The sequence below is a fragment of the Bacteroides sp. M10 genome, assembly GCF_014334015.1.
GTDB classification, from domain to species: domain Bacteria; phylum Bacteroidota; class Bacteroidia; order Bacteroidales; family Bacteroidaceae; genus Bacteroides; species Bacteroides intestinigallinarum.
Genome location: NZ_CP060488.1, coordinates 3,759,082 through 3,989,767 on the forward strand (window position 1 = coordinate 3,759,082; position 230,686 = coordinate 3,989,767).

The window sequence follows — 230,686 nt, forward strand, 5'->3', positions numbered from 1 at the left end:
CATTTGCTTGGTACGGACATTTAAAGATGAAACAGGAGTACAGTTGGTTCGCAGCTCTTCCGCTGATCGGTGTGATTGCGTTCAGCTGGGCGATCGCCTTTTTTGAATATTCCTGTCAGATACCGGCCAATCGCATTGGCTTTGTAGGCAATGGAGGCCCGTTTTCATTGATGCAACTAAAAGTCATTCAAGAGGTAATAACACTTGTTATTTTTACAGTGTTCACTACAATCTTTTTTAAAGGTGAGGCTTTACATTGGAATCATCTGGCTGCATTTGTCTGTCTGATTGCAGCAGTGTATTTCGTGTTTATGAAATAGATATTTGCCAATTGAATAGAGGTTCTGTTTTCTCAAGTAGAACCTCTATTTGTATAAAATATATATATTACGGAGTAGTTATGTGTTTTTTCATTCCCTCCGTATAATAAGTCTTGAACTCTCCATTTTCTCCGCTATAGATAAAGTAGGCGTCAATCGTTGTATCCGCTTTGCAGAAAGCTTCCGCTTCTTCCAGTCCCATCACCATGAAGGCGGTGGCAAGGGCGTCGGCAGTCATACAGTCTTTGGCGATTACCGTAGAGGACAAGATATTGTGTTGTACCGGATAGCCAGTTCTAGGGTCAATCGTATGGGCGTATTTCTTCCCATCCTTATAATAATAATTACGATAGTTTCCGGAAGTAGCCAAGCCTAAATCTGTTATCTCAAGAATTGTCTGTAAGTCTTGGTTTACGGCCAGTGAATCGTCGATGGGCTTATTGATTCCAATGCGCCATAAGCCTTTGGAAGGATTTTTCCCTTTCACTACCACCTCGCCTCCTATATCTACCATATAGTTTTTTATTCCCTTACGGTCGAGTAGTTGTGCAATTACGTCTACCGAATACCCTTTGGCAACGGCACTACAACTTAACATGGTACGAGGATCCTGTTTGATAACTTTGCCGTTATCCATTTTCACTTTTTCATATCCGGTGATTTGTAACAGACTGTCTATCATTAATGAATCAGGAAAAGCACCTTTTTTGAAACCGAATCCCCAAGCATTGGCAAGAGGGGCCACTGTAATGTCGAAAGCACCCTTTGTCTCTCGGGAAATTTCCATCGAGCGATGGAAACATTTCTGGAAAAAACTATCAGTCACCAGCTCTTCATTGCGGTTGACACGACTGATAACAGAACTGTCATTGAATGGAGATAAAGATTGGTCGAAACGTTTCAGTTCAGCTTCTATTTCCGGTTTTAAATCACCATCATGCTGATAAGTAATCTTATATACTGTCCCAAACACTAAACCTTTGACACTGTAATAGTCAACTTGTTGATTATGTCTGACTAATATCCAGATAGTTGCCAAAATCAGGAAAGCCAGCCAAAGGAAACTTTTCTTTGTTTTCATACGCTCTTCTATTTGATGAGAAAACTCGTTTTATTGAAGAAATAAATGTTCAATTAATATCTTTAGTCCGATAATGACTAGAATGATACCTCCCCATAACTCTGCTTTCAGTTTCCGGGCGATGCCGCAGCCACATTGGATACCAAAGATCAGACCGATGAGTGACATGACAAATGAAACAAACCCGATGATGCTGATAGGCGGAAGGATTTCGGTATAGTCCTGAACTCCCAGAAAGGCAAAGGAAATGCCGATTGCCAATGCATCAATACTTGTGGCTATTGCCATGGTCAATACCACTTTCGGATTTGCCGGATTGAACAGTTTACAACATTCTTCTTCTTTGAAAGATTCTAAAATCATTCGTCCGCCTAAGAAGGCAAGGATTGCGAAAGCAATCCAATGGTCTACACTTTCTATAAGATGACTGAATGTCTTTGCACACATCCATCCGATAAATGGCATGATTGCCTGAAAAAAGCCGAAAGCAAAAGCCATGACTAGCATGGGTTTCCATCGGGTATGTTTCAAAATAATACCGCTTGCAATTGAGACAGCGAAACAATCCATCGCCAGACCTATTGCAAGCAGCCAAATCTCTAGTCCTGTCATTGTATTCTAAAGAGGCAATTTATAAATAAGGGAATAAGTGATTCCCATGTTACTCGATTTAAATTTTCCGTAACCGGGTACGTACCATGGGTCTCCATATTCTCCGGTAGATGCTTTGGTTTTGTATTTCATACGTACTGACCACCCCATGTTGAAGTTTTTGTAAATACGTACTTTGACGCCTAAAACGATTTCCAGCCATTGCACCGATCCTTTCATACCCAGATGACTGAATGGCACACTTCCTCCCCAATAACCGTCTTCCAAACTGGGGTTACCTATTACATCTCCCCAGATAGGATCATCTGCCGGCATCGTGGAAACATCATATTTAAATGAACTGAATGCATAGCGAAGTCCTGCATACAAGTAGCTGTTCTTCTCTTTTTTCTTTGCCATGGTGTTGTAGTCCACACCGATTCGGAAGAATGGGGCCATTTTGCTCTTATAGTGTATGCCTGTTTCGCTCCAGGTATCTGTTCCTCCCATACCAAACTCAATGGTAGGGATGAATTTATTCTTGAGGTTAACGGCTACGCTGACTTCAGAACTCATAAAGTCGCCTCCCAGCAGCTTGCTTCCAATGCCATATAAATCCACACCGACATACGTACCATTGTAGAGCGGAATGGTATCTATCTCGGCAACCTCTTTTTTCTTCTGATCTCTTTTGGGCGTTTGCGCTGGACGTTGCTGTTGTGCCAGCAACGGAAGCCCAATGCAAAAGAGCAGAAGCAGACTAATTAGTCGTTTCATCAGGTGTGCGTTCTGGCCGATAATTATAGAATATCTGCAAGTTCTCGATTTCATTTGTATTGGCTTCTTTATTTTTTATATGAAGAGAATCTATCTGATCCGGCTGCCCGTTGCCATAGGGAGGAGGGTTACCCGGTCTTCCCGGTTTTCCAAATTTAGCGCTGATTATATTTTGTTTCATCATATAACCACATTCCATGGACTGGAAATAAGGGGTATTCTGTTGTACAATGTATAATGTGTCAACATCTTTATCTCTACGTTTGGGATCGTATCTGAATATGAACACAGTAGTGTCACTTGTGTATCGTAGTGGCAACATCAGGGTATGTACATTCTTTTCATTGTTCAGGATGATAGAGTCAGTGCCCAATGCTGTGATTGTTAATGAATCAAGCGTGTCTTTTAATGCAATAGTAGGGTTATCCGGATTAATGGTATATATTGTGCAGTACATCATTGGACGTCCTGCCAATGAGCAATCGTTCTCATCCGAGCAGGCACTGTGTAAGCTGACTGCACCGCCAATGATAGTCAATATGAGAAAGATACGAATTAAATTCTTCATAGTCAGTTTATTGAATGTGAATCAAATTTTCTTTTCTATCTGATAGTTATTCCGTTCCGGTGCATTGCGCGAGATGAGTTCGCCAAGGAATCCGGCTAAGAATAATTGCGTACCTATAATCATTGCCGTAAGTGACAAATAGAAATAGGGAGAGTCGGTCACCAGTCGGTAGGGGAGACCGTTGTACATGGCATATAGTTTACTGGCACCTACGATGATGACAGAAATCATTCCGATCAGAAACATTAATGATCCCAACAGTCCGAAGAAATGCATCGGCTTGATGCCGAATCTGGAGAGGAACCAAAGAGAGAGTAAATCCAGATACCCGTTTACGAAACGGTTCAGTCCGAATTTGGTTGTACCATATTTGCGAGCCTGGTGTTGTACCACCTTTTCACCGATTTTCTTGAATCCGGCGTTCTTTGCCAGATAAGGTATATAACGATGCATCTCACCGTACACTTCGATATGTTTTACGACCTCTTTGCGATAGGCTTTCAGTCCGCAGTTGAAGTCGTGCAGGTTTTTGATGCCTGATACTTTGCGGGCGGTAGCATTAAACAACTTGGTGGGCAGTGTCTTTGAAATAGGATCATATCTCTTTTGCTTCCAGCCGGATACCAGGTCGTAGCCATCCTTTGTAATCATCCGGTAAAGTTCGGGGATTTCGTCTGGGCTATCTTGCAGGTCCGCATCCATCGTTATGACTACGTTTCCTTCCGCTTCAGCGAATCCGCAGTAGAGTGCAGGTGATTTACCGTAGTTACGGCGGAATTTGATACCTTTTACATGTTCCGATTGAGCTTTAAGCTTTTCGATCACTTCCCATGAATGGTCGGTACTTCCATCGTTAACGAAAATCACTTCGAATGAGAATCCGTTGGCTTGCATTACCCGTTCTATCCAAGCATAGAGTTCGGGTAGTGACTCTTCTTCATTGAATAATGGGATTACAACTGATATATCCATTTTTTAATTACTAATTACTTACGAATTACAAATTACGATTGAGCCACTCCGTTATTTTCCGGTTTGGCCTTTTTCATTACCATCAATGCGGTGGGAATGGCCAGGATACTTCCCCAAAATACATCCCATGACAATAGTTGCATGGTGATATTGATGGAAGTAAGTGAACGGGCGGTATCTATCGTTTCTTTTATAACTTCTTTGTTTTCTATCAGAGCCGGGGTGTTGGTCATCAGTTCGTCCCACAACTGGATGTAAGAGTTGATGATAAATCCATGATCGATGAATTGGAAATAGGCGTAGTGGGCCACAGCTACCAGCAGAGAAGCAAACATATACATAAATATGGTAAAGAGCATGGCATGCGAAAATTGGATACTTCCCCCGCAAATCTTATCCCGGTACATTTTCGCATAGTGATATCCGATGAAAGGTACGGATAATGTCAGGATTACAAATAAAAGCGAAAGGAAAGGTATGTGGAATCCCAGCGGAAATAATATGAACTTCAATATCCAGTAGATTCCCATATACGTGCCAAAATGCATGGCATATTTTTGTAAATAGCTTCTGTTCTCTGTCATCTTCATTTATAAATTGCGCACAAAGGTACAAATAATATCGGTTGGTAGGGGAAATCTGGTTGTTAAAGTTAATAAAGCAGAGGAAGTTGCTGTCTGAATATTTTTTTGCAATTTTAATTGCCTGAAATGTAGCCTGTTAGTCTTTTGTTAGTAAAAAAGTTGTCTGCAGCTATTGCAGAATACATAAAAATGTCTACCTTTGCAACCGCAAAACGGGTAAGTCCTATACGGCCAGCTCCCTTCGAATCCTCCAGGGCTTGATCGCAGCAAAGGTAGTTGGTTGTAGCGGCGCGATATAGATAGCTTACCCACCCGCCTCTTTAGCTCAGTTGGCCAGAGCACGTGATTTGTAATCTCGGGGTCGTTGGTTCGAATCCGACAAGAGGCTCAAAAAGGATATATAACAAATACAAGAAAAAGCATTCAGGTATTAGTCTGGATGCTTTTTTTCTTTTTATACCTTTTATTAAGAGGGTAAACAATGTAAAAGAGGTGCGTCAAAAAAAAGTTCTTGACACACCTCCTTTAGTTTTATAGGGATTCAGTTTTTACTTGATTCTCTTGTATCCATACACAGCTAAATCGCCCAATTCCTCTTCAATGCGGAGTAACTGATTGTATTTAGCCATACGGTCTGAGCGGCTTAAAGAACCTGTCTTGATCTGTCCGCTGTTAGTAGCTACTGCGATATCAGCGATAGTAGCATCTTCTGTTTCACCCGAACGGTGAGAAGTAACAGTAGTGTATCCATGACGGTGAGCCATTTCGATAGCGTTCAGTGTTTCTGTCAGCGAACCGATTTGGTTTACTTTAATCAGGATAGAGTTGGCACAGCCTTTTTCGATACCCATTGCAAGGAAATCTACGTTGGTTACGAACAAGTCGTCACCTACCAGCTGGCAACGGTTGCCGATGCGTTCGGTCAGCTTTTTCCAGCCTTCCCAGTCGTTTTCGTTCATACCGTCTTCGATAGAGTCGATAGGGAATTTGTTGATTAGTTCTTCCAGGTAGTCAACTTGTTCTGCGGAAGTACGTTTCTTACCTTTTTCACCTTCAAACTTGGTATAATCGTAAATACCATCGTGGTAGAATTCGGAAGAAGCACAGTCCATACCGATCATAACGTCTTTGCCCGGTTCGTATCCTGCTGCTTTGATAGCGGCCAGAATAGAATTCAAAGCATCTTCCGTACCTTCGAGGTTAGGTGCGAAACCACCTTCATCACCTACAGCAGTGCTAAGGCCACGGTCTTTCAAGACTTTCTTTAAAGCGTGGAATACTTCAGCACCCATGCGCAGACCTTCTCTGAAAGAAGGAGCACCTACGGGGCGGATCATAAATTCCTGGAATGCGATCGGAGCATCGCTATGTGAACCACCGTTGATGATGTTCATCATCGGTACAGGCATTACATACGTATTTGTTCCACCGATATAGCGGTATAGAGGAAGGTCCAGATAGTTGGCAGCAGCTTTAGCTACGGCAAGAGATACGCCGAGAATAGCGTTAGCACCTAAATTCGATTTAGTCTTAGTGCCGTCCAATGCCAGCATTGCGTAGTCGATACCTCTCTGATTGAGTGAAGACATACCAATCAGCTTCGGAGCGATGATTTTATTTACATTATCAACCGCTTTTTGTACTCCTTTTCCACCATAGCGCTGTTTGTCACCATCGCGAAGTTCCAATGCTTCGTGTTCACCAGTGGAAGCACCTGACGGCACAGATGCACGTCCCATAATGCCGGATTCCAATACTACGTCAACTTCTACTGTGGGGTTACCTCTTGAATCGAGAATTTCTCGAGCTACAATTTTTTCAATTTTCATCGTTTCTATTGTTTTTGAATAAGATTTCTGCAAAAGTACGGACTTGACGGGGAGTGAGAAATCACCATAAATAGGTATTCTTTTTATGCCTATTCCCTATATGTCGTTAGTCCGACCTTATACTATAACAACGGGACGATGCTTTTTGTTTGAGTGCGGCGGAGTGAATTTGCAGGATTTTAATCTTCGATAATAACCCCTAACAGTGGAAGCAAATCCATAGCTTGCAGGGAAGTGATGACAACCCCTTTCAAATCGCTGATGTTAAGCGTGATTCCGCTGATACGGGAAGTGCGCAAATCTATTCCGCGAAGCGGAGCGTGTGAAAAATCGGCTTCTACGAGATCGCAACTCTCAAATGCGACGGATGAAAAACGGCAGTCGTTCAGACTTCCGTTGCGGAGCTGGCTGTGTGCAAAACGTACCTGGTTCATTTTACTCATAGCCAGATTGATATAACCTGCGTTGCAGTCATGCAGCAAGACGTGATTCATCGTTGTTTCCGATAAATTGGTACCCAATAGTTTGCAGGAAATGAATTCTACCCGGTAGAGCGAACTTTCAGCGAAAGAAATGTTGGATAAGTCGCAGTTCTCAAACCTGACATCGGTCAGCTGGGAAGAACGGAATTTACATTCGCTGAATGTCTGATGCTGAAAGGTGCAGTTTTTGAAACTTTTATAAGATTTGTCGATGCCTTCTTCTTTTCCTTTGCAGAATAAAAGATGAGAGACGGTTTCTTCTCTGTCGAGCCATTCCTGTAGGGTAGTAGTACTGACTTCCTGCTCTTCCATCATGGGAGGAACAACGCGGACGGGTTTGGTTGGGTTTCTTTTAATCATGCCGTAAAGGTAGGATTTATATTCGAATTATTAAATCTGTTTTCCCACATATCCGCCGGCTAACGTTGCGGCTAATCCTATTCCTATACTTAATAATGTATATAGAACAAATGCTCCGTAAAATTCTCCTTTCAGCAGACCTACGCCGTCACTGGAGAAAGTAGAGAACGTTGTGAAACCTCCACATAAACCCGTTGTCAGAAACAAACGGACCTCGAACGGAAGGTGGAATCGCTCTGAAAGGGCATAGAACAGGCCGATGAGAAAACTGCCGAGAAGATTGACCGTGAAAGTGGCCCATGGAAAATGATAAGGGACGATTCGTTCGTGCATTAGCAACTGGATGAAATAACGCAGTGCACTACCGGTTCCTCCACCGATAAAGATATAGATAACTTCTTTACTCATTTGATTGAAAGATTGATATTATTTGTAGGCGGCTTCAAAATCCTTTTCGAATTGCTGGAAGCCTCCGGGATAAACAAGATTGATTTGTTCTGAAACGGTTGACGGATCATTTTTGTTTTGCAGAACGGATATGAACTTTTTGAATATCTCGCGGGGAACGCTCTCTATCCAAAAGGTGACAAGCGCATGCGAAAGGATATAAGAGTATTGCTCGTCCGTCATTTGCTGTTTCATAAATTTGCCTTGGCTGCTATTTAAAAATGTAGGAAGGTTTACTTCCCCCAGCATATACATCGTCCGAACTCTCCCTTGTTCGTATTCGGTAAATGTGTGGCGGACTGCTTTTTTGTGAATGGTGCAATGTTCGAAGTACTCCGACAGTCCTTCGTTAAGCCAACTTGGAGGACGCTTGCCGAGAATCTGCGAAACGAAATGATGACTCAGTTCGTGATAGATGATGGCAAGACTTCTCTCCCGTCCATTCTCCCGTCCTAAGATGACTGCCTTTTGTAGCTTAGGTGAGTATGCACCGCTTGCCTTGATAGGCAGAGACACATTGATACTTTCTAAGTAATCTATTGCTTCTCTTCTATTTTCAAAAACATATAGTTGGAGGCTAAGCGTATCGGGCAGTCCGAATTGTGAATAGAAATCAACCTCATGTTGAAGAAACTGTTCTATCTTCTTCCGGTCTTTGTCGGGAAGCGGGTCACCGCCATATTCCACTTTTACGGTTTGGGCATGAAGCAAACCGCAGAAAAAGAAGACCGGGAAGAAAAGTAAAAATATGCGCATGATACATCTATTATTTCAGGTTGTGTAGCTTCATATATTTCTTTTTGTCACGTTTGCTCATATCCTGCATGATAAGGTCATGGTCGGTTACAGCCTGATAGATGGTTTTCTCTTCCGGTTTCACATCTCCTTCAGTTGTGCGGAATACAGGAATAAAGTGGGAGTAAGGGTATCCGGATGATAATCCTCCTTTGAACTTATTTTCATCCAGAAAAAAGAAGGAGATGGCAGCACCTGTGGGGCCTGCCTTTCCTATGGCTTGTCCAACTTGTACTTCTTCGCCCGGTTCGATAAAATTCTCATTCATCACCAGATAGGCTGCAAAAGTCTGATCGGGATGATAGATGAGCAGCTGTTGCGGGTTGGTGGTTTTACAGGCTATTCCGCTGCGGGTGGCGTAGATTGTATCACCTTGCTTGATGTGAAAATTCAAGGTCTTGAATGGTTCACGCGGATCGGTTTTCCAGGCTGTCTTTTGATTGTTCTTTACGGGTAAGGCATAAGGAGTCTGAATGTTGAAATCTTTAGGAAACTTGCCCCGGTAGAACGTATAAGAAGAGGCACTTTTAAACGGATTGTCTACCTGTGCGTTCTTTTCTATTTTAAATATAGTGTTTTTTCCGTTACTTAAATTGTAGGAACGGTCGTTGGCACGATACAGATAATAGTCGCAATAGTCTTCATTGTAGTAATTGAGTTCGGTAGCTCCCTGAGCATCTTTTTCCCATTTTGACTCGATGATACCGTATGGACGTTCCAGCAGTTTACGTAAAGACTGCGCGGAAGTGTAGCTGGCGGACAATGTGAAAATCAATAGAGCGATCAATTTAAGGTGCTGTGCCATATTCTAAATAGTAAAGTGTTTATTGATATAGTTGGGATAATACGTTGCAAATATAGAAAGATTATGTAATATGCGTCTTTAATCCTTTTAATTTCTTCACCATAGACACTATATTTTTTCTAGCTTCTGGATTTGTTATCTGCTTTATATTTAAATGTTTATCCCGTTTCTACTTCTATATCCTTCTATATTTTCTTTATAAAGAAAAACACCTCTATTGTTTCCTGTCTATCTTTGCCATACGATTATTAACTAACTCATTTATATCATGAAGAACATGAAAATAGGAACTGCAATATGGGTCTGCCTGTTGCTCTCTTTTTTCTTCGGCACATCAGCAAAGGCCGAAAGTATCACTTCTCCTGACGGACAATTAAAACTTAATTTCTTTGTCAACACGCAAGGAGAACCGGTGTATGAACTCTCTTATAAAGGAAAAGAGGTGATTAAACCTTCGAAACTGGGACTGGAATTGAAAAATGATCCCGGACTGATGAATGGATTCACTCTGACCGATATTAAAACTTCTGCTTTTGATGAAACATGGGAACCGGTGTGGGGAGAGGTGAAATCAATCCGCAACCATTATAATGAAATGGCTGTTACCCTGAATCAAAAGGCGCAAGATCGTAATCTGATTATTTGTTTTCGTCTTTATAATGATGGCTTGGGGTTCCGCTATGAGTTCCCGCAGCAAAAGAATCTGAATTACTTCGTTATAAAAGAAGAACATTCGCAGTTTGCTATGGCCGGCGATCATAAGGCATTTTGGATTCCAGGCGATTATGATACGCAGGAATATGACTATACCGAATCCAAACTTTCTGAAATTCGCGGATTACTGCAGGGCGCAATCACCAGCAATGCTTCTCAAACGCCTTTCTCTCCAACGGGGGTACAGACGTCCCTGCAAATGAAGACAGCCGACGGGTTGTATATCAATCTGCATGAAGCGGCTTTGGTTGATTATTCTTGTATGCATCTGAACCTTGACGATCAGAACCTGATTTTTGAATCATGGCTGACTCCTGATGCGAAAGGGGATAAAGGTTATATGCAAACGCCTTGCCGTTCACCCTGGCGCACGGTGATTGTCAGTGATGATGCTCGTGATATTCTGGCTTCCAAATTGACTTTGAACTTGAATGAACCTTGTGCCTATGAAGATGTTTCCTGGATTAAGCCGGTGAAATACATCGGTGTGTGGTGGGAAATGATTACCGGAAAAAGTTCCTGGTCGTACACGGATGATGTTTATTCTGTGAAACTGGGACAGACGGATTATTCCAAAACAAAACCGAGCGGGCGTCATGCGGCCAATAATGACAAAGTGAAGCGTTACATTGACTTTGCTTCGGAACATGGATTCGACCAGATCTTAGTGGAAGGCTGGAATGAAGGCTGGGAAGACTGGTTCGGAAATTCGAAGGATTATGTCTTTGATTTCGTAACTCCGTATCCTGATTTTGACGTGAAGATGCTCAATGCGTATGCAAAGGAAAAAGGAGTGAAGCTGATGATGCATCACGAGACTTCCGCTTCTGTACGTAACTACGAGCGTCATCTTGATAAAGCCTATCAGTTTATGATAGATAACGGATACAATGCTGTGAAGAGCGGGTATGTAGGTAATATTATTCCGCGTGGAGAACATCATTACGGACAGTGGATGAACAATCATTATTTATATGCGGTAGAAAAAGCGGCCGAATATAAGATCTGTGTAAATGCTCACGAAGCAACCCGTCCGACAGGATTATGTCGCACATATCCGAATCTGATCGGTAATGAATCGGCTCGTGGCACGGAATATGAAGCCTTTGCAGGGAATAAGCCGTTCCATACCACCTTGCTTCCTTTCACTCGTCAGATTGGTGGACCGATGGATTATACACCGGGTATCTTTGATACAAAACTTTCTTTCTTGTCAGGCGACCACAGTTTTGTACGTACAACTTTGGCAAAACAGTTGGCACTTTATGTAACGATGTACAGTCCTTTGCAAATGGCAGCCGACCTTCCGGAGAGTTACGAACGTCACATGGATGCATTTCAATTTATCAAGGATGTAGCCGTTGATTGGGATGACAGTAAGTATCTGGAAGCGGAACCGGGAGATTATATTACCGTAGCACGTAAGGCAAAAGGTACTGATAACTGGTTTGTAGGTGGTATCACCGATGAGAATCCCCGTACTTCTGCTTTTACACTTGATTTTCTCGAACCGGGAAAACAATATGTAGCCACTCTTTATGCTGACGGAAAGGAGGCGGATTTTGAAAAGAATCCTACTTCTTACCAGATAAAAAAAGGACTGGTAACAAACAAGAATAAGATGTCTGTGAAGCTGGCACGCAGCGGAGGATTTGCAGTAAGTCTGATTGAAGCAACTCCCGCTGACTTGAAAACGATCAAGAAATGGAAATAAGATTCTGGTAAAAAGATTGTTTACGGATTCCCTGCTTTTTAATAAATATTAGTTGTGCTTCGCAAAGAAAACTAAAACTTTGCGGAGCGCTTTTTTTATAGGACGGATTCTTTTTTGTACTTTTGCGCCATCTTTTTTAAAACATCATCAATAAAGAGAACAACATGGGAGGTTTTTTCGGAACAGTCTCGAAAACTAGCTGCGTGACTGATTTATTCTACGGCACAGATTATAACTCACATCTGGGTACCAAGCGAGGAGGACTCGCAACATATAGTGAGGAAAAAGGTTTTATACGCTCCATTCACAATTTGGAAAGTACTTATTTCCGAACCAAGTTTGAAGGAGAACTGGACAAATTCAAAGGAAACGCCGGCATCGGCATCATTAGCGACACAGACGCACAACCTATCATCATCAATTCTCACCTCGGGCGCTTCGCCATTGTCACAGTCGCTAAAATAGTCAATATCCAGGAATTGGAAGAAGAACTTCTCAGTCAAAACATGCACTTCGCCGAACTTAGTTCGAGCAACACCAACCAGACGGAACTTATCGCATTACTTATTATACAAGGCAGAACTTTTGTGGAAGGTATCGAAAATGTGTTTAAGCACATTAAGGGTTCTTGTTCGATGTTGCTTTTGACGGAAGACGGAAGTATCATCGCGGCACGTGACTGGTGGGGACGTACTCCGGTGGTGATTGGAAAGAGAGACGGTGCTTATGCTGCAACGAGTGAGTCGTCCAGTTTCCCGAATCTGGATTATGAGATTGAGAAATATTTAGGTCCCGGTGAGATTGTTCGTATGTATGACGATCATGTTGACCAGCTTCGCAAGCCCAATGAGGATATGCAGATCTGCTCGTTTTTGTGGGTATACTACGGTTTCCCGACTTCTTGTTATGAAGGAAAGAATGTAGAGGAAGTGCGTTTCACTAGCGGATTGAAAATGGGACAGACGGATGAATCGGAAGTGGATTGTGCTTGCGGTATTCCTGATTCGGGAGTGGGTATGGCTTTAGGATATGCCGAAGGAAAGGGAGTTCCTTACCATCGTGCTATTTCAAAATATACACCGACATGGCCTCGTAGCTTTACTCCGAGCAATCAGGAGATGCGTTTGCTTGTTGCTAAGATGAAGTTGATTCCAAACCGTGCCATGCTGCAAAATAAACGTTTGTTGTTCTGTGACGATTCAATCGTGCGGGGAACTCAATTGCGTGACAATGTGAAGATTCTGTATGATTACGGAGCAAAGGAGGTGCACATGCGTATCGCTTGTCCGCCATTGATTTATGCTTGTCCGTTTGTTGGTTTTTCGGCTTCTAAAAATGCATTGGAGTTGATTACCCGTCGTATTATCAAGGAACTGGAAGGGGATGAGAATAAGAACCTGGAGAAATATGCTACTACCGGTTCTCCGGAATACGATAAGATGGTTAGCATTATTGCCGAGCGTTTCGGTCTCAGTTCATTGAAGTTTAATACGCTGGAAACGCTGATTGAGGCTATCGGATTACCTAAATGCAAGGTTTGTACACATTGCTTTGATGGTAGCAGCCATTTTTAAAGTAGTCAAATAGGATATTTAAGTATCCGGATAAAAGTATACAATAAAAAAGAGCCGTGAATTGCTTTGTAATTCACGGCTCTTTTTTTACCTTTACGGCACTATAAACTATCAATTTGTAAATTGTAATTAGTAACTTGTAATTAAAACAATATGACTTTAGTAGACAGATTTTTAAAGTATGTAAGCTTCGATACACAATCTGATGAATCGACAGGGCTTACTCCAAGTACTCCGAAGCAGATGGTTTTTGCTGAATACTTGAAAAAAGAGTTGGAATCTTTGGGATTGGAAGATATTACTTTGGATGAGCATGGCTATCTTTTTGCTACACTTCCTGCCAATATAAATAAAGAAGTACCCACTATCGGGTTTATTGCCCACATGGATACAAGTCCTGATATGACGGGTAAAGATGTCACTCCGCGCATTGTGGAAAAGTATGACGGTTCGGATATTGTGCTTTGTGCTGAAGAGAATGTAGTTCTTTCTCCGTCACAATTTCCGGAATTGCTGGATCATAAGGGAGAAGACTTGATTGTGACCAATGGAAAGACGTTGCTTGGTGCTGACGATAAAGCCGGTATTGCGGAAATTGTATCTGCAATGGTGTATCTGAAGGAACATCCGGAAATCAAGCACGGAAAAATCCGTATCGGCTTCAATCCGGACGAAGAAATTGGTGAAGGTGCTCATAAATTTGATGTAGAGAAATTCGGTTGCGAATGGGGATATACGATGGATGGAGGTGAAGTAGGGGAGTTGGAATTTGAGAACTTCAATGCTGCCGCTGCTAAAATTACCTTTAAAGGACGTAATGTGCATCCGGGATATGCCAAGAATAAGATGATTAACTCAATCTATCTTGCCAATCAATTTATCACATTGCTTCCCTCGCAAGAAAGGCCGGAGCATACGACCGGTTACGAAGGATTTTATCATTTAATCGGTATTCAGGGGGATGTGGAGCAAAGCACTGTATCTTATATCATCCGCGATCATGACCGTGCGAAATTTGAGAATCGTAAAAAAGAGATGGAACGCCTGGTTGCTCAAATGAATGCTGAACATGGAGCAGGTACTGCAACTCTCGAACTGCGCGACCAGTATTATAATATGCGTGAGAAGATAGAACCGGTAATGCATATCATCGATACCGCTTTTGCTGCGATGGAAGCTGTGGGTGTGAAACCGAATGTAAAACCGATTCGTGGAGGTACGGATGGTGCGCAACTTTCTTTTAAGGGATTGCCTTGTCCGAATATCTTTGCCGGTGGTCTGAATTTCCACGGTCGTTACGAATTTGTGCCTATCCAGAATATGGAGAAAGCAATGAAGGTGATCGTAAAAATAGCAGAACTGGTGGCTTCCAAATAAAAAGACGGTAAGCTCCGGTAATACTTAATACCTGATACTTAATACTTAAAACTTAATACTTTAAAATAATGAAAACCACTCCGTTTACAGAGAAACATATAGCACTTGGCGCTAAAATGCACGAGTTTGCAGGTTATAATATGCCTATTGAATACTCCGGTATCATTGATGAACACATAACTGTTTGTCAAGGTGTCGGTGTATTTGATGTATCGCATATGGGAGAATTTTGGGTGAAAGGACCGCAAGCGTTGGCCTTTCTGCAGAAAATAACATCTAACAATGTGGCGGCACTGGCTCCGGGTAAAATACAATATACTTGTTTTCCGAATGAGGATGGGGGTATTGTAGATGATTTGCTGGTTTATCAGTATGAACCGGAAAAATACATGTTGGTGGTGAATGCTTCCAATATGGAAAAAGACTGGAACTGGTGTGTTTCTCACAATACGGAGGGAGCCGAGTTGGAAAATTCGTCGGATAACATAGCTCAACTTGCTATACAGGGTCCGAAGGCTATTTCGGTTCTGCAAAAGTTGACGGATATTGATCTTGCTACTATTCCTTATTATACATTTAAGGTTGGAACGTTTGCAGGTGAAGAGAATGTGATTATCTCCAATACGGGTTATACCGGTGCGGGAGGTTTTGAGCTTTATTTCTATCCGTCTGCGGCTGATTCTATATGGAAGGCTATTTTTGAGGCTGGTGAAGAGTATGGCATTAAACCTATCGGTTTGGGTGCCCGTGATACGCTCCGGTTGGAAATGGGCTTCTGTCTGTATGGCAATGATCTGGATGATACGACTTCTCCGATAGAAGCCGGATTGGGATGGATCACTAAGTTTGTGGAGGGCAAGGATTTTGTCAACCGTCCGATGCTGGAAAAACAGAAAGCGGAAGGTGTTACCCGTAAACTGGTTGGCTTTGAAATGGTTGATCGCGGAATTCCCCGTCATGGCTATGAACTGGTGAATGATGAAGGCGAGAAAGTGGGAGTGGTGACCTCCGGTACGATGTCGCCTACCCGTAAGATTGGTATCGGTATGGGATATGTGAAACCGGAATATAGTAAGGTGGGTACGGAAATCTGTATCGATATGCGTGGTCGGAAATTGAAAGCTGTGGTAGTGAAACCACCTTTTAGAAAGTAAAAAATAAGCTTGTTATTGTGTATAGCCCCGGATAAGTTACAACTCTATCCGGGGCTAACTTGTTTTATGACGGTTATTGCAAAACATATCCGTAAATATGTTGTTTATCCCATAGAAATAATATAATTTTGTCATCAAATACGATAAAATAATGTCTCAATTACCTACTCTTATAGCTGACCTCGCACTTATATTGATTTGTGCCGGTGTTATGACTTTGTTGTTTAAGAAGTTGAAACAACCTCTGGTCTTGGGATATGTAGTTGCCGGATTTCTGGCAAGTCCGCATATGCCGTATACTCCTTCAGTGATGGATACTGCCAATATTAAGACTTGGGCGGATATTGGTGTTATTTTCTTGCTGTTTGCTCTTGGTTTGGAATTTAGTTTTAAGAAGATTGTCAAGGTGGGTGGTTCTGCCATCATTGCTGCCTGTACCATCATCTTTTGTATGATTTTGTTGGGAATAGGAGTCGGCATGGGTTTCGGCTGGCACAGGATGGACAGTCTGTTCTTGGGCGGTATGATTGCGATGTCGTCTACTACTATTATTTATAAAGCTTTTGATGATTTAGGATTAAGGAAGAAGCAGTTCACCGGACTTGTGTTGAGTATCTTGATTTTGGAAGATATTTTGGCCATTGTATTAATGGTGATGCTTTCCACCATGGCGGTAAGTCAACATTTTGAAGGTGCCGAAATGTTGGAGAGTATCGGGAAATTATTGTTTTTTCTTATTCTGTGGTTTGTTGTCGGTATCTATCTGATTCCTGAATTCTTGAAACGCTGCCGGAAATTGATGGGAGAGGAGACTCTGCTTATTGTGTCGTTGGCGCTTTGTTTCGGTATGGTAGTGATGGCGGCACATACAGGATTCTCTGCTGCATTTGGTGCATTTATAATGGGATCTATTCTGGCGGAAACAATCGAGGCGGAATCCATAGACCGGCTGGTGAAACCGGTAAAGGATCTTTTTGGAGCTATCTTTTTCGTATCGGTCGGTATGATGGTGGATCCTGCAATGATTGTAGAATATGCCCTACCTATTATAGTAATTACTTTGGCTGTTATCTTGGGACAGGCCGTTTTTGGTACATTCGGTGTTATTCTCTCCGGAAAGCCTTTAAAGACGGCTATGCAATGCGGCTTTAGTTTAACGCAGATCGGCGAATTTGCGTTTATTATTGCTTCTTTGGGAGTCTCTTTGCATGTAACGAGTGACTTTCTGTATCCGATAGTGGTAGCGGTTTCTGTGATTACTACTTTCCTGACTCCTTATATGATTCGTTTTGCCGAGCCGGCTTCTACTTTTGTGGATGCTCATCTTCCGGAATCATGGAAAAAAATAATGATGCGTTATTCTTCCGGTTCGCAAACAGCTCTGAATCACGAGAATTTGTGGAAGAAGCTAATCTTGTCAATGGTACGTATAACAGTTGTTTATTCAATTGTCAGTATGTCGATTATTGCACTTTCTTTTCGTTTTGTCGTGCCATTCTTTAAAGAGAATCTGCCTCATTTCTGGGCATCATTGTTGGGAGCGGTATTTATCATTCTGTGTATTGCTCCTTTCTTGCGTGCCATTATGGTGAAGAAAAATCATTCGGTTGAGTTTATGACCTTATGGCATGACAGCCGTGCCAACCGCGCACCGCTGGTATCGACAATCGTGATTCGTATTATGATAGCGGCACTTTTTGTTATCTTTGTTATTTCCGGATTATTTAAGGCGTCTATCGGATTGATTATTGGAGTGGCTGTACTTGTTGTATTGTTGATGGTATGGTCTCGCCGTTTGAAGAAGCAATCGATATTGATTGAACGTCGTTTCTTTCAGAATCTCCGTTCCAGAGATGTACGTGCAGAGTATCTGGGAGAGAAAAAGCCGGAGTATGCCGGTCGTTTGTTATCGCATGATTTGCATCTTGCCGATATGGAAATTCCGGGTGAATCCAGTTGGGCGGGAAAGACATTGATGGAGCTGAATCTGGGGAAGAAGTTTGGAGTTCATGTTGCTTCTATTCTTCGTGGAAAGAGGAGGATTAATATCCCCGGTGGTTCTGTCCGCCTGTTTCCGATGGATAAGATACAGGTGATAGGTACAGATGAACAATTAAGTGTGTTTAATGAGGCGATGCAAAACGGAGCGAAGATAGACTGGGAGGTCTATGAAAAGAGCGAGATGGCTTTGAAGCAGTTTATCATTGACAGTGATTCTGTTTTTCTGGGTAAAACGATTCGTGAATCGGGCATCCGCGACAAATATCATTGTATGATAGCCGGTGTTGAAAGTGAAGACGGTACACTGATGGTTCCTGATGTAAATGCTCCACTCGAAGAAGGCGATGTTGTTTGGGTGGTAGGCGAAAAAGAGGATGTGTACCAATTAGTCGATCAAAAAAACGAAAAAGTACAAGCCGGATAAGAATGGAATACTTATTTTTGCAACGATAAAAACTTAAAATAATAATATCATGAAGAGTGATCCGAAAGAATGTCTGTATTGCCAGAACAATGAAACGCTGCATAATCTGATGATTGAGATTGCGCAATTGAGTGTGTCACGTGTGTTTTTGTTTAAGGAACAAACCTACCGTGGACGTTGTCTTGTTTCTTATAAAGACCATGTGAACGATTTGAATGAATTGAGTGATGAAGACCGTAATGCTTTTATGGCAGATGTAGCGCGTGTCACTCGTGCCATGCAAAAAGCTTTCCAGCCGGAAAAGATTAATTATGGTGCTTACTCGGATAAATTGTCTCATTTGCATTTTCATTTAGCACCTAAATATGTGGATGGACCTGATTATGGAGGTATATTCCAAATGAACCCGGGAAAGGTTTATCTGACTGACGCAGAATATCAGGAACTGATTGATGCTGTTAAAGCAAATCTGTAAAAAGAAAGGGCGAACTGCAACTCTATAAGTGGTAAGCTATACAAATCGTAAACAATGAACGGTGAGCAAGCCTGTGGATATAACGCAGTCTGTTCACCGTTCATTGTTTACGATTCATCGTTTTTCTATTTATCCTATTCTTCAAAATCGAAATCAAAGTCAAAATCATCCATAAACTCTGGAGTTGTAAATTCTTCCAGTTCCCGGCGATCTTTCTTGGTCGGACGTCCGGTTCCACGTGCCCGGTCTACGAATCCGCTGATTTTGCTCATTTCAAGTAATTCATATTGATCGGGAGTCGTTACATTTTCCATCATTTCCGATACCAGTTTGGCTCCTACACGTTTCTCAATCGGTTGTAATACTTTGAATGAGTATGTGATAGGTGGTTTCTTCACTTGAATAACATCACCCGGTTTTATCATACGGGCAGCTTTGACCAGCGAACCGTTGATGGTAATACGTCCTTTTTTGCAGGCTTCTGCTGCAATCGTACGTGTCTTGAAGATGCGGACAGCCCACATCCATTTATCTATTCTTGCTTCAGCCATTTTAGTTAGTTATTTAGTGATAAGTAATTAGTCGGTTAGTGGACGTTATCATTGATCGCTAACCGTTCATTGCTATCTTTATTTTTTATAGAACAGGTTCATCATTTCTTGTTGAACTGGTTCATTGTGATGTCGATACCGGCAAGACAGAAACTTTTGATAATTTCCCCTGCCATCTCCAGTCTTTCATCCATTGTCTTCCAGTCTTCATCAGTGAAGTGACCGAGTACGTAATCGATTTGTCCGCCACGTGGAAAATCACTCCCGATTCCAAAACGCAGACGGGCATAGTTTTGAGTACCCAGAGTGGCGGCAATATGCTTTAATCCGTTATGGCCTGCATCACTTCCTTTTCCTTTTAGGCGTAACGTTCCGAAAGGAAGAGCCAGATCGTCTACTACGATCAGCACATTTTCCAATGGAATATTTTCTTTCTGCATCCAATAACGAACGGCCAATCCACTCAGGTTCATAAAAGTCGATGGCTTGAGCAGGATCAACTGACGTCCTTTGATGGAAAAGCTGGTGGTGAATCCATAGCGTCCATCCATAAAAGGAGGAGCATTGTTAATTCTGGCCAATGCTTCTACTGTCATGAATCCGATATTATGTCGGGTTTCATGATACTCGGGACCAATGTTTCCCAGTCCGACAACTAAATATTTTATCATCGTTTTTCCGTAAAACAGTTCATTAATATAGAAAGAGAAACGCAGATTAATACAAATTAATGCAGACTGAACATCTGCTTTAATCTGCATTAATCTGCGTTTGAAGTATATCTCTTTACAGGGATAATCTCAATTACTTGCCAGCGGCTGCTGCTGCACCTCTTGCTGCACGAGTCAACTTAACAGCACATACAACGGCTTCTTTAGCACTAATCAGTTCAAGACCTTCGAAGCTCAATTCGCCAACTTTAACAGTCTTACCCAATCCCAGGTGAGAAACGTTAACGATCAGTTTCTCAGGAATTACATTGTACAAAGCTTTCACTTTAATCTTACGCATCTGCAGTGCAAGTTTACCACCGGCTTTCACACCTTCTGCAAGACCTTCCAACTGTACAGGTACTTCCATTACGATAGGTTTAGCTTCGTCAATCTGATAGAAGTCAACGTGCAGGATAGTATCTTTTACCGGGTGGAACTGAATATCTTTCAGGATAGCGTTTACTTTTTTGCCATCGATAACCAGGTCTACAACGTAAATGTGCGGAGTATAAACCAAGTTACGAAGTCCTTCGTTAGTCACTGTGAAGTGAACTACTTCATTACCTCCGTAAAGTACACAAGGTACACCACCGTCTTTACGAATTTCTTTCAAAGCTCTAGCTTGTTCAGAAGAGCGTTCTGCAATTGTTCTTGCAGTTCCTTTTACTTCAATTGATTTCATTTCTTTAAAAATTTGTGTTACTCTAAATTAAGTTAGTTTGCTTAATTCACCATCACACGATGTGGATTATCACACGATGTTGCAAAAAAGCGGTGCAAAAGTACGTCTTTCTTTTGAAATATCAAAGAGTTACTTTCTTAAAAGTCAATATCGATCTTAATTTCGTTCTCTAACTTGTTTGCCCGGGCTTCTTCGATTGCTTTCTGTTCACTTTCTTCATCTGCTTCGGTGTTCAGGCGGGCGATGTATTCGTTCGCATCACTGCACTCAATGAAGTTGACTGCTTCTTCGAGTCCTGCCATAAACTTCTGAAAGTCCTCCCTATATAGGAAGATTTTGTGTTTTTCGAAACTAACCTGAGAATCGTCACCTTCTCCCGTTATCACTTTCTTACTCTCTGTAATAGCCAGGAACATTTCATCTTTACGATTCTTCTTTACGTCAAGGTAATAGATGCGTTTACCTGCTTTAATGGACTTGGAGAATACAATCTCCTTATCATTCATGTCTGCGCTCATTTTCTTTTTTAAATCTTCCATATCTTTCGGTCCGTTTATAATCGGCCTCAAAATTGGATATTTTTTTTAAACTGTCAAAAGAAAAAGCGTAGAGAATCAAATACTGCATTAAAAAATGTGATTTATTAGTGGAAACTCATTAAAAATATCTACTTTTGCAGTTCGATAACAACAGTATTAATTTGAATTATGATCAACAGAGTTCTTATTCGTCTTAAGATTATACAGATAGTATATGCCTATTATCAAAATGGCAGCAAAAATCTAGACTCAGCGGAGAAAGAGTTATTCTTTAGTCTTTCAAAGGCGTATGACCTTTATAATTATTTGCTAATGCTGATGATAGCATTGACAGAGTATGCACAAAAACGTATTGATGCGGCAAAAGCTAAATTGGCACCTACGAAAGAAGAGTTGTACCCCAACAAGAAATTCGTGGATAACAAATTTATTGCTCAATTGGAAGTCAATAAGCAATTGGTAGAGTTTATAGCCAATCAAAAAAGAACCTGGGCAAACGACCAGGACTTCATCAAGGAACTTTATGAGAAAATTGTAGAAACCGATATCTATAAAGATTATATGGCTTCTGACGACCACTCATACGAGGCCGATCGTGAATTATGGAGAAAACTCTATAAAACATACATCTTTAATAATGATTCTCTCGATCAGGTATTGGAAGATCAGAGTCTGTATTGGAATGATGACAAAGAAATTGTAGATACATTCGTCCTGAAAACGATCAAACGTTTTGATGAAAAGAAGGGTGCCAACCAGGAACTGCTTCCGGAATTTAAGGATGACGAAGATCAAGAGTTTGCACGTCGTCTGTTCCGTCGTACTATTTTGAATTCCGACTATTACCGTCATTTGGTTAGTGAGAATACAAAAAACTGGGATCTGGACCGTATTGCATTTATGGACGTTATCATTATGCAGACTGCATTAGCAGAAATTCTTAGTTTCCCGAACATTCCGGTCAGTGTTTCGTTAAATGAATATGTAGAGATAGCGAAGTTGTATAGCACAGCTAAAAGCGGTAGCTTTATCAACGGTACGCTGGATGGAATAGTTAATCAATTAAAAAAAGAAGGTAAGTTGACTAAAAACTGATACCTTTGTCCATATAGTAGAAACTAAAACAGATTATTTATGAACGTATTGACTGTATTATTGCAAGCTCCTGCCGGTGCTGCCGGAGGTGGAAGTATGATGTGGATCATGCTGATAGCTATGTTTGTTATCATGTATTTCTTTATGATCCGTCCTCAGAATAAGAAGCAAAAAGAAATAGCAAATTTCCGTAAATCTCTTCAGGTAAATCAGAATGTGATTACTGCAGGTGGTATCCACGGAACAATCAAGGAAATTACTGACGATTACATAGTACTTGAGATTGCTTCTAATGTAAAGATTAAAATAGACAAGAATTCTATTTTCGCTGATGCTTCAGCTGCTAGCAATCAATCTAAATAATAGTTGATAAATAAGTGCCTATGTTTGATCGTAGGAAAATAGAATATACATATTTAAAACTATCAAAGAAAATTAAGGATTTTCTGCTCAGTGATAAGAGCAGAGAGTTCTTAATTTTTTTATTTTTCTTCTTGATAGCCGGTGGATTTTGGCTGCTTCAGACTTTGAATAGTGACTATGAAGCGGAGTTTTCCATTCCGGTACGAATGAAAGATGTTCCCAATAATGTAGTGTTGACTTCGGAACCACCTTCTGAACTTCGCGTCAGAGTGAAAGATAAAGGTACGGTGCTTCTCAATTATATGCTGGGGAAAAGTTTTTTTCCGGTAAATATAGGTTTTCTTGATTATAAAGGAAAAGATAATCATGTGAAGATTTACGCATCTGATTTTGAGAAAAAGATATTGAGCCAATTGAATGTGTCCTCCAAAATTCTTTCAATCAAGCCGGATACATTAGAGTATATCTATTCTGAAGGAAAGTCTAAGTTGGTACCTGTCCGCTTTCAGGGAAAAGTGACAGCCGGACTTCAATATTATGTATCAGATACGATTTGTAATCCGGACTCTGTATTAGTTTATGCTCCGGAAGGAATTCTGGATACTATTACCACCGCATATACTCAAAAGATAAACCTGGAGAATATTTCAGATACAACCCGGCGACGAATTCCGCTGAATTCTGAAAGAGGAGTGAAGTTTGTTCCGGCTTCGGTAGAAATGACCTTTCCGGTAGATATTTATACGGAGAAAACAGTAGAGGTGCCATTGCACGGAGTTAATTTCCCGGCCGATAAGGCATTACGTACCTTCCCTTCCAAAGTTCAGATTACTTTCCAGGTGGGGTTGAAGCGGTTCCGCAGCATAAAAGCAAGCGATTTTATCATCAATATTTCTTACGAAGAGTTGTTGAAGCTCGGTTCTGATAAATATACGGTTAAATTGAAGTCGTTTCCGAGCGGAATCAATCAAATTCGTATTGTTCCTGAGCAAGTAGACTTCTTGATAGAACAAATTACTTCTAATGTCGATTAAGATTGGTATAACCGGTGGTATTGGTAGCGGGAAAAGTGTGGTTTCCAGGTTATTTGGAATAATGGGAATTCCTGTTTATATTTCAGATATAGAAGCAAAGCGTATCACGCAGACAGATCCGGTGATTTGTCAGGAACTTTGTGCGCTGGTCGGTCAGGATGTATTTCAAAATGGTGTGTTGAATCGTTCTTTGCTGGCATCCTATATGTTCGGTCATCCGAATCGTGTGCAGAAAGTGAATGAAATTATTCATCCACAGGTGAAAGAAGATTTTCGTCGGTGGGCTGCCCGGTTTGGGGGTGAACAATTGGTAGGTATGGAGTCTGCCATACTTGTGGAAGCCGGTTTCAGGAGTGAAGTTGACTTTCTGGTTATGGTGTATGCGCCACTGGAAGTGAGAGTGGACCGCGCCATAAAGCGAGATTGTTCATCGAGAGAACTGGTGATGAAGCGTATTGAAGCACAAATGAGTGATGAAGTTAAGAGAAGTCATGCTGATTTCGTGATAGTCAATGATGATGAAACACCGTTAATTCCGCAGGTTTTGGAGCTTATTTCTTTGCTATCTAAAAATAATCATTACCTTTGCTCCGCAAAAAATAATTAATAAATAAAAGGATATATACTATGTTGAAGACTATCTTGTCTATCTCAGGTAAACCGGGATTATACAAACTTATTTCGCAAGGAAAAAATATGTTGATTGTTGAATCAGTCAATGCTGAGAAGAAACGTTTCCCCGCTTACGGTAATGAAAAAATTATTTCTTTGGCCGATATAGCAATGTACACAGACGATGCAGAAGTTCCTTTGTATGATGTGCTGGAAGCTATAAAAGAGAAAGAAAAATCAGCGCAGGCTTCTATCGACCCGAAAAAAGCTACTCCTGAACAATTGCGTCAATACTTGGCTGAAGTATTACCTAACTTTGATCGTGAACGCGTATATGTAGCCGATATCAAAAAATTGGTAGCTTGGTATAACATCTTGATTTCTAATGGAATCACAGAGTTCAAACCGGAAGGCGAAGTTAAGGAAGAAGCAGTTGCAGAATAATCTGTACCGTTTATTTAATTAAAAATAGAGAACATGATAATCATTTAAAATGGTTATCATGTTTTTTCGTATAAACACTTGTATGTTCAGGAAAAAATTAGTATTATTTGGGTAATCTTTTACTAAAATAAATATCTTCTACTTATATTGTAAATAATGATGCTTTTTTATGTATCTTTGTCGCTGTTCACTATTCTTGGGAATAGCAGTAGTGAACGGTGAATAACAATAGAGAACAAAAGCGTTATAAAGATATTATTCAAGACTTGAGACCTGGACAATATTGAACTACTTGAGAATGATGTTTAAACGCTCGTGTTCTGCCATGTATGTAAATATGTGGTATTGAACATTAGTTGTTTTGCATGATTTAGCTGGTAGATGTCTAAAGCGTCAAGGGGGATATTTGATGTAGGGTATGGAGACAATAACAAATAAAGAAGTAAACGTCCGTTTGGACAATGAAAAAGGGACATTATGCCTGACAGGTTTGTTGGCAGGTACAATGGTATTCCTTTACGATTCACAGGGAGAATTAAAAGGCAAACATAAATTTGCTTTGCCTTCATTGACTATGGAAATCCCTCAACAGGGTACCTATGTTTTGGTAATGAGCCATCCGAACTGCCAACCGGAAGTCCGGAGATTTACATATTCAGGGATATAAATAATGCCGGTATGCTTCTTATTAAGCATACCGGCATTCTATTTAAATGGAAACTCTTAATTTCTGAATACCAATCCGTCTCCACCAGCGTCAACGGTAATTGCTTTGCTACGGTCGACTTCCTGGGAAAGTAACTTTTTGGATAGATCGTTCAACAGATAACGCTGAATAGCCCTCTTTACCGGACGAGCTCCAAATTCAGGATCATATCCCACTTGAGATAAGAAGTCCAATGCTCCTTCCGTCAGTTTTAGTTCCACTCCGTTTTCGGCAAGCATTTTCTGAATTCCCTTGATTTGTAAGAGTACGATCTGCTTGATTTCCTTTTCATTCAATGGTAAGAACATGATCGTTTCATCAATACGGTTCAGGAATTCCGGGCGAATCGTCTTTTTCAACATATTCATGACTTCCTTCTTCGTTTCTTCGATTACTTCTTCCTTATTGGAACCATGCAACTTCTCCATCTGACTTTGTATATAAGAACTGCCCATATTTGAAGTCATGATGATAATGGTATTTTTGAAGTTGACCACCCTTCCTTTATTGTCAGTCAGTCGTCCGTCATCCAATACCTGCAACAGAATATTGAAGACATCCGGATGAGCCTTTTCTATTTCGTCAAACAAAACAACAGAGTAAGGTTTCCGCCGTATAGCTTCTGTCAACTGACCGCCCTCATCGTATCCAACATATCCCGGAGGCGCTCCGACCAGACGGGAGACACTATGCTTTTCCTGATACTCACTCATGTCGATACGAGTCATCATCGTTTCGTCATCAAACAGGAACTCTGCCAATGCCTTTGCTAATTCGGTCTTACCTACGCCGGTGGTTCCCAGGAAGATAAATGACCCGATCGGACGTTTCGGATCTTGTAATCCGGCACGACTACGGCGCACAGCATCTGCCACCGCTTCAATTGCTTCGTCCTGACCAATTACACGTTGATGAAGTTCTTCTTCCAAGTGCAACAGTTTATCTTTTTCACTTTGCAGCATCTTGCTGACAGGAATACCAGTCCAGCGGGAAACAACATCCGCAATATCTTCAGCGTCTACCTCCTCCTTAATCATGGCTTTATCGCCTTGCATATCACGCAGTTGTTTTTGAGTATCTTCTATTTCTTTATCCAAAGCCTGAAGTTTGCCATAACGGATTTCGGCTACTTTACCATAATCGCCTTCACGTTCGGCTTTTTCTGCTTCAAATTTAAGATTCTCTATCTCAACCTTGTTCTGCTGGATTTTATCCATCAGCGTTTTCTCACTTTGCCATTTAGCTTTAAAGGACTTTTCCTGTTCTTTGAGCTCGGCCAGTTCCTTACCGATAATTTCCAGTTTCGGTTTATCGTTTTCACGTTTGATAGCTTCACGCTCAATTTCCAACTGCTTGATTTTACGGGAAATTTCATCCAGTTCTTCAGGAACGGAATCTACTTCCATACGCAGTTTGGCTGCGGCTTCATCCATTAGATCAATGGCTTTATCCGGCAGGAAACGGTCGGTGATGTAACGGCTACTCAATTCGACGGCTGCAATGATGGCATCATCTTTGATACGTACGTGATGATGGTTCTCGTAACGTTCTTTCAATCCACGAAGGATGGAAATGGTACTCAAGTTATCCGGTTCGTCCACTTGCACGATTTGGAAACGACGCTCCAATGCTTTATCCTTTTCGAAGTATTTTTGATACTCGTCGAGGGTTGTTGCTCCGATGGAACGTAGTTCTCCACGAGCTAAGGCGGGCTTTAGAATGTTGGCGGCATCCATGGCACCTTCACCTTTTCCGGCACCTACCAGCGTGTGAATCTCATCAATGAACAGAATAATATCACCTTCTGATTTCTTCACTTCATTGACAACCGATTTCAGTCGTTCTTCAAATTCACCTTTGTACTTTGCGCCGGCAACCAGTGCTCCCATATCCAGTGAATAAACTTGTTTGTTCTTCAGGTTTTCGGGCACGTCTCCGCGAAGGATACGATGTGCCAAACCTTCTACGATAGCCGTTTTACCGGTACCCGGTTCACCAATCAGAATCGGGTTGTTCTTTGTACGGCGGCTCAATATCTGTAATACCCGGCGGATTTCTTCATCACGTCCGATTACGGGATCCAGTTTTCCGCTACGGGCAGCTTCGTTCAGGTTGATAGCATACTTTTCCAATGATTGATAAGTATCTTCACTGGATTGTGATGTAACCTTTTCTCCTTTTCTCAATTCGCTGATAGCGTTGCGCAATTCTTTTTCCGTCATACCGGCATCTTTCAAGATCGTGGAGACGGTACTCTTAACAGTCAGCAATGCCAGTATGATAGGCTCTAATGAAACAAACTCGTCGCCCATTTCTTTAGAATACTGTGTTGCTTTCTGCAAAACTTCGTTGGATTCACGACTTAGATACGGTTCTCCGCCGGATACTTTCGGCAGGGAGTCGATTTGCTTGTCGACCACGAGAGCTACTTGCTGTCCATTCATACCAAGTTTTTGGAAGATGAAATTAGTGACGTTTTCGCCTACTTTCATTACTCCCTGCATGATGTGGACAGGTTCAATGGCTTGTTGTCCCCGGCTTTGTACCAGGTTTACGGCCTCCTGTACCGCTTCTTGAGATTTAATGGTAAAATTGTTAAAGTTCATATCTTTGTTCTCCTTTCTTATTTCACGTTTTTAATAACACCTAAAGGGGCTCAAAAGATTTGCCAAGTATAAAAATATGACAAAATAGCATGAGTATTAAGGAGTTAAAAGACAAAATGACCTTTTTTATCTAGATATGACTGACGAATTTACCATATACTCCACAGAATAGGATGGGCTTCAGAATAAAATGGGTTTTCAATGAAGTCTACTATTCTGTGGAGAAACAATTGTTAGAAGATTCTTATCGGGAAGTCTCTAAGCTCTCTTTCTACTTTTTTTGCATTAAATTTGTGTGCGTTGAAATTCTTTCCCAACCATTCCCGATATTCTTTTGCGGCTTTTGAGTGTGGTTGTTTTAATGCCTCCAACATCTCTTGGTAACCATATATTCCTCCGCAATCTTCGGGCGGACATGCATTTGCTCCGTCTATGAGAAAGACGCCTTGTGTTTCGTCCTTTTTATATGCTTGTTGTGATTCCAGGGTAATCCGATGCATCCAGCTATCTCCGAAATCATATTCATATTTAATATGTGAGCCTTTTCGGGTAAGGATCTCTCCTAAAGAGAGAGAGTAGGAGTTGACTGTTTTAACGGGATCAAACAAAAAATCGTCATCGGATTCTTCGGTTGTATATATTGTTTTCCCTTTTTGAAACAGATGCAAGTGATAGCCTTCCCAACCCATTGCGGTATTTATGACATCCGCAAAACTTTCCAGACGGATGTCGGAAGGGACTTCCACTATACGATATATTTCCGGGTCGGAATCAATCAAAGAAATTTTTATATTGAGTTTTTTAGGGGTTTGTTCTCCAATGTAGAAAGAGTTGTCGTATTCATCATCGTCAAACTCGTCATCGTATTCTTCATCAAATTCGTTATCATCAAATTCATTATTCTCATTGAAGGCAAAGAACTCATTCAATAAGTTCATTAGTTCTTCCATACTGTCCACTTCCAATCCCTTCAGTTCTGCGTGTGGCATTTCTTTTTTTATCTCTTTGATTCCTTTTCTCGTTAATGTATTGGGTATTTTGAATCGTTTATAGATTTTTTCCAATATAGGCAACGTTTCTATGGCACGGATATTCATCAACGTATTTGTGATATAGTCAATTATCGCGATATTATTATCTTCCCCACGCTCAAACTGATCGTAATAAGAATTCAATAATTGGCAGAACCAGTTAATAATTTCCAATCTTCGTTCAGGGTTGGTTATGGCAATTTGTGCGACAGCACTACAAATATCTTCTTTTCCGAAAGGAGCGATTCCGTCTTCATTCATGAAACTAAGTAGCAAAGGCAATTGGTTCTGCCCGAGTTGGTAAATGATGGCAATGGTGGCTTCATCCTGTACGAGGTGGCAATAGGAAGCGAGAAAAGTCGGACTTTGCCGCATTATTTCCAAGATGACATTTAAAGAAGATTCCATTCGGTAATGTTCCATTGCCCAGTAGATATACCATAACTTAAAAGGTCTGTCTTCTTCTTTTGCGTTTTCGAGAGGTCCTTGATAATGGATAAATAGATGCAGGATAAAGTTGCGCAAATCTTTTTCTAATTCGGCAGCGGGTACTGTCGTGCAATCTTTTTTAAACTCGTCAAATGGGTAGTCTTTGCATGTCTGCATATCCCAAAGCCTTTGCAGGTAAGCTGCAATGGGGGTTGCTTCCGAGCTATAGTCTGGATGCTGATAGTGATAGAAAGCTTCTTCCATTTGTTGGTAGATTTTTTCTAATCCGTTATTGCTTAATATATCTATCACTTCCTGTTGTTCTTCGGGTGTAAACAAGTTTAATACTTCGGTCATAATCGCATCGAGATCAATCGAAGTTTGTTTCTTCTTTTTATTCATTATCGTGTCATTTAATAAATTTGTCAATTTTCTCCAAAGGTACGCCTCTTTATTGAGTAATAGCCTGACAAATTCTCTTTTTTTTAAATATTCTTTCCGGAGAAGATAAGAAAGTTTATCTTTGCCCTATCGTAGAGAGTAAATCTGTTTTCTAATTGACGACTAATGATATGAATGATAAACCACAAATAAAATTATCAGAGACAGTGGTGCTGATTGATGCCGCTTTCCTGAATTTTGTAATTACGGATATGAAGAGATACTTCGAAGAGACTTTGCAACGTTCTTTACAAGAGATAGATCTTTCGATGTTGACTACCTATCTGACTTTGGATGCAGGGATTGCGGAAGGAAAAAATGAAGTGCAGTTTCTTTTTGTTTATGATAAAGAGTCGGGTAATCTTGCGCATTGCCGGCCTTCTGACTTGGAGAAAGAGTTGAATGGAGTTGCTTTTCAAAGTCCTTATGGAGAATATTCGTTTGCCAGTGTTCCGTCGGAAGGGATGGTGTCGAGAGAGGACTTGTTTTTAGACTTATTATCCATTGTAGCCGATTCGGCCGATGTGAAAAAAATGATTCTGGTATCTTTCAATGAAGAATATGGAAAGAAAGTGACTGATGCTTTGAATGAAGTACAGGGCAAGGAGATTGTCCAATTCCGAATGAACGAACCGGATACTCCGGTAGCTTATAAATGGGATATGTTGGCTTTTCCTGTCATGCAGGCTTTGGGAATCAGAGCCGATGAATTATAGCCATAGCTACCCATTTCAGTCATTAATCGCTAATCACTAATAAGTTAATCACTATTTTCCATGTCCGATTTTCGTTTAAAAGTATTTCAGAGCGTGGCGAAGAATTTAAGTTTCACGAAGGCTTCGCAAGAGCTGTTTGTCAGTCAGCCTGCTATCACTAAGCACATTCAGGAACTGGAAGCTTATTATCAGACTCGTTTGTTCGATCGTCAGGGCAGTAAGATCTCGTTGACTAAGTCCGGAGAACTATTATTGAAACATAGCGAAAAGATTTTGGACGATTATAAACAGTTGGAATATGAGATGCATTTGTTGTATAATGAATATATCGGCGAACTGAAACTGGGTGCCAGTACTACGATTGCGCAATATGTACTTCCTCCTTTGTTGGCGGATTTTATAGCCAAGTTTCCACAAATCAATCTTTCTTTGATTAATGGAAATTCCCGGGGAGTGGAAGCTGCTTTACAAGAACATCGGATTGATTTGGGATTGGTTGAAGGAATCTTCCGTTTGCCTAATCTGAAGTATACTCCATTTTTGCAAGACGAACTGGTTGCCGTGGTTCATACCCATAGTAAATTGGCTGTTTCGGATGAGATCGCTCCGGAAGATTTGCCAAATATCCCCTTAGTTTTGCGGGAGAGAGGTTCAGGAACGTTGGATGTGTTTGAACGTTCCCTGTTACGCCATAATTTGAAACTATCTTCTTTGAATGTATTGATGTATCTCGGTAGTACGGAGAGCATCAAGCTTTTTTTGGAACATACAGATTGTATGGGAATTGTTTCTATCCGTTCTGTTTATAAGGAACTGGTTGCCGGTAATTTTCGTGTGGTTGAGATAAAAGGAATGCCCATGCAGCGCGAGTTTAATTTTGTGCAACTGCAAGGGCAGGAGGGAGGTTTATCTCAAGCTTTCATGCGATTTGCCGGGCATCACAGTAAGAGTTTGTAATCAAACCTCTTCCATACGGACTAATTCCCAGCCGCAGAATTGTATGACAATGCAGTGAAGTTGAGTTCCCTGACATAGTTGGCGAACTTTCGGACCGGCAGCATAACCATGAATTTGTTCAACGGCTTCCTGCCATTGTGCGGTGCCTTGGGTGTCGTATTTTTCTTTCGGCAGATATTTTAATTCCAAGATATAGCTATGCGCTACTTCTGCGTAACGTTGCAGATCGGGCATCAGAAACATATCGCAAAAGCCGTGATTCAGTTCTACTTCAGGCATTGTGAGGTAGTAGGCGTTCACGCTAAGGTAAGCGGTGAAGAATCCCTGAATGTTACGTTCGCCCTCAATGCTGCTGCGTACGGAAGTATTCTCCTTATAAGCTTTGGCTATGAATTCCAATGCCGGTCGCCATTGTCCGTCAAAAGCCATATCATTGAATAAAATCTCTATATCTATCAGGTTGATATAATGGTGATTCTGATATTCTTCCAGGATATATTCATAATATTGTTTACGGACATTCGTGTTGGGAATTCCCAGGATAGTCAGATTTCCACGTGTTCCGATGATAGTTAGCATACCATAATAAAATAATAGACTGGGGAATATTTCCGGATTCGTAATTTGATCGGCAGAAAAAGACTGGTATAGGTTAGTCATGATTTTCCCTTCTTCGGCAATTCGTTTGATAACACCTTTGCGGTTACCGTCAAGACGGTCAAGCTGAATCAGTTTTTTCATCTTATTGTAGTCCGTACGGGTATTAGGATCAATCATCTGTTCAGGAGATTTATTTAGTTGGATGCGATTGCGTAGATAATAAAGCACCATATCACAATTGAACATCTTTGGATCTTTATCTAAGCTTTCTTCTGCAAAACAGTAATTGTCATACCATGGCTTCATCTCCTGAATCATTTCTTCAATGTCTCCTTGTAACAGCCCTGCTTCCTGATAATATCGGAACATAGTGCGTACGTCTTCTTCAGAAAATCCCAGCATCTGGTTAAACAGTGGATTAGTGCTGATGTTCCAACCTATGTTATATCCGCTTGACAAGTCGTCCAAAGTTACGGGGCTGACCCCAATCATGAATATACGGTCGAACATTCCTTTATAATTCTTGAAGGTATCTCTGTAGAATCCGCTGGCATGGATGATGGCGTGGTATATCTCATTTCCTTTCTCGTTGAGTACGACATTTGTGAAATTGTCATACTCATCTATAATAAGGTATAGGGGATACCCTTGACGGCGTGCTTCATCGTCTAGTATATGCAGTTTATTAATCCCTTTTTCCGCTGTGCTGAAGCGCTCAATAAACTCATCCGTGTAGTATTCACGATAACGGTTCAGGAAGCCATCCAGTTGCACTGCGCTATACGAATCAAATCTTTGCGGCAGTTCATCAATGTTGCCGCCAATCTTGGAAAAGTCAAGATAAAGCATCTGATATTTGCCTTGAAGCGGAGTTGCATTCTGCCCGATCCAGAGATTCCCGAAAAGTTTCTGGAACTTATCTTTCTGTGAAAGGTCATAATATGAACGGAGCATGCTTAGTAGCAGGCTCTTGCCAAAACGTCTCGGACGGATGAATATCAGATAGTTGGCTTGATCTTCCAACATGGGGATATACATTGTTTTATCCACATAATAGCGGTTTTGCGTGATTACATCCTCAAAATTGGACATACCATAAGGAATTCCTTTTATTGTTCCCATGACTTTTTCAGATTGTTTCTTCTTGTTTTCCAAACAATTAACTACCAAAGATAGTTTTTTTGAAATGGATATTCCATTCTTTTGCGCTTATTTTTTATCTAATTATAAACGCAGTTTTTAACGTCAGAGATTATCTTCTACTAAAAAAGAAAAAACGTTTTTATTTCTCATATTCTCATGATTTTACATTAATCAGCATATAATCAGTGAATTATAGTATGAGAAATGCTTTTAATAAATCGCATTTCTCATCATTTCCGGGTGAAATAAGCCTTAAAAACAGTTATTTCTCATACTTTTTCAAGTTATTTCTCATACTATTATTGCCCTTCTTCGACTATTTTCTTCTTTGTATATACCCTATGTGTTCCTCTTCCGGTGATTTCTATTCCCGAATCGGGTTGATGTCCCCATTGTCGCAGTTCAGTGGTTGCTGCTGTTTGTAGCAATCCGGTTAGTTTCCGATATTCCCAAACGGTCAGGAAAGGATGTTCGTCGAGGTACTTTAGGGCTAATGCCAGTCGTTGTTCCGGTGTGAATTTATTCGAGGATTTTTGCTTTTTCCAAGGAGCTCTTTCCAACCGGCATCTATCGCTGATATTTCTTACCATTTCCCTGTCTACCCGGAAATTAACACCTCCTATAAAAATACTTTGTGCGTTGCGGTGTTTTCCACCTTCTTCCGCATCTTCCCGTTCCTTGTCTCTGCCTAAGGTGAGCGATGGAGTGAATGTACCTATCCCGTCTATCTTTACCGAGCGTCCTTCTGCCATCAGGTGTGCCATTTCAATAGCCGTTTGAAGCAGTACGCCTTCTATGTCTCCGGCACTGAAACCACTGACATCGCCCACCCGTCGCGCCAACTCTTTTATGCTTGCATTGTCTATCCGTGCAAACTTCGGATATGTAATTCTTTTGCCCGTCTTTTGTATGTCGGGCATCTCCTCCATAATGTATCGTGCCATACTATCTGTTGTTTAAAGTATTAATAGATAAGTTCTTTTCTATTGGAAGTAAACTTCCTTTCCTCTAATAGAAAAGTTCCTTTGGGTTAAATGTAAACTGTAAACGGAAGTTTTGTTTTTATAAATGCAACTTGCGTTTATAAAAATGAAAGTTCTGTTTTTATAATCAAAACTTTCATTTATAGTTTGCTATTACACAAAGGTAAGTTATCTGTTCGTCAAAAGCAAGTTTATCAGTAATAAAGAATAATTTATTTGTTAATAGACTGGGGGAGGAGTAATAATGAATGAGGTAAAGAGCAATGATGTACTGATTCTGAAAGGAAGTTGATTGATTTAGTCAGGTTGAGAGAGTGTTTGTCTTATCTCTTTTCTGTATTTTAGCGGTTCGGATTTTTTTGTATATATGACTCAAGTTTCGTATATGAAACAAAAAAGCTATATTTGTATTCGGGTATGAAACAATATGTGATGTGGATAAGGAATGGATAAAGTTAATAATTGCTGATAATCAATAGCATGTAAAGAAAATAATATTTATTTTAAGCAAAAATATGAATATGCCAAACTATAATTTGCAACGATTCTTGGACGCGCAGCAAAGCGACTATGAACAAGCCCTTACAGAAGTGGGAAACGGGCGGAAATATTCCCACTGGATTTGGTATATATTTCCTCAACTGAAAGGGTTGGGCATGAGTTATAACTCCCAGTATTATGGGATTAGCGGCAAAGAAGAGGCAGAAGCATATCTTACCCATCCGGTTTTGGGAGAAAGGCTTCGTGAGATAACGTCAGTTTTTCTTCAATTGAAAAATAAAACGGCACAGGAGGTTTTTGGTTCGTTAGATGCGATGAAAGTATTATCATGTATGACGCTCTTTAATGAAGTCGCTTCAGATGATTTGTTTCAGCAAGTGATAGATCGCTATTATCAGGGTAAAGTGGATGAGACAACAAAAAGAAAATTGGAAAAATAACTAATACAATTTATATATGGGCTGTTTAATGAATTTATTGTGGTTGTTGCTTGGTGGTATCTTTACTGCTGTTGAATACCTCATCTCAAGCATATTGATGATGCTTACCATTATTGGTATTCCGTTTGGTATGCAAACCTTGAAACTGGCAGGACTTGCTTTGTGGCCTTTCGGTAAAGAGGTAAGAAGTGGAAACCGCTCTGGCGGTTGCCTTTATATATTGATGAATATCCTGTGGATATTTTTGGGTGGCATTTGGATCTGTCTGTCCCATTTGGTTTTTGGGGCTATATTGTGTATAACCATCATTGGTATTCCTTTTGGCTTACAGCACTTTAAATTGGCAGCTTTGGCATTATCACCTTTTGGGAAAGACATTATAACAGTGTAAGAGTAGTTGTAGGGAAGCGTATGCTTATAATTAAAAGTTATAATGCATAATTAGAAACTATTGGCGGGTCTTGATTGTTTACCGTACCTTTGCACCCGGAAAACAATTAAAGATAAAAAGATATGATTTCAACAGCTACAAAAACTTTGCAGGCAAATAATAAAATGATTTATGTTGCACTGCTTTCTACTCTGACTTTCTTTCTTTTTTTAGACTATATTCCAGGATTGGAAGCATGGTCGGCTTGGGTAACTCCTCCGGTTGCTTTGTTCCTCGGACTTATTTTTGCATTGACTTGCGGACAAGCGCATCCTAAGTTTAATAAGAAAACCTCTAAATATCTGTTGCAATATTCAGTTGTAGGATTGGGATTTGGTATGAATCTTCATTCTGCTTTAGCTTCCGGTAAGGAAGGTATGGAGTTTACGGTCATTTCAGTGATCGGAACCTTGGTAATAGGTTGGTTTATCGGACGTAAGTTGTTCAAGATTGACCGTAATACAGCTTATCTTATCAGTTCGGGAACTGCTATCTGTGGTGGTAGTGCCATTGCGGCTGTGGGACCGGTATTGAAAGCGAAAGATAGTGAAATGTCTGTAGCACTGGGTACTATCTTTATCTTGAATGCTATCGCACTTTTCATTTTCCCCGCCATTGGTCATGCATTAAATATGGATCAGCAACAATTCGGAACATGGGCGGCCATTGCCATTCATGACACCAGTTCTGTAGTAGGTGCAGGAGCTGCTTATGGCGAAGAAGCATTGAAAGTGGCAACCACTATTAAACTGACCCGTGCGCTTTGGATTATCCCGATGGCTTTTGCTACTTCATTTATATTCAAGAGCAAAGGACAAAAGATAAGTATTCCATGGTTTATCTTCTTCTTCGTGTTGGCATTGGTAGTAAACACTTATTTGCTGGATGGAGTACCACAATTGGGAGCGGCTATTAACGGTATTGCCCGTAAAACTCTGACGATTACCATGTTTTTCATCGGTGCTTCTCTTTCTATTGATGTATTGAAAGCAGTTGGAATAAAGCCTTTGGTTCAAGGAATTTTGCTTTGGGTAATAATCAGCTTGAGCACATTGGCATACATTTATTTTGTATAAGAGGAAAAAAGAGAGAATTATATAAAAGAGAAAAAGGTGGGAGAATGATCGTAGTAAACGATTTTCTCCCACCTTTGTTTATTCAGTTTTAGTCTGTGGATAAAGCAGAATTAAAGCAAATTATTTCTTCTTCAATTCTTCGAAGATCAATCCTTCCAGTTCTTCAGCCAGTTCAGGATTATCCATAATACATTGTTTGGCGGCATCACGTCCTTGTCCTAACTTAGTATCATTGTAGCTATACCATGAACCGCTCTTCTTGATGATTCCCAGGTCAGCACCCAAGTCGATGATTTCTCCGGAATGGGAGATACCTTCACCGAACATGATGTCAAATTCTGCTCTGCGGAAAGGAGGTGCTACTTTATTCTTCACCACTTTCACCTTAGTCAGTTTACCGAGAATCTCTTCGCCATCTTTGATCGGTTGGCTACCACGGATATCCAAACGTACAGAAGCGTAGAACTTCAAAGCGTTACCACCGGTTGTTGTTTCCGGGTTACCGAACATAACACCGATCTTCTCACGCAACTGGTTGATGAAAATACAAGTAGTACGTGTCTTGCTCACAGCAGCTGTCAACTTACGAAGTGCCTGCGACATCAAACGTGCCTGAAGGCCTACTTTGTTGTCACCCATGTCGCCTTCGATTTCCGCTTTAGGAGTCAGTGCGGCTACAGAGTCAATAACGATGATGTCGATAGCAGAAGAACGAATCAGTTGTTCCGCAATCTCCAACGCCTGCTCTCCGTTATCCGGTTGAGAGATATAAAGATCATCGATATTTACGCCCAGTTTAGATGCGTAGAAACGGTCGAAAGCGTGTTCGGCATCAATAAAAGCAGCGATACCGCCGGCCTTTTGTGCTTCAGCAATGGCGTGGATAGCCAATGTTGTCTTACCGGAAGACTCCGGGCCATAGATTTCGATGATTCTACCTCTAGGGTAACCTCCAACGCCAAGTGCCACATTCAGGGCAATAGAGCCTGTCGGGATCACTTCTACTTGTTCAACACTATCATCACCCATTTTCATGATAGAACCTTTACCGAAGCTCTTTTCTATCTTTTCCATGGCAGCCTGTAAGGCTTTTAGTTTTTCGCTTGATGCCATTTTATTATCTGTTTCAAAATTAAGTTCGTCTTTTTTTGCCATACCTTATTCTTATATAATTAATGGAGTTATTGATTTAAAATCTGTGAGGCATGTTCTTTGGTCTTCACTTCTTTGGGAGTGATAATCCGTTCTACGATTCCCTCTTCATTTATCAGGAAAGTAGTGCGGAAAGTACCCATGTAAGCACGTCCGTACAGTTTCTTTTCTCCCCATACTCCAAATTCTTCTACTAATTTTTTGTCAGTGTCAGCAATCAGAGTGAAAGGAAGATTGTTCTTTTCGATGAATTTCTGGTGCGACTTTTCATTGTCTACGCTGACACCGATTACTTCATAGCCGGCTTTACGTAGTTCGGAATAGTTGTCGCGCAGGTTACACGCTTGTGCGGTGCAACCTGATGTACTGTCCTTTGGGTAGAAGTACAACACAATTTTTTTTCCTTTATAAGCACTTAATCGGATTTCTTCGCCTTTCTCATTGATACCCAAGACTTCCGGTGCTTTATCTCCTACGTTTATCATAACTTTCTTTTAATGAATAGGTGTACGCTTATAATTCCAAATCCTTGTCGAACTCTTCATGCCAGGGAAGACCTTGCTTATTGAGTTGTTCCATGAACGGATCCGGATTGAATTCTTCTACATTGTTTACACCCGGACGATTCCATTCGCCTTTGAAGAACATCATGGCTCCAATCATTGCCGGAACTCCGGTGGTGTAGCTTACTCCCTGCATACCGGTTTCCTGATAAGCTTCCTGGTGACTACAGTTGTTGTATACATAGTAAGTACGTTCCTTACCATCTTTCAGACCACGGATACGGCAACCGATAGAAGTTTCTCCTTCGTAGTTTTCTCCTAAATCCTGCGGGTTAGGCAATACAGCCTTCAAGAATTGCAATGGTACAATCTTCATTCCGTTGTAATCAACCTCGTCGATTCGTGCCATACCGATGTTTTGGATAACGCGTAAATGAGTTAAATACTCCTGTCCGAAAGTCATCCAGAAACGTGCACGTTTGATAGTCGGATAATGTTTCACTAAAGATTCCAGTTCTTCGTGATAAAGAAGATAAGAGTCGCGGGGGCCGATGTTCGGGTATGTCAGGTCTTTGTGGATTTCCAACGGACCGGTAGTTACCCATTTGCCATTTTCATAATAGCGTCCGTTCTGCGTAATTTCGCGAATGTTGATTTCCGGATTGAAGTTTGTAGCAAAAGCCTTATGATGGTTACCTGCGTTGCAGTCTACGATGTCCAGATATTGAATTTCATCAAAATAATGTTTAGCTGCATAAGCAGTATAGATACCGCTTACTCCCGGGTCGAATCCGCAGCCGAGGATAGCTGTCAGACCTGCTTCTTTGAAACGATCGTGATAAGCCCACTGCCAGCTGTATTCAAAATGAGCTTCATCTTTCGGCTCATAGTTGGCGGTGTCCAGATAGTTCACTCCGGCTTTCAGACAAGCTTCCATAATCGTCAGATCCTGATAAGGGAGAGCCACATTAATCACCATTTCCGGTTTGAAATCGTTGAATAAGGCTACCAGCTCCTCTACATTGTCTGCGTCAACTTTAGCTGTTTTTATATTGGGGTTACCTATTGCCTCGACGATTTTATCGCATTTCTCTTTCGTACGACTGGCAATCATGATATCTGTAAATACATCGGCATTTTGTGCCACTTTGTGTGCAACGACAGTGCCAACACCGCCTGCACCAATAATAAGAACTCTACCCATTTCTGTATTTAATGAATTATAATTTATGATTTATTGGTTTGGCAAATATACGTGATTATTTTCAGATAATCATTGTGCAGCTACTCCTTTTTATTTGTAACGTTGCAAGGTTCCGTTTTCAAATTCCAGCGTTTTGCCATTGTAGAACCAAGTTTCGAAACGACTGTCTTTTTTCAGCTCGATTTCTATCGGATCACCAATGGATAAACGACATTCTACCGTACTCATCCCTGCCTCTAAATCTCCCCGGGAGATAATCTGCCAACGGCTTTCTGTAATGCCCGGATATTTCTTATGTATATCCTCGAATCCGAAAAAGTCCTCGATATAATTATCATTTTTGACAATCACGTCATATTTCAGATCTGTTTCCAATTCATAGCTTGCCCCGTCCCTGTCCGTTAATGACAGGGTAGCCAAGCTGCCGGGAGGAGATAATTTAATCTCTTTTATTTGCAGAACCGTATATCGGGGCAAGTGAACACGCGATTCGGTCTGCTTATCTTCAAAAGATACGATTCTTTTGGCTGGCAGCATCTTTTTAGGATAAACGGTCATTCCCAAGTATTTATTTTTCAGGCTTTCAATAGTACCCAGACTCTTATTAGTGAAACTGAATGCATTTGAAAAATATTTCATTCTCTTTTCGCCTTGAAAATCATTCAGGTCCATGCCGGAGTTCGTTCGCGAGAGAGCGACTTCCAGATAATAAGAATGTCCCTGTGTATCTTTGAATACGATTTTCACTGGATATGCCTGACTGCCGACTCCAATAGCGGTAATTGTAGCTTCCGTATTGACAGGAATTGCTATATCCCGATAGCCGGAATAATTGTTGGCATCGTCTACCCGGGCACTTTCAGATTGTATATAGACAGTTTTCCCTACTAACAACTCTTTGGCAGTATCTACATCTTTCAGATAAACTAATCCATTGATACCGGCACGGGGAGCCTTCTCGCAAATCTCGTCCAGCCTCATGTTCTTTATGTCATAATAATATTTTCCTCCCTCACATTCGAATACGAAGCGAGTGGAATAGTTGGTCCCGGTTGATATATTTTGAGCCTTCTCTTCTGTTCCCGTGAAAGTGAGAATCTTGTGCTTCAGCAGGCTGTTGTCTATTCCTTTGTCGGTGTCGTAGCTGGAAAGAGTAGGAAGGAACATGTTCCGTGTAGAAGGAACAAACATGAACTTCATTCCGGGTGTCCATTTACACAGCGGTTGCAGTGGAAAGTTATTCTTGATGAATTGTTCTTCTTCGCCTACAGGGATTTTCTGCGTGGAAGGAGTAGTGACAATGTAATTACTTTGAGCTGTGATAGGACACGTGCCACAACAGAATAGAATTAAAGACAGGACAATTATTCTCATATTTGTTTACTTTAAGTGAACTATGTAAATTGTTCGTTTGTTGTATATCTACTGGCAAATGTATATATTTTATGTTGTATTGGATGTTATTTTCCAATCTTTTTGATATCTTTGCCCCCGATTTTAACTTAAACGTTATAACAATATGAAGAAAGTATTTGTTTCAATTTGCATTGCTGGTGCAGCACTTGCAATGTCTTCGTGCCGTTCGGTTGAGAAGGCAATCCCCCTGTCATCTATCAATGGTGAATGGAATATTATAGAAGTCAACGGCTCGAAAATTGCTCCGGGCGAAAGTAGAACCCTTCCTTTTATCGCTTTTGATACAGCGACCGGTCGTGTGTCCGGCAATAGCGGATGTAATCGTATGATGGGCAGTTTCGATGTAAATGCGAAGCCGGGAAGCCTTGAACTTACAGGGATGGCTAGTACCCGAATGATGTGTCCGGATATGACTACTGAAAATAATGTATTGAATGCTTTTGCGCAAGTAAAAGGATACAAGAAGGCAGGTAAAGATAAGATGTATCTTTGCAATTCGTCCAACCGTCCGGTTGTTGTTCTACAAAAGAAGGAGGCTGATGTGAAACTTTCGGTTTTGAATGGAGAATGGAAAATAAAAGAAGTGAATGGTGAAGCAATTCCTTCCGGAATGGAAAAACAACCTTTCATTGCTTTTGATGTGAAGAAAAAGACCATTCATGGCAATGCCGGATGTAATTTGATTAATGGTGGTTTTGAAACCAGTACAAGTAATGCCAAATCTATTTCTTTCCCGGGAGTAGCAAGTACAATGATGGCTTGTCCTGATATGGAGACAGAAGGTAAGGTGCTGAAAGCTATCAATGAAGTGAAATCATTCGATGTGTTGTCCGGTGGTGGCATTGGTTTGTATGACGCAAACGGTGCATTGGTCATCGTGCTGGAAAAGTAATAGATAAGAGTTATATATAATAGGATATGCCTGTGTCGCACTTGACGATACAGGCATATTTTTTTTCCTTTATCGAACCAGAGCCGCCTGTATTTGTTTAAAGAAACAGTTGCTGATTGACTTTGAATATGACTATGTCAGCAGTGTTTATTTATTAAAACTGTCTTTTTGGCAGATATTATGTCATGCATTCGTATAATTTCCTTTTGGCACACGGTTTGCTTTTTAATAAGCGTCCGTTCGCGGCGAAGCTCCCTGATAAGAGCAGAGAAACAACCGGACAAAAAGAAATCATTGAATAAATAATAAATAAAAAAATAACGATCATGGGAAAAATTATTGGTATTGACTTAGGAACTACAAACTCTTGTGTTGCCGTATTTGAAGGTAACGAACCTGTAGTAATTGCAAACAGTGAAGGTAAGCGTACAACTCCTTCTGTTGTCGCTTTCGTTGATGGTGGCGAACGTAAAGTGGGTGATCCTGCAAAACGTCAGGCTATTACGAACCCTACACGTACAATCTTCTCTATCAAACGTTTCATGGGTGAAACTTGGGATCAGGTACAAAAAGAAGTGACTCGTGTTCCTTATAAAGTAGTGAAAGGTGACAACAACACTCCGCGTGTTGACATCGACGGACGTCTGTATACTCCGCAGGAAATCTCTGCAATGATTCTTCAGAAAATGAAGAAGACTGCCGAAGACTACCTTGGACAGGAAGTAACAGAAGCAGTCATCACCGTTCCTGCTTATTTCTCCGACTCTCAACGTCAGGCTACAAAAGAAGCCGGACAGATTGCCGGTCTGGAAGTAAAACGTATTGTAAACGAACCGACAGCCGCAGCTCTTGCTTACGGTCTGGATAAGGCTCACAAAGATATGAAGATTGCTGTATTCGACCTTGGTGGTGGTACATTCGATATCTCTATCCTCGAATTCGGTGGTGGTGTATTTGAAGTACTTTCTACAAACGGTGATACTCACCTTGGTGGTGACGACTTCGACCAGGTAATCATCAACTGGTTGGTACAGGAATTCAAGAACGACGAAGGGGCTGACTTGACTCAGGATCCGATGGCTTTGCAACGTCTGAAAGAAGCTGCTGAAAAAGCTAAGATTGAGCTTTCTTCTTCTACAAGTACAGAAATCAACTTGCCGTATATCATGCCGGTAGGTGGTGTGCCTAAGCACTTGGTGAAGACTTTGACTCGTGCAAAATTCGAATCTCTGGCTCACGAATTGATTCAGGCTTGTCTTGAACCATGTAAGAAAGCAATGAGCGATGCAGGTTTGAGCAATGCTGATATTGATGAAGTAATCCTTGTTGGTGGTTCTTCTCGTATTCCAGCTGTTCAGAAGTTGGTAGAAGATTTCTTCGGCAAGACTCCTTCTAAAGGTGTGAACCCGGATGAAGTGGTAGCTATTGGTGCTGCTGTACAGGGTGCTGTTTTGACAGATGAAATCAAAGGTGTAGTATTATTGGATGTTACTCCGTTGTCAATGGGTATCGAAACACTGGGTGGTGTGATGACTAAGTTGATCGACGCTAACACTACCATTCCGGCTCGTAAGAGTGAAACATTCTCTACTGCTGCTGATAATCAAAGTGAAGTTACGATTCATGTATTGCAGGGAGAACGTCCGATGGCCGCTCAGAATAAATCAATCGGTCAGTTCAATTTGTCAGGTATTGCTCCGGCCCGTCGTGGTGTTCCTCAAATTGAGGTTACATTCGATATCGATGCGAACGGTATCTTGAAAGTATCTGCTAAAGATAAGGCTACTGGTAAAGAACAAGCTATCCGTATCGAAGCATCCAGCGGTTTGAGCAAGGAAGAAATCGAAAAGATGAAGGCTGAAGCTGAAGCTAATGCTGAAGCAGATAAGAAAGAACGTGAAAAGATTGACAAGCTGAACCAGGCTGACAGCGTAATCTTCCAGACTGAAAATCAGTTGAAGGAATTAGGTGATAAGTTGCCTGCTGATAAGAAAGCTCCGATTGAAGCTGCTTTGCAGAAATTGAAAGATGCTCACAAAGCACAGGACTTGGCTGCTATCGATACTGCTATGGCAGAAATCAATACTGCCTTCCAGGCTGCAAGTGCTGAAATGTACGCACAGGGTGGTGCACAAGGTGGTGCACAGGCTGGTCCTGATATGAACGGTGGTGCCGGCCAGCAAGATAACAGCAAGCACGGAGATAATGTTCAGGATGCTGACTTCGAGGAAGTGAAATGATTTCGATAAGAAACTAATTTATAATAAATTAATAAGAAAAAAGCGTGCAGCTCAATGAGTTGCACGCTTTTGTACTTTTGTATTTTGGGGATTCATGGTTGTTATCTTACAAAGAAAGAACCAAATCTGCTAAAAGAACGGCTGTTTCTGATTCATTTTTTGGTGCATCTTTGGGCTTCCATGCTACAATGAACCGTACAGATGCGGATTTCACCTTATAACCTCTTTCTTCCCACTCTGATAATGTGTCTTGCATTTTTAATGATAACCTTGCTACAGGTTTATTAGTTGATGAGCTATACAAAAAGAAATCATTATAATTCAAAGAATCTCCACCTCTTAATGCTAAAACTTCCTGCTTACGTTCTTTGAAGAATCCTAGATAGACATCTTTATGAGAGAGTTGTAGTACAATTTCTTCGGGCATGTCATACTGTCGTTGGTCGACAAAATATCGGTCTGTACTTAAACGATTAAAGCAGTCACCGTTCGTATGTATAAACAGCCGGTTTTTCGCACGAGTTATTCCTACATAGTATTTGCGCATCAGATAGGCATCTTTTGAATAATTATCAGATACTAGTATATACACGTCGTCAAACTCTCTACCCTTGGCTTTATGAATGGTTGATACCACTACTTCTGCTCCTGAAACATCACAAAAGTCTTCCACCGATGATTCAAATACAAACTCTTTGAAGTCACAGAGGTATTTTGCTTTGTTGGTTTGTTCAAACTGCTCTACACAACGCTTTACATATGTCAGACTTAGACTACCATCATAAGCAGAAAAGGTTGCATGTTTGGCTTCCTCCCATAATTCTTCTGGAATTAGAGGCGTTTTTACTCGTTTGTCTATATACCGCAAGAGATACCTTATTTCGGCCATATTCCAGAAGCGCAAACCGTCCATCGACTGTATTAATTTGCTATTTATGCCATGTTTCCGCAAAAGAGCCATCAGGATAACAGCCTCTTCGTTTGTTTGGGTGAGTACACACGAAGTACCTTTGTCTTTATGTTGAAGTAATTTTTCAACGAGCGGCTGATACATATACTTTGATTGATGGCGTGTTACTTCGACCCAACCCTCTTCTTTTCTCATGGAGATAATTGGCGTACTTTTTATTCTTTTATCAATGGTTCTCAAGAATCCGTTGGCAAAATTCACCGGATGGTGTGCACTGCGGTAATTTTCGGTCATCTCGACAAATTTACTTCCGCTTTCTTGTGTTAGTCGGTACATATAGTCAGAATCAGATCCACGGAATTCATAGATGTTTTGGTCATCATCTCCCACTGCTATCACACGCATTTCCTCGTTGTTGGCCATCAAAGCCCTTAACAGTGCATATTCTTCGACTCCCATATCCTGAGCTTCGTCTATGACCAGTACCGTCTTGCCTATTTTGTTTGGCTCTACTTCTCCTTGACAGATCATTTCGGCTGCTTTTGCAACGACACTTTTTGCATCTTCAAGATTTCCTATCCGCCCCAAAAGGTCGAAACAATAGGAGTGGAATGTCTTTATTTCAATAAAATGGGCTGCATTGCCTATCAATTCCATGAGTCTCTGTTTGAATTCAGTAGCCGCTGCCCTTGAAAATGTCAACATCAAAAGTTGCTCGTGTTTTACGTCTTCAAGTAGCAGAAGTGAAGCAAGTTTGTGAACCAATACTCGTGTTTTTCCGCTGCCAGGTCCGGCTGCAACCACAATGCAACGTGAATCCTTATCGGAAATAATCTCCATTTGACGTTTGGATAGCTGCCCGAACAACTGCTTGTATTTCTGTGGCGTCAAGTTACGTTGTATTTCGCTTACTCTGTCCCCTTTGAAGTATTTTGTAATAAACTTCCTGTAATCCATTTGGAAATAGTCTTGAACATATCTCAGGGCTGTGTTGTAATCCCTAACCATCAGATTAGCATATTCGCCCACAATATGTACTTGCTGAATCTTCTGTTTGTAGAATTCGTTGAGCATCCGGTAATCATCCTGCTTGTATCTCGATTTGTTGTCCTTTATTCTTTGGATATTCATGGCGTTATAAAGAACCAAGAAACCGCCTTCAAGTTTTAGCGCACCGATTTTTGATAAGTACAGAAGTGCTTCTTCCACGTCTTCCAATTGAATGTCATCAAGTCCGCCAAAAAGGGATTGGGGGCTTGATTTTATTTGATTCAGAAGTTCTACTACAGAAAATTGGATAGCCTTATTGGGTGAATTTCCCGTTTCCGTATCTGAGGCGATCCTGTATAGCCATTCTATGGCGAAACGACTTATTTCCAATCGTTTTTCAAAACGCTTGATGGTTGATTCCAAGTCTGCCTGACGACTTATTTCTATATTACGAACTGCATCCTCTTTTTTGCGGGTATAGCCCTTGACGGTGAGGAAATAGAGTAGTGTCCGAATATCTTTTTCTTTGGATGTATTGATCCCGTTGTTTACTGCATTGTCATTCAGTTGCTTGCATGATATTCTCAAGGACTCGTCAGGAATATGGCTGAGGATATATTGTTCAAGTTTTGCAAAACGTTCGAGGAGTGTTTGCGACTTTCGTTCCGAGTCACCTGCATCCAGTAAATAAGCAGATATATCTTTGCTGTCTGCCAATATGCCTTCTTGTCGCATTCGTTCCACTACGGATATTACTTCTCTTTTGCTTATTCCCAAAATGTCTGCCAGATAATCAATCCGTGACTCTGCTTCTGAATCTTGGGCTTTGGCAATGTGTTTTTGGGATATCAATGATTTGATGATTCGGACTGCCTTTTCTATTTCGTCACGGTCGAAGAGTAGTGACATTGATATACGCTTTCTTGCTTCATCCATATTCTTTACCGTGATGCCTGTGGCATATACGTGAGGCACATTATTTCCTCTTATCAAGTATCCACTTTGTTCCAAAGCTGCTAATGCTGTTCGTACACGGGTTTCAATATCAGATACCGAATCGTCCCATCCTGCCTGCCTGGCAATTTCCAATGCAGAACAGCTGACTTTCATACGTTGTCTGGTAAGGTCTTTTATGGCTTTCCATACCTGTTGTATTTCACTGATGCTTAGTTTTGTTTGGTTTAATAGTATAAAATGCTTGTCCAAATCATTGTCACTATAAAGCACATAACAACGCGCGCTGAGGCTGGGATCACGACCGGCTCTACCTGCTTCTTGAACGTAGTTCTCCAGCGAATCGGAAATGTCATAATGTACGACAAGACCGACATCTTTTTTGTCGACTCCCATACCAAATGCAGACGTAGCTACGATGATGTGTACTTGGTCATTCATGAATGCGTCTTGGTTGGCAATTTTTTCATCTGATTCCATTTTACCATTGAAAGGTAGTGCCTTATAACCGTCACGAGTCAATTTGGTTGCCAGTTCTTCAGTCCGTTTGGTACGTGATACGTAAATGATTGTCGGACAATTGGATTCAGCCACAAGTTCTCTTAACTTTAAATATTTATCATTGTCACTATCGGCATGTACGACGGAATAACGCAGATTTGTTCTTGAGGCTGTTGATGCGAATAATTCTAAGTCTAAATTTAATGTTTGTTTGAAATAGTCGCAGATGTCTTGTACTACTTTTTGTTTTGCCGTAGCCGTAAAGCAGGATACGGGTATTGGATTCTTGCATTTTTTCTTTTGCTGGTATTCTCGGATGAATTTACCTATGTAGAGATAGTCAACCCTGAAATCCTGCCCCCATGAAGAAAAGCAATGCGCTTCGTCTATCACAAATCTTACAACATGGCGTGCTATCAATATTTTCTCGATAGTTTTTGAACGAAGCATTTCGGGAGATATATACAAAAGTGAGGCTTCTCCGTCTTGGACTCTTTGTATGGACAGTGCTCTTGTGATGGGGTCTAACATTCCATTTATGGTCACGGCATCCGTGATGCCTCTATCGGCAAGGTTGTCTACTTGGTCTTTCATTAGTGACTGCAAGGGGGAGATAACAACCGTAAGCCCATGCACAGAACGTCCTGCCATGAGTGCTGGTAACTGGAAGGTAAGTGATTTGCCTCCACCAGTAGGAAATATCGCCAGCAACGATTTGCCTTTTACCGCAGCTTGAGCTGCTTGTTCTTGCAGTGGCTCGCCTTCGTATGTTCGAAAGCGTTCATATCCGAAAAATATTTTTAAGTTATGAAGCACATCCAGTTGCGTATTGCAGTAGTCACAGCCTTCCCGGCAACTGGTGTGGCGCAGGAGCTTTACAATAAATTCCACTTCCGGATAATTGTAAAGTACCCATCCGGGAGTGATGGAACGATAATCAGTAGTATCAATTAGAGCCAATGCGTATGCCAATCCGCATGGATATTGTTCGATGAGCATGTCAAGGTCAGTATGTTGGCAAATCTTTCCTGCATACAGTTTGTTTATAAGTTCAGGTATTCCTTCATTGATATACTCCGCATTCATTATGCTGAGAAATCCCTCAAACTCTTTTTTGCCCTTTAGTAGCGATGCGAATAGTATGCGCTTTTCTTTTGGCAATGAATTCCAGCATGCTATTTCGTCCAGTAACAAGTCGTTTGCTTTCTTGCAATCGTTCACCGGATTGTTCATCTGTTCACTAATCAGTTTGTCATCTTTCACAAGCCTGTGGTAAGGGCGTTCCGGGAACAATAAAGGCGAGACATAAAGTGTGTCAACTAAAATCCAGCGGCATGTTTTGTCTGTGAACAGATATTTGGCATCATGATGAATGATATTGTGACCGCAGATGTAGTCTATATCACAAAGAAAATCAAACAATTCATCTTTGGAAGTTTTATGGAATGTCGTGCCATTGTGTAGGAGTGCCCCTATATCATGGATTTTATGATCTTTCAAGCCAACTTCAACATCTACTATGGCATAGTTTGAGGCACTAAATGGTACAGATGTAATTTTATTACCGATGGCATTGTTTCTGTCCTCAGTTTTCTTGATTCCTATGAGTCTGCTCCATATTGACATATAATAAATTGTTTTATAATTTGAACTTATTATGTATCTGCATCGTTTTCTTATTGTTGTTCGGGTATAATGCTCCAATATTACATACAAAGGTAAGGATAAAACTGAATAATCTGTTAAAATGACCGTTTCCTTTTTATTTTTGGTATAACAGAATAACATGTAATGGGTATGAGAACAATTTATCTTCTATTATTTCCCTTGTTTTTTATAGTATCCTATTCTGGCTTAGATACCAATTACGTTAAGTACAGTATTTTTCTAATCTTTTCCCGGTTGCCCACAATCCAAACGAGATCTCCTAATTGGAAAGTTGTGTCTTTATCCAGGGTAATCAGTTCGTCATTTCGTTCAATAGCTACAACAATACTGTCATGCTTCTCTCCTAAATGAGACTGAGCGATGGTCTGATTTAAAAAGCGGAATTCTTCGTCTACCGTGAAAGAGTGGAGAGTTATCTTTTTATCCATTGCATCTGTATCTGATGTGTTTTTTACATCTTCTATTCTATTTCTGAATTCCTGTAATTGCGTATCTGTACCAACTACTGTCAATTTATCCTGCGGATAGATGTGTTCAGAGCTTTTCGGTATATATATGTTCAGATCGCCACGAGTGATTGCGACGACATTTACTCCAAAATTTTGCCTGAATGAAAGTTCTCCTAAAGACTTACCGATATAATCGGAATAAGGCGATACGAGGATAGATGTCAAATCAAGGTCTTTATCATTGAATTCGCTATTGAAACTTGTTTTTAGCGGGTGCCGTTTTTTAGCTACCTCTTCCCGTCGGTTAAGATTGGCAAGGAATCTTGTTTCCAATCGTGAATATTGCGTGAGATCTTCCCTAAGAATAAGAATCAATGCTACCACGGCTATGGCAATAATCACACTTATTCCCCAGTTTAGTTTAAAGTAGCTGATGACTACACTAGTGATAAAGAAAAGAGCAACAGATACACGTCCCAGAACCAGGGAAACCAGGCGTCCGTGATTGTAATTCTCGTCTCTCCATAGCTTCAGGAATAATTCCGAAGAGTTGTATTTGTTGGAGATGAGCGCCCATAAAAAAGGAGTCATAAGTAGAAGAGTACCCAGACACATCACCAGGTTGATCCATACAGTGACAGGAGCAAACATTTCGTTGATGGCGGGATAAATGATTTGTATCGACAGCAGCCAAATAGCAGTGAGCAGTACGCTATAGATAACAACTCTCCCAATCATGTTTTTTAGTAATTTCTTCCAGTCACTATCGTGGTTCATGGTCTTCTTGCCGGAAGCATAACGATCTAATGTCTCCTGTACTTTAGTAGGCAATATTTTGTAAAGCCATTCGGCAAAAGGATTGGCTAAACGGATAAAGTAAGGAGTCGTGAAAGTGGTGATGACAGATACAGCCACAATGATAGGTGAAATAAACGGATCAAGCACTTTGAGCGAAACACCCAGTCCGGCAATGATGAAAGCAAACTCTCCGATTTGTGCCAGGCTGAATCCGGATTTGATGGAAGTATTCAGTGGTTCTCCGGATAAGAGTACGCCAAACGAAGAGAAAATGGCTTTGCCGATAATGGTAACCAGTGTAATGATGATGACAGGCCAGGCGTATTCTACCAATACAGCCGGATTCACCAGCATACCGACCGAAACGAAAAAGATAGCTCCAAAGAGGTCTTTTACCGGTTGTATGATATGTTCGATGTGTTCGGCCTCGATGGTTTCGGCAAGGATAGATCCCATGATAAATGCTCCTAGTGCTGTTGAAAAACCTGTATAAGTAGCCAATACTACCATTCCCAGACAAAGACCGAGAGAAACAATCAGAAGAGTCTCGTTATTCATCAACTTCTTTGCTTTTTTGAGAAAAGCCGGAATAACGAAGATACCTATGAGAAACCACAGGATTAAAAAGAAAACGACCTTGAGTACACTTATCAGCAAATCTTCACCCACAAAGTCCTGACTTACTGCCATTGTGGAAAGAAGCACCATCATTAAGATAGCAATCAGGTCTTCCACTACCAGGGTACCGAATACGATACCGGTAAAACGTTGGTTACGCAATTCCAGATCATTGAAGGCTTTGATAATGATTGTAGTGGATGACATAGACAACATTCCCCCCAGGAAAATGGAATTCATGGTGCCCCATCCTAATAATTGTCCCACCAAATACCCAATGAGTAACATGCTGATTACTTCGGTGATAGCCGTAATAAAAGCTGTGGAACCTACATTCATGAGCTTCTTAAAACTAAACTCCAGTCCGAGTGCAAAGAGCAGGAATATAACACCTATTTCTGCCCATATATTGATATTCTCAATATCTCCTACTGTAGGGAAAATATTAATATAAGGACCTGCCAGCAATCCGGCAATAATGTAACCTAAGACTAAAGGCTGTTTTAGCCATTTGAACAACAAGGTTATAATACTGGCCGATATTAATATCAGCGCAAGGTCGGCAATCAAAGTTGGCAAGTGTGACATTAGGTGTGGGTTTATTTATTATAACATTCCTGATAGATAATATGTTTCCATCTATAAAAAGATGGAAACAATATAATAAATAGCTGCAGCTAAGAGTCCACTGACTGGAATTGTAAGAATCCAGGCAGTCATGAGGCTTTTGGTTACTCCCCAACGAACGGCAGAGAGGCGTTTAGTTGCACCTACTCCAATAATCGCTCCTGTGATAGTATGTGTGGTACTAACGGGGATTTTCAACATTTCCGTAATGTAGAGAGTGAAAGCACCTGCTGTTTCGGCAATCACTCCTTCCAGTGGGGTTACCTTGGTAATTTTTGTTCCCATTGTTTTCACTATCTTCCAGCCACCGGACATCGTACCGAGTGAAATTGCTGTGAAGCACGAAAAAGCAACCCAGTCGGGAAGGTCATTGATGCTGTTGATACCCATGCCCAATCCCATTGAATGGCCGGCTATCATGGCAGCGGCAATAATACCCATTACTTTCTGTGAATCGTTCAAGCCATGTCCGACGCTGAAGAGGGCGGAGGATACGAGTTGTAACCTCTTGAACCATTGCTCGGCTGTGTGGGGATGTGCGCGTCGGCAGATGTAGAGGACAAACAGGGTGAAACCGAAAGCAATGACCATTCCGATAAAAGGAGCCAGAAAGATAAAGGCTGCAATTTTAAGAATGATGTTAAGCTGAATTGCTTCAAATCCGTTTGCCATAATGGCAGCTCCTGCAAAACCTCCGATAAGGGTGTGTGAGGAAGAAGACGGAATCCCTTTCCACCAGGTAACCAGGTTCCAAGTGATAGCCGCTATAATTCCTGCTAATATAATGGGCAGGGTGATATATTGCTCTACCACAGTCTTGGATACTGTATTGGCGATACCGAATCCACCTATTATATATTTGGCAATGAAAAAGGCTACGAAGTTGAAGAAAGCAGCCCATATTACAGCTTGAAAGGGAGTAAGCACCCTGGTAGATACGATGGTAGCTATTGAGTTTGCTGCATCGTGAAAGCCGTTGATATAATCGAATATCAGAGCCAGAATGATGATAGTCACTAATAATTCCATGTGTTCCGGCTTGCTTTATGCGTACTTTACAATCAGGTTTTTGAGAATCTTACCTACATGCTCTGCAGCATCGGTCGTTTTTTCCAGTTCATGCATGATCTCCTTTATTTTGATAAGTTCAATGCAATCTTTTTCCTCTTCGAAAAGTTTGGTGATAAAGAATTCGTATACATCATCCGCCTGGTTCTCGATTTCATGCAGTTTGGAGCAGTATTCGCGGAGAAGAGTCGGTTTCTTACGGAATGTTTCGAGTTCGTCCATGGCTTTGCATATATAGATCGCTTCCTCCTGAATCAAACGGCTCAACTCTTTGCCATTCTCTGAAATAGGACGGGGATTGTAAATAGAGATTCGTTTGGCACAACTGTTTATTCCGTCAATGACGTCATCCATGCAGGAAGCTAAGTCATGAATATCTTCGCGGTCGAAAGGAGTGATAAAGGTAGTACCTAATTCATCAAAAATCAGGTGTGTCAGTCTGTCGCCTTCCCGTTCCAGGTCTTTGATTTTTTTGTAGTAGTCCGAACGTTCTGTAGGTGAGTCATGTTGCAAGCTTTCTATTAAAACAACTGATGCTTCGCAGAGCACTTCTGATAGCTGTTTCAGTAAAGGGAAAAATTTGGGCTCCTTTGGAGTAAACCGGCTAAAAAAAGAATTTTTCATAAGTGTAAAAACTTTAAATTGTTTTTTCTTCTCTATTTATATTAGTAACAAATGAATACAGATTATAGTTTGCTGTTTTTAAGATTTTAGTTTGGCACGTACTACCTCTATAATGGCAGGCAATACAGAGATAAATATGATGGCTACAATCAGTAACTTCAGGTTTTCCTGCACAAACGGAAGGTCGCCGAAGAAATAACCAGCATAACAGAATACGGCAACCCAGAGCGCACCACCAACTAAATTATACATCATAAAATAGTAGTAATTCATCTTTCCCATTCCTGCTACGAAAGGTGCAAATGTGCGTACTATCGGGACAAATCTGGCTAGAATAATTGTTTTCCCACCATACTTTTTATAGAACTCGTGTGTTTTCTCCAGATAACTTTGTTTGAATATCCTGGAATTGGGATTATTAAACAGCTTTCGACCGAAGAAATGTCCTATCATGTAATTGCAGGAATCGCCTAATACGGCAGCGGCAAATAAGATAATGACAAGTATATGCACGCTGATGGGCATATCGGGTAATGCTGAAATGGCTCCTGCAACGAAGAGTAAAGAATCACCGGGAAGAAAAGGAGTGACCACTAATCCGGTTTCACAGAAGATGATAAAAAACAAGATGGCGTATGTCCAGGCATGATAATCACGCACAATCATCACCATATATTGATCGATATGAAGTATAAAATCCAATAAAAAGTCCATTTTATATACTTTGGTTATTATTGTAATGAAAGAATGTTATAGGCTTCCAGACCATAGTGAATTCTTTTTTCACTCAAATGGTGGATGCAAACAGAAAGTGGGGCATAAAAGACTTGAATTGTCCTATGCCGAAAAAAGATATAAAATGGCTAAATGAGTATGTGTCCTAATGAATAGATATGATATCTATCGGAATATTTAAAAAGATTGGTATAATATGAAAAACCTGTCCATTGATTTTTAGGAAGTTGAATCTTTAGCGAGCTTAGTATGCGGATAGTGACAGAAGGAATATTGAATCTTAGTATTTTTAAGGGAGAGAGGTGGCGGAAGGAAAATGGATTTAAAACGCCGTTATCGTTATTGTAATTTTGCTTTCCGGCGTATTCTTTTGTCTTGACTAGTTTCTGTTCTTGATCCAGTTGTATAATGCTAGCTTTAGAGGTATATGAATTGGAATAGGTTTGTATGCCGTTACTACCGGCTTCTAACCGGTATGCCTCTTGTGCTTCGTCGGAAATCAGATGGAATCCCCAACACAGAAATACGCCTAATAGTATACAAAATATGTACTTCATCATAACGGCCGCAAAGGTAGAAACTATTTTTATATGAAATACATATTCACAAGCATAATTAACAATTATATCAGTGATTACCGGGAATTATTCTTTGAAGTTGCTTATCGTAAATTTCATCGGAGTATATGTTATCCCATTGGTACATTGTTTCCCGGCAATTTTATCGAAGCCCAGACTTTGATAAAAAGGAATAGCGTATGTGGATGAATTAACCGTCATTTCATTTACCGGGCAATGCTTGATTGCAAAATTGAATAATTGTTTGCCGATGCCTTTACGGTGGTGTTCTTTTCCGATGAAGAACAGGGATAGATGCTTCCCTTCATTCTTCGTTCCCATAATGCCTACTAGATTTTCATTGTCAAAAGCCCCGTAAATCACTAATTCATTCATAAGTTGCTCACTAAAGATAAAACTTTTGAATGAATTCAAACCTTCTTCATCGAAGTCTTCCGCTCCACATTGTATATATACCTCCAATGCTAATGAGGTAGCCCGGTCATATTCGGTCTTGTCTAATTTGCGTATCATGGCGATTGCTTTTATCATTAATCTGCCGGGAAATTTACTATTAATTCCCGGATATAACATTGGAATATGATTTCTTTTTCTTTTTTTTGTAAAAGCTGTAGGGTATTTCCAGTCTGAGCGCTCTTATAAATAGAAACGTAATTTATTTACCTTTAAAAAGCATCAGTATGAAGAATGTAGAAAAACACTTGGTTGGATGGCTGTCAGTTTGTTTGCTGCTTTGTAGCTTTCCTGTGTGGGCGCAAGGAGATGCCGGAGATTATCTAACAATCGTTGGTATGGTGAAAGACAAGCAAAATAAAAAAGCTCTGGAGAACGTAAATGTATCTGTGCATGGCAGTAATATCGGCACTGTGACGAATGCGGAAGGAGAATTTGCTTTGAAAATCAAAAAAACAGAAGCGCCGCGCGAACTGGAGATTTCACATATAGGTTATGTAAATAATCATATCTCTCTGGAGAAAGAAACACCCTCTAAGTTGACGGTTTGGCTGACACCTCATGCCAACCTGCTGAATGAAGTGGTGGTGTTTGCTGAAAATCCACGTATGATTGTAGAGAAGGCAATCAGTAAGATTCCTCTAAATTATAGTGATAAGCGTGATATGCTGACGGGATTTTATCGGGAGACTGTACAGAAAGGGCGTCGGTATATTGGTATATCGGAGGCTGTGATCGATGTGTCCAAAACAGCCTACACTAATAGAAATACTAATTATGACAAAGTAAGGGTGGTGAAGGGACGTCGCCTGCTTAGCCAGAAAGCGAGTGATACATTAGCTGTCAAGGTTGTTGGCGGCCCTAACTTGAGCATCACTTTGGATGTTGTGAAGAACAAGGGAGCATTACTCGATATGGAAGAATTGAATAATTATGAGTTCTGGATGGCGGAATCCATGCTTATAGATAACCGTATGCAGTATGTTATTAATTTCCGCCCGAAGGTAATCCTCATGTATGCTCTCTTGTATGGCAAATTATATATCGATCGTGAACGCTTGTCATTTACCCGTATAGAGATGAGTCTGGACATGCAGGATAAATCGAAGGCAACCACTGCCATTCTATATAAAAAACCTCTCGGTTTAAGATTCAAGCCGCAAGAGCTGTCCTACCTGGTCACTTATAAAGATGTGGAGGGAAAAACTTATCTGAATTATATTAGCAACACAATCCGTTTCAAATGTGACTGGAAGAAGAAACTGTTTTCCACAAGCTATACAGTAGCTTCCGAAATGGTCGTGACCGACAAGAAAGAAGGAATGTTGGAGACTATTCCCAACAAAGAAGCCTTCAGCTTGAATCAAATATTCTATGATAAAGTAGACGAATATTGGAGTCCGGACTTTTGGGGAAACTACAATATCATCGAACCTACGGAATCTTTGGAGCACGCAGTGGATAAATTAAAAAAGCAATCGAATTGAAACAGGGATAGTTTTCTTATATTTGAGGTCAATCATAAAGAAAAGCAAGTATGCTGGATGAACTGCTCATACTAAAAAAGATAAAGGGAGGTGACATAAAAGCGTTTGAGGAACTCTTTCGCCGTTACTATTTTCCTCTTTGCTGTTATGCGGCAGGCATTACCGGGCAAATGGAAGTGGCTGAAGAGATTGTGGAGGAACTTTTTTATGTACTTTGGAAAGAAAGAGAGCGCTTACAGATCTTTCAGTCCGTTAAAAGTTACTTATATAGAGCGACTCGTAATCAATCTTTGCAGTATTGCGAACACGAGGAAGTTCGGAACAGATACCGTGAAACTGTATTGACCACTTCCAACCCAGAGCAGTCAACAGATCCTCATCAACAGATGGAGTATGAGGAATTGGAGAGATTCATAAATGGAACCCTTGAAAAGCTGCCGGTTCGCAGACGGAGGATTTTTGAGATGCATCGTCTGGAAGGGCGGAAATATGTCGAGATAGCGACGCAGCTTTCGCTTTCTGTTAAGACGGTAGAGGCTGAAATGACAAAAGCCCTCCGGACATTGCGAGAAGAAGTAGAAATTTATATTCACATGAAGTGATGAAAACAGATATTTATAAAATAAAGACAGATCAGGCGTGGAATCGATTGTATAATCGCTTGGACAATGACCGTTTACTTGCGAAAGTGGATGAAGGCCACCATACACGTAAATATTCACAATGGATCAGGTACGGAGCAGTTGCCGCCGTTTTGATAGGCGTCATTTGGGGAACTTTGTATTGGGTGACCGGTTCTGATAAAGAACTGGCACAGCATCTTCTTACACAGGAAAATCAAGGTGTTTCCACTTTGGCAACGACTCTCGAAGACGGTTCTGTCGTACTCTTGGCAAAAGAAACTTCCCTGTTATATCCGAAACATTTTATTGCTGATAAACGGGAAGTGAGTCTACAGGGAAATGCGTTCTTTGACGTAGCAAAGAAGCAGGGACAACCCTTTTGGATTGATACGGAGCAAGCTAAGATTGAAGTGCTAGGTACTGCTTTCAGTGTACAAAGTGATGAAAATGCTCCGTTCCGTTTATCCGTACAAAGAGGGATAGTGAAGGTTACTCTAAAAAAAGGAAATCAGGAGTGTTATGTAAAAGTGGGGGAAACGGTAGTAGTGCGATCACAACGATTAGTCGTTTTGGATACAGATAAGGAGAATGAAGAGTGGGGCAGCTTCTTTAAGCATATACGATTTAAAGATGAATCGTTAGCAAACATTCTGAAAGTCATGAATCTGAATTCGGATAGTTTGCAAATACAAGTTGTCTCACCGGCATTGGAGGAACGTCGGCTGACTGTCGAATTCTCTGACGAATCTTCTGAAGTTATAGCTAATCTGATAGCTAATGCGCTCGGTCTGCAATGTATCCGGCAAGGAGATATTCTTTTATTATCGGAATAGAACTCATTAAAGTTGGGAAAAATGAAACAGGCTTATCATTATCTGTCCGTTCTGCTGATACTCTTCTTCTTCGTCGATATGATGAGAGCGGATGGAAGTGATGTGCTGGAACGTATAGTCAGACTTCCCAAGATAAAAGGTACTGTTTATTCATTGTTGAGTGATGTCTCTCAACAGTCGGGATATATGTTTATTTATGATAGTAAAGTCATTGATAATGATGCAGTAGTGAAGATAAAGGGAGGCGAACGTTCCATTCGTCAGGCAGTGTATGACATCGTAGGAAATACCAGTCTGGAGTTTCAAGTGATGGGCACTCACATCCTGATTACTCTCCCTTCGGAGAAAAAGGTACGTGTGCAACAAGGTTTTGTTCCGGAACAGATAACAAACTTTGTCATTACCGGTACTTTGCTGGATAAGGAGACAGGAATACCTATCTCTTCTGCTACTGTTGGAGTGCGAGGAACATCTATTGGCAGTATAACGAATCAGAATGGAGATTTTAAACTGTCTTTACCCGATTCTTTGAAAAATGATTCGATTACTTTTTCTCATATAGGTTATCTTTCACAAGACATAGAGTTTGCTTTGCTGATTGGACGGCACAATATACTTAGTCTCGAACCTAAAGTTGTCCCTTTGCAGGAAGTGGTGATTCGTCGAAGTGATCCAAAGAAACTTTTGCGTGAAATGATTGAGCGGCGGAATAAGAATTATTCGCATACTCCGGTATATCTGACTGCTTTTTATCGTGAAGGAGTTCAGTTGAAAAACAAATTTCAAAACTTGTCGGAAGCTGTGTTTAAGGTTTATAAGACATCCTCATATTCTTCTGTACCGGATCAGGTGAAGTTGTTGAAGATGAGTCGGCTAAGTAATGTAGAAGCAAAAGACAGCTTGCTTGTAAAAGTAAAATCCGGAATTCAGGCTTGTATCCAAATGGATATCATCAAAGATATGCCCGAGTTCCTGACTCCTAGTGTAGAGAAGGGTATTTATGACTATACTTCAGAAGGAGTAACATTTTTAGAGGACCGATTTGTAAATGTGGTGCATTTTGAGCAGAAAAAGGGAATCAGCGAACCTCTTTTTTGTGGAGAGCTATTTCTTGATTCCGAGACAAGTGCTCTATTGCAAGCCCGTCTGGAAGTTCATCCTGTATATGTGAAGAATGCGGCAGGTATGTTTGTCGAAAGGCGTACGCGTAACGTGCGAATGATTCCTCAAAAGGTGGTATATACAATTTCTTATAAACCGTGGCAAGGGACTTATTATATACACCATATCCGTGGAGATCTTCATTTCAAAGTGAAACGGGCAAAAATGCTGTTCGGCAGCCGGGATCTTCATATCTGGTTTGAGATGATTACTTGTAAGGTGGATACCGAACAAGTGGTCGTATTTCCCCGTACAGACAGATTGCCCACCCGTACCATCTTCTCTGACACCTATTTCAAATATGATGAGAACTTTTGGAAGGACTTCAACGTGATCCCATTGGAAGAGGAAATCAGTAAACTGATAGAAAAGATCTCTTTGAAGATAGAAGAAATAGGTGATTGATTTGTTTTGTCATTCAATGAGATTGCTGTACCTTTGCATCCGGTTTAAAAGATTGTATGTTATGGAATTACCAAAAGATCCGATGATGTTGTTCAGCGTCATCAATATGAAGTTACGTGATTGTTATTCTTCACTTGACGAACTTTGTGAAGATATGAATGTGGACAAGGATGAATTAGTGAATCAGTTGAAAGCCGTGGGCTTTGAATATAGTGTAGAACACAATAAGTTCTGGTAATCATTTTCTTGTTTACAACTTATAGATAAACTACTAAAAGTGCCTTCATCGCCTTTACAAAGGATATGGAGGCACTTTTTATATCTTATGCGCACTTCTCTCTTACTCTTTCTTGTTAATAAAAGCAAAATGCGGATTCCCGTATTTAACTTCCCCGCTCTTCTTCGTTCTAACTAATAAAGCTCAGAAAAAGAATTGATGATAAACGAGAATAAAATTCGTGAAGCTTGTGCCTCGAATCGCGAACGGGGATTCAAGATGTTGATGGACTCTTTTCAGGTACCGATATATAATTATATCCGTAGACTGGTCGTATCTCATGAAGATGCGGAGGATGTGCTTCAGGAAGTCTTTATCCGGGTGTTCCGGCATATCGATCAGTTTCGCGAAGAAAGTTCACTGTCAACCTGGATTTACCGGATTGCCACGAATGAGAGTTTACGCTTGCTGAACGGTCGTAAAGATGAGGGAGTTGTTTCTGCAGAAGATGTTCAGGAAGAGTTGATGGGCAAGTTGAAGGCTTCCGATTATATTGATTATGAAAATGAGCTGGCAGTGAAGTTTCAGGAGGCCATTCTAAGTTTGCCTGAAAAGCAACGGCTTGTATTCAACTTACGTTATTACGATGAACTTGAATATGAAGAGATTGCCCGTGTACTGGATAGCAAAGTGGATACACTAAAAGTGAATTACCACTATGCGAAAGAGAAGATTAAGGAATATATATTAAACAGATAGAATGATGAAAAAGGATTTTGATTTTGACGATATTGGTAAACGGACACCCTACCGTACTCCTGAAGGATTCTTCGAGGATGTGCAGCGAAAGGTGATGGAGCGCGCCGGAGTGAAGCAACAGCGGAAATCTCACATGAAGCTGATTATTTCTACGGTGATTACCATAGCAGCAGTATGGGTCGGATTTCTGTTTGTTCCATCTTTGAGACAGGCAGATGAGGTTAAAACACCTTCTTCGAAAGTATTAGCCAATGGTACGGAACCTGTAGATAAATGGATTAAAGAACTATCGGATGAGGAGTTGGAAGAGCTCGTCAGCTTCTCTGAAAATGATATATTTTTGAATTAAGTAACTCAATCATTATTTTAAACGTGAAGATTATGAAGACTAAATTTATTTATGTAATTTTGGCTGTTCTTTTGATGGGAAGCCAGATGACTTTGTCTGCACAGAATTCAGATAACAAAGAGAGAAAACAGCGTCCTACACAGCAGCAAATGATGCAAATGCAGGTGGACCAGATGGTGAAAACATTGATGCTGGATGATGCAACAGCTGCTAAGTTTACTCCGGTTTATGAGAAATATCTCAAAGAATTGCGTGAATGCCGTATGATGAATCACAAGCCGAGAACAGAAAAAGCTAAGGCTACAGATGCTAATGCTAAAAAAGAACGGCCGTCCATGACTGATGACGAGATTGCGACCATGTTGCGGAATCAGTTTACTCAAAGCCGTAAAATGCTGGATGTTCGTGAAAAGTATTACAATGAATTCAGCAAGATACTTTCGCAGAAGCAGATTCTGAAGATTTATCAGCAGGAGAAGATGAATGCTAATAAGTTTAAGAAAGAGTTTGACCGCAGAAAAGGACAGAAACCGGGACAGGGACATCACCAGGGACAAAGACCTCGCGCTCCACGTCCGGACCAGAAATAAAGATTAGGTTTATTTTATTATAGTTTTATTTTACTAAATCAACACAATTTGAACATAGACAGCCATATTTATTCTTTTCAGTACCGTTTGATTACTTGTTATGTCTTGTTACTGATTAGTTTGACTGTTTTTGCTCAGTCCGGCAAAGAGCGTTTTTCCGGTCGTGTGATTGATACTGAAACCTATCAGCCGGTACCGTTTGCTACGGTCCGGCTTTTAGCTTTACCGGATAGTACATTGTTGGGCGGCGGTGCTACGGATGCTATCGGTAAATTTCAACTTTCCGTTTCCATTCCTAATCATGCAACTAAAGCGAAGTCTTTATTATTACAGGTTTCATATATCGGATATAAGCAGGTTTTTCATCCAGTTTCCATTTCCAGCAAAAGTTCTTCTTATGAATTGGGGGATATAAATCTGACTCCGGAAAGTTATGCTTTGGATGAAGCAGTGGTAGTAGGACAGGCTCCAATGGCGGTGACAGAGGGCGATACAACGGTATTCAACGCTTCTGCCTATCGTACTCCCGAAGGTTCAATGCTTGAAGAATTGGTAAAACAGCTTCCGGGAGGTGAAATAGATGCAGACGGTAAGTTGCTGATACATGGCAAGGAAGTAAAAAAGATTTTGGTGGATGGTAAAGAGTTTTTCTCTGATGATCCGAAAGCCGCTCTTAAAAATCTTCCTGTGGAGATGGTGGAGAAGTTAAAAGCGTATGAACGTCAATCGGATTTGGCACGTCTTACGGGAATAGATGACGGAGAGGAAGAGATGATTCTGGACTTGTCTGTGAGAAAAAATATGAAACGGGGCTGGATGGAGAATTTTATGGGAGGATATGGAAGTAAAGACCGTTATGAATTAGCCAATACCTTGAACCGTTTTCGTGAAAACTCTCAATTAACCATTATCGGGAATCTGAATAATACCAATAACCAGGGATTCTCGGAATTACAGAATGAATCTTCCAGTTCAACAGGCAATATCCGTAGCCGGATGGGACTGACTACTTCCCGCTCATTGGGGCTTAATGCAACTTATGACTGGAAGCGCGTTAAATTACGTTCAAATGTTCAATATGTTGGCACCGATCGTTTGGAAGATAGCCGTACCACAGTCGACAACTTTCTCCGGGAAGATAAATCAATCAATCTTGGCACGAGTCATAGCCGGCAACAGAATCACGAACTGGTAGCCAATGCTTCTCTTGAATGGAAAATGGATTCTGTTACTACATTGATTTTCCGTCCTCAATATCGTTTCGCAGCCAATGACAGAGAGAATAATGGTTTTCAGGAAGGGTGGGGGAATGATGTGTTGCTGAATGAGAGAGAGTCCTCCGGCACTAATCATAATTCCCGGTATAATCTGGCACTGATGTTGCAGCTTAGTCGGAAATTGAGTCGTCTGGGGAGAAATGTTGCTTTGAAGGTAGACTATGGTACTAATGCTTCAGCTACGGATCGGACGAACCTTTCTACTACCCGGTACTTCAAAAATAATACGAAGAAGATTCAGAATCAGAAAATAGAGGATGATGTTGACGGATTCAATTACCGGGTGCAGTTGGTGTATGTAGAGCCATTACCGTGGCGGCATTTCCTGCAACTGCGTTACAGTTATCAGTATAGAGTGAATAATTCCGATCGCTTTGTCTATGACTGGGATAAGGAATTGGAAGAGTTTGCTCCTGATTTTGATGAAGAATCCAGTAACCGTTTTGAGAATCAATATACTAATCATTTAGTAAATCTTGCGATACGTACCTCGCAAAAAAAGTACAATTATAATATTGGTGTTGATTTTGAACCTCAAAAGTCTGTTAGCCATTCATTGTTGAGTGATGCTCCCGAAGATCAGTTGGAAAGATCGGTCATGAATTTTTCGCCTACTGTCAATTTCCGCTATAAGTTTTCAAAACGCACCCGTTTGCAAATTGTGTATAGGGGAAAAGGGAAACAGCCTAATATACGTGATCTCCAACCTGTGACCGACCGTACCAACCCTTTGAATATCCGTGTCGGAAACCCTTTGTTGAAGCCTTCATATATGAATACTTTTACGCTGAATTTCAATTCTTATAATACCAAACATCAGCGAAATATGGTAGCTACCGCTTTGTTTGAGAATACCATTAACAATGTAACCAATCAGGTGACTTATGATAGTGAAACCGGTGTAAGAACTACATCCCCGGTCAATATGAATGGTAATTGGCGGGCCATGGGTTCTTTTTCTCTCAATACCCCTTTTAAGAATCGTAACTGGATATTTCGTACTTACTCCTATCTGCAATACCGGAATCAGAATGGCTATACAACCTTGAACAAAGAAGAACCGGTGAAAACTTCCGTACAGCATTTAACGGGACGTGAACGTCTACGGATTACTTATCGTACCCGCCAAATGGAACTTACAGGGCTTGTTGGTCTGACTTATAACAATTCTTATAATGACGTACGGGAGAAACGTACTGAAACTTTTGATTATCAGGTAGGAACTGAATTGCAGCTTTATCTTCCCTGGGGGATGGAGTTATATAATGACCTGACTTATTTCCTTCGTACCGGATATGGTTATGAGGGTTATGCCAAAGCAAATTTCATGTGGAACTGTCAGCTGTCAAAAGCCTTTTTGAAGAGGAAACAGTTACTAATCCGCTTTAAAATATATGATATTCTTCATCAGGACATTTCTATGATACGCACGATAACCGCTACTGCCATTCGTGACACTGATTATAATGCACTGGGTTCTTACTTTATGGTGCATGCTATCCTTCGTTTGAATATGATGGGAAAATAATTAGAAATTAAATCTTCATTAGTTTGAAAACCACAGCAGGGTTTTGATTGTTGTATGTCCTACGTATAAAAACAATGTAAGGCTGGCTGAATGTTTCGACTGATAAAAAAGATAAAAGATAAAGGTCGTTGGCGCATTTTTAAACTGAAGTTGATTGATGCCCGACTGTACTTTGTCAGTATCTTCGTAGGATTACTGACAGGACTTGTGGCTGTGCCTTATCATTACCTATTACAGTTTTTCTTTAATCTCCGTCTCGATTTCTTTGATTCTCGTCCCAAATGGTATTGGTACATACCTCTTTTTCTTTTGATGTGGGGAATACTTGTATTCGTATCCTGGTTGGTAAAGAAAATGCCGCTTATTACCGGTGGGGGTATTCCGCAAACACGTGGAGTTATCAATGGCAGGGTTGATTATAAACATCCTTTTCTGGAATTGGTGGCAAAGTTTGTAGGTGGAATACTTGCATTAAGTACCGGGTTGTCTTTGGGGCGTGAAGGTCCCTCCGTACAAATAGGTTCGTATGTTGGATATTTGGTATCCAAATGGGGGAGGGTGCTTAGCGGTGAACGGAAACAACTATTGTCTGCCGGCGCCGGTGCCGGGTTAGCTGCTGCTTTTGCTGCCCCATTGGCTTCATCATTGTTGGTGATCGAATCTATCGAGCGGTTCGATGCACCTAAAACAGCTATTACCACTCTTTTGGCAGGAGTAGTGGCAGGTGGAGTTGCCAGTTGGATTTTCCCGATCAATCCTTATTTTCATATTGATGCTATTGTACCGGGGATGACTTTCTGGGGGCAAGTGAAATTGTTTCTTTTGCTGGCAGCAGTGGTTTCTGTCATTGGAAAGTTCTTTTCTGTCACCACTCTTCAGGTGAAACGTATTTACCCTGCTATTAAGCATCCGGAATACGTGAAGATGTTGTATTTGCTTTTTATAGCTTTTCTGATTTCTATGGCTGAGTTTAATCTGACCGGAGGAGGGGAACAGTTCTTGTTATCACAAGCTATGCATCCGGACACGCATATTCTCTGGATTGTCGGCATGATGTTGTTGCATTTTGTTTTTAGCACTTTTTCTTTTTCTTCGGGTTTACCGGGAGGAAGTTTTATCCCGACGCTGGTGACGGGAGGACTTCTTGGACAAATAGTGGGATTAATTATGGTTCAACAGGGTGTTATTGCTTATGAGAATATTAGTTATATCATGTTGATTTGTATGTCTGCATTCCTTGTTGCAGTAATCCGTACCCCTTTGACAGCTATTGTACTAATAACCGAGATTACGGGGCATTTGGAAGTCTTTTATCCTTCTATTGTTGTAGGAGGATTAACTTATTATTTTACGGAAATGCTTCAAATCAAACCGTTCAATGTTATTTTGTATGACGATATGATTCATTCGCCTGCATTTAAGGAAGAACCGCGTTACACATTGTCTGTAGAAATTATGAGCGGCTCTTATTTAGACGGGAAAATAGTAGATGAACTTCGTTTACCGGAGCGTTGTGTGATAATTAATGTTCATCGTGACCGGAAGAATTTGCCTCCTAAAGGGCAGACATTAATGCCCGGCGATCAGGTGCAAATAGAGATGGATTCGCAGGATATAGAGAAACTGTATGAACCTTTAGTCAGTATGGCGAATATTTATTAAGTAGGCCAATTTATAGTTGAAAACAAACTGTTATTCATTTTGTATCATTATGAATCAATTATAGCTAATGATCTTATTCTTTGCTTTTAAGTAAAAACCGTACTGTAGTGAGCTATTCTTTACAATAGCATATTTAAGTACTAATATGGTTAGTACTATGGTTGTTTCATATTCCTAACTTTTCAAATCTTTTATTCCATACTTCTTAACCATGCAATTTCTTCTTTCCATTTACTTTCATCCGGAGTTTCGAGTATTAACGGTATATTATCAAATCTGGAATCTTGCATCAATCTTTCAAAAAAAACTTTTCCAATCAATCCTTCACCAATGCTGTCGTGGCGGTCAACATGAGTGCCTAATGCTTTTTTAGAATCATTCAAGTGCATACCACGGAGGTAGTTGAATCCGACTTCTTTATCAAATTCATCAAATGCCTTATCATATTCATTGACAATATCGTAACCAGCGGTATAGGTATGGCAGGTATCGAGACAAACACCTACCCGGTTCTTATCGTTTACCCGATCAATGATATATTTTAGTTGCCAGAATTCGCTTCCTAAATTACTGCCTTGCCCGGCTGTGTTTTCAATAACAGCTGTTACTCCTTTTGTTTTTTCTAAAGCGAGATTAATGCTTTCTGCAATAAGTGACAGGCAATCTTCTGTTGATATTTTATTGAGAGAGCTACCGGGGTGGAAATTTAAAAGCTTCAGTCCAAGTTGCTCACAACGTTGCATTTCATCCAGAAAAGCGGCACGACTTTTTTGAAGTCCCTCTTCCTCCGGATGCCCCAGATTGATAAGGTAACTGTCATGTGGAAGGATATATTCCGGTTGGAAACCATATTTCTCACAATTCTCTTTGAAGAGACTGATACTTTCTTCTGTTAGAGGTTTACTTACCCATTGACGTTGATTCTTGGTGAATAACGCAAAAGCATTTGCTCCTATTTCATGCGCATTAATGGGTGCGAACTCTACGCCACCAGAGGCGCTAACGTGTGCTCCGATATATTTCATTGTTCTTTCTTAATTTATTTTACTCTGCAAATATAACGTTTTTAAAGGAGTATATGTTTGTAGAGAGAACTCTTCTTGGTTGCAATTCATAGGATCATGTACTTTATACTCTGTTCTTTATCTTTTATTCTCTATAAAAAATATCCCGCTATTCAATTTATAGAAGATTGAATAACGGGACACAGTTTTTTGGGGGGAGAGATTAAATCTCAAAATCCGGTAAATAGTCTGTCAGGACTTTATTAACCTGTTTCCCTTTTACCTGATCTGTTACCGTCGTTGCACCTTCCTTTTTACCGGCATCGTAGTTTAAGGAAACTTTCTCCACTTTATTACTAACGTGGATAGCAGCTTTTCCTTTTTCCGTAAGGTTGCAAGTGATAGTCCAGTCACCTACTTGAATGATATTGCCTTTGCGAACTACCTGCATATCCGGACGGTTGTCTCCATGTGTATCCATCACAGTCAGGAAACGGGCGGTTTTGCAAGGAACAGTTGTAGAAGAGAAATGCCAGTGATTAGGATATTTCACTGCTTTTCCTTGTGCATTCGTCACATTTTTCCAGTTGGTCGGAGCACAGAAAAAAGTATCTACCATTGCCTGTTCCGTTTTTGCCGAACTGAAAAGATGGGCAACAGAGATACCACCGGCTTTATTCCTTCCGGTTACTTTCACCTCATTGGGCAGTTCCTGTATTTCCATCGGTAATTCTACAGTATGTAAAAGGTAACCCCATGTAACAGCCTCCTTTCCTTCCAGTTCATCATAAATCACGAAAACTCCGGTACTTCCCAGTTGGATAATATGACGGCGGAACATGTCCAGCTTGTTCTCATCCCATCCTTTTTCAGGCGTATATTGCGTACCGGATAGTTTGCCACGTTTTAGCCATAGGGGAGAAGTCACTTTACCATAAGCATTGGAAGCATCTCCTACCATATAAGCGATTTTTTCTCCTTCATACCAACGCGGAATCCAGCCATATCCTTCCGTTCCAATCTTTTGAGTCATTCCATTTACCAAAATGCTGTTGTGTGCACGGGTGTTACGGTAAGAATACATACAATGATCGTCCGTAAAACCTGTACGATGTCCGCTGCTGTAAAAAATGGCTTTACCTCCATAGAATGTATTAAAAGCATTCTGATTGGCCAGTGCATGGGAAGTGGAACCATAAGAACTGGAGCGGAACGATAACATGGCATTCTTGTCTATATCTCCCAAAGAAGTATTCATTGTACCGATCCCCGTTTCATTGAATACTTTCGCCATGGGTAGTTCGGCAAGAGTATGTCCTTCTTTGGGGAGAGCTTTCTTGGTTGTACAACGATACCAGGTCAAGTCTCCGGATTTTCCGAGGAAAGTTTTTTCCATGATATCCGGTTCTTTTTGCAGAATGGTACGTACATAAGCAGCCGCCCACGGATTATTACATTCACGTGCCAAGGCATCCGCATAACCTACTCGTGTACCGTTCGGCTTCATTTTGCTTTCATGTGAATTGCCTTGTCCGGCAGATTTTGAGAATGGAGGCTGCTGGTAGATGACGTAAAATGCATTGTTGTTATACCACGGATCAGCGAAGAAATCGAATCCGCTGATACGGGAGTAGAAGGCGGAAACTTCAATCAATGTGCGAAGATTGACCTGAAAATAGGAATCACCATTGTGCCATCCTCCATCCGCGTTGAGGCCCGGCAGACGGGATACCCATTCATTGTAGCAATAATCCACCCAGGTGGAAGCCATCGGGAGTTCGCCATACGTAGCAAATGCCGCCATATTCAAGATACGGAAAGTCATTTGCCAGACATGATTATCAGCAATGCGGTTTTCCAAGTGGTTGACATATTCATGATAGAACTTCTTTCCATTGTCACGAATCGTTCTTAGGAGTAGTTTTCTCTCATTCGGAGTCAACAGATTGTACCATGCATCATACGCTGAAGTGCTCATGGACAGAATAGTAGAACGATTGAAATCTCCAGCAAAGTACTTACTGTTTTTCCAGGAAAGAATTTCGGAAAGACGCTTAATGCCTTCTTTGTAGTATACCTCGTCTTTCGTTAGCAGGTAAGCGCGTACCATGGCTTCGATATTTGCTTCTTCACGGTCTACAATCTTACGACTTTCCCGAATCAGGGCAGAACGATATTGAACAATGTTTGTCAGCTTGACAACCTGGGTTGTATCAATTTCTTCTTCCAGATGTTTCAGCGGGTGGTTCAGGCATTTATCGGCTTTTCGGATATAAGCCTGTGCCTCCGGATTGTTTTTATTCCGTTCGATGATATTATCCCAATCTTCGGCATCAAGCAAGATGCGGGGATGAGTCTTGGGCAATTTGGCTAATACTTCCTGTAGAGAAGGAGGGTTGAATGTACGTATGTGTTCGTCTATATAAAAATGATAAACAGGTGACCATTCTTCTTTTCCTTCTTTGTCAACGTAGGCATGTTGCCAATACCATTTCCCTTTTTCAAAGAGTTTGAATGGGTTGAAAAATGCCCATTTTCTTTCGGCGGTAATCACTTCCGATTTGAATTCGGGGTCGCGTGCAATACGGATGCGGTAGGTTACTTCGGGTTTGTAGTCCTCTTCTTCAACTCCGTCCAATACAGCACCGAGGTGCGGGAACTTATCCGGCCACATAAAACGTGGGGGATTGACAGTAATATGCTGTCCGTCCAGAGGCGAAGGCGTTTCGCGAACTTCATGCATCAAGGTCTGTTGAGTCAGACGCATGATTCCTTTTTGTGCATATCCATTGGCGAATAGCAGAAGGGTGAACAAGAGAAAAATAGATATTCGTTGTTTCATCATATAACTTTGCTTTTATTATTCATCGCTTTGTTGTTCAGCGTTGTTTGAACACATCTTTCAGACGAATAGTCTTGTTATTAATCAGTGGACGTGCCCAGAAACCGATAAAGGTGATATACCCTACAAAAACAAGGATAAAGAGCATACCCGTGCGAAGTGATGTAGCATCTGCCAGCGTACTTACAATCATCGGACCACCGGCACCTCCTACAATTGCCGAGCATAGTATACCTGCGAATGAACCGTGGTGCTGTGACGCAGAGTTCAGTGCCAATGAGAATACGATGGAATACATCATGGAGATGCTGAATCCAACAGCAGGGAAAGCAAGCATGGATATTTCCTTACTTCCGAATAATGCCGATAATAATAGGATGATCGTCAGAATTCCGGAAATTTGCAACAATCGTTTACTGTCAATTAACTTGAGCAGAATCATACCTACCAGACAACCGGCTGTCATCAATCCCCAGAAATAGCTTACGGCCTGTGCACCGTCTGTTTGTGGGTTAACTCCATGGTATTGTTCCAGGAAGGTACTCATGAAGATTGAAGTTCCCTGTTCCGTACTTACATAGCAGAAAATTCCCAGGAAAAACAGCCATACATATTTCTGTTTGAATAAAGCCAGATATGAATCTTTAGACCCGCTTTTCTCGTCTTCTTTCAACTCGATCTTGGGAAAACGAGATACACCGACAGCTATCAGCATGACCAATAGCAGGATTGTAAATACCCAATAAAGAGATACCCACGGCATTTCCCGTGGAGTGACATCGGCCAACAGGTCGATAAAGAAACCCTTACCTGCTGTATATGTTGCCGGATCAAGTTCACGAATTAGATAAGTATATACCAGAGGACTTAGGAAAGAAGCAATGCCAAACATGAACTGTGCCAGTTCGGCGATAAATGCATAGTTTTCTTCTCCTCCTACAGTGCGTTGGAGTGGATTCAATACCGTTTGTAACATGGCCATTCCCAGTCCGATGATGAAAGAAGAAGCCAATAACATCGGATACGTGTGCATGCAGGCAAATAGGATGGTGCCGATGAACGGCATTAGAAATCCACCGAATAATACCGGCTTTTCACCGAAACGGTCGATGAGCAATCCGGCAGGGATAGACATGATGGCATAGGCCAGGAAGAAAGAAGTCGGGATAAATCCCGCCATTGCCAGGTCACTTAGATTGAAGTTGTGGATAATATCCGGAATGAGTGGGCCTAGAATATTGGTGATAAACGAGATGGTAAACCAGAACGCCATAATCAGCGCCAGCATCCCTAAATTTTTTCTCATAATCTTAAATAGTTGATAGTTGATAAATGATAACTGATAGATGGAAGTTGATAATTAATTGATGATTGAGTATTTGTATGTTGGGATAACTTTCATTTACTAACTATCATTTATCAGCTATCAACTATCATTTATTTTTGTTTTCATTTGAAAAAGAGTGAAGCGGCTCCAATACTTCCGGCCTTGTTTCCAAGAGCGGCAGCTATGATTTGAGTATTCACGGCACAGTCGGGGATGGCGTAACTGCGGGCTTTTTCGCTTACTTTCTGAATATAAAAGTCTCCGGCTTCGGAAAGTCCTCCACCGATCACAATCTTTTGAGGGCTGAAGATATTAATGAATCCTGCAATTCCATGTCCCAGAAAATCACAATGTTCTTCCAGCGATAGTTGTGCAATCTTATCTCCTTGTTTGTAAAGGCGGACGATCAGTTCTCCATTAATCTCCTCATTCGGGTAGGAGATACCTGCGTCTATTATCCGTTGACTGAAACGGCGTACCAAGGCAGAAGTGGAAGCATAATGTTCCAGACAGCCGACGGAACCACAGGCACAAGGTTCGCCATTGGCAATGAGAGGCACGTGCCCCAGTTCTGTCCCCCGGTTGGCATAACCGTTGAACAATTTGCCATCGATGACTACTGCACCGCCAATGCCTGTTCCTACTGTTAAGAAAACAACATGAGTGGCTCCCTGTCCGGCTCCATACATTGTTTCTCCTAATCCCATCAGATTGGCATCATTTCCCAATAAAGCCGGGAGTCCGGTTTCCTTTTCAATGCGGTCCGCCAGATGTATGTTTTCCCAACCGTTGATGTTTTCCGCACCTCCCAGAACTATGCGGTTTGTAGAATCTACGATACCCGGTGTACCGATTCCTATACCATTGATTTTGTAGCCTTGTTCCTGTGCAAAGGCTTTCACTTCATTGATAGCAGTAACCAACTGTCCGATGACAGCTTCGGCTGATACATCGGCTTTCGACGGTAACTTCCCTTGAAAGTAAAATACGCCTTCATTATCAATTAGGGCGTATTTTACAGAAGTTCCGCCAAGGTCAATTCCTATAGCGTATTCTTTTTCCATATCACCAAGTAATACTTAATACATAATACTTAATACTTAAAAAAATCACACTCTTTCTGCCCAAATCGGTGAACTCCAAGCCCATTGTCCGTCACGTTGGCGAACGCGTACATAGTAGTAGTCCGTATCACGTTGCGGCTCTTTATCTTCCATGTAGTGTTCCAAAGTGAAGCAGCTTTCCGGCATAGCGCGATTGAAGAGGATTGCCTCGCTCAACCAACCGATCATGAAGTGTGAACGTGAACCTTCGAGCAATTCGCCCAATGTGTGTTCAAACTTCTTGCCATTGAATTCGGCAATGATCTTACCGTCTTTGGGCATTTCCACATCCAGAATGACGGCTTGCATGGCTGCTGTAGTCGTATTCGGATTCTTGCTACTGTACATATCCAGTTCGGTTTCCTTGTCGCCAACGGATACAATACGGTTGACATGCGTGTGGAATTCAGTTTCACCTTCTTGCGGAGAAGTGAACGCTGCGCCACGGAAACAAGGAGTTACACTATGGATCTGTCCTTTGTCCACTGACAGTTTACCCTGCCAATGTACGTATTTCTCTTCACGATTCCAACCAAAATCAACTTTAACTTTGCAACGTACCGTATCACCTTCCGGAGCAATCGGAGTCAGAGGACCGTTCATGCGAGCTAAAATCTGTCCGTTCTTGACAATATCTACATAGTCGATACTGCTTTCACCTGTGACGTTCAGGTAGATACGGCGGCTGTTACCGCGAACCACGTCTCCCATGAAAGCGTCGTTGAGGCGGAAGTCGATAATAATTTTATCACCGGTTGCGGCACATACGTGGCGGGTGCGGAGAGCTTCCCAAATAGCGTCGCGAGTCAATGACGGAGCCATGACACCAATACGACCGTCGCCATAGCTTCCCGGATAACCGGAATGTTGGTCGGTAGAAGCCATGATACCGAATTTGTTGCCTAATTCAAGACCATATTGAATGGTTCCTTCCCATTGGCGCGGACCCATATCGTGTAAATAAGGATAGTCTCCCTGATCGCTTTCTGCCAGACCGTGACGGGAATACATTTCTACGAATGGGGTAATATCTCCTTCGGTAAAGCATTTCCAGTTGTAACCACGATAACCGCCCTGGTAACCCATGTGATGCGGAGTGATAAATACTTTGTGTCCTTTAGCCTTCTGTTTCCAGTCTTCGATAGAAGTACATTCTACAAGTGGTGCGTCAAGATCATAATTCAATGCAACATGGTCACCATGTTCCATGCTGTGGGCCTCGTATCCGACAAAAGTAAGGAACTCACCTTCTTTATTGTATTCATTCGTCATTTTTACGTACTTCTCATAACCGCCTTCACGCAAACGTTTGAAAGCTCCCGTATGGTAATCGATCACCCATTTCAGACGGGGATCATCTGCTCCGGGAATATCCGGCCACATCGCATGAGGAGTGACACTGACAAAATCCAATTGTCCTTTCGCTGCTTCAAAAGCGTCGCGCATGTCGCCGTGTCCGTATGTGATGTTGCAATGGTTGTGTAAGTCACCCCAGTACATTTTGAGGTTACTGGCTGACGGCATAATCTTTTTTGCTTCTTTGCTTCCAACTGCGCAAGAACCCAGCAAGCTGCCTGAAGCTGCCAATCCGAGGAAAGACCAGCCTGTGTTTTTTAAAAACTTTCTTCTATCCATGATATAATTGTTTTTGGTTAATCTTTATTTATATAAATGGGGATTTATATTTCACCACAGAGGACACGGAGGACACAGAGTTTCATGTATTTATAATCGTATTTATCGCTCTGTTTTACTTACGGAAAGAAGAGAGAAAAACTCTGTGTCCTCCGTGTCCTCTGTGGTGAACTCATAAATTATCATTTAGCGATTCTTCATCAGTCGGCGATCACCTTTAAAGAGGACTTTTTCTTTTTCGTCCGGGTCAGTATCTTTGTACTGTTTTTGAGTGTCCTGAAGTAGCTCCATCAGCTCTTTTTGTACTTTAGCATACTCCGGTTTGCCGAAGACATTGTTCATTTCTCTCGGATCAGCTTTCATATCATACATTTCCCATTCGTCGATATCGTTGTAGAAATGAATCAGTTTGAAATCTTGTGTACGGATACCATAGTGACGTTTTACGGAGTGTTCTGCAGGATATTCGTAATAATGGTAATAAGCAGCTTTACGCCAGTCGGCCGGGGTTTTGCCTTCGTTGACCAATATAGGTTTCAAAGAAGCTCCTTGAATATCTGACGGAATATCTACTCCGGCAAAGTCGAGGAAGGTAGGAGCAAAGTCTACATTCATGCTGATTGCATTACTGGTACTTCCTGCTTTGATTGCTTTCGGGTAACGGATGATAAGAGGCATACGCTGACATTCTTCATACATGAAGCGTTTGTCAAACCAGCCATGTTCGCCAAGGAAGAAACCCTGGTCGGAAGTGTAGACAATGATTGTATTGTCCAGTTCGCCAATCTTTTCGAGATAATTCAATAGTCGGCCGATATTTTCGTCTACTGCCAGAACCGTAGCCAGATAATCGCGCATATATTGTTGATATTTCCAGCTGATTAAAGATTTGCCTTTCAAGTCACCTTTGCGGTATTCGGCAATGCGCCCGGCGTATACAGAATCCCATTTATCCTGAACTTCAATAGGCATACGTTTATATACACTATAAAGACGGTTGGTTGTATCTTTCAGCATCTCTTCACGAGTCATCAATTTGAGATCCCAGTCGTTTGTCAACGTGTGCTCGATAGACATATCCTGCTCGCGAGCAGCTCTTCCACGACCTTCGTAGTCGTCGAACAGATTAGCCGGTTCCGGGAAAGTTGTATTATTGAATATGCCTAAATGACGGGGAGCGGGCATCCAGTTACGGTGTGGGGCTTTCTGGTGATACATCATGCAGAACGGTTTGTTCTTGTCCCGTCCTTCAAGGAATTTAATTGCTTTGTCGGTAATAATATCCGTAGCATATCCTTTTTCTACGATATGTTTTCCGTCTTCCCAGAAATCAGGATCGTAATAGTCACCTTGCTCATGTTGGCCGCTAAGGATACTCCAATGGTCGAAACCTTGCGGTTCGCTGATGAGGTGCCATTTGCCGATCATGGCAGTCTGGTATCCGGCTTGCTGAAGAAGTTTGGGGAATGTCTGCTGATCGCCGTTGAATGTACTTGCATTATCGGTAAAACCATTCTCGTGACTGAATTTGCCGGTGAGGATGCAAGCGCGTGAAGGTCCCGAAAGAGCATTGACAGCGTAACAATTATCAAAGCGGATACCTTCGTTGGCAATCCGATCCATGTTAGGAGTTTGGATCAGATTTCCTCCATAACAGGACATTGCTTGAGTGGTGTGATCATCCGTCATCATGAAGATGATGTTCGGCTGTCTGACTTCTTCTTTCTTTTGGCTGTTGCAAGAAACGAGGCTTAGTGCTGCCAATGGGAGGAGTAGGGTAGAGGAGGTGTAATAGTTTTCCATAATGATAAGAAGCCTCTCCCAAGAAAAGGGGCAGGGAGAGGCTTTGAGGCTTTTTATAGTTTGTATTTTAATGACTGTTTCTTTCCGTTTACTTTCACTTCTACTTCCAGATCGTTTTCATCGAACGCTTTGTTCTTGAATTTAGCGTCAAATTTAGGGGCATCTGCGCTTTTCTTAACCGGGTAGATAACAGTGATGTAACGTACAGCTTCTTCGCCGTCTTTTCTCACGTTGAACGATACATTCATACGTTTGTAACGTTTGCGATAAGCTGTTGAACACCATCCTGGTTCTTTCTTCATACTCATGCCAGCAGGGCCGAAGCATTGCAGTTTCATGTTGCTTCCATCCTCGAACTGTGTCAGGAACGTCATGTCTTCGCGGCTGTTGGCAATTTCTCCTTTCGGCATCTGATAGTGGAGATTGATAGAACCTTTACCGCTACCTGCCATTTCATCTACAATAACAAAGTAAGTGTTATCAACGAAGAAAACAGAACGACGGTGTTTCAGATTCTTGTAACTCGGATTTTCAGTCACTAAAGTCTGGATAGGACCTTCCGGTTGCCATAACTTAGTAACAGATTCTGTTGTATCGAGATTCTTGTTGTCCAGGGTTACTGTGTTGTGAACGCAAGTCTGACGATGCCAGTTGCGTTGTTCCATTACTTCGCCTTCACCTGCGTATACATACGAACCAGAATCCGGGAACAAATTCTTGCCGTTGAACCAAAGTTCAAATGTACCATTATCCGGCTGACAGTGCCAGAAAGCTTTCGGACCTGCCTTTACTACCATTTGGGTAGCATCCATTCCCCATGAATTACGGAATACAAAGAAGCCTGATTTCAGGAAACCTTTAGACATATAATCCGGCAATGCACCTTCTTTTCCTTCTGTAGCGAAGTATTTGATTGCCTGGTTCTTCGGGAACAGTTTACTCCATGACTTGTAGTTTTTCACCATTTCTTTCTTGGTTGTCAACTTGGCGTCGCTGAAACATGGATTGGTGTAATCAGGGAAAGAAATGTTTGCATAGAACATAATCATGTTTTCAATGGTATCCAAATAATCTTGAGGGAATTCCTTACGGAATCCGTTAGCATCTGCGATACCTAAGGCTTTACAGAAAATGTTAATAGCTGCCAGATGATAATGTGGGTCAAGTTCGAACTGTCCGCCATCTTCGTATACCTGTACGTGAATTTCACGGTTCAGAATGTCGATACCACTTTTTCTCCAAGCCGGAGCATCTTTGAATTCAGGGAAAAAGGCACCTGCATAAATCATGCGTTGAGCTTCAAAAAGTAAATGGTTGCCTTGATCCGAGTAATTAGCAAGGATATGTACAGCATGTTTGTAATAGTTCACCAGGAATTCTGTCAGGAAGTCCGGAGTGAAAGAAGGGGAGGGAAGGAATAACTGGAACTGTGAAGTCTGGTCTTGCAGACGATTACTCACTTCCAGAGGACGCCATGCAAAACGTACGTTTTCTACTTCACCTTTGATTTTTCCATCACTTACCAGCTCATATTCTTTCTTGTCCATCTTCACCAACGGATTCTTTTTAATCCAGTCGATATACTGGTGTGCCCATTCTTTAGCATATTTTTCATCACCGGATATACGGTAAGCTTTACCCATTGGAGTGAACCATTTGTGACGGTGCAACTGCCAGCGGAGCTCATTATCTTTCACCGGCCAGTATTGCCAGTTGATATCTTCTCCATAATTGTAAGAAGGTTGATAACCTTTATGTACGAAGAATGTATGTTTCAATCCGTCATCCGCCCATTGCTGTTCTTCTTTGCTGATAGTCACTTTATTCAGGTTGATATCCGGAGTTTTTACGTTGGTACGTGCGCGGTAATAGTCCAGTAATGCTTTGGCAGCATCCTCATCTTTACCCTCCTGATGCAAAGTTTTTACTTTCTCCAGTCCCGGATAGTCCAGGTTAAGAAGAGAAAAGACTTCGCTTTTCAGTTCTTGGGCGTAACCCTTGCTTACGAAACATGCGATTGCAAGCAGAACGATGTACTTTAAAGTTTTATTCATGATATAATAGGTGTTATAATTTTATGTATTAGATATCTTTGTAATTGATACCTTTCAGATCCATGAATCTCTTCAATGCTTCCAGATAATAGTAGTCAGCATAGTTCAGTGGAGTGTCGATTTCAGAACCATTGGGCAGTGAACCTACGGAATGCATCAAGATGAATCCTTGATTGTCACCCACTTTTGCAAGATATGCATCACTTGACAGACTCTTCAGAATCTTTTCCGCATAATCCAGATATTTCTGTCCATTGGGAACCATTGTGCTTAGTTCAATCATTGCAGAAGCAGTGACAGAAGCAGCAGATACATCGCGTGGAGTTTCTTTGGTTACAGGAGCATCATAATCCCAATAAGGAATAGCGTCGTCTGTTTTTACGCGATCCATAATCATATCAGCTATATCCTTTGCAAAGTTCAGGAAGATGCTGTCATTTGTTTCGCGGAAACAAGCGGTATATCCGTACACAGCCCATGCCTGTCCGCGTGCCCATGAAGAATCATCGTTCTTGCCTTGGTGGGTTTGTTTTCGTTCTACTGTACCATCGCTGTTATAGCTTACTACATGCCAGCAAGTATAATCCGGGCGGAAGTGATTATGCATCGTTGTCATGGCATGTTTGATAGCGATGTCTTTATATCTATTGTCGCCTGTTGCTTTTGCTACATTGAACAGAAGATCAAGGTTCATCATATTGTCGATGATAACCGGGAAGTTCCATGTTCCGAAATCCCATGAACGGATAGCACCGATAGAATCATTGAAACGACCGCAGAGGTTATCGGCAGTTTCTCTCATCACAGCAGCGATGGTATCGTTAGGTGAAAGACGTTCTGCATTGCCGTAGCTACAGTTGACCATAAATCCCAAATCATGTGTACCTTTATAATAGCGTACCGGATTCAGAAGATTGGTATATTCGATTGCTTGAGTTTTCAGTGTATCGTTTCCTGTCAGTTCGTATGCATACCATAATGAACCGGGGAAGAAACCGCTCGTCCAGTCATAAACGTTGCAGAGGCGACGTTTGCCTAGCTGTTCGGCAGTAGGCTGTGCACGTAGGGAATCTTTAAATGTTAATGAATCTCTTTCCAACTGACGGCAAAGGAAATCCATGTCATAGCCGGTACGGATGGAGCGTGGCAGCATCCCTGTACCACTAACTTCTTCAGCAGAAAGTTGTAATTGGGCAGAAGCTACATCCAGTCCTTTTTTTATCCAACTGTAGTCTTCCTTTGGGGTTGTCTGGCACGACGCGAGTGCAATACTAACCGAAGCAAAGAGAACAAGTTTCTTTTTCATGTTATTCATTTTAAGTGATTGTTTTTAGAAGTTTTGTAACTGATGCAAAAGTAGGTGAAAGACCTAATTTTGTGTTACAGGATTGTCGAAAAGGCGTTTAAATAGAGCTTTTCAAGTTTTGATTTTGTTGAAAAAGGTTTTAAATATCTCCAATATGCCCTATTTAAGGCATATTGGAGAGAAGTTATAGAGATTTTGTTACCAACCAGGGTTTTGTTTGAACTGAATACACAAGTCCTTTTCACGTTGTGGAATAGGCAGTAATTCATGTTTGTTTTTCTCTGTATATTTATATAACAAATATCTGTAATTATCTGCAGAATCCCACCAGTTTGCTAAAGCAGCATTCGTTTTTTGTATAGTTTCATAATAGATGCCCCAGCGAACTAAATCCATACGACGATGACCTTCAAATGCTAATTCATACGCACGTTCTTTTCTGACTGCTTCACGGAAAGTTTCTTCATTTAAGTTTGAAAGGTCGCAGCTTCCTGTATTGCTAGGATATCCATATCCACGACGACGAACTTCGTTAATTGCAGCATAAGCTTCTGTGGTAGGACCATGTTTCCATTCATTCAGCGCTTCGGCATAGATGAGTAATACATCTGCATAACGTAAGAAATACCAGTTTGCGTTAGATTTATCGTTATTGATAACCCCACCTGTCTTTTGGTATTTTATAAGATCCCATTTGGCTGGTGTATAGTTTTGTTTTTCTTTTTGAGCTTGAGTGGGATCTTGGTCTTTTAATTTTGCAGATTCTTCCGTATCACTTTTACCTTTAGCCCATAATACGTAATCGTCATCATACTTATAGTTTGCTACTGATAGATCGCGACGTTTGTCATTTGCATTTTTGCCGTCTCTCCAATCGAGCACGAATGTATGGACTACTTTCATATTTCCTGCACAACTACCTCGTACACCGGCGATAGCTGTTGTTTTTACTCCATTCCATTTGCCGATACGCCCTACAGGATCTCCAGAACCAGATACGGTAGGAGAATAGAATGAAATCTCGATTAAGCTTTCTGTTGGATCCCATACACTGCTACAAGTATTTTCCCATAACTTTTCATAATTGCGCAGTAATGAATGTTTGCCGGATTCGATGAGGATACGTGCTGTTTTGGCAGCATCTTCCCATTTTGCTGTATTTTGTACAGGATATCCTGCCCATGTAGCATACACTTTTGCCAAGAGCCCAAGTGCTGCCCCTTTACTAAAACGATATGATGTGTTCTCACGAAGCTGATCGTCGATTGCATATGGTAGGACTTCACTAGCATAAAGAAGATCGTCTTCAATAAATTCATATACTTTATCAGGAGTAGCCTGTGTAAAAGTAGTAGGAGCTTGATAAGACATCTCTGTACTGGTAATCAAAGGAATATTTCCATAACGACGAACTAACTCGAAATAGAACATGGCTCTTAACGCTCTGGCTTCGGCTATATAAAGAGTTGCGATCTTTTTATCAGTAGTATTATAAGTCTCTATTTTTCCACTAATACGTTCCAGGAAGTCGTTTGCTCTGTAGATACCTTTATAAAGGACTTGCCATGTTTGTTGAATTTCTACTTGGGTAGTAGGAAAAGCGTTATTGACAATGATACGATAATTCGTTATATCGGAACCTTCTCCTTGAGATATATCTGTTCCCATGTTGAACAAGAAAGATAGATGATACCCGTATGCAGCATCTTCAACAGTTGTACGATATACTCCTAATAGAACATCTTGTGCTTCTTTAGCATTAGTCATATAATTCTTCTTTTCCATTTCGCTTCTTGCCTCTTCATCTAATGAGCATGAATAAGGTAAAATGCACAGAATGGACATTGCTATGTAATATATTAATTTCTTCATATTATTTTCTCATATTAGAACTGTAAATCAATACCAAATGTAAATACTCTACTCTTAGGATAAGCACCCCAATCCAGTCCGGGAGTCATAGGACTTTTGCTGGCTGTACTTACTTCCGGATCATATCCGCTATAGTTGTTAAAGCAGAAGAGATTTTGTCCGGTAGCATATACGCGAAGTTTGGATACATGGAAACTACGAGTCCATTTATGAGGCAGTGTATATCCTAGTGTTATATTCTTCAAACGTAGGAAAGAACCATCTTCTACAAATCGTGAATACACATCGTTTACTACGTATCCATTGTAGCGAGGTACCTTGTTTGAAGCGTTTGTCGGACTCCAACGGTCTGCTACTTCTGCTAATTGGTTTCTACGTTGTGTATTGGTTTGAGTTGCATACAAACGGGTTGCATTATAAATGTCATTGCCGTAATTGAATTGCAACATAAAGCTAAAATCAATACCTTTATAGTTGAATGTGTTAGTGATACCACCATACCATTTAGGCAAAGCATTACCGATAACAGTACGGTCTTTAGTTGTTATTACTCCATCACCATCTTGATCTTTATATTTAACTGCTCCCGGAGACAATCTGTTTCCAAGACTTGGATTGCTTGTTACGCCTTCCTTTAATATTAAAGTGCTGGAACCCGGAACTGAATAAAAATCTGAATATTGATAAATACCATCAAATTCATATCCGTAAATCAGACCAAGCGATTGTCCGACAATAGCCATATAATCATATGAAGTGAAATTGCTATCAAAGCCAGAACGTGCTTGCATGTAGTTTACTCCTGACGCCAGTGACTTCAATGTATTCCTGATGAATGATATATTAAAGTTGGTTTGCCAAGTAAAATTCCGAGTTTGAATATTGGTGCTGTTTAAACTTAATTCAATACCCTTATTTTGAATTTTTCCTACGTTTTGCATTTGTGAGTCAAATCCTGTAATATGTGCCAGTGATTGTGACAATAGCAAGTCTTTTGTATTCTTGATAAAGAATTCAGCGGTTAAATTTAGGCGGTTGTCAAAGAAACCTAAGTCAATACCTAAGTTAGTAGTGTTTGATCCTTCCCATTTCAAATTCTTATTTCTAAGTTGTTTAGGATTTAAAACAGTAACACTACTATTGCCTATACCATATTTATTTGCTTCATATAGGTCCAGAGATAGATAGTTAGGTATATTGTCATTTCCTACTGTACCCCAACCTAAACGAATTTTGAAATTTGAAATCCATTTAATATCTTTCATGAATGCTTCTTCTGATACACGCCACGCTGCAGAGAAAGAAGGGAAGAATCCCCATTTCTTATTTGATGAGAATACCGTAGAACCATCGGCACGTACTGTTGCTGTAAATAGATAACGGTTGTCGTAGTTATAGTTAGCACGTGCATAAAATGATAATAACGTTTTATCGTAGTAAGTACTTTCAACCTTACTTGGAGTTGCACCTAGCCCCATGTTGTCATTTTCCATTTGATCGAAAGGGAATCCCATTGCTTCACCCAACAAATATTCTGTACTTTTGTAGGATACTTCGTGTCCTAGCATGACATCATAATTATGTTTCTTTACCTTTTGTTTCCAGGTTAAAGTATTAAAGTTGGTCCAGCGTACATCGCGTTGCATGGTTGTACGTCCATAAGGTTGTTCACCATTACGATATGCTTCCTTAGAGCCATTTTTGTAAAAAATGTCAGTGCGGCTATTGGTTGTATTATATGTCCCGGCACTCTTAAAAGTAAGTCCTTGTATGATCTGCCAGCTTACAGATGCATTTCCAGACCACATTTCGCCACGTTTATTGTTAGTTACAGATTGAGTTTGCATAACAGGATTAACCTGTGCTAGGCTTTCGCCTGTTTCTAGCATTTCCGGGTCAATGGCCGAATGCAATAATTCTTCGTCGGTTAGCTTATTTCCACCTGTGGGACGTGCGCTAAGTATCTGAGCTAACATATTGAAGCGTCCGGAATCAGCTGTTGTTCCTACACCTTTACGATTAGTTAAAGCATAGTTAATAGTTGCATTGAACGATATATTTTTATTAATCTTTTGATCTATACGAAACTTAGCTGTTGTTTTGTCAAAACCGCTGTTGTTGAAGATACCGTTTTCTACATAGCGAGAAAAAGCCGCATTATATTGTGTATCATTGCTACCACCTCTAAGAGAGAAATTATGATCTTGAGACCAAGTCGGGTTGAAAGTCTCTTCTTGCCAATCTACTCCTTTTACGCCTACATAATCTTCTAATGAATGGTATCTAATTGGTTTTCCGGCATCATCAAATTCTTTGTCAGAAATGTAACTGCTCAAGAGATCATTATTAACTTCACCCTGTAATTTCACAAATTCGTAGGGAGATAATACATCCAATGTTTTAGAGATTTTACGATAACTTGCAGAACCATTATAGCTAATTTGTGGTTTCCCGCTTTTTCCTGATTTTGTTGTAATCATCACAACACCATTTGCTGCACGTGCACCATAAATGGCAGAAGATGAAGCGTCTTTAAGTACTTCAATAGATTCAATATCTGAATTTGATAAATAATCAATGTCGTCTACCTGAAAACCGTCTACAATGTAGAGCGGGCTTGAATCACCTGTCAGACTTCCTACACCACGAATGTTGATGTTGAACCCTGCACCAGGAGTACCATCTGTAGATGTGATTTGCACTCCGGCTATTTGTCCACCTAATGCACCTGCTACAGAACTTGTTTGAAATCCTTCAATATCTTTGGCAGCAACAGAAGCAACAGAACCTGTCAAATCGCTACGTTTCATCGCGCCATATCCAACTACTACTACCTCATCTAGTGCCTGGTTATCTGGAACCATTTTTATATTAATGGATCCTTGACCATTGAATTTTAGTTCTTGTGTTTTATAACCAATGTAAGAGATAGAAATTGTAGCTCCTTTTTTTGCTTTTAGAGTAAATTTTCCATCAAAGTCTGTGATAGCTCCTGTCGAGGTGCCTTTAGCTTGTATAGTTGCTCCAATAAGAGGTGTGTCTGTTTCGTCTACAATAACACCTTTTAAAGTTAATTCTTGAGCATATACGCTGATTGTGACTATCAGTGCTAAGAGGGTGAAATACCCTCTTATGCTTATTGATTTAATTAGATTGTTTATGTTATACATAATTTCTATTTTTAACGTATTAGTATTTAGAAGTTAGGATCGAACCAGATGATTAGCGGGAACACCTGACTACCTTTTTGAGGATCTGCTCCGGTTTTATCGAAAGTCATCTGACCTGTGAATATACCATTAGGATACTCTCCGTCTAAAACCCATTTATTAGGATTCAATTTGAGGGCAAGCCCGTTAGTAGGATCAACATATCCTATAGCATAACTTAAAGTGTTTTTATTTTTCTCTATATTGGCATAATAGGAAATAGCATTCCTGGAACCTGTGTTAACCCCTCTACCAGAGTCTTCTCCGAATTTAGTCCAGAGAGTGTTCAGGAAGTTAGAAGTTTTAGGATCGCCATTGGTAAATGTACCGCTAATTGCCGTATAGTTAAATGAACGTCTGTAGTCTAAAGTGAACAATGATAAAGCTTCCGCATCTATACCTTTAATAATTGGTTTTTCAGAATAAGTACTATTACCAATTGTTTTTGGATTAACTTGGAATACAAATGGATTATATAATACATGAACACCAGCTATAACCAAGTCATAATGTATAAAGACAGGTACTTCCAGTGAGAATTCAGAATCTTTGTCTTCACCAACAGTGGCTGTAACAAAGAAGAATCCTGAACCATTTGTGGCTACTGGATCTGTTGCATCTAATCCTGGCCATATAGCATTTGCAAATGAAATCTTACCATTTTCATCTATTTCCAACTTATCACAGTTCTTTCCGTTTCTGATACTCCATCGTACATTTTTTCCTGTGATATCTGTAGTAGGAGCTTCTATTGTGAATTTACTTAGAATCGTAGCAGCATTGGCTGCTTTATCTACTGTGATTCTAAATTGATTGGCATTGCTTATTGCATCTACCCCAATGTTATTTCCGTAGCGTATGAAGCTAAATTTATTCGGATTATTCTTAACCTTTAAGTTGAATGACGCTTCTTTTGAATTTTTAGTATTAGAGGCAGTCACTGTAATGGTATAGTCTCCGTTTGGTATGGTGTGGCCTTTCTTTGCAGATACTACTCCATTTTTGTCAATAGACAACTGTTTATTTAGATCATCCTTTAATGTGAACGTAATCCCATCTCCTTCAAGTCCTTCATCAGGAGTTACTTTTAATGGTGATGATTCATATATTTCTACATTCACAGGATAGCTAAAGTTTGCTACAGGTACAATTCTGTTTACTACTTTAAGAGTATATACATTGTTAAATGATACTCCATCTGTAGTATATTTATTTGCTACTTTTACAGATATTACATATTCCTGACCTATTTCAAAGCCGTGATGTTTGTCGACAGAGAGTACACCTGTTGTCGGATCAATTTTAATTTTATCCGTTGATGGTTCGATGCTTTCAATAGAATAGGCTATATTTTCCAAAGAGCCTTTTAGCATTGGAGCTTCACTTTTGAAAGTGGTTTCGGGTCCTTCCGCTGTTTCAGCTTCTATCAATCCTTCGTTAGGTTCATAAGTTAATCCTAAAGGTTTAGATGTGACATTGATAGTCAATGCATTCTCAAAGATTCCTTCATCTTCAGACGATGCGCCGGTAGTGAGTTTTAATGAAAGAGTATGTATTCCAGGTGCAATATCGCTTCCTCTTACAATTGTAATTTCTCCTGTTTGGGAGATATTGAAGAATGAAGAAATGTCACTTTTTGCTATTTCATATTTGGTAATAGATACATGATTACCATCAGTCTTAACTTGTGCTGTAGGTAATTCTTCCGTGCTTTCTGCATCTGAAACAATGCTGTATTCTATTTGAATTTCATTAGGTTCTACAGTGATGCCATCCGGTACAGGTTTCATCATGTTTACTTCTACAATATCCTTGTACTCATGATACGAACCACCAGCCATACATGAAATGGAAATTTTATATAAGCCTACCGGTGTGTCTTTTGCACTATTGATTTCAATAGCACCGGTTTCTTTATTGATAATAAAATCACTACCCATATAAGGTTCACCGTTTAATGTGATGCTTGTGATTGTAAAATCGGAAGGAACGCTCCCTTTGTAAGAAGGCTCTGAAATGATCCCGCTCATAGATGGACCTATATCGGTCATGCCTAAATAATAAAGTGCGAAACCAGTAGTGTCAGTGGTATCCTCATCTGAACAAGATGTATAGGTCATGACTAATACAACTGCCATCAAGACACCTAAAAAATGAGAAATGTCTTTTAGTAATTTAGATTTCATATTATATGATTATTAGATTTATTTTGAAGAAAGATCGTACACTGTACCTTTGACTGTGACTTGAATAGATACCCCTTCTGAATGGAATGTTCCAGCCGTTCCATCTTCATTATCAGTAAATTTGGCATCAACTTTCAGCTCCTCCCGTTCTGTATCGTTTTCAAATGGGCAGAGAATTGTTATATAGCGGGTTGCACTGATTTCAATAGGCGTAATTTTAGGCTGACGAAGAGTGATTTGGTAGCCTAGACGTATAGGACCATCTTCTTTGTCTGTGTTTGTAGATACTACATTGGTCACATCTGTTGTAGATAATGCTTTGGCTGTTAGATCTTGACTCGTTTCTGTAAATGTGCCAGCAAAAATATTATTACTAGCAAAATTAGTATATGCCTGATAATACTTATTATTGTTTACAGATGTTTGCAGATTTTTGTCAAATACAGAAGGAGTATCTTTATCACTAAGCAGATGGAAATTTATATTTGTCTTAGTACCAAGCGTAGATGCGCCATAACCTTCGTCTACAATCACAAAGAATTTCTGATTAACAAAGAATACAGTTCTACGGTGGGTGATGTCATCTGATTGTTGGTTTTCCGTAACTAAAATGTCTACATTATTTTTAGTTTCTAATTTGATCATTTTTCCTTCCATTACGCCACCTTGGCCGGTTGGCTTAGCAACTCCAATGGTTTTACTCATAATAGTCATTGTATTATGATTAACAGTTGAAGCGTATTTAGTACGAGCAGCTCCAGTATTGTAGGTAAATACACCTGCATCAGGGAAGAAGTTACGATCTTTGCGGTATAAACCGAAGGTTCCATTGTCAGGTTGGCAGTGCCATTGATTGGTAGGATTGTAGTTGTTCTTTAGAATCATCATGGTTGCATCTTTATCCCAACCGCTGCGTAACATATAATAACCAGAGGTGCTATAAGCTTTAGTTGTGTATGAAGGTTTACTTCCGTTCTTTCCTTCTGTTGCTACCCATAATAGCTCATTATTGTCAGGATACATAGCAGAATATTCCTTTAGCCTATTCAACAAAGTGCTTTTAGAATATGAAGCTGAACGGGTATCATTGAAATTGTCTATGGTATAATTAGGGTAAATCATATCCATAACAAATTCTGTTGCTTTCTTTAGTTTGCTGATGTAGCTGGGAGACAATAAATTAGTTTTGTTGTTAGCTTGAGCTATAAGATATATTTCTCGGAAGTCACTAATGGCAGCAGTATGATAGCTAAAATCTAACTCATATTCCACTCCATCATCATTAAATTGTGTGTCTAATGATTCGTTTAATCCTTGTGTTCCTTCTGTAGCCCATGTTGATGCATTCTTAAATTCCGGCATTAGCATGCCAGCAGTGGCTACGGCTTGATATTGAGAAATTAAGATATTGCCACTTTGATAATAATTCAATCGAATACACTCTACCTCTTTTTCAAATGCAACCAAGAAAGTAGAAAGCCATTCCGGAGTGAAATTTGTGGAATGAATAAAATAGGGCATAATGTCTACTTGGGAAAGAACTCTTTCTGCTACTTGTAGGCCTTTCCATTGATAGTCTACATCATTTTCGGAACCGCCAGCTGGTGGGAATATGGTTCCGGGAGTATATGGGAATGTTTCGATCCAACTGCCGTATGCTTCAATCCATGATTGGATATATTTTTCATCTTTACTAATACGGTATGCTTTTGCTTGGGGAAGCATCCATTGATGGCGATGAAGTTGGTATCTGAATTCTTGCTCTTTTTTCTGTTTATCTTCGTTGGCATTCCAATCTATTTTCTTTGCAGATGCATCATAGAAAGAATAATATGTTTCTAGTTTAGTTACTTCATCTACACTTTCGGCGAATCCTTTTACATAGAAACGATGTTCAAGTGCTTGATCGGCAATGCGTTGATCTTTCTCGGAAATTGTTGGGTTAATCAAGTTGACATTAGGGTTGTTTACGTCTACTCTTGTTCTATAATACTCTAGTAATTCGTTAGCTGCATAATAGTATTCTCCATTTTCATAGAATTTTTTCACTTTCTCTAATCCTGGGTAATCGAGGTTAATGATCTCAAATAACTTTGAGTCTACAACTTCATTAGGTTTGTTTTCAGGAAGTATTTCTACTCCTGGACTAACTTCACCTGTTAATAAGTCATCATCATCATCTACGCATCCGGTAAAAGCAACGGTTGCGAACATACAAATAAAGAAGATGTTCTTCATACTTTATTAGGTTTTAATTATTAAAAGTTATATTTTACTGTTTGCAAAATTAGCTTATTAAATTATAGACTACAGTCTAGCTTGTTCACACTTTGTTCAAAAATGATTTTTTTGATATTAAATTTGTTGAATCATATATTACTTCTGTCTAAAAAGCCTGTTACGGATCTGATAGCAGGCTTTTTATGTATCATAATGTAATCTAATCTACCAGTATTTACAAGGTTGGTTTTGTACATTTTTACCTCCTCTGGTGAATGATTTTTAATCCATAATGATTTTTAGAAGTATGAGGAATCGGAGAAATGATAAAATCTGGCTTTTCTCCTTGGGGGGAAATGAAGACCTCTTCTCCTTTCTTTAAATCAATTTGGAAGGTGTTGTTTGGGAATGATTGTATAGTGAAGTTTCTTTTTCCTTCAAAAATAGGGTTAACTATATCAGTCGTTACAATGCAAGGCTCTCCTGCCAGACTTTTAATATGGATAAATTGTGTCTTTCCTTGCTTTCTACTGGCAGATACTTTAAATGCCCCTTCCGTGCGCAGACCTGAATAAGCAATGTCTTTCCATGTAGCGGGAATAGCTGGGAAAATGCGAATCTTTCCCCCCCAACTCTGTAATATCATATCGTGAATGCTTTGGGCGGCAGATAAAGGTGTCTCAATAACTGGCCCACTTTCTTTATACATAGTCGTCGAACTAAGAAATTTACCAAATAATTTATTTAGATAGGCTAGTGCATCGTCTCCCTTTCCGATAGCAGAGGAAATGGAAGATGCTCCTGTGCATGAGTAACCTAGGAGAGCTGTGGGCTTGCTTTGCCAAAAAGACAATGATTTCTCAATCATTTCAATATCATTCGGTTGTTCTTTATTAATTAAGTATAGAGGATAAATAGCAAGTAAATGTGAATAATGTCTGTGTGAGAAAGCATACGGCATATCTTTTCCGATAAGTAATCCATTCTCGTCTGTGGGGTAAGGAGTCAGTTTAAGAAGCACATTTTTCCATGTCTCAATCAATGAATCTTGGATATTCAGACGATGGGCTGATTCTAGTAGTGTTTGGCATCCCCAACGTAGCAGAGCGAGGTCGAAATTGCAATCTTCCACGGTGTCATATTCGGGGGAGTAAGTTGCTGGGAGATGAAGTTTTCCATCGTCTCCTTCTTTCAGGAAATGCAAATAGTAGTTGATTGATTCTTTTAATAAAGGAAATAATTTATTTCGTAGAATATCATCATCCATTTTATGTCGGTAGATAAGCCATAGGTTGTGACAGGCCCATGGAAGTAGTCCTACTTGAGCTTTGCCTTTTCCTGGAATTCCTACTTCTGTAGTCATACATTCCAAATTGGAAGCAACCCCTATTCCTAATGAGTTATGGCGGTAAGCTTTGGAAATGTTGAGGCGTAACTGATCTATATGATTGTAGAGGGCATTTTCTAAAGAAGCTGCCAGATCTAGATGGTCGGAAGTATTCAGTGCCCAATAGGTAAGTTGAACATTGAGATTCCACCAGACATTCGGCCATGGGGTTTCGGTTAGCCACGGGCCTGTGTTATCTATTAGAGCACGATCACCACGTGTTGCAGAGGCTAATTTATACATCTGTATCCAGTAGAAGTTTTCTTTTTGTGCTTCCGGCAGTGTTATGAAACTACTAGGATAAAAAGTATTCCACCATTTACGATGTGTTTTTTGCATGGATTGATAACCTTTACGTATAGCTTTTCGGATTTCAGCTTTGCATATTTCACTCGAATTGTTTTGAGGATATGTATGTGTTAGGTTTATCCATAAGGTGCGTTCTGTTTCGGGATTATGTGTTTCTTGCCATCCAATGCTCGTTTCTCCTCCTGCCAATAATTTCTGGACAGATAGATTGACTTCTTTCTCATTACTGATTTTTGCTGTCGGATTGAGTTCGTAATCTTTTGGTATTTTATTGGCTTTTCCTTGTCTTTTGAAAATCAAATAACGAGGACTATTAGCTTCAGCTGCTATCCATTCCCATTGGAAGTCATGTTCGTTTCCTTCTGTTGTTGCTTTTACTATTATCATCATTTCATCCGCATGGACAAAACTTCGCAAGTGGATGACTCCTTTAGTTGTCGTAATATCTGTTGAAACTTCAGCATTCCAAAGGTCAAGATGCATCGTTCCATTGATTATTTTGCCCTTAGGATGTAGGGCAAAATGTCCGGTAAGTAGTCTAGGGATTCCGAATACATCTCTTTTAGTGCGGTGATCGTGTACATCACAGTTTCCTGTTTCTAAGCGTATGTAGTTTTCTCCGGGTTCTTTATAGATCATTAATCCTAGTTTCCCATTACCTAAAAAGGCTGAATCATACCAATATTCAGGCAACTTTTCCCATATCATATCTTGTTGACTCATAAATTGGGGCCAGTCAATATCTTGTTTTATAATTGTCGGGTGGGCATTCACAAAAAGAATGCTGGTCAATGATAAAAGTAGGTAGGAGTACAATTTGTTTAAAGAATTCATAGTATACTTTTTTTGTTTTTTAATTAATGATGATCTCTCTGCAAATATATGGAGTATGACAATTTTACGACTATTGGTATTGTTGAATAGTCTTTCATTTTTGTCTAATGTTTTTGTTTGTATGGGGTAAAGAATGTATTTCTTCTTTAAAGGTTGAAGATTTTCGGGAATTAGCTTTCAGTATTCATTATCTAGAATATTACTCCTTTTAGATACAATAATGATCTTATTGGCTACTTTTAAGTAATAGCTTCCCTATTGATATTTATTTCATTGCCTAATGAGTTTTCGTTTGACTTAAGTCGAACGATAGTTTAACTAAAGTCAAGCTTTCGTTCAACAACTGTCAAACGAAAGCTCGCTTGGTAATAAGATAAATAATGCTAATAAGAGGATAAATTGAAAGCTGCATAGTAATGTATTATTATCAGTAATAGCATTTTATGTTCTTTTCCGAACCGAAATGAACATAAATCTCAAGCCAGCAGATTCATATTCGGAATTCAATGATTTATCCTTTTATTTTCTTAATATACTCCGTGGGTAAACATCCGAAATACTTCTTGAAACTCGTAGCAAAATAAGACGGTGTATTGAATCCTACCATTGTACTGACTTCTGCTATTGTATAGCGGCCATCCTTGAGTAACTTTGCTGCTTCGTTGAAACGGATCTTTCGTATAAAATCGATAGTCGATTCGCCTGTGATAGCTTTCAATTTAAGATGCAGGTTAGAACGACTCATATTCATTTCTCTGGCAAATTCGTCAGTAGAGAATTCAATATTATCCATGTTTTTTTCTACAATAGCTACGGCACGTTTCAGTAAAGCTTCATCCATGGCGTTAAACGTAATCTTTTCCGGTTCCACTTCCAGAGATTTGGAATACCGTTCAAGCATACGTCTACGGGTACGCATCATATTCTGTATCTTCGTAGTCAGGATAGCAAGTGAGAATGGTTTCGGGATGTAATCATCCGCACCCATTTGCAGACCTTCCATCTGGTCTTTGACTTCGCTTTTAGCAGACAGGATAATCACGGGAATATGACAGGTACGGATATTTTGCTTCACATTCTTACACAGTTTGATACCATCCATCACAGGCATCATGACATCAGTTACAATGATGTCAACTTCATTGTCTTTCAGTTTTTCCAAGGCTTCTTCACCATTCCCGGCTTCCAGCGTATTGAAGAGTTCTGCAAGTCCGCTGCTAAGATAATGGCGGATTTCATTATTGTCTTCTACAATAAGAATAGTGCCACGCTTCTTGTCGCCGGCTTCGATCGTTTCGTTCTCGACCTTTTCCGTATCAATGAAATACATTTCTTTCGAGTTGGTGGAATATACCTGACCTTCCTCATTCAGAGTGTCATTAGAAGCCAACTCGGAGGATTTATAGGTATTTATGTCTTGTGGCAGATAGACAGAGAAAGTACTGCCTTTACCCTCTTCACTATCCAGTTCGATACGACCATGGTGCAATTCTACCAAACGTTGTACCAGTGAAAGACCGATACCACTTCCTACATGCTCACTCTCTATCTGATAAAAACGTTCGAATATTTTTCCCTGTTTGTTGATAGGAATGCCAATACCAGTGTCACTAACTTGCAGTACCAGCCAATTATTTTCCTCTTTCAATGTCACAGTGATGCTTTGACCGCTTTCCGTATATTTAAAAGCATTTGAAAGCAGGTTATTAACAATCAGTTCCAGATAATTAGGATCAAAAAGTTCCTCTTTATCTTCCAATTCGGAATGGAGAGTATAAGTAATCTTTTTGTGGCGTGCCAGTTTATCATAGAACAAGAAGTTATCTTGTATTAGTTGATGCGCATTCTCTTTCTTTACTTTCAGCTCGAAAACTCCCAATTCGGCACGGCGATAATCCATCAATTGATTGACAAGATGCAGCAGGCGATTAGCGTTGCGTTGGATATATTCCAACTGATTACGAGTCCAGCGGTCACTGATCTTATTGATTATTTCTTGTAGAGGAGCTAAGATAAGAGTCAACGGCGTGCGAAGCTCATGGGAAATATTGATGAAGAAACGCATCTTCATCTGGTTGATTTCTTCTTGATGTTCCTTATCCCTGCGTTCAATCTCCAACTCTGCCTCCATGCTTTTACGCATCCAGAAGAAGCGGAAGACGAAAGTGATAAAGCCGATAAAAATAGCGAGGAAAAGCACGATTGCCCACCAGGTCTTGTACCATATAGGGAGAACAATGATTTCTAACATCGTAGGTACAGTGTTCCATTTCCCGTCACTATTAGCAGCTTTTACCAGAAAATGATAAGTGCCTTGCGGCAAGTTGGAATAGGAGACAGCACGTTTGTCTGTCAGATAATACCACTCTTTATCATATCCTTCCAATTTATAAGCGAAAGTATTGTGTTGACCTGAAATATAGTTGGATACCACAAATTCAAGTGTAAAAGCCGTTTGCCATGATTTTAGCGTGATACTTTTTGTTTCATTGATATTCTTAGTCAAGATACCGGTTTCATCATCCGGACGGACTGTTTTGTTAAACAGTTGAAGTTTAGTGATAACTACCGGAGGAGTGTAAGGGTTGTCCAGTAGGAGTTCCGGGCGGAAAGTTGTGATCCCGTTGATACCTCCGAAGTACATTTGCCCGTTAGAGGTGCGGCAGAATGAAGATGTATTAAACTGATTACTTTGCAACCCGTCGGATTCTGTAAAATTGCGGAACTTCTCTGTCTCCGGATTGAAACAGGAGATACCACGGTTGGTACTTACCCAGAGACGTCCGAAAGTATCTTCCAGAATACCGTAAACCACATTATTGGGTAAACCGTTAGCAGTTGTATATCGTTTGATTTTCTTCTCTTTTTCATTAAAACAGTAGAAACCTTCACGTGTACCTACCCAAATGATGCCATTGGCAGCTTCATAAATGCAATTGGTAAACATCTTTGTTACAGATGATTCCGGAAGGATAGGGGCTTTTTCTATTTCGATCCCTTCCTGCTGAAAGACTGATATACCTTCTTCACCACCAATCCAAAGACGTTTACGAGAATCTCTGAACAGGATTGTGATTCGTTGTGAAGTAAATGGCGTACCGTCTTTTTCTTTATCTATGGTGGTGAAGCTCCGTTTCTCCGGATTAAAACTAACCAGTGCACTTAAAGTTCCTAATAAGATACTACCTTCCTTGTCAGGAAGAATGGCATACACATTTTCATTGACCAACTGGCTATTCAGCTGATTGAAACTTTCCATTTGTCCACTGTTGCGGTGGAGAACAGTCAGACCACCGGCATGTGTTCCTATATATACAAGTGATTTTTGTTCGTCTACATATACGGCTTTGATATTGTTGGAACCAATACCGATTTCCCGTTCGTCTTCCTGCAGGATATAGTGTGTAAACTGTTGTGTCTTTGGATTATATAGATTCAATCCACCATCATTTGTTCCTATCCATAAGTTCTTATTCTTATCTTCGGTAATGCAACTGACTACGTTGTCACTTAAAGAATTCTTATATGGAATACGTTGGATATTCTTGAATCTGTTGCGGATCGGATGATAATAGTTTAGTCCTCCGAAATATGTTCCAAGCCACATTCCGCCCTGCGAATCCATAAAGATACTGCGGACCGAACGCTGTGACAGACTGCCGCTTTCTACCGGACTGCTGCTGTAAGAAACGAAAGAATCGTTTCCTTCATGATAAATGTTTAGATCATTGAATGTTCCTATCCATAGGCGATTTTGCGAATCCAATGCCAGAGAACGGATATAATTGGAACTGATACTTTTAGGATTGGAAGAAGAATGATGATAAGCCTTGACTTCTTGTGTTTTCGGGTTAAATAGAAGTAGACCGGCTCCTTCGGTAGCTATCCAGATGCGGGTAGGAGATTGTTGCAAAATGGCTTGAATCTGTTTAGTGCCCGTTATCGGAGTAATTCTTTCCAGTTTCTTTTGAGGAATGGAGTAGCTGTAAAGCCCGTCAACCGGGGTGCCGATATAGATAATATCGTCCTGCCTGTAAAGAGCAGAAGCCACTATCTTATGCATAGCCGTACTAAAAGAATCATCAACGAATCGTGATTCTTTAATATCGAACATAGTCAGACCTTCCTGTGTACTTATGAGCAGTTGTTCCGGTGAGATCTCCGCAATACCGTTGATTTGCAGCTTCTTCCCCTTCTTTTCGTAGAAGAAATTTCTGAACTTATCCTTCTCCTCATCATAATATGACAAACCATCCCGCGTGCCGATCCAAACCCGTCCCTGACTGTCAGTCTTTACGATTCGCGAAATGTCATTAGCGATGCTGTTCGGATCATCTTCATTGTGCTGATAAACTGTAAATGAATACCCATCGTACTTGTTAACTCCGTCATAAGTTGCGAACCACATATTGCCTCGTTGGTCCTGATCGATAGAGAATACAGTACTTTGTGACAATCCTTCATTAATAGAGATATAGGAGAAGTTGATTTGCTCCGGAATATCAGAAAAAGCATAATTAACCCCTGCGCATAGAAAAAGTAGACAGATTGCTATTTTGTTAAGGCTGCTCATTATTAGTTCATAAGATTAATAATGGCATCAAAGATAGTGAAATCTTTGATATACCCCATGAATTGGCTGGAAAACTATACAATCTTTCCGCCCCGCGTCAAATGTCTTTTTTCATAATGAGGTGATTCTCATTGTCGATACGTTGGTAAGATATTTCGTTCATAATGCTTCGTATGAGGAATATTCCCAGACCTCCGATTGGACGTTCCTCCAAAGAAAGTGTAACATCTACTTCATCTACTTGTGTCGGATCAAAAGAGGCTCCCTTGTCCGTTAATAGGAAAACAAGTTGTTTTTCGCTGTAAGTTACTCTTAATAGGATGGTGTGTTGCTCTTGAGTTGGATAGGCGTACATAATAATATTGGCTACGGCCTCTTCCAATGCCAGATTGATATTCATTGTCGTTTCAAATGACAAAGAAAGTTCCTCTCCCAGTTCTTCGATGAAACTGGCTAAAACTGAAATTTCATTTAAATCGTTTGAGATCTTAATTTCTCTTTCCATAATGATATGTGCTTAATTGTTTGTTGTCCCGGGTTCATATTGAATAAGTAAAATAGTCAAGTCATCGCTGGCTTCGGCTTCCTTGACATGCTCTGCTATAGAGTCCACTATACCATTTACAGTGGTACGTACGTCAGACGTGGTATTATCAGACAATGTTTCCAATAATTTCTCGTCTCCATATAGCTCTTTCTCTGTATTTTCAGCTTCTGTCACTCCATCGGTGTAAAGGAACAGTTTACTTCCTTTTTCCAATGTCGTTTCATCTTCGGTATAGGCAAATTCTTCAATGACGCCAACAAATATCTGGGTCTTGAATTCCAGGAAAGAAACCTGTCCGTCCGGACAAATCAGTATGGGAGGATTATGTCCGGCATTACACAGTTTCAGTTTCCCCGTTTCCAAATCAAGGATTCCGACAATAAGTGTAACAAACATGTTGGATTCATTATTATCAGAAATCGAATTGTTCATATCCGTCACAATCTTGGCCGGTGAAAGCACCTGCTGAGATAAAGTGCGGAACAGACTGCGGGTGATTGCCATAAACAGAGAAGCGGGTACGCCTTTTCCTGATACATCGCCGATTAGGAAGTAGAGGCGGTTACCATCCATATAGAAGTCATAAAGATCTCCGCCTACTTCTTTCGCAGGGTGAAGTATGGCGTGCAAATCTACATCACTGCGTTCGGGGTAGGGAGGGAATATCTTGGGAAGCATTCCCATTTGTATTTCCCGGGCTATAGAAAGCTCACTTTCAATCCGTTCTTTGCTGGCAGTCGTGTCTTTTAGTTCAACTACGTAAGTAGATAAAGAGTGCTGCATGAAGATAAGCGAATCATATAGATCCCTGATTTCATCGTTGGAATACACTTCTGGTATGGTAACATCAAATCGTCCGGTCGCAATTTCGCGGGCTGACTCGGAGAATTTCTCCAGTGGGCGGACAAGGCGTCGGATGATGCTGTACACAATCAGGAATAAGGCTATCATCCCCACTATAAAAGTATAGATGATTGTTCGGGATGTACTGTCTAGTTCCTGAAGAATAATCTGGCTTGGACAAACGGTACATACTGACCATCCAATCTGGGGAATAGTTGTGTAAAATGCATACGAATCTACTCCTTTGTTATCGAAACGCATGGTTCCGGTATGTCCTGCCAGCATTTCATGTCCGATCTGTTCCTGTGCAAGATTCTCTTTGGCAAAAGCTTCGGAGAATATCGTTTCGTTCATGATCTTATTCCTGTCCATGTGAGTCAGGAAACTTCCGTTGCGACTGATTAAATAGGTGTAGCTGGAAGGATATGGCTTCAGCAAGCTAATTGTATCAGTGAATTGCGTCAGAGATATATTGGCTGTAAAGACTGCGACTAATTTCCCATCGCTGTCAAACAGCGGTTTGGCATAAGTACTCATGATGAAATTTCCCCCTCCGTCATCATAATAAGGTTCACTCCAGTAAGGTTGTTTAAGTAGTTGGGGGATGAGATACCAGTCCATGCATGGATAGTCATAATTCTGGCTACCTAATACCTGATAGGTTATTTCTCCATTTATTTCATCCTTAAAAGAAGCATAGGGCATGAAATATTTCCCTTTTTCTTTGTAATAGTTGGGAACGAAAGCTATGCCACTTCCAACGATGAACTGATTGTTTCTTACAACAGATTCAATAATATTGTGTAAAGAGTCCGGGTGATTAATATTTTTTTCCAAGACCCAGACAGATTGGTTTACAGTCGTCTCAACAGACAGTAGCTGACCGCTGATTTCTGTTGCAATGTTGCTTAATAATCCATGAGTGCGTTCGATAGCAAAGTCCGTTACTTTCTGTTGGCTATAATAATAAAATAGCGCCATGATAGTAGCAAAAATAATCGACGTAAAAGATAGTACGTAGATACTTAGCCGGGTTGCAAAAGAACGGGAGAATGTGTATTTCATGAATGAGTGTCTATTATTTTACAAAATTTTCATAACGGATATCATTGGAAGTTTGTGTTTGATCCGGCAGCAAAATACTTGTTGCCAGATCAAACTCTTCCCGGCTTAGCCGATAGGGACGTTGCCCGCTCTTCTTGTTTGTTTGTAACCTTAGTACCTCATCCAACATTTTACGTTGGTGATACCGGTTGGTTCCTATGTTGTGTTGATGCACTTGTTCCATTATAATGTCCAATGTTTGTTCGCGGTGTTCGTTTGCCCATTCCCAGCCACGTATGCTGGCACAGGCTAGTTTCTGTACTGCTTGAGGATATTTCTGATAGAATTCTCTGGTAACATAAAGCCCATCTTCTGGCAGATTGTATCCATAATCCGAGAAATGCATGATATGAATTGAATCAGTCTTTACACCGGCTTCAATCAGTTGTAGAAACTCATTGTAACTTCCTACGAGACAAATATCTACAGCTTTCGATAGGAAAATGTTGACTCCTCCATTGAAACGTATCCATTCCACCTGGAGTTGATATTTGTTGGCTATTTGATCCAGTAGTTCTTGACTAAGATGATTCCATACCCCTATTTTCTTATGTTGCAAAGATGAAATACCCTTGAGTGGCGAACGACTGACAAGCATCAGACTGTTTTCCTGTGAGGTTTGCAAGATATTAACTACCTGTGCACCTGCAAAATATTCAGTCAAGGCATACGATAGGTTCATAACTACCGCTTGCGAATACCCTTTCTGCAGAAAAGAAAAAGAGCTTGCCGAAAGCGAAGGATGTACCACATGTACGTCAAGTCCCTCTTCCTTGTAGAATCCCAGTTTGTCGGCTACGTAATAGCCTGCAAATTGTGCTTGTGCCGTCCATTTGGGTGTGAGATTAATGGATTGTGCATTCACCGGTTCTGTCAGAAAGAACAGAGATAGCAAGATACTGCAAATAATAGATGCTTTTCTCATTATCAATGGGATTAACGAATGATAAAAAGGCCGGAACAGCCTGTCATATCGAATATTTTCCGTATTTCCGCACGCATAGCTTCCAAAACAAGTTGTCCATTGTGTTGTTTTACACTTTTTTGGAGGGTTATCAGGCTTCTTAAACCGGAACTGCTGATATATAGCAATCCTTCGCAATTGATTATTATATTAGGATTTTGAACACTTAATAAAGGTTGGATGAGAGCATTGAATTCATTAGTATTGGCAGTATCTAATCGTCCTTCAACAGTGAGTATGATTACTTCCTCTATTTTACATAAATTCGTTTTAAGAGTTGCTTCCGGTTTGAAATCCATTTCTATATTTTTAGTCAGGATTAGCTCGTTTTGGCTGTCCGTCGAATGATATTCTACTTTATCCATTGTTCGGCGAATTAGGAAGAGGCCCAAACCTTGTGTCAGTTGCTGTTCCAAAGATAGTGCATTTCCTGATGCTTCATTTTCAGATTTTGTAGGATCGAATGAAATACCATCGTCAATAATCTGGGCAATCAGTAGGCCGGGGGCCACGGAAGTTCTCAATGTAATTTCACCTTTTTGATTTTGAGGATAACCGTGATGGATAATATTGCTTATTGCTTCTTCAATAGCCAGATTGAGACTCATTGTTATGCCGGAAGGTAAATGTAATGACATGCCTAATTCTTCGATGAATTGGGCAATTATTGCAATTTCCTCTACCTGATTTTCGATAGTGATTTCCTTTTCCATATTCTTTAAGTAGCGCGTCATATTATAATTTATTCTTGTTTGGGGTGAATGCTGCCACAAAAGTATTAGTAAAGGTGAAAAGTCTGAAATATATTACCCTCAAATGGTTCCCATTTTAGCAAATATCCCTATATTGGGACGCTTTTTACGAGTGGGATGCTCCCGTTCTTTTTGCGAAAAGACTACTTTTGTCGCTCAAAACAAAAAAACATGGTAAACGTAATTGTTCTCTGCATTGAATTGTTGTTGGATATTGTGGGCTTGGTATTGGGAATACTTGTTTATTCACGTTCTTCAGATAATAATGGACTGACAAAAGCATGGGGAGTATTGGCTATCACTCTGTCCCTTCTTCTTTTGTGTGATAATCTGGAATGGATGTGGATTTTCAGTAGAGGAGGTGAGGAGACGATTCCGCGTTTTACTGAAGTTCCGATGAATCATCTTTCGATATGGCATATTGTACGGGTGATTGTCTTTTTTCAGTTCTTTTCTATTTTTCCTATAGCTTCATTGAAGCCGGGATGGATGACTTTTTCAAGAGTCGTCAGTTTATGTATCCCTATTTTGCTGATTACATGTATAGCTTGTTGCTATGAGTTTTTCAACGGTCACTATACTACTCTAAAATCTTTTGCCTCCATTCGGGAGAATATTGGTGAACAGGATGTACGGGTAAGGCTGATGCTGTTTGTAATCAGTGTAATTACTCCTTCCGTAAATTTCCTTTTTCCATATATGAGACGATGGATTCCCGTCCGGCGTAAACAGAGTCAGGCAATGTCGATTTATATGATGTGTTTTGCTATCATCATGTCCGGCTATATTTGGCTGATGCTGGGCACTAGTGGATTATGTTTTAACGTATTCGGCTATATTGTAATCCTTCCCGTCCTTTTTTTAAATATACTGTATTTGCGCAACGAGAACCCGCTTTCTTTACCTCCCCAACCCGTAGAAGAACTGGAGATGAAAGAAATAGAAGCCATCCGGGAAATTGAGGTTTCGCCTGTCGTTCTGGAACTATCCAATCAGATGCAAAGTCTCATGAAACATAATAAATCGTTTACTAATCCTCAATATTCCTTGCAGGAATTTCTGAATGATTTGAATACGAATGAAAACAGGCTCAATAAGGCTCTTCATTATGATGGCTTTTCCGGTTTTAGAGATTATATTAATTTCCATCGTCTGCAATACTTTAAAGAACAGGCACGTTTGCAAAAGAATCTCACTGTAAAAGAATTAATGTTTTTGAGCGGCTTTACCTCCCGCTCCAGTTTTTACCGTTATTTTGCGAGTGTGGAAAAAATGTCTCCCAGTGAATATATGGAGATGCTCAATAGAGAAAATTAATAAGGGGTGTGGGAAAAGAATCACCACAGATCATAGAATTAGCACGGATTTGATTGTAATTCAAAGATTATCAATGCAGAATCGATGTTTCTTTTATGTAATCTGTGGTGAAACTTGAAACTGGCAGGTAATTTATTATTTAGCTAAATCTCCTATTTCGTCTAAATTCTTCTGAATATCATCATCAGTCAATGAATAGTTTACCAAGTCACCGGCCAAATACTTATCATAAGAAGTCATATCAATCAGTCCATGTCCGGAAAGGTTGAACAGAATCACTTTTTCTTCTCCTGTCTCCTTGCATTTGTTAGCTTCGCGGATAGCTGCTGCAATAGCGTGGCTGGATTCAGGAGCCGGAATAATACCTTCAGACTGTGCAAACAGACAACCTGCTTCGAAAGATTCCAATTGCTGTATATCTACTGCTTCCATCAGATTGTCCTTGAGCAACTGTGAAACGATGACACCTGCACCATGATAGCGAAGACCGCCGGCATGGATATGGGCCGGAGCAAAATTGTGTCCTAAAGTAAACATCGGTAGCAACGGAGTATATCCGGCTTCATCACCGAAGTCATACTGGAACTTACCACGTGTCAGTTTCGGACAAGATGCAGGTTCGGCAGCAACGAAACGAGTCTTTTTTCCTTCCTGTATCGTGTGACGCATGAATGGGAAAGAGATACCTCCGAAGTTGGAACCACCTCCGAAACAACCGATTACGATATCCGGGTATTCGCCTGCCATTTCCATTTGTTTTTCGGCTTCCAGTCCGATAATAGTCTGGTGAAGAGTAACATGGCTAAGTACAGAACCGAGCGTATATTTGCAGTTGGGAGTCATTTGTGCCAGTTCGATAGCTTCAGAAATGGCTGTTCCCAATGAACCCTGGTAAGTAGGGTGTTTAGTCAGAATATCCTTACCGGCGCGGGTAGACATCGATGGAGAAGGGGTCACCTGTGCTCCGAAAGTCTGCATGATGCTGCGGCGGTATGGCTTTTGTTCATAGCTGATCTTTACCTGATAAACTGCTGCTTCCAAACCGAAAACCTTAGCTGCATAAGAAAGAGCAGCTCCCCATTGTCCGGCACCGGTTTCAGTGGTGATGTTGGTAACTCCTTCTTCTTTGCAATAATAAGCCTGTGCCAATGCAGAGTTCAACTTATGTGAACCGATAGGGCTGACACTTTCATTCTTAAAATAGATATGAGCCGGAGTACCGAGTGCTTTTTCCAATCCATAAGCACGAACCAGCGGAGTACTGCGATAGTACTTATACATTTCGCGCACTTCTTCCGGTATTTCGATCCATGCATCGGTCTGATTCAGTTCCTGATGACACAGTTCCTTTGCGAAAATCGGATACAAGTCTTCCGCTTTCAGTGGTTGTTTGGTTCCCGGATGCAACGGAGGCATAGGTTTGTTTACCATATCAGCCTGAATGTTGTACCAGTAGTGTGGAATTTCTTCTTCGGGTAAAATATACCGTTTTCTTTTTTCACTCATAATATTGTAGTTTTTTAGTTTCTTGTTGCCAAAAGTACTCAAATTTTTAATATTCAGAAAATTTTGTCAACAAAGAATCGGTTCTAATTGTTATTTTACTTAAGTTTGCACGACCCTGTTAAAAAAGATGATATGAAGATTTATCATAAGTTTTTATTGTATCAGAATAAACTGCTAAAACCCTATGTACGTATCCTGTTAGGACTGGTAGAAGCACTCACCTATCTGGCATCTCTGTTGTTGATTGTCGGAGTAGTATATGAACACGGCTTTCCCTTATCCATAGATGAAGTGGCTAATTTGCAGACATTGTATAAAACTGTCTGGATTATCTTTCTGATTGATGTTACTTTACATATTTCACTGGAATACCGGAATACTAAAAAACAATACCGGCGATTAGCCTGGATATTAAGCGGGTTATTATATCTTACTCTAGTACCCGTCATTTTTCACCGTCCGGAAGAAGAAGGAGCTATTTTGCAGATTTGGGAATTCCTGCATGGGAAGTTTTATCATCTCCTGTTATTACTAGTCCTTTCTTTCCTCAACTTGTCCAATGGGCTGGTGCGCCTGTTGGGACGGCGTACCAATCCTTCTTTGATATTGGCAGTCAGTTTTATGGCTATTATCCTGATTGGAGCAGGTTTGCTGATGCTTCCGCGCTGCACGGTGAATGGTATTACCTGGGTAGACTCTTTATTTACGGCTACCAGTGCCGTATGCGTTACAGGTTTGGTTCCGGTAGATGTATCCACTACATTCACCACTTCCGGATTAGTTGTCATTATTCTATTGATTCAGATTGGAGGATTAGGAGTGATGACATTAACCAGTTTCTTTGCCATGTTCTTCATGGGAAACACCTCCATTTACAATCAGCTTGTTGTACGTGATATGGTTAGTTCCAATTCGTTAGGTTCATTACTGTCCACCTTATTATATATATTGGGATTTACCTTAGTCATTGAAGGGATTGGCATGGTTTCGATTTGGTTTAGTATTCACGGTACGCTGGGAATGACTTTGGAAGGCGAGTTAGGTTTTGCTGCTTTCCATGCTATATCAGCTTTTTGTAATGCGGGTTTTTCTACACTTTCCGGTAATTTAGGGAATCCGATGGTGATGACCAATCATAATGGACTGTTTATTTCTGTTTCTTTGCTGATAATCTTCGGTGGTATCGGCTTCCCCATTCTTGTCAATTTCAAGGATATTGTATTATATCACCTGCGTCGTTTCTGGAAATTGGTCCGTACACGCAAACTGGATCGTCACAAAATGCAGCATCTTTATAACCTGAATACGAAGATTGTGTTAATCATGACTTTCCTGCTTTTATTAATCGGTACATTAGCTATTGCTGCTTTTGAGTGGAATGCTTCTTTTGCCGGTATGCCTTTGGCAGACAAATGGACTCAAGCCTTCTTTAACGCCACTTGTCCGCGAACAGCCGGTTTCAGTAGTGTTGATCTGGCATCGTTGAGCGTGCAGACTTTATTGGTTTATCTATTCTTGATGTGGATTGGTGGTGGTTCACAGTCTACGGCAGGTGGTGTGAAAGTGAATGCTTTTGCGGTCGTGGTTCTGAATCTTGTAGCCGTATTGCGTGGTACTGAACGGGTAGAAGTGTTCGGCAGAGAATTGTCTTACGATTCAATCCGGCGTTCCAATGCAACAGTAGTCATGTCATTGGGAGTGCTATTCATTTTTATTTTCACATTGAGCATACTCGAACCGGGTGTTTCCATCATGGCATTGACTTTCGAATGTGTCTCTGCACTTAGTACTGTGGGATCCAGTTTGAATCTGACTCCTCATTTGTGTGATGCCAGTAAGTTGTTGGTATCCTTGTTGATGTTTATCGGACGTGTGGGATTGATAACATTGATGTTGGGAATTGTCAAACAGAAAAAGAATACAAAATACCGTTATCCGAGTGATAACATTATAATAAACTAAAGATATGAAGTATATTATTATCGGTTTAGGAAATTACGGTCATGTGTTGGCCGAGGAATTGTCTGCGTTAGGACACGAGATTATTGGTGCGGATATTAGTGAAAGTCGTGTAGATTCAATTAAAGATAAGGTTGCTACGGCTTTTGTCATTGATGCCACTGACGAACAATCATTATCTGTGTTGCCATTAAATAGTGTGGATATAGTAATTGTAGCGATTGGTGAGAATTTTGGTGCATCGATACGTGTTGTTGCTTTGTTGAAGCAGAAAAAGGTTCCCCGCATCTTTGCCCGTGCTATTGATGCCGTGCATAAAGCGGTGCTTGAGGCCTTTGATCTTGAAAGAATCCTGACTCCGGAAGAAGACGCAGCCCGTAGTTTGGTGCAACTGCTCGACTTCGGCACAAACATGGAAGGGTTCCGCATCGATCAGGATTATTATGTTGTGAAGTTCACGGTTCCGAAGAAATTTGTAGGGTATTTTGTGAATGAGTTAAATCTGGATGAAGAGTTTCATTTAAAAATGATAGGCTTGAAACGGGCAAATAAGATAACCAATTGCCTGGGTATTTCTCTGACTGAACTTCATGTGAAGAATGAATTACCGGGGAATGAGAAAGTGGAAGAAGGAGATGAACTGGTTTGTTACGGCAGATACCGAGATTTCCAAGCTTTTTGGAAAGCTATTTAATTTATTGCATTTCCGGTTTGCATTGATGGATCGTTACAGGATGCACTTTAACTTTGCATGTCGTAGATGTGAAATCAAGCTGCACAATCTGGCTTTGTGATGTTTCCGGTTTTCGTTGGTCGAATACAAAGTTGCCCAGACTATAAAAGATAGGCTTACCATTGAAATATTCCTCTTTCTGAATGATGTGCGGATGATGTCCGATGATAACATCCGCACCTGCACGAACGAGTCGGTGTGCTCCCTTTCTTTGGTTTAGAGTAGGAGAGGATTGGTACTCAATTCCCCAATGGAGAATAACGACCACATAACTTTCGGGATTCTCTTGTTTGAAGTTCTTGATTTCCTCTTCTATTTCTTCCGTGGTTTGCTGGCAAATACCGGGATCATTTTCTAAATATACCCAATTCTCCAAAGGAAGTGTAACTGAATTGAAGAGTGCTACTTTAATTTTTCCTTTCTTTATCACTACGGGTTGGCAACTCTCGGAAGAAGTATTACCATATCCTATCGGAGTGATTCCTGCCGATAAGAGATGCTGATAAGTATCTGTCAATCCGCTTCGTCCCTGATCCATAGTATGATTATTCGCTAAAGCCGCATGACTGATGCCGGCTTTAACCAATTCTTCCATCCATCTCGGTTCCGCGCGAAAGATATATTTCTTGTGTAGCGGCGAACGAACCGAAGTGACGGGACATTCCAGGTTGATTACCGTAGCGTCCATTTGATGAAAGAGAGGAGCTACCGACGCAAATAAATCTTCGACACCTCCCCGTTGAATTTGTTGGCGTACCCCTCTGTCCAGAAGAACATCTCCGGTGAAAGCGATAGAGAGACATTCTTCTGACGGGTGCTGGCAGGCAGTAAGCAATAACAGACCTATACTACCTATAATCCGGTTAATTCGGGAAAAGGATATTAGCATCCTGAACTATAAAAAACTCTGTCATCTACTTTAGGTTCTTTCTCCAGCAGGATATTTTTCATCCATTCCGGGACGGCAGGTGCTTTCTTTTCTTCCAGCATTTTCTGCCACTCTTCGTCCGTGAGCCGGGTATCCAGTGGCTGGACAAACTCGTAGTAACTAAATGTGGCACCACGGGTAAGATAGAGATTGCCCTCTATTTCTACTACCACATAGATATTGTTGGCATTTCCTGTTGCCACATGCAGTACTCCATTCTTATCACATCCCCTCACGTTGCGGGTATAAATATCAGCCACTACAGCTATCGACTTGTCCGGACCTTGCACTAATGACCAGTTATCCAGATGTAAATCAGGATCGAGCACAGACAGAGTGAAATATTCTATACTACTTCCCATATACTCAAGAGTGCGATATTCCTGTTCGGTCAGTTTTTCTCCCCGCAGTTCCTTTTCTGTTACTTGAATCAGAAAGCTGACATAGTCCTGCAACTGCTCTGTTTTTCCTTTCAAGTCATCCGTCAGGCAATTGCTTTGTTGCAGAACCAGTTGGGTGGCTTGCAGAATCCCTGACATTTTCTTCCAGAAAGGAAGATTCGGTTCTACATATCCCACTACGATCGGATCAGGAGGTCCGGCACCTCCACATTCTGCAGCCATGGGCTGTTCTCCGTAAAGGATCGCGTCATGCTTCAATTCAGCCCAAGATGCCAGAGCTGTATTCAGGTTCTTGTATCCCCATTCGGGTGTTTGCATAAATCCCGGCTGGTTCTTATCCGTTTTCTGCATGGTGAACAGACTTTTCATCCATAATTCGTAGACAGATACTTGTGCAGGCTGGGAAGCTTTGAATTTATCTTTCAGTTTTTGTAATTCTCCGGTATACTGGTTCCAGTTGCCCGCTTCTTTGTAAAAATCAGTCAGTAAAGTCTCGGCGGAGTTTACTCCGAAAGCGGCAAAGACATCCAATCCTTTCGGATAAGCACGTTTGCTGTTTGGGGTGACATCTACCAATTCCTGAAGTACTTCATTATCTGCCAGATATCTTTGTGGCATAAAGTTGATTTTGTCCCGGCAGGAGATTTCTATTTTAGGTTTGATCCTGTTCTTGCTTTTTGCCAGTTCAATGAGCGCTTGATTCACCTTTTCTATTTGAACCGGAGTCAATGCATCTTCAGTATATTCTGCTTTATTTTTCTTCAGAATCTGTGCAATATCGAGAAGAGAAAGATTATCAGTCTCACCCATCAGGAAAGTAAGTGGTGTATAGACGCGTTGGTATAGTTCCATTAGTGGTGTCCTGGTCATATCCTTATAAGTAGATAGTACGGTAGCCTGAAAGATTGCTTGTTTGAGTTGTTCTTGTTGTTCTCTGCAAAAACAGGCAGTTTGAAGCCACATCATAGCCTGAAAGTATGCCTGTAATTGGGGTTCACGGGTATAATGTCCGCGTGGTTTGAAAAGACTGTATGGGAAGTATGCATCTTTGTATGAAAGAAACTCCGAGAAATCATCTTCTTGTGCATTAATATGTTCTATTTCCTGTTGATATGCTTTTTGATACTTAGCAGGGAGGCTGGGCGTTTCCTTTGTCAGCAAATAATAAGGGATAGCATAAAAAGTAGCGGCATATTCTGCCATATCTTTCAGAGATTCGTCTTCTGTCTGGCGGGAGATGCTTATGCAAGTTGCGTTGAGTGATAGACATAGTCTTTCCAAAGTAGGAATAATGTGTTGTTTCTCCAGACTTTTCAGTACATAAGAGAAATACATGTGAAATGCCTGTAAATATAAGTCAGTGGTGATGAAATTGGGTACTTGGCGATAATCATTTTCTTCGTAAGCATGAAACAACTGTAAGTTACTTCCCTCTGTAATGACAAAGTTGTTCTGTTGCAACTTGGCTAGTAATGCCTTGTCTATATCTTTGAATTGGAACAGGTTGACTATATTATTTGCATTTCCTAAATAATAAGAGTCTCGTTGAGTAAACTGTTGCTGACGCATTTCTGCCATACGAGCATCGATGCGTTCTACGAAAGCCTTCTCTTCAGCCGTCAGTTTGACTTCATCATAGTTTTCCGGAAATTTATTCTCTCCGTCTGCCTCCGATTCATCCCATAACTTCCAGACAAGATCATTATACCATTTCGTATTGGCCGAGAAGAAAGCATTGATGTCCGCTTCCATAAAATGATAACCATGTATAGCGTATGGATAACTACGTAATAAACGTAACTCCTGAAAAGAGTAACGACTGATATCCTGCTTCAAATCAATAGATTGAGGTAGAACAGTATCGGTCAATAATGAGGTGGCAGTCATAACAGTATCTTGTGCCGATGCCGTTGAGGTGTTTTTGTTCTTGTTCTTGCATCCGCAGAGAATAAGAATTAGTGTACAGGACAGTAATAATAGTCGTCTCATGTTTTTCATTATTCTATAAATTGCCATATATAAATGATAGTAGCTAACGTTAACGTTCAAGAATGCGTTTGGCCTCCTTTTCTTCTGTCTCGCGTTTCAGATATCCCTTAAAATCCAGACCAAAACCTCTCCATGCATATTCCGCTATCAGAAATTTTCCACTTCGTTCCCGTTCCATGGTGCGTATCAATACAGGAGTATGTTCACGAATCACTTTAAAATCTTCCAAAGGTTGTGCTACCCTCGAACCTAACCAAAGTGGGCGGATATACGTTTCATCTGCAATCCGGTAAATGAATAACCGCTTGTCAGGTTTGGGATCGAATCGGGTAGGCTTGATAACCCCCACAATAATTTCCGGCATCCCGTCTCCTGTAACATCTCCATAATCAAATTGATAGACAGGGTAAGGCAATTTCCAAACAGAGTGGGAGGGTTGGTCTGTATTCAAATGAATGACATAGAGCGAATCAGATTCTTTGTTCAGAGATACTTCCATGTGTCTTTGATTTACTTGCCATTCAAACCTGTTTTCTTTCCGGCATGAACAGAACATCAGTAAAAGACCTGTAAAAATAAGGAAGTGAATCCTGTGCGACATATCTGTAACGTTTTCTTTGGCAAAGATAGATATTAACCTGTATTTACCTGCTTCTTTTCTCGTAAAAGTGAAAAGTCCAGTATATTATATATGAAAACCACCGGACTTCTCTTTAGTTAAGAAATCCGGTGGCTTATCAGATTTTATAAAGCGTATGCTTTATTTCGTTTGAATACGAATATTTCCGGCTTTCACTCCATTTGCTTTGGCTGTAAATACAATTTCTCCGGCAGTTTCACCAGCTTGTATGATAGCTGTCAACATTCCGTTGAAAGCATGCATCTTCGGAAGATGGAATTGTTCCAGGTTCGTCGGATCGCCATTGGCAGCAGCACGATATTTACCAGCTCCCTTTGCAGAGAAGTTTATCTGACGATTATCAGTAGGGCATAGGTTACCATCTTTGTCTACGACTTTCACAGTCACATACGCTAAGTCTTTTCCGTCTGCAGTCAATTCGTTACGGTTGCTGACCAATTCGATGTGATGAGGTTTTCCGGCAGTGCGAACCACTTTTTCCGCTACAGCTTTTCCATCTTTGTTATAGGCTACTACTTTTACTTCTCCCGGTTCATATACAGCATCCATCCACATCAGACGATAGCGGTTCTTCAACGAACTATTATTCTTGCTTTGTTTACCATAACTTTTACCGTTGATAAACAGTTCGGCTGTAGGATAGTTGGTATATACAAATATAGGAGTCACTTCGCCTTCACGTCCCGGCCATGTCCAGTGAGGCAGAATATGCAAAGTTTCCGCATCCTTATTCCATACACTGCGATACAAGTAATAGCGGTCTTTAGGCAGACTGGCAAGGTCGATAATACCAAACATGGAACTGTGATTGGGCCATGCATCCGTATCATAAGGTGATGGTTCACCCAGATAGTCAAATCCTGTCCATACAAATTGTCCGATTGTCCAATGGTTATCGTCGGCCAGTGCAAAGTCCTCATCCGGAATATTTGACCATGAACAGGCTTCTACATCATAAGAGGAACATTGATGGTCTTCATATTTGGTACTTTTCTTATCCTCTACCGGGAATTTGTATACCCCACGTGAACTGACAGTAGAAGCAGTCTCACTACCCAGAATCAGATTCTGCGGGAGTTGGTCATAAGATTCTTTATAGCGTTGGGTACGGTAATTAAGTCCCGGAATGTCAATCATGGCTGCAAATCCGTTCGCAAGTACACAAGTAACCTGATCCATTCCGCAGGTGACAGGACGTGTCGGATCTTCTCGGTGGCAAATGTCTTGTAGGAATTTAGCCACTTTATAGCCGACAGGGCTACATTGGGTTGGCACTTCATTACCGATACTCCACATAATCACACACGGGTTATTCCGATAATTATGGAGCATATTTACCATATCACGTTCCGCCCATTCATTGAAATAACGGTGATAACCGTTTTCACACTTGGCAATGTCCCATTCATCGAACGGTTCAATCATCATCATAAATCCCATTTCGTCACACAACGCTACGAGTTCGGGAGTCGGCATATTATGAGAAGTACGGATAGCGTCACATCCCATATCTTTCAGCAATGTAAGTTGATGGCGAAGCGCTGCCACATTAATAGCGGCACCCAGCGGACCTAAATCATGGTGATTACATACCCCTTGGAATTTGCGATGTTTTCCGTTCAGATAGAAACCCTTATCAGCGATATATTCAATGCTGCGGATACCGAAACGTGTCGTGTAAGTATCCACCAGTTTATCATCTGCGTAAATTTTGGAAACAGCCTTGTAGAGTGACGGACTTTCCGGTGACCAGAGTTCGGGCGCATTTACAATAAAGTTTTGTTCGAATGGTTGTCCGTGATTAATGCGGCTCGTATTCTCTTTGCTGGTAACCACTTTTCCGTCCGGAGAAAGAATCTCTGTCTCTATACGGATTTGTGTTTTCTCACCGGCATTATCAATCTTCGTTTGAAGACGTACGGCTGCAAAGTCCTTGCTGACATGAGGAGTTGTGATTTGTGTTCCCCATACAGGCACGTGCACTTTATCAGTCACGATCAGATGCACATTACGATACAAACCTGCTCCCGGATACCAACGCGAGGACTGCGGACGATTTTCCAAACGTACGGCCAGCGTATTATTCTTTCCGTCTTTGTTTAATAAAGACGTCACGTTACAGTGGAAAGAGTTGTAGCCGAAAGGCCAGAAACAAGCTTCTTTTCCATTTACATAGACACGTGCCTCACTCATGGCGCCATCAAAGAGCAGCGTCACCTCCTTATCGGCAGGAGCATCAAAACTGGTTCGATACCATCCGGTGCCTACATAAGGGAGCCCACCGGTACGTCCTGTTTTCAAGGAAGCCTTTTTCTCGAAGTTCTGTGTTACAGCTACATTCTGCAGGTCATTATTCATATCGAATGGACCGAAAATCGCCCAATCATGCGGAATAACAACCGACTCCCATTTAGTGTCATTAAACTCCGGCTGGCTAGCCTCATTAAAATCTCCTTTACTGAATTTCCAGTTTTTCTCGAGCAGCGTCTCACTGCGTTGCGCTTGCAATGTGCAAGCGGCGCCCATCAAAAGTACAGCTAATAACTGTTTTTGGTGTTTCATGTTCATTTTTGCTTTTCAGGTATAAAATATTTTGGATTCGGGGTAAAGTTATAAAAAATGATTCAATAATCTTATCTCTTGAAAGCATTAAATGCGCTGGTCGGTTTACCACTGTCGTCAAACATGCCTTTTCCATAGTTCTTCCAACCACCATAACTCTGCGGTTCCCAAGAGAATACACCAAGGCATTGTTCCACTTGTTTGGCTTTCGTCATAAAGTCTGTGAAAAAGTCTTCAGCTTCGGAATAGTCCCAGGGAATACCAATTTCGCACATCATCACCGGAGTGTTGTATTTGGCAATCAGACTTTTCATATTGGCAATACATTTGTTGTTCATATCTTCCCAATCATCGGCTGCTCCCTCTGTCGGGTACATATCCGGATAAAGAGACATGCCGATGACATCCCATTTGGCATTGTTGTCATGCAAATAACCGAAAATCCGGTTGTATAGATTGGCATCATTTCCTTGGTCGAGGTGTACAATCACTTTCGCATTCGGATAAATCTCTTTAACAGCATTGTAGCCGGAGTTAATGAATTTCGCAAAGTTTTTAATACCGTCACTACTCGTTGTTTGTCCGGTGGGGAATAGCATGCCCTGATGAGTTTCATTACCCACTTGCACCCATTCCACATCAATACCCATCTCTTTGATTGCACCGAGTACATCTTTGGTATGGTCGGCAATCGCCTGCTCCAGTTCTTCTACCGTATAATTTTCCCAGGCTTTGGGTTTGGCTTGCTGAACAGGATCGGCCCATCTGTCACTGTAATGGAAGTCGATCATCAGGCGATAGCCCAAATTGTGTGCTCTCCATGCTTTGAGCAATACGTCACCCTTATTGCACCAGCCTTTTACATCTTCCGTGTCATTTTCCGGGTTCACCCATACACGTAGACGAATTGCATTTATACCCAGGTCACGAAGCAGAGACATACATTCCTGTTCTTTTCCATCGGAGGTATAGAATTTATATCCGGAACTTTCCATTTCCGACAGCCAACTGACATCAGCTCCCCGGGCGAAGCCGGACATATCATAAGTGGTTTCCGTCTTTTCCGGGAAAGTCGGAGTATCATTATCATCATCACAAGCGGTGAAGATGCTTCCGCAAAGTAGTGCGGAAGCTATCATTATATATTTTCGTATCATAGTGATTCTGTTGAATTTAATAATCATGTTGTTGAACTTAGAATGTTATTCAGTGATTTCAGTCATTGTAAACTCCATCTTGTTGAGATCCAACGTAATGAGATATTTACCCTCCTTGGCGGGTTTTATGTTATCACCATTTTGGTCACTTAGATAGAGCCCGCTTTCAGAAGTATAGTACAATCTCCAGTCCCAGTTAATCTGATCGGAATTCGTATTCATGAGGAAGTAGAATCCGTCACCGATAGTGGCGATATCGCATTCTGCACTCCATATTCCGGTTTCCTCATTATATATCATCAGGTCTTTAGCCGTTGACCAGCCATTGAAAGTTCCATATACATTGATTTGTTTGATTTCAGTAGGCTTCCAGGTTAAGTTGACATAATCTACTTCGATTGTATAACTTTTCTTGCCGGAACCATCGAACCAGATGTTGTAATGCTCTCCTGTTGTAAGAGCAAGGCTATAAAGATTGTTGGGATCAGAGCCATACCATGTGTCTGTTGATGGGTCTACTATCTGGAAGTTTTCATCGCTGACGGTTTGGAATACAGTGCGATAAGTTCCTGCAGTTTTACCGGGTTCAAGTTTGCGGTATAACTTTCCCCACCATGAGTCGGCACCTTGCATTTCTAGATAAGAGGGATAAGTCGGTTCTACACTTCCTCCTTCCGTCACTTCCACTTTCCATGCTTGCGGGTTGTTCAGGTCAATAATCAATGTACATTCTCCGGCTGCTGGTACGTTTACTGTAATATTTCCGGCAGAAACATTCGTTCCAGTATTGAATGTCAATTCATTAGCAGAACCACTAAAGGCGAAAGAAGTATCTTTGGCTTTCGTATCGTCAATGCTGTTATCAGCTCCGCTGACGCTGGTGTTATCATATAGTTTACCTGTTCCATTCATCTGAATATTGATAGTGCCGGCTCCTGTAGCAGTAAATATACCCTGCCATTGATTCTTGTCACGTTTGTATTCCATCGTGATACCTCCGTCGATGCCACTTACATTGAGTGTTGGCATCCATAAAGCAGTCCATAGTTTTTTGGTGGTATTGACATTCGTATAGTAACAGCCTGATTGACCGGGGAACCACAAATCCCACGTTCCTTCAGCAGCATCAGTTGTCAGGAAGAACGGAGTAGCCGTACTACCTGATTTGGCTGTGTGCCAAACAGTACCATCGGCTTCCTGTAGATAGAAACCCTCCCAAGAAGTGGCTCCCATAAAGCCGATATAGTTGCCATCCGCATTGGCTGCATACAGATCTTTTCCTGAATCCTTGCCGTCTCCCTTATTGATAATATTGGCAAATCGCATATCAATTTCATAAGGAGTAACCATGACTTTTACCACATTACTGTATACAGGAGCGATGTTACTTCCGTTTCTTCCGGCAAGCCGGAAATAGAGCGGCGCTTCTTCTTCGGGAGTAGCTTTCAACTGATAAGCGACGATATTTAAGGCGGAGACAGAGTACGTCTTTGATACTCCACTTTCGGTCGTTTCCAGAATCTGCCCGGAGAAATCTTCCGTGCGTGAAACCTGTACGGAAGTTTGTACACCGGTGGTAGGCTGGTATCTTGAATCGCTCACTTGCAGCGTCTGGTCAGTCCAGGCAAGCGACAAAGCATAAAACTTAGCTGTCTCCTTTGTCAGTACGACAGAACTGGCAGAAGCTATCAATTCGTTCTCTTCCGGGCTGGAGAGAAAATAGGTATCCCCATCTTTCTCGCAAGCACCTAGTAATAGGAGAGCGGAAAGTAAAGTGAATAGATTATTTAGTTTTTTCATATCGTTGTTCCGTATTAATATGATTAATAGTTTTCATTGTATAAGTTTGGATTGGCCGTCAGTTCGGTAGCAGGTATCGGATAGATATTGTATTTGCTCTCTACTGCCTTACCGTCTTTTACGCCACCTTTCCATTGCCATACATAGCTGTTGGTTGTAAATTGATTGAAGCGGATCAAGTCCGTACGGCGATACCCCTCCCAATACAGTTCACGGGCACGTTCGTTGATGATAAACAGTTCGTTGATTTCAGACTCGCTTTTGTTATGAGTGTTGTCGCCGAAAGCACGTTCCTGTAGCTCATTGATATAAGGCAGTACATTTGCCAGAGTTGCTTCCGTTCCTCCACGTACCACAGCTTCTGCCATCATTAAATATACATCGGCCAGACGGAATAGGGGATAATCTGTATTTACACCACCGTCTGCGGTGTTGGAAGCAGTCTGTCCGGCATCAGTCAGGTTAGTCCATTTTTCTACGAAATAGCCATTGCTTTGGTCATCTATCTTTTCCAGGTCCCGGGTTTGTCCGTCGGTAAAGAACATATACCGCTGGTCGGCTTCTTCGTTACCTGAGAAAAGTTGAGGAATTTCTCCGCGTACACGGAACATACCCCATCCTGATTTTACACCGTAATCTTCCGGTATCTGTTTTTCGGACGTGTTGCTCACTGCGCCACAAACAATGTAAGTGGATGATCCCCATGACACGAGATTGGTTGCGTCTACCGGGAGGGTGAAGATTATTTCGTTCGTACGTTTGTCATTATCGGCATTAAACAGCTTGTAATAATCGCTTTCCAGTTGATAACCCTGTTCGATAACCTTTTTACAGGCTTTGATACATTCGTTGTATTTGGAAGTCTGGGTATAAACTTCCGCATTCAGATATAATTTGGCAAGTAATGTATATGCAGCTCCTTGGGAAGCGCGTCCGTAAGGACAGTTCGCTTTATTTAGCATTTCATCTTTAATGTCATTCAGTTCACTTTCAATATAATCGAAAATCTGCTGGGCTGTATAGCGGGGAGGCAGATATCCGACTAGCGGGTCATTTTCCGTCACAAACGGGATATTGCGGAACAGATCGAGTGCGTGATAGTAGAATAAGGCACGCATGAAACGGGCTTCGGCACGATAAATGCGAATTTCAGTCTGCTCCTGGTCCGTGAACTGTGCTATCTTTTCATCGGTGGTATTGCGGAGAAACTCATTACATAAAGCAATGTTGTAATAGATACGGTAATACATATCCGATACCCAAGGGTCGTTAGCGTCCCAACTCAAATACGTCAGTCCCGTCACGTTGTCACCGGACAGCCAGGTAGAAGCCACTTCATCCGTTCCACATTCCTGCAAGTTGAAGAAACAGCGCATATAATCCTGTCCGCTGTTACTACTCAAATCGTTGTCACCATTCTTTTCCTGTCCGGTGGTCACCATGGCTGCATAGATTTTTCCCAGAACGGCTTTATAGTTTGCAGCACTGGTATATATGGTAGAAGATGTTTCTTCTTCGTGTGGATATTGGTCCAAGTCGCCTATGCAGGAACTCATCAGGAGTGCGCTGCAAAAATAAAGGGCTGTATAAAAAATCTTTTTCATAATCGATGCTTTTAGTAATTAGAAGTTAATACCTATGTTGAGAGAGAAAGTACGTGGGCGTGGATAAAACGAATTGTCCACACCGTTGGGAACTTCCGGGTCAACGCCGCTGTATTTGGTGATACAGAATACATTTTGCACCATGGCACTCACATTCAGACTGCATCCTTTATAAATAGTGCCGAAGTTGTAACCCAATGAGAGATTATCCATTTTCAGGAAAGAAGCATTCTCTACATAGTAGTCAGAGAGGTATTGACGTGTCTGGAATCCTGTTTTCAGGTAGGTTGATGACAGGTTGTTCAGCTGGTAAGAGTTGTAGCTGACAGTTTCCCAGGCACCGCTGTTCATAGCCATCGCGTTATAGACATAGTTTCCGATATTGGCACGCAGGCTGGTGCTCAATGTCCACTTCTTGTAACGCAATGAGGTACTGAAACCGAGGATATAGTCGGGAGCCGGAGAGTGGTAGCGGTACAAGTCGTTCGAGTTGATTTGTCCGTCCCCGTCGAGGTCTACGTAAGCTCCCTCTACCGGTTTGCCGGTTTTTTCATCATACAGTTGGTGGTAAACGTAGAACATATAAGGAGCATATCCCTCGCTCAATGTCTGTACCTGATAACTGTCGATATATGGACCTACGGAAGTATTGGTGGCAGGCGTACCGGCTGTCAGTGATAAGTTTTTCACTTTCATCTTCTGCCATGTCATGTTGAAACTCAAATCCCAGTTCCAGTCCTTGGTCTGTATGGGTGTTGCGTTCAGACTGAATTCCACACCCTGACTGTCTACATTTCCGACATTGGTCGTGATGTTACGATCGAATGTAGTACCGGCAGCAGCAGGTACGGTGGCAATCAGGTCTTTGGTCTGACGGGTGTAGTAGTCGAAACTACCGGTGATGCGGTCTTTGAGAAAACCGAAGTCAAAACCCACATTCCATGAAGTGGTTGTTTCCCATTTCAGGTTGGGTACATACGCTTTGGGGCGGTAAGTAGGAGTCGGAGTGCCACCGATAAGAGAGCCGGCACCACTTTGACTGATCGTATAGATAGGGAGGTAGTTGTAGTTACCTATACCGTCTTGCTGCCCGGTGACACCATAACTGGCACGCACTTTCAGCGTACTGATGACTTTATTGTCTTTCAGGAATGATTCTTCTGTCACTCTCCATCCTAATGCTACTGACGGGAACGTACCCCAACGTACATTTTTAGCGAAGCGCGAAGTGGCATCGCGACGTACAGTAGTAGTCAACATATAGCGGGAGTTGAACGAGTAGTTCAAACGGCCATAATAAGAGAGTAATACATGGCGTTCGTCAGAGGCTTTCGATGTTTTCTGTATTTCTCCCAACGTGTTCATTTCGCTGTAAAGCGGAGTCGTGGATTTCCAGTACTGATAATCGTAACCGGCTGTTACATCAAAACTACTCTTAATGGATTCCACCAATTTGTTGTAGTTGGCATACAGAGTCAACAGACGGTTTTCTTTTTTCTGTGGGCCATAGCTGTAATCCAAACCGGAAGTGGTGTAATTCTGTGCAGCTTCTGCCGGAACATATACACTTCCTTTACCTTGTGCATAGTCATAACCTAACGTAGCATGCAACTTCAAATCGGGGAAGAAGTGAAGACGATAGTCTGCATCAATGTTTCCGATAAAACGTTTTACTGTACTTTGTGAGTCATTCATATTGAGAAGTCCCACCGGATTCATGACTGCTCCGTTCACGGGAGCACCGGTGTTGTCAATCGCTTCCGTATATCCGCCGAATGTGTCTAGACCCGAATATACCGGAATGGTAGGATTCATGGTCGAAGCAGCCCAAATGGCACTTGTATTGGCAAATGTGTTCTTATTGATAGAACCTTTAGCATTGATATTCAGTTTTAAGTGGTCTTTAAAGAAAGACGGATTCAGTGTGATGCTTCCGGTGTAACGCTCCGCGTTGTCAGTACGTAATAAACCACTCTGATTGTAGTAACCGATAGATGCACGGAAAGGTAAGTTTTTGGTAATCTTTCCAGCAACACTTAGATTATTGTCCGTACCGAATGCATTCTGATAGATTTCATCGTTCCAATCCGTGTGTGCCGTGCCGAGTAACGCCCGTTGCGCATCGGTTCCTTTGCTTTGGATGGTATTGACAAATTCATCGTAGCTCAACATATCTGCCAATTTGGTGCGGGTTTGTACAGAGTTGGTCGTACTGAAAGTAAATTTCAGTTTATCCGAACTTCCTTTCTTGGTAGTAATCAGAATAACCCCGTTGGATGCACGCGAACCGTAAATGGCAGTCGAAGAAGCATCTTTCAGAATGGTCATACTTTCAATATCGTTCGGGTTGATGAGGCTAAGGAAATTCCCGTCATTACCGCTGATGCCTCCCTGTTCCAAAGGAACGCCGTCCAGTACGATCAAAGGGTCATTACTAGCGTTCAGTGAAGCACCACCACGCACACGGATCGTGCTTCCCGCAGTGGGAGAACCACTGTTGGACATGATTTGCACACCGGAAATCTTACCATTAATCAGTTGCTCGGGAGAGCTGACCAATCCCATGTTGAAGTCCTTGCTGCTGACGTTAGTTACCGAACCTGTCAGGTCGCTTTTACGCTGCGTACCATAGCCGATTACTACAACGTCGCTCAATACCTGTGAATCACTTTTCAACTGGACATTCAAAGTAGTACTGTTGGCAGGAACAGGTACTACCTTTGTTTCATATCCTACATAAGAGAATTGCAACTCTTTGCTGCCCTGTGGCACATTGAGTGTATAATTACCGTCGAAATCGGTCACTGTTCCGGTAGAAGTACCGACAATGAGGATACTTACTCCGATCATCGGTTCCTTGTTCTCGTCAATCACTTGTCCGGTGATTTTCTTGCCTCCTTGTTGGGCGAAGGCAGGAATGATGCCTCCTAAAAAGGCTGTACACAACATAAGTAGTACAGTCAGATGGCGTAGATTTAAGATATTCCTGTTCATAATTACTGTGTTATTGATAATAGATTTATTTTTACTTTTTATTTGTTCCTGTTTATTCCAGCCAGATTTCCCCTAATTCAATCTCGACAGTTGATTGCGAATGACCTGACATTGATAACTCCAGCTTCTCAATCTTTTCCGGTAGAAAAGCGATTTCCGTTTCCGGATGGAAATACTGTTTCAAGAATGTCGGATAAGCTATCGGCAGCAGTGCCGTGTCTGTCTGGCGTAAATCTTTCAACGGTATCCGTATGATTCCCTCCGATGATGGAGCAGGACAAGGGCTTTTATAAGTATATCCGTCTGACGTTACGAAACCGGCACTGAATCCTTCCGGAAGTGCTTTCGTGCGATTTACCCGGATACAGAGAACGCTACAATCCTTTACTCTTTCTTTTCTTTCTTCAATCAGGTTCTTTACGAACGTGCGGAGGAAATAGTGCGGATTTTCTCCTTTAGGAGTAAACCGGAACCGGAGCAAAGGTTTTTCCACCGGAGAAGAATCAACCAAAGTACGTTGGAGATCATTCCATTCGGGAAGCGTGTATGCTTCTATCCGGCTATCTGCGTCCGTAATAGTCAATAGTGGTATCGCACTATCTGGGGCAACAACACGAGTAGTCCAATAGGCTCCGGAAGTATAATTCCACTCCAGTGGATTTCCCTTTATTCCCGATGATGAATTCCTGTAACCGGAATTTCCTGTGGGATAAGTGCGAGTGCTGTTGCCCCGGCATACGATGATGTTATACCTGAAACAATCATCCTTTATTTCTGTAGCGGGTATCGTTGCTTGATAGGTATATCCGCCTGTACGTTTCATCTTGATATATGGATTATGCTCATTCCAAAAAGATATCTTATCGGTGTAGATAATCACAGAATCCGGGAATTCGGTTCCTACCACCTGTGCACTAATCGTTAAATCCTTATTTGCTTCAGTGGTTGCCGATGGAGTATGAACGACTTTATAATCCGTCACACGTGGAGCAGGAGCCACATATTCTCCGATGCGGATGGAATTCCATTGAGAGTCTGCCTGCCAGTTCTGTTGGGGCGTACAGTTTTTACGCTTCAGTAGATAGGCACCCGGACGAAGTCCGCGGATGATCCCATCTGTCACATCTCCTTTCTGCTGATTCCCTTGATTGAGGGCCGTAAGAGTAAATTCCATCCCTAAATCAGGTATTTGCAAAGCCATGTCCCAAGCACCATAAGCGATGGTAACCACTTCTTTATCGAGTGACGGTTTGGCAAACGGATCGTTCACTACTACCGCGTCCGGCATCACTTCAAGTCTCCAGACTCCCGGTTCGAGGCAATCCATGAAATAAGCTCCTGTTCCTTCATAACGAATGACCGGAGAACTGCCACAACCGGCAATGGAAACAAGTTGTGACGCATCTTTGGGCTGGGTGTTGGTATGATTGGAATAATAGAATTTCTTTCCATTATTTAATTCGCTCAAGTCCTCTGTATAACTGACACGAAAACCGTCACCAAATAAAGTGTCCTGTGGATAACTGCCATATGATTCACCTCTTTTCAGACTGCGTGCAGCTTCGGCGGCTATCTTCATACTGATAGCTTTATGAGGTGTATAGGCAAGATTCAAGAAATGAGTCTGATATTCCGTATTGGCATAAGCGATATCCATCGGATCATACGAAAACTGGGTAATCCATTGAAAACCTGCTGTACGGAAAGTGCGTACCATGGCCGGATACATATAAGAATACATGATATCTGCCGGATCGAACTCATATACCATCCGTGTTTTCTTATCGAATTCTTTCACTTTATCGGAAAAGGGAATATCATAGCGGTCTATATAGGGAAGGAAATTTCCCTGCTGTGTCTGTCCGGATACCAGTCCGATGGGATACCATTGATAAGTAGTTCCCTGAATGGCAGTTTCGTAATAAGCCTCTACTACATATCCGTTGTGGCTTACATTATAGAATACAGGTTTGCGGTTTCCTGTTTTATTGATCGCTTTCAGCATCCGGTTGATATAGGCTTTTACCTCTTTCTTCGTACCGGAATGACAAGGTTCATTATTGATTTCGAACCCAACAATGGAGGGATCGTCTTTATAAGCTAACCCCGTATATGGATTGACGTGTTTCACCAAACCATGAAGATAGGTTTCTTGTGCAGCGATAGCTTCCGGGTGGGAGTGCATATCGCATTTATCATATTTATAGGAGAAGCCGCCCGTCTGTATGTTTCGTTCGGGATATCCGTTCCCGAAGTTGGTCTGCGCGGTAATCACAATATGAATATTGCGTTCTTTGAGTTTGGCAATCAGGTAGTCCATCAAGTCGAGATGCTCGTTTTCGAGGAGATTTCCCTGTCCGTCTGTCAGCTCCACATCCCATAAATGAATACGGTAAGCATTCAGTCCCAGACGGGAGATATGATATACATCTTTATCTATGGCAGCTTTGCGGTCCAGTCCCAAATATCCAATGGCACGGTAAGCATGGGCGAAAGGCAGCGTATAATTAACACCGAAAAAGGAAGCCTCCCGGCGGGTGTCACTCCAACGCATCACCCCATTTCCATCTATATATATAATAGGTGCAGAGGATGATTTGCCCTGCACTTTGACAAAGGCAGATATCAAACAAATAAAGGTAAGGATCAATAGTCTTTTCATGCTATCAAATTTATCGGTTTATTGACAGCAACAAAAGTAATTTATTGGTCATTTCAATAAAAGCACAGATTGGACATATAAGGATAAAAATAGGACGAAATGCTCCAAAATGCCTCTACAGGTCTTCATTAAGGTACTGACGTGGCGTTTTTCCGAATTCTGCCTGAAAACATTTGGAAAAATAGGAGTGATTGGAAAAGCCTACCATATACATCACTTCGGCAACGGTAAATTTCTTTTGTTGCAACAACATGGCCGCCTTTTTCATCCGGATCGATTTGATGTATTCCACTGGAGACATTCCGGTCAGTTGTTTGATTTTCCGGTAAATCTGCTTATTGCTGATACCGGATAATTCACAAAGTGCATTTACATTCAATTCCGATTCAGAAAGATGGTCCTCAATCAGGCGGATAATGTTCGACAGAAATTTCTCATCTTGAGATTCTGCTTCGATTGGTTTAAGAACAGGCAACGATTCCAACTGCTTTTTCACCTGTGTCGCCGGAATCTCTTCTTTCTCTACGGCGATGACAGGGATATTCAGGCCAATGGAAGTTCCTTTTCCTTCGTTCGAGGTGACTCCGTTGATGTGACCGCCATGAAGTTCCGTATAAGTCTTGACCAGATAAAGTCCGATACCCGTACCTTCCTTATTGCCGGAATGTGGAGACTGGAAAAAGCGCTGGAAGATATATGGAATATCTTGTTGCGGGATTCCGCTTCCTGTATCTGAAACACAGATATCCAACAATCCCGTTTCTTCACGATAGAAAAGAGACAGACGGACGCTTCCGCCATCCGGGGTGAATTTGACGGCATTTGAAAGCAGATTATCTAAAATCACTCCAAGTTTGATGGCATCCATATCAGCATAAATCTTGGCTTTATTTGTCTCGAAATGGAATGTGATCTGTTTGTTTTCCTCATAGACAGAAAACAGGCTACGGCTGAATGACACAAGTTCGATGCGCGACAAAATCAGCAGTGAATCTTTATTATCCTCTATCCGGTTGAAGTTTAATACCTGATGAATCAATGAGTTTATTTTCATTGCATTACGTTGCACCTCCTCCAGTGTCTGTTTCTCATGCACTTCTTCTGCAACGGGGAGCAATTGACTGACAGGAGCGATAATCCGGCTAAGCGGTGTCTTTAATTCATTAGACAAATTGGTAAAGAAAGCCATTTTCTGGCGTGATTGCTCCAGAATCTTCTCTTTTTCCATCCGTTCCATTTTCAGACGGTTCTTGACACGGAAAAAGTTGATAACCCAGGCAATGAGGCTCAAGAATAAAAGAATGTAGACTATCTTTGCCCAAAGTGTGTAATACCATGGAGGGAGAATTTTAATATTCAGGATATATGGATGCTCGGAAGGAGAACCGCTCTTTTCTACTTTGCTGATTACCAGCTGATAATCCCCATAACCCAGATTACTGTACGTAATGCGATTCGTGTTGGATTGCAGGAAATTCCATTCTTTGTCCATACCTTCCAGCCGGTAGACGAATTCATGTTTTTCTTCTAGCGAGTAGGGGAGGTCTGAAAGTTCGAAAGCCAGGTTGTTCTGGTCGTATTTTAGTTCGATAGCATCGGTATAGCGGATGTTGGGAATATTCTCTCCGGTATGCGGAGACATCAGTTGATTGTTGATATATAAGGCAGTCAGTAAAATGGAGTGCTCCGGCTGATTCATGGCTTGTATTTCGGGACGGGATATGCCGAACCCGTCTGCACCTCCCAGATAGATATTTCCATCTTCCGAATCAAACATGAGACTGGTGAAACGTTTATCCGTCAGGCTTTGCTGGCGGGCATCCATTGTTCTCCGGTCGATGATCCAAAGTCCGTTAGTGGTGGAAACCCAGATATGTTCTTTTACAGAGGTCATAGACAGAATCTCGTTATTGCTGAAATTGCCGAAAGAGATACTTTGCTGACTCGAGTCTTTGGGATTGATACGCATCACTCCTCCGTGAAATCCTACCCAAAGCATGCCGTCTTCATCCCGTAAAAGGTAGTTCGGGCTCTTCTCGCCACTTAATTCATCGGCAAACAGCTTTGTCACTTGTCGCGTACGGGCATTGATTTTGTCTATCCCTTTGCTGTTGTATAACAATACCCATACATTACCTTCCGCATCAGGGACAATCTGATTAATGAACATCCCCGACAGCCCATTATGAATGGAATAATTTTGATCGGCCACATACGATCTTCCGGCAGATTGTATCAGTTTATGTTTGTCCACAACAAAGATACCTCCGAGACAGGTGGCGATCCAAAGCTTCCCGTCAGTATCTTCAAACAGGTAATAAGCCCAGTTGGTATTATAAGTTCCTGTACTGTCTACGATGTTGTAGTGTACAAATTGATGGGTATTATAGTCATAGCGGTTGATACTTCCGTCTGTGGCTATCCATAACTGCTGTTCTCTATCCTCGTAGATGTGCCGTATCCGGTTGTGGGATAACGGATGTTTTTTATCCCCCATTCTATACCAGATAGCATCGTGTTTATTGCCTGCCGGATGGGTGAACCGGATCACTCCGTTTGTACCTCCGAACCAATAGAATCCTTTGGAATCCCGGAACAGGGAATAGAACTGATTTCCGTCTCCTGTGCCTGTGATTTGAGAAATCGGTACAAATTGCAGCGCACTGTTATAGCGTGACAGGGAAATGCCATAATCTGTTCCCAGCCAGATATTATGTTCCTGATCCGAGAATATGTTCCAGATAATATTGTTGGTTAGTGACTGGATATTGCGTGAATCGTGAATGATATGCTGCAAAGGTTCTTTGTCATTCTGGTACACATAAAGCCCGTTGTCTGTACCTGCCAGCAAATTTTCATCTCCGTCCAGTGCCAGTGATTTGATGGAGTTGTTATGAAATACCTCTATCGCCTTCATCTCTCCTGTAGTGGGATTGTATTGGAAGAGATAACCTTCCATCCCGATCCAGATACATTGTCGGGCGGTATCTTCCAACAGAGAATTGACAAACAAATTGCTGCCTCCCCGGTTAACTGGCAAAAGGATGTTTTCAAATTTTCCACTTGCCTGTACATAGCGGCATAATCCGTTGTAAGTACCTATATAAATTTGATTATCTTTTGTATGAATGATGGAATAGATGGTGTTATGAGGCAATCCGGTCTGTTTGCTATCGAAATGATTCAGTTGACGACTTTTTAACTGATAAATATATAATCCGTTCAACGAACCTATCCACAATGTATCTCCCTGGAGTGCCATGGTACGGACATCCGTTGGGAAATCAGTATCCGGTTGCTCATATTTGTCTGTTCGATAGTTATAAACAAGAATCCCGTTATCTGTTCCCAGATATAAATAAGTGTTATCTGCTATAATACCGCAGTAGATACGTGTGTTAGTACGTTCTCCATACGTGAAATGCTGTTGTGTGGAATAACCGTCATAACTGAATAAACCCTTGTTGGAACCTACCCATATCAGTCCCTCGCTATCTTGCAGGAAGCAACTAATCACCGAAGCTTCGGCTCCGAGATAGATGTTGTCGAATTGCTGATAATTTACTTTTTGCCCATACACATTGCCACTGCTACAGTAGGCAAGGATGAGAAAAAGAATTGTTGTCATTCGTTCGCGCATGGTGTTAGGTTTGCAGGTTTCTAAATCTGTAATTGTTGTAAAAGTATTCCTTCTTTCCTGCAAATGTAGGAAAAATGTCGGTTACACTTGTAAATATCCCGCTCTTTTTGTTCCTTTGCTATCTATTTATAAACAGAAAACTTACGTATGAGAAAACTAATTTATTGGCTTTTATTGCCGTTGGCAGTGGCTGTGAGTGCATGTGGCGGTAAAAAAGGATCTTCAGATAATACGTCGACATTGGCGATGATAGACAGTGTGGATGCTCACGGATTGCAGCGTATGCAGACGTCTAAGAGCGAAACCGACTTTAAGTTTAAGGGGAAAGATTACCATTCCCTCGTTTCGCGTACTCCGGATGAAAATCTGCCCCATGTGACAAACGAGATGGGAGATACCTATGTCGACAATAAAATAGTGTTGCACCTGACGCGTGGTAACGAAACCGTGTTGAACAAGACCTTTACCAAGAATGATTTTTCATCGGTAGTCGATGCGAACTTCCTATCTAAGTCTATATTGGAAGGCATTGTATATGACAAGACTACTCCGCAGGGAATTGTGTATGCAGCGAGTGTTTGTTATCCGCAGACAGATTTGTATATGCCGCTTTCCATAACGATTACCGCTGATGGAAAAATGAGTATACAGAAAGTGGATATGCTTGAAGAAGATTATGACGATGAAGCACCCAATTAAGCTTGTAGGCGGGTGTTGACAGTAAAATTACACAAATGTGAAAACATTTGAGACAAAAGAAAGGCAGCCAATGAGGTTGCCTTTCGTATTTTTGCACCGTCAACAAACTTAATACCGAATAGAATGAAGAAAAACATTTTTGCTATCTGTGTGGTAGCAGTAGGATGTACGGCACTGACCGCTCAAACCAAAGATACACAAACGTTGGTTCCGCTTACGGAACGGGTAAACGTGCAGGCGGATTCGGCACGCGTCAATCAAATTATAGACGATTGCTGGGTAGCAGTAGGGACTAAAAAGCCTCATGCAATTCAACGCGACTTCACACGTATGTTCAACGGTAAGCCTTCCTATCGTTTTGAATTGAAGGAAGATGATAACACCCTGTCAGGATATGCCAAAGGGGAAACAAAAGGGCGTGCGGAATTTTCTTATTGTTATGCAACTTCCGATGATTTCAAAGGCCTGCCTGCCGATGTTTATCAGAAAGCGCAGATTACCAAAACTGTATATCATCATGGGAAAGGTATTTGTCCGCAAGGAGCTTCCCGCGACTATGAGTTTTCCGTATATATTCCTTCTTCATTGGGTAGCGATGTCTCGACAATTTTTGCCCAATGGCATGGGATGCCGGATCGTACATTGGTACAAACTCCACAGGGCGAAGTGAAGAAACTGACGATTGACGAGTTCGTTGAACTGGAAAAGACTACGATCTTTAAAAAGAATGAAGGGCACGAGAAAGTAGCCAAACTGGATAAACAAGGTAATCCGGTGAAAGACAAACAAGGAAATCCTGTATATCAGGCCGGAAAGGCCAACGGATGGCTCGTGGAACAAGGAGGCTATCCTCCATTGGCGTTCGGGTTCTCTGGCGGATGGTTCTATATCAAAGCAAATTCCGATCGTAAGTGGCTGACGGATAAAGACGACCGTTGCAACGCAAATCCCGAAAAAACACCGATTATGAAACCTGTAACATCAGACTATAAAGCATCGACCATTGCTTACAAAATGCCTTATGCCGATTTTCCGAAAGACTGCTGGATTACATTCCGCATTCATATCGACTGGACAGTCTATGGCAAAGAGGCGGAAACGATTGTAAAACCGGGTATGCTCGATGTGCAGATGGACTATCAGGAAAAGGGGAAAAAGGTTAGTAAACACATTGTAGACAATGAAAAAATCATGATTGGACGTAACGACGATGATGGTTATTACTTCAAGTTCGGTATTTACCGTGTAGGTAATAGCACTAAGCCGGTATGTTACAATCTGACAAACTATTCAGAAAGGTAATTAGTCAGAAGATAAAAAGAGAGTGATATCCGGATGTTCTTTTTGTGAGCATCCGGATATTTTTTTAGTTCTTTTACCGTTTATTTGTCAGCGCAGCAATGATATACTTTCCTGGTGCTCCAATTTTACTCCATGATGTATTTGAAAGTAGTTTCCATATCTGCGTGCCTTTTCTGCCATAATCCGATAGCCGGAGAATCGTTTGTTTCTCTTTCTGGTCAGTCACTTTATGGTTGTCCAGGCTCTCCATCAATCCTGCTATGTTGTGTGTAGCCAGATTGTAGGCATACCCCGGAATTTCAATCGAAACAACGTTGTTTTCTTCTTCTTCATGATTTAGTTTAGTTTGGTTTAGTTTAGTTTGTCGGGAAATGTCTGCATTTTCTGAACTCAACTCTTCTTGAGTCGATAAAATGTCTACATTTTCCGGGTTCGTATCCTCTTTTTGTTTCCCGTTTTTGGGTTTGCTATCTAATAAATAAGGTAATTGAGAGAAATCAATTTTCCTGCGTACCGTAGCTTCCAGCCAGACTTTTTGAATTTGTTTCGAGGTCAAAACTCCATATCGGTCGTAAGTCTCTTTATGAAAGAATCCTTTTTCCAGCAATAGTTCAACAATTTTTTCCATCGTATCCTCTTTAATTCCTCCACCAATTTTACGGATAAAAATCAGACTTTGTTCTTTTCCCCAAGAGATATAATACCCTTCTTTATAGATTTTGCAAAGTAATCTCAATACGATGTAAGAGGCTAACATTCCATATTTGGCTTCTAATAATTCCATGACTTCTTCATCGAAAAAGTTTGCAGGTGTCGGGAAATAAGGTATACCTTTGTTAATCATACTCATTATTCAATCTTTTTTATTGTAAATTACACAATCGCTTTCCATTCGAGCAGGTTTCCAATCATAAATCTTCTCCATGCATGTTGTTCTGTACTCCAATAGACGATGGACTCTTGTCTTGGCGTGTTTTGATACTCTCGATGAAAGAATTTTTCGTATCCTACCAACGTGCCTTGTTCCATGCAGAATGTGCCGTCTTGTTTATAAAAAGCTATCATGGCATTTCCATACTGCATGCGTTCTATCAATTCTATGCACTTTTGCACTATTCTTTCAGCATATTTTTCCGAGAATCCTTTTTCGGATACAATACGTTTTTTCCATACTAATTTGCAAGATGCGATCTTGCTTTTGTCGATTTTTCTTTTCATTGAAAAATAATTAAAATTAAAAATGCGTGTTTAGTGAAGCGAGAATACTCCCTGAAAGATAGTGACGCTATATGGGGGATATAGTGACGCTATCCTCTGCTTATAGTGACGCCATCTCAACCGGATAGCGTCACTATTTTTCTGGGATATAATTCTCTGTTTTTAGCCGGTTTAAAACGGCGTCAAAAGTAGAGCTTGCATTTTACCTGCACAATTATTTTTGTCAATACCTGTTTGATACTTTCTCTTTCTCCTGTCTTTCTTCCTCTTCCAACTGTTCCCGTTTGGCTCTTCTGATAACAGATAATTCTGTTTCTATACTGCTGATTTCCATTAGCTTATAACCTCCGTGCTTGGGTATGTATAGTATTTCTTTCTCATAGATATGTTCAGCTAAATCTTTGAGCTTTTTGGAGTAGTTGACATGAGCTTCTCCTTCCTCAAACTTGTGTAGGTATACCGCCAGTAAAGCTGTTGGGTCTCCGGTGAGCCCGCCTCTTTTTTCCAGTTCATCCCTACTGATGATTTCCCCTTTCTGATGTGCTCTTCCCTCTTTTTTTAGCTTTTGAGCACTGTTTTCTACTTGTGTTTTAGACTCTCTGTGAGTTGTTTTTTTACTAGCCATGATTTGCTAATTTTAATAAAGTTAATAATACTGAAAAATAAGTCTACATTTGGTAAGCGTGTGCCAGGTATGCAAAAAGATTTGTTTTTTTGCCGCTTGCCAAATGGTATATATATAAAATAACTAGTGATGCAAATGATGAACAAAAATGGATTTAGCCGGTGTGCAGAGTTCTACATCGGTCGTTTGCGGAAGGAAGGGAGGCATTCTACAGCGCATGTCTATAAGAATGCTATTTTTTCTTTTAGCAAATTTTGTGGCACGTCCCATGTGTCGTTCCGACAGGTCACCCGCGAGCGTTTACGACGTTACGGGCAGTATCTTTATGAGTGTGGTTTGAAGCCTAATACGATTTCTACGTATATGCGTATGCTTCGTTGTATTTATAATCGAGGAGTAGAAGCGGGTAGTGCACCTTATGTGCCTCGGTTGTTTCATGATGTTTATACGGGAGTAGATGTTCGCCAAAAGAAAGCTTTGCCTATCGGTGAATTACGTAGACTTCTGTATGAGGATCCCAAATCGGAGCGTTTGCGTCGAACGCAGGCTATTGCTGCCTTGATGTTTCAATTCTGTGGAATGTCATTCGCGGATTTAGCGCATCTGGAGAAATCAGCTTTAGATCAGAATGTGTTGCGGTATAACCGTATCAAGACTAAAACTCCGATGAGTGTGGAAATACTTGATACTGCAAAGGAAATGATTAACCGGCTTCGTAGTAATCAGGATTCTCATCCGGATTCTCCGGATTATCTGTTTGATATTCTTCGTAGTGATAAGAAACGGACGGATGAAAGGGCTTATCGGGAATACCAGTCTGCCCTTCGTCGATTCAACAACCGTTTAAAAGACTTAGCGAGAGCTTTACGTTTGAAGTCTCCTGTCACTTCTTACACACTTCGCCATTCTTGGGCAACGACAGCGAAGTATCGGGGAGTATCGATTGAAATGATTAGTGAATCATTGGGACACAAATCTATAAAAACCACACAAATCTATTTGAAAGGCTTCGGACTTAAAGAACGTACGGAGGTAAATAAAGGGAATTTATCTTACGTGAGAAACTGTTGTATAGACAGATGGTAGATATATAAAATATTGATAATCAGAAGTAAAATGTGTGTGTTACTTCTTAGGTAACAGAACTTAAATTTGACGCAAAGATAGACAAAAACACGAATAGTAAGCAAATATTCTTCCACTTTTTTTCGTTTTATCTGAAACATAGAGCAAAAAACTGTCTGAACATGAAATAATCTTATTTCCATGCTCTATACTTTTTCATTGCCTAATTCAATAGTTTTCTTATTGAATATTAGGCTTTTCCATTTTCTACGCCTTTGTCATGTATGTGATTTCTATTTTCACTGTAGTATGCGTTTCGTGTATGTATTGTCTGTTACCTAAGAAGTAACAGATGAACATGGGGTAAAAAAGTATGATTTTAACAAAACCGAAATCAGTAAATGCCGGGCCTAGTAGTGGGACAGGGGAAGGCGTAGCACACTCAAAACGCTGGTATGTAGCACTCGTTCGAATGCATCACGAGAAGAAAGTTGCCGAGCGTTTATCTAAGATGGGAATTGATTCTTTTGTTCCTGTTCAGCAGGAAATTCATCAATGGAGTGACCGTCGTAAGATGGTTGAATCTGTTCTTCTTCCAATGATGGTATTTGTTCATGCTGATCCATCTGAACGTAAAGAAGTTCTAAGCTTTTCTACAGTGAGCCGTTATATGGTGATGCGTGGAGAAAGTACTCCAGCAGTGATTCCTGATGAACAGATGGCTCGTTTCCGTTTTATGCTTGATTATTCAGAAGAAGCTATTTGTATGAATAGTTCTCCATTGGCACGTGGTGAAAAAGTTCGTGTCGTGAAAGGACCTTTGACTGGACTGGTTGGTGAATTGGTCAGTGTTGATGGTAAAAGTAAAATAGCAGTTCGGTTAAATATGCTTGGCTGTGCCTGTGTAGATATGCCTATTGGTTATGTTGAATCTGCAGACATTCATGTGGGCTAATTTTTCTAATTTGAATTGATCGATGAAAATACAAATGCTTTTTCGGACTCTTTTTCTATTTTTGATACTGGGAGTTTTTTCTCCTTTAATGGCTCAAAGCATGAGCGACTCCCAAGTTCTTGAATATGTAAAGGATGGCATCCGCCAGGGTAAAGAACAGAAACAACTAGCTTCTGAACTGGCACGTAGAGGTGTGACCAAAGAACAGGCAACTCGTGTGAAGCAACTATATGAACAACAAAACAATGTCAATGCTTCCAATGCAACGGGTACCGATGTCAATGAATCACGCCTTCGTGAGGAAATGAAAGAAAACACTTCCGATATGCTGGAAGACCATCCGAGCACTCAAGACCTCGCACGTGGCAATCAGGTTTTCGGACGAAATATTTTCAACACCCGTAACCTGACTTTTGAACCCAGCGTCAACATCGCCACTCCCTTGAACTATCGTCTGGGTCCGGGTGATGAAGTGATTATTGATATCTGGGGAGCCAGCCAGAACACTATCCGCCAACAGATTTCTCCTGACGGCACGATCAACATTCAGAAAATAGGTCCTGTCAACCTGAACGGACTAACTATTGCTGAAGCCAATGACTATCTCAAAAAGACATTAAACAAGATATATAATGGTCTTAATAATGCGAATGATCCCACTTCGGACATCCGTCTGACTTTGGGCAGCATACGTACTATCCAGATCAATGTAATGGGTGAGGTTGTCCAACCGGGTACTTACTCCCTCTCTTCTTTTGCCACAGTCTTCCATGCACTTTACCGTGCAGGTGGAGTCAGTGACATAGGAAGCCTTCGTAATGTGCAGCTGGTACGTAATGGTAAAAATATCGCCACAATCGATGTCTACCAATTTATCATGAAAGGAAACATTCAGGATGACATTCGTCTTCAGGAAGGGGATGTAGTAATAGTTCCCGCCTATGACGTATTGGTTAAGATCGACGGAAAAGTGAAACGCCCAATGCGTTTCGAAATGAAAAAGGATGAAAGTCTATCCACTCTTATCAGCTATGCCGGTGGCTTTGAAGCCGACGCCTATACCCGTTCCTTACGTGTCGTACGCCAGAACGGACAGGAATATGAAGTAAACACAGTCAAAGACCTTGACTATAGTGTCTATAAAATGCGAAACGGTGATGTTGTGACCGCCGAAGCCATCCTTAACCGCTTCATCAACAAACTAGAAATCCGTGGAGCCGTTTATCGTCCCGGCATCTACCAGTTGAATGGAAAACTGAATACAGTCCGTGAACTGGTAAACGAAGCTCAAGGCCTGACCGGTGATGCCTTCTTGAACCGTGCCGTTCTCTACCGCCAGCGTGAGGACTTGACTACCGAAGTTGTTCCAGTAGACATTAAAGCCATCATGGACGGTACTTCCCAAAACATCATCCTGATGAAAAACGATATCCTTTATATTCCGAGTATTCATGACCTGGAAGACAGAGGCAACGTCGTAATCCACGGTGAAGTAGCCAAACCGGATTCTTATCCTTATGCTGATAACATGACCCTTGAAGACTTGATTATTCAAGCAGGTGGATTACGTGAAGCCGCTTCTGTAGTCCGTGTAGATGTATCCCGTAGAATTAAGAATCCTCGTAGTACAGTAGATAACGATACTATCGGCCAGATATATACATTCTCCCTAAAAGAAGGCTTTATTGTAGATGGAACCCCTGGCTTTGTGCTTCAACCTTACGATGAAGTTTATGTACGTCGTAGTCCGGGTTATCAGGCTCAACAGAATGTGGTTGTTGAAGGTGAAATTCTGTTCGGAGGCTCTTATGCTATGACTAGTCGTGAAGAACGTCTTTCGGACTTAATCAATAAAGCGGGAGGTGCAACGAATTATGCCTACTTACGTGGTGCCAAATTGACTCGTGTGGCCAATGCAAGTGAAAAGAAACGTATGGGTGATGTAATCCGCCTAATGAGTCGACAGTTGGGAGAAGCTATGATGGACTCTTTAGGTATTCGTGTAGAAGATCATTTTACAGTTGGAATTGATTTGGAAAAAGCATTAGCGAATCCTGGTAGTACAGCAGATATTGTCTTGCGTGAGGGTGATGTGATTTCTATTCCGAAAAATAATAATACGGTTACGATCAATGGTGCCGTGATGGTTCCGAATACAGTTTCTTATATAAAGGGTGAAGATATAGATTATTACTTGAATCAGGCTGGTGGTTATTCTGAAAATGCAAAGAAGAGTAAGAAATTCATCGTTTATATGAATGGTCAGGTAACTAAAGTGAAAGGTAGTGGTAAGAAGCAGATCGAGCCGGGATGTGAGATAATTGTGCCTAGTAAGGCTAAGAAGAAAACTAATATTGGCAATATTTTAGGTTACGCTACTACATTCAGCACATTGGGAATGATGGTTGCTTCTATTGCCAATTTAATAAAGAAATAAGAATACCTTTTATGGCTACCCTGATAGAACAAGAATCTGAAAAAGATATAAAACAAAAACGGAATAATTATACGGATGAAGAAATCGAAATTGATTTGATGGGTATTCTTCGTAAGATTATGGGTATTCGTAAGAAGATCTATAAGGCTGCTGGTATCGGTTTGGTAATTGGCGTTATTATAGCAATCGGTATTCCTAAGCAGTACACGGTTGAAGTTACTCTTTCTCCGGAGATGGGAAGTGCTAAAGGTGGTGGTCTATCTGGTTTAGCAGCTTCTTTTCTTGGAAGTGAAGTTGCTATGAGTGATGGTATTGATGCTTTGAATGCTTCTTTGTCTGCCGATATTGTTTCTTCTACTCCTTTTTTGTTAGAGCTTTCTACAATGGAAATACCTGTATCGAAAGATGAAAATATGACATTGAATATTTATTTGGATGAGGAATCTTCTCCATGGTGGAATTATGTAATTGGACTTCCTGGCATGGTAATTGGTGGAATGAAATCATTATTTGTTGAAGAAGATAATGAATTAGTAGTTTCAGGTAAAATCAATCATGGAGTAATTGAATTATCTAAGAAAGAGTCAAGAAAGATTGGAACTTTGAAAAAAATGATAACTGCCTCTGTAGATAAGAAAACCTCAATGACTTCCATTTCTGTTACTTTTCAGGATCCTAAGGTTGCTGCAGTCGTTGCCGATTCCGTTGTGAAGAAATTGCAGGAATACATTATAGACTACCGTACCTTCAAGGCAAAAGAGGATTGTATTTATTTGGAGAAACTTTTCAAAGAACGTCAGCAAGAATATTATGCTGCTCAGAAGAAGTATGCTGATTATCTGGATTCTCATGATAATATAGTTTTGCAGAGTGTTCGTGCCGAACAGGAACGTTTGCAGAATGATATGAGCCTTGCTTACCAGGTATACAGTCAGGTTGCCAGTCAGCTTCAGGTTGCCAGAGCCAAGGTTCAGGAGGAGAAACCTGTGTTCGCTGTTGTAGAGCCTGCTGTAGTACCCTTGGAACCTTCGGGAACCAGTAGAAAGGTATATGTTTTGGCTTTTATTTTCCTATCAGTTTGTATTGTTATCTTTTTGAATTTATTTGGAAAAGATTTTCTGAATAAGTTCAAAGAAGTATGTGCCTAAAATCAATCTTTAATGTGATATGGTATCAACCACCAGTCAAATCAATAAATTTATAGAATTTGTAGCAGTTCTGGGAGATCTGATCATTCTGAATCTGGTATTGTTCTTTCTCCTTTTCTTTTGGGAGGAAGTATTTGTCTCTTTACCTTTTTCTTGTAGGGTTTCATGGATGATGACTTTGTTAAGTCTCTGTTATCTGGCCTGTTCGGGCTCCCGTGGGAGGGTTTGGGACAGCCGGGGAATTCGTCCTGACCAACTTGTGTTGCGTGTATTGAAGAATATTATAGCTTTTTCCATCTTTTGGGCATGTATTATGACTTTTAGTGGAATCTCTATCTATTCTCCTCTTTTCTTTGTTGCCTATTTCTCTTTTCTCTTTGTCATTCTAAGTATTTATCGCATTATTATCCGTCATTTTCTAATAATCTATTGTACGAAAGGTAAGCATAGACGTTATGCCGTTTTTATAGGTGGAGGCAATAATATGCAGGTTTTGTATGAAGAGATGGAGAATTCTCTGGCGTCTTCTCTATATGAAGTCGTAGGCTATTTTGATATTAAACCGAATGATGGCCTTTCTTCTCAATGTTCTTATTTGGGTGATCCTGACGGTTTTTCGGATTTTATGTCTGCACACCCGGGAATCAAACATGTTTTTTGTTCTTTGTCGATGGAGGAGGGGCGTTATAATTTTTCTATTATGAATCACTGTGAGAACCATCTTCTTTATTTTCATGGTGTTCCTAATGTTTGTAAAGGTTTTCCTCGTCGTATTTGGCACAGTATGGTTGGTAATATGCCTATTTTGAATTTGCGTTATGAACCTTTGAGTAAGATGGAGAACCGTATATTGAAACGGATATTTGATGTTGTTTTCTCCAGTCTTTTTTTAGTTACTGTTTTTCCTTTTATCTATCTTATAGTAGGAAGTATTATAAAATTAACTTCTCCCGGTCCTGTATTCTTTAAGCAAATGCGTACAGGTTTGAATGGTGTGGATTTTGTGTGTTACAAATTTCGATCCATGAAAGTGAATGATGAAGCTGACAGTAAACAGGCTACGGCTGATGATCCCCGTAAAACTCGTTTTGGGAACTTCCTTCGCCGTTCTAATATAGACGAACTTCCTCAGTTTATCAATGTCCTTAAAGGTGATATGTCACTAGTAGGTCCCCGTCCTCACATGTTGGCTCATACGGAGACTTATGCCCGGTTGATTGATAAATACATGGTGCGACATTTTATAAAACCTGGAGTGACCGGCTGGGCTCAGACGCATGGTTTCCGTGGTGAAACGAGGGAACTTTCGCAGATGGAGGGACGTGTTAAAGCTGATATTTGGTATATGGAGCACTGGACATTGCTGCTTGACTTATATATTATTTATAAGACTGTGGAGAATGTTATCATTGGGGAAAAAAATGCATATTAATATGTAGATAATTGAATGTCTATGTTGGTTAGAAAACGTTTTGAGTTTGTTGATATTGCTAAAGGTATATGTATCTTGCTTATTATAAGAGGCCACATTAATTACTCATTTTTTCCAGAGTGGGTCAATGAGAATGAGTTTTATACAATTTGGTATGTGTCTGGGTTCTATCTTATTGGTGGCTTTTTCTTGAAAGAAGCTGATTTGCTAAATCCAAAAGTTCTTTTGAAAAAGAAGATACCTGCATTGTATCTTAAATCTTTATACTTTTTCTTGCCTGCTACACTATTGCATAATTATCTATTGCAGATAGGGTATTATCCAGCTTCGATAAAACCTTTTACAACTCTTACTGATTGGGGAAGAGCGTTAGGTAAAGTTTTTATGGGAATGAGTTTTGAAAAATTGGTTGAGCCCCTTTGGTTTGCTTTAGCATTGTTTTATGGATTAGTATTCCTTTCTATTATGGCTTATGGATTAAAAAGTATCAATAAATATAGTCATATGAATATGTTTATCGTTTCATTAATAGCGTGTGCAATATCTGGTTACATTTCCAATTATACAGATATTCATTTTCCTCCAAGAATAGCTACAGCGGTATCTTCAACTGTTTTGATCTATTTAGGGTATTTGATATTTAATAGTAGCTATAAGTCTTTCAATAATAAGTATATATTTGTGATATCTTTAGTGATTCTACTATCTTATACTTATACCATAGGTGCAGCACCTGGGCTGTTGATAGGAATGATTGTTAATGAATATCCGGATATTATTACGTTACTTATCGGAACATTGGCTGGCGTATATTTTATTTGCTATCTTAGCTGTTACTTAGAACATTCAGTTTTAGGGGTAATTTTAGCTCATTGTGGTAAGGAGTCATTTTACCTTATGGCGCTTCACATTATGTTTATTCGCTTGCTGGCTATTCTATTGTCCAAGTATCCCATATGTGGCATTAGTATAGATGACTTTACTTTTAATACGAACTTCATAGGTTTCTTTATATTATTTTTGGGTTCAATAGTCCTAACATTTATTTCGATTACCCTTGTGCGTAGGATAAAAAGATTGATTTGTAAAATAGGGTAATTGTGATGAACCTTAAGTATAATATTAGAATGATTTGTGGAAAATTAGAGTACGAGTTAGGACGATCTCATGTATTTATTTATAGATTACTTTGTATATGATTTTTTTATAAAAAATGGTTGGCATAAAGATAGATATACGCAGACTGTAGGTAAATCTTTTTGGGGAATGTTATTTTATGAACAATATTAAAAGCAAGGCATCGAAATCACTCTTTTGGCGTAGTGTGGAGAAATTCTTAGTGAATGGAAGTCAATTTGTTATTAGTCTTGTATTAGCAAGACTACTGCTGCCATCTGATTATGGTACAATAGCTCTTCTCACTATATTTATTGCTTTATCACAGGTTTTGATTGAAGGAGGTTTCTCGCAAGTTATTATTCAAAAACAAGATAGGGATTCATTGAGTTTCTCCACGATGTTTTGCTGTAATATATTTACAGCACTGCTTTTGTATCTGATTATATATATTATAGCACCTAATATCGCTTCTTTTTATAATTTGCCGGAACTAACCTCTGTAATGAGAATCTATTGTATTACTCTTGTCATCAATTCATTGTATATAGTGAAGAAGACGCAGTTGATAATGGATCTTAAGTTTAAGGTGCAAGCTTATATCACGTTTATTTCAGTTGCAATTAGTGGGATATTTGGTATTATTTTGGCAGTATATAATTATGGTGTTTGGGCTTTGGTCTTTCAACAAATATGTAATTCCATTCTGCTGTGCTTACTGTTCAATCGCTTTGATATGTCTTTATATTCATTCCATTTTTCGGCAGAAAAATTTAGAAACTTGTTTATGAAAGGTTCAAGATTGTTGGTTGCTAACATTCTCCAATCGGTCTATTCAAGTTTATATTCTTTGATAATAGGAAAGTTTTTTTCTCCTAAGGAGCTGGGATTGTTTACAAGAGGAAATCAGATGGGGCAAATTGTACCATCGAATGTCACAGATATTTTTAGTAATACGATGTATCCCATTTTTTGTCAGGAACGTCAAACGGAAGATTTTAAGCAGATTTATACTCGATATATCGGTTTGGTTTGTTTTGTGTTTTTTCCTTGTATGGTATTGTTGTCTACAATTTCGTTCCCTTTGATTGATATACTATTAGGTGATAATTGGTTGGATTGTGCTTCTTATATGAAGATATTGTGCATTGCATATATGTTTGACCCTCTGATGAGACTGAACGCTATGATACCCACTATTATGGGGGAGACAACAACTACACTGAAATGTGAAATGGTAAAAAAAGTGGTAGCTGTTACAATATTGGTGGTAGCTACGTCCCACTCAGTACTTGTCGTTTGCTATGGTATTGTACTATATTCCCTAATAGATATAATAATCTCCACTAAGTTCAATAAAATTTATATGGGAATAACTATTTGTGGAATATTCCTAAGTATAAAGAATGCATTAATAGTATCCATTATTCAGTTTGCAGTCATTTCGTTTGTAGTAAGTGAGATAAACAACCCATTCCTTTCTATTCTAGTGGCAGTCATTTTAAGTTTGATAATAGTGTTGTTAACAGCAGTTTTGTTACGCTTTAAGGAATTGGGCTTTTTGGTGAATTTTGTGAGAAATAAAATACTAAGGAAAACTTGTTAATATGAAAAATATACTGATCTTTTTTCGATTTTTTCCTTCTGTGGGTGGAACCGAACGAGTCTTTACAATTTTAGCTAACTCATTCATAACTAATGGCTATGATGTTCATATAGTAAGCATAGAGAAGAGTTTGGATGTGCCAATGTTCTATCTGGATAAACAAGTGAAGTGCAGTATTCTTCCCCATAAGAATGTAGCATGCCAAGAAAATATAAGGACTTTACACTCTTATCTCATAGATAATGAAATTGATTACATTATCAATAATGATTCAATAAAAGAAGCTGTAAAATTGTGCTCAGAAGCAAAAGAGAATACAAATATAAAATTAGTTACTATCCATCATGGTGACATTGTATACAAAAAAGAGTATATATATCTGATGGCTCAACAAGGAAGTGGATTGAGACGCTTCTTGAAAAATCTTTTTTTTCCGTTGTATTTGAAATATCAAAATCATAATAGAAGAAAGAATCATAAATTCAATTTATTGAAGTCTGATAAGTATATTCTTCTTTCTAATACATTTAAGAAATATCTTCCTCAAAATGATAAAATCATGGCAATAAATAATCCATTGTCATATATGCGTGAGGAATTTAATGGTACAAAGGAGAATATGGTTATCCATGTAGGACGTTTATCAGAGCCTAATAAAAGAGTCTTGTTGTCTTTGAAAATATGGTCTATAGTGGCTGATAAGCATCCTGATTGGAAATATTACATTGTTGGAGATGGTGAAGACAGAGGTTTGATAGAAAATTTCATTCAGGATAATAACATTCCTAATGTTGTACTTACAGGAAAAACAGAGAGCTTGCAATACTATAAGCGGGCAAAGATCCTGATTATGACATCGGCTTTTGAGGGATGGGGGCTAGTCATAAATGAAGCTATGCAGAATAATTGCGTGCCTATAGTAATGTATTCTTTTGATTCATTACCAGACATTATTGCGGACCAAGAAAACGGATTTATTTCACCCAATAATGACATAGAAGTTTTCGCTGATAAGCTGGACAGATTGATGAGTGATGAAATGATGTGGGCTGATATGTCTAAGAAGGCTTATATATCTACAGCAAGATTTATTCCGGAAAATATAATCAAGCAGTGGATTGATATGCTAAATACGTTATAAAAATGAAGAAAATATTGTTTATCAATAACTATGATTGTTTGACACCATATAAACAGCATGTCATGCCAGGTCACCATCAGTTTGGAATGGAATTTCTGAATGAAGATCCTGATTACGAGGTGTATTATTATTTTTGTAAAATATTCCCTAAAAATAGCAAAGAATATTATTTGAAAGAGTTTTTTCAATTCTTGAAATTATATATACTTTCATTCAAGTTTGATATAGTGTATGATGCATTGGGATGTGAACAACGATATTTTGGCTTTCTGAACCGTTTTCACATGTTCAAACCTTATTATATGTTAGTGTTTCATCATCCTCCATTTGAGAAAAGACTAAAGTATTGTAAATACGATCATATTATTTTTGAGTGTGAGTATTATTATAAAAAGATGTGCCGTATGTTTCCCACGCAAGCAGATAAAATGAGTTTGTGTGTATGGGGGCCTGATCTATCTTTTTATCCACAAATAGACTTAAATTTTGATGAGCCAATTCTGATTAGTAATGGTCGTACTAACAGAGATCATAATTTGCTTGTTGATGCGGCTACTTATGCAAAAGTGCATACGGTAATTGTGTCAGATGAAAAGCATATTCCATCTAATTTTACAGACGACAATCAATACGTCGAAATATGCAAACAGAATGTATTGAATGACAAGAAGATGGTCGAACTTTTATGTAAGTGTTCGATAATGGTAATACCCACTTTCCCTTCAGAAGAGTTATTGGGGCCTATTGGTAATACGAGTTTTTGTGACGCTACTGCATTGGGTATGCCGTGCATTGTAGCATCAAATACATTGATGGCAGAGAATGTAATGAAATTTAAATTGGGACTGGTCTATAATGTGGGGGATTTGAATGATTTAACCGAGAAGATAACATATTGTATAGAACATCCTGATACCTTGAAAGAGATGAGTCGGAATATAAAAAAGTTTGGGCGAGAAAATGATAGCTTGAAGTTTGCTATGGTGGTAAAGAATATAGTTGATAGTTTTAATTAATAGAATCATTATGATTTAAATACCTTATTGTGAGGATGAAGATCACTAACTTAAGATTGAACTATTATATTCTAATATTGGGTTTATTATTCGGTGTTGTATTTTATGATGTTATACAGTTTAATTTAGGCTTTAGCTATACAGATGAAATATTGGCTGTTATTCTATTTTTTTATTTATTACTTAATCCAAAACGTATAAAACGAGAATTTTTATTTTTCTTATGCCTTGCTATTTTTTATTTAGCTCATAGTATATATGATCAGCATAATATTTTACCCGCAATTTTTACAGACTTTTTTATTCAGGTTAAACCTTTTATTGCATTTTATGCTGTCTATAGTTTAAATTTTAGAATTAGTGAAAAACATGAAAAGAAAATTGCTAAATTGAGCTTAGTCTGTGCATTCCTTTTACTTCCTGTTGGTTTATTAAATCCAGGTGGAGGTCCATTGATGGATCAGTTTGGTGGATATTCAAGATATGCGACTATCATGATTGTATTAGGCACCACCTATATTATTTATGCAAGACAGTACAAGAGAAAATTGTATATAACATTGGTGATATATTCAATAGGTTTGTTGTCATTGCGATCTAAAATGTTTGGTTTCTATATTGCATTTGTTTGTGTTATGTTTTTATGGAAGAAAGTTTCAGTAAAGAAGTTAGTCTCTTTGAAAATGGTGATTTTGTTTTCATTTATGATAATAGCTGTCATTTATGTTGCAAAAGAAAAAATTGAGTTCTATTTTATTGATGGATTGTTTGCGGATAATATGTTTGCTCGCCCTTTACTCTATGTAAAAGCTATAGATATTCTCAATGATTTTCCTTTTTTTGGTACAGGCTTTGGTAGTTATGCAACATTTGCGTCTGCTGAATACTATTCGCCACTTTATTATACTTATGATTTATATATAAGTCCAGAGATCGGTAGAGGACTATATATCAGTGATTCTTATTTCCCTGTATTTGCTCAATTTGGATATGTTGGATTCGTGCTTTTTGTATGTTTTTGGTTTCGTCTTTTAAAGATTGCGAAAACAAATTTTGAGATCTATAATAATGAATTATTGTTTAAATTGACAATTCTAATTTTTATTTTTTTCATAATCGAATCTATTGTGGATAGCACATTTACTCATAATAGAGGTATGGTAATGTTGATGCTTTTAGCTGTTATTCTGAATAATAAATATGAAGCAAAAGATGTACTTATTACTTCAGAACCAAATTAACTGATTAAATAATAGTTCTTGAATTTATATACGATAAAATAATTTTATTATTATCCATGATAGTAAGAAGTAAAGCTCCTCTGCGGTTAGGTCTTGCAGGAGGTGGTAGTGATGTATCACCATATAGTGATATTTATGGTGGGTTGATACTAAATGCAACAATCAATCTTTACACATATTGTACTATAGAAGAAACTGATGACGGTATGATTACTATTGATAGTGATGATTCTCATTGTCATAAAAGTTTCCCAAAGGGCGAGTATTTGAATATTGATGGAGAGGCTAGTCTTATTAAAGGTGTGTATAATCGTGTGATAAGAGATTTCGATATTAGCCCTCGTAGTTTTAAAATCACAACCTATAACGATGCTCCGGCTGGCTCCGGGCTTGGGACATCATCAGCTATGGTGGTGTGCGTTTTGAAAGCTTTTATAGAGTGGCTAGGATTACCGCTAGGTGATTATGAAACATCTCGTTTAGCTTATGAGATCGAGAGAAAGGACTTGAATCTTTCTGGAGGAAAACAGGATCAATATGCAGCAGCTTTTGGGGGGTTCAACTATATGGAGTTTCTTCAGAGTGATCTTGTAATAGTTAATCCTCTCAAGATTAAGCGCTGGATAGTTGATGAGTTGGAAGCGTCTATGGTGCTCTATTTTACAGGTGCTTCTCGCAGTAGTGCGGCAATTATTGACCAACAAAAGAAGAACACTTCTTCTGGCAATGAAAAAGCAATAGAAGCTATGCATAGGATTAAGAAAAGTGCTATTGATATGAAATTTGCATTATTGAAAGGTGATATGCAAGAATTTGCTCGCATTCTCGGAGAAGGTTGGGAAGATAAGAAAAAAATGGCAGATGCTATAACCAATCCGATGATTCAAAATGTATTTGATACAGCCATGTCTGCCGGGGCACTTGCAGGGAAAGTTAGTGGTGCCGGTGGTGGAGGTTTTGTGATGTTGATGGTTGAGCCAACTCGTAAAAAGGAAGTAATTGATGCGTTGAACAGACTTGATGGTTTTGTTATGCCTTTTCAATTTACTGAGGGAGGTGCTCATGGATGGAAAATTTATTCTACAGATAAAGTGAAATGATATGGAACAAAAGTTGATGAAGCATATAGATTTACTAATGGAACGATATCCTGTGCTTGAGTGTTGCAAGAATGATATAATAGATGCTTTTGACCTGTTGGATGATACCTATAGTAAAGAGGGAAAAATGTTAATATGTGGTAACGGAGGCAGTGCAGCTGATGCAGAGCACATGGTGGGCGAACTGATGAAAGGATTTAAGATTTCCCGAAAATTATTATCAAACGAGGTTGATAACTTACAAAAAATAGATCCGGACATGGGTGGGGTCTTAGCTGAAAATTTGCAAGGTGCATTACCGGCAATAACATTGGAAGGGCATCCTGCGCTTTTTACAGCCTATATGAATGACTGTGACCCATTGCTTTGTTTTGCTCAACAAGTGAATGGACTCGGCAAACAGGGTGATGTGCTGTTTGGAATATCTACTTCAGGAACTAGCAAGAATATTCTTTATGCGGCAGTTACAGCCAAATCAAAAAGGATGAAGGTAGTAGGACTTACTGGTGCTAAAGATAGTAAACTATCAGCTTTAGCGGACATCTGTATTCAAGTTCCAGAAACAGAAACATATATGGTACAAGAATTGCATTTGCCTGTATATCACTGTTTGTGCTTAATGTTGGAAGAAAAATTCTTTGGATAAACAATCTTATGGAAGTTATAATATTGGCTGGCGGGCTTGGGACAAGGCTGCGCAGTGTTGTGGATAAGGTGCCCAAATGTATGGCTCCGGTTGCAGGTAAGCCTTTTTTGTGGTATATATTAAAATATCTAACAAGATATAATGTGACTCATGTAATTCTATCTGTAGGTTATTTACGGGAGGTTATTTATAAATGGATCGATGAAGTGAGAAATGAGTTTCCTTTTGCGTTTGATTATGCAGTTGAGAAGGTTCCTCTTGGTACAGGCGGTGGTATTAGATTGGCATTACAGCAATCTGTGGCAAATGAGGTGATAATATTGAATGGAGATACATTTTTTGATGTGAATTTGATACATCTAATGGAAGAGCATAGGCGTATGGATAGTAGCTTAACTGTTGCTCTTAAGCCGATGACAGAGTTCGATCGCTATGGTGCTGTGGAATATTCCGGTGATGGGCGTATTATAGCTTTTCATGAGAAGGTTTATTGTAAACAGGGACTAATTAATGGAGGCGTATATGTGATTGATAAGTTAAAACTGTCTCTGGATAATCAACCTGAAAAATTTTCTTTTGAATCTGCAGTGATGGAAAAACAGTGTCAATATGGTAATCTTTATGGGGTGATTTCGAATGGATATTTCAGAGATATTGGTGTACCGGAGGATTACAAACAAGCTAATGACGATTTTAAAACGATGTTTTAATATGCAACTGAAAGATATTGATATATCAGGCTATGATACTTTATTACTTGACCGTGACGGAGTGATTAATAAACTTCGCTCGAACGATTATGTGAAATGTTGGGAAGAATTTGAATTTGTGCCCGGAATATTTGAAGCCTTGAGCAAATGGAGTAAGCATTTCAAATATATATTCATTGTTACTAATCAAAGAGGGGTCGGTAAAGGTGTGATGAGTGAACAAGATTTATTGAAAATTCATCAAAGAATGTGTGAAGAGATTATTGCTCATAAAGGAAGAATAGATAAGATCTATTATTGTACTGCATTAACGGAAGAAGATAACCGAAGGAAACCAGGAAACGGTATGTTTCTGGATATAATACGTGATTATTCAGAGATTGTCAAAGAGCGTTGTTTGATGATTGGAGATAGTGATAATGACATGAAGTTTGCTGAAAATTGTGGAATTAGAGGTGTTAGAGTATGAATCAAAAAAATACAATTATTTATTTTGGAATGGGCTGCTTTACTGATACGGATGTCACAGTAGTAAAGCAACTCCAAAAAGAATATAGTGTTCATTGGTATGTATTGCATCAGCCACATGATCCGTATCCGGTACCTTTTTATGCTGATTTTGTAAAAAATAGTGGAGTGAAGTTACATATGCTTCATATTACTAACAGAAGAAGGAGTTTTAAGGTGCTTGAGTTAATGTTTAAGACTTTTACAGAGATCGTAGAATTGTCACCTTCTTTAATATACTCTTGTTGTTTTGACTTTTATTTTTCATTAGCATATCTGATAAAAGCGAAATCAATACCTTTAGCTTTTGGCGTACATGATGTTATACAACATTCCGATAATAGGAATTCTATATTTTATCATTTATCATATCGTTTTTCTTTATTTGTTGGTGATATGTTTCTGCAATTTTCAAGTAATCAAAATAGAGTGTTTAAGCAACTCTATCCAAAATTGAAAAGCTCTATGGTGGGTATGAGTATTAAAGACTTTGGAGAAGCGAAAGGAGAAAAACATATATTTGATAATTCAACTATTAAAATTCTATTTTTTGGTTCAATTCAATATTATAAGGGATATGATTTGCTGATTAATGCTTTTGAGAAAATCTTAAATATGGGTATCAATAACATTAGGCTTTCATTCTTGGGTGAGTGTACACCTAAAAATGAATTGTACTTAAAATCCTTGATAAAAAGTTATGATAAGTATAGTTTGAGATTGCATTTTATTAATAATGATGAAATTCCTCAAATCTATAATGAACATGATTTGGCAATATTTCCATATCGAGAAGCTACACAGTCTGGTCCCTTAATGATAGCTATAAATTACTGTTTGCCAATCATTGCAGCTAATCATTCGTGTTTCGCAGATATCTTGGGACATGCAGACTATTCTATTTTATATGATTCTAATAATAATAATGCATTAATTGAAATATTGCAGAATGTTTCAAGGATGTCCAATACTGATTATCAACGTTTAAAAGATAAAGCTATTGAATTGAATAAACAATATTCAGAAGAGGTTATAGTGGATAATTACATAAAAGTTTTTAATGAACTCATAAAATGTAACTAATATTTTTAGCATATAGTCGCGCTAAGGCATACATTAGGCTGCTGATTAACTTGAAAAATAGATAAAAAAACTATAATGAATATATTAATAATAAATCCAATTCTTTTCATTGCCGAGGATATGAACATTTATATAATAAATCTTGATTGATCTTTTGAGTGTTGATATAATTGTGAGAATGAATCTTTTGATTAAATAATAATGAAAATTCTTATTTTAAACAGTATTCTTTTTACTGCAGAGACGGATATTCCCCAAGTGAAAACAATAAAAGATACAATGATATATGGGGTATGTATGGGATTTGTAAAGTTGGGGCATCAAGTTACTTTAGCAGCTGCAAACGAATATCGTCCTATAAGAGAAGAAGATTATGATTTTGATGTGAGATTCTTTTCATCTGATTATACAAAATTGTGTAAGCCATCTGTATTACCATATAGTAAAACGATGAAACGATATCTCAAAGAATGTCATAAAGAATTTGATATGATTATTTCTAGTGAGGTATTCCAATTTCAGTCACTTTATGCAGCAATGATGTGCCCAAAGAAGACATTGATTTGGCAGGAGCTCACTACACATCAAAATAAGTTGTATCAGATCCCATCTAAGATATGGTATAACATTATTGCTCGATTCTTTATGCGGAAGATCATGGCTGTAATACCTCGTTCTCGGATGGCATATGACTTTGTAAGTCATTATATGCCTCGTGTTTCGAGTATCATTGTAGATCATGGCATTGACATTGATAAATTTGTGTTATTTACAAAAAAGAAGCGCCAAGTTATCAGTTCTTCACAACTAATCCTGCGTAAAAATGTGGATAGTATTATTCATATTTTTGCAAAGTTTCATCAAATGAGAAATTATGAGGATATCAAGTTGTTGATTGCTGGGAGAGGAGAAGAAGAAACAAATTTAAAACATCTTGTTGATGATTTGGGATTGCAAAATTGTATTGAGTTTGTTGGTTTCTTGTCGCAAAGTAAGTTGAATGAATATATCCGAGAGTCATTGGCTTTTTTGGTGAATACTCGAAAAGACTTAAATATGGTTTCAATTCCTGAGGCTATTATATCTGGTACCCCCATCCTAACCAATTTGAAACCTGCTTCTTCAGATTACATTATAAACTATGATTTAGGTATCGCTAAGGATAATTGGAATGAAATGGATATGAAGTTGCTTGTGGACAAAAATGAAGAATATGTAGGAAATTGTATAAAGTATAGAGAATATTTTACAAACATGCATTCTGCTAAACTCTTCTTGGAAATATTTGGACAAAAATAGTTCTTCAACTATGTTTATTACTCTAAGATGAACTATGTATTAATTAGTAACTTTTGCTTTATTAGCTATTATGAAAATTTTGTTAGTGAATAAGTTTTACTATCGTCGCGGTGGTGATTGCATATATATGCTTAATCTTGAACAACTGCTTAAGACCCATGGACACGATGTGGCAGTGTTTGCTATGGATTATCCAGAGAATATTGAGACTGAGTGGAAACGGTATTTTCCTAATGAAATTAAGTTTACTCCCGGAGTAGGTATGCTCGAAACTTTTATGCGTATGTTTGGTTTAGGTGAAGTGAAGAGGAAATTTAATTCTTTACTTAATGATTTCAAGCCGGATGTGGTACACCTGAATAATATTCATACACAATTATCACCAGTGATAGCTCGTTTGGCTTATGAACGAGGAATTAAAGTTATTTGGACGTTGCATGATTACAAACTGCTTTGCCCAAGGTATGATTGTCTTCGTAATGGGAATAAAGTATGTGAGGAGTGTTTTGCTGATAAACATAAAGTTTTGGAATATAAATGCATGAAAAACTCCAAATTGGCAAGTATGCTTGCATATAAAGAGGCGATGAAATGGAGTCGTGAAAAGTTAGAAAGTTACACGGATGCATTTATTTGTCCAAGCCAGTTTATGCAACATAAAATGGCTCAAGGTGAATTCGATAGAAAAAAGATGTATATTCTTTGTAATTTTATTGATATTGAAAGGACTAGGAGAGACTCTTATGATAAAGAGGACTACTATTGCTTCATAGGAAGGTTATCTTTTGAGAAAGGAATCGAAACATTGATAGAGGCTGCCCGGACTCTTCCTTATCATTTGAAAATTATAGGTGGTGGTCCACTGGCAGATATTTTAAAAGAAAAAGCAAAAGGGGCAAATATTGAATTTACAGGTTATAAAGAATGGCCTGAAATAAAGGAAATAGTGGGTAAAGCACGTTTTAGTGTAGTTCCATCAGAGTGGTATGAAAATAATCCTCTAAGTGTGATTGAAGCTCAATGTCTGGGTACTCCAGTTTTAGGAGCTAATATTGGTGGTATCCCTGAATTAATAAAAGAAGGAGTAAATGGAATGTGTTTTGAAAGTCGCAATATTATGGATTTGAAGAATAAAATCGAAAAGATGTTTATATTAAATGTAGATTATAAACAACTTGCAAAAAGTTCTCAGATACGTTATTCATCTGAGAAACATTACAATGAATTATTAGAGCTGTATCAGCAATGAATGTAGGAAAAGAAGCTAAAATATATTGGATATCAATTTTGCAGGGCTGGAGTATGCTCTTAGTAGTCATAGGACATGTCACGTTAACCAATATATTCGAGAATCCGGCAACTCCTGTTAGTACAGAAGTTGAACGGATTATCTACGGCTTTCATATGCCTTTATTTATGTTTATATCAGGAGGTTTATTTTATTATACAAAAATCAGGAAAGGTAAAAAATACGGAGTTACTATCAGGGATAAGGCAAAGAGGTTATTGGCTCCTTTCATCTTTTTCACACTAGCTACTTTTGTTCTGAAGTATATATTTAATCCGTTGATGAAAAGACCAGTCGAACTGTCTTTCAAACAAATAATCAATAGTATTCTTTATCCAGCTTCAAATCCTTTAGGAGAAATGTGGTTTATAATAACTCTTTTTATAATATTTCTTTTTTATCCTGTTTTTAAATGGTCATTGCAGTGGAATAAATGTATAGTAAGTGTGTGGATAACTGCATTATTATTGAATCTGTTTTTTCCTAAAGATATAGAGATTCTTTGTTTTTCGCAAGTAGCTTATTATTTGGTTTATTTTTATTCGGGGCTACTCTTTTTTAAGTTTGATGCTTATAAATATACCGATACAAAATGCTTTTTTGTAGTTTCTCTTATGTTTTTTGTCCTTTTTAATATACTTGTACTTCCTGTCATTTTCTTAACCTTTACAGGGATAGCTTTCTCTGTTGCTTTATGTTTACTCTTATCCCATTATTGGACTCGCCTCTTTTCAAGTTTTAGGGATTATACCTTTCAGATTTTTTTAATGGGTCTGTTTTTTCAAATGGGAATAAGATTTCTATATGCAAAATTAGATAACGAATTATTATACTGGCCTTTATATGTGTTGAGTATATTGTTAGCTCTTTACATGCCTGTTTTAATATCAAAGATGATTCAAAAAATAGAAAGCCCATTCATACATCAATGTTTTGGACTATAAAATATTACTATTTCTTTAATTATATAAACAATGTCAATTAATATTCCCCAACCTACGGATATGTGCATCATCACAACTTATCGTTGTCCGATGCGCTGTAAAATGTGTAATATATGGGAACATCCGACCGATAAAAGGAAGGAAATAACTCCCGAAGAAATCCAATTGTTACCTTCTGTAAAGTTCATCAATCTAACCGGTGGCGAACCGTTCATTCGTGAAGATCTGGATCAAATAGTAGAAGTGTGTTTCACAAAATCTCCTCGCGTGGTTATATCGACTTCTGGTTGGTATGAGGACCGGGTAATAGCCCTGGCTAAGAAATTTCCTAATATTGGTATCCGCATTTCTATCGAAGGGCTTAGTTGTAAAAATGATGAGCTTAGAGGACATGCGGGAGGTTTCGACAAAGGACTTCGGACTTTGCTTACATTAAAAGATATGGGTGTGAAAGATATAGGTTTCGGTTGTACTGTTTCCAACAACAACTCTAAAGATATGCTTTCTCTTTATCAACTATCCCGATCTTTGGGTATGGAATTTGCCACAGCTGCTTTTCATAACTCTTATTATTTTCACAAAGATGATAATGTAATAACTAATAAGGAGGAGGTCTGTGGGGATTTTGAAAAACTGATAAATCTGCAACTTAAAGAAAAACATCCTAAATCATGGATGCGGGCTTTTTTCAACATGGGACTAATCAATTATATAGAAGGTTCACGGCGTATGCTGCCCTGTCAAGCTGGCGAAATGAACTTTTTTGTAGAGCCCTATGGTGATATTTATCCCTGTAATGGTTTAGAAAAGAAGTATTGGAAAAAGAGTATGGGGAATATTCGTGAGACTCCCAATTTCAAAGAAATATGGGAAGGGGAACAAGCAGAACAAGTACGCCAAATGGTACGCCGTTGCCCTAAAAACTGCTGGATGGTAGGAACGGCTTCACCTGTGATGCATAAATATATAAAGTATCCGCTGAAATGGGCTTTAAAAAATAAATTACGGAGTTTGCAGGGAAAAGCTGCTTGTTTGGACAAATGTTGGTATAACGTGGGACAAGATCCTTCTCAAAGAGATTTGCGGGACGTTTTTTGATTATAGAATACATATACTTTATGCTAATTTAATGAAGATCTTCGTTATCGGAACTCGCGGTATCCCTGATATTTTGGGCGGCGTTGAAACGCATTGCCAAGAGTTATTTCCTCGAATTGCTGAAATGGGCTTTGATATAACGATAATACGTCGAAAATGTTATGTGAAAGATACCGTGACTGAATACAAACATGTGAGGTTGATTGATATAGAAACTCCTAAGAAGAAATCGTTTGAAGCAATCGTACACACTTTTAAAGCTATTCTTAAGGCTAAATCCCAAAATGCTGATATTGTTCATATTCATGCTATTGGTCCAGCTTTACTTGTACCTATAGCTAGATTATTAGGAATAAAGGTTGTGTTTACTCACCATGGTCCTGATTATGATCGTGACAAATGGGGCTTTTGGGCTAAAACAATGCTGAAATTAGGGGAGCGTATGGGAACGATTTTTGCTAATGAAGTAATTGTTATATCTGAAGTCATTAATGATCTTTTAGTGAGAAAATATGGTAGAAAAGACTGTCATTTGATTTACAATGGAGTTCCGGAACCTGAGGTTTGTGATTTTCCTGAGTATTTTAATGAATTGGGGATTGAGAGAGGAAAGTATATTTTAAGTATGTGTCGGTTTGTCCCTGAAAAAAAACTTCATCACTTAGTAGAAGCTTTTGCTGGAATAGGAGCAAATGACTATAAACTGGTATTGGCAGGAGATACGGATTTTGAGGATGATTACTCACGCAGTTTAAAAAAAATGTCGAGAGAATGTGGAGTTGTATTAACCGGTTTCATAAAAGGACGAAAATTACATTCTTTACTTACTAATGCATGTTGTTTTGTTCTTCCGTCTTCACATGAAGGGTTGCCTATCGCATTATTGGAAGCGATGAGCTATAAGTTGCCAGTTATTGTAAGCAATATTCCAGCAAATATGGAAGTAGGACTGCCTTATCCATGTTATTTCAAAATAGGGGATGTAGGGCAACTACAAAAAAAACTGGAAAAGCAGATGGGACAAGGTCTGTGTCGGATAGAGTACGATATGAGTTTATATAATTGGGATGTGATAGCAAAACAAGTGGTAGATGTATATAGATTGGCATTAAAATAATATCTTCCAATAGAATATTAGTTAGCTAGTGCTAATATAATATGTATGATAAAACGATTCGTTCAGGCTACAAGAACTTTCTTTAATGGGTAAAATGTCTCTTTATAATTTTATCGAGGCTTGTATGATAAAATGGGTAGGAGTGATGAAATATCATACTGAAGATAGTAAGTGGATAGAATAAATGATATAATGAACAAAAATAAATTAGGTATATAATAAATGTTGAAAATGTTGAGATGTAATAAACACGTGAGTGTTTCGTATGTGAGATGAAAAAAAATGTAGGTCCCTAGCTTCATGCTGTAAAGGCATGATTCTCCTACATTGTGGATTGGAAATCGTACGACGGTACATTTCTAATTTACGCCCTGACATCGGAGGTTAAAGCCGATGTGAATTTCCCACTATATCAACTGTCTGTGAAGATCGTTGATATTTAAAAATGAATCACAAGCTATAAATATAAAAGAATATGTAGGTCCCTAGATTCATGATGAACTCATGAAATCCCTACATTTTGCAGGTTGGAAATAATACAGCGGTATATTTCTAACTTGACCCTCATATCGGCTTAAAAGCTGATATGTATCTATATGTGAAATATACCGATTGTCCGTGAGGATGGTTGGTATATTGCGTTTTAAGGGGTTGGTGTACAGAAGAAGTGAGCATAATCAATGCAAATCTGATATTTTTTTGTAGCTTTGTAACAAAACTAACAGATATGGAAGATTTGCAAAGATTATATCCACTTGGGATACAAACATTTTCAAAGATACGGGAAGGGAATTATCTCTATATTGATAAGACAGCATATGTTTACAGGATGACTCATTCAGCTTCCGGATATATGTTTTTGAGCCGTCCACGGCGTTTTGGAAAGTCATTGCTCACTTCTACATTACACAGTTATTTTTCGGGTCGTAAGGAACTGTTCCATGGATTAGCTATAGAGAAGTTAGAGAAAGAATGGACGGAGTACCCGGTACTGCATTTCGACATGAGTATGGCAAAGCATGTGGATAAAGACAGATTAGAACGTCTTCTGGATTTTATGCTTTCAGATTATGAGCGTACATACGGAATTAATGTGGAAGGTGGGGATGCTAATTTGCGCTTGACAAATCTTATTAAATGTGCTTATGAACAGACTGGTAAAAAAGTAGTTGTGCTTATAGATGAGTATGATGCTCCTTTGTTGGATGTGGTGCATGAACATGATAATTTGGGTACATTGCGCAATATCATGCGTAATTTTTATAGTCCGTTAAAGGCTTGTGACCCTTATCTGCGTTATGTATTTTTGACCGGTATAACAAAATTTTCTCAACTTAGTATATTTAGTGAGCTGAATAATATAGAGAATATTAGTATGGATGAGCCTTATGCTGCCATTTGTGGTATTAGTGAGGACGAAATACGCTCTCAGATGAAAGAAGATGTGGAGGAATTGGCGAGGAGGATGGAGATAACTTCGGAAGAAGCTATGAATGAATTGAAAGAGAATTATGACGGTTATCATTTCACTTATCCGTCTCCTGATATGTATAATCCTTTTAGCCTGCTTACAGCTATGGAAAAGGGGAAGATTGATTCTTATTGGTTTGGCAGCGGTACGCCTACATATTTGATACAAATGCTAAAAAAATTCAATGTAGAACCTTCTGAAATCGGGAATAATCATGCCGAAGTTTCTGCCTTCGATGCTCCTACTGAAACAATGACTGATATTATCCCGTTATTATATCAGAGTGGCTATATTACGATAAAGGATTATGATAAAACTCTGGATTTGTATACACTGGATATTCCTAACAAGGAAGTGCGGTTGGGTTTGATGAAGAGTCTTTTACCTAATTATGTCGCCAGCAAAACGCGGGAAACTACCACGATGGTGGCTTATCTCTCTCGTGATATTCGGAATGGTGATATGGATGCGGCGTTGCGTCGTCTACAAACATTTTTGTCTACTATTCCTTACTGCGACAACACCCGATATGAGGGTCATTATCAACAGATGTTTTATATCATATTCAGTTTGTTGGGTAACTATGTAGATGTGGAAGTGCGTACTCCCCGTGGTCGTGTGGATATGGTATTGCGCACCAAGACTACATTGTATGTGATGGAATTAAAGCTGGATAAGAATGCGGATGAAGCGATGGAACAGATTGACTTGAAAAATTATCCTGAACGTTTTGCTTTATGCGGGTTGCCGATAGTAAAGGTTGCCGTAAACTTTGATAGTGAACGGTATACAATAGGAGAATGGAAGATAGAATAGATGGTTAAAGAATACAAAAAAAGAGCAAACTCATAATATTCCTAAATCTTTCCAGAATCTGTATCGTTATTTGTAGCATAGAATAAAGTATAGTATTAATGCTAAAAGAATAACGATTATGAAGAAAATTCTATCTTTACTTGTGTTGGCTATTGTAGCCGTACAGTTTTCATTTGCAAAAGATGTAATTACCAAAGACATGAATCAGTTACCGCTTCCGGCACGTAATTTTATCAATGGTAATTTTACAAAACCACAGATTGCTCATATCAAGATTGATAAAGATATGATGGAGTCTATCAAGTATGAAGTAGTATTGATGGATGGTACGGAAATTGATTTTGACAGTAAAGGCAACTGGGAAGAGGTAAGTGCAAAGAAAGGACAGGTTGTTCCTGTTAGTATTATTCCGGGATTTGCTGTCAATTATTTGAAGTCTCATAATTTTGTGAACGAAGGAGTGACCAAAGTCGAACGTGACCGCAAAGGATATGAAATAGAATTGTCTACCGGACTTTCTTTCAAATTTGATAAGAAGGGAAAGTTTATCAAGGCTGATGATTAACTGAAGATTTGTGATAAATAGACCTAAACAAGAAGATAGCTATGTGGAGATTTAAGTTTAGCGCTTGGGCAGTGGTATTGATGATGACTGCTCTTTCGTTTGGCGCATGTGATAATGACGATGATGATACTTTTGTTCCGCCCAGTAATATTACGGAAGCTTTAAAACAGGTATATCCGGCTGCCCAGAATGTAGAATGGGAGATGAAAGGTGCCTATTATGTAGCTGACTGTTGGGTAAGTAATGACGAACTAGAGGTTTGGTTTGATGCCAATGCCAATTGGGTGATGACGGAAAATGAACTGAATAGCATAGACCAGCTGGTGCCGGCAGTTTATACGGCTTTCATGGATTCCAAGTATAATGCATGGGTAGTGACGGATGTGTATGTGTTGACTTTTCCACAAAATCCGATGGAGTCTGTGATTCAAGTGAAGCAAGGTAGCCAACGCTATGCGCTTTATTTCTTACAGGAAGGCGGATTGCTACATGAAAAAGATATTAGCAATGGAGACGATACAAATTGGCCGCCGATTGAATAGTTTTTAATCATAAAAATCAAAACGGGCTATTTCTATAAAAGGAATAGCCCGTTGTTTTTTATAATTACATTTGTTTATAATCCTTAGCTAACCCTCCTTCACTTGTTTCTTTGTAAAGTGATGGAAGGTCGTGTCCGGTTTGTTTCATTACTTGCACAACTTTGTCGAAAGAGACACGGTGCATACCATCGGTGAAAGCTGAATAAAGATTAGCATCCAGCGCACGTGCAGCGGCGTATGCATTTCGTTCGATGCAGGGAATTTGTACCAATCCGCATACCGGGTCGCAAGTCATTCCCAGATGGTGTTCCAATCCCATTTCTGCTGCATACTCAATCTGTGCCGGGCTACCTCCGAATAATTGATTAGCGGCAGCCGAAGCCATTGCGCAGGCAACGCCTACTTCTCCCTGGCAACCTACTTCTGCTCCGGAAATAGATGCATTGAATTTGACAATGTTGCCAAACAATCCGGCAGTGGCTAACGCGCGTAGAATGCGCATATCACTGAAATCACGGCTTTTCTGGAGATGATATAGTACGGCAGGCATCACTCCGCAGGAACCACAGGTAGGAGCGGTCACAATTTTTCCACCGGAAGCATTTTCCTCACTTACTGCCAAAGCATAAGAAAAAACAAGTCCTCTTGATTGGAGGGATTGTTTATATCCGGTAGCACGTATATAATAGGTAGAAGCTTTTCGTCTAAGGTTGAGTGGGCCGGGAAGTACTCCTTCCGCTTCCAGTCCACGGTGAATGGCATCTTTCATGGTGGCCCACACTTCAGCCAGATAATCCCATATATCTTCTTCCTCACATTCCTTCACGTATTCCCAATAACTTTTTCCGGTATCTTCACACCATTGAAGTATTTCGGTCATGTTTTCCATGCCATATACATCCGGACTTTCGATGGTCGGATTATCATTATTTTCTGCCAGTGCACCGCCGCCAATACTGTAAACAGTCCAGTTTTCCTGCACTTTATCATTACTGTCCAGAGCTGCAAATGTCATTCCGTTGGGATGGAACGGTAGGAAGACTTTGGGCTGCCATACAATTTCTACCGGAGCGATGGGTTGTAAAGTGTCTATAATAGCTACATCCGTCATGTGCCCTTTGCCTGTAGCTGCTAAACTGCCGTAAAGGGTTACTTTAAAAGATGCGGCATCCGGATGACGTTCCAGAAACATTTCGGCAGCTTTGCGTGGTCCCATTGTGTGGCTACTGGAAGGTCCTGTACCTATTCTATATAGCTCTTTAATTGATTTCATGACTAATGATGTGTTTTTGTTAATACCATTTCTTTTTTCTGAAGTACAAATATACAATAATACCGATAATTGCCATTATAATCCAGGCAAATAAATACCCGTACTGCCATTCCAGTTCCGGCATCCATTTGTAATTCATTCCCCATACTCCAACCAGAAATGTCAAAGGGATAAAAATAGTGGATACGATGGTCAGCCTCTTCATGATATCGTTCATACGCAAATCATTATTGGAGATATAAAGATCGACTAATGAAGAAAGCGTTTCCCGGCAGATTTCGATGGTTTGTAATACAAATTGCAAGTGGTCGTTTACATCATTGAAAAAAGCACGGTTCACTTTATGGATGAGCAGGTTTTCTGCCCTCAGTAGCTTTATATATTGTTCTTTTAAGGGGAGAATTGCTTTTTTCATTAGCATATATTGGCGTCGTAATGCCTGAATCTGGATACCGATGTCGTCTCCGCTGGTGATGGTTAGCAATTCTTCTTCCAAATCTTCGAGTGCGTCATCGATGGAAGAGATGGTTGAAATGTAGTTTCCCATCACGCTGTTGAGCAGTACGCTAAGTAGATAATCTGTTTGACGGCTGCGTATCTTCAGAACATCATTACGCAAGGCAGAACTGACATCATCAAAGAAATCAGTTTCTTTTTCGAGGAAAGTCAGTACATAATTATTTCCTATGATAAGGCAGACTTGCTGTTGGAGCAGTTCGTCCAGTTCATTTTCTTCTTTATGTTCGTTCGGATAGAATATCTTTAAGATCAGGACAATGTATTTATCATGTTCTTCTATCTTGGTCGGATGATCCGCATTTAATATATCTTGTAAGACAAGGAAGTCTATTTCGAAATGACTGCAAATTTCCCGGATAGTTTCTGTGTTTTTCATTCCGTGTATTTGTAGCCAGTTGATTTGATCGTTGTTTAGCGTACCTTTGATGGCTTGAAAAGTATCACTAGAACTTTCCTGCATCTCGGTAGCATTGTAAGTACAAAGATGTAAATGGGTAGGAGTAAGACTTTCTCCTGTATAAATAAGCTTTTCGCTTAACAGATTATTCTTCATGCTTTATTCTCGTTTTAGAAAACCACTGTAACAAAGGTAGTGGTTTTCTAAATGAGAACAAGTTCTTTGAACGTTTTGTTTACGCGTTAGTCAAAATCGACTACTGTGATTCCGGCACCGCCAAACTGTACATGTTCGTCGGCATAGTGGCTGACTCCCGGTACGGTGGCCAGATATTGGCGGATAAGTGTACGAAGTATTCCCGTTCCTGTGCCGTGAAGGATACGTACACGATCCATGCCGACTAATATGGCGTCATCAATAAAATAGGTGACTGCCTGTAAGGCTTCGTCCCCACGCATTCCGCGTACATCAATGTCCTGTTTGAAGCTAAGCTTCTTTTCATACATCTGATCGTGTGTCTGGCTGCTGACAAAGGTGCTTTTTGCAATCCCTTCCGTCTTGGGCGTATGATTGGCACGTTCCAGACGGTCTATTTTTACGGTCGTTTTTATGCTTCCAAAAGCAATAGTCGCATTTTTACCACTGATTTCCATCACTTGGCCGACGCTTGTCTGTCCTTTGATTTTTACATTTTCTCCTACTGCAATCGGCACTATTTTAGGGGCACTTGATGGAGAAGAGACTGCAGCTTTCGGTTCGCTCTTCTTGTTTTTCTTCCGTTCTTGCTTCTCCTTTAGTTTCTCCATTTTTTTTGCAATCTTCTCTTCATGCTCTTTAGACGCCAATGCATCCAGAGAAGTACGGAAGTCTGTCAGTTCCTGACGTGCCTGGCGCGTCTTTTCCTTTTCGGCTTGCGCTTCCTTTATCGTACGAATCGTATTTTCAATGCGGGCATTGGATTCCTGAAGCATGCGTTCCGCTTCTTCTTTTGCTTGCCGGATAATCTCTTTCCGGGATTTTTGCAATTCTTCCATCTCTGTCTGGTAACGGGCAATGGTTTCTTCCATGTGCTTTTCCCGTTGGCGGATGGTTTGACGTTTTCCTTCCCAGTAACGCTTGTCGCGCACAATGTCCTGAAGGTATTTGTCTGCATTGATATATTCGCTTCCTACGATTTCCGAAGCATCTGCGATGACATCTTCCGGTAGTCCGATTTTTCGTGCAATTTCTACGGCGAACGAACTTCCCGGATTACCGATTTGTAATTGGAAAAGTGCTTGCATGAGATGACGGTCGTAAAGCATAGCTCCGTTCACTACTCCTTCATGATCTTCGGCAAAATGTTTCAGATTCTGGTAGTGGGTAGTGATGACTCCAAATGTTCCTTTCTGGTTGAAACGTTTCAGTACAGCTTCGGCAATAGCACCTCCGATTTGCGGCTCCGTACCTCCACCGAACTCGTCAATCAGGATGAGGCTCCGTTCGTTACAGCTCTTCATCATGATTTTCATATTGGTCAAATGAGAAGAGTAGGTACTCAAATCATCTTCAATAGATTGCTCATCACCAATATCGATAAAGATGCTACTGAATATACCGGCATGACTACGTTCGTGCAAGGGAATCAGCATACCGCATTGCAGCATATATTGCAGCAAACCGACTGTTTTCAAACAGACGGACTTACCTCCGGCATTCGGTCCGGATATAATAAGGATACGTTGTTTTTGATCGAGCTCTATATCCAGTGGTACAACTTTCTTTCCATGTTTGGCTAATGAAAGTTGTAATAAAGGATGCACTGCCATTGTCCAATCCAGTAGTTGCTCATTCTCTACGGCGGGTTTCAGACTATTGGTCTGTATGGCGAAGTAACTTTTCGCACGGATAAAATCTATCTCTGCCAGAAATTCGTATGATTGAAGAATTTCCGGGATAGATGGACGAAGGGTATTCGAGAACTCGGTAAGGATACGAATGATCTCACGTCGTTCATCACCTTCGAGTTCACGGATGCGGTTGTTGGCTTCTACCACTTCCGCCGGTTCTATAAACACAGTTTTTCCGCTGGCAGATTCATCGTGTACGATACCTTTGATTTTTCGCTTGAGTCCGGGGGCAACTGGAATCACCAGACGTCCGTCACGCATGGTGGGAGCTACATCTTTGTCCACGTATCCTTCGGACTGCGCGCTACGCAGGATGCTGTTTAATGAACGGGAAATATTTCCCATCGTACTGGCAAGTTCGCGACGTATGCGGGCTAATTCGGTAGAGGCATTATCCTTGATTTTTCCATATTTGTTAAGGATGCCATCTATTTTCCCTATCAGTTGCGGGAACACGGCAATATCTCCTGCCAGTCGTTTCAGGCTGGGGTAGGGGGTATTGTTTTCTTCTTCATCTTCATTCCGATGTAGAAAGTGTACAATGTCACGGATGGTTTCTAATGAACGGCGTAGGTCAAATAATTCTTGTTCGTCCAAATACATTCCTTCTATCCGCACACGTTTTAGCGAAGGACGGACATCAAAGAAAAATTGATCGGGAAATCCGTCCTCTTCCTGGATGATGCGGACAAACTCTGTTACTTGGTTTAATTTCTCCTCAACCTCTTCATGTTGCTCGGAAAAGTTCATGTCTGTAACTCTTTCTTCACCTAAAGTACTGAGGCACTTATCTTTTAGTAACTGTCTTATCTGGTCGAATCCTATCTTTTGCTCAAAGTTTTGAGGGTATATCATATTTCTGTTCTTACTAATGAACTGCAAAAATACGATTAATTCGCGAAAAAAATATCAGAATGTTTGCAGATTTAAAAATGATTCGTACCTTTGCACCGCTTTCAACGGAAAGCACTTCTGATAAAGGAGTTTTGGAGAGGTGGCAGAGTGGTCGATTGCGGCGGTCTTGAAAACCGTTGTACCGCGAGGTACCCGGGGTTCGAATCCCTGTCTCTCCGCAATAAATGCTGATAATCAGTGATTTACAAGAATGACACCCAATTTTACACCCTAAAAAGTAAAATTGGGTGTTTTTGCTTTATTTAATACTTTGCTCTTTTATTACTTATTTGGCTTTGCACTGTCTTTAGTTGCTTTAACTATTATTTATTGTATAATTTGAAAAGGGGATATTGTGTTGTTGGTGATATTGTTATACTAATATTTATTTGAATCATTTTCTTTCTTTAACTTTTTTAGAGTAGGGAATCTCCCGAATAATTCTGTCTTTTATAATAGTAATACATTCCTTTAGAGCTTGATTTTGTGTTGTTCTGTTTGTATCTTGGTGCTAAACGCATTATTTTTATATTGGATAGGCATTTAGGTTATGAATTGAATATAACTTTGGGCTTTTAAAGTACATTTCATTTTGTCAATGAAATACTAATTAATGGGTATTTTACTGATAAAGAAATTTGTATGATTTTGCATAAATGCATATCGCAAAGATGCATAAACGATTTATTTTATTGTGTTGATCGTGGATTTGTTTACAGCTCTTGTATGTTATACTTTTATTTTCATGCTTTGGGCATAATAATGAAATTGAATGGTTATTTGTAATAAAATACCAATTAATTGGTATTTTATTGTACAGGAAAAATCCTTTAATTTGCAAAAAACTAAATTGTATTAATATGAAAAAAATATTCATTCTTCTGTTCGTTTCCTTAGCATTATTTTCCTGTGAAAAAGAAGAAAATAATAAAATTTTTAAATATCAGTTGCTGCCAAGTGAGAACGTATCTAAACCATTTAGTTGTTTGGGGGAGAAACGTACTATTACTTTTAAAATTATTCAAAAAACATTGATAGATGATATTTTAGATTCAGAGGTTCCGATTATTCCCAAGGATGTTTCGATAGAATTTGATAAAACTCTTTTTTCTGATATAGAGACAAAAATAAAGGGTGATCAAGTTGTATTAAATATAACCTCAAATATTAATAAGGAAGATAAAATTTTGAATGTTGATCTACAGATTTCTTACTCTACTATTAATGGTATAAAAGTAGAAAAAATTCCCCTAATTATAGATAAAGGGAAGTTGACATTTGTGTATAAAATCCATTCGGAACAGAATCCTTTTGTTCTACCAGCTGAAGGTGGGAAATTTGAATTGCCTTTTATTTGTAAAAAACAAACATATTTGAATGATCAGTTTATAGAGGAAACTTATTCATCATTAAATGGATTGAGATTTAAAACGATAAGTACTGGTAATGTCTGGTTTCTTACGGTCAGAAAAGACGGAGAAAAAATAGGTTTTTACAAATTCACTTTTGTGGGAGAAGGACCATATAACCAAAAAACAGATCCAGAGTGTTATTTTAACATATATACCCATGATGCAAATTTGATTACAGATAATCCTACGGAAATATTCAGACAGGATTTCATACAACCCCAGACCCCGGGTGAGGATTATTATAAACCTTCTCGATCCTCTTATAAACATGGTACTTTTGATTTTTAACATATTCAGTATTAACCTTAATTATATTAATTATGAAACAGTATGTATATTTGTTGATTTTGCCAATTATGTTTTTAATTTCATGTTCCGATGATACAGTTGAAGAAATGGGTGGCTCTAATCATGTTCTTCTTGAGAGATACCCTCAAGAAGTGATAAATATTTCAATGGATAATCCAGAAAGCTTTGCTTCATTTAATAAAACCTCCGTTACTCGTTCTTCTGAATTATTGAAAGATAGTGTATGGAGTAGTGGAAATGGACATACATTAATTTATGAAACAAATGAACATATACCAACTCAAGGGTTAATGAGGTATATTTATTTAGGTTCAATTCTTCAAGGTGGATCTATTGAAAAGCAGCGCTTTGTTCCTATTGTAAAACCTATGGATCCAATTACAATATCATATTCTTTTCCAGCTCGTTGGGTTACTGATATTATCGCAAAACCGAGCCTTTCAGCACAAAGGCAATCTTTGCAGAATATAATGAATAAAGAAGGCATGACAGGTAAACAGTTGGGGTCTTTTACTTATAATATGAGGCAATTTTCCTATTTTGAAGAGTTAAAACTTGCTTTTGGAGCAAATGTCAACATAGGCGGGCTCCTTAATATTGATGTCAGTCTTGATAAGGGAAAAATAAGAAAGAAAACCGGATTGTTTGCGAAAATAGTACAACGTAATTACACTGTTGACATGGACCTTCCTGCTGATGGAAATATTCTTTTAAATCATGATGATATGGGATCTGTCGGTAAGTATGATCCTATTTATATCAGTTCCATTACTTATGGAAGAATGGCCTTAATTTCGATAGAATCTTCTGAAAGTTATGATAAAGTAAGAATTGCCTTACAAGCTGCCTTACAAGCTAAAGTTGTAAATGGGAAATTATCTTTTAATCTTGAACAAGAAAAGATTCTTAAAGAAGCAGAGGTGAACGTCATGGTGTATAATGGAGAAGGAGAAGGCACTGTTAAAACTGCGAAGGGGTGGAATGAGTTTCAAGATTTTATAATTCAAGGAGGTCGATTTTCTAAAGACCTGCCGGGAGATGCAATTTTTTATACTGCGAGTTATTTATCTGATAACTCTCCCTTCTACTCCAAATTTAAAATCCATTTAGAAAATTGACAATAACTTAGAACCATGAGAATCTTAAGATATACTCTGTTTTTATTTGCTATAGGATTAATTTCATGTGAACAAGAATTTGACAAAAAAGAACAGCAATCTGATTGCTGTTCTTTTCAAAATCTACCTAAGTATCCCGAACAAGTGGTGAATATAAATGTGCATAACTATATTCCTGATATGGGAGATAAGGTTTTATCTTCTCCTTCACATATCCATACAAGAGCTTCAGAAATCATTTCTGAGACATTATGGGATAATGGGTTTGGTAAAACAATTCATGCACAGGCAGATGAGTCGATAGTTTTGGATAATCTGAATCGATATATTTATCCTGGCTCTATCTTGGATGGGGCAAGCGTTGCCAATCAGGATTATAAAACAATCAGTGTCCACTATAAGCCTATAAATGTCTCTGTGTCCTTTCCTGCCCAAAAAGTTACAGGTGTACTTGAAAAGCCATCTTTGTCTTCATGTAGGCAGTTGGTAATGGATTTGATGCATCAGAAAGGTATAGGGCAACAATCAGCTTCCGTACACTTTGATATACACCGTTTTACATCTTATGATGAGCTGAAAATGACTTTTGGATCAAATGCCAATACGAGCTTTTTATTTTGGGGGTCGTCATCTTCCCAACAAGAACATAAGGAACGAATTAGTAAAAGTAGTGGCTTATATATAAGGTTTATTCAGAAATATTTTACGATTGATATGGATATTCCTGAGAAGAGTTTTATTGAAGGTAGTATCAATGCCCAATACTCTCCTGTCTATGTGAGCTCCATAGCTTATGGAAGGGTCGGCATATTAACTCTTGAAACCGATGAAATATACGAGAATGCGGAGTCCATTGTAAAGAAGGCCGTTAATGGCTTTTTATATAACAAAAAAGAATTTCTGACAGTTGAAGAAAAGGGCTTTTTTGATGAGGCCAGAATGAAAGTATATGTAGGGGGAGGAAATGGTGACAGTGGTGTAAAGACCCTTACCGGATTTGACGATTTTATCAAATTTATAAGTGAAGGAGGGCATTTTTCTGCAGAGACACCTGGTAAACCTATATTTTGCAGCTTTGCGTATTTGTCGGATCATTCACCTTATAAAGTTAAATTTAAAATTGATATTGATAGCGATCCTGTATATGCAAGAATTGAATATCGGAATCTAAAAAATGACTCCTATGTGGGTAGATCTTTACAAAGAGAAAAGATAATTGGCGATGTACATCTTGCCTTTTATGCTGATAGAACGGCTAAGATTCCGACAGTTGCTCCAAGATACATTTCTTTTAATATTGTAGAACATAGCAGACATTATTTGAAGGCTCGAATACCAAGAACAGAAAAGGATGATACAACAGTAGAAGAATTTGTTAAGAGTAATAATAGCCGTGGGACTGAATTACAATTAAAACATGATTTGTTGCTCACAGAATTTGTTTGGACGCATAATAACCCAAGAAGAACTCGATATGAACAAAACACTTTCAGATATAGTCTTAGTGAAGGTGGTTTTTACAAAATTCTCCCTGCTATAAATGAGCCAAAGAAGTGGCGATAATTTGAAGTTAGCACTCCTTGTCGAACAAATAAATAAGAGATATGGTATTAAAAGATAAATTGGTTATGAAAAAAGTATGTATGTTACTTCTTTGGTTATTTATATGCAATATTGGGCTGGTATTAGCACAAGGAAGGAGATTCGAATTTGAATTAGGAGCCAATTATCCAATTGGGCTACAAAAGAATGGATATAAAGAAAATCATGTTGGGTTTTATTTAAATGGAATATATAGGTTTTCCACCAATCCGTTAAGTGTAAATCTAAAATTAGGTTATGAAAGTTACACAATTGTACTGAATAATACTTTTAATGGAAGATCTTTATCTCTTATGCCGGCAGCTAATTATCATTTCTTACGGAATGAATCTGTTGATTCCTATGTTGGTTTGGGAACTGGTGTTTCAATTGATAATATAGATGTGGGAGTTTTCAATGAAGGTTATAAGTTGCACTTTGCGGTGGCTCCACAAGTTGGTATTAGATTTATAAACCATATAAATGTATATTTACAGTATTATGTGACACATAAAGATTTTTCCAGGTTGGTATTGGGAGTTGGTTATGTTTTCTGATATTGTCCAAGTGAAGAATAGATTTTTTTATATTTGTTAGATTTAGGGTGTCAATTTGCGTTTAACAGGTGCCAGTAAAGAGTATATTCTTTTACTGGCACTAATAATTTATAGCCTCTCGTTATTAAGTGATTATATTTTCAATCCTTTTCGTTGCTTGTTTTCAACAGGTGTGTTTAGCCCTAACTTTTCTTTAATTTCCTGAAACTTCTTCCTGAACCAATCGAGTATGGGTATTCCGTCAATGCACAGCCTGAATTTTCCTTTCTCCTGCGGGTTCCTCTCCACTGTTGCCGTTGAGTGCTCCGTCCTGAACTTCTCCTTGTACTCCTTTGAATAGAGCCTTCCCTTGAACTCCACGGGTTGCAGGCTGACAATTCGTCTTGTCAGTTCTTCGGTGAAGCCCACTTCCCGGCATTGTTCTGCTATGGGCATCAGTTCCTTTACAATAGGAAAGTAGGTGTCTATCAGTTCCAGCCGATTGTCGTATTCTGCGATTTTCTGCCGGTAGCTCCGGTCAACTCTGTTTATCTCGCTGCTGTGACGGTTTTCCATTTTTGTCTGCTCCCTCTGTTCGGCTTGCACCTGTTTTTGCAGATTCACAATGTTCCGTTTCAAATTTTCATTCTCCTCTTCCAGCCTCTTAACCTTGCTGCCTCCGAAAAGTGAGCTCACCCCGTCCGCTATGGCTGTGGTGGCGTTCACCGCCGCCCCCTTCATTTTCTGCACGTTGATTTCCCCCTTTACCTGCTTCAGTTTTTTCATTGCTTCCTCTTCCAGCCCCAGCAGGTTTTCTATGTTCTCTTGCAGGCTGTCCTGCTGCTCCACCAGCTGCTTGTAGTATTGCATGGTGGAAATATGCTTTGCCAATGAGCCGTCCACGCCTCTCTGCAAGCCGTACTTGTTCATGGCTTGGGCATAAGTGTCCTGATAGTGTTTTAGCCTGTGCCTTGCCATTACATCATCTGCGCAGAGTCTCACGTCCTGCGGGTTCTTCTTTCTGTACTTTTTTTTCCCGTTCTGTTCTTCCTGTCCGGCTTTCCTTCGCTCTCCGGTCACTATCGGTATGACTGTGGCGTGTATGTGTGGTGTCTTCTCGTCCATGTGCAGTACTGCCGATACGAGGTTCTGCTCCCCGTATGTTTCCCGGATCCATTTCAGACTGTCGTTACACCAGTCTTCAATCCGTCCTTCCGCTTCCATTTGCTTCATGTCCTTGTTACTTCCGGTAAGGAGTATCCGGATTGCCTTCACCTGATTGGCGCTCACCTTGCGTCTGATGCCTGCCGTTTCTATCCGGTGGGCTATCGCCTGCGTGCGGTTCCTCACCCCTTCGGGAAACTGTACGAGCTCCCGGTTCAGGTGTGTGCGCGTTCTGTCCGCATTCTTCGGGTGAACGGTGCGCTCTATGTGTGCGGACATCCTGCTGTCCGTCCCTTTTGCCTTTTCCAGATGCAAAACTGCATATCCCATAACTGTCAATAATTTCAGGTTAATACTTCCCCTGCCTTGCTTTTATGCCGCATGGCAGACGGGGTTTCCAAAGGGGCGGCGCCCCTATGGCTCGTTGGGGCTTTTTTAGCAATGTGTGCATTGCGTTAAGAAAAAGCCCTAATGAGCTATGGCTTTTTTCAAAGCCTTCCGGTGGCTCTACGGTTACATCCTGATACCTTTGTTTTTCTTTTTCAGTTGCTCTGCCTGCCGTTGTCCTTTCTCCGGCTCCGGTCTCTGCTGCTGATGTTCGGCTTGTCCGTTTTGCTTACTCCGCAGGCAGTCGTTCAGGTCGTTGTAGCCTCCGTATATGTGCGACGCGTCCCGGACGCGCAGCCCGTATTCCTCCCGCAGTTCCTGAACAGCTTCCATTCCCGCTTTGTCGTTGTCGAGGAAACAGTGGATGCACCCGTAACCGCCCAATGGTCGGATTGCCTTGGAGAGGTTGGAAGTCGAGTTCAGTACGATGTAGTCCTGCCCGTCAAGTTCGGGACGGTCGGGACACCTTTCCAGCCGCAGGGTGAGGAAAGAGAGGTAGTCCATGAATCCCTCGAAGATGTAGCATGCCTCCTTCGGCTCCGATTGCCGTATATGGGTGATGTCCTTCGGTGCTATGCATCCCTTGAAATGCTTGTTGCGTATCTCGTATCCTCCCGAACGGTTGGGGAAGCCTATAGCATAGTATGGGGTTTCCCCAGTCAGATAGCGGACCTCCCTGCATTCTCTTTTTGCCAATTCCGTATTTATTCCCCTTTGCCGCAGGTAGGCATACAGGGCGGGAGAGGAGAGCGGTACTACCTCCAACTGCCGGAAACTCGGCTTTGACAAGGGTTGCTTGCCAAAAGAGAAAGAGGCCGGGCGCACGTTTTGTGCCTGCTCCTTTATCCTTTCCAAGAGGTAGGGCAGACTGTCGGATGCGTATAGCTCCTGTGCCAGTGCGATGATATTACCACCTTTGCCTGCGCCAAAATCATACCATAGGTTGCGTTCGGTGTTCACCTTGAAGGAGGGTTCCTGTTCGTCCCTGAACGGTGAGTTGTACCATAGACTACCACCCTGTTGCCTTACCGGACTGTATCCAAGACTGTGCAGATATTCCTCTATGCGTATCTGCTTCGCTTCGTAAGTATTCGATAAACTCCCTCGTATAATGGGTAACGTATGTTCATAATATCGTTTATTCATTTTATCGTTCTATGATTTATTGTTACATCAATTCAACCAAAAGATGTGCAGGGTTCTATAGAAGTTGATATTTTTCCTACTAATGGAGCGGATAAAAGGGAGTTTCCCCCCTTTTCCCTTATTTTCCTGTGATAAATGGGATAAAGCGGTATTTTTATCCCTGCTTTCCCGCCATAATTGGTATAAAAGGGTATTCTTTCCCTTATTTTCCCTATTTATCGGGGATAATGAAGATAAAAACGGCACTTTATTCCCTATTTTCCCGTCTTGATTGGTATAAAACGGTAGTTTTCCCGTGTTTAGGCGGGATTTATGAAGGTATCAGGAGTCTTTCTTGGGAGATTCCGGTGGCGTAACGGATAATATCTTGCCACCGGATAACAGATTGTCAGGTAATAATTCGGCCAGATCCATCGAGTAGTCATCGTCATAATCATGTACATGTTCAAGGAAGTAGATCAGCCACGTGCGGAAGTCAGCCCCGGCAGCCTTGCAGCAGCCGAAGAACGAGTAGAGCACCGCTGCATCTTCAGCGGCATCATTATTGCCACAGAACAGGTAATTACGTCTGCCGCACGCGACAGGCCGCACTTTATTTTCTATCTCGTTATTATCCGGTCTGTAGCGACCGTCAAGATGGTATCTGGAGAGTTTGTCGAACCTTCCGTATGTATATTTTATGGCTTTTCCGATAGGACTGCCTTTCATCACTTTGGGATATTCATTGACCAGCCATTTCTCGAAGCGCACAAGTATGGGATATGCAAGACGTGTCCTAAGTTCAGCCCTCTGTTCATAGGTCAGGCGTTCATCGTCAGCCTTGCGCTCCACGTCATAAAGCAGCTGTATCTGTTCGAGCGCATAGTCGGCACGCTGCGTGTCATTCTTTCTTGCCTCCCAAAAATATCTGCGCGCATGGGCCCAGCAGCCAAGAAGGATAATGCCTTTCTTGGCGTCCAGCATCTCGTACCTTTCGTACCCGTCCGTCTGTATGGCTCCCCGGAACTTGCCGAAGAGTTTCAGCACCACCTTTCCACTTCGGGAACCCTTGTCATAGTAAAAGAACTGACGTCCGGTCATGACGCTGCGCACAAGCCAGATATAACCTTTGACCGTCTTGTGTCTCTCGTCATTCATCACGGGGATTGTCGTCTCATCCGACTGTATGTAGTCAGTCTGCATCACCAGATCCCATAATCGGAAGTACAGGGGTCTTAGCAGATCCGCCACATCCTTGAACCAGTCGTTGACCGTTGACGCGGGGAGGTGTACCCCCACACGCTTGAACTGTTCCAGTTGTCTGTGGAACGGTATGTGATCCACATATTTCCCTATCATCATGTCTGCCAGCAATGAGGCGGAGGCATAGCTCTTTGCTATCGGCATGACGGGAAGCGGGCCGGTCCTGAACTCGTCCGTCCCCTTCCGTTTGGCTGTATGGCGCACTATCCTGCGGATATAGAACTTCTCGGGCTCGTGCATAAGGATCTCGGTCACTTCCTCTCCGGGAAGGAGCGTCCACTCCTCCGGATTATACCCTTCGGGATATATATGAACCTCCTCACGCGCAAGATTTTCCGGAAGGGATTTTCTCGTAGGATGTTGCCTCCTCGCTTTTTTACGGGCGATGATCGCTTCTCTGGTAGCCTTCAGCTCCTTTTCCGCTTCCTCTGCGGCTTCAGCCTCCCGGGGAAGCATGTCGAAGCCTTCAAAATCCAGCCAGCGGTCCTGGGCGTCAGGCTTTATGAACTTTTCCGCCTTCTTCCCGTACAACTGCCGTTCAAGATAGGATACACGTTGTTCCAGACTGTTGATTTTTGCTTCCTTTTGGGCGATTATGGCATCCTTGTCAGACAATAAAGCCTCATACGCCTCTTTGTCCGCAGCTTCAAGGGGCTGCGTGGACACCATCTCCTTCAACCGGCTGTTTTCTCTATACAGACAGTCGCATTTGTGCATGAGATCCTTTATCAGTAATTCCTTATCGGTTGGCATAATCGTTTAATTATGATGCCAAGATACTAAAAAACAGCCGGAATACGACATTGTATATGTTATAATTTGTTACAACTACAACCCATGGAAACCACTTCTTTTATAACGCCTGACCTTGCTGCCGTCCATTCCCTGGACCATCATCACAAGGTCATTCCAGAAGGTTTCAATCGCTTTAATCCGACCTTCCTCCGTATTTATGACCGGCAGATGGAAGTGCCCCTGTTCCAGTTTCATGTGGTATATCACCAGACCACCATATTCCATATGGAGGATTTTCATACAGGTACAGTTCGCATTGATAAAAATGAAAGCGTCACCGTCCCGTACATTCTTTCCCATCTGGTTGGTCACGATGCCGCTAAGCGTATAAAAGCTCTTACGCATGTCTGTCGGATACGGGTAAAGATAATATCTGTTGGATTCATTCAAAGAAAACATAGGCTAACGGTTTGAATTCAAAAATATCAGGGTTTGCAATACCTCCGGTGACAAAGGGCTGTTCAAGCGGACTGTGACGCCATTGGGATAGGAGATCTCACATAGCGGCTGGGGAATTGGCGACGGGCTGACCGGAGGGGCAGACTGAAGGGATTTCTCCTTATGGGGAAGACTGACCTGTCCCTTACTGTTTACCTTTACCGGGATAAAGCCGCCTTTGCGCAGCAGCTTGGAACGCCACGCGTAGAAACGTTTGGGACGAATACATTCATTCGAACAAAAATCTATAACTGAAAGTCCGCTCGACTTGAAACGGGCATAAATAGATTCAAAATCTTCCATGGTCCATTGATGTGACATAATGATTGAGCTTTTTTACTTTGGCTACAAAAGTAACATCACATTTTTAGAATGAAAGGGGGAGTTTATCGAATACTTACTTCGCTTCATTCATGTTCATCATATTTCTGTTTTAAGTAGATATTGTTTTTGGGGTTTTCGCCCGTACCCTTTCATGTGTAACGGGCTGCATCCGCTTTACTTTACTTTGCTATATATATGCCCCCAGACTAAAGTAAAGCGGTTTCCGGTCTGTGCCGTCATGGTGGAGGCCGGGTATGAGACCATACCCTTTTTCCGTACTGTCATACTGTTGTTCTTGTCAAGTGTGAATATTATTTTTTCTTTTCGCCCGTATCTTTTTGTATATTACGGGCTATATCCACTTTACTTTACTTCCGTATATATATGGTACGGGACTAAAGTAAAGTGGTTCCCATACAATACCGCTAATAGTGAAAATCGGGTTTGAAGGTGTATTTCCTGCCGTTCTCCTGTACTATCATCCGTTTGTTTTTCAGTACTGTAATGAGGTCTGTCAGCCTGTTTCCCCCAAGCATGACACCGACAGAAGCGTAGGTTTCCCTCAATTCTTCCGCAAGCTCCTTGTAGCCGTATTCATCTTTGAGTGTGAATGCCGCTTCCAGTGCGATGCGGTGCTGCTTCTCTGTGATGTCCTTGTAGGGGTCGAACTTCTCCCTTTTCCCTTTTCCCGGATCCTTGTGTTTGAACAGGTATTCGTCCAGCAGTTCGGGTAATGCCTCCCCGTTGATGCGGAATGCGAACGGTTCGAAGTTCATCGCCCTGATATGTGCTGCCTTGACCGTACTGATGTCGGGGTCCTTCTCGTCCTTCTCCACTTGCAGCACTGTTTCGGCCTTGTTGCTAAGCTCCGTTCCGATGTGTCCCCTTGCGTTCTCGTCCCCCTTGTTCTGATGCAGTATGGTGTGTATGTGTATGTGTCTTTCCCCCGTCCATGTCATCAGCAGGGAGATTACCTTCGTGGACTCGCTGGGGCTGTTGATGTCGTATACCATATCCCGTATTCCGTCAATGACTACCAGCCCTACATTTTCGGTGCGGTAAATAGCCTCCCTCACGATTGCTATTCGTTCCTCGGGTGTGTACTTCCTTAGGACAAGGAATTCAAGGTCTTTATGGTTCCTGCCTGTCGGCAGTCCCGCCATGCGCAATATTCTTTTTGCCACTTTCGCACAGTGGTAGGAACTTTGTTCGGTATCCACATAGAGTATTTTCCTCCTGTTTTCGGGCAGTTCCGCCGTGTAGCTTAGCACTGTTCCGTTTTTCAGTGCAGCCGCCACGATTGCGGAAACATTGAACGTTTTCTTGCTCTTTGCTTTTCCGATTGATGCGCTGAAGTTCCCCAGCGTGCCTATGACGGAACCGTGTACTTTCAGTATTTCGGGTGCCCTCTCGTAGTCTTCCGAAAGGTCGAGCCGTGAGGCTTGCCACAGTATCACCGCCGCTTCGGGCGTGACTTCTTTTCTTTCTCTGTACTCCATGTCCGTACCTCCTTATCTGCGTCCTCCGCTTTTGTGTCCTGCCAGTTCGAGTGCCATGTCCGCATCTACGATGATTTTGCGTCCTATCTGCGTAATGGCTCTGTCTATCTTCCCGCTTTTCTTGATGCGGTTTGCTGTGGGCATACTGCATCCGAACAGGCGTGCTATGCCGCCTATCCCGTACACGTATTTCTTTTCCGTATCGGCTATGGGCTGTGCTGCTCTCGCTTCCCTTTCCTGCAGGGCGTGTCGGTTCAGTAATATGAATTCCTCTCCCGTCATCTGCCATACGGGCTTTGATAAAAGTTCTCTGATTTCCATGTTGGAATGAATTTAACGTTTGTACTGTAAGCCCTGCGCACGGGCTTTTTTGTTTCGTTCGAACAGTGCAAAGTTAATCCCGGATACGGGTGGTAAGGATGTGGATAGCGTGAATGGAGTATCACGCTATCTCACTAAATATCAGAAGATAATAAAGAGTGGTGAAAAATATTTCGGGTGGTAAAAGTGGTTGTTTCGTGGAATGTCGTGGCGTATCGCTAACTATCGGAATATTGACTGCATTTCCTTCGCAAATATCTGATTGCTGTCACTGGGTAAATCGGTCCGGGGTACGGGTGCCTTGTATTTGGACTTGTAATATTTTATATCTATCTCCAGCAGTTTCATGATTTCCTCCTTCCACTTTTCTCTGTCGGGTTTGGAAAGTGTTTCTCCCATGAGAAATATCAGGTAGCATACACGTGCCTTTTCATCCTTTCTCACCTTTAATCTGCTCGCGCACGGTTGCAAGTTCATGTTGGCGTAGAAGTCCAGTTCATTGATCTCCTCGAACTGCTCTCCGTTGCATGTCTCGTGAATGGCTGACAGGAGTTTCATGGGGAAATAGACCGGGCTTTTTTTTGATATGGTGTCAGATGCGGAACTTTCTTTTTCTTCCTCTCCTTTTTTCTTTTGGCCGGTCATGTATTTATCAAGAATTGCCAGCAGCGATCCGTCCAGCCTGTATATGTCTCCGCAGCGGTTTTTCAGGTATTGCAGGGCTTCCCGCCTTGCCTGTTTCTTCTTTGCATATAGTTCATCCAGTTTGGCTTTCTCCCTGTCGTATTCCTGCTTGCACCGTTCGTACCTCTTTTCCAAAAGCTCCTCTTCCTGACGGTCGTGTTCCCTGAAACCGACTGCCTCCAAAGAGCCGTTAGCTTCCATAAGTTCCCGGTAATATTCGTTTGTGATTTGCATTTGTCTTTCGATGTCCCGGTCATAACATCTTTCATGCTGCCGGCAGATATGTTCAATATCGAGACGGTCGAAAAACTCCTTGCAGGTATTATACATTGAGATATTGTTTTCAATCTCCCGTTTCAGGCTGTTCAGCAATATGGAAAAGTGCGTACCCTCCGTTTCAAGCATGAGGCTGATAAGTGCCTTTTCAAAGGTCTGTGTGTCTTCATACTCTTTGTAAAAGTCATGAATAAACTTCTGCTTCTCAAAAGAGAGGCCGTCACCGGATGTTATTTCCGTATATGTCTTGTTGAGTTTCCCGTAGCGGGGTATCATTGAGGTTATTCTTTCTTCCATGCTATTGTTGTGTTTACAGTTGGTTGAATTTGTTCATCGCATTGGCCTTGATGTCATCGGCAACGTCTATGTATGGTTTCATCGCCTTGTAGTCGCTGTGTCCCGTCCACTTCATCACTACTTGTGCGGGAATACCCAATGCCAAAGCGTTGCAGATGAATGTCCGTCTTCCAGCATGGGTTCCCAGCAGGGCGTATTTGGGTGTGACGGTGTCTATACGTTCATTTCCCTTGTAGTAAGTTTCCCTTACCGGGTCGTTGATTTCCGCAAGTTCCCCCAGTTCTTTCAAATAATCGTTCATCTTTTGGTTGCTGATGACCGGAAGTGCCTTGTGATCTTCAAAGTGTACGCTTTTGTATTTTTCCAGTATCGCCTTGCTGTGGTTGTTTAACTCTATGATAAGGCTGTCCGCTGTCTTTACGGTGGTCACTTCTATATGGTCGGGCTTGATGTCGCTCCGTTTGAGGTTGTACACGTCCGAATAGCGCAGCCCGCTGAAACAGCAGAACAGAAAAACGTCCCTTACCCGTTCGAGATACTGCTTGGTTTGGGGTATCTTGTAGTCTTTCAGTCTGTTCAGTTCCTCCCATGTGAGGAATATTACTTTTTTGGGTGTGTTTTTCAGCTTGGGCTTGAAGCTGTCATAAGCCATGTTCTGATTGTGCCCTTTCTTGAAACTCCACCGCAGGAACCATTTCAGGAAGGCTATCTGCTTGCCTATGGTGCTATTACGCATATCTTTCTTGTTACGCAGGAAGTCCACATAGTCATTCAGACCGTTCTCGGTGAACGTATCAAAGGAAAGTTCATCCCTGAACTCTTTCAGGTGGTTCTTTACCGCAGCGAATTTTTCGTAGGTTGCGTCTGTCCAGTTGTTCTGTTTCCCGCATTCCCTTATAAACTCCTCGAACGCCTCCCAAAAGCTGATTTTAGGTCCTTCGGCTGTTTCCTGCTCTGTGACTGGTGCATCCTTCATCCTTGCATTGAAGCTGTCCTTTATCTGTGCGGGTGTGGGTAGTACGTTCTGTACTTCAAACTCTTTGAAGATGTTCTGTATCTCCGTGTACTGTCTTAGCAGGTCTGCATTGATTTCGGATGCGCTTTGCTTCAGTTTGTTTGTGCATCCGTTCTTTACCCTTTGTTTGTCCGTATCCCATTTGGTAGCGTCAATGCGGTATCTCGTTGTAAACTCTATACGCTGGCTTGCGAATATTACACGCATACGGATAGGTACATTCTCTGTGATTGGCACACCGTTTTTCTTCCGGCTTTCCAGTGCGAAAATGATGTTTCTTTTGATATTCATAATTGGGTGTGTTTGAAAATTGACACCCAAAAATACACCCAAGAAGTGAGATATGCAAAGATATTAAGAGATATTTTATTTTCTGTTTACTTTGTAATAACTTGGTAATTAACAATATATTACGAGTTTGTGATATTGTTTGAAATGATAGGTGATAGAACCTGTCTCTCCGCTTCAGTTAATAGATAAATCCCTGTAAAGTAGTACTTTACGGGGATTTTTTTTTGTGTATGTGAATAAGATAAGCATAAAAAGGGGCGGTTTCTGTTGAAATAGAAAATAACACTATTTGAACTGTTTATTTTAGAATAAACACTCTTTTTTTAGATTGAATTTATCGGTTTAAAGAATATTATTCCAAAGTGCTTATTATCAGTTAAATATCTATTTTTATCTACTGTCGGATTTCAGTTTTTATATCTACCTTTGTTCTTATTGTACGAGATTTGATAGTTATAATATTAATGAATAGAATGATGAAAAAACAGACCCAAGCGATTCATACGCAGTTCCAAAGAAGAGATTCTTACAATTCTCTCAGTATGCCGGTTTACCATACAACGGCTTATGAATTTGACAATGCCGATGACATGGCTGATGCTTTTTGCGGGCGGACAGATGCTCCGGATTACTCCAGAGTGATGAATCCCACAGTGACTTTTTTGGAGAATAAGGTGAAGGAACTTACGGGGGCAGCAGAAGTCATAGCCCTCAATTCCGGTATGGCGGCTATTAGTAATACATTATTTTCAATTGCAGCTGCAGGAAAGAATATAGTTACATCGCGTCATTTGTTTGGTAATACTTATTCGTTTATTGCTGGTACATTGTCCCGCTTCGGGGTGGAACCTAGATTGTGTGATTTGACAGACATTGGAGCAGTAGAGAAAGTAGTAGACAGTAATACCTGCTGCATTTATATGGAGATTATCACCAATCCGCAGATGGAAGTGGCGGATTTACAGGCGCTCTCACGGATAGTTCATGAAAGGGGAATTCCTCTCATCGTTGATACTACGCTTATTCCTTTCACAGAATTCGATTCACATAGCTTAGGCGTAGATATTGAAGTGGTTTCCAGTACCAAATATTTATCAGGGGGAGCCACTTCCATTGGTGGTTTAGTAATTGATTATGGTACATGTCCGGGATTCGGTAAACGTATGCGTACAGAGATGTTACTCAATCTGGGAGCTTATATGACTCCTCATGTGGCCTATATGCATACTATCGGATTGGAAACATTGGACGCGCGATATCGGATACAGTCTGCCAATGCCGCTATGTTGGCTGGTAAGCTTCGCATATTATCTGCTGTCAAACGTGTGAATTATGTGGGGCTGAAGGATAATTCATACTATGCTTTGGCACAAAGACAGTTTGGTCCGACTGCCGGTGCTATGATTACGATAGACCTGGAAAGTAAAGAGGCATGCTTTGCTTTCATCAACCGACTGAAATTGATACGTCGTGCTACTAACTTGTTTGACAATAAGACGCTTGCTATTCATCCTGCAAGTACTATTTTTGGTCCGTTTACTGATAAACAGCGACAGGACATGGATGTGTTGGATACGACTATCCGTTTCTCAATTGGTTTGGAGGATGTGGATGATCTGTTTGACGATGTCAGACAGGCTTTGAATAATAAAAAGGATTAGAAGCAAAAATCTAAAAGTCATACACGCAACTGTAAATATACCGCAAATATGGTATATAAAATGCCATTCATACGGGATTTATCAGTTTGTATATATCTAATACCTTTGCCCCATCATTTTAACAGTAAACAATAATGGGTAAAAGGATTCATTTATTTTTGCTTGCTCTTGCAATAGGAGTGATACAAGGGGCAGCACAGGTGACAACAGTGCGGGGCATCGTCACCACAGAAGAAGATGGGGAGCCGGTTATCGGTGCCTCAGTTATAGTAAAAGGAACTGCATTGGGTACCGTAACTGATGTCAACGGGAGATTTGAACTGAGTGGACTCCCGCCATCAGCCACCCGGCTGCTAATCTCTTACATTAGTCTGATGGCAAAAGAGGTAGCTATTGCACCACAGGTATCGGTAACACTGAAGAGTGATACGCATCTGCTGGATGAGGTAGTAGTAACGGCTTTGGGTATTTCACGCGAGAAAAAGGCATTGGGCTATACGGCACAGGAAGTAAAACAGGATGCTTTGGTGCAAGGGAAAGATAATAATCTGTTAAATTCGTTGAGTGGTAAGATAGCTGGTGTGCGTATTACCAATACACAAGGAGATGTTGGTTCCAGTCGCATTGTTATTCGTGGTGAAACTTCTATTGCAGGTGAGAATCAACCGCTTTTTGTTGTGGATGGAATCCCAGTGGATAATTCGCAGCTTAATGCACGTTCCAGCGGACGCGATTTTAAAAATGCAATAGCAGACCTGAATCCGGAAGACATAAAAACACTTACTGTATTGAAAGGTCCGAATGCCGCTGCCCTTTATGGTGCGCGTGCTGCTCACGGTGCTATTGTCATCACTACTAAGGGAGGAGACAAAAGGCAGAAAGGGATAGGGATTACATTACATTCTTCCACGCAAGTCTCTTTTGTTGCTACCTTGCCGGAGTTTCAAAATCTTTTTGGACAAGGGGCAGGGGGACGGTTCAGTTATGTAGATGGCAAGGGTGCAGGTGTGAATGACGGGGTAGACGAAAGCTGGGGGCCACGTCTTGATATTGGTTTGTTGATTCCTCAGTTCGATAGCCCATTGGACGCTGACGGTAATCGTGTGGCTACTCCCTGGGTATCCCATCCCAACAATGTACGCGATTATTTTCGCATGGGTATTTCTACAAACAGCGGTATTTCTGTTGCCCGTGGAGACGACAAATACCAGTTCCGTGTAGGATATAACTACGAAAAACAAGTCAGTATCGTTCCTGATGCTGGAACTAATAAGACGAATATCAGCTTAAATACGGATTACCATCTGGCAAAATGGATTGTGGTGGGAGCTACGGCCAATTACATCGTTTATACAGCTCCCAGTTTACCGGGGTCAGCTACCCCCTCGGGCAGTAACGTACGTTCTAACAGTCCTATGCTTCAGTTCTTGTGGTTCGGACGTCAAGTGGATACGAACTCATTGAAGGCGGACTATACTCGCAACTGGAATTCAAGCTATTACGACAATCCTTTTTGGAGTGCTTCTTATAATACACAGAGTCAGGAACGTCATCGTCTGATAGGTGATCTGCATGCCGAATTCCGTCTGACAGATGGGTTGAATGTGCGTTTCCGTACTAGTACCGACTGGTATAATGACCGGAGGAAATCCAAAGTAAAATGGGGAAGTGCAGGTGCCGGTTCGCCTTACGGCAGTTATGCTGAAGATGCCTATACGGTGAAAGAGAATAACACAGAAGTATTGGCGACTTATATCAAACAGTTGAATAAAAATTGGGGAATTGACGCTCTTCTGGGTTTTAATGTACGTAACAAACAATATGAGAATAATTATCAGGCTGCTCCCCGTTTGGCGGTTGCTGATCTTTATACATTGACTAACTCGCGTGATCCGCTCACTTCGTCCAATGATTTCTACCGTTTACGGCAATATGGTCTTTACGGTTCCATACAACTGGATTACCGTCGTTGGGCTTTCTTGAATATAACAGGACGGAACGATTGGTCGTCTACACTACCTGTGGACAACAATTCTTATTTCTATCCTTCGGTGACGGCTAGTGTGTTGCTTTCTGAAGCTTTCGGGTGGAGAAGTAAAGCTGTTAACTACCTAAAAATACGTGGAGGATGGTCTCAAGTGGGAGCAGATGCCAATCCTTATCAATTGGCAACGGTCTTTACTTCAGAAACAGCTTTCAATGGGAATCCACTTCAAAGTTCTTCTACCATTGGTATGAATCCGAATCTAAAACCGGAGAAGACGTCATCTATAGAAGCTGGTTTCGAGGCGGCTTTTTGGGACAATCGCCTATACTTGGATTTCACTTACTATAAGACCGATAGTCGTAATCAAATATTGAAACTAGCTACTACTGCTGCCAGTGGGTACATGTCGCAGGTGCGTAATGCCGGACATATCCGTAATCGTGGCTATGAAATACAATTGGGCGCTGTTCCTATACAAACATCGAAAGGGTTTCGTTGGAATCTGGATTTGAATTATGGTGCCAACAGCAGCAAGGTTGTCAAATTGGATGATGAAGGTCTGATTACGAGTTACCAGCTCTACTCGTCTGGTATTCAGATACTGGCTTCAGTGGGCGAAGCTTATGGAACCCTGTTCGGCACTTCATACGTGCGTGATGCTAATGGAAACGTTGTGGTGGATGCTAACGGTCTGCCTAAGATTTCGACCACAAATAAAACGTTGGGGAAGTTTACGCCCGACTGGACAGGCGGTATCAGTAACACTTTCAGTTATCGTTCGTTAAGTCTTTCTTTTCTGATAGATGCAAGTGTAGGTGGTTCTATTTTTTCCAACACTAATAAAACTGGAAAATATACCGGTGTATTAGCTAACACATTATCGGGCCGGGATGCCGAGCACGGTGGCTTGTGGTATTATACTGATGCCATGGGTAACAATGTACGATTACCAGAATCTCCTTCTTATTCCGTATCCTCTGATGGACTTTACTATGTCCAGGTCAATGGGCAATCCACCCGTGTGTATCAGGATGGCATTATGGTAGAAGGAGTGACGGAAAGTGGTTCTAAGAACGAAGAGGTTGTATCTGCTGAGAAATACTACCATCGTATTTATAGTATTGCTGAAGCTAATGTATATGATGCTTCTTACGTGAAACTGCGAGAAGTCGCTTTGAGTTACCGTCTACCTCGCTTGTGGACGCAGAAACTGCATTTGCAAGAAGCTTCCGTTACTCTGACGGGACGTAACTTGTGGACTATTTATAAGAGCGTCCCTAATATAGATCCGGAATCGGCTTTGACTACTGGAAATGCACAAGGAGTAGAAGCCTATTCATTGCCTACAACACGTTCCTTTGGTGTGAACCTTTCCGTGAAATTCTAAATGTGAACCTTTAAATAATAGGATAAGATGAAAAGAAGAATATATTTTTTATATATAATATGGGTACAAGTGGTTGCCATTTCCCTATCATCGTGTGATGATGAATTGACTGATATCAACCGCAACCCCAATGCCACTGAAAATCCACAGCCGGCTTATTTACTTGCCGCTGCACAGTATCATGCCGCCAATCTTTATTGGGGAAGTAGTACGAACTATAATTCGACTCTGTTGTGGGTGCAACATTGGGCTAAAATACAATATACAGAGCCAGATTGCTATAATGTGGATAATGGTAGCTTTACCACTACGTGGGACACCGGCTATGCAACGCTAATAACTGACTTGAATGCTATTATCAGTTCGGAACTCGGAAATGATAATTATCGAGGGATAGCTACAGTGTGGCGTTCGTGGGTTTACCTGTTGCTGACCAATCTGTATGGAAATATACCATACAGTGAATATGCACAAAGTGTAACACCCGCTTATGATTCACAAGAGACTGTTTTGCGCGGGCTTTTGGAGGAGTTGATTGCTGCTGACCAGTTGCTTTCTACCACAGGAGGAACGGTAGAAGGGGATTTGATTTACGGAAATGATATTACCCGCTGGAAACAATTGGCCCACTCCCTACGGCTACGTATCGCCCTTGAATTAGCTGACCGTGATGAGGATACAGCGCGTCGGGTTATTGCTTCCCTTTGGGATAATCGTAACAGTGTAATAGATAGCAATGATGCTATAGCCCGTTTTGTTTTTACTTCTTCACCACAATGGAATCCATGGGCATCTGCTTTCAATTCACGTGATGATCAGCGGGTATCAAAAACGTTGATTGATAAACTGAATGAATGGAATGATCCGAGAATTGGAATTTTAGCCCAGCTACCTCAAGACGAAAGTGTGAAAAACTATGTAGGAGCTGCCAATTCCTTATCTGCTGATGCCGCTAATAATCAGGGATTTAATAAAGTTTCCCGTCCCGGTACTTATTTTTTGAAAGATAGCTCTCCGGCTGTATTTTATACGTATGCCGAGGTCTTGTTTATCTTTGCAGAATCCGCTGCACGCGGCTGGATAACGGCTGATGCGGAAACGCTCTACCGCGAAGCTATTACTGCTTCATTGAATCAGTTTGGCATTATAGACAATCGTATAATCGATTCCTATTTGCAGCAGGAGGCAATTCGGTTCGACGCCGCACATTGGTATGAATCTATCGGCTGGCAGAAGTGGATCGCTTATTATGGACAGGGACCCGATGCTTTCACTGACTGGCGCAGGCTCGGTTATCCCCAGCTTATCCCTGGTCCCGATTCCGTTTTGGGTTCCGGAGAGTTACCTCGTCGCTTTTTTTATCCCGTAACGGAACAATCACTGAATGGTAAGCAGTATCAGATTGCCATATCCCATCAGGGAGCAGATGAGATTACTACCCGTTTGTGGTTTGATGTAGCTAATAAAGAACGATGATACCTCCGTGTCTCCGGGCTGCAATATGCGTTTGAAAAATATCCGTTGAATTTAAAAATCAGAATAACAATGAACACTGACATTACATTTATCATAGCAGATAATCAGGATATAACCAGAATGGGAATGCATGGATATATTTCCGCTATATTCAGTGGATGTCGCATGATAGATGTGACAAACAAGAAAGAGCTCATGCTTGCATTGGTAGAATGTAATGACAGTGTCGTTATACTTGACTATACACTGTTTGACATCAATGGTATAGAAGAGTTTCTTATTATAGAAAAACGTTTTCCGAGAGTTCGTTGGATATTGTTTTCCAATGAATTGAGCGAAGACTTTATTCGTAGGATGAGTGTAGAAAGGAATATTGGTATGATTTTGAAAGAGAACTCCGGTGAGGAAATTCATTCTGCATTGATGTGTACAGCACACGGGGAACGATTTCTTTGTCATCAGATAACCAATTTATTGATAATCGGTTCCGACAAACCGGAAATTCATTCTGTTTTGACTGTTACAGAGATTGACATTCTTAAATTGATAGCACATGGGAAATCCGTGAAAGAAATAGCATTGGAAAGAACCTCAAGCATTCATACTATTATCACCCACAAAAAGAATATTTTCCGGAAGTTGGGTGTGAATAATGTATATGAAGCAACTAAGTATACTTTACGCGCCGGGCTGATTGAAATGGTAGAATATTATATATGATATTCAGAAGAGTGTTAGGATAAGAGTTAAGAAGAATTTGTAGGCAGGAAAATTCTCTGTATCTTTGCCCGCATGGCAAAAAAAGGTGAGTTACATATAAGAAATAAGCACAATGGTCAGTATGATTTTCCATTGTTGATGGAAAATTATCCTCCATTAAAGAGATTCGTATCGCTCAATCCCCTCGGAATACAAACTATAAACTTTTTTAATCCGCAAGCGGTGAAGGCTTTGAACAAAGCATTATTGGTAACTTATTATGGCATCCGCTATTGGGACATACCGAAGCAATATTTGTGTCCGCCTATTCCCGGAAGGGCGGATTACATTCATTATATTGCCGATCTTATCCAGCCGAACGAAACAACACCGGATTTACCGGCGGGAGATGCTAATGGCCAGAAGTCAAAATGTAGATGTCTGGATATTGGGGTAGGTGCAAATTGCATTTATCCAATCATAGGACACACTGAATATGGATGGACTTTCGTTGGTACTGATATTGATCCGGTTTCGATAGAAAATGCACGAAAGATAGTGACTTGCAACCCTGTGTTGGCTCATAAGATTGACTTGCGACTTCAGAAAGACAGTAAGAAGATTTTCGATGGAATTATTATGCCTGATGAGTATTTTGATGTGACAATATGCAATCCTCCGTTTCATAGTTCGCGTGAAGAGGCGGAAGACGGAACGTTACGCAAATTAAGCAGTCTGAAAGGTACGAAGATAAATAAAGTGCAGCTAAATTTCGGCGGGAGTGCGAATGAACTTTGGTGCGAGGGCGGAGAAGTTCGTTTCTTATTGAATATGATTTCCGAGAGCCAAAAATATCAGAAGAACTGCGGATGGTTTACGAGTTTGGTTTCTAAAGAAAAGAATCTGGGAAAGTTATATGCCAAATTAAAATCGGTGAATGTGTCCGAATATAAAGTTATTCGAATGCAGCAGGGAACTAAAAGTAGCAGGATATTAGCTTGGCGATTTTCTACCAACTCATAACAATGAGTGAATATTGAACTGTTATTTGTTTAACCTATTAATTAAATAGAATATTATGGAAACCAATTACATCACTTTGACAAAGGAGAATATTGCAAACGAACATATATGCTGTGCTTTTTCAGATAAGAAATGCAAGGATAGTTATGAACTCAAAAAAGAATGGCTGAAGAAAGAGTTTGATAACGGCTATGTGTTCAGGCGTATTGATGAACGGGCAAAAGTGTTTATCGAATACGGTCCTGCTGAAAAAGCATGGGTTCCGGTGAATGCTCCCAATTATCTGATGATAAACTGTTTCTGGGTGTCAGGTAAATATAAAGGTTGCGGACATGGTAAGGCATTATTGCAGTCTGCCATTGATGATGCAAAATTGCAGGGGAAAGATGGGCTTGTGACAGTGGTGGGCACTTCTAAATTTCATTTTATGAGTGACACGAAATGGCTGTTGCGACAAGGTTTCCAAACAATAGAAAAACTCCCTTACGGATTCAGCCTTTTAAGTTTGAAACTAAACCCGGCTGCTCCTGATCCTTCTTTTAATGATTGCGTGTTGAGCGGTGAGTGTTCGGATAAGGATGGAATAGTCGTTTATTATACCCATCGCTGCCCGTTTACGGAGTTTCACGTTCGCGGTTCTTTAGTCAGTGCTGCTGCGAGCAAAGATATTCCATTGAGAATAATTGAATTAGAAAGTATGGAACAGGCGCAAAACGCACCTACTCCGGCTACTATATTTACTCTTTTTCATAATGGGAAGTTTGTAACAACTGACTTAAGTGTGTGTCTTGAAGGACGATTGAGTAAAGCGTTGGGGCTGTGATTCAGATGAATAGCTGACTTGGAACCACGTTACATCTCTAATATGTTTAGCTAATGTTTCTTATTTTTATTTTGCAAATTTAAATTGTGTCTGCACGTTCTATGGAAAATACATACCTTTGGATCATTAATGATTAAACACGATTAAGAGTTTTATGCGTTTTTGGGTATGTATTTTTGTGCTTCTATTTGTACACAATCAATTTTCGAGGGCTGATAAAATTATAAATAATGACTCTTTATATACAGAAAAATATATCAGAGATATTTATATATCCAACCCTAAACGTGCTTTAGAGTTATTGGATGAGGCAGAATCCAGAAGAGCCTTCCCTCTGCGTCTGATTAATGAATTGCGCAGTTTGTCATATCGTAATATGTATATGAATAAACTAGCTTTTATGTATGCAAGGAAGTCATACTTGCTTGATTCTATCTCTCAAAGAGAACCCAAGCACATGTTGAAGATGACGGTTTATTTAGCTGAACTTTCATCTTTAATGAGTAAATATAATGAGAGCATGCATTATGCTCTTAGTGGAATTATGCAGGCGCAAAAACTGAAGGACAGAGAGGCGGAAGCCAGATTACTTTTTTGCATAGGGGAGAATAATTGGAGGTTGTCATTGAAAGATGAGGCGTATAATTATTTTGACCGTACGATTGAATTACTGCGTGGGTCAAAGGATGTGAGAGAAATGATGCTGCTTTCCTATTATTATGGAGCGGAGATGGGATTTTTAATGACAGATTCCCGTATTGATGAAGCTTTGGCTCTTGCTTATGAACGCGAAAAACTTCTTAAAAAATTAGAGAAGGTACCAGAGGTTCCCGAAGGTTACATTGATGGTCAATATAGCTATTTATATGCAAAATTGGCCTATATCTCTTATTTAGAAAAGAAATATGCGCAAGCAGAAGGATATTATCAAAAATATCTGGCAATGAAAGAATCTCATACTCCGGATGGCAAGATGTATTCGATTCCCTATTTGATTCTTTCCAAACAATATGAGAAAGTACTAGACAACAGTAAGGACTTTAAAGAACTGTTGAGGACACAACGAGATACCTTGAACGCTCAATATCTTGCTGTACTTAATAAGGAAGTACAAGCATATCTGGGTATGAATCGTTATAAAGAAGCTGCAGAAATACGTGAAACCATCATTGCGATAACGGATAGCATTAACAGTAACGACAGGAAAAATGCTGCATTAGAATTGAACGCGATGTACGGTGCTTCCGAAAAAGAAGAATACATCGCCGAGCAAGCCTCACAGCTAAAAATAAGGAATGTTTCACTCTGCTTTTTGGCGTGTATTGTAGTGCTGACCCTGTTTATACTTTGGCGTTTGTGGCGTTTCAACCATATAATCGAGTATAAAAACAGGATGCTTGCCAAACTGATAAACGAAAAATTTGCCAATAAAAAAGATGGTAATCAGTTATTGGAAGTGTACGAGGAACAGGAGGTTTCATCAGAACTGGAACCTGAATTGATTTCTCCAGAGGAACAGGATGAACTTTTGGACGAAACAGACAAAGAAAGTGGGGAAGAAGAGGAGAACAAGAAAATATTCCAGGAATTAAACCATACAGTCGTTCAGAAACAGCTATATCTCTCTCCAGAGCTCTCAAGAGAAGATTTGGCGCAGATTGTACATCTGAATAATGCACGTTTTGCCCGGATGATAAGAGAATGCACCGGAACTAATTTTAATGGGTACATCAACGGACTGCGTATTAATTATGCAATCAAACTAATGAAAAAATATCCTAACTATACCATACGTGCTATCGCTGATGAGTCCGGATTTAATAGCGCTCCAATTTTATATAACCTTTTTAAGAAAAAGACAGGAATGACTCCTTATGAATTTAAAAAAGCGCAGGACACATTGAGGAATTAAATAGTTCTACTAAACAATTTTCGTTTTTCCCGGTTTATCTATTGATAACTAAATATTAATGGAAATGATACAGGTAAGGATAAAGAGGGTTTACGAAGATTTTTCAGAAACAGATGGATACCGGGTGTTGGTAGATAAATTATGGCCACGCGGAATGAAGAAAGAATGGTTGAAATACGATTATTGGGCAAAAGACATAACACCATCCCCTACATTACGTAAATGGTTTCATGAAGATATTCCCGGACATTGGGGAGATTTCGTCACGCAGTATCAAAAAGAGCTGGATGCTTCTCCTGCAATGACTGATTTTCTAATTCTTATCAAGCCCCATCCTGTGGTCACTTTACTTTATGCTTCTAAAGAACCTGTGTATAATCATGCCCGAATCCTTCGCGATTATCTGGAAATGCGTCTGAAAGAGTGAAATTAAAGTAATTTTTATCTGTTTACGCTTTCTGTCGTTCACTCAATTTCCTACCTTTGTAATCTAAATCAAAATCGTGTAATCATGAAGTATAAATTATTAGTTCTTGATGTAGACGGAACGCTCCTCAATGATGCGAAAGAAATTAGCAAACGTACATTGGCCGCTTTGTTGAAAGTTCAACAAATGGGAGTGCGTATCGTATTGGCATCCGGCAGACCGACTTATGGCTTAATGCCACTGGCTAAGATGCTCGAACTTGGAAACTATGGAGGTTTTATTCTTTCCTATAATGGCTGTCAGATTATCAATGCGCAAAATGGCGAGATTCTGTTTGAACGCAGGATCAATCCCGAAATGTTGCCTTATCTGGAAAAGAAAGCCCGCAAAAATGGCTTTGCTATATTTACTTATCATGATGATACGATCATAACGGATTCTCCAGAAAATGAACATATCCAAAACGAAGCCCGGTTGAATAACCTGCAAATAATCAAGGAAGAAGAATTTTCTGCAGCCGTCGACTTTGCTCCTTGCAAATGTATGCTGGTCAGCGACGACGAAGAAGCGCTGGTGGGACTGGAAGATCATTGGAAAAGAAGACTGAATGGAGCGTTGGACGTATTTCGTTCGGAACCTTATTTTCTGGAAGTAGTTCCTTGCTCCATTGATAAAGCCAATTCTCTGGGAGCTTTGCTGGAAGTATTGAATGTGAAGCGTGATGAAGTGATTGCTATTGGAGACGGTGTGTGTGATGTGACAATGATTCAACTGGCAGGACTAGGAGTAGCTATGGGACATTCACAAGATTCCGTGAAAGTTTGTGCCGATTATGTGACAGCTTCCAATGAGGAAGACGGAGTGGCTGTTGCGGTAGAAAAGGCTATCATTGCCGAAGTGCGTGCAGCCGAAATCCCCCTTGACCAACTGAATGCACAGGCCCGCCATGCACTGATGGGAAACCTGGGTATTCAATATACGTATGCCGATGAAGACCGTGTGGAAGCAACCATGCCGGTAGACCATCGTACCCGCCAGCCTTTTGGCATTTTACATGGCGGAGCCACTCTTGCACTGGCAGAAACTGTTGCCGGACTCGGCTCGATGATTCTTTGCCAACCGGATGAGATTATTGTTGGAATGCAGGTTAGTGGCAATCATATATCCTCCGCACATGAAGGAGACACAGTGCGTGCGGTGGGAACAATCGTACATAAGGGACGCTCATCCCATGTATGGAATGTAGACGTGTTTACTTCAACGAATAAACTGGTGTCTTCCATACGCGTAGTCAACAGTGTGATGAAAAAGAGATGACCGACGAAGAAATAAGTAATTTGACAACTATTGATGCATTTATTCAGCGGAAGCAGCCGTTTGCTGTTTACCGTATTCCCGGGGAGAAAGTTCCCCGTCTGTTGACACAGGCGGAAGGAGCGGTACGGCTGATATACGATCTGAAAGAACTGAATGGACAGAGAGGATTTGTCATCGCTCCGTTTCAGGTGAGTGAGATGTGTCCTGTCGTATTGATTCAACCCGATCAGTGGGGGCAACCTTTGCCGATTGACAATGATACGGCAGAAGAACGGGAAGTCGCTTTGCGGATGCAAGGACAAGAATCGTTCCTGACTTCTTCTACGGAGGAATATGCCACCTGCTTTCATACCTTTATAAATGCTTTGCGTGATAATACTTTTGATAAATTAGTACTTTCACGTCATCTTACTATTGATAAAGTATCTGGTTTTTCTCCTTTATCCATATTTCGTGCAGCGTGCAGGCGTTATATTCATTCATATATATACTTGTGCTACACTCCGCAGACAGGTATCTGGCTGGGAAGCACTCCTGAAATCATTTTATCGGGTGAAAAAGATGAATGGAATACGGTAGCGTTGGCCGGGACACAGCCTTTGCAAGATGGTAAACTGCCCCAAATATGGGATGAAAAGAATCGGAAAGAGCAGGCCTATGTAGCTTCTTACATTCGTCGCCAACTCCTTTCGTTGGGTATTCATTCTACGGAGAACGGGCCTTATCCGGCTTATGCAGGTGCTTTGTCACATTTGAAAACAGATTTCCGGTTTTCTTTGAAAGATAACAAAGATTTGGGAGATCTCTTGAAAGTGTTGCACCCAACGCCTGCTGTATGCGGTTTACCGAAAGAAGAAGCCTATCGGTTTATATTGCAGAACGAAGGTTACGACCGTCGCTATTATTCCGGCTTTATCGGTTGGCTGGACCCGGAAGGGCGAACTGACATCTATGTGAATCTGCGCTGTATGCATATTGAAGATGAACAACTGACTCTTTATGCCGGCGGTGGACTACTGGCTTCTTCGGAATTGAATGACGAATGGCTGGAAACGGAAAAGAAGTTGCAAACCATCAAACGGCTTATTGCAACGCCTCCTTTAAAATCATAAACTACTAATAATTATCATCATGTATACAGACAAGAAGAACATACTCCAGTTGGTTGCGTTGCTCGAGGCGCACGGGATTACTAAGGTTGTGTTGTGTCCGGGTAGTCGTAATACGCCCATCGTACATACTTTGTCTAATCATCCGAACTTCACCTGTTATGCAGTGACGGATGAACGGAGTGCCGGTTATTTTGCTATTGGTCTTGCGTTGAATGGTGGTAAGCCTGCTGCTGTGTGCTGCACTTCCGGTACTGCATTATTAAATCTTCATCCGGCTGTAGCCGAAGCATTTTATCAGAATGTTCCTTTAGTTGTCATTTCAGCAGACCGTCCCGCTGCCTGGATCGGACAGATGGATGGACAAACAGTGCCGCAACCGGGTGTGTTTCAAACGCTGGTCAAGAAGTCGGTCAATCTTCCGGAGATTCATACGGAAGAAGATGAATGGTATTGCAATCGTCTGGTGAATGAAGCCTTGTTGGAGACGAATCATCATGGAAAAGGGCCGGTGCATATCAATGTTCCTATTTCCGAACCGCTGTTTCAGTTCACGGTAGATACGCTCCCGGAAGTGCGTGTGATAACCCGTTATCAGGGATTGAACGTCTATGACCGTGATTATAATGATCTGGTCGACCGGATGAATAAATATCAGAAGCGTATGATTATCATCGGCCAGATGAACCTTATCTACCTGTTTGAAAAAAGATATATCAAGTTATTATATAAACATTTTGCCTGGTTGACGGAACATATCGGCAATCAGACAGTTCCCGGTATTCCGGTAAAGAATTTCGATGCGGCACTTTATGCTATGCCCGAAGAGAAGATAGACCAGATGGTGCCCGAATTGCTGATTACTTATGGAGGACATGTGGTTTCTAAACGATTGAAGAAGTTTCTCCGTCAGCATCCGCCTAAAGAGCATTGGCACGTATCGCCGGAGGGTGAGATTGTCGATCTATACGGCTCATTGACTACAGTGATCGAGATGGACCCGTTTGAATTTCTGGAGAAGATCGCCAGTCTGCTGGATAACCGGACTCCTGACTATCCCCGTGTATGGGAGAATTATTGTAAGATTATCCCCGAACCGGATTTTGCCTATTCGGAGATGTTGGCTGTCGGTACATTATTGAAAGCCTTGCCGGAGTCCTGTGCATTGCATCTGGCAAATAGTTCGGTAGTTCGTTATGCACAACTATATTCGATTCCTTCCACGATTGAAGTTTGTTGCAATCGGGGAACGAGTGGTATTGAAGGATCGTTGTCTACCGCTGTCGGTTATGCGGCAGCTTCCGACAAACTGAATTTTATAGCTATCGGAGATCTAAGTTTCTTCTATGATATGAATGCGTTGTGGAATATCAACGTCCGTTCCAACCTGCGTATCCTTTTATTAAATAACGGAGGAGGAGAGATTTTCCATACTTTACCGGGATTGGATATGTCGGGTACCTCACATAAATTTATTGCAGCAGTTCATAAAACGTCAGCCAAAGGCTGGGCAGAGGAACGTGGCTTCCTTTATCTACAAGCGCAAAATGATGAAGAGCTGGCTGAAGCAATGAAGACTTTCACCCAGCCGGAAACTATGGAACAACCTGTGCTCTTGGAAGTGTTTACCAACAAAAACAAGGATGCACGTATGTTGAAGAATTATTATCATCAATTAAAACAAAAATAAATTATGCCAACACAAAGAGAGTGGACAACCATCAGAGAATACGACGATATTCTTTTTGATTATTATAATGGAATTGCCCGTATCACAATCAACCGTGAACGTTATCGGAATGCATTTACCCCGACTACCACTGCCGAAATGAGTGATGCATTGCGCATTTGCCGTGAAGAAGCGGATATTGATGTGATTGTAATTACTGGAGCCGGTGATAAGGCATTCTGTTCGGGAGGCGACCAGAATGTGAAAGGACGTGGCGGATATATCGGGAAAGACGGTGTGCCTCGTTTGAGCGTATTGGATGTACAAAAGCAAATCCGTAGTATTCCGAAACCTGTGATTGCTGCCGTGAACGGCTTTGCCATTGGTGGCGGACACGTGCTCCACGTGGTATGCGATTTATCCATTGCTTCGGAAAATGCTATTTTCGGTCAGACAGGTCCTCGCGTGGGTAGCTTTGATGCCGGATTCGGTGCATCTTATCTGGCACGTGTGGTAGGACAGAAGAAAGCACGTGAAATTTGGTTCCTTTGCCGGAAGTATAATGCACAGGAAGCATTGGATATGGGATTAGTGAATAAGGTAGTACCTTTGGAACAGCTGGAAGATGAATACGTGCAATGGGCGGAAGAAATGATGTTACTTAGTCCGTTGGCTTTGCGCATGATTAAAGCGGGATTGAATGCCGAATTGGACGGTCAGGCAGGTATTCAGGAGTTGGCAGGTGACGCAACATTACTTTATTACCTGACGGATGAAGCACAGGAAGGAAAGAATGCATTTCTGGAAAAACGTAAACCGAACTTCAAACAATATCCGAAATTCCCTTAAAATAATAGGCTAATGAAAGACTGATTGTGCAGTAATTAGCAGATTGAAAAGATATTCATTATGGATTGTAAGATAGATATTATTCCCCGGTTGCTTCATTTCAAGCAACCCGCGGGAACTTCCCGGGGAACATATACTACACGAAAAGTCTGGTATCTTCACTTTACTTCTCCTGATTTTCCGGGTAGAGTGGGAATTGGAGAGTGCGCGCCTTTGCCTGCATTAAGTTGTGATGATCTCCCTGATTATGAGGATATATTAATAAGAACTTGCCGGCAAGTAGAGGAAGAACAGGGAAAATTGGATAAGGATGGTCTATGCAAGTATCCTTCCATCTTATTTGGCTTGGAAACGGCTATCTGGCATTTCTTTGCAGGGAGTTGGGCTTTGTCCGATACGGCTTTTTCACGTGGAGAGGTAGGGATTCCAATCAACGGCCTGATCTGGATGGGAGATTTTGAAAATATGTTATCCCAGATCGAGAAAAAGATGGAAGCCGGATTCCGTTGCGTCAAACTAAAGATTGGTGCTATCGACTTTGAAAAAGAATTGGCGTTGTTACGTCATATTCGTACCCATTTCTCTTCTAAAGAAATAGAGTTGCGTGTAGATGCAAACGGTGCTTTCTCTCCGGGTGATGCAATGGAAAAACTGAAACGTCTGTCAGAATTTGATTTACATTCTATCGAACAGCCGATCCGTGCCGGACAATGGGAAGAAATGGCCCGGCTCACTTCTGAATCTCCGTTGCCGATAGCATTGGATGAAGAGCTGATAGGATGCAACACGCTGGAAGAAAAAAAGAAACTGCTGGCAACCATCCGTCCGCAATATATCATCATTAAACCATCTCTCCACGGGGGAATATGTGGAGGGGATGAATGGATTATGGAAGCGGAAAAGCAACATATCGGTTGGTGGATCACTTCCGCTTTGGAGTCCAACATTGGTTTGAACGCTATCGCCCATTGGTGTGCAACATTCAATAATCCACTACCACAAGGACTGGGAACGGGTATGCTCTTTACGGACAATATAGAAGTACCTCTTGAAATCAGAAAAGATTGCCTGTGGTTTTGTAAATGATGGTATTTAGTGGTATTTAAAGGATATTCTGATGATATTCGATCGACAACAACAGCGCTTGCTACTGGAAGGAAAAGAATACACTTTTGAAGATATAAGCCAACTGATAGCAGGAGGAGCAGAAGCTCATTCTCCTGCTTATTGGGATTTATATCTTTTCCTGAACGAATGGTTTAATGACTCTCCTGTCATCACGGTTCATACATCGGGTTCCACGGGTACACCTAAAGAACTGATGGTACGCAAGGATCAAATGATGCAAAGTGCGCGTCTGACTTGTGAATTTCTGAATTTGAAGAAAGGTGAGTCGGCATTATTATGTATGAATCTTCGTTATATCGGTGCAATGATGGTGGTTGTACGTTCATTGGTTGCAGGTTTGAATCTGATTGTTCGTCCTGCTTCCGGTCATCCGTTGGCGGATATAAAAGAATCTTTGAGATTTGTGGCAATGGTCCCATTGCAAGTTTATAACACGTTGCAGGTTCCCGAAGAAAAAGAGCGATTAAAACAAACGGATATTCTGATTATAGGAGGCGGAGCCGTTGATGAGGCTCTGGAAACGGAGATAAACCATCTTCCGACTGCCGTTTACTCCACTTATGGCATGACTGAAACCTTGTCGCATATTGCCCTTCGTCGTCTGAACGGAGTATCTGCTTCAGAACATTATTATCCATTTCCTTCAGTAAAATTGTCTTTATCCGCAGAGAATACATTAATCATTGATGCCCCTTTGGTATGTGACGAAACATTGCAGACCAATGACATTGCACGTATCTATCCCGATGGAAGTTTTATAATTCTAGGCAGGAAAGACAATGTGATTAACAGTGGAGGAATTAAGATTCAAGCAGAAGAGATGGAGAAGTTACTTCGCCCGTTTATTCCTGTGTCCTTTGTCATTACTTCAGTTCCGGATCAGCGCTTAGGGCAGGCTGTCACTTTATTATTGGCAGGTCAGCCCGACACAGAAGAAATCGGAAATAAACTACAGGAAATACTGGAACCTTATTATCGTCCCAAGCATATATTGACAATAGAATCCATTCCGCAAACAGAGAACGGAAAAATTAACCGGGCAGAGTGTCGCATCTTAGCCAAACAAATGTTGATGACGTTTTACCCTCACACCCTCACACCTTGATTCAATCCCTTTATTCATCGGTGTTTCAAGTGTGAGGGTAGAGGTGAGGACAGGGTGAGGGTAACTTTTTACCCTCACCCTGTCCAGTCTTGTTCCCAGCTAATTTATACTATATTTCCCTATATATCATGCATTGATACTTAGGTATTCTTTTGTTAAGCTCGTAAGCATTCGGTCTCGTGCGTATTCTCTCCAAACTCTTATAAAGTCAAAAGCCAGACGGAGTACGTCTGGCTTTTGACTTTATAAACCTTTCTTGTTTATCCTTTCCAATTAAATGGCAGTAAATCGGAGTAGTCGTTTTTCTCTTCTCTTTCTTTATCCTGTACTCTAATCACCACGTCCTGCATCCATAGTTTTGGGTTCACCTTATTTTCCCTGCAACATCCCATCAGTGAAAAGAATATTGCCGCTGCGTGTGCTGCCTCATGCGATCCGGAGAAGAGTGTATTTTTTCTGTTTACAGTCAACGGTCTAATAGAACGCTCCACCGGATTATTATCAATGCAGAACTGTGCATCATTGACATATCCGGACAGTTGTTCAAAGCGTGTGTACATATAGAATATGGCCTTGGCAACAGGCGATTTATCGACCGTATGTTCATATTCCTCTTTGCACCATTTTTCCAGTCCTTTGATAATAGGGTACGATTTTTCCCGGCGAAGCTTTACTACAGCCTCGCCTTCCAGATGTTCTATCCTGATTTCCTCCTCCACAGCATACAGTCTGCCTATTTGTTCAAGTGCATACCTTGCTCTGGGAGGGTCATTTCCTTCCGCTTCCACAAACTTGCGCCTGACGTGTGCCCAACAGCACAAGTGCAACTTTCCGGGTAGCGTGTCGAACTCGTCATATACTGCAAAGCCGTCACTCTGTACCACGCGGACCTGTCCTGCCAGCAGTGTGTCTATTCCGCTGCTGCCACGCCCCTTGTGATATTCAAAGAAGGGGGTATGAAACCGGGGCAGATAGAAGTTCCACATATACCCGCGATGAAGAGCACCGGGTCGGTCGCTTTCAAGTACGGGGTGGGGCGTCTCATCGGCCATGACGTAATAACTGTCCTTAACCAGTTCACGAAGCTCATTGTAGATCGGCTCCAAACGCTGTGCGGCAGCCATCATCCAGTTACTTACGGTGGAAGGACTCAGATGGATGCCTTCACGCTCAAAAATGTCCAGCTGTCTGTGCAGAGGCAGGTGATCGTAATATTTGGCGGTGGCAATGTGGGACAGTACACTCTCCGAGGCATTGCTGTGAGGGTGTGCCATTACGGGCATGGGAGCAGTTATGATACGACCGTCGGCAAGCCGGTATTTAGGACGGATGATGCGTCTCACATAGAATCGGGCAGGGCTGACGGCATATTGTTCGCTCACTTCCTCCCCCAGCTTCGTCGCTCCCTCCAGAGAAAGACCTTCCGGCATGGGAATGATGATTTCTTCACGGGGAAGGGACGGATCGATGGGCTTACGGGCGTGGGGAGTAATCTTTTGGGTGAAGCTCTTACGGAAACGATTGTAACCATTCTCCGACCGGGCAGATTTCTCAGCCGTTTTCTGCTCCTCCGCTACCGGGTCATTGACATCGGACGGAGATTCAAAACAGATGCTCAATTGGTTGGCATCTTCGGGAAGATGACGTTTTTCACTGGATTTACCCCATAAACGGCGTGTCAAATCAGCCAATTTCCATCTCAGGTCAGCAATGACGGCTGTACAGGCTGAGATTTCCTCAACTTGGCGGGAATACTCCTGCAAAGAGGCTGCGTATTTTCTCTGAAGTTCCGCATGTTCCTTTTCAAGACGTTCACGTTCCTTGCGCAACTCTTCGTACTCTTCCAAAGTAAAGGTAATGACTGGTTCTTTCACTGCATATCCACTTTTTTATTATGTGGCAAAGTTATCAAAATAAACCTGTACGGCTTGTAGGATGGGAGATTACTTTTCAACTGTTTTCCGATACTTTTTAACAGTAAGCAGCTCATTCAGGCGATTCCAGGAAATTTGAAGAAAATCTCTTTTCCGTTCGTCCTTTTTCAAGAAGAAAGAACTGTGGTTCAGACGACGGCATTCCAGTCGGTATTCGTCCTCGCACCGATAGAGGATATGCAATCTGCTACGGGAACGGTCAAGAAAAATATGACAACTCTGCTCTGACACGCAAGAACCCGTGTGCCGGATGACCTCGCCACAAAGACCGTCAATACCTTTATGGAAATTACAACCATTGGGATAAAGGTAATAAGACCAGAAAGGACTGTTACGGAAAAGACCAAGACCTAAGGGGAGAAGTAGATCCTGAGGAGAATGGATGCCAAGACTGGAAGCCGAAACTTTATAACGACGACCACCATCAAATATGAAAAGAACAGAATCAAAATGGTTAGACTCGGATAAGAGACTACGCAGCTTTTCACTTTCACTAGAAAATACTAATACTGAACACATAATGGATTAAGATGATTATGAAGGCACAAAGGTAGGAAAGAAAAGAAGGGAAAGAAACACGCACGAGCCCGAATGCTTACTTAAGCTCTAATGTTTTACAAGGGCTCACCCATGTGAACAAATCTGTTTACAACCGTAAACAGATTTGTTCACACCTGATAGCTTATCTGTCCACACAAGTAAGCCCCTGCTAACTATTAAGCAGAGTGATATAAACAACAGGACTAATACATATATAGAGTACGACTGTTTTTCAAAAGAAAGGCATATATCAGGAAGAGAACATGAGGGTGTAGATTATGCACGAAGAAATAACAAGAGTAATAGTGGCATATACTCCTTTAATTCATTACGTAAAAGTTCCATCGTTTTTTGTTTATATCGATTGATAGATTTCACGCTAAGATTCATCTCTTCTGCAATCTCTGTATGAGTTTTGCCTTCAAAGAAACTTTTAATAAAGACGGTTCGATAGTTTTCGGGAAGTTTGTTTAATGTCTCATACAACATTCTGTATAGCTCATCAAGAGTATATATACTATCCGGTTCTGTTTCATAGACAGGAGCTTTCTTCTGTATATTTTCCGCATAGCTCCATTCATATTCCTGATGTTTCAGGAAATTCAGGCAGCTATTTTTTACGCACATTTTGATGTAAGCTAATGCAGTGTTCGATTGAAGATCAAAAGAATCAGTATCCAGTTTATCCCATAATGAGGTGAATACATCCGAAACGATGTCTTCACGTGTTTCTTTATCATCAACAAACCTTTTTGCATACAAACAAAATGGGGCATAATACTCCTCATAAAGTTGTTTGAAAGCCCGTTCTTTAGTCTGTTTGGAAAAAGATATTTTCATTATTTTGAGGTTCTGTAGTTTTTCATTTCGTTGCAAATATATAATAAGATAATTATCAAAGCCTCATTTTCGATTCTTTTTTTTGCTTTCACCCCTAATGAATAGAAAATAATCAGATAAGACTGTCCTTTTGTATATAGGTTGATTGTATTATATATAAACAGGATTAAAATATGAAAAACAAGTTTTTTTTATTGGCTATAACCTTTTGTTTGCCAATACATTCTCAAGAAGTTTCCAAGTCTTTTATTCCGATGGCTGAAATACCTGCCGGAAGTTTTTATATGGGAAGTGACGGATTAGGCGAAAATTTTGATGAGGCTCCTATCCATCAGGTAGTAATCTCTCGCCCGTTTCGTATGGGAATTACTGAAATAACGAATGCGCAATATGAATCATTCCGTCCGGAACATCGGGCATTACGAGGAAAAAACGGTGTTTCGCTGGAAGATGATGAAGCTGTTGTCAATGTGAGTTATTCCGATGCTGTTGCCTTTTGTGAATGGCTTAGCCGGAAAGAAGGCAAAAACTATCGTTTGCCAACAGAAGCAGAATGGGAATATGCTTGCCGGGCAGGCACATACACACTATTTTCTACAGGAGACGGGTTACCTGCAGTTTATCATCGGAATCAAAAAGTGGTTCGTGATTTTGATCCGGTATCTTTAAAAGTTGCCCAGACTCCTCCTAATACATTCGGGCTTTATGATATGCATGGAAATGTGGAAGAATGGTGCTTGGATTGGTATGCTCCTTATTCCGCAGAAAAGCAGAAAGACCCGGCAGGACCATTGGCAGGAGAGTTTCGGGTCACTAGAGGAGGGGGTCATCACACCCCGGAGAAATACTTGCGAAGTGCCAATCGGCTGGCTATGCTCCCGGAAGATAAACATTCCCAAACCGGATTTAGAATTGTGGAAGCAGATACTCGTTTGAATGTATCAGGGACATTTGTTCCTGTCCCGTTCAATCAGAAATCTGTAGAAAATACATCTATAAAATGGAAGAAAGTATCTGCTATCACACCGATGTTTTTGCCTCCGATACCATTTGTGGTACGTCCGGTATGTGATTCGAATACCCCATTTTATCTGCATAATCATCAGCCTGCAGTTACGTGGTGTGATAATGGAGATTTGCTGGCAATATGGTTTTCTGCAAATGAAGAGAATGGGAGAGGGATGGTAGTACTCGGTTCCCGCTTGCGTGCCGGGCATACTGATTGGGATGTGGCTTCTTTATTCTTTAAAGTTCCGGATCGGAATATGACAGGAAGTGCTTTGCTCAATGACGGGAAAGGAAAATTGTATCATATCAATGGAGTGGAAGCATCGGGAGACTGGCAGAATCTCGCAATGGTACTACGTACCAGTACAGATAACGGTGCTTCATGGAGCACTCCTAAACTGATAGCTCCCGAACATACCAAACGTCATCAGGTAATAGCTGGTACGATTCGCACACGTGAGGGATGGCTGGTTCAAGCCTGTGATGCGGGTCCTGGCAGTCATGATGGGGCAGCTGTTCAAATCAGTAAAGATGGAGGAAAAACATGGTGCGATCCTTGGGATGGCGCTCCTTTGCCGGATTTCAAAGAAGGAGGAACGGGAAGTACAATTGCAGGTATCCATGCGGGAATTGTACAATTAGGAAACGGAAGTTTGATGGCTATGGGGCGTGGTAATAGCATACGGAATAAAGAAGGAAAGCTCCGAATGCCTATGAGTATATCAGATGATATGGGAAAGACCTGGAAATATGTAGCAAGCGAACTCCCTCCTATTGACGGAGGTCAGCGTCTTGTTTTAATGAGACTGAATGAAGGACCTTTGCTATTGGTTTCTTTTACAGACCATCCGCAACGTACGCCTTTGGAAGAACGTGGTCTGGAATTTAAGGATAAAAATGGAAATGTGAAGAAAGGATATGGCATGTATGCGGCTCTTTCCTACGATGAGGGAAAAACATGGCCGGTAAGAAAACTACTGACGGACGGTGAATATCGCTTTTTAAACGGTGGAGCATGGACGGGATATTTCGAAATGGATGAAAATCATGCTGAACCACGTGGTTATCTTGCAGGAACACAAACTCCTGATAATGTGGTTCATATCCTTAGTAGCCGATTGCATTACCGCTTCAATTTGGCATGGCTCAAAAAATAAAATAAAAAAAGTTTGTTTTTGCTGTCCTTTTCCAATTGCTTCAGTTGTATTATAAGTGTAATTACAATTAAAAGATAAGATTTTGAAAGAAAATAAGGAAAATATGAGTCCGGAATCATTGCTCCGTAAAGCACAAGCATTGGGAGATGATATTAAAGAAATGGAATCCATTGATGTATTGGGTGCCTATTATCAAGCACAAGCCAAAATAAAAACTAATAGAAGAAAGAACATGTATAATCAACTGATGCGTTATGCAGCATTTCTGACTATACCTTTATTTCTCTCTTCTCTGGTTTTGGGATATTTATATTTTAGTGGAACAGAAACCGACGAAAAATATGCAGAGGTGGTAACCGCTACCGGTTCTGTCATACGTTATGAACTTCCGGATCATTCTGTAGTATGGCTGAATGCAGGTAGTACATTGCGTTATCCTACCACTTTCAAGAAAGACAACCGGTTGGTAGAGTTGAAGGGTGAAGCATATTTCGAAGTGCAGGCAGACAAAGATCGTCCTTTCTATGTAAATACTCCGAATGGCTTGAGCGTATATGTTTATGGTACCAAATTTAATGTAGCTGCTTATGAGGATGATAATTATATAGAAACAGTGTTGGAAAAAGGTAAGGTAAATGTGATAACCCCTAATCAGGAAACAATTGTATTGGCTCCTGGAGAACAGTTGCTTTACGATAAACAGAGTCAAAAGTCGAAAAAAAATAAAGTGGATGTCTATGGAAAGATAGCTTGGAAAGATGGAAAACTAATTTTCAGAAATGCTTCATTAGAAGAAATCCTGAAGCGTCTGGAACGACATTTCAATGTAGAAATTCAGTTTAACAATAGGTCTGGAAAAGAATATAAGTACCGGGCTACTTTCCGGACTGAAACTCTGTCGCAGATATTGGATTATCTGGCCAGGTCTGCCGATTTAAAATGGAAAATTGAAGAACCGCAACAACAGGCAGATGATACATTATCAAAGACTAAAATTAGAGTAGATTTATATTAGAGTAGTAACCCTTAAAATAAAAGCCCATGGAATAACACAAGAGAATAAAAGAAAGGAAGAAAGCTGCTACCAACAGCTGTCTTCCTCCGAATTTTCCAGATTCACGGTACAAGGTCTCACAAACACTAGCCGGAATCAAACCATAGTTCATTTAGTAATAAACTTTAGTTAGCCACAAATGTATGAAAAAAAATCATTCATTTACAGCATTATGTCCTAAATATGCTTTAAATCTAAAACTTCCTTTAGTTATGAGGATTAGTCTAGCACTACTTTTCGCAGTAGTATTACAACTTTCTGCCGAAGATGGCTATGCCCAGCGAACGCGGGTTGCCATTTCAATGAATAATGTATCTGTAGAACAGGTACTGAATAAAATAGAGGAGACGTCCGACTATGTTTTCCTCTATAATGATAAAACAATTCAGAAGAACCGTATTGTTTCTGTGAGAAACAATTCAGGTAAGATCCTGGATATTCTTGATGAGGTGTTTAAAGGAACCAACGTTACTTATACAGTGGTTGATAAGCAGATTATCTTGTCTACCAATAAATTGAATGTAACAGAGCAAGATCCGACTATCCAGGTAAAAGGTACAGTGAAAGATACAAAAGGAGAACCTTTGATCGGAGTGAATGTGAAAGTAAAAGGAACAACTACCGGTGCTATTACAGATTTCGACGGAAACTTTCAGATTCAAGCTAAAAAGGGAGCGGCATTGGAGATCTCTTATATTGGATATGCTTCTCAAGAGGTGAAGGTTACAGATAATAAATCGCTTTCCATTGTGATGACGGAAGATACAAAAGTCTTGAATGAGGTTGTTGTAACGGCTTTGGGCATTAAACGCGAAACTAAGTCTTTGACATACAATGTGCAGCAGATTGGCGGCGATGAAGTGGCAAAGGCGAAAGATATGAATGTGATGAGCAGTCTTGCCGGTAAGGTAGCGGGTGTGAATATCAATGCAAGTTCATCCGGTATTGGAGGTGGTGCCCGTGTGGTAATGCGTGGTACGAAGTCTATATCCGGTAATAACAACGCTCTATATGTAGTAGATGGAGTTCCTTTGGCTAATATATCTGGTGAACAACCCGACGATCAGTATACGGGTGCCGGACAATCCGGTGACGGATTGGCTAACTTCAACGCTGATGATATAGAATCAATTTCAGTACTTAGCGGATCGGCCGCCGCTGCACTATACGGTTCGGCTGCTGCCAATGGTGTGGTACTTATCACAACGAAGAAGGGGGCTGTAGATAAAACCAGATTGACTTACAGTAATAATTCAACCTTCTATTCACCATTCCGATTACCGGAATTCCAGAATACGTATGGTTCGGAAACAGGAGAGTGGTATAGTTGGGCATCTAAATTGTCATCTCCTACCGATTATGAAGTTAAAGATTTTTTCCAGACAGGTTACAATGTAGCAAACACTGTAAGTCTGACTACAGGGACACAAAAAAATCAAACCTATGTATCTGTAGGTGCTGTGAATGCCCGGGGTATCATTCAGAATAATGACTTGGACAGATATAATTTCTCTGTTCGTAACACTACCTCTATGCTGAATGATAAACTGACGATGGATTTAAGTTTTATGTATTCTAATGTAAAGGAACAGAATATGTTGTCGCAAGGAGAGTATGCAAATCCATTGGTTCCCGTTTATTTATTTCCGCGCGGTGATGATTTCTCGAAATATCAGTATTATGAACGATATGATGTAGACCGTAACATAAAAACACAGTTCTGGCCATTGAAAGAAAATGGATTATCCATGCAGAATCCTTACTGGATTACGAATCGGAATATGTATACCAATAAGAAAGACCGTTTTCTGGCAAGCGGTTCACTAAAATATACGATAACAGATTGGTTGAATGTTTCCGGACGCGTGAAACTGGATAAGGAAACTATCAACTCGGAAAAGAAAATGTATGCTTCCACTTTGAATGTGATTGCTGAAAACTCGGATAAAGGAGCATACGTGCAATCGAACAAGAATACCAGTCAGATATATGCGGATGCCATGTTGAATATCAATAAATATTTCTATCACGACACATGGAATCTGACAGCATCTTTAGGTGTCAGTTTATTGGATTTGGATTATAAGGAGCTTAATTTTGGAGGAGGATTACTGACCATTCCTAATCTGTTTACTTCTAACAATGCGAATGTTTCCGGTAAATTAACCTATAAAAATACGAACTATCACGACCGTACCAATTCTTTATTCGGAACATTCTCATTAGGATATAAGGGCATGGTTTATGTAGACGGTTCGTTACGTAATGACTGGATATCTGCTTTGGCAGGAACAAACCATTCTTCCATATTATATCCTTCTATTGGTGCTTCAGCAATTCTGACTAATATGTTTACAATGAAATCTAACATTCTTTCTTATGCAAAGGTTCGCCTTTCATATAGTGAGGTGGGTAATGCACCGGAAAGATTCAGGGCTATCACTACTTACGCAGTGTTGGGAGGATTGAACACCACTTCTTATTTCCCGATAAAAGACCTCAAACCGGAGAGAACTCATTCATGGGAAGGAGGATTTAATTTAGGTCTGTTTGATAATAAACTGACACTGGACGTGACAGCTTATAAGACATATACGGAGAATCAGCTCTTCAGTCCGGAAATTTCTACAACAACCGGATATTCTAAACTATATGTAAATGCAGGTAAAGTAACGAATAAAGGTATTGAGTTAGCTCTTGGCTTTAAACAGAATATAGGGCCTGTAGATTGGAAAACAACTTTACTATGGTCGCTCAACAGAAACCGCATTGACCAATTACTCCCTGAATATACAAATGAAGAGTTGGGAGTGACAGTACATCTGGACGAAATGGATGTCTATTCGTTAGGCGGTGCCAAACAACGGCTAACAGTAGGGGGCTCTATGGGAGATGTTTATGTTAATACAATGAGAACTGATGAGCATGGACATATCTGGATGAATTCAATGACAGGTGCACTGGAAACAGATAAGAATAATTATGTCTATGCCGGTAATACCAATCCGAAATATACTCTTAGCTGGAGAAATGAATTTAATTGGAAAGGAATCAGCCTCGGATTTATGTTGAATGCCCGTGTAGGCGGTATCGGAGTTTCTGCCACTCAAGCTGTAATGGACTATTATGGAGTGTCTAAGACATCGGCAGCAGCACGGGATAATGGTGGCGTGAAAGTAAACGGCCAGATGATTGATGCCCAGACATGGTATCAGACTATCGGAGCTAATGGTACAGGTTATGTAGGTTCTATGTATGTATATAGTATGACTAATGTTCGTTTGGGAGAATTGACATTGGGATATGATATTCCGATCAATAAATGGTGTAAATGGATTTCTGGATTGAATGTATCCTTTGTAGGACGTAATTTATGGATGCTGTATTGTAAGGCTCCATTTGACCCGGAATCTACTGCAAGTACAGGTACTTATAACCAGGGTATGGACTATTTCATGCAACCGAGTTTGAGATCGATGGGATTTTCTGCAAAGATTTCTTTCTAATTGGATAACCTTTAAAAAAAATAATGATGAACATACGTAAGTTTTTTAAAGTAAGGAACTACTACTTACTCCTTGGAGTAATCATGATAAATGTAGGTTGTACGAAGAATTTTCTGGAGTACAATACCAATCCTAATGAAGCAACCGATGAGATGACGGATTGGGATAATGTGAGAACTGGTTCTCTTCTTTTACAGATGGAGCAGAACGTACTGGTGGTAGCACAACCGGGACTTAATATCGGTTCGGACAGATATCAGACTGTGGAAGTGATGGGTGGAGATGGCTATGTCGGCTATTTTGGTTTTCCTGCTCCCAGTATCAATTCTGCCGGTCGTTACAATTGGGATAAAAGAAGTTGGTATGGTGATATGTTCACTACCAATTACCTGACGACTATGAATGCCTGGCGTGAAATAAGAAAAGCGATTAACAATGACGAAGATCCCCGGTTTTCTATGGCGCAGATTCTGAAAGTAGCGGCAATGCATCGTGTGACAGATACCTATGGGCCTATTCCTTATTTGAATTTTGGAGTTTCAAAAGAAGTGCCTTATGATTCGCAAAAGGATGTTTATTACAGATTCTTTGAAGAATTGGATGGAGCTATCAATAACTTGGATAGTTATGCTGCATCCGGAAGTAAAGTTTTGTCATCATGGGATTGTGTGTTCAACGGTGATGTTACATCTTGGATAAAGTTTGCCAATTCACTTCGTTTGCGTCTTGCATTGCATCTTGCCTATGTGGATGAAACAAAGGCAAAAAGTGAAGCCCAACTGGCTATTGGCAATAGTTATGGATTGATGAATGTGAAGTCTGATTTAGCAGAACTTCAGCATATTACTCCGATAGCGACTTATGAAAGTCCTCTGTATATTCTGAAAGGATGGGATGATATTTGTATGGGAGCGACGCTGGATTCATACATGAATGGTTATCAGGATCCACGACTTTCTGCTTACTTCGAGGCAGGTACGGGTGGAAAATATCGGGGTATAAGAGCCGGAATGTCAAAGGACGTAAGTAAGGATAAATATATAACAGGAATCTTTGCTGAACCACAGGCAACTGCTACTTCCAATGTAGTGTGGATGCGTTCATCTGAATCATATTTCTTGTTGGCGGAATATGCTTTGCGTTGGGGAACGAATGCCGATGCTAAAAAGTATTATGAAGATGGAATAAGAATGTCTTTTGATGAACATGGTGTATCAGGAGCTGACGCGTATCTGACAAGAACTGCGGCGGGTGGATATGTGCCTGCCAATTATGAGGATCCGGTGACATCATCTCATTCCATGGATGCTTTGGGTACTGTTTCTATCGCTTGGGATGAATTGGGAGATTTTAAAACAAATCTGGAACAAATCATTACTCAAAAGTACATTGCTCTTTATCCGGTGGGACAAGAGGCATGGACAGAGTTCCGCCGTACCGGTTACCCGAAAGTATTTCCGGTTGTTGTGAATGAAAGTTCCGGAGGTTCTGTAGACACAAATATACAAATCCGCAGATTACCTTATCCGGAATCGGAATATAATACGAATAGAACAGAGTTGGATAAAGGCATCACACTTTTAGGTGGCGTAGATAACCCGGGTGTCAGATTGTGGTGGGATGTGCCTAATAAATAATTGGTTACTTAAATAATGCAGAATATGAAAATAAATTATGTATATTTTTTGTTCACCTATCTCTTGACATTTGTTGTGAGTGGTTGTGATACGGATATTGAACCGGAAGTTATACAGGCGGCTAATACTTATAATGAAGAATATTATCAGAACTTACGTGAATATAAGAAAACAGATCATGCTATTTGTTTCGGCTGGTATGCCGGTTATACTTCAGAAGCATCTCCTTCGCAGGGACTTCATTTCACTGGTTTGCCGGATAGTCTGGACATCGTCAGTCTGTGGTCGGGTATTCCTTCCAACAATCCGGCTTATGTAGAAACTAGTTATTATAACGAGCGTTATTTGCCGACTGCTTATGAGGAAATGAATTATATCCGTACAGTAAAGGGGACTCGCGTTGTGATGTGTACGATTTGCCGTATTGGAAGTACGGAGTTTCCTAAAACCGACGCAGGTATCGAGGCTTATGCTTTACATCTTGTGAGATGTGTGTTGCGTAACGATCTGGATGGTTTGGACTTGGACTACGAACCGGAAGGCGACTGGTTGCAAAATGATAACTTTACAAAGTTTATAAAGGTATTGGGAAATTATTTCGGTCCTCAATCGGGTACAGGCAAATTATTAATTGTTGACTTCTATAATCAGCTGCCTCCTAAGGAAACAGAACCTTATGTCGATTATTTTGTACGACAATGTTACACCACCGGTAGTGCTCAAAGTTTGCAATCTAAATTTGACCAGCTTAGCAGCTGGTGTCCTCCTGAAAAATTCGTTGCTACGGAACAAATGGGATGGTACTGGCAGAATGGTGGAGTCGAATTTACGGAAGCCGATGGAAATAAAGTAGATTCATGGGGCAATCCAATCTATTCTGTAATAGGTATGGCACGCTGGAATCCTACACAAGGACGAAAAGGTGGATTCGGCGGATATTATTTTGAATATGAATACAATACCACTCGTCCTGCTAATCAGGCTATAGGTGATAAAGAGAAAGCCGCTATTCCTTATTATAGCCTTCGACGTGGTATTCAGGAACAAAATCCTGCCGGAAAGCCTGTACAACAGTCTACTAAACAAGAAACGGAAGAAGAAAATGGATGAATTTTAAATTTGTATGCAAGGTATGAAAACATTGAATAATATAAAAAAGATATGGGGAGCTGCTTTGATAGGAATAGCTTCTTTTATGCTGCAGGGATGCCAGGAAGCCGCTCAAAAAGGTGACGGGTTGTTAATGACCGGAACATCTTCGGATAGATTGGTAAAGTTTGCCATTGATGGATTTCCATCTGCGTATGCTGTTTCTGTGACTTCAACTTCTCGCGTTGAATCGGATATTCAGGTGAATCTGGCTGTTGATGCAAGTCTGGTTGATACTTATAATGAGGAAATGGGAACCAATTATTATCCCATTCCGGATAAATCATATACATTTGAAAATCCGGAGGTTACGATTTCAGCAGGACAGGCAATTTCTTCTGCTGCCTCTCTTTCAATTGCCGATGATTCGGAATTTGTTCCGGGGCGTGTTTATTTGATACCGGTTACCATAAAAAGTGCGACGGGAGATTTGGATATTATAGAAGCAGGACGTACTATTTTCCTGAAAGTATCTCGAACATTGCGTTTCCATGCTCCGTATGTAGGACAGGCTTCTATGGCTTATCAATTTTTGCTTCCGGATCCTATTCCTTCCTTGCCTACTTATACATGGGAAGTGAAGATTTATGCCACTAAATTCCGTTCTTCCGGAGCTTCCGGTACTACCCGTGTTTGCTCATTTGGAGGTAGTGAGGCGTCTGTAGAAGGGGGAGCAATTGATGATGGGGGCTTTAAATGTGACCAGAACCTGCTTCGTTTTGGTGAAGGAACGGATGAGCCGAATCAGCTGCATGTAACAACTAAACAGGGTAAAATGTCATCGAATACTCGCTTTGCTTTAAATACCTGGTATGCTGTTGCCTTGGTAAATGACGGCAGTACGTTGACATTGTATATTAATGGAGAGAAAGATAACTCAATGACAGTTGCTCCGTATGAATATGCGCTTTATGGAGTACAGATCGGTATGCCTTCAAAAGGTTATCAATCTTCACAATTGTTTTATGGTCGTTTGAGTGAGATGCGCCTTTGGACTCGTCCTTTGTCTGCTCGTGAAATTAAAGCAAATGTATGTGGGGTAGACCCTTCTACCAATGGGCTTGTGTCTTATTGGAGAATGAATGAAGGAGAGGGAACTACTTTCTATGATTTATCTCCGTCAAAGCGTGATATCAGTTATAAGAATGGAATTACGATTGACTGGACTTATGATGATACGAATAAATGTCTTGAATAAGGTAATAATAAATGAATAGACTGTATGATAATGAAAAACAATATAAATAGATTAACTCTCCTTTTGCTTGTTTTATTGGGAGGAGTAGGATTCACATCCTGTTCGGATAATGACAATGATTTTATTGAATTGCCGACAATAGAGATGCCACAGTCGGAAGCAGGACCTGTTTCTATTGATTATAGGGAGATACTGGATGCAGGAAGCTATGTTTATGATTATACTATCAAACTGGATAAACCTGCTGCTACTACTTTATTGTGTGACATTGCCGTGGACGAAAGTATGGTAGAGGCTTATAATGCTGCAAATAACACGTCTTATAAGATGATGCCCGCTTTTGTCTATGAGTTGCAAGCTAAAAATGCGATAGTGAAGGCAGGACAGCAAGAATCCAATTCCTTATCAGTTAAGTTTTCATCGTTGTTCGGTTTGGTGGAAGGTGAAGAATATTTGCTTCCTATTGTTGCAACAATAGATGAAACGTGTGTAGGACAATTTGTAACGGACACTCGTTCTGTTTCTTATTTTACGATTAGCATTGATGGGGAATTGGATTATATACCGGGATTGAATATGAGTTCTTATTCAACGGATATGTATCGTACGTTAAGTTTCGCAAATGATGAAGTAGTTACGATTGAAGATAATACACATACGTTTGAGATGCTTGTATATCCATATAGTTGGCATAGTGGAACTAATTATATAGGTACATGGCGTGGTAAAGATACCAACAATAATAATGAGGTTTTTAGTGGTTGTGAACTACGTGTGACCGGTGCAACGGGAGCGTCTAATATTGGTAATCGTCAATGTGACTTGACATTGGCTAATCAAAATATAACGTTGCCGGCTAATCAATGGGTAAGGTTGACTATTACTTGTGACGGAACAAAAACGGGTCAGAATACTGAGGTTGCTTATCGTTTATATATTAACGGTGAGGAAGTTGCTTCTGCAAAACCTACTAAACGTTGGGGACCATCCTCTTCTCAAAGATTCAAGGTGGGATATACGTTGACTGGTATTCAGTTTGGTAATACAAGTTCGAGTCTGTATTTTGATGGTCTGATTTCTGATATTCGTATGTGGAAGAAGTGTCTGACGGCGGAAGAAGTAAAAGCTAACTTGCGTACAATAGCTTCTCCATCTTCGTCGGACTTATATGGCTATTGGAAATTGGATGAAGGAGAAGGAAATACATTGAAGGACAGTTCGGGCAATGGGCGTGATTTAACTTTCCCTGCTTCGGCAAACATCATTTGGAATGCAGAATTCAATGATTTGCCTCAAGATAATTAAAATGTGATTTTATATTGGGAGTTATTGTGTTTTTACGTAACTCCCAATATTAACTTAAAGAAATGATGATGAAACGTTTTATGTCAGCTTTGATCGTTTTACTGTGCTCTATTGTTGGCGTATGTGCTCAACAACAGGGAAAAACTGCATTACGTTTTGATACTACTACTTGGAATTTTGGTAATATTCAGGAAGTAGGAGGCAAAGTGAGTCATACTTTTCATTTTACTAATATACATACTTCTCCTGTTGTGATTGAAGAAGTGATTTCAATTTGTGGATGTGCCATTCCTGTTTATAGTAAACAACCTGTAAAACCAGGGCATACAGGCATTATTACCGTAACTTTCGATCCTAAAGGGCGAACAAACTTTTTCTCTAAGAGTATAAGGGTTGTTTCTAATTCAGGACAAAGTGTCAATACTCTTTGGGTAAAAGGCACGATAAATACAATGAATCGTATAGAGGATGAATATCCTTATTCTTTATCATCAGATATTCTGGCAGACCGAATGACTCTATCTTATGATCTGTTACAGCATAATGGGAGGCCAAAACAATTGGAAATTAGAATCTATAACCGGTCGGATAAAATAGTCAGGTTGTCATACTCGCTGTTGGATAAGAGTGGATGTTTGTCGATATCTATGCCATCATCTCTTCAAGGTCGATCTTGTGCGACTATAAAAATAACAGCTTCTCCTTTAAAAGGCTTTTACGGTACATTTAAAGATAAGATTATTATTAGTGCCAATTCCGTACACAGTTCTCCTATACAAATCTTTGGTACAGTGATTGATGATATGAGAAAAGTAAGCACGGCAACTGCTCCCCGGATGAAGTGTTCACAGTCTTATTTTAATTTGGGGAATATCTCATTAAAAAAGCGTATTCAGAGAAAAGTTAAAGTTACTAATGAAGGGGCGAATCCTCTTATTATCCGCAAAATAGAATGTCCGGAATTTGTTTCTACTAATATCCGGGGTGAAAAGGTTTTGAAGCAAAATGAGTGTTTGGAGGTTCTGTTTGAATTAAATGTATCATCTTCAAACCATCTATTGGATGCAAAGGTCAAGTTGATAACAAATGATACTCATCAGCCTGTACATACAGTTATATTTGAGGGAGAAATGGGTAAGTAGGGTTGAATATCTCTATTTGAAAGATTAGAAATACATTATAAATTAATTGAGTCATTTTACTGTATATAACATTATGATAAAACGATTGTATATTTTGGTGATGGTACAGATGGTATGTACTTTGGGGTTTACTCAATCCTCTCCCTCGTTACCTGCTTACAAAGATCCCAGTTTGTCAATAGATATGAGACTTTCAGATTTACTTTCCCGTATGACTCTGGAAGAAAAGGTCGGTCAGTTACTTTGTCCTTTAGGTTGGGAAATGTATGAAATCCATGGCAGTGAGGTTCATCCTTCCGGAAAGTTCAAGCAATTGATTAAAGAAAGAAATGCCGGAATGCTTTGGGCAACTTATCGTGCTGATCCCTGGACAAAGAAAACATTGGCTAATGGCTTAAATCCAGAATTGTCAGCGAAAGCCGGAAATGCATTGCAAAAGTATGTGATGGAGAATACCCGTCTGGGAATTCCGATGTTTTTAGCGGAAGAAGCCCCTCATGGGCACATGGCAATTGGTGCTACAGTTTTTCCTACGGGTATCGGAATGGCGGCTACCTGGTCGCCGGAATTAGTAAAAGAAGTTGGTCAAGTTATCGCTAAAGAAATTCGTTCCCAAGGTGGGCATATTAGTTATGGTCCCGTACTTGATCTGACCCGTGATCCCCGTTGGTCCCGCGTGGAAGAAACATTTGGTGAGGATCCTGTGTTGAGTGGCATTTTAGGGGCGTCTATGGTTGACGGTTTAGGTGGAGGTAATCTATCACAAAAATACGCTACCATAGCTACCTTGAAACATTTTCTGGCATACGCTGTGCCGGAGGGTGGACAGAATGGTAATTATGCTTCAGTCGGTATTCGTGATTTGCATCAGAATTTTCTTCCTCCTTTTCGTAAGGCAATAGATGCAGGGGCATTGTCTGTAATGACTTCATACAATTCGATAGATGGGATACCTTGTACGTCGAACCATTATTTGCTGACTCAACTCTTGCGTAATGAATGGAAGTTTTGTGGCTTTGTAGTTTCCGATTTATATAGTATTGAAGGGATTCACGAAAGCCACTTTGTTGCTCTAACTAAAGAGAATGCAGCCATACAATCTGTAACGGCTGGCGTTGATGTTGACTTGGGTGGGGATGCTTATACCAACCTTTGTCATGCGGTTCAATCCGGACAAATGGATAAGGCTGTGATTGATACGGCTGTCTGCCGGGTGTTACGGATGAAGTTTGAGATGGGCTTGTTTGAGCATCCTTATGTGGATCCGAAAATTGCTGCTAAAACAGTACGCCGTAAAGAACATATCGAACTGGCACGTAAAATCGCACAGTCTTCCATAACACTTCTCAAAAATGAGAATTCAATTCTTCCTTTAAGCAAGACGATAAATAAGGTGGCGGTAATTGGCCCTAATGCTGACAATCGATATAATATGTTAGGGGACTATACAGCTCCGCAGGAAGATAGTAATGTGAAAACAGTTCTTGATGGAATTCTAACAAAATTATCTCCTTCTCGTGTGGAATATGTACGAGGCTGTGCTATTCGTGATACTACAGTGAATGAGATAGAACAAGCAATTGAAGCTGCCCGTCGCTCCGAAGTTGTAATTGTGGTTGTGGGTGGTTCCAGTGCCCGTGATTTTAAAACGAGTTATAAAGAAACAGGTGCGGCTGTAGCTGAAGAGGGTAGTGTAAGTGATATGGAGTGTGGAGAAGGATTTGACCGTGCCAGTTTATCCTTACTTGGTAGACAACAAGAACTATTGGAATCTTTGCAAAAGACAGGTAAGCCTTTGATTGTCGTTTATATTGAAGGTCGTCCTTTAGAAAAGAATTGGGCTTCGGAATATGCTGATGCACTACTGACTGCTTACTATCCGGGGCAGGAGGGTGGAAATGCCATAGCGGATGTTCTCTTTGGAGATTATAATCCTTCCGGACGTTTGCCAATCTCCGTTCCGCGTTCTGTAGGTCAGATTCCGGTTTATTATAATAAGAAAGCTCCTCGAAATCATGATTATGTGGAAGTGTCATCTTCTCCGTTATATAGCTTTGGTTATGGGATGAGTTATACCACTTTTGAATATTCTGCTTTGCAGGTAGTGCAGAAATCTGCTCGTTGTTTTGAAGTCTCATTTAAAGTAAAGAATACAGGGAAGTATGATGGTGAAGAAGTAGCACAACTTTATATGAGAGATGAATATGCATCAGTTGTTCAGCCGATGAAACAGTTGAAACATTTTGAACGTTTCTATTTAAGTAAGGGAGAGGAAAAGTTAATCGTCTTCACGTTAGCAGCAGAAGATTTATCTATCATTAATCAGGCTCTGGAACAAATAGTAGAGTCCGGAACTTTTCAGGTAATGATTGGTAGTTCTTCGGATGATATTAGATTAGAAGGTTCTATTTTAGTAAAATAAGTTTTATTATTAGGATGTTGTTGCTCACTTTTATAAACCCAGGTAAATAAGAGAATATACCGGAAAATGAATGTCTGGAGGAAATAATAAAATTGCTTTTATTGCTGATATTATTTGTTTTTTTTAATAAAAGCATCTACTTTTGGCTCCCATAAAAAATGATAATAACCGGAAAATCTCTGATGACACATATTGGTGAACAAGAAAAGAAGAAGAAATTCGAGCAGTTTTTCATTCTTACTTTTCCGAAGGTAAAGGCTTTTGCATGGAAGATTTTGCGTTCGGAAGAAGATGCGGAAGATATTGCTCAGGATATATTTGTCAAGCTGTGGGATAATCCGGAAATCTGGGAAAACAAAGAAACATGGGATAGTTATATTTATACGATGGCTCGTAATCAGATTTATAACTTTCTGAAACATCAGTCCGTGGAGCTTAGTTATCAAGAGAAGTTAGTTCAGGAAGATTCCCCCTCTTTCGAATTTGATATTTATGATAAGCTTTATGCTAAAGAACTCCAACTTTTAATAAAACTCACTTTAGATAATATGCCGGAACAACGTAGAAAGGTTTTTTCTATGAGTCGGCAAAATGGAATGAGTAATCAGGAAATCGCTGATAATCTGCAACTTTCTATTCGTACAGTGGAGCGCCACATCTATCTTGCACTACAAGAATTAAAAAAAGTCATCTTAATTGCATTTTTTTTCTATTTCAGTTGAGTAGTCCGTTTTAGCAAGTTGTCTATATTATATAAGGCAAATCTAAAATGAAGAATTATATTCAAAAAATTATCAATGTATTCACTGCTTCCGAGCATAGTGAGAATGTGACCAAAGAAGTACATCAATGGTTGGTGGATGAGGAGCATGCTGATGAGAAAGATACAGCGTTGAATACACTATGGAAAGAAACAGAAGGTAAAGTTGATGCAGGCACATGGACTTCCTTGGCGAATGTATATGATAAGTTAAGGGTTCCCCAGCAGAATACCAAGTCTCGGTTCCGTATACGAGCATGGCAATATGCAGCTGCAGCGGTCGTGTTATTGATGGTTGTTATTTCGGGAACTTTCTATTATACTAAAGATATGTATTCTGCAGTTGCCATGGTTGAGAAGTTTACCCCTGCTGGAAAAATGAATGTAATAGAGCTTCCGGATGGAAGTAAAGTACAAACCAATTCTGGTACTATTTTATTATATCCTGAAGTATTCAAGGGTGATACACGAACAGTCTATCTGATTGGTGAGGCTAATTTTAAAGTGAAGAAGAATCCCGAACAACCTTTTATCGTAAAATCAACAACGATGTCTGTTACAGCTCTTGGTACTGAATTCAATGTCATGGCTTATCCTGAAAATGAAGAAATTGTCGCTACATTGATTCATGGAAAAATAAAGGTGGATTGTAATAGTGGAAAAGAAAGTTATATACTGACTCCCGGACAACAAGTGACTTATTTACGTAATACATCAAAGAGTCTGCTTGCTGATGCCAATTTAGAAGATGTAACAGCTTGGCAAAAGGGAATGTTTGTATTCAGAGGAGTGTCTATTAAAGATATTTTTTTAACATTGGAACGTAGGTATGCGATGACTTTTCAATATAATGGCAACTTGTTCAATGACGATAAATATAATTTCCGTTTCCGCGAGAACTCAAGCATAAAAGAGGTGATGGATGTGATGCAAGAAGTGGTAGGAGGATTTGATTATAAGATAGAAGAAGATATATGCTACATAAAGGCGATTAAGAAGAAATAAATCAGTCAAGATATAACATTTGTATAACCTTAAAATAACGAGTTAGTCATGAAAAAAAGTATCCGGAAAAAGGATGCCGCCTGATTCCGGATATGAAATCCTTTTTAGTATTAAAGCTATATGCTTACTCTTTGAGAAATAAATATTATGAGTTAACACTAAAAACGCTCAAATCTATGAATTTTTATCGATTTAAAGCTGTTCTTTTTATAATTTTTAGCTGTTTCTTATTGCAAACAGCCCTTTTTGCTCAAGGTAATGTTAAAATTACGATCAAAAAGAAAAATGTAACGTTACAGGAAGCGTTGCAGGACGTAGAAAAACAATCAGCTTATCTGGTTGCTTTTAATGAGTCAAAATTGGAGAAAACAAAACAAATTCATTTGAATATCAATGCCGAACCTCTCGAAAAAGCCCTTACTATTATTCTTTCGGGCACAGGTTTGACTTACAAGATTAAAGATAAATATATAATGATTGTTCCTGCAGGAAAACCTGCTCCTGAAAAGAAAACAATAACGGGAGTGGTGCAGGATGCCAATGGTGAGCCATTGATTGGCGTCAATGTTTCAGTTAAAGGAGGTTCTGCAGGTACTGTGACAAATCTGAATGGCGAATTCTCTTTACAGGCTGCCAAAGGAGAAATATTAGAATTCTCCTATGTTGGATATGTGGCTGCTTCTCAAACGGTGACAGAAAGAAATTCACTTGCAATAATAATGCAAGAGGATGCGAAAACTTTAGATGAAGTGGTAGTCACTGCCCTAGGTATCAAACGTGCGGAAAAGGCGTTGAGTTATAATGTGCAGCAGATTAATGCGGATGATATTTTGGAAAATAAAGATGCTAACTTTGTCAATTCTCTTTCGGGCAAAGTGGCCGGCGTCAATATCAATTCATCTTCGTCTGGTGTAGGAGGTGCTTCCAGAGTTATCATGCGTGGTACTAAATCTATTGAACAGTCATCTAATGCATTGTATGTGATAGATGGTGTACCAATGTATAATTCGAAAGGTGAAGGAGGTACGGAATATGGTTCTTCGGGTGTGACGGAAGCTATTGCCGACATCAATCCTGAAGATATCGAATCGCTCTCCGTACTGACTGGTGCAGCAGCTGCTGCTCTTTATGGTTCGGATGCTGCCAATGGTGCGATCATCGTGACTACGAGACAAGGAAAAGAGGGAAAACTCTCTGTGACAGTGTCTAGTTCTATGGAATTCATGAAAGCATTTGTTATGCCTAAGTTCCAAAATCGTTATGGTTCCAGTTCGGGTGACATGAGTTGGGGTGACTTACTTTCTTCATCATCTTATATCGGATATGATCCTGCAAGTGACTATTTGCAAGGAGGATTAGTGGCTACAGAGACAGTGAGCCTTTCTACCGGTACGGAGCGTAATCAAACATATTTCTCTGTAGGTGCTGTAGATTCAAAAGGAATAGTTCCCAACAATGGTTATCATCGTTATAATTTTACATATCGCAATACCACTTCGTTTTTGAATGATAAGATGAAGCTCGATGTGGGTGCCAGTTATATCTATCAGAAAGATCGTAATATGACTAATCAGGGTGTCAACTATAACCCACTGATTGGTGCATACCTCTTCCCCCGGGGTAACGACTGGGAAGACGTGGAGATGTTCGAACGCTACGACCCGCAACGTAAGATTATGACTCACTATTTTACAATGGATCCGGGTGAGTATATTATTCAGAATCCTTATTGGATCAACTACCGTAATCTGCGTGAGAACAGCAAGAACCGTTATATGTTGAATGCGTCATTGAGCTATGAGATTACTGATTGGCTGAATGTGTCAGGACGTATCCGTTTGGATAATTCTGTAAATAAATATACGGAGCGCATTTTTGCTTCTACCCCCGAACAGCTGACGATGTTGTCAAAGAATGGATTGTATGCTATCACCCGCTCATCGGACATGCAGATTTATGGTGATATTCTTGCAAATATAAACAAGCGGTTTGGTAATGATTGGTCTCTTTTTGCTACTCTTGGTGTATCGCTCACCGATCTGAACTATTCAGATACAGGTATGCGTAGTCCTCTTCGCGATGGTTCGATAGAAGGTGAGACGACAGGTGTTGCCAATGTTTTTAATCTATCTAATATGAGTAACAAAGCATTGGAAAAAGTGGAGAATCCATGGAGGGAACAGACCCGTTCTATCTTCGCCAGTGCAGAAATTGGTTATAAGAGTACTTACTATCTGACACTGACCGGTCGTAACGATTGGCCTTCGCAGTTGGCAGGACCGGCCTCTACAAGCAAATCGTTTTTCTATCCTTCTATAGGTGCATCAGTGATTGTTTCAGAAATGATTCCAAACTTGTCGAAAGATTATATCTCGTTTTTGAAAGTGCGTGCTTCTTATGCTTCGGTAGGTAATGCGTTTAAGCGTTTTGTTGCAAACCCGGTACTTGAATGGAATAATACCAGTTCTACGTTTGAACAGTTGACGAATTATCCGGTTTCAAACTTAAAGCCCGAACGTACTAAGTCTTGGGAGTTTGGTTTGACTGTTAACTTCCTGAAGTATTTTAATGCCGATCTTAGCTATTATCTGACTAATACTTATGACCAGCTTTTCCAACCTGACATTTCGGTTGGCTCGGGTTATAGTACTATTTATGTGCAGACAGGAAATATTCGTAACCAGGGTGTGGAATTGGCATTAGGTTTTAAGAATACATGGAGAAAATTCACATGGAACTCTAATCTGACATTTAGTACCAACAATAACAAAATTATCGAGTTGGGTAACAATCTGGTTAATCCGGTCACCGGGGAGCTCTTCTCCATATCTTCATTGGATATGAAAGGACTGGGTGATGTGCATTTCTTGTTGAAAGAAGGGGGGACACTGGGCGATATGTACTCTTCCGCAGACTTTGTACGTGATGATAATGGTAACATTTATGTGGATTCCGAAGGTAAGGTTGTCTATGAAAAAGGTATCAAAGAACCAGAGAATTGGAAAAAGTTGGGAAGTGTGTTGCCTAAAGGAAATTTGGCGTGGCGTAACCGTTTTGATATAGGCAATTTAAACGTCGGTTTTATGCTTGCCGCACGTTTGGGTGGAGTAGTATATTCGCGTACACAAGCTACATTGGATTATTATGGTGTGTCCGAAGTTTCTGCCATTGCCCGTGACAATGGTGGTGTACGAATCAATCAAAGTATCATGGATGCAGGTGATTTAATAGAGGCGCATAGTTGGTATAATCAAGTGGCTGTATCAGGAGGTATTCCACAACTCTATACTTATGATGCGACGAACGTCCGTTTGCAGGAGGCTTCCATTGGTTACACTATCCCGCGCAAGTGGTTGGGAGGTGTAATGGATATCGACCTCTCCATTGTTGGACGTAACCTATGGATGATTTATTGCAAGGCTCCTTTCGATCCGGAGAACGTAGCTACCACAGGTAATTATTATCAGGGCATTGATTATTTTATGATGCCGTCTACCCGGAATATTGGATTTAATGTACGATTAAAGTTTTAAGCTATGAAAAATATAATAAAATACATATCATTTGGGGTACTTTGCGGTCTTGTCACGGCATGCACACCCAATTATGAATACATTAATCAGAATCATGCAGGTGTTACGGAGGAACAAGCCGAAGCCGACGGATACAACATCACGACTTCACTGATTACTTTGCAGAACAATGTAATATCCACCAGTACAAGTCGTGCGCAGTATGTAGATTTATTGTTGGGAGGAACATGGGGACGCTATGCTGCTGAATCGAAAGCTAATTCATGGCCTAACAAGTTTTCAACTTTCGATCCGCCTGCAGATTGGTCCGGAGTGGAATTTAACGAAGTGATTCCTTATATTTTCCCCTATGTGAGTAGTATAGAGAGAGTGACGGACGATGTGGTTCCCCAAGCGATAGCCCATATAATTAAAGTGGCTGCTATGCATCGAGTGACAGATACATACGGGCCTATTCCTTACACGCAAGTGGGAGTTGACGGTCAGGTACAGACAGCTTATGATTCACAGGAGCAGGTATATAAGGCAATGTTTGTCGAATTAAATCAAGCAATTACTGAACTAACCGATCATCAGACAGAATCTATTTCCCAGAATGCCGACCTGATATTTAAGGGAGATTTGCTGAAATGGATTCGTTTTGCCAATTCACTGAAACTTCGTTTGGCTATACGTACTTGTTACGTGCCACAATTTAATGTAGATGGAAAGACATCACAACAATTGGCGGAAGAAGCGGTGAATCACTCGGTGGGTGTAATGACATCGAACGACGATGTAGCTCGATTGACAACTTTCTCTAATGTTGGAAATCCATTGAATGAGGCTATTAAGTTTAATGAGGGTGACCACCGGGCTATTGCTGATATGACTATTTATATGAATGCTTATAATGATCCGCGCCGTGCTGCATATTTTAATGAGTCGGGATATTCGTCTCAAACCTATTGCGGACTTCGTACGGGGTTGGCTCCGATTGGCTCGTCAGATTTCAATAAGTTCTCTACCATTAAAATAGAACGCGAAACGCCGTTGGTATGGATGTATCCGTCAGAGGTGATGTTCTTGTGTGCGGAAGGTGCGTTGCGTGGTTGGAACATGGGCGGTGGAACAGCACAGTCGTATTATGAACAGGGTATTAAACTTTCGTTTGAATATTGGGGAGTGTCTGATGACAATTACATTCATAGTACCAAGGCTCCGGATACTTATTCTGATCCTTCTGGAAAGAATTCTTATTCTAACAAAGTTAGTAACATCACTGTACAGTGGAATAACGGAGGTGTTTTTGAAGAAAACCTGGAACGCATCATCGTGCAGAAATGGCTGGCAAACTTCCTGCTGGGATTGGAGTCGTGGTCTGACATGCGCCGTACAGGTTATCCGAAAGTGTTACCCGTTGTGCAGAATAACAGTAATGGTTTGCTGAATAATGATGAGATTCCTCGTCGTTGCATTTATCCTACAAGAGAAGGGCAAAGCAATGCACAAAATTATCAGGCTGCTTTGAAACTGTTGGGCGGGCCGGACAATCTGGCAACTCATCTTTGGTGGGATTGCAAGGAATAATGAGTACTAACAAAGAAATAAAGTAGTAAAAATGAAGAATTTATTTACTAAGAATTATAAATGGATGATGGTAGCAGTCTGCATAGTCGCGGTATTCACCTTTGCTTCGTGTGATGACTGGACGGAAGTGGAGAGTCTTACTGTCAATCAGCCGAACATTGCAGAGCAGGAACCGGCTTTATATGAAAAGTACTTGGAAAGCATACGCAACTATCGGCACGTGAGCCACAAGGTAGTTATTGCCCAGTTTGATAATCTGGATAATCAGGGTGGCCGTCGCTACCACCTCACCAATCTTCCCGATAGCATTGATATCATTTCACTTAAACAGCCGGAAGTGTTGCCTGATTGGATGCAGAAAGAGATGATGACTTGTCGTGACCGAAAAGGAATGAAGTTTGTTTATGAAATAGATTTTGCTACCCTCTCACAAGAGTATAAAGATTTGGAAAGTGCATCCGAAGTAGAGCAACAGACATTTGCGGATTATGCAACCGAGTATGTAAACAGACATTTGGCATTGTGTGAGAAAGAAGGGTATGATGGCGTAATTGTTCGCTATGTAGGTTTGTATACTGGATATATGACGAATGACGAAAAGGAAGATTATATTGCCCGTCAGTCAATTTTCTTGGATATATTTATTAATTGGTATAATGAACATACTGGTAAGATACTTATTTTTAGAGGAACTCCACATTTCATTGAGGATAAGTATTTGGCAGAGGGATCCTTGTTGTTAAATTCTAAGTATATTATCGTCGAAACTTCAGCTGCAACAGCAGCTACAGATATCGATTATCTGATGGCAAATGTGATGGACAAGTCGGGAATTCCTTTCGACCGTTTTATAGTGACTGCCAGTACTTATTCACTTGATGCAAAAGATCAGACCACTGGCCATTTCTGGGATGTGAAAGGAAATGCTGTCAGTGCGGTAAGTGGATGTGCTCGGTGGGTAGTTTCGTTCAATAATGACTACAAGAAAGCCGGACTCTATATTTTGGAGACACAGAATGATTATTATCATTCTGAAAAGGTCTATCCTAATATTCGTGAAGCTATCTCAATTATGAATCCACCAGTTATTAAATAAAGAATAGGTATGAAACAGATTAATTCTTGGATGTACTTCCTGATAACATTTGCCTGTGCTGCCGTTTTGTCTGCTTGTGCAGGTGATGGTATCGAAGAGTCGTCATTTGAAAGCAAAGTATATCTTAACTCGGAAAAGGAAGAAACACTACTCATCAAGCCGGGTGAACCTTCCTATACTAAAACTCTGCAGACTGCATTACCCAAAGCTCTTGATCATGATATCACTGTGAGATTCGCTGCTGATCTTTCAAAAGTGGACGAATACAACACTGTATATAAAGACAATGCCTTGCCATTGCCAGAAGCACAATATAAATTCACCACTTCCGAAGCTATCATTCCGGCTGGAACGGTACGTAGTACACAAGCGGTAATTGACTTTGTAGATGTTGATAAGTTAGATCGCGAGAAGCGTTATGTATTGCCGGTACGTATTGTAGATGCAGGTGATTGTACCATCTTGGCGCGTAGTGCTACTACTTATTATATCTTTAAGGGCGCTGCTTTGATTAACGTAGTGGCCAATATGGAAAGAAATTATTGCAAAGTGAACTGGCAAAGCAATGTTAGTGCGATGAGTGAGCTCACTTTCGAGGCCTTGGTTCGTGCCAAGTCTTTCACGAATCCGGAATCAAGTAATGATATCCTTTCATTGATGGGAATTGAAGGATATTTTCTTCTCCGTACAGGTGACACTCTTTATCCGGGACAACTAATGTTGAGTACAGGTACTAATTTCCCTGGTAAGGATGCAACCAAAGTGCTGCCAGCAAATGAATGGATACATATTGCTCTCACATTTAGCAGTGGAAATGTAATCATTTATATCAATGGAAAACCTCAATCGGAAGGTTCAATTACTCGCAAAAGTATTAATTTGAAAAGTTCAGGGTCAGCTGACGACAGCAATATGAAAGGTTTTCTTATTGGTGCTTCTTGGGATAAGAGTCGTTGGTGGGTAGGTGAAATGTGTGAAATGCGTGTGTGGGAAACTGCTCGTACGCAGGAAGAAATCGCTTCTAACTTTTATTATGTTGATCCACATTCGGAAGGACTGGTTGCCTATTGGAAATTTGACGATGGCGAAGGTAGTAAGGTTACCGATCGCACTGGGCATGGAAATGACGCAGTAGCTCTTAATGAGATCACGTGGATACCAGTGGAACTACCTGCAAAATAAAACAATATGTTGAATGTAAAAACAATATGATATGTATAATAAATGGATAAAGATAATCGTAATGCTCACCGCATGGGGAGGGTTCATGGCGTTGAGTTCGTGCGAAGATGATCTTACGGCATATACGGTGGACAAAGACCGCTACGAAGTGAACGAGCATCCTTGTGCATTCCTGCGCAATGTGCAGGGAGATGGAAAGAATCTAATCGATCTTTACAATGCTGAAGGAGAACAAGTGGAGCTGAACATCCAATTAACGAAACCTGTGACTGCTGATACAAAATGTACACTGATTGCAGACGAATCGTTATTGATTAATTACAATCAGATACATGGAACGGACTTTGCCATATTTCCCATTGTACAAGTAGTCTTCGAGAATGGAAAAGTGGTAACTGTTGAGGCCGGAAATTTAGTATCTGAATCAGTGAAAATTAAGTTAGAAGCAAGAGAATCACTGGAAACAGGCAAAACGTATGTACTTCCTATCCGCATTGAATCAGCTTCCGACATAGCTCTGTCTGAAGATAGAGATACTTATTACTATTTAATTAAGGCACAGGGAGACCGCATCAATCCGCAAAAGGATCCTGATGTAAAAGTGATGAGTTGTTTTGGATTAGACTGGGAGAATCCGTTGATCCATACGCAGATGTTCTTGAAAAAAAGTGGAAAACCATTGTTCGACATTGTGTGTCTCTTTTCAGCAGGTATTAACTATAATGCTGAAACAGGACAAGCCTATGTATACAAGAATCCTAATATTGTCCATTTGTTGAATAATCGTGATAAATATATTAAGCCTTTGCAGGATATGGGCATCAAGGTGGTCATGGGGCTTTGTGGTAATCGAGATTTTACAGGATGCGGATCTATGTTGCCAGAGGCTTGTAAACAGTTTGCCCGTGAATTGAAAAATCTTTGTGATCAATACGGACTGGATGGTGTCTTGTTCGATGACGAATATTCTTCTTATGGAGTAGACATAAAACCTGGATTCTCATCATATGCGTCAAGTGCCAATGCTTCACGTTTATGCTATGAAACTAAAAAGCTAATGCCTGACAGGCTTATTATTCCGTTCTTATGGGGATCGATGAGCTATCTTCAATCAGTAGATGGCATGACACCAGGTGAGTATTGCGATTATTTCTTCCCTAATTATAATTTATATCCTTCTGCTGCAGGTGGAGCTCAAATGAAGCAGATGGGAGCAGGTTCGCAAGAGTTGACTGGTTATCAATGGTATGCCAGAAATTATGGAGATTTAAGTAGAGTAAATAGTAGAGGCTATGGGCTCACTACTGTTTTTGGTATGGGACCCTATCAGGAAGAACGTAAATCAGGCTCGTGGTTGCCGTGGAGTACACAGAAAAAGAGTTTAGATATTATCGCTCGTGATATATTCGACGATGAAGTTGTATGTGACGAGGTCATGATCAGGAAAGATTGGTGATAGATGGTAAATCGAATTGAAGGGTAGGATTAGTAATTTAATCTGAATGAAAGTCCCGTGAGTAGAGAATACTTCTATCTTACGGGACTTTTTTATCATAATCCCATAGAGCCTTTTTAAAAAGGGAGAAAGCTGATTAATAACGGAGATATAATGAAAATAAAAAGTTACTTTGTTGTTTGTAGAAAAAGAACTGACTTACATTAAGAAATACAATGAAATATATTTTTATTATTTTATGGATATGTGTTTGGGTGACATGTACTCCTATTTTTGCACAGCAGGTTTCTGTTTTGACTTATCAAAACCCTAATTTATCAATAGATATAAGACTCGCAGACTTACTTTCCCGCATGACTCTGGAAGAAAAGGTTGGCCAGTTACTTTGTCCTTTAGGTTGGGAAATGTATGAAATCCATGGTAGTGAGGTTTATCCTTCCGGAAAGTTCAAGCAATTGATTAAAGAAAGAAATGCCGGAATGCTTTGGGCAACTTATCGTGCTGATCCCTGGACAAAGAAAACATTGGCTAATGGCTTAAATCCAGAATTGTCAGCGAAAGCCGGAAATGCATTGCAAAAGTATGTGATGGAGAATACCCGTCTGGGAATTCCGATGTTTTTAGCGGAAGAAGCCCCTCATGGGCACATGGCAATTGGTGCTACAGTTTTTCCTACGGGTATCGGAATGGCAGCTACCTGGTCACCGGAATTAGTAAAAGAAGTTGGTCAAGTTATCGCTAAAGAAATTCGTTCCCAAGGTGGGCATATTAGTTACGGTCCCGTACTTGATCTGACCCGTGATCCCCGTTGGTCCCGCGTGGAAGAAACATTTGGTGAGGATCCTGTGTTGAGTGGTATTTTAGGGGCGTCTATGGTTGACGGTTTAGGTGGAGGTAATCTATCACAAAAATACGCTACCATAGCTACCTTGAAACATTTTTTGGCATACGCTGTACCGGAGGGTGGACAGAATGGTAATTATGCTTCAGTCGGTATTCGTGATTTGCATCAGAATTTTCTTCCTCCTTTTCGTAAGGCAATAGATTCAGGGGCATTGTCTGTAATGACTTCATACAATTCGATAGATGGGATACCTTGTACGTCGAACTATTATTTGCTGACTCAACTCTTGCGTAATGAATGGAAGTTTCGTGGCTTTGTAGTTTCCGATTTATATAGTATTGAAGGGATTCACGAAAGCCACTTTGTTGCTTCAACCAAAGAGAATGCAGCCATACAATCTGTAACGGCTGGCGTTGATGTTGACTTGGGTGGGGATGCTTATACCAACCTTTGTCATGCGGTTCAATCCGGACAAATAGATAAGGCTGTGATTGATACGGCTGTCTGCCGGGTGTTACGGATGAAGTTTGAGATGGGCTTGTTTGAGCATCCTTATGTGGATCCGAAAATTGCTGCTAAAACAGTACGCCGTAAAGAACATATCGAACTGGCACGTAAAATCGCACAGTCTTCCATAACACTTCTCAAAAATGAGAATTCAATTCTTCCTTTAAGCAAGACGATAAATAAGGTGGCGGTAATTGGCCCTAATGCTAACAATCGATATAATATGTTAGGGGACTATACAGCCCCGCAGGAAGATAGTAATGTGAAAACAGTTCTTGATGGAATTCTAACAAAATTATCTCCTTCTCGTGTGGAATATGTACGAGGCTGTGCTATTCGTGATACTACAGTGAATGAGATAGAACAAGCAATTGAAGCTGCCCGTCGCTCCGAAGTTGTAATTGTGGTTGTGGGTGGTTCCAGTGCCCGTGATTTTAAAACGAGTTATAAAGAAACAGGTGCGGCTGTAGCTGAAGAGGGTAGTGTAAGTGATATGGAGTGTGGAGAAGGATTTGACCGTGCCAGTTTATCCTTACTTGGTAGACAACAAGAACTATTGGAATCTTTGCAAAAGACAGGTAAGCCTTTGATTGTCGTTTATATTGAAGGTCGTCCTTTAGAAAAGAATTGGGCTTCGGAATATGCTGATGCACTACTGACTGCTTACTATCCGGGGCAGGAGGGTGGAAATGCCATAGCGGATGTTCTCTTTGGAGATTATAATCCTTCCGGACGTTTGCCAATCTCCGTTCCGCGTTCTGTAGGTCAGATTCCGGTTTATTATAATAAGAAAGCTCCTCGAAATCATGATTATGTGGAAGTGTCATCTTCTCCGTTATATAGCTTTGGTTATGGGATGAGTTATACCACTTTTGAATATTCTGATTTGCAGGTAGTGCAGAAATCTGCTCGTTGTTTTGAAGTCTCATTTAAAGTAAAGAATACAGGGAAGTATGATGGTGAAGAAGTATCACAACTTTATATGAGAGATGAATATGCATCAGTTGTTCAGCCGATGAAACAGTTGAAACATTTTGAACGTTTCTATTTGAAAAAAGGAGAAGAGAAAAAAGTTACTTTTGTTTTGACAGAGGAGGACTTTTTCTTGGTTAACTATACTTTGAAGAAAGTAGTAGAGTCTGGAAATTTCCATCTTATGATTGGTGCCGCTTCTAATGATATTAGGTTGCAGAATGTTATTTTAGTGGAGTAATTTTTATTAATATCTATATTAAGAGATTTCCAGTTTCGTTTTCTCTTAATAAAAAAGAGAGAATATTCCTTTTGCGGAAATATCCTCTCTTTTCTTAACCTAAAACCTAAACCTTTTATTTTAATTACTTGCTATTATAAGCAACCAACATCCAAACCAATTTTTCCTGTTCTTTCAGATAATCGCTCATCATCGAAACGGTTACTTCGTCCCCGGCTTGAGAAGCGATAGATAGGATCTTACGTTCTTCACCAATCAGATAGCTGATAGACTGAAGGATATTATTCAATGCTTCGTCTCCGTTGCTTACCTTATCCACTTCATTCACATTTGCCACTTTCAGATAATCACTGAATTTATTGGCAGGAGTGCCACCCAGCATCAAGATACGTTCTGCGATTTCATCCACCTTTTCAGCCGTGTCATCATACATCTTTTCGAATTGACTGTGGAGTACAAAGAAATTATGTCCCTTGATATTCCAGTGGAAACCGCGAAGATTGGTGTAATACACTTGGAAGTCTGCTAATAGTTGTTGCAAAGATGCTACTACGTTGTTTGCTCCCGATTCGTTCAATTTGATAAATTCTAAAGTTTTCATATTCTTCTATTTTTAATGATTTATACTTGTTTTCTTTTTTTCTGTACTGCAAAGATAAGGCGTAAAATGCTTGCTGTCAAACTGAAAATTTCTATCTTTGCATAGATGAAATCTATAACTTAATAAGATTTGATAGATGACGATACAACAATTAGAGTATATACTGGCTGTAGACCAGTTCAGGCATTTCGCACGGGCAGCTGAATATTGTCGTGTGACGCAGCCTACTTTGAGTGCAATGATTCAGAAACTGGAAGATGAACTGGGAGTAAAGTTGTTCGATAGGACAGTACAGCCCGTTTGTCCGACAGCCATCGGACAGAAAGTGATAGACCAGGCTCGCGTGATTCTGGCGCAGGCAGCTCAAGTGAAAGAAATAATCAGTGAAGATAAACAGTCATTGTCAGGCATATTCCGCTTGGGGGTATTACCTACTATCGCTCCCTATCTGCTTCCTCGCTTTTTTCCTCAACTAATGGAAAAATATCCCGAACTGGATATTCGTGTCACGGAAATGAAGACACAGGATATTCAGCAGGCTTTGCATGCCGGAGATTTGGATGCGGGAATTATTGCCAGTAAACTGGAAGACACGTTCTTGACAGAAGAAACTCTTTTCTATGAGCAATTTTACGCTTATGTGTCACGAAAAGAATCCTCTTTCAAGCATGATATGATCCGTACTTCTGATATAACAGGCGAACATCTTTGGCTTTTGGACGAAGGACACTGTTTTCGCGATCAACTCGTCCGTTTCTGTCAGATGGAGGCCGTGAAGGTTAATCAGATGGCCTATCGTTTGGGGAGTATGGAAACTTTTATGCGAATGGTAGAAAGTGGAAAAGGAATCACTTTTATTCCCGAACTGGCAGTGGTGCAATTGACGGAAGAACAGCGGCAGTTGGTACGTCCATTTGCCATTCCCCGACCTACACGGCAAGTGGTACTGGCAACAAATAAAGATTTTATTCGCCACAGTCTCTTATGCGTCCTGAAAGAGGAAATAAAGGCGGCGGTTCCAAAAGAAATGCTTTCTTTGCAGTCTATACAATGTTTATTATAGTACATTAGAGAATTCCTGCTTATCCTTTTCAATGTGGCAGGAATTTTTCTTATAATGGTAGGAGTATGAGAGAGAGGCTAGTACGGCGTAAAATACTCCTTTTTCTCATAAAGTATAATTTTCTATATTCGAAAGATACCGCAATATTAATCATAATTATACGCATAGGCTTTGATTTCCGGAGTTAATTATCTACTTTTGAAGAATAAACAAATAAACAATTTATTGATAAAGTATGAAAAAGTACATTGCAGAAATGATTGGAACGATGGTGCTCGTCCTTATGGGATGTGGTAGCGCCGTCTTTGCTGGTGGTTTGGCTGATACAGTAGGTGCTGGTGTGGGAACGATCGGCGTAGCTTTAGCCTTTGGTTTGTCCGTAGTAGCGATGGCGTATGCTATCGGAGGTATTTCGGGATGTCACATTAATCCTGCTATTACATTAGGAGTGTTTTTGACTGGTCGTATGAATGGAAAAGATGCAGGTATGTATATGATTTTCCAGGTAATCGGAGCTATTATCGGCTCGGCTATTCTTTTTGCTTTAGTTTCTACTGGTGCTCATGACGGGCCTACAGCGACAGGTTCGAATGGTTTTGGTGATGGAGAAATGTTGCAGGCATTCATTGCGGAAGCAGTATTTACTTTCATTTTTGTATTGGTGGTGCTCGGTTCTACCGATCCGAAGAAAGGAGCAGGCAATCTGGCAGGACTTGCCATCGGTTTGACTCTTGTGTTGGTACATATTGTATGTATTCCTATCACAGGGACTTCAGTGAACCCGGCACGTAGTATTGCTCCGGCATTATTCCAAGGAGGAGAGGCATTGTCACAGTTGTGGTTATTCATCCTTGCTCCATTTGTAGGAGCTGCGTTGAGTGCAGTAGTTTGGAATTATCTGGGAGATAAGAAATAACTCTGTTAGAAGAAAGAACATAAAATATAAAGAAGAAAGTAAAAGGGCGGCAGTTTCACAACTACCGCCCTCTTTTGCGTAATTAATATATTATATTAAAAAAGAGTGTGTTTCGCATGTTCACATTAGATTAGTCGTTTAAGGAAATTTTACTTCATAAGTTTTCGGCCCGCCATAAATGGTGTTGACACGAATTCTTAGTCCCTTTTTCCCCTCCATCCGGTCTTTAATCTTATCCAGTTTGAAAGACACATATCCTTCACCCAAACGTTGAGGATCATCTCCTTCACTGTTATGACGGAATTCCAGATTGATATATTCATCCTCCGCATTGCCTTCGTCAGCAGTGGGAGCGGTCTCTTCTTTGTCGTTAATCACCAGATTCAGGAAATGTTTTTTATCTTCACTATGTGTTCCGTAATATTGGAATTCAATCGTCAGATATTTATTATCTTTATTGATCCACATGTAAGTCGTGTTGATCTTATCATCTCCGATTTTCTCTTCGTTGTTGTCATCTTCACCCATTGTGACAATGTCTTTGGTTAAGATTGGATTGATACCTTTCACTTGAATACTAAGGTCGTATCCATTCACAGGCTCTTCCAGCTCGTTGAATATCACAAAAGCTCGTTGTCCCTCCACCCAATCTTCATTGTTCCATCCTTGTGAGTTGCTGGGATACATTTTTTTTCCGTTATCCAAAGTGAAATAAAATTCCTTGCTATCCTGGCTAATCATATTGATGGTGCTGATAGCCAGAAGATCGGACGAACTGTCATCGTCGTCCAAGCATGACTGGAGAATCGGCATGGTAGTCATAATAGCAAAGATAAAGGCAATGAATTTAAATTTCTTCATATACTTACTCGGTTTTAGATTTTATAATATTTGTTCTTTCTGTAGTGAAAATGCATGGGGATAGAAAATATTGCATTCGGATCTGTTAAAGAAACAAAAGTGATAAAAGAGTTGTTCTCTCTGTGCAGTATTTCTATCTTTGCTGCATTTATAAGATAAACACGTGTATAAGAGAATGGAAGAAATAGAGTTGTCGGAACAATGTAGGCTGGGTAATAACCGGGCCCGCAAGGAACTGTATGAACAGTATGCGGGGCGTATGCTTGGCATCTGTCTACGTTATACCGGCGACCGGGATACAGCCCAGGATCTGCTTCACGACGGTTTTTTAAAGATATTCGATTCGTTCGATAAGTTCACCTGGAGGGGTGAAGGCTCCTTGCGAGCCTGGATGGAACGGGTGATGGTCAACACAGCTTTACAGTATCTTCGGAAAAATGATGTGATTA

At 40.5% G+C, this 230,686-nt stretch carries 175 protein-coding genes and 2 tRNA genes (2 of these 177 running past the window's edge); 98 read left to right on the plus strand and 79 right to left on the minus strand.

The window, feature by feature from the left end; all coding sequences use genetic code 11:
• Positions 1-320, plus strand: partial view of a DMT family protein gene (locus tag H8796_RS13340; RefSeq protein ID WP_117931888.1) — the 3' portion only. It extends 52 nt beyond the left edge of the window; the window shows 320 of its 372 coding nt (coding positions 53-372); the start codon falls outside the window, past its left edge; the stop codon is at positions 318-320.
• Between the two features lie 67 nt (positions 321-387).
• Here the strand turns inward: H8796_RS13340 and H8796_RS13345 are convergent, their stop codons facing one another.
• The 6 genes from H8796_RS13345 to H8796_RS13370 are packed head-to-tail and all read right to left on the minus strand — an operon-like array spanning position 388 to position 4,899.
• A complete protein-coding gene (locus H8796_RS13345; protein ID WP_117931889.1) occupies positions 388-1,401 on the minus strand; it encodes an FAD:protein FMN transferase in 1,014 nt (337 codons plus the stop codon).
• 30 nt (positions 1,402-1,431) lie between these two features.
• Positions 1,432-2,013 carry a manganese efflux pump MntP family protein gene (locus H8796_RS13350; protein WP_117931890.1) on the minus strand — a complete coding sequence of 194 codons (582 nt, stop codon included), beginning with the start codon at positions 2,011-2,013 and terminating at the stop codon, positions 1,432-1,434.
• Positions 2,014-2,019: 6 nt separating this feature from the next.
• The gene (locus tag H8796_RS13355) at positions 2,020-2,769 is read right to left on the minus strand and encodes a DUF6048 family protein (RefSeq protein WP_009000683.1); all 750 of its coding nucleotides are present in this window, start codon (positions 2,767-2,769) and stop codon (positions 2,020-2,022) included.
• Complete coding sequence (locus H8796_RS13360) at positions 2,753-3,337, minus strand: DUF6452 family protein (protein ID WP_117931891.1); 585 nt, start codon at positions 3,335-3,337, stop codon at positions 2,753-2,755. Before H8796_RS13360 ends, H8796_RS13355 begins: the two co-directional genes overlap by 17 nt.
• 21 nt (positions 3,338-3,358) lie before the next feature.
• Positions 3,359-4,309 carry a glycosyltransferase family 2 protein gene (locus tag H8796_RS13365; protein ID WP_074635646.1) on the minus strand — a complete coding sequence of 317 codons (951 nt, stop codon included), beginning with the start codon at positions 4,307-4,309 and terminating at the stop codon, positions 3,359-3,361.
• 32 nt (positions 4,310-4,341) lie between these two features.
• Positions 4,342-4,899: a DUF4199 domain-containing protein gene (locus H8796_RS13370; RefSeq protein ID WP_117931892.1), complete on the minus strand. Its 558-nt coding sequence runs from the start codon at positions 4,897-4,899 to the stop codon at positions 4,342-4,344.
• 308 nt (positions 4,900-5,207) lie between these two features.
• On the opposite strand from H8796_RS13370, the gene H8796_RS13375 reads away from it, so the two are divergent.
• Positions 5,208-5,281 (plus strand) — tRNA-Thr (locus tag H8796_RS13375).
• A gap of 160 nt (positions 5,282-5,441) precedes the next feature.
• Here the strand turns inward: H8796_RS13375 and eno are convergent.
• The 5 genes from eno to H8796_RS13400 all read right to left on the minus strand — a co-directional run bounded on the left by eno (position 5,442) and on the right by H8796_RS13400 (position 9,611).
• Positions 5,442-6,722 carry a phosphopyruvate hydratase gene (gene eno, locus H8796_RS13380; protein WP_004316472.1) on the minus strand — a complete coding sequence of 427 codons (1,281 nt, stop codon included), beginning with the start codon at positions 6,720-6,722 and terminating at the stop codon, positions 5,442-5,444.
• A 179-nt stretch (positions 6,723-6,901) separates the two neighbouring features.
• Positions 6,902-7,564, minus strand: coding sequence for a pentapeptide repeat-containing protein (locus H8796_RS13385; RefSeq protein WP_117931893.1), 663 nt, complete (start codon positions 7,562-7,564; stop codon positions 6,902-6,904).
• A gap of 30 nt (positions 7,565-7,594) precedes the next feature.
• Positions 7,595-7,972, minus strand: a complete 378-nt coding sequence (gene crcB, locus H8796_RS13390; protein ID WP_004309778.1) for a fluoride efflux transporter CrcB — start codon at positions 7,970-7,972, stop codon at positions 7,595-7,597.
• 18 nt (positions 7,973-7,990) lie between these two features.
• Complete coding sequence (locus tag H8796_RS13395) at positions 7,991-8,767, minus strand: hypothetical protein (RefSeq protein WP_004302049.1); 777 nt, start codon at positions 8,765-8,767, stop codon at positions 7,991-7,993.
• 10 nt (positions 8,768-8,777) lie between these two features.
• Positions 8,778-9,611 carry a M23 family metallopeptidase gene (locus tag H8796_RS13400; protein ID WP_074635639.1) on the minus strand — a complete coding sequence of 278 codons (834 nt, stop codon included), beginning with the start codon at positions 9,609-9,611 and terminating at the stop codon, positions 8,778-8,780.
• A 268-nt stretch (positions 9,612-9,879) separates the two neighbouring features.
• On the opposite strand from H8796_RS13400, the gene H8796_RS13405 reads away from it, so the two are divergent.
• From H8796_RS13405 to H8796_RS13430, 6 genes are all read left to right on the plus strand, one after another.
• A complete protein-coding gene (locus H8796_RS13405; protein ID WP_117931894.1) occupies positions 9,880-12,039 on the plus strand; it encodes a glycoside hydrolase family 97 protein in 2,160 nt (719 codons plus the stop codon).
• Positions 12,040-12,203: 164 nt separating this feature from the next.
• Entirely contained in the window at positions 12,204-13,613 is a 1,410-nt protein-coding gene (locus H8796_RS13410) for an amidophosphoribosyltransferase (RefSeq protein WP_117931895.1), read from the plus strand.
• Positions 13,614-13,766: 153 nt separating this feature from the next.
• The gene (pepT, locus tag H8796_RS13415) at positions 13,767-14,990 is read left to right on the plus strand and encodes a peptidase T (RefSeq protein WP_117931896.1); all 1,224 of its coding nucleotides are present in this window, start codon (positions 13,767-13,769) and stop codon (positions 14,988-14,990) included.
• 68 nt (positions 14,991-15,058) lie between these two features.
• Positions 15,059-16,144, plus strand: a complete 1,086-nt coding sequence (gene gcvT, locus H8796_RS13420; RefSeq protein WP_117931897.1) for a glycine cleavage system aminomethyltransferase GcvT — start codon at positions 15,059-15,061, stop codon at positions 16,142-16,144.
• A 151-nt stretch (positions 16,145-16,295) separates the two neighbouring features.
• Entirely contained in the window at positions 16,296-18,569 is a 2,274-nt protein-coding gene (locus H8796_RS13425) for a cation:proton antiporter (protein WP_117931898.1), read from the plus strand.
• Positions 18,570-18,618: 49 nt separating this feature from the next.
• The gene (locus tag H8796_RS13430; protein WP_004302057.1) at positions 18,619-19,044 is read left to right on the plus strand and encodes an HIT family protein; all 426 of its coding nucleotides are present in this window, start codon (positions 18,619-18,621) and stop codon (positions 19,042-19,044) included.
• A gap of 134 nt (positions 19,045-19,178) precedes the next feature.
• Here H8796_RS13430 and H8796_RS13435 read toward each other — a convergent pair whose 3' ends face one another.
• From H8796_RS13435 to H8796_RS13450, 4 genes are all read right to left on the minus strand, one after another.
• Positions 19,179-19,595: an RNA-binding S4 domain-containing protein gene (locus tag H8796_RS13435; RefSeq protein ID WP_004302058.1), complete on the minus strand. Its 417-nt coding sequence runs from the start codon at positions 19,593-19,595 to the stop codon at positions 19,179-19,181.
• A gap of 101 nt (positions 19,596-19,696) precedes the next feature.
• The gene (gene pth, locus H8796_RS13440) at positions 19,697-20,263 is read right to left on the minus strand and encodes an aminoacyl-tRNA hydrolase (protein WP_032848766.1); all 567 of its coding nucleotides are present in this window, start codon (positions 20,261-20,263) and stop codon (positions 19,697-19,699) included.
• A gap of 136 nt (positions 20,264-20,399) precedes the next feature.
• Positions 20,400-20,990, minus strand: coding sequence for a 50S ribosomal protein L25/general stress protein Ctc (locus H8796_RS13445; RefSeq protein ID WP_009000692.1), 591 nt, complete (start codon positions 20,988-20,990; stop codon positions 20,400-20,402).
• Positions 20,991-21,127: 137 nt separating this feature from the next.
• Positions 21,128-21,529, minus strand: a complete 402-nt coding sequence (locus H8796_RS13450) for a PUR family DNA/RNA-binding protein (protein ID WP_117931899.1) — start codon at positions 21,527-21,529, stop codon at positions 21,128-21,130.
• Positions 21,530-21,697: 168 nt separating this feature from the next.
• Between H8796_RS13450 and nusB the strand changes: the two genes are divergently transcribed.
• The 6 genes from nusB (at position 21,698) to H8796_RS13480 (ending at position 25,744) form a co-directional block, all read left to right on the plus strand.
• Positions 21,698-22,624, plus strand: a complete 927-nt coding sequence (gene nusB / locus H8796_RS13455; protein WP_009000694.1) for a transcription antitermination factor NusB — start codon at positions 21,698-21,700, stop codon at positions 22,622-22,624.
• Between the two features lie 39 nt (positions 22,625-22,663).
• Positions 22,664-22,987: a preprotein translocase subunit YajC gene (yajC, locus tag H8796_RS13460; protein WP_004302063.1), complete on the plus strand. Its 324-nt coding sequence runs from the start codon at positions 22,664-22,666 to the stop codon at positions 22,985-22,987.
• Between the two features lie 20 nt (positions 22,988-23,007).
• Positions 23,008-24,021: a CdaR family protein gene (locus H8796_RS13465; protein WP_117931900.1), complete on the plus strand. Its 1,014-nt coding sequence runs from the start codon at positions 23,008-23,010 to the stop codon at positions 24,019-24,021.
• The gene (coaE, locus tag H8796_RS13470) at positions 24,011-24,628 is read left to right on the plus strand and encodes a dephospho-CoA kinase (RefSeq protein WP_117931901.1); all 618 of its coding nucleotides are present in this window, start codon (positions 24,011-24,013) and stop codon (positions 24,626-24,628) included. Before H8796_RS13465 ends, coaE begins: the two co-directional genes overlap by 11 nt.
• Positions 24,629-24,648: 20 nt before the next feature.
• A complete protein-coding gene (locus H8796_RS13475; RefSeq protein WP_117931902.1) occupies positions 24,649-25,077 on the plus strand; it encodes a DUF5606 domain-containing protein in 429 nt (142 codons plus the stop codon).
• A 418-nt stretch (positions 25,078-25,495) separates the two neighbouring features.
• Positions 25,496-25,744 (plus strand): hypothetical protein, encoded by a 249-nt coding sequence (locus H8796_RS13480; protein ID WP_004309790.1) that lies wholly within the window; start codon positions 25,496-25,498, stop codon positions 25,742-25,744.
• A 56-nt stretch (positions 25,745-25,800) separates the two neighbouring features.
• Here the strand turns inward: H8796_RS13480 and clpB are convergent, their stop codons facing one another.
• Together clpB and H8796_RS13490 are read right to left on the minus strand one after the other, a co-directional pair.
• The gene (gene clpB / locus H8796_RS13485) at positions 25,801-28,389 is read right to left on the minus strand and encodes an ATP-dependent chaperone ClpB (protein WP_117931903.1); all 2,589 of its coding nucleotides are present in this window, start codon (positions 28,387-28,389) and stop codon (positions 25,801-25,803) included.
• A 233-nt stretch (positions 28,390-28,622) separates the two neighbouring features.
• Positions 28,623-30,251 (minus strand): plasmid pRiA4b ORF-3 family protein, encoded by a 1,629-nt coding sequence (locus H8796_RS13490; RefSeq protein WP_117931905.1) that lies wholly within the window; start codon positions 30,249-30,251, stop codon positions 28,623-28,625.
• Between the two features lie 170 nt (positions 30,252-30,421).
• On the opposite strand from H8796_RS13490, the gene H8796_RS13495 reads away from it, so the two are divergent.
• Together H8796_RS13495 and H8796_RS13500 are read left to right on the plus strand one after the other, a co-directional pair.
• Positions 30,422-31,006, plus strand: a complete 585-nt coding sequence (locus H8796_RS13495; RefSeq protein WP_004313961.1) for a DUF6621 family protein — start codon at positions 30,422-30,424, stop codon at positions 31,004-31,006.
• Between the two features lie 60 nt (positions 31,007-31,066).
• A complete protein-coding gene (locus H8796_RS13500) occupies positions 31,067-31,963 on the plus strand; it encodes a LysR substrate-binding domain-containing protein (protein ID WP_117931907.1) in 897 nt (298 codons plus the stop codon).
• Here the strand turns inward: H8796_RS13500 and H8796_RS13505 are convergent, their stop codons facing one another.
• Together H8796_RS13505 and H8796_RS13510 are read right to left on the minus strand one after the other, a co-directional pair.
• Entirely contained in the window at positions 31,964-33,685 is a 1,722-nt protein-coding gene (locus H8796_RS13505) for an ATP-binding protein (protein WP_187343807.1), read from the minus strand.
• Between the two features lie 320 nt (positions 33,686-34,005).
• Positions 34,006-34,650, minus strand: coding sequence for an HU family DNA-binding protein (locus tag H8796_RS13510; RefSeq protein ID WP_049703183.1), 645 nt, complete (start codon positions 34,648-34,650; stop codon positions 34,006-34,008).
• 560 nt (positions 34,651-35,210) lie between these two features.
• Between H8796_RS13510 and H8796_RS13515 the strand changes: the two genes are divergently transcribed.
• From H8796_RS13515 to H8796_RS13525, 3 genes are all read left to right on the plus strand, one after another.
• Positions 35,211-35,630: a DUF1810 domain-containing protein gene (locus H8796_RS13515; protein ID WP_178286710.1), complete on the plus strand. Its 420-nt coding sequence runs from the start codon at positions 35,211-35,213 to the stop codon at positions 35,628-35,630.
• Between the two features lie 16 nt (positions 35,631-35,646).
• Complete coding sequence (locus H8796_RS13520; protein WP_008021320.1) at positions 35,647-36,021, plus strand: YccF domain-containing protein; 375 nt, start codon at positions 35,647-35,649, stop codon at positions 36,019-36,021.
• A gap of 122 nt (positions 36,022-36,143) precedes the next feature.
• Positions 36,144-37,136 (plus strand): YeiH family protein, encoded by a 993-nt coding sequence (locus H8796_RS13525; protein WP_004312517.1) that lies wholly within the window; start codon positions 36,144-36,146, stop codon positions 37,134-37,136.
• 120 nt (positions 37,137-37,256) lie between these two features.
• Here the strand turns inward: H8796_RS13525 and recA are convergent, their stop codons facing one another.
• The 4 genes from recA to H8796_RS13545 form a co-directional block, all read right to left on the minus strand.
• A complete protein-coding gene (gene recA / locus H8796_RS13530) occupies positions 37,257-38,291 on the minus strand; it encodes a recombinase RecA (protein ID WP_004302078.1) in 1,035 nt (344 codons plus the stop codon).
• A gap of 26 nt (positions 38,292-38,317) precedes the next feature.
• On the minus strand, positions 38,318-38,773 hold the full coding sequence (gene bcp, locus H8796_RS13535) for a thioredoxin-dependent thiol peroxidase (RefSeq protein WP_004312515.1): 456 nt from the start codon (positions 38,771-38,773) through the stop codon (positions 38,318-38,320).
• Positions 38,774-38,801: 28 nt separating this feature from the next.
• Positions 38,802-39,995 (minus strand): saccharopine dehydrogenase family protein, encoded by a 1,194-nt coding sequence (locus H8796_RS13540; protein WP_004312514.1) that lies wholly within the window; start codon positions 39,993-39,995, stop codon positions 38,802-38,804.
• A gap of 90 nt (positions 39,996-40,085) precedes the next feature.
• Entirely contained in the window at positions 40,086-41,369 is a 1,284-nt protein-coding gene (locus H8796_RS13545; RefSeq protein WP_117931911.1) for a hypothetical protein, read from the minus strand.
• A gap of 145 nt (positions 41,370-41,514) precedes the next feature.
• Between H8796_RS13545 and H8796_RS13550 the strand changes: the two genes are divergently transcribed.
• On the plus strand, positions 41,515-42,303 hold the full coding sequence (locus H8796_RS13550) for an META domain-containing protein (RefSeq protein WP_004313951.1): 789 nt from the start codon (positions 41,515-41,517) through the stop codon (positions 42,301-42,303).
• A 326-nt stretch (positions 42,304-42,629) separates the two neighbouring features.
• On the plus strand, positions 42,630-44,543 hold the full coding sequence (gene dnaK, locus H8796_RS13555; protein WP_117931913.1) for a molecular chaperone DnaK: 1,914 nt from the start codon (positions 42,630-42,632) through the stop codon (positions 44,541-44,543).
• 106 nt (positions 44,544-44,649) lie between these two features.
• Here the strand turns inward: dnaK and H8796_RS13560 are convergent, their stop codons facing one another.
• From H8796_RS13560 to H8796_RS13590, 7 genes are all read right to left on the minus strand, one after another.
• Entirely contained in the window at positions 44,650-49,524 is a 4,875-nt protein-coding gene (locus H8796_RS13560; RefSeq protein WP_117931933.1) for a RecQ family ATP-dependent DNA helicase, read from the minus strand.
• A 239-nt stretch (positions 49,525-49,763) separates the two neighbouring features.
• A complete protein-coding gene (locus H8796_RS13565) occupies positions 49,764-52,019 on the minus strand; it encodes a cation:proton antiporter (protein ID WP_117931935.1) in 2,256 nt (751 codons plus the stop codon).
• Positions 52,020-52,070: 51 nt separating this feature from the next.
• A complete protein-coding gene (locus H8796_RS13570; protein ID WP_004312492.1) occupies positions 52,071-53,087 on the minus strand; it encodes an inorganic phosphate transporter in 1,017 nt (338 codons plus the stop codon).
• Positions 53,088-53,102: 15 nt separating this feature from the next.
• A complete protein-coding gene (locus tag H8796_RS13575; RefSeq protein WP_004325331.1) occupies positions 53,103-53,750 on the minus strand; it encodes a DUF47 domain-containing protein in 648 nt (215 codons plus the stop codon).
• A gap of 78 nt (positions 53,751-53,828) precedes the next feature.
• A complete protein-coding gene (locus tag H8796_RS13580; RefSeq protein ID WP_004305686.1) occupies positions 53,829-54,464 on the minus strand; it encodes a DedA family protein in 636 nt (211 codons plus the stop codon).
• A gap of 149 nt (positions 54,465-54,613) precedes the next feature.
• Positions 54,614-55,045, minus strand: coding sequence for a hypothetical protein (locus H8796_RS13585; protein WP_009000719.1), 432 nt, complete (start codon positions 55,043-55,045; stop codon positions 54,614-54,616).
• 84 nt (positions 55,046-55,129) lie between these two features.
• Positions 55,130-55,576 carry a GNAT family N-acetyltransferase gene (locus H8796_RS13590; protein WP_032843206.1) on the minus strand — a complete coding sequence of 149 codons (447 nt, stop codon included), beginning with the start codon at positions 55,574-55,576 and terminating at the stop codon, positions 55,130-55,132.
• 167 nt (positions 55,577-55,743) lie between these two features.
• Between H8796_RS13590 and H8796_RS13595 the strand changes: the two genes are divergently transcribed.
• The 10 genes from H8796_RS13595 to H8796_RS13640 all read left to right on the plus strand — a co-directional run bounded on the left by H8796_RS13595 (position 55,744) and on the right by H8796_RS13640 (position 66,407).
• Entirely contained in the window at positions 55,744-57,003 is a 1,260-nt protein-coding gene (locus H8796_RS13595) for a carboxypeptidase-like regulatory domain-containing protein (RefSeq protein WP_117971757.1), read from the plus strand.
• A 50-nt stretch (positions 57,004-57,053) separates the two neighbouring features.
• Complete coding sequence (locus H8796_RS13600; protein ID WP_004305689.1) at positions 57,054-57,605, plus strand: RNA polymerase sigma-70 factor; 552 nt, start codon at positions 57,054-57,056, stop codon at positions 57,603-57,605.
• The gene (locus H8796_RS13605; RefSeq protein WP_117931939.1) at positions 57,605-58,459 is read left to right on the plus strand and encodes a FecR family protein; all 855 of its coding nucleotides are present in this window, start codon (positions 57,605-57,607) and stop codon (positions 58,457-58,459) included. Before H8796_RS13600 ends, H8796_RS13605 begins: the two co-directional genes overlap by 1 nt.
• Before the next feature lie 21 nt (positions 58,460-58,480).
• Positions 58,481-60,025, plus strand: coding sequence for a carboxypeptidase-like regulatory domain-containing protein (locus tag H8796_RS13610; RefSeq protein ID WP_117931941.1), 1,545 nt, complete (start codon positions 58,481-58,483; stop codon positions 60,023-60,025).
• A gap of 61 nt (positions 60,026-60,086) precedes the next feature.
• Positions 60,087-60,263, plus strand: coding sequence for a DUF4250 domain-containing protein (locus H8796_RS13615; RefSeq protein ID WP_004302174.1), 177 nt, complete (start codon positions 60,087-60,089; stop codon positions 60,261-60,263).
• Between the two features lie 198 nt (positions 60,264-60,461).
• On the plus strand, positions 60,462-61,001 hold the full coding sequence (locus H8796_RS13620) for an RNA polymerase sigma factor (RefSeq protein ID WP_004302175.1): 540 nt from the start codon (positions 60,462-60,464) through the stop codon (positions 60,999-61,001).
• Positions 61,002-61,005: 4 nt separating this feature from the next.
• Positions 61,006-61,350: a hypothetical protein gene (locus H8796_RS13625; protein WP_117932470.1), complete on the plus strand. Its 345-nt coding sequence runs from the start codon at positions 61,006-61,008 to the stop codon at positions 61,348-61,350.
• A 32-nt stretch (positions 61,351-61,382) separates the two neighbouring features.
• Positions 61,383-61,940 carry a hypothetical protein gene (locus H8796_RS13630; protein ID WP_117931943.1) on the plus strand — a complete coding sequence of 186 codons (558 nt, stop codon included), beginning with the start codon at positions 61,383-61,385 and terminating at the stop codon, positions 61,938-61,940.
• Positions 61,941-61,988: 48 nt separating this feature from the next.
• Positions 61,989-64,745 carry an outer membrane beta-barrel protein gene (locus H8796_RS13635; protein ID WP_117931945.1) on the plus strand — a complete coding sequence of 919 codons (2,757 nt, stop codon included), beginning with the start codon at positions 61,989-61,991 and terminating at the stop codon, positions 64,743-64,745.
• A 90-nt stretch (positions 64,746-64,835) separates the two neighbouring features.
• Entirely contained in the window at positions 64,836-66,407 is a 1,572-nt protein-coding gene (locus H8796_RS13640; protein ID WP_117931947.1) for a ClC family H(+)/Cl(-) exchange transporter, read from the plus strand.
• A 191-nt stretch (positions 66,408-66,598) separates the two neighbouring features.
• On the opposite strand, the gene nfo is transcribed toward H8796_RS13640, so the two are convergent.
• The 18 genes from nfo to H8796_RS13730 form a co-directional block, all read right to left on the minus strand.
• Positions 66,599-67,432 carry a deoxyribonuclease IV gene (gene nfo / locus H8796_RS13645; RefSeq protein ID WP_117931949.1) on the minus strand — a complete coding sequence of 278 codons (834 nt, stop codon included), beginning with the start codon at positions 67,430-67,432 and terminating at the stop codon, positions 66,599-66,601.
• A 202-nt stretch (positions 67,433-67,634) separates the two neighbouring features.
• The gene (locus H8796_RS13650; protein WP_187343808.1) at positions 67,635-70,256 is read right to left on the minus strand and encodes a DUF4962 domain-containing protein; all 2,622 of its coding nucleotides are present in this window, start codon (positions 70,254-70,256) and stop codon (positions 67,635-67,637) included.
• A gap of 34 nt (positions 70,257-70,290) precedes the next feature.
• Positions 70,291-71,559: a sugar MFS transporter gene (locus tag H8796_RS13655; protein WP_187343809.1), complete on the minus strand. Its 1,269-nt coding sequence runs from the start codon at positions 71,557-71,559 to the stop codon at positions 70,291-70,293.
• Between the two features lie 143 nt (positions 71,560-71,702).
• Entirely contained in the window at positions 71,703-72,644 is a 942-nt protein-coding gene (locus H8796_RS13660; RefSeq protein WP_117931952.1) for an ROK family protein, read from the minus strand.
• A 45-nt stretch (positions 72,645-72,689) separates the two neighbouring features.
• Positions 72,690-74,318, minus strand: a complete 1,629-nt coding sequence (locus H8796_RS13665) for a Tat pathway signal sequence (RefSeq protein WP_187343810.1) — start codon at positions 74,316-74,318, stop codon at positions 72,690-72,692.
• A 186-nt stretch (positions 74,319-74,504) separates the two neighbouring features.
• Positions 74,505-76,121: a sulfatase gene (locus H8796_RS13670; RefSeq protein ID WP_158570834.1), complete on the minus strand. Its 1,617-nt coding sequence runs from the start codon at positions 76,119-76,121 to the stop codon at positions 74,505-74,507.
• Between the two features lie 53 nt (positions 76,122-76,174).
• A complete protein-coding gene (hepC, locus tag H8796_RS13675; protein WP_117931956.1) occupies positions 76,175-78,175 on the minus strand; it encodes a heparin-sulfate lyase HepC in 2,001 nt (666 codons plus the stop codon).
• A 28-nt stretch (positions 78,176-78,203) separates the two neighbouring features.
• Entirely contained in the window at positions 78,204-79,490 is a 1,287-nt protein-coding gene (locus tag H8796_RS13680; protein ID WP_117931958.1) for a DUF4995 domain-containing protein, read from the minus strand.
• Between the two features lie 189 nt (positions 79,491-79,679).
• Positions 79,680-81,353, minus strand: a complete 1,674-nt coding sequence (locus H8796_RS13685) for a RagB/SusD family nutrient uptake outer membrane protein (protein WP_032854629.1) — start codon at positions 81,351-81,353, stop codon at positions 79,680-79,682.
• 14 nt (positions 81,354-81,367) lie between these two features.
• Positions 81,368-84,523, minus strand: coding sequence for a TonB-dependent receptor (locus tag H8796_RS13690; RefSeq protein WP_117931960.1), 3,156 nt, complete (start codon positions 84,521-84,523; stop codon positions 81,368-81,370).
• 26 nt (positions 84,524-84,549) lie between these two features.
• Positions 84,550-86,748 carry a surface glycan-binding family protein gene (locus tag H8796_RS13695; RefSeq protein ID WP_117931962.1) on the minus strand — a complete coding sequence of 733 codons (2,199 nt, stop codon included), beginning with the start codon at positions 86,746-86,748 and terminating at the stop codon, positions 84,550-84,552.
• 18 nt (positions 86,749-86,766) lie between these two features.
• On the minus strand, positions 86,767-88,986 hold the full coding sequence (gene hepC / locus H8796_RS13700) for a heparin-sulfate lyase HepC (RefSeq protein WP_032846261.1): 2,220 nt from the start codon (positions 88,984-88,986) through the stop codon (positions 86,767-86,769).
• A gap of 241 nt (positions 88,987-89,227) precedes the next feature.
• The gene (locus H8796_RS13705; protein WP_117931963.1) at positions 89,228-91,498 is read right to left on the minus strand and encodes a glycoside hydrolase family 95-like protein; all 2,271 of its coding nucleotides are present in this window, start codon (positions 91,496-91,498) and stop codon (positions 89,228-89,230) included.
• A gap of 511 nt (positions 91,499-92,009) precedes the next feature.
• Positions 92,010-96,071 carry a two-component regulator propeller domain-containing protein gene (locus tag H8796_RS13710; protein WP_117931965.1) on the minus strand — a complete coding sequence of 1,354 codons (4,062 nt, stop codon included), beginning with the start codon at positions 96,069-96,071 and terminating at the stop codon, positions 92,010-92,012.
• Positions 96,072-96,168: 97 nt separating this feature from the next.
• Positions 96,169-96,576 carry an ATP-binding protein gene (locus H8796_RS13715; RefSeq protein WP_004325354.1) on the minus strand — a complete coding sequence of 136 codons (408 nt, stop codon included), beginning with the start codon at positions 96,574-96,576 and terminating at the stop codon, positions 96,169-96,171.
• A 12-nt stretch (positions 96,577-96,588) separates the two neighbouring features.
• Entirely contained in the window at positions 96,589-98,526 is a 1,938-nt protein-coding gene (locus tag H8796_RS13720) for a SpoIIE family protein phosphatase (RefSeq protein WP_117931967.1), read from the minus strand.
• Between the two features lie 13 nt (positions 98,527-98,539).
• The gene (locus H8796_RS13725; RefSeq protein ID WP_117931969.1) at positions 98,540-99,490 is read right to left on the minus strand and encodes an ABC transporter substrate-binding protein; all 951 of its coding nucleotides are present in this window, start codon (positions 99,488-99,490) and stop codon (positions 98,540-98,542) included.
• Between the two features lie 11 nt (positions 99,491-99,501).
• A complete protein-coding gene (locus H8796_RS13730; protein ID WP_229096084.1) occupies positions 99,502-100,242 on the minus strand; it encodes an anti-sigma factor antagonist in 741 nt (246 codons plus the stop codon).
• A 210-nt stretch (positions 100,243-100,452) separates the two neighbouring features.
• Here H8796_RS13730 and H8796_RS13735 point away from each other — a divergent pair, with 210 nt between their 5' ends.
• A complete protein-coding gene (locus H8796_RS13735) occupies positions 100,453-101,598 on the plus strand; it encodes a helix-turn-helix domain-containing protein (protein WP_117931973.1) in 1,146 nt (381 codons plus the stop codon).
• A 135-nt stretch (positions 101,599-101,733) separates the two neighbouring features.
• Here H8796_RS13735 and H8796_RS13740 read toward each other — a convergent pair whose 3' ends face one another.
• Positions 101,734-103,104, minus strand: coding sequence for a TrpB-like pyridoxal phosphate-dependent enzyme (locus tag H8796_RS13740; protein ID WP_004325359.1), 1,371 nt, complete (start codon positions 103,102-103,104; stop codon positions 101,734-101,736).
• Positions 103,105-103,236: 132 nt separating this feature from the next.
• Here H8796_RS13740 and H8796_RS13745 point away from each other — a divergent pair, with 132 nt between their 5' ends.
• Together H8796_RS13745 and H8796_RS13750 are read left to right on the plus strand one after the other, a co-directional pair.
• Positions 103,237-105,066 (plus strand): TrkH family potassium uptake protein, encoded by a 1,830-nt coding sequence (locus H8796_RS13745; protein ID WP_009000750.1) that lies wholly within the window; start codon positions 103,237-103,239, stop codon positions 105,064-105,066.
• 4 nt (positions 105,067-105,070) lie between these two features.
• Complete coding sequence (locus tag H8796_RS13750; protein WP_117931975.1) at positions 105,071-105,757, plus strand: TrkA family potassium uptake protein; 687 nt, start codon at positions 105,071-105,073, stop codon at positions 105,755-105,757.
• 1 nt (position 105,758) lies between these two features.
• On the opposite strand, the gene H8796_RS13755 is transcribed toward H8796_RS13750, so the two are convergent.
• From H8796_RS13755 to H8796_RS13800, 10 genes are all read right to left on the minus strand, one after another.
• Complete coding sequence (locus H8796_RS13755; protein WP_117931977.1) at positions 105,759-106,685, minus strand: CapA family protein; 927 nt, start codon at positions 106,683-106,685, stop codon at positions 105,759-105,761.
• Positions 106,679-109,114, minus strand: coding sequence for a DUF3160 domain-containing protein (locus H8796_RS13760; protein ID WP_117931979.1), 2,436 nt, complete (start codon positions 109,112-109,114; stop codon positions 106,679-106,681). Before H8796_RS13760 ends, H8796_RS13755 begins: the two co-directional genes overlap by 7 nt.
• A 49-nt stretch (positions 109,115-109,163) precedes the next feature.
• Positions 109,164-109,613, minus strand: a complete 450-nt coding sequence (locus H8796_RS13765) for a nuclear receptor-binding factor 2 (RefSeq protein WP_117931981.1) — start codon at positions 109,611-109,613, stop codon at positions 109,164-109,166.
• 261 nt (positions 109,614-109,874) lie between these two features.
• Complete coding sequence (galB, locus tag H8796_RS13770; protein ID WP_117931983.1) at positions 109,875-112,322, minus strand: beta-galactosidase GalB; 2,448 nt, start codon at positions 112,320-112,322, stop codon at positions 109,875-109,877.
• A 65-nt stretch (positions 112,323-112,387) separates the two neighbouring features.
• A complete protein-coding gene (locus H8796_RS13775; protein ID WP_004312461.1) occupies positions 112,388-113,473 on the minus strand; it encodes a glycosyl hydrolase 53 family protein in 1,086 nt (361 codons plus the stop codon).
• 45 nt (positions 113,474-113,518) lie between these two features.
• The gene (locus tag H8796_RS13780; RefSeq protein WP_117931985.1) at positions 113,519-115,273 is read right to left on the minus strand and encodes a DUF5114 domain-containing protein; all 1,755 of its coding nucleotides are present in this window, start codon (positions 115,271-115,273) and stop codon (positions 113,519-113,521) included.
• 23 nt (positions 115,274-115,296) lie between these two features.
• Entirely contained in the window at positions 115,297-116,877 is a 1,581-nt protein-coding gene (locus tag H8796_RS13785) for a RagB/SusD family nutrient uptake outer membrane protein (RefSeq protein ID WP_117931987.1), read from the minus strand.
• 18 nt (positions 116,878-116,895) lie between these two features.
• Complete coding sequence (locus H8796_RS13790) at positions 116,896-119,871, minus strand: TonB-dependent receptor (RefSeq protein WP_117931989.1); 2,976 nt, start codon at positions 119,869-119,871, stop codon at positions 116,896-116,898.
• A 52-nt stretch (positions 119,872-119,923) separates the two neighbouring features.
• A complete protein-coding gene (locus tag H8796_RS13795; protein WP_117931991.1) occupies positions 119,924-122,533 on the minus strand; it encodes a cellulase family glycosylhydrolase in 2,610 nt (869 codons plus the stop codon).
• A 115-nt stretch (positions 122,534-122,648) separates the two neighbouring features.
• On the minus strand, positions 122,649-126,173 hold the full coding sequence (locus tag H8796_RS13800) for a two-component regulator propeller domain-containing protein (protein WP_117931993.1): 3,525 nt from the start codon (positions 126,171-126,173) through the stop codon (positions 122,649-122,651).
• A gap of 147 nt (positions 126,174-126,320) precedes the next feature.
• On the opposite strand from H8796_RS13800, the gene H8796_RS13805 reads away from it, so the two are divergent.
• Positions 126,321-126,872, plus strand: a complete 552-nt coding sequence (locus H8796_RS13805) for a DUF4738 domain-containing protein (protein WP_009000762.1) — start codon at positions 126,321-126,323, stop codon at positions 126,870-126,872.
• Between the two features lie 123 nt (positions 126,873-126,995).
• Positions 126,996-128,174, plus strand: coding sequence for a heparin lyase I family protein (locus H8796_RS13810; protein WP_117515322.1), 1,179 nt, complete (start codon positions 126,996-126,998; stop codon positions 128,172-128,174).
• A gap of 73 nt (positions 128,175-128,247) precedes the next feature.
• Here the strand turns inward: H8796_RS13810 and H8796_RS13815 are convergent, their stop codons facing one another.
• From H8796_RS13815 to H8796_RS13825, 3 genes are all read right to left on the minus strand, one after another.
• Positions 128,248-129,024: a DUF4373 domain-containing protein gene (locus H8796_RS13815; RefSeq protein ID WP_117931997.1), complete on the minus strand. Its 777-nt coding sequence runs from the start codon at positions 129,022-129,024 to the stop codon at positions 128,248-128,250.
• 23 nt (positions 129,025-129,047) lie between these two features.
• Positions 129,048-129,392 carry an SH3 beta-barrel fold-containing protein gene (locus tag H8796_RS13820; protein ID WP_117931998.1) on the minus strand — a complete coding sequence of 115 codons (345 nt, stop codon included), beginning with the start codon at positions 129,390-129,392 and terminating at the stop codon, positions 129,048-129,050.
• 223 nt (positions 129,393-129,615) lie between these two features.
• Positions 129,616-130,017 (minus strand): DUF4119 family protein, encoded by a 402-nt coding sequence (locus tag H8796_RS13825; RefSeq protein WP_117932000.1) that lies wholly within the window; start codon positions 130,015-130,017, stop codon positions 129,616-129,618.
• Positions 130,018-130,152: 135 nt separating this feature from the next.
• Here H8796_RS13825 and H8796_RS13830 point away from each other — a divergent pair, with 135 nt between their 5' ends.
• The 23 genes from H8796_RS13830 to H8796_RS13940 all read left to right on the plus strand — a co-directional run bounded on the left by H8796_RS13830 (position 130,153) and on the right by H8796_RS13940 (position 156,360).
• Positions 130,153-131,103, plus strand: coding sequence for a tyrosine-type DNA invertase cluster 3b (locus H8796_RS13830; protein WP_270435780.1), 951 nt, complete (start codon positions 130,153-130,155; stop codon positions 131,101-131,103).
• A 352-nt stretch (positions 131,104-131,455) separates the two neighbouring features.
• Positions 131,456-132,037: a UpxY family transcription antiterminator gene (locus H8796_RS13835; RefSeq protein WP_032846245.1), complete on the plus strand. Its 582-nt coding sequence runs from the start codon at positions 131,456-131,458 to the stop codon at positions 132,035-132,037.
• A 22-nt stretch (positions 132,038-132,059) separates the two neighbouring features.
• Positions 132,060-134,474, plus strand: a complete 2,415-nt coding sequence (locus H8796_RS13840) for an SLBB domain-containing protein (RefSeq protein WP_370539776.1) — start codon at positions 132,060-132,062, stop codon at positions 134,472-134,474.
• A gap of 11 nt (positions 134,475-134,485) precedes the next feature.
• Entirely contained in the window at positions 134,486-135,622 is a 1,137-nt protein-coding gene (locus H8796_RS13845; RefSeq protein WP_117932006.1) for a chain-length determining protein, read from the plus strand.
• A gap of 19 nt (positions 135,623-135,641) precedes the next feature.
• A complete protein-coding gene (locus H8796_RS13850; RefSeq protein WP_117932008.1) occupies positions 135,642-137,054 on the plus strand; it encodes an undecaprenyl-phosphate glucose phosphotransferase in 1,413 nt (470 codons plus the stop codon).
• A gap of 21 nt (positions 137,055-137,075) precedes the next feature.
• Positions 137,076-138,152, plus strand: coding sequence for an acyltransferase family protein (locus H8796_RS13855; protein ID WP_117932010.1), 1,077 nt, complete (start codon positions 137,076-137,078; stop codon positions 138,150-138,152).
• Positions 138,153-138,330: 178 nt separating this feature from the next.
• Positions 138,331-139,776, plus strand: a complete 1,446-nt coding sequence (locus H8796_RS13860; RefSeq protein WP_117932012.1) for a lipopolysaccharide biosynthesis protein — start codon at positions 138,331-138,333, stop codon at positions 139,774-139,776.
• A 1-nt stretch (position 139,777) separates the two neighbouring features.
• Positions 139,778-140,917 carry a glycosyltransferase gene (locus H8796_RS13865; RefSeq protein ID WP_117932014.1) on the plus strand — a complete coding sequence of 380 codons (1,140 nt, stop codon included), beginning with the start codon at positions 139,778-139,780 and terminating at the stop codon, positions 140,915-140,917.
• 2 nt (positions 140,918-140,919) lie between these two features.
• On the plus strand, positions 140,920-141,933 hold the full coding sequence (locus tag H8796_RS13870; protein WP_117932016.1) for a glycosyltransferase: 1,014 nt from the start codon (positions 140,920-140,922) through the stop codon (positions 141,931-141,933).
• 35 nt (positions 141,934-141,968) lie between these two features.
• Entirely contained in the window at positions 141,969-143,174 is a 1,206-nt protein-coding gene (locus H8796_RS13875; protein ID WP_117932017.1) for an O-antigen ligase, read from the plus strand.
• Positions 143,175-143,230: 56 nt separating this feature from the next.
• Positions 143,231-144,274 (plus strand): dehydrogenase, encoded by a 1,044-nt coding sequence (locus H8796_RS13880; RefSeq protein ID WP_117932019.1) that lies wholly within the window; start codon positions 143,231-143,233, stop codon positions 144,272-144,274.
• Between the two features lies 1 nt (position 144,275).
• The gene (locus H8796_RS13885) at positions 144,276-144,920 is read left to right on the plus strand and encodes an SIS domain-containing protein (protein WP_199488049.1); all 645 of its coding nucleotides are present in this window, start codon (positions 144,276-144,278) and stop codon (positions 144,918-144,920) included.
• Between the two features lie 8 nt (positions 144,921-144,928).
• A complete protein-coding gene (locus H8796_RS13890; RefSeq protein WP_117932021.1) occupies positions 144,929-145,630 on the plus strand; it encodes a nucleotidyltransferase family protein in 702 nt (233 codons plus the stop codon).
• 1 nt (position 145,631) lies between these two features.
• Positions 145,632-146,099 (plus strand): HAD-IIIA family hydrolase, encoded by a 468-nt coding sequence (locus tag H8796_RS13895; protein WP_117932023.1) that lies wholly within the window; start codon positions 145,632-145,634, stop codon positions 146,097-146,099.
• Positions 146,096-147,220, plus strand: coding sequence for a glycosyltransferase family 4 protein (locus tag H8796_RS13900; protein ID WP_117932024.1), 1,125 nt, complete (start codon positions 146,096-146,098; stop codon positions 147,218-147,220). The genes H8796_RS13895 and H8796_RS13900 overlap by 4 nt, the downstream gene beginning before the upstream one ends.
• Positions 147,221-147,421: 201 nt before the next feature.
• Positions 147,422-148,519 (plus strand): glycosyltransferase, encoded by a 1,098-nt coding sequence (locus H8796_RS13905; protein WP_233530423.1) that lies wholly within the window; start codon positions 147,422-147,424, stop codon positions 148,517-148,519.
• Between the two features lie 70 nt (positions 148,520-148,589).
• A complete protein-coding gene (locus H8796_RS13910) occupies positions 148,590-149,768 on the plus strand; it encodes a glycosyltransferase (protein ID WP_117932026.1) in 1,179 nt (392 codons plus the stop codon).
• The gene (locus H8796_RS13915; protein WP_117932028.1) at positions 149,765-150,751 is read left to right on the plus strand and encodes an acyltransferase; all 987 of its coding nucleotides are present in this window, start codon (positions 149,765-149,767) and stop codon (positions 150,749-150,751) included. Before H8796_RS13910 ends, H8796_RS13915 begins: the two co-directional genes overlap by 4 nt.
• 30 nt (positions 150,752-150,781) lie before the next feature.
• The gene (locus H8796_RS13920; protein WP_117971856.1) at positions 150,782-151,849 is read left to right on the plus strand and encodes a radical SAM/SPASM domain-containing protein; all 1,068 of its coding nucleotides are present in this window, start codon (positions 150,782-150,784) and stop codon (positions 151,847-151,849) included.
• A gap of 31 nt (positions 151,850-151,880) precedes the next feature.
• Positions 151,881-152,966 (plus strand): glycosyltransferase family 4 protein, encoded by a 1,086-nt coding sequence (locus H8796_RS13925; RefSeq protein ID WP_117932033.1) that lies wholly within the window; start codon positions 151,881-151,883, stop codon positions 152,964-152,966.
• 727 nt (positions 152,967-153,693) lie between these two features.
• Positions 153,694-155,253, plus strand: coding sequence for an ATP-binding protein (locus H8796_RS13930; RefSeq protein WP_117932035.1), 1,560 nt, complete (start codon positions 153,694-153,696; stop codon positions 155,251-155,253).
• Between the two features lie 118 nt (positions 155,254-155,371).
• The gene (locus H8796_RS13935; RefSeq protein ID WP_117971858.1) at positions 155,372-155,818 is read left to right on the plus strand and encodes a PepSY-like domain-containing protein; all 447 of its coding nucleotides are present in this window, start codon (positions 155,372-155,374) and stop codon (positions 155,816-155,818) included.
• Between the two features lie 41 nt (positions 155,819-155,859).
• Positions 155,860-156,360 (plus strand): PepSY-like domain-containing protein, encoded by a 501-nt coding sequence (locus H8796_RS13940; RefSeq protein ID WP_117932091.1) that lies wholly within the window; start codon positions 155,860-155,862, stop codon positions 156,358-156,360.
• 64 nt (positions 156,361-156,424) lie between these two features.
• Here the strand turns inward: H8796_RS13940 and H8796_RS13945 are convergent, their stop codons facing one another.
• The 3 genes from H8796_RS13945 to H8796_RS13955 form a co-directional block, all read right to left on the minus strand.
• Positions 156,425-157,633, minus strand: a complete 1,209-nt coding sequence (locus H8796_RS13945; RefSeq protein WP_117932093.1) for an L-serine ammonia-lyase — start codon at positions 157,631-157,633, stop codon at positions 156,425-156,427.
• 19 nt (positions 157,634-157,652) lie between these two features.
• Positions 157,653-158,705: a magnesium/cobalt transporter CorA gene (gene corA, locus H8796_RS13950; RefSeq protein ID WP_004302250.1), complete on the minus strand. Its 1,053-nt coding sequence runs from the start codon at positions 158,703-158,705 to the stop codon at positions 157,653-157,655.
• 86 nt (positions 158,706-158,791) lie between these two features.
• On the minus strand, positions 158,792-161,293 hold the full coding sequence (locus H8796_RS13955; RefSeq protein ID WP_117932095.1) for an endonuclease MutS2: 2,502 nt from the start codon (positions 161,291-161,293) through the stop codon (positions 158,792-158,794).
• 133 nt (positions 161,294-161,426) lie between these two features.
• Between H8796_RS13955 and H8796_RS13960 the strand changes: the two genes are divergently transcribed.
• The 5 genes from H8796_RS13960 to H8796_RS13980 all read left to right on the plus strand — a co-directional run bounded on the left by H8796_RS13960 (position 161,427) and on the right by H8796_RS13980 (position 166,309).
• Positions 161,427-161,511: transfer RNA gene (locus H8796_RS13960), tRNA-Ser, on the plus strand.
• A gap of 681 nt (positions 161,512-162,192) precedes the next feature.
• Positions 162,193-163,032: a hypothetical protein gene (locus H8796_RS13965; protein ID WP_117860530.1), complete on the plus strand. Its 840-nt coding sequence runs from the start codon at positions 162,193-162,195 to the stop codon at positions 163,030-163,032.
• A gap of 32 nt (positions 163,033-163,064) precedes the next feature.
• A complete protein-coding gene (locus H8796_RS13970) occupies positions 163,065-164,171 on the plus strand; it encodes a thiol-activated cytolysin family protein (RefSeq protein ID WP_005809735.1) in 1,107 nt (368 codons plus the stop codon).
• 15 nt (positions 164,172-164,186) lie between these two features.
• Positions 164,187-165,734 carry a thiol-activated cytolysin family protein gene (locus H8796_RS13975; protein ID WP_005818873.1) on the plus strand — a complete coding sequence of 516 codons (1,548 nt, stop codon included), beginning with the start codon at positions 164,187-164,189 and terminating at the stop codon, positions 165,732-165,734.
• Positions 165,735-165,775: 41 nt separating this feature from the next.
• Positions 165,776-166,309, plus strand: coding sequence for a porin family protein (locus H8796_RS13980; protein ID WP_005809729.1), 534 nt, complete (start codon positions 165,776-165,778; stop codon positions 166,307-166,309).
• Positions 166,310-166,441: 132 nt separating this feature from the next.
• Here the strand turns inward: H8796_RS13980 and mobV are convergent, their stop codons facing one another.
• From mobV to H8796_RS14025, 9 genes are all read right to left on the minus strand, one after another.
• Positions 166,442-167,782, minus strand: coding sequence for a MobV family relaxase (mobV, locus tag H8796_RS13985; RefSeq protein WP_074857274.1), 1,341 nt, complete (start codon positions 167,780-167,782; stop codon positions 166,442-166,444).
• Positions 167,783-167,965: 183 nt separating this feature from the next.
• Positions 167,966-168,985 carry a toprim domain-containing protein gene (locus H8796_RS13990; RefSeq protein WP_187343811.1) on the minus strand — a complete coding sequence of 340 codons (1,020 nt, stop codon included), beginning with the start codon at positions 168,983-168,985 and terminating at the stop codon, positions 167,966-167,968.
• Positions 168,986-169,306: 321 nt separating this feature from the next.
• Positions 169,307-170,980, minus strand: coding sequence for an IS66 family transposase (locus tag H8796_RS13995; protein WP_032542125.1), 1,674 nt, complete (start codon positions 170,978-170,980; stop codon positions 169,307-169,309).
• A 75-nt stretch (positions 170,981-171,055) separates the two neighbouring features.
• On the minus strand, positions 171,056-171,421 hold the full coding sequence (gene tnpB / locus H8796_RS14000; RefSeq protein ID WP_025868342.1) for an IS66 family insertion sequence element accessory protein TnpB: 366 nt from the start codon (positions 171,419-171,421) through the stop codon (positions 171,056-171,058).
• Between the two features lie 3 nt (positions 171,422-171,424).
• The gene (locus tag H8796_RS14005; protein WP_032542126.1) at positions 171,425-171,781 is read right to left on the minus strand and encodes a hypothetical protein; all 357 of its coding nucleotides are present in this window, start codon (positions 171,779-171,781) and stop codon (positions 171,425-171,427) included.
• Positions 171,782-172,209: 428 nt separating this feature from the next.
• Positions 172,210-173,283, minus strand: coding sequence for an AAA family ATPase (locus H8796_RS14010; RefSeq protein WP_074857271.1), 1,074 nt, complete (start codon positions 173,281-173,283; stop codon positions 172,210-172,212).
• Between the two features lie 12 nt (positions 173,284-173,295).
• Positions 173,296-173,604, minus strand: coding sequence for a DUF3853 family protein (locus tag H8796_RS14015; RefSeq protein ID WP_008664947.1), 309 nt, complete (start codon positions 173,602-173,604; stop codon positions 173,296-173,298).
• A gap of 222 nt (positions 173,605-173,826) precedes the next feature.
• A complete protein-coding gene (locus H8796_RS14020; protein ID WP_008664945.1) occupies positions 173,827-174,861 on the minus strand; it encodes a hypothetical protein in 1,035 nt (344 codons plus the stop codon).
• A 13-nt stretch (positions 174,862-174,874) separates the two neighbouring features.
• Entirely contained in the window at positions 174,875-176,167 is a 1,293-nt protein-coding gene (locus H8796_RS14025) for a site-specific integrase (RefSeq protein WP_008664943.1), read from the minus strand.
• A gap of 476 nt (positions 176,168-176,643) precedes the next feature.
• Between H8796_RS14025 and H8796_RS14030 the strand changes: the two genes are divergently transcribed.
• The 14 genes from H8796_RS14030 to H8796_RS14095 all read left to right on the plus strand — a co-directional run bounded on the left by H8796_RS14030 (position 176,644) and on the right by H8796_RS14095 (position 194,739).
• The gene (locus tag H8796_RS14030; RefSeq protein ID WP_117932485.1) at positions 176,644-177,828 is read left to right on the plus strand and encodes a PLP-dependent transferase; all 1,185 of its coding nucleotides are present in this window, start codon (positions 176,644-176,646) and stop codon (positions 177,826-177,828) included.
• A 134-nt stretch (positions 177,829-177,962) separates the two neighbouring features.
• Positions 177,963-181,202, plus strand: coding sequence for a SusC/RagA family TonB-linked outer membrane protein (locus H8796_RS14035; RefSeq protein ID WP_117932099.1), 3,240 nt, complete (start codon positions 177,963-177,965; stop codon positions 181,200-181,202).
• Positions 181,203-181,229: 27 nt separating this feature from the next.
• Complete coding sequence (locus H8796_RS14040; protein ID WP_117932101.1) at positions 181,230-182,678, plus strand: SusD/RagB family nutrient-binding outer membrane lipoprotein; 1,449 nt, start codon at positions 181,230-181,232, stop codon at positions 182,676-182,678.
• 69 nt (positions 182,679-182,747) lie between these two features.
• Complete coding sequence (locus H8796_RS14045; RefSeq protein ID WP_117932103.1) at positions 182,748-183,398, plus strand: response regulator transcription factor; 651 nt, start codon at positions 182,748-182,750, stop codon at positions 183,396-183,398.
• Positions 183,399-183,470: 72 nt separating this feature from the next.
• Positions 183,471-184,400, plus strand: a complete 930-nt coding sequence (rlmF, locus tag H8796_RS14050) for a 23S rRNA (adenine(1618)-N(6))-methyltransferase RlmF (protein WP_117932105.1) — start codon at positions 183,471-183,473, stop codon at positions 184,398-184,400.
• A 55-nt stretch (positions 184,401-184,455) separates the two neighbouring features.
• Entirely contained in the window at positions 184,456-185,223 is a 768-nt protein-coding gene (locus tag H8796_RS14055) for an N-acetyltransferase (RefSeq protein ID WP_117932107.1), read from the plus strand.
• Between the two features lie 154 nt (positions 185,224-185,377).
• The gene (locus tag H8796_RS14060) at positions 185,378-187,135 is read left to right on the plus strand and encodes an AraC family transcriptional regulator (RefSeq protein WP_117932109.1); all 1,758 of its coding nucleotides are present in this window, start codon (positions 185,378-185,380) and stop codon (positions 187,133-187,135) included.
• Between the two features lie 64 nt (positions 187,136-187,199).
• On the plus strand, positions 187,200-187,562 hold the full coding sequence (locus tag H8796_RS14065; RefSeq protein WP_074638805.1) for a DUF488 domain-containing protein: 363 nt from the start codon (positions 187,200-187,202) through the stop codon (positions 187,560-187,562).
• Positions 187,563-187,646: 84 nt separating this feature from the next.
• Entirely contained in the window at positions 187,647-188,879 is a 1,233-nt protein-coding gene (locus tag H8796_RS14070) for a Cof-type HAD-IIB family hydrolase (protein WP_117932111.1), read from the plus strand.
• Complete coding sequence (locus tag H8796_RS14075; protein WP_117932113.1) at positions 188,876-189,991, plus strand: isochorismate synthase; 1,116 nt, start codon at positions 188,876-188,878, stop codon at positions 189,989-189,991. The genes H8796_RS14070 and H8796_RS14075 overlap by 4 nt, the downstream gene beginning before the upstream one ends.
• A gap of 19 nt (positions 189,992-190,010) precedes the next feature.
• A complete protein-coding gene (gene menD / locus H8796_RS14080; protein WP_117932115.1) occupies positions 190,011-191,678 on the plus strand; it encodes a 2-succinyl-5-enolpyruvyl-6-hydroxy-3-cyclohexene-1-carboxylic-acid synthase in 1,668 nt (555 codons plus the stop codon).
• A gap of 3 nt (positions 191,679-191,681) precedes the next feature.
• Entirely contained in the window at positions 191,682-192,506 is an 825-nt protein-coding gene (gene menB, locus H8796_RS14085) for a 1,4-dihydroxy-2-naphthoyl-CoA synthase (RefSeq protein ID WP_004302264.1), read from the plus strand.
• Between the two features lie 60 nt (positions 192,507-192,566).
• The gene (locus tag H8796_RS14090) at positions 192,567-193,592 is read left to right on the plus strand and encodes an o-succinylbenzoate synthase (protein ID WP_074557727.1); all 1,026 of its coding nucleotides are present in this window, start codon (positions 192,567-192,569) and stop codon (positions 193,590-193,592) included.
• A 31-nt stretch (positions 193,593-193,623) separates the two neighbouring features.
• Positions 193,624-194,739, plus strand: coding sequence for an AMP-binding protein (locus H8796_RS14095; protein ID WP_117932116.1), 1,116 nt, complete (start codon positions 193,624-193,626; stop codon positions 194,737-194,739).
• Positions 194,740-194,999: 260 nt separating this feature from the next.
• On the opposite strand, the gene H8796_RS14100 is transcribed toward H8796_RS14095, so the two are convergent.
• The 3 genes from H8796_RS14100 to H8796_RS14110 form a co-directional block, all read right to left on the minus strand.
• Positions 195,000-196,613 (minus strand): IS66 family transposase, encoded by a 1,614-nt coding sequence (locus H8796_RS14100; RefSeq protein ID WP_117932118.1) that lies wholly within the window; start codon positions 196,611-196,613, stop codon positions 195,000-195,002.
• 69 nt (positions 196,614-196,682) lie between these two features.
• Positions 196,683-197,192, minus strand: a complete 510-nt coding sequence (gene tnpB, locus H8796_RS14105; RefSeq protein WP_117932120.1) for an IS66 family insertion sequence element accessory protein TnpB — start codon at positions 197,190-197,192, stop codon at positions 196,683-196,685.
• 297 nt (positions 197,193-197,489) lie between these two features.
• Positions 197,490-198,053, minus strand: a complete 564-nt coding sequence (locus H8796_RS14110; protein ID WP_004302268.1) for an RNA polymerase sigma-70 factor — start codon at positions 198,051-198,053, stop codon at positions 197,490-197,492.
• Between the two features lie 173 nt (positions 198,054-198,226).
• Here H8796_RS14110 and H8796_RS14115 point away from each other — a divergent pair, with 173 nt between their 5' ends.
• The 17 genes from H8796_RS14115 to H8796_RS14195 all read left to right on the plus strand — a co-directional run bounded on the left by H8796_RS14115 (position 198,227) and on the right by H8796_RS14195 (position 226,796).
• On the plus strand, positions 198,227-200,218 hold the full coding sequence (locus H8796_RS14115; protein WP_117935218.1) for an SUMF1/EgtB/PvdO family nonheme iron enzyme: 1,992 nt from the start codon (positions 198,227-198,229) through the stop codon (positions 200,216-200,218).
• A 103-nt stretch (positions 200,219-200,321) separates the two neighbouring features.
• Positions 200,322-201,233, plus strand: a complete 912-nt coding sequence (locus H8796_RS14120; protein ID WP_117935247.1) for a FecR family protein — start codon at positions 200,322-200,324, stop codon at positions 201,231-201,233.
• 251 nt (positions 201,234-201,484) lie between these two features.
• A complete protein-coding gene (locus tag H8796_RS14125; protein WP_117935216.1) occupies positions 201,485-204,778 on the plus strand; it encodes a SusC/RagA family TonB-linked outer membrane protein in 3,294 nt (1,097 codons plus the stop codon).
• A gap of 23 nt (positions 204,779-204,801) precedes the next feature.
• On the plus strand, positions 204,802-206,415 hold the full coding sequence (locus H8796_RS14130; RefSeq protein ID WP_233530434.1) for a SusD/RagB family nutrient-binding outer membrane lipoprotein: 1,614 nt from the start codon (positions 204,802-204,804) through the stop codon (positions 206,413-206,415).
• A 24-nt stretch (positions 206,416-206,439) separates the two neighbouring features.
• Complete coding sequence (locus H8796_RS14135; protein WP_117935243.1) at positions 206,440-207,525, plus strand: endo-beta-N-acetylglucosaminidase family protein; 1,086 nt, start codon at positions 206,440-206,442, stop codon at positions 207,523-207,525.
• A 22-nt stretch (positions 207,526-207,547) separates the two neighbouring features.
• The gene (locus H8796_RS14140; protein ID WP_004325414.1) at positions 207,548-208,762 is read left to right on the plus strand and encodes a DUF1735 and LamG domain-containing protein; all 1,215 of its coding nucleotides are present in this window, start codon (positions 207,548-207,550) and stop codon (positions 208,760-208,762) included.
• Between the two features lie 30 nt (positions 208,763-208,792).
• On the plus strand, positions 208,793-210,067 hold the full coding sequence (locus H8796_RS14145) for a BT_3987 domain-containing protein (RefSeq protein WP_233530433.1): 1,275 nt from the start codon (positions 208,793-208,795) through the stop codon (positions 210,065-210,067).
• A 65-nt stretch (positions 210,068-210,132) separates the two neighbouring features.
• On the plus strand, positions 210,133-211,209 hold the full coding sequence (locus tag H8796_RS14150) for a DUF1573 domain-containing protein (RefSeq protein WP_117935242.1): 1,077 nt from the start codon (positions 210,133-210,135) through the stop codon (positions 211,207-211,209).
• Positions 211,210-211,282: 73 nt separating this feature from the next.
• Complete coding sequence (locus H8796_RS14155) at positions 211,283-213,631, plus strand: glycoside hydrolase family 3 N-terminal domain-containing protein (RefSeq protein ID WP_187343812.1); 2,349 nt, start codon at positions 211,283-211,285, stop codon at positions 213,629-213,631.
• A gap of 158 nt (positions 213,632-213,789) precedes the next feature.
• Positions 213,790-214,353, plus strand: coding sequence for an RNA polymerase sigma-70 factor (locus H8796_RS14160; protein ID WP_233530436.1), 564 nt, complete (start codon positions 213,790-213,792; stop codon positions 214,351-214,353).
• Positions 214,354-214,400: 47 nt separating this feature from the next.
• On the plus strand, positions 214,401-215,396 hold the full coding sequence (locus H8796_RS14165) for a FecR family protein (RefSeq protein ID WP_117971887.1): 996 nt from the start codon (positions 214,401-214,403) through the stop codon (positions 215,394-215,396).
• 176 nt (positions 215,397-215,572) lie between these two features.
• Positions 215,573-218,929 carry a SusC/RagA family TonB-linked outer membrane protein gene (locus H8796_RS14170; protein WP_008999075.1) on the plus strand — a complete coding sequence of 1,119 codons (3,357 nt, stop codon included), beginning with the start codon at positions 215,573-215,575 and terminating at the stop codon, positions 218,927-218,929.
• 3 nt (positions 218,930-218,932) lie between these two features.
• Entirely contained in the window at positions 218,933-220,498 is a 1,566-nt protein-coding gene (locus H8796_RS14175; protein WP_008999076.1) for a SusD/RagB family nutrient-binding outer membrane lipoprotein, read from the plus strand.
• 31 nt (positions 220,499-220,529) lie between these two features.
• Complete coding sequence (locus tag H8796_RS14180; protein ID WP_008999077.1) at positions 220,530-221,594, plus strand: glycoside hydrolase family 18; 1,065 nt, start codon at positions 220,530-220,532, stop codon at positions 221,592-221,594.
• A 9-nt stretch (positions 221,595-221,603) separates the two neighbouring features.
• Positions 221,604-222,776 (plus strand): DUF1735 and LamG domain-containing protein, encoded by a 1,173-nt coding sequence (locus H8796_RS14185; protein WP_008999078.1) that lies wholly within the window; start codon positions 221,604-221,606, stop codon positions 222,774-222,776.
• A gap of 31 nt (positions 222,777-222,807) precedes the next feature.
• On the plus strand, positions 222,808-224,232 hold the full coding sequence (locus H8796_RS14190) for a BT_3987 domain-containing protein (protein WP_008999079.1): 1,425 nt from the start codon (positions 222,808-222,810) through the stop codon (positions 224,230-224,232).
• A 215-nt stretch (positions 224,233-224,447) separates the two neighbouring features.
• A complete protein-coding gene (locus H8796_RS14195) occupies positions 224,448-226,796 on the plus strand; it encodes a glycoside hydrolase family 3 N-terminal domain-containing protein (RefSeq protein WP_187343813.1) in 2,349 nt (782 codons plus the stop codon).
• A 124-nt stretch (positions 226,797-226,920) separates the two neighbouring features.
• Here H8796_RS14195 and H8796_RS14200 read toward each other — a convergent pair whose 3' ends face one another.
• Entirely contained in the window at positions 226,921-227,397 is a 477-nt protein-coding gene (locus H8796_RS14200; RefSeq protein WP_004305814.1) for a Dps family protein, read from the minus strand.
• Between the two features lie 136 nt (positions 227,398-227,533).
• Here H8796_RS14200 and H8796_RS14205 point away from each other — a divergent pair, with 136 nt between their 5' ends.
• Positions 227,534-228,460 carry a hydrogen peroxide-inducible genes activator gene (locus tag H8796_RS14205; RefSeq protein ID WP_117935212.1) on the plus strand — a complete coding sequence of 309 codons (927 nt, stop codon included), beginning with the start codon at positions 227,534-227,536 and terminating at the stop codon, positions 228,458-228,460.
• Between the two features lie 235 nt (positions 228,461-228,695).
• Positions 228,696-229,376, plus strand: coding sequence for an MIP family channel protein (locus tag H8796_RS14210; protein WP_117935210.1), 681 nt, complete (start codon positions 228,696-228,698; stop codon positions 229,374-229,376).
• A 138-nt stretch (positions 229,377-229,514) separates the two neighbouring features.
• Here the strand turns inward: H8796_RS14210 and H8796_RS14215 are convergent, their stop codons facing one another.
• Positions 229,515-230,237, minus strand: a complete 723-nt coding sequence (locus H8796_RS14215; RefSeq protein ID WP_117935208.1) for a NigD-like protein — start codon at positions 230,235-230,237, stop codon at positions 229,515-229,517.
• Between the two features lie 175 nt (positions 230,238-230,412).
• Between H8796_RS14215 and H8796_RS14220 the strand changes: the two genes are divergently transcribed.
• Positions 230,413-230,686: the 5' end (the start) of an RNA polymerase sigma factor gene (locus H8796_RS14220; RefSeq protein ID WP_004305819.1), read on the plus strand. Its footprint extends 275 nt past the window's final position; the window shows 274 of its 549 coding nt (coding positions 1-274); the start codon lies at positions 230,413-230,415; its stop codon lies off the right edge, out of view.

Coding starts and splice junctions, on each gene's coding strand:
- H8796_RS14135 (WP_117935243.1), top strand. CDS start 206,440: ATGAAAATAAATTATGTATATTTTTTGTTCACCTATCTCTTGACATTT.
- H8796_RS13630 (WP_117931943.1), top strand. CDS start 61,383: ATGAAGACTAAATTTATTTATGTAATTTTGGCTGTTCTTTTGATGGGA.
- H8796_RS13695 (WP_117931962.1), bottom strand. CDS start 86,748: ATGAAATCTAAATTACTAAAAGACATTTCTCATTTTTTAGGTGTCTTG.
- menB (WP_004302264.1), top strand. CDS start 191,682: ATGCCAACACAAAGAGAGTGGACAACCATCAGAGAATACGACGATATT.
- H8796_RS13550 (WP_004313951.1), top strand. CDS start 41,515: ATGAAGAAAGTATTTGTTTCAATTTGCATTGCTGGTGCAGCACTTGCA.
- H8796_RS13385 (WP_117931893.1), bottom strand. CDS start 7,564: ATGATTAAAAGAAACCCAACCAAACCCGTCCGCGTTGTTCCTCCCATG.
- H8796_RS13905 (WP_233530423.1), top strand. CDS start 147,422: ATGAAAATTCTTATTTTAAACAGTATTCTTTTTACTGCAGAGACGGAT.
- H8796_RS13965 (WP_117860530.1), top strand. CDS start 162,193: ATGAAAAAAATATTCATTCTTCTGTTCGTTTCCTTAGCATTATTTTCC.
- H8796_RS14160 (WP_233530436.1), top strand. CDS start 213,790: ATGATAATAACCGGAAAATCTCTGATGACACATATTGGTGAACAAGAA.
- rlmF (WP_117932105.1), top strand. CDS start 183,471: ATGGCAAAAAAAGGTGAGTTACATATAAGAAATAAGCACAATGGTCAG.
- H8796_RS13980 (WP_005809729.1), top strand. CDS start 165,776: ATGGTATTAAAAGATAAATTGGTTATGAAAAAAGTATGTATGTTACTT.
- H8796_RS14185 (WP_008999078.1), top strand. CDS start 221,604: ATGAAACAGATTAATTCTTGGATGTACTTCCTGATAACATTTGCCTGT.
- H8796_RS13775 (WP_004312461.1), bottom strand. CDS start 113,473: ATGATACGAAAATATATAATGATAGCTTCCGCACTACTTTGCGGAAGC.
- H8796_RS13345 (WP_117931889.1), bottom strand. CDS start 1,401: ATGAAAACAAAGAAAAGTTTCCTTTGGCTGGCTTTCCTGATTTTGGCA.
- H8796_RS13955 (WP_117932095.1), bottom strand. CDS start 161,293: ATGATATACCCTCAAAACTTTGAGCAAAAGATAGGATTCGACCAGATA.
- H8796_RS13840 (WP_370539776.1), top strand. CDS start 132,060: ATGAAAATACAAATGCTTTTTCGGACTCTTTTTCTATTTTTGATACTG.
- eno (WP_004316472.1), bottom strand. CDS start 6,722: ATGAAAATTGAAAAAATTGTAGCTCGAGAAATTCTCGATTCAAGAGGT.
- H8796_RS14095 (WP_117932116.1), top strand. CDS start 193,624: ATGATATTCGATCGACAACAACAGCGCTTGCTACTGGAAGGAAAAGAA.
- H8796_RS14190 (WP_008999079.1), top strand. CDS start 222,808: ATGTATAATAAATGGATAAAGATAATCGTAATGCTCACCGCATGGGGA.
- H8796_RS14205 (WP_117935212.1), top strand. CDS start 227,534: ATGACGATACAACAATTAGAGTATATACTGGCTGTAGACCAGTTCAGG.
- H8796_RS14020 (WP_008664945.1), bottom strand. CDS start 174,861: ATGGAAGAAAGAATAACCTCAATGATACCCCGCTACGGGAAACTCAAC.
- menD (WP_117932115.1), top strand. CDS start 190,011: ATGTATACAGACAAGAAGAACATACTCCAGTTGGTTGCGTTGCTCGAG.
- hepC (WP_117931956.1), bottom strand. CDS start 78,175: ATGAATAAAACTTTAAAGTACATCGTTCTGCTTGCAATCGCATGTTTC.
- H8796_RS13610 (WP_117931941.1), top strand. CDS start 58,481: ATGAAACAGGCTTATCATTATCTGTCCGTTCTGCTGATACTCTTCTTC.
- mobV (WP_074857274.1), bottom strand. CDS start 167,782: ATGGGATATGCAGTTTTGCATCTGGAAAAGGCAAAAGGGACGGACAGC.
- H8796_RS13845 (WP_117932006.1), top strand. CDS start 134,486: ATGGCTACCCTGATAGAACAAGAATCTGAAAAAGATATAAAACAAAAA.
- corA (WP_004302250.1), bottom strand. CDS start 158,705: ATGAAGAATAATCTGTTAAGCGAAAAGCTTATTTATACAGGAGAAAGT.
- H8796_RS13820 (WP_117931998.1), bottom strand. CDS start 129,392: ATGAAAAGAAAAATCGACAAAAGCAAGATCGCATCTTGCAAATTAGTA.
- H8796_RS13625 (WP_117932470.1), top strand. CDS start 61,006: ATGAAAAAGGATTTTGATTTTGACGATATTGGTAAACGGACACCCTAC.
- H8796_RS13900 (WP_117932024.1), top strand. CDS start 146,096: ATGAATCAAAAAAATACAATTATTTATTTTGGAATGGGCTGCTTTACT.
- H8796_RS13810 (WP_117515322.1), top strand. CDS start 126,996: ATGAAGAAAAACATTTTTGCTATCTGTGTGGTAGCAGTAGGATGTACG.
- H8796_RS14010 (WP_074857271.1), bottom strand. CDS start 173,283: ATGGAGTACAGAGAAAGAAAAGAAGTCACGCCCGAAGCGGCGGTGATA.
- H8796_RS13750 (WP_117931975.1), top strand. CDS start 105,071: ATGAAGTATATTATTATCGGTTTAGGAAATTACGGTCATGTGTTGGCC.
- H8796_RS13720 (WP_117931967.1), bottom strand. CDS start 98,526: ATGAAATACACATTCTCCCGTTCTTTTGCAACCCGGCTAAGTATCTAC.
- H8796_RS14200 (WP_004305814.1), bottom strand. CDS start 227,397: ATGAAAACTTTAGAATTTATCAAATTGAACGAATCGGGAGCAAACAAC.
- H8796_RS13895 (WP_117932023.1), top strand. CDS start 145,632: ATGCAACTGAAAGATATTGATATATCAGGCTATGATACTTTATTACTT.
- H8796_RS14145 (WP_233530433.1), top strand. CDS start 208,793: ATGAAAAACAATATAAATAGATTAACTCTCCTTTTGCTTGTTTTATTG.
- H8796_RS13400 (WP_074635639.1), bottom strand. CDS start 9,611: ATGGCACAGCACCTTAAATTGATCGCTCTATTGATTTTCACATTGTCC.
- H8796_RS14005 (WP_032542126.1), bottom strand. CDS start 171,781: ATGTCACATCAATGGACCATGGAAGATTTTGAATCTATTTATGCCCGT.
- H8796_RS13360 (WP_117931891.1), bottom strand. CDS start 3,337: ATGAAGAATTTAATTCGTATCTTTCTCATATTGACTATCATTGGCGGT.
- H8796_RS13545 (WP_117931911.1), bottom strand. CDS start 41,369: ATGAGAATAATTGTCCTGTCTTTAATTCTATTCTGTTGTGGCACGTGT.
- hepC (WP_032846261.1), bottom strand. CDS start 88,986: ATGAAGAACATCTTCTTTATTTGTATGTTCGCAACCGTTGCTTTTACC.
- H8796_RS13565 (WP_117931935.1), bottom strand. CDS start 52,019: ATGTCACACTTGCCAACTTTGATTGCCGACCTTGCGCTGATATTAATA.
- H8796_RS13795 (WP_117931991.1), bottom strand. CDS start 122,533: ATGAAAAGACTATTGATCCTTACCTTTATTTGTTTGATATCTGCCTTT.
- H8796_RS14090 (WP_074557727.1), top strand. CDS start 192,567: ATGGATTGTAAGATAGATATTATTCCCCGGTTGCTTCATTTCAAGCAA.
- H8796_RS13680 (WP_117931958.1), bottom strand. CDS start 79,490: ATGAATAACATGAAAAAGAAACTTGTTCTCTTTGCTTCGGTTAGTATT.
- H8796_RS13370 (WP_117931892.1), bottom strand. CDS start 4,899: ATGAAGATGACAGAGAACAGAAGCTATTTACAAAAATATGCCATGCAT.
- H8796_RS13705 (WP_117931963.1), bottom strand. CDS start 91,498: ATGAATTCTTTAAACAAATTGTACTCCTACCTACTTTTATCATTGACC.
- H8796_RS13870 (WP_117932016.1), top strand. CDS start 140,920: ATGAAGAAAATATTGTTTATCAATAACTATGATTGTTTGACACCATAT.
- H8796_RS13665 (WP_187343810.1), bottom strand. CDS start 74,318: ATGGATAGAAGAAAGTTTTTAAAAAACACAGGCTGGTCTTTCCTCGGA.
- H8796_RS13815 (WP_117931997.1), bottom strand. CDS start 129,024: ATGAGTATGATTAACAAAGGTATACCTTATTTCCCGACACCTGCAAAC.
- H8796_RS14060 (WP_117932109.1), top strand. CDS start 185,378: ATGCGTTTTTGGGTATGTATTTTTGTGCTTCTATTTGTACACAATCAA.
- H8796_RS13580 (WP_004305686.1), bottom strand. CDS start 54,464: ATGGACTTTTTATTGGATTTTATACTTCATATCGATCAATATATGGTG.
- H8796_RS13500 (WP_117931907.1), top strand. CDS start 31,067: ATGTCCGATTTTCGTTTAAAAGTATTTCAGAGCGTGGCGAAGAATTTA.
- pepT (WP_117931896.1), top strand. CDS start 13,767: ATGACTTTAGTAGACAGATTTTTAAAGTATGTAAGCTTCGATACACAA.
- H8796_RS13760 (WP_117931979.1), bottom strand. CDS start 109,114: ATGAGACGACTATTATTACTGTCCTGTACACTAATTCTTATTCTCTGC.
- H8796_RS13685 (WP_032854629.1), bottom strand. CDS start 81,353: ATGAAGAAATTAATATATTACATAGCAATGTCCATTCTGTGCATTTTA.
- H8796_RS13995 (WP_032542125.1), bottom strand. CDS start 170,980: ATGCCAACCGATAAGGAATTACTGATAAAGGATCTCATGCACAAATGC.
- H8796_RS13800 (WP_117931993.1), bottom strand. CDS start 126,173: ATGCGCGAACGAATGACAACAATTCTTTTTCTCATCCTTGCCTACTGT.
- H8796_RS14175 (WP_008999076.1), top strand. CDS start 218,933: ATGAAAAATATAATAAAATACATATCATTTGGGGTACTTTGCGGTCTT.
- H8796_RS13350 (WP_117931890.1), bottom strand. CDS start 2,013: ATGACAGGACTAGAGATTTGGCTGCTTGCAATAGGTCTGGCGATGGAT.
- crcB (WP_004309778.1), bottom strand. CDS start 7,972: ATGAGTAAAGAAGTTATCTATATCTTTATCGGTGGAGGAACCGGTAGT.
- H8796_RS13825 (WP_117932000.1), bottom strand. CDS start 130,017: ATGGCTAGTAAAAAAACAACTCACAGAGAGTCTAAAACACAAGTAGAA.
- H8796_RS13850 (WP_117932008.1), top strand. CDS start 135,642: ATGGTATCAACCACCAGTCAAATCAATAAATTTATAGAATTTGTAGCA.
- H8796_RS13875 (WP_117932017.1), top strand. CDS start 141,969: ATGAAGATCACTAACTTAAGATTGAACTATTATATTCTAATATTGGGT.
- H8796_RS13405 (WP_117931894.1), top strand. CDS start 9,880: ATGAAGAACATGAAAATAGGAACTGCAATATGGGTCTGCCTGTTGCTC.
- H8796_RS14215 (WP_117935208.1), bottom strand. CDS start 230,237: ATGAAGAAATTTAAATTCATTGCCTTTATCTTTGCTATTATGACTACC.
- H8796_RS13710 (WP_117931965.1), bottom strand. CDS start 96,071: ATGAGCAGCCTTAACAAAATAGCAATCTGTCTACTTTTTCTATGCGCA.
- H8796_RS13620 (WP_004302175.1), top strand. CDS start 60,462: ATGATAAACGAGAATAAAATTCGTGAAGCTTGTGCCTCGAATCGCGAA.
- H8796_RS13790 (WP_117931989.1), bottom strand. CDS start 119,871: ATGAACAGGAATATCTTAAATCTACGCCATCTGACTGTACTACTTATG.
- H8796_RS13945 (WP_117932093.1), bottom strand. CDS start 157,633: ATGAAATCAATTAAAGAGCTATATAGAATAGGTACAGGACCTTCCAGT.
- coaE (WP_117931901.1), top strand. CDS start 24,011: ATGTCGATTAAGATTGGTATAACCGGTGGTATTGGTAGCGGGAAAAGT.
- H8796_RS14120 (WP_117935247.1), top strand. CDS start 200,322: ATGAGTCCGGAATCATTGCTCCGTAAAGCACAAGCATTGGGAGATGAT.
- H8796_RS14040 (WP_117932101.1), top strand. CDS start 181,230: ATGAAAAGAAGAATATATTTTTTATATATAATATGGGTACAAGTGGTT.
- H8796_RS13465 (WP_117931900.1), top strand. CDS start 23,008: ATGTTTGATCGTAGGAAAATAGAATATACATATTTAAAACTATCAAAG.
- H8796_RS13780 (WP_117931985.1), bottom strand. CDS start 115,273: ATGAAAAAACTAAATAATCTATTCACTTTACTTTCCGCTCTCCTATTA.
- H8796_RS14075 (WP_117932113.1), top strand. CDS start 188,876: ATGACCGACGAAGAAATAAGTAATTTGACAACTATTGATGCATTTATT.
- H8796_RS13480 (WP_004309790.1), top strand. CDS start 25,496: ATGGAGACAATAACAAATAAAGAAGTAAACGTCCGTTTGGACAATGAA.
- H8796_RS13915 (WP_117932028.1), top strand. CDS start 149,765: ATGAATGTAGGAAAAGAAGCTAAAATATATTGGATATCAATTTTGCAG.
- H8796_RS13575 (WP_004325331.1), bottom strand. CDS start 53,750: ATGAAAAATTCTTTTTTTAGCCGGTTTACTCCAAAGGAGCCCAAATTT.
- H8796_RS14210 (WP_117935210.1), top strand. CDS start 228,696: ATGAAAAAGTACATTGCAGAAATGATTGGAACGATGGTGCTCGTCCTT.
- dnaK (WP_117931913.1), top strand. CDS start 42,630: ATGGGAAAAATTATTGGTATTGACTTAGGAACTACAAACTCTTGTGTT.
- H8796_RS13890 (WP_117932021.1), top strand. CDS start 144,929: ATGGAAGTTATAATATTGGCTGGCGGGCTTGGGACAAGGCTGCGCAGT.
- H8796_RS14155 (WP_187343812.1), top strand. CDS start 211,283: ATGATAAAACGATTGTATATTTTGGTGATGGTACAGATGGTATGTACT.
- H8796_RS13715 (WP_004325354.1), bottom strand. CDS start 96,576: ATGGAAAGAGAAATTAAGATCTCAAACGATTTAAATGAAATTTCAGTT.
- H8796_RS14055 (WP_117932107.1), top strand. CDS start 184,456: ATGGAAACCAATTACATCACTTTGACAAAGGAGAATATTGCAAACGAA.
- H8796_RS13860 (WP_117932012.1), top strand. CDS start 138,331: ATGAACAATATTAAAAGCAAGGCATCGAAATCACTCTTTTGGCGTAGT.
- H8796_RS14030 (WP_117932485.1), top strand. CDS start 176,644: ATGAAAAAACAGACCCAAGCGATTCATACGCAGTTCCAAAGAAGAGAT.
- H8796_RS13755 (WP_117931977.1), bottom strand. CDS start 106,685: ATGCTAATATCCTTTTCCCGAATTAACCGGATTATAGGTAGTATAGGT.
- H8796_RS13520 (WP_008021320.1), top strand. CDS start 35,647: ATGGGCTGTTTAATGAATTTATTGTGGTTGTTGCTTGGTGGTATCTTT.
- H8796_RS13490 (WP_117931905.1), bottom strand. CDS start 30,251: ATGAATAAAAAGAAGAAACAAACTTCGATTGATCTCGATGCGATTATG.
- H8796_RS13595 (WP_117971757.1), top strand. CDS start 55,744: ATGAAGAATGTAGAAAAACACTTGGTTGGATGGCTGTCAGTTTGTTTG.
- H8796_RS14180 (WP_008999077.1), top strand. CDS start 220,530: ATGAAGAATTTATTTACTAAGAATTATAAATGGATGATGGTAGCAGTC.
- H8796_RS13975 (WP_005818873.1), top strand. CDS start 164,187: ATGAGAATCTTAAGATATACTCTGTTTTTATTTGCTATAGGATTAATT.
- gcvT (WP_117931897.1), top strand. CDS start 15,059: ATGAAAACCACTCCGTTTACAGAGAAACATATAGCACTTGGCGCTAAA.
- H8796_RS13865 (WP_117932014.1), top strand. CDS start 139,778: ATGAAAAATATACTGATCTTTTTTCGATTTTTTCCTTCTGTGGGTGGA.
- H8796_RS13920 (WP_117971856.1), top strand. CDS start 150,782: ATGTCAATTAATATTCCCCAACCTACGGATATGTGCATCATCACAACT.
- H8796_RS13745 (WP_009000750.1), top strand. CDS start 103,237: ATGAAGATTTATCATAAGTTTTTATTGTATCAGAATAAACTGCTAAAA.
- H8796_RS13365 (WP_074635646.1), bottom strand. CDS start 4,309: ATGGATATATCAGTTGTAATCCCATTATTCAATGAAGAAGAGTCACTA.
- bcp (WP_004312515.1), bottom strand. CDS start 38,773: ATGATAAACGTAGGAGATAAAGCACCGGAAGTCTTGGGTATCAATGAG.
- H8796_RS13355 (WP_009000683.1), bottom strand. CDS start 2,769: ATGAAACGACTAATTAGTCTGCTTCTGCTCTTTTGCATTGGGCTTCCG.
- H8796_RS13805 (WP_009000762.1), top strand. CDS start 126,321: ATGAGAAAACTAATTTATTGGCTTTTATTGCCGTTGGCAGTGGCTGTG.
- H8796_RS13650 (WP_187343808.1), bottom strand. CDS start 70,256: ATGATGAAACAACGAATATCTATTTTTCTCTTGTTCACCCTTCTGCTA.
- H8796_RS13655 (WP_187343809.1), bottom strand. CDS start 71,559: ATGAGAAAAAATTTAGGGATGCTGGCGCTGATTATGGCGTTCTGGTTT.
- H8796_RS13730 (WP_229096084.1), bottom strand. CDS start 100,242: ATGGAAAAGGAAATCACTATCGAAAATCAGGTAGAGGAAATTGCAATA.
- H8796_RS13590 (WP_032843206.1), bottom strand. CDS start 55,576: ATGATACGCAAATTAGACAAGACCGAATATGACCGGGCTACCTCATTA.
- H8796_RS13410 (WP_117931895.1), top strand. CDS start 12,204: ATGGGAGGTTTTTTCGGAACAGTCTCGAAAACTAGCTGCGTGACTGAT.
- H8796_RS14035 (WP_117932099.1), top strand. CDS start 177,963: ATGGGTAAAAGGATTCATTTATTTTTGCTTGCTCTTGCAATAGGAGTG.
- H8796_RS14070 (WP_117932111.1), top strand. CDS start 187,647: ATGAAGTATAAATTATTAGTTCTTGATGTAGACGGAACGCTCCTCAAT.
- H8796_RS13835 (WP_032846245.1), top strand. CDS start 131,456: ATGATTTTAACAAAACCGAAATCAGTAAATGCCGGGCCTAGTAGTGGG.
- H8796_RS13880 (WP_117932019.1), top strand. CDS start 143,231: ATGATAGTAAGAAGTAAAGCTCCTCTGCGGTTAGGTCTTGCAGGAGGT.
- yajC (WP_004302063.1), top strand. CDS start 22,664: ATGAACGTATTGACTGTATTATTGCAAGCTCCTGCCGGTGCTGCCGGA.
- H8796_RS13940 (WP_117932091.1), top strand. CDS start 155,860: ATGTGGAGATTTAAGTTTAGCGCTTGGGCAGTGGTATTGATGATGACT.
- H8796_RS13600 (WP_004305689.1), top strand. CDS start 57,054: ATGCTGGATGAACTGCTCATACTAAAAAAGATAAAGGGAGGTGACATA.
- H8796_RS14130 (WP_233530434.1), top strand. CDS start 204,802: ATGATGAACATACGTAAGTTTTTTAAAGTAAGGAACTACTACTTACTC.
- H8796_RS13785 (WP_117931987.1), bottom strand. CDS start 116,877: ATGAAAAAGATTTTTTATACAGCCCTTTATTTTTGCAGCGCACTCCTG.
- H8796_RS13725 (WP_117931969.1), bottom strand. CDS start 99,490: ATGAGAAAAGCATCTATTATTTGCAGTATCTTGCTATCTCTGTTCTTT.
- H8796_RS13925 (WP_117932033.1), top strand. CDS start 151,881: ATGAAGATCTTCGTTATCGGAACTCGCGGTATCCCTGATATTTTGGGC.
- H8796_RS14140 (WP_004325414.1), top strand. CDS start 207,548: ATGAAAACATTGAATAATATAAAAAAGATATGGGGAGCTGCTTTGATA.
- H8796_RS13830 (WP_270435780.1), top strand. CDS start 130,153: ATGATGAACAAAAATGGATTTAGCCGGTGTGCAGAGTTCTACATCGGT.
- H8796_RS13605 (WP_117931939.1), top strand. CDS start 57,605: ATGAAAACAGATATTTATAAAATAAAGACAGATCAGGCGTGGAATCGA.
- H8796_RS13505 (WP_187343807.1), bottom strand. CDS start 33,685: ATGGGAACAATAAAAGGAATTCCTTATGGTATGTCCAATTTTGAGGAT.
- H8796_RS13450 (WP_117931899.1), bottom strand. CDS start 21,529: ATGGAAGATTTAAAAAAGAAAATGAGCGCAGACATGAATGATAAGGAG.
- H8796_RS14065 (WP_074638805.1), top strand. CDS start 187,200: ATGATACAGGTAAGGATAAAGAGGGTTTACGAAGATTTTTCAGAAACA.
- H8796_RS13560 (WP_117931933.1), bottom strand. CDS start 49,524: ATGTCAATATGGAGCAGACTCATAGGAATCAAGAAAACTGAGGACAGA.
- H8796_RS13740 (WP_004325359.1), bottom strand. CDS start 103,104: ATGAGTGAAAAAAGAAAACGGTATATTTTACCCGAAGAAGAAATTCCA.
- H8796_RS13670 (WP_158570834.1), bottom strand. CDS start 76,121: ATGGAAAACTATTACACCTCCTCTACCCTACTCCTCCCATTGGCAGCA.
- nusB (WP_009000694.1), top strand. CDS start 21,698: ATGATCAACAGAGTTCTTATTCGTCTTAAGATTATACAGATAGTATAT.
- H8796_RS14195 (WP_187343813.1), top strand. CDS start 224,448: ATGAAATATATTTTTATTATTTTATGGATATGTGTTTGGGTGACATGT.
- H8796_RS13690 (WP_117931960.1), bottom strand. CDS start 84,523: ATGTATAACATAAACAATCTAATTAAATCAATAAGCATAAGAGGGTAT.
- H8796_RS14170 (WP_008999075.1), top strand. CDS start 215,573: ATGAATTTTTATCGATTTAAAGCTGTTCTTTTTATAATTTTTAGCTGT.
- H8796_RS13660 (WP_117931952.1), bottom strand. CDS start 72,644: ATGGAAAAAGAATACGCTATAGGAATTGACCTTGGCGGAACTTCTGTA.
- H8796_RS13990 (WP_187343811.1), bottom strand. CDS start 168,985: ATGAATAAACGATATTATGAACATACGTTACCCATTATACGAGGGAGT.
- H8796_RS13585 (WP_009000719.1), bottom strand. CDS start 55,045: ATGATGAAGTACATATTTTGTATACTATTAGGCGTATTTCTGTGTTGG.
- clpB (WP_117931903.1), bottom strand. CDS start 28,389: ATGAACTTTAACAATTTTACCATTAAATCTCAAGAAGCGGTACAGGAG.
- H8796_RS14045 (WP_117932103.1), top strand. CDS start 182,748: ATGAACACTGACATTACATTTATCATAGCAGATAATCAGGATATAACC.
- H8796_RS14110 (WP_004302268.1), bottom strand. CDS start 198,053: ATGAAAATATCTTTTTCCAAACAGACTAAAGAACGGGCTTTCAAACAA.
- H8796_RS13615 (WP_004302174.1), top strand. CDS start 60,087: ATGGAATTACCAAAAGATCCGATGATGTTGTTCAGCGTCATCAATATG.
- H8796_RS13935 (WP_117971858.1), top strand. CDS start 155,372: ATGAAGAAAATTCTATCTTTACTTGTGTTGGCTATTGTAGCCGTACAG.
- H8796_RS14150 (WP_117935242.1), top strand. CDS start 210,133: ATGATGAAACGTTTTATGTCAGCTTTGATCGTTTTACTGTGCTCTATT.
- H8796_RS13430 (WP_004302057.1), top strand. CDS start 18,619: ATGAAGAGTGATCCGAAAGAATGTCTGTATTGCCAGAACAATGAAACG.
- H8796_RS13570 (WP_004312492.1), bottom strand. CDS start 53,087: ATGGAATTATTAGTGACTATCATCATTCTGGCTCTGATATTCGATTAT.
- nfo (WP_117931949.1), bottom strand. CDS start 67,432: ATGAAATATATCGGAGCACACGTTAGCGCCTCTGGTGGCGTAGAGTTC.
- tnpB (WP_117932120.1), bottom strand. CDS start 197,192: ATGTGTTCAGTATTAGTATTTTCTAGTGAAAGTGAAAAGCTGCGTAGT.
- H8796_RS14115 (WP_117935218.1), top strand. CDS start 198,227: ATGAAAAACAAGTTTTTTTTATTGGCTATAACCTTTTGTTTGCCAATA.
- H8796_RS13510 (WP_049703183.1), bottom strand. CDS start 34,650: ATGGCACGATACATTATGGAGGAGATGCCCGACATACAAAAGACGGGC.
- H8796_RS13885 (WP_199488049.1), top strand. CDS start 144,276: ATGGAACAAAAGTTGATGAAGCATATAGATTTACTAATGGAACGATAT.
- H8796_RS13735 (WP_117931973.1), top strand. CDS start 100,453: ATGGTAAACGTAATTGTTCTCTGCATTGAATTGTTGTTGGATATTGTG.
- H8796_RS13765 (WP_117931981.1), bottom strand. CDS start 109,613: ATGGAAGTATCTCTGAACAAAGAATCTGATTCGCTCTATGTCATTCAT.
- H8796_RS13435 (WP_004302058.1), bottom strand. CDS start 19,595: ATGGCTGAAGCAAGAATAGATAAATGGATGTGGGCTGTCCGCATCTTC.
- H8796_RS13515 (WP_178286710.1), top strand. CDS start 35,211: ATGCCAAACTATAATTTGCAACGATTCTTGGACGCGCAGCAAAGCGAC.
- H8796_RS13525 (WP_004312517.1), top strand. CDS start 36,144: ATGATTTCAACAGCTACAAAAACTTTGCAGGCAAATAATAAAATGATT.
- H8796_RS13970 (WP_005809735.1), top strand. CDS start 163,065: ATGAAACAGTATGTATATTTGTTGATTTTGCCAATTATGTTTTTAATT.
- H8796_RS14015 (WP_008664947.1), bottom strand. CDS start 173,604: ATGGAAATCAGAGAACTTTTATCAAAGCCCGTATGGCAGATGACGGGA.
- H8796_RS13855 (WP_117932010.1), top strand. CDS start 137,076: ATGTTGGTTAGAAAACGTTTTGAGTTTGTTGATATTGCTAAAGGTATA.
- H8796_RS14025 (WP_008664943.1), bottom strand. CDS start 176,167: ATGAATATCAAAAGAAACATCATTTTCGCACTGGAAAGCCGGAAGAAA.
- H8796_RS13540 (WP_004312514.1), bottom strand. CDS start 39,995: ATGGGTAGAGTTCTTATTATTGGTGCAGGCGGTGTTGGCACTGTCGTT.
- H8796_RS13495 (WP_004313961.1), top strand. CDS start 30,422: ATGAATGATAAACCACAAATAAAATTATCAGAGACAGTGGTGCTGATT.
- tnpB (WP_025868342.1), bottom strand. CDS start 171,421: ATGTTTTCTTTGAATGAATCCAACAGATATTATCTTTACCCGTATCCG.
- galB (WP_117931983.1), bottom strand. CDS start 112,322: ATGAACATGAAACACCAAAAACAGTTATTAGCTGTACTTTTGATGGGC.
- H8796_RS14165 (WP_117971887.1), top strand. CDS start 214,401: ATGAAGAATTATATTCAAAAAATTATCAATGTATTCACTGCTTCCGAG.
- recA (WP_004302078.1), bottom strand. CDS start 38,291: ATGGCAAAAAAAGACGAACTTAATTTTGAAACAGATAATAAAATGGCA.
- H8796_RS13475 (WP_117931902.1), top strand. CDS start 24,649: ATGTTGAAGACTATCTTGTCTATCTCAGGTAAACCGGGATTATACAAA.
- H8796_RS13640 (WP_117931947.1), top strand. CDS start 64,836: ATGTTTCGACTGATAAAAAAGATAAAAGATAAAGGTCGTTGGCGCATT.
- H8796_RS13395 (WP_004302049.1), bottom strand. CDS start 8,767: ATGCGCATATTTTTACTTTTCTTCCCGGTCTTCTTTTTCTGCGGTTTG.
- H8796_RS13425 (WP_117931898.1), top strand. CDS start 16,296: ATGTCTCAATTACCTACTCTTATAGCTGACCTCGCACTTATATTGATT.
- H8796_RS13930 (WP_117932035.1), top strand. CDS start 153,694: ATGGAAGATTTGCAAAGATTATATCCACTTGGGATACAAACATTTTCA.
- H8796_RS13445 (WP_009000692.1), bottom strand. CDS start 20,990: ATGAAATCAATTGAAGTAAAAGGAACTGCAAGAACAATTGCAGAACGC.
- H8796_RS14125 (WP_117935216.1), top strand. CDS start 201,485: ATGAGGATTAGTCTAGCACTACTTTTCGCAGTAGTATTACAACTTTCT.
- H8796_RS13910 (WP_117932026.1), top strand. CDS start 148,590: ATGAAAATTTTGTTAGTGAATAAGTTTTACTATCGTCGCGGTGGTGAT.